General features: G+C 62.9%; 179 protein-coding genes and 4 pseudogenes. 108 read left to right on the forward strand and 75 right to left on the reverse strand.

The genetic code is table 11. The features are described 5' to 3' along the window. Nucleotides 1-343 (reverse strand): annotated as a pseudogene (locus tag BLU35_RS12860) (IS5 family transposase); the annotation flags it as partial. A gap of 277 nt (nt 344-620) precedes the next feature. Continuing rightward, complete coding sequence (locus tag BLU35_RS12865) at nt 621-1,481, reverse strand: IS110 family RNA-guided transposase (protein ID WP_286161518.1); 861 nt, start codon at nt 1,479-1,481, stop codon at nt 621-623. A 56-nt stretch (nt 1,482-1,537) separates the two neighbouring features. On the opposite strand from BLU35_RS12865, the pseudogene BLU35_RS12870 reads away from it, so the two are divergent. The 5 genes and pseudogenes from BLU35_RS12870 to BLU35_RS12890 form a co-directional block, all read left to right on the forward strand. Beyond that, nucleotides 1,538-2,275 (forward strand): annotated as a pseudogene (locus BLU35_RS12870) (IS1595 family transposase); the annotation flags it as partial. A 596-nt stretch (nt 2,276-2,871) separates the two neighbouring features. Next, a complete protein-coding gene (locus BLU35_RS12875; RefSeq protein WP_143032924.1) occupies nt 2,872-3,198 on the forward strand; it encodes a hypothetical protein in 327 nt (108 codons plus the stop codon). 140 nt (nt 3,199-3,338) lie between these two features. Further along, complete coding sequence (locus tag BLU35_RS12880; protein WP_093233305.1) at nt 3,339-4,799, forward strand: efflux RND transporter periplasmic adaptor subunit; 1,461 nt, start codon at nt 3,339-3,341, stop codon at nt 4,797-4,799. Beyond that, complete coding sequence (locus BLU35_RS12885; RefSeq protein WP_286161520.1) at nt 4,759-5,550, forward strand: ABC transporter ATP-binding protein; 792 nt, start codon at nt 4,759-4,761, stop codon at nt 5,548-5,550. Before BLU35_RS12880 ends, BLU35_RS12885 begins: the two co-directional genes overlap by 41 nt. After that, nucleotides 5,543-6,769 carry an ABC transporter permease gene (locus tag BLU35_RS12890; protein ID WP_093233307.1) on the forward strand — a complete coding sequence of 409 codons (1,227 nt, stop codon included), beginning with the start codon at nt 5,543-5,545 and terminating at the stop codon, nt 6,767-6,769. The genes BLU35_RS12885 and BLU35_RS12890 overlap by 8 nt, the downstream gene beginning before the upstream one ends. Nucleotides 6,770-7,203: 434 nt before the next feature. Here BLU35_RS12890 and BLU35_RS12895 read toward each other — a convergent pair whose 3' ends face one another. Next, nucleotides 7,204-8,133, reverse strand: a complete 930-nt coding sequence (locus BLU35_RS12895; RefSeq protein WP_093233308.1) for a LysR family transcriptional regulator — start codon at nt 8,131-8,133, stop codon at nt 7,204-7,206. Between the two features lie 106 nt (nt 8,134-8,239). Here BLU35_RS12895 and BLU35_RS12900 point away from each other — a divergent pair, with 106 nt between their 5' ends. After that, entirely contained in the window at nt 8,240-8,992 is a 753-nt protein-coding gene (locus BLU35_RS12900; RefSeq protein WP_093233309.1) for a 3-oxoacyl-ACP reductase family protein, read from the forward strand. 36 nt (nt 8,993-9,028) lie between these two features. Continuing rightward, the gene (locus BLU35_RS12905; protein WP_093233310.1) at nt 9,029-9,631 is read left to right on the forward strand and encodes an NADPH-dependent F420 reductase; all 603 of its coding nucleotides are present in this window, start codon (nt 9,029-9,031) and stop codon (nt 9,629-9,631) included. 309 nt (nt 9,632-9,940) lie between these two features. Here BLU35_RS12905 and BLU35_RS12910 read toward each other — a convergent pair whose 3' ends face one another. Next, nucleotides 9,941-10,087 (reverse strand): DUF1127 domain-containing protein, encoded by a 147-nt coding sequence (locus tag BLU35_RS12910; RefSeq protein WP_064817045.1) that lies wholly within the window; start codon nt 10,085-10,087, stop codon nt 9,941-9,943. Nucleotides 10,088-10,422: 335 nt separating this feature from the next. On the opposite strand from BLU35_RS12910, the gene BLU35_RS12915 reads away from it, so the two are divergent. Together BLU35_RS12915 and BLU35_RS12920 are read left to right on the forward strand one after the other, a co-directional pair. Continuing rightward, nucleotides 10,423-11,133, forward strand: coding sequence for a GntR family transcriptional regulator (locus BLU35_RS12915; protein ID WP_093233435.1), 711 nt, complete (start codon nt 10,423-10,425; stop codon nt 11,131-11,133). Between the two features lie 113 nt (nt 11,134-11,246). Next, nucleotides 11,247-12,209 carry a dihydrodipicolinate synthase family protein gene (locus BLU35_RS12920; RefSeq protein WP_093233311.1) on the forward strand — a complete coding sequence of 321 codons (963 nt, stop codon included), beginning with the start codon at nt 11,247-11,249 and terminating at the stop codon, nt 12,207-12,209. A gap of 108 nt (nt 12,210-12,317) precedes the next feature. On the opposite strand, the gene BLU35_RS12925 is transcribed toward BLU35_RS12920, so the two are convergent. Next, a complete protein-coding gene (locus tag BLU35_RS12925) occupies nt 12,318-13,355 on the reverse strand; it encodes an Ldh family oxidoreductase (RefSeq protein ID WP_093233312.1) in 1,038 nt (345 codons plus the stop codon). A 155-nt stretch (nt 13,356-13,510) separates the two neighbouring features. Here BLU35_RS12925 and BLU35_RS12930 point away from each other — a divergent pair, with 155 nt between their 5' ends. The 8 genes from BLU35_RS12930 to lhpI all read left to right on the forward strand — a co-directional run bounded on the left by BLU35_RS12930 (nt 13,511) and on the right by lhpI (nt 22,145). Continuing rightward, nucleotides 13,511-15,028, forward strand: coding sequence for an aldehyde dehydrogenase (NADP(+)) (locus BLU35_RS12930; protein WP_093233313.1), 1,518 nt, complete (start codon nt 13,511-13,513; stop codon nt 15,026-15,028). A gap of 235 nt (nt 15,029-15,263) precedes the next feature. Next, the gene (locus tag BLU35_RS12935) at nt 15,264-16,070 is read left to right on the forward strand and encodes an ABC transporter substrate-binding protein (RefSeq protein WP_057251920.1); all 807 of its coding nucleotides are present in this window, start codon (nt 15,264-15,266) and stop codon (nt 16,068-16,070) included. Nucleotides 16,071-16,142: 72 nt separating this feature from the next. Next, nucleotides 16,143-16,808, forward strand: a complete 666-nt coding sequence (locus BLU35_RS12940; RefSeq protein ID WP_057251921.1) for an amino acid ABC transporter permease — start codon at nt 16,143-16,145, stop codon at nt 16,806-16,808. 13 nt (nt 16,809-16,821) lie between these two features. Beyond that, entirely contained in the window at nt 16,822-17,472 is a 651-nt protein-coding gene (locus BLU35_RS12945; protein WP_093233314.1) for an amino acid ABC transporter permease, read from the forward strand. Then, on the forward strand, nt 17,465-18,187 hold the full coding sequence (locus BLU35_RS12950; RefSeq protein WP_034798411.1) for an amino acid ABC transporter ATP-binding protein: 723 nt from the start codon (nt 17,465-17,467) through the stop codon (nt 18,185-18,187). The genes BLU35_RS12945 and BLU35_RS12950 overlap by 8 nt, the downstream gene beginning before the upstream one ends. Nucleotides 18,188-18,194: 7 nt before the next feature. Beyond that, complete coding sequence (locus BLU35_RS12955) at nt 18,195-19,442, forward strand: NAD(P)/FAD-dependent oxidoreductase (RefSeq protein WP_093233315.1); 1,248 nt, start codon at nt 18,195-18,197, stop codon at nt 19,440-19,442. Between the two features lie 13 nt (nt 19,443-19,455). Further along, nucleotides 19,456-20,457, forward strand: coding sequence for a 4-hydroxyproline epimerase (locus tag BLU35_RS12960; protein WP_058322800.1), 1,002 nt, complete (start codon nt 19,456-19,458; stop codon nt 20,455-20,457). Then, nucleotides 20,454-22,145 carry a cis-3-hydroxy-L-proline dehydratase gene (gene lhpI, locus BLU35_RS12965; protein WP_093233316.1) on the forward strand — a complete coding sequence of 564 codons (1,692 nt, stop codon included), beginning with the start codon at nt 20,454-20,456 and terminating at the stop codon, nt 22,143-22,145. Before BLU35_RS12960 ends, lhpI begins: the two co-directional genes overlap by 4 nt. A gap of 16 nt (nt 22,146-22,161) precedes the next feature. On the opposite strand, the gene BLU35_RS12970 is transcribed toward lhpI, so the two are convergent. Next, nucleotides 22,162-23,214: a LacI family DNA-binding transcriptional regulator gene (locus BLU35_RS12970; RefSeq protein ID WP_093233317.1), complete on the reverse strand. Its 1,053-nt coding sequence runs from the start codon at nt 23,212-23,214 to the stop codon at nt 22,162-22,164. 117 nt (nt 23,215-23,331) lie between these two features. Between BLU35_RS12970 and bglB the strand changes: the two genes are divergently transcribed. The 12 genes from bglB to BLU35_RS13030 all read left to right on the forward strand — a co-directional run bounded on the left by bglB (nt 23,332) and on the right by BLU35_RS13030 (nt 39,262). After that, the gene (gene bglB, locus BLU35_RS12975; RefSeq protein ID WP_058322797.1) at nt 23,332-24,432 is read left to right on the forward strand and encodes a beta-galactosidase BglB; all 1,101 of its coding nucleotides are present in this window, start codon (nt 23,332-23,334) and stop codon (nt 24,430-24,432) included. Next, nucleotides 24,429-25,265 carry a 5-dehydro-4-deoxy-D-glucuronate isomerase gene (gene kduI / locus BLU35_RS12980; RefSeq protein WP_093233318.1) on the forward strand — a complete coding sequence of 279 codons (837 nt, stop codon included), beginning with the start codon at nt 24,429-24,431 and terminating at the stop codon, nt 25,263-25,265. The genes bglB and kduI overlap by 4 nt, the downstream gene beginning before the upstream one ends. Further along, entirely contained in the window at nt 25,262-27,748 is a 2,487-nt protein-coding gene (locus tag BLU35_RS12985) for a hypothetical protein (RefSeq protein WP_093233319.1), read from the forward strand. Before kduI ends, BLU35_RS12985 begins: the two co-directional genes overlap by 4 nt. Before the next feature lie 90 nt (nt 27,749-27,838). Beyond that, nucleotides 27,839-29,107 carry an ABC transporter substrate-binding protein gene (locus BLU35_RS12990; protein WP_093233320.1) on the forward strand — a complete coding sequence of 423 codons (1,269 nt, stop codon included), beginning with the start codon at nt 27,839-27,841 and terminating at the stop codon, nt 29,105-29,107. Between the two features lie 197 nt (nt 29,108-29,304). Beyond that, nucleotides 29,305-30,333 carry a carbohydrate ABC transporter permease gene (locus BLU35_RS12995; protein ID WP_057251930.1) on the forward strand — a complete coding sequence of 343 codons (1,029 nt, stop codon included), beginning with the start codon at nt 29,305-29,307 and terminating at the stop codon, nt 30,331-30,333. Then, nucleotides 30,330-31,382, forward strand: coding sequence for a carbohydrate ABC transporter permease (locus BLU35_RS13000; protein ID WP_093233321.1), 1,053 nt, complete (start codon nt 30,330-30,332; stop codon nt 31,380-31,382). The genes BLU35_RS12995 and BLU35_RS13000 overlap by 4 nt, the downstream gene beginning before the upstream one ends. Before the next feature lie 10 nt (nt 31,383-31,392). Next, nucleotides 31,393-32,478, forward strand: a complete 1,086-nt coding sequence (locus tag BLU35_RS13005; protein ID WP_093233322.1) for an ABC transporter ATP-binding protein — start codon at nt 31,393-31,395, stop codon at nt 32,476-32,478. Continuing rightward, nucleotides 32,462-33,220: a 2-dehydro-3-deoxy-D-gluconate 5-dehydrogenase KduD gene (gene kduD / locus BLU35_RS13010; protein ID WP_058322791.1), complete on the forward strand. Its 759-nt coding sequence runs from the start codon at nt 32,462-32,464 to the stop codon at nt 33,218-33,220. The genes BLU35_RS13005 and kduD overlap by 17 nt, the downstream gene beginning before the upstream one ends. 9 nt (nt 33,221-33,229) lie before the next feature. Beyond that, nucleotides 33,230-34,141 carry an alpha/beta hydrolase family protein gene (locus BLU35_RS13015; RefSeq protein ID WP_093233323.1) on the forward strand — a complete coding sequence of 304 codons (912 nt, stop codon included), beginning with the start codon at nt 33,230-33,232 and terminating at the stop codon, nt 34,139-34,141. 269 nt (nt 34,142-34,410) lie between these two features. Next, on the forward strand, nt 34,411-36,360 hold the full coding sequence (locus BLU35_RS13020; protein ID WP_034798403.1) for a PrkA family serine protein kinase: 1,950 nt from the start codon (nt 34,411-34,413) through the stop codon (nt 36,358-36,360). Between the two features lie 25 nt (nt 36,361-36,385). Further along, nucleotides 36,386-37,705, forward strand: a complete 1,320-nt coding sequence (locus BLU35_RS13025; protein ID WP_057251935.1) for a YeaH/YhbH family protein — start codon at nt 36,386-36,388, stop codon at nt 37,703-37,705. Nucleotides 37,706-37,717: 12 nt separating this feature from the next. Continuing rightward, nucleotides 37,718-39,262 (forward strand): SpoVR family protein, encoded by a 1,545-nt coding sequence (locus tag BLU35_RS13030; RefSeq protein WP_057251936.1) that lies wholly within the window; start codon nt 37,718-37,720, stop codon nt 39,260-39,262. Between the two features lie 186 nt (nt 39,263-39,448). Here BLU35_RS13030 and BLU35_RS13035 read toward each other — a convergent pair whose 3' ends face one another. After that, entirely contained in the window at nt 39,449-40,372 is a 924-nt protein-coding gene (locus BLU35_RS13035; protein ID WP_093233324.1) for a LysR family transcriptional regulator, read from the reverse strand. A gap of 318 nt (nt 40,373-40,690) precedes the next feature. Here BLU35_RS13035 and BLU35_RS13040 point away from each other — a divergent pair, with 318 nt between their 5' ends. Beyond that, complete coding sequence (locus BLU35_RS13040; protein WP_093233325.1) at nt 40,691-43,144, forward strand: penicillin-binding protein 1A; 2,454 nt, start codon at nt 40,691-40,693, stop codon at nt 43,142-43,144. A 1-nt stretch (nt 43,145) separates the two neighbouring features. After that, entirely contained in the window at nt 43,146-44,882 is a 1,737-nt protein-coding gene (locus tag BLU35_RS13045; RefSeq protein ID WP_093233326.1) for a peptidoglycan D,D-transpeptidase FtsI family protein, read from the forward strand. Between the two features lie 81 nt (nt 44,883-44,963). Here BLU35_RS13045 and BLU35_RS13050 read toward each other — a convergent pair whose 3' ends face one another. From BLU35_RS13050 to BLU35_RS13080, 7 genes are read right to left on the reverse strand one after another with little or no spacing between them, the layout of a single operon-like run. After that, nucleotides 44,964-46,019 carry an ABC transporter substrate-binding protein gene (locus BLU35_RS13050; RefSeq protein WP_093233327.1) on the reverse strand — a complete coding sequence of 352 codons (1,056 nt, stop codon included), beginning with the start codon at nt 46,017-46,019 and terminating at the stop codon, nt 44,964-44,966. Between the two features lie 17 nt (nt 46,020-46,036). Further along, nucleotides 46,037-47,179 carry an NAD(P)/FAD-dependent oxidoreductase gene (locus BLU35_RS13055; protein ID WP_093233328.1) on the reverse strand — a complete coding sequence of 381 codons (1,143 nt, stop codon included), beginning with the start codon at nt 47,177-47,179 and terminating at the stop codon, nt 46,037-46,039. Continuing rightward, the gene (locus BLU35_RS13060; protein ID WP_093233329.1) at nt 47,176-48,579 is read right to left on the reverse strand and encodes an FAD/NAD(P)-dependent oxidoreductase; all 1,404 of its coding nucleotides are present in this window, start codon (nt 48,577-48,579) and stop codon (nt 47,176-47,178) included. Before BLU35_RS13060 ends, BLU35_RS13055 begins: the two co-directional genes overlap by 4 nt. Further along, complete coding sequence (locus BLU35_RS13065) at nt 48,572-48,886, reverse strand: (2Fe-2S)-binding protein (RefSeq protein WP_210185133.1); 315 nt, start codon at nt 48,884-48,886, stop codon at nt 48,572-48,574. The genes BLU35_RS13060 and BLU35_RS13065 overlap by 8 nt, the downstream gene beginning before the upstream one ends. Before the next feature lie 6 nt (nt 48,887-48,892). Next, entirely contained in the window at nt 48,893-49,687 is a 795-nt protein-coding gene (locus BLU35_RS13070) for an ABC transporter permease (protein ID WP_093233330.1), read from the reverse strand. A 4-nt stretch (nt 49,688-49,691) separates the two neighbouring features. Then, nucleotides 49,692-50,564, reverse strand: a complete 873-nt coding sequence (locus BLU35_RS13075; protein ID WP_093233331.1) for an ABC transporter permease — start codon at nt 50,562-50,564, stop codon at nt 49,692-49,694. Continuing rightward, nucleotides 50,564-51,622, reverse strand: coding sequence for an ABC transporter ATP-binding protein (locus tag BLU35_RS13080; RefSeq protein ID WP_058329676.1), 1,059 nt, complete (start codon nt 51,620-51,622; stop codon nt 50,564-50,566). Before BLU35_RS13080 ends, BLU35_RS13075 begins: the two co-directional genes overlap by 1 nt. Before the next feature lie 334 nt (nt 51,623-51,956). On the opposite strand from BLU35_RS13080, the gene BLU35_RS13085 reads away from it, so the two are divergent. Further along, complete coding sequence (locus tag BLU35_RS13085; RefSeq protein WP_093233332.1) at nt 51,957-52,781, forward strand: IclR family transcriptional regulator; 825 nt, start codon at nt 51,957-51,959, stop codon at nt 52,779-52,781. 30 nt (nt 52,782-52,811) lie between these two features. Here the strand turns inward: BLU35_RS13085 and BLU35_RS13090 are convergent, their stop codons facing one another. Beyond that, nucleotides 52,812-53,498, reverse strand: coding sequence for a TetR/AcrR family transcriptional regulator (locus BLU35_RS13090; protein ID WP_093233333.1), 687 nt, complete (start codon nt 53,496-53,498; stop codon nt 52,812-52,814). 144 nt (nt 53,499-53,642) lie between these two features. On the opposite strand from BLU35_RS13090, the gene BLU35_RS13095 reads away from it, so the two are divergent. From BLU35_RS13095 to BLU35_RS13105, 3 genes are read left to right on the forward strand one after another with little or no spacing between them, the layout of a single operon-like run. After that, nucleotides 53,643-54,653: an efflux RND transporter periplasmic adaptor subunit gene (locus tag BLU35_RS13095; RefSeq protein ID WP_093233437.1), complete on the forward strand. Its 1,011-nt coding sequence runs from the start codon at nt 53,643-53,645 to the stop codon at nt 54,651-54,653. Between the two features lie 7 nt (nt 54,654-54,660). Then, nucleotides 54,661-55,902 (forward strand): ABC transporter permease, encoded by a 1,242-nt coding sequence (locus tag BLU35_RS13100; protein ID WP_093233334.1) that lies wholly within the window; start codon nt 54,661-54,663, stop codon nt 55,900-55,902. Further along, a complete protein-coding gene (locus tag BLU35_RS13105) occupies nt 55,899-56,615 on the forward strand; it encodes an ABC transporter ATP-binding protein (protein WP_093233335.1) in 717 nt (238 codons plus the stop codon). The genes BLU35_RS13100 and BLU35_RS13105 overlap by 4 nt, the downstream gene beginning before the upstream one ends. 14 nt (nt 56,616-56,629) lie before the next feature. Here BLU35_RS13105 and BLU35_RS13110 read toward each other — a convergent pair whose 3' ends face one another. The 4 genes from BLU35_RS13110 to BLU35_RS13130 form a co-directional block, all read right to left on the reverse strand. Beyond that, nucleotides 56,630-58,684 (reverse strand): calcium-binding protein, encoded by a 2,055-nt coding sequence (locus BLU35_RS13110; protein ID WP_093233336.1) that lies wholly within the window; start codon nt 58,682-58,684, stop codon nt 56,630-56,632. Nucleotides 58,685-58,992: 308 nt separating this feature from the next. Then, entirely contained in the window at nt 58,993-59,376 is a 384-nt protein-coding gene (locus BLU35_RS13115) for a cupin domain-containing protein (RefSeq protein WP_286161521.1), read from the reverse strand. Between the two features lie 206 nt (nt 59,377-59,582). Continuing rightward, nucleotides 59,583-59,987: a DUF1236 domain-containing protein gene (locus tag BLU35_RS13120; protein WP_093233439.1), complete on the reverse strand. Its 405-nt coding sequence runs from the start codon at nt 59,985-59,987 to the stop codon at nt 59,583-59,585. 680 nt (nt 59,988-60,667) lie between these two features. Next, complete coding sequence (locus tag BLU35_RS13130) at nt 60,668-60,853, reverse strand: hypothetical protein (protein WP_057252114.1); 186 nt, start codon at nt 60,851-60,853, stop codon at nt 60,668-60,670. 329 nt (nt 60,854-61,182) lie between these two features. Here BLU35_RS13130 and minC point away from each other — a divergent pair, with 329 nt between their 5' ends. From minC to minE, 3 genes are all read left to right on the forward strand, one after another. Beyond that, entirely contained in the window at nt 61,183-61,929 is a 747-nt protein-coding gene (gene minC / locus BLU35_RS13135) for a septum site-determining protein MinC (protein WP_093233338.1), read from the forward strand. A gap of 114 nt (nt 61,930-62,043) precedes the next feature. Further along, nucleotides 62,044-62,859 carry a septum site-determining protein MinD gene (minD, locus tag BLU35_RS13140; RefSeq protein WP_057251955.1) on the forward strand — a complete coding sequence of 272 codons (816 nt, stop codon included), beginning with the start codon at nt 62,044-62,046 and terminating at the stop codon, nt 62,857-62,859. After that, nucleotides 62,856-63,116, forward strand: a complete 261-nt coding sequence (gene minE / locus BLU35_RS13145) for a cell division topological specificity factor MinE (protein ID WP_057251956.1) — start codon at nt 62,856-62,858, stop codon at nt 63,114-63,116. Before minD ends, minE begins: the two co-directional genes overlap by 4 nt. Before the next feature lie 94 nt (nt 63,117-63,210). Here the strand turns inward: minE and BLU35_RS35615 are convergent, their stop codons facing one another. Both BLU35_RS35615 and BLU35_RS13150 read right to left on the reverse strand, forming a co-directional pair. Then, nucleotides 63,211-63,360 (reverse strand): cupin domain-containing protein, encoded by a 150-nt coding sequence (locus BLU35_RS35615; RefSeq protein ID WP_176907239.1) that lies wholly within the window; start codon nt 63,358-63,360, stop codon nt 63,211-63,213. Nucleotides 63,361-63,494: 134 nt separating this feature from the next. Continuing rightward, nucleotides 63,495-64,586, reverse strand: coding sequence for a citrate synthase/methylcitrate synthase (locus tag BLU35_RS13150; protein ID WP_093233339.1), 1,092 nt, complete (start codon nt 64,584-64,586; stop codon nt 63,495-63,497). Between the two features lie 74 nt (nt 64,587-64,660). On the opposite strand from BLU35_RS13150, the gene BLU35_RS13155 reads away from it, so the two are divergent. The 3 genes and pseudogenes from BLU35_RS13155 to BLU35_RS13165 form a co-directional block, all read left to right on the forward strand. Further along, nucleotides 64,661-65,791, forward strand: coding sequence for a citrate synthase (locus BLU35_RS13155; protein ID WP_093233440.1), 1,131 nt, complete (start codon nt 64,661-64,663; stop codon nt 65,789-65,791). Between the two features lie 298 nt (nt 65,792-66,089). Further along, complete coding sequence (locus tag BLU35_RS13160; protein WP_093233340.1) at nt 66,090-66,536, forward strand: hypothetical protein; 447 nt, start codon at nt 66,090-66,092, stop codon at nt 66,534-66,536. 196 nt (nt 66,537-66,732) lie between these two features. Beyond that, nucleotides 66,733-67,914: pseudogene (locus BLU35_RS13165) on the forward strand (Do family serine endopeptidase); the annotation flags it as partial. A gap of 81 nt (nt 67,915-67,995) precedes the next feature. Here BLU35_RS13165 and BLU35_RS13170 read toward each other — a convergent pair. Beyond that, a complete protein-coding gene (locus BLU35_RS13170; RefSeq protein WP_093233441.1) occupies nt 67,996-69,057 on the reverse strand; it encodes a helix-turn-helix domain-containing protein in 1,062 nt (353 codons plus the stop codon). Between the two features lie 140 nt (nt 69,058-69,197). Here BLU35_RS13170 and BLU35_RS13175 point away from each other — a divergent pair, with 140 nt between their 5' ends. Together BLU35_RS13175 and BLU35_RS13180 are read left to right on the forward strand one after the other, a co-directional pair. Further along, complete coding sequence (locus tag BLU35_RS13175; RefSeq protein ID WP_093233342.1) at nt 69,198-70,256, forward strand: alpha/beta hydrolase family protein; 1,059 nt, start codon at nt 69,198-69,200, stop codon at nt 70,254-70,256. 254 nt (nt 70,257-70,510) lie between these two features. Further along, entirely contained in the window at nt 70,511-70,918 is a 408-nt protein-coding gene (locus BLU35_RS13180) for a cupin domain-containing protein (protein WP_093233343.1), read from the forward strand. A 42-nt stretch (nt 70,919-70,960) separates the two neighbouring features. On the opposite strand, the gene pcaD is transcribed toward BLU35_RS13180, so the two are convergent. The 9 genes from pcaD to BLU35_RS13225 form a co-directional block, all read right to left on the reverse strand. Next, nucleotides 70,961-71,746: a 3-oxoadipate enol-lactonase gene (gene pcaD / locus BLU35_RS13185; RefSeq protein ID WP_093233442.1), complete on the reverse strand. Its 786-nt coding sequence runs from the start codon at nt 71,744-71,746 to the stop codon at nt 70,961-70,963. Nucleotides 71,747-71,904: 158 nt separating this feature from the next. Next, on the reverse strand, nt 71,905-73,239 hold the full coding sequence (locus BLU35_RS13190; protein WP_210185134.1) for an MFS transporter: 1,335 nt from the start codon (nt 73,237-73,239) through the stop codon (nt 71,905-71,907). Nucleotides 73,240-73,278: 39 nt separating this feature from the next. Then, nucleotides 73,279-74,067 (reverse strand): benzoate diol dehydrogenase BenD, encoded by a 789-nt coding sequence (gene benD, locus BLU35_RS13195; RefSeq protein ID WP_093233345.1) that lies wholly within the window; start codon nt 74,065-74,067, stop codon nt 73,279-73,281. Further along, on the reverse strand, nt 74,064-75,086 hold the full coding sequence (gene benC / locus BLU35_RS13200) for a benzoate 1,2-dioxygenase electron transfer component BenC (protein WP_093233346.1): 1,023 nt from the start codon (nt 75,084-75,086) through the stop codon (nt 74,064-74,066). The genes benD and benC overlap by 4 nt, the downstream gene beginning before the upstream one ends. A 39-nt stretch (nt 75,087-75,125) precedes the next feature. Beyond that, nucleotides 75,126-75,614 carry a benzoate 1,2-dioxygenase small subunit gene (gene benB / locus BLU35_RS13205; protein ID WP_058322765.1) on the reverse strand — a complete coding sequence of 163 codons (489 nt, stop codon included), beginning with the start codon at nt 75,612-75,614 and terminating at the stop codon, nt 75,126-75,128. After that, nucleotides 75,611-76,969, reverse strand: coding sequence for a Rieske 2Fe-2S domain-containing protein (locus BLU35_RS13210; protein ID WP_093233347.1), 1,359 nt, complete (start codon nt 76,967-76,969; stop codon nt 75,611-75,613). Before BLU35_RS13210 ends, benB begins: the two co-directional genes overlap by 4 nt. A 96-nt stretch (nt 76,970-77,065) precedes the next feature. Then, nucleotides 77,066-78,004: a catechol 1,2-dioxygenase gene (catA, locus tag BLU35_RS13215; RefSeq protein WP_093233348.1), complete on the reverse strand. Its 939-nt coding sequence runs from the start codon at nt 78,002-78,004 to the stop codon at nt 77,066-77,068. Between the two features lie 73 nt (nt 78,005-78,077). Then, complete coding sequence (catC, locus tag BLU35_RS13220; protein WP_057251968.1) at nt 78,078-78,368, reverse strand: muconolactone Delta-isomerase; 291 nt, start codon at nt 78,366-78,368, stop codon at nt 78,078-78,080. 10 nt (nt 78,369-78,378) lie between these two features. Next, nucleotides 78,379-79,560 (reverse strand): muconate/chloromuconate family cycloisomerase, encoded by a 1,182-nt coding sequence (locus tag BLU35_RS13225; RefSeq protein WP_093233349.1) that lies wholly within the window; start codon nt 79,558-79,560, stop codon nt 78,379-78,381. A 150-nt stretch (nt 79,561-79,710) separates the two neighbouring features. On the opposite strand from BLU35_RS13225, the gene BLU35_RS13230 reads away from it, so the two are divergent. After that, complete coding sequence (locus BLU35_RS13230; RefSeq protein ID WP_093233350.1) at nt 79,711-80,652, forward strand: LysR family transcriptional regulator; 942 nt, start codon at nt 79,711-79,713, stop codon at nt 80,650-80,652. Here BLU35_RS13230 and BLU35_RS13235 read toward each other — a convergent pair. From BLU35_RS13235 to BLU35_RS13260, 6 genes are all read right to left on the reverse strand, one after another. After that, nucleotides 80,645-81,526, reverse strand: a complete 882-nt coding sequence (locus tag BLU35_RS13235; protein ID WP_093233351.1) for an IolE/MocC family protein — start codon at nt 81,524-81,526, stop codon at nt 80,645-80,647. The genes BLU35_RS13230 and BLU35_RS13235 overlap by 8 nt on opposite strands. Beyond that, complete coding sequence (locus tag BLU35_RS13240) at nt 81,526-82,731, reverse strand: NAD(P)/FAD-dependent oxidoreductase (protein ID WP_093233443.1); 1,206 nt, start codon at nt 82,729-82,731, stop codon at nt 81,526-81,528. The genes BLU35_RS13235 and BLU35_RS13240 overlap by 1 nt, the downstream gene beginning before the upstream one ends. 123 nt (nt 82,732-82,854) lie before the next feature. Continuing rightward, nucleotides 82,855-83,799, reverse strand: coding sequence for a substrate-binding domain-containing protein (locus BLU35_RS13245; RefSeq protein WP_093233352.1), 945 nt, complete (start codon nt 83,797-83,799; stop codon nt 82,855-82,857). A gap of 99 nt (nt 83,800-83,898) precedes the next feature. After that, on the reverse strand, nt 83,899-84,210 hold the full coding sequence (locus BLU35_RS13250) for a MocE family 2Fe-2S type ferredoxin (protein ID WP_058322965.1): 312 nt from the start codon (nt 84,208-84,210) through the stop codon (nt 83,899-83,901). Between the two features lie 8 nt (nt 84,211-84,218). Continuing rightward, the gene (locus BLU35_RS13255) at nt 84,219-85,253 is read right to left on the reverse strand and encodes a sterol desaturase family protein (RefSeq protein WP_093233353.1); all 1,035 of its coding nucleotides are present in this window, start codon (nt 85,251-85,253) and stop codon (nt 84,219-84,221) included. Nucleotides 85,254-85,403: 150 nt separating this feature from the next. Next, nucleotides 85,404-86,405 carry a LacI family DNA-binding transcriptional regulator gene (locus BLU35_RS13260; protein WP_093233354.1) on the reverse strand — a complete coding sequence of 334 codons (1,002 nt, stop codon included), beginning with the start codon at nt 86,403-86,405 and terminating at the stop codon, nt 85,404-85,406. Nucleotides 86,406-86,567: 162 nt separating this feature from the next. Here BLU35_RS13260 and BLU35_RS13265 point away from each other — a divergent pair, with 162 nt between their 5' ends. Next, nucleotides 86,568-87,293, forward strand: a complete 726-nt coding sequence (locus BLU35_RS13265; protein WP_093233355.1) for a glutathione S-transferase — start codon at nt 86,568-86,570, stop codon at nt 87,291-87,293. A gap of 19 nt (nt 87,294-87,312) precedes the next feature. Here BLU35_RS13265 and BLU35_RS13270 read toward each other — a convergent pair whose 3' ends face one another. Next, on the reverse strand, nt 87,313-88,446 hold the full coding sequence (locus tag BLU35_RS13270; RefSeq protein WP_093233356.1) for an aminotransferase: 1,134 nt from the start codon (nt 88,444-88,446) through the stop codon (nt 87,313-87,315). A gap of 186 nt (nt 88,447-88,632) precedes the next feature. On the opposite strand from BLU35_RS13270, the gene BLU35_RS13275 reads away from it, so the two are divergent. Both BLU35_RS13275 and BLU35_RS13280 read left to right on the forward strand, forming a co-directional pair. Next, nucleotides 88,633-89,202 carry a helix-turn-helix domain-containing protein gene (locus BLU35_RS13275; RefSeq protein ID WP_057251977.1) on the forward strand — a complete coding sequence of 190 codons (570 nt, stop codon included), beginning with the start codon at nt 88,633-88,635 and terminating at the stop codon, nt 89,200-89,202. Between the two features lie 183 nt (nt 89,203-89,385). Then, nucleotides 89,386-89,637, forward strand: a complete 252-nt coding sequence (locus BLU35_RS13280) for a hypothetical protein (protein WP_093233357.1) — start codon at nt 89,386-89,388, stop codon at nt 89,635-89,637. Nucleotides 89,638-89,744: 107 nt separating this feature from the next. Here the strand turns inward: BLU35_RS13280 and BLU35_RS13285 are convergent, their stop codons facing one another. Further along, complete coding sequence (locus BLU35_RS13285) at nt 89,745-90,704, reverse strand: MBL fold metallo-hydrolase (RefSeq protein ID WP_093233358.1); 960 nt, start codon at nt 90,702-90,704, stop codon at nt 89,745-89,747. A 91-nt stretch (nt 90,705-90,795) separates the two neighbouring features. Here BLU35_RS13285 and BLU35_RS13290 point away from each other — a divergent pair, with 91 nt between their 5' ends. Continuing rightward, entirely contained in the window at nt 90,796-91,707 is a 912-nt protein-coding gene (locus tag BLU35_RS13290) for a LysR family transcriptional regulator (protein ID WP_093233359.1), read from the forward strand. A gap of 112 nt (nt 91,708-91,819) precedes the next feature. Here BLU35_RS13290 and BLU35_RS13295 read toward each other — a convergent pair whose 3' ends face one another. The 3 genes from BLU35_RS13295 to BLU35_RS13305 form a co-directional block, all read right to left on the reverse strand. Next, the gene (locus tag BLU35_RS13295) at nt 91,820-92,200 is read right to left on the reverse strand and encodes a DUF427 domain-containing protein (protein ID WP_057251981.1); all 381 of its coding nucleotides are present in this window, start codon (nt 92,198-92,200) and stop codon (nt 91,820-91,822) included. A gap of 143 nt (nt 92,201-92,343) precedes the next feature. Continuing rightward, nucleotides 92,344-93,096 carry a DUF599 domain-containing protein gene (locus BLU35_RS13300; protein ID WP_502688154.1) on the reverse strand — a complete coding sequence of 251 codons (753 nt, stop codon included), beginning with the start codon at nt 93,094-93,096 and terminating at the stop codon, nt 92,344-92,346. A gap of 153 nt (nt 93,097-93,249) precedes the next feature. After that, nucleotides 93,250-94,146, reverse strand: coding sequence for an autotransporter family protein (locus BLU35_RS13305; protein WP_093233361.1), 897 nt, complete (start codon nt 94,144-94,146; stop codon nt 93,250-93,252). Nucleotides 94,147-94,321: 175 nt separating this feature from the next. Between BLU35_RS13305 and BLU35_RS13310 the strand changes: the two genes are divergently transcribed. The 11 genes from BLU35_RS13310 (at nt 94,322) to leuB (ending at nt 105,598) form a co-directional block, all read left to right on the forward strand. Further along, entirely contained in the window at nt 94,322-95,005 is a 684-nt protein-coding gene (locus tag BLU35_RS13310; protein WP_057251983.1) for a GntR family transcriptional regulator, read from the forward strand. Between the two features lies 1 nt (nt 95,006). Further along, nucleotides 95,007-96,446, forward strand: coding sequence for an aldehyde dehydrogenase family protein (locus BLU35_RS13315; RefSeq protein WP_093233362.1), 1,440 nt, complete (start codon nt 95,007-95,009; stop codon nt 96,444-96,446). An 85-nt stretch (nt 96,447-96,531) separates the two neighbouring features. After that, on the forward strand, nt 96,532-97,278 hold the full coding sequence (locus tag BLU35_RS13320; RefSeq protein WP_093233363.1) for an SDR family oxidoreductase: 747 nt from the start codon (nt 96,532-96,534) through the stop codon (nt 97,276-97,278). A gap of 56 nt (nt 97,279-97,334) precedes the next feature. Next, the gene (locus tag BLU35_RS13325) at nt 97,335-98,810 is read left to right on the forward strand and encodes an ABC transporter substrate-binding protein (RefSeq protein WP_093233364.1); all 1,476 of its coding nucleotides are present in this window, start codon (nt 97,335-97,337) and stop codon (nt 98,808-98,810) included. A 98-nt stretch (nt 98,811-98,908) separates the two neighbouring features. After that, nucleotides 98,909-99,859, forward strand: a complete 951-nt coding sequence (locus BLU35_RS13330) for an ABC transporter permease (protein WP_093233365.1) — start codon at nt 98,909-98,911, stop codon at nt 99,857-99,859. After that, the gene (locus BLU35_RS13335) at nt 99,859-100,719 is read left to right on the forward strand and encodes an ABC transporter permease (RefSeq protein WP_093233366.1); all 861 of its coding nucleotides are present in this window, start codon (nt 99,859-99,861) and stop codon (nt 100,717-100,719) included. Before BLU35_RS13330 ends, BLU35_RS13335 begins: the two co-directional genes overlap by 1 nt. Beyond that, on the forward strand, nt 100,716-101,732 hold the full coding sequence (locus BLU35_RS13340; RefSeq protein ID WP_093233367.1) for an ABC transporter ATP-binding protein: 1,017 nt from the start codon (nt 100,716-100,718) through the stop codon (nt 101,730-101,732). Before BLU35_RS13335 ends, BLU35_RS13340 begins: the two co-directional genes overlap by 4 nt. Continuing rightward, on the forward strand, nt 101,729-102,703 hold the full coding sequence (locus BLU35_RS13345; protein ID WP_093233368.1) for an ABC transporter ATP-binding protein: 975 nt from the start codon (nt 101,729-101,731) through the stop codon (nt 102,701-102,703). Before BLU35_RS13340 ends, BLU35_RS13345 begins: the two co-directional genes overlap by 4 nt. A 93-nt stretch (nt 102,704-102,796) precedes the next feature. After that, on the forward strand, nt 102,797-104,188 hold the full coding sequence (locus tag BLU35_RS13350) for an amidase (protein ID WP_093233369.1): 1,392 nt from the start codon (nt 102,797-102,799) through the stop codon (nt 104,186-104,188). Continuing rightward, nucleotides 104,185-104,412, forward strand: a complete 228-nt coding sequence (locus tag BLU35_RS13355) for an ACT domain-containing protein (RefSeq protein WP_093233370.1) — start codon at nt 104,185-104,187, stop codon at nt 104,410-104,412. Before BLU35_RS13350 ends, BLU35_RS13355 begins: the two co-directional genes overlap by 4 nt. A 76-nt stretch (nt 104,413-104,488) precedes the next feature. Then, nucleotides 104,489-105,598 carry a 3-isopropylmalate dehydrogenase gene (gene leuB / locus BLU35_RS13360; RefSeq protein WP_093233371.1) on the forward strand — a complete coding sequence of 370 codons (1,110 nt, stop codon included), beginning with the start codon at nt 104,489-104,491 and terminating at the stop codon, nt 105,596-105,598. Nucleotides 105,599-105,976: 378 nt separating this feature from the next. Here the strand turns inward: leuB and BLU35_RS13365 are convergent, their stop codons facing one another. The 10 genes from BLU35_RS13365 to BLU35_RS13410 form a co-directional block, all read right to left on the reverse strand. Further along, on the reverse strand, nt 105,977-106,726 hold the full coding sequence (locus BLU35_RS13365; protein WP_093233372.1) for an SDR family oxidoreductase: 750 nt from the start codon (nt 106,724-106,726) through the stop codon (nt 105,977-105,979). A 22-nt stretch (nt 106,727-106,748) separates the two neighbouring features. Continuing rightward, a complete protein-coding gene (locus BLU35_RS13370) occupies nt 106,749-107,591 on the reverse strand; it encodes a fumarylacetoacetate hydrolase family protein (RefSeq protein ID WP_093233373.1) in 843 nt (280 codons plus the stop codon). Between the two features lie 41 nt (nt 107,592-107,632). Next, nucleotides 107,633-108,655: a hypothetical protein gene (locus BLU35_RS13375; protein WP_093233374.1), complete on the reverse strand. Its 1,023-nt coding sequence runs from the start codon at nt 108,653-108,655 to the stop codon at nt 107,633-107,635. Continuing rightward, nucleotides 108,652-109,545 carry an SMP-30/gluconolactonase/LRE family protein gene (locus BLU35_RS13380; RefSeq protein WP_093233375.1) on the reverse strand — a complete coding sequence of 298 codons (894 nt, stop codon included), beginning with the start codon at nt 109,543-109,545 and terminating at the stop codon, nt 108,652-108,654. Before BLU35_RS13380 ends, BLU35_RS13375 begins: the two co-directional genes overlap by 4 nt. Nucleotides 109,546-109,554: 9 nt before the next feature. After that, entirely contained in the window at nt 109,555-110,667 is a 1,113-nt protein-coding gene (locus tag BLU35_RS13385; protein ID WP_093233376.1) for a mannonate dehydratase, read from the reverse strand. A gap of 19 nt (nt 110,668-110,686) precedes the next feature. Then, nucleotides 110,687-111,472, reverse strand: a complete 786-nt coding sequence (locus tag BLU35_RS13390) for an SDR family NAD(P)-dependent oxidoreductase (RefSeq protein WP_093233377.1) — start codon at nt 111,470-111,472, stop codon at nt 110,687-110,689. Between the two features lie 106 nt (nt 111,473-111,578). After that, nucleotides 111,579-112,571: an ABC transporter permease gene (locus BLU35_RS13395; RefSeq protein ID WP_057251200.1), complete on the reverse strand. Its 993-nt coding sequence runs from the start codon at nt 112,569-112,571 to the stop codon at nt 111,579-111,581. Continuing rightward, entirely contained in the window at nt 112,568-114,112 is a 1,545-nt protein-coding gene (locus tag BLU35_RS13400; protein WP_093233378.1) for a sugar ABC transporter ATP-binding protein, read from the reverse strand. Before BLU35_RS13400 ends, BLU35_RS13395 begins: the two co-directional genes overlap by 4 nt. A gap of 68 nt (nt 114,113-114,180) precedes the next feature. Further along, nucleotides 114,181-115,146, reverse strand: a complete 966-nt coding sequence (locus BLU35_RS13405) for a substrate-binding domain-containing protein (RefSeq protein ID WP_176907241.1) — start codon at nt 115,144-115,146, stop codon at nt 114,181-114,183. 118 nt (nt 115,147-115,264) lie between these two features. Beyond that, nucleotides 115,265-116,008: a FadR/GntR family transcriptional regulator gene (locus tag BLU35_RS13410; protein ID WP_093233380.1), complete on the reverse strand. Its 744-nt coding sequence runs from the start codon at nt 116,006-116,008 to the stop codon at nt 115,265-115,267. A 201-nt stretch (nt 116,009-116,209) separates the two neighbouring features. Between BLU35_RS13410 and uxuA the strand changes: the two genes are divergently transcribed. Both uxuA and BLU35_RS13420 read left to right on the forward strand, forming a co-directional pair. After that, the gene (gene uxuA, locus BLU35_RS13415; protein WP_093233381.1) at nt 116,210-117,400 is read left to right on the forward strand and encodes a mannonate dehydratase; all 1,191 of its coding nucleotides are present in this window, start codon (nt 116,210-116,212) and stop codon (nt 117,398-117,400) included. Between the two features lie 10 nt (nt 117,401-117,410). Next, nucleotides 117,411-118,103, forward strand: coding sequence for an RraA family protein (locus tag BLU35_RS13420; RefSeq protein WP_093233382.1), 693 nt, complete (start codon nt 117,411-117,413; stop codon nt 118,101-118,103). A gap of 30 nt (nt 118,104-118,133) precedes the next feature. On the opposite strand, the gene BLU35_RS13425 is transcribed toward BLU35_RS13420, so the two are convergent. Further along, nucleotides 118,134-118,616, reverse strand: coding sequence for an Lrp/AsnC family transcriptional regulator (locus BLU35_RS13425; RefSeq protein WP_057251205.1), 483 nt, complete (start codon nt 118,614-118,616; stop codon nt 118,134-118,136). 103 nt (nt 118,617-118,719) lie between these two features. Between BLU35_RS13425 and BLU35_RS13430 the strand changes: the two genes are divergently transcribed. The 6 genes from BLU35_RS13430 (at nt 118,720) to BLU35_RS13455 (ending at nt 125,335) form a co-directional block, all read left to right on the forward strand. Beyond that, nucleotides 118,720-120,216, forward strand: a complete 1,497-nt coding sequence (locus BLU35_RS13430; RefSeq protein WP_093233383.1) for an aminotransferase class V-fold PLP-dependent enzyme — start codon at nt 118,720-118,722, stop codon at nt 120,214-120,216. After that, nucleotides 120,209-121,084 carry an MBL fold metallo-hydrolase gene (locus BLU35_RS13435; protein ID WP_093233384.1) on the forward strand — a complete coding sequence of 292 codons (876 nt, stop codon included), beginning with the start codon at nt 120,209-120,211 and terminating at the stop codon, nt 121,082-121,084. The genes BLU35_RS13430 and BLU35_RS13435 overlap by 8 nt, the downstream gene beginning before the upstream one ends. 28 nt (nt 121,085-121,112) lie before the next feature. Then, on the forward strand, nt 121,113-121,874 hold the full coding sequence (locus BLU35_RS13440; protein ID WP_093233385.1) for a sulfite exporter TauE/SafE family protein: 762 nt from the start codon (nt 121,113-121,115) through the stop codon (nt 121,872-121,874). Nucleotides 121,875-122,033: 159 nt separating this feature from the next. Next, nucleotides 122,034-123,029, forward strand: a complete 996-nt coding sequence (locus BLU35_RS13445) for an SLAC1 anion channel family protein (protein ID WP_093233386.1) — start codon at nt 122,034-122,036, stop codon at nt 123,027-123,029. Continuing rightward, a complete protein-coding gene (locus BLU35_RS13450; RefSeq protein WP_093233387.1) occupies nt 123,029-123,988 on the forward strand; it encodes a GlxA family transcriptional regulator in 960 nt (319 codons plus the stop codon). The genes BLU35_RS13445 and BLU35_RS13450 overlap by 1 nt, the downstream gene beginning before the upstream one ends. Nucleotides 123,989-124,036: 48 nt before the next feature. Beyond that, nucleotides 124,037-125,335 carry an amidohydrolase family protein gene (locus BLU35_RS13455; protein ID WP_093233388.1) on the forward strand — a complete coding sequence of 433 codons (1,299 nt, stop codon included), beginning with the start codon at nt 124,037-124,039 and terminating at the stop codon, nt 125,333-125,335. Between the two features lie 69 nt (nt 125,336-125,404). Here BLU35_RS13455 and BLU35_RS13460 read toward each other — a convergent pair whose 3' ends face one another. Continuing rightward, nucleotides 125,405-126,262: a MurR/RpiR family transcriptional regulator gene (locus BLU35_RS13460; protein WP_057251212.1), complete on the reverse strand. Its 858-nt coding sequence runs from the start codon at nt 126,260-126,262 to the stop codon at nt 125,405-125,407. A gap of 173 nt (nt 126,263-126,435) precedes the next feature. Continuing rightward, the gene (locus BLU35_RS13465; RefSeq protein ID WP_210185135.1) at nt 126,436-127,509 is read right to left on the reverse strand and encodes a polyamine ABC transporter substrate-binding protein; all 1,074 of its coding nucleotides are present in this window, start codon (nt 127,507-127,509) and stop codon (nt 126,436-126,438) included. A gap of 169 nt (nt 127,510-127,678) precedes the next feature. Between BLU35_RS13465 and BLU35_RS13470 the strand changes: the two genes are divergently transcribed. Genes BLU35_RS13470 through BLU35_RS13485 form a run of 4 tightly spaced genes read left to right on the forward strand, consistent with a single transcriptional unit; the run spans nt 127,679 to nt 131,640 of the window. After that, nucleotides 127,679-128,773: an ABC transporter ATP-binding protein gene (locus BLU35_RS13470; RefSeq protein ID WP_093233389.1), complete on the forward strand. Its 1,095-nt coding sequence runs from the start codon at nt 127,679-127,681 to the stop codon at nt 128,771-128,773. Between the two features lies 1 nt (nt 128,774). Next, nucleotides 128,775-129,674, forward strand: coding sequence for an ABC transporter permease (locus BLU35_RS13475; protein ID WP_093233390.1), 900 nt, complete (start codon nt 128,775-128,777; stop codon nt 129,672-129,674). Nucleotides 129,675-129,682: 8 nt separating this feature from the next. Beyond that, on the forward strand, nt 129,683-130,513 hold the full coding sequence (locus BLU35_RS13480) for an ABC transporter permease (RefSeq protein ID WP_093233391.1): 831 nt from the start codon (nt 129,683-129,685) through the stop codon (nt 130,511-130,513). 2 nt (nt 130,514-130,515) lie between these two features. Beyond that, on the forward strand, nt 130,516-131,640 hold the full coding sequence (locus BLU35_RS13485) for a DmpA family aminopeptidase (RefSeq protein ID WP_093233445.1): 1,125 nt from the start codon (nt 130,516-130,518) through the stop codon (nt 131,638-131,640). 45 nt (nt 131,641-131,685) lie between these two features. Here BLU35_RS13485 and BLU35_RS13490 read toward each other — a convergent pair whose 3' ends face one another. After that, on the reverse strand, nt 131,686-132,564 hold the full coding sequence (locus BLU35_RS13490) for a helix-turn-helix domain-containing protein (protein ID WP_093233392.1): 879 nt from the start codon (nt 132,562-132,564) through the stop codon (nt 131,686-131,688). Nucleotides 132,565-132,658: 94 nt separating this feature from the next. Between BLU35_RS13490 and BLU35_RS13495 the strand changes: the two genes are divergently transcribed. The 3 genes from BLU35_RS13495 (at nt 132,659) to BLU35_RS13505 (ending at nt 136,154) form a co-directional block, all read left to right on the forward strand. Beyond that, nucleotides 132,659-134,221, forward strand: coding sequence for a 4-hydroxyphenylacetate 3-hydroxylase N-terminal domain-containing protein (locus BLU35_RS13495; protein ID WP_093233393.1), 1,563 nt, complete (start codon nt 132,659-132,661; stop codon nt 134,219-134,221). A gap of 8 nt (nt 134,222-134,229) precedes the next feature. Then, nucleotides 134,230-134,742: a flavin reductase gene (locus tag BLU35_RS13500; protein ID WP_093233394.1), complete on the forward strand. Its 513-nt coding sequence runs from the start codon at nt 134,230-134,232 to the stop codon at nt 134,740-134,742. A gap of 158 nt (nt 134,743-134,900) precedes the next feature. Further along, complete coding sequence (locus tag BLU35_RS13505) at nt 134,901-136,154, forward strand: sensor domain-containing diguanylate cyclase (protein WP_093233395.1); 1,254 nt, start codon at nt 134,901-134,903, stop codon at nt 136,152-136,154. A 53-nt stretch (nt 136,155-136,207) separates the two neighbouring features. Here the strand turns inward: BLU35_RS13505 and BLU35_RS13510 are convergent, their stop codons facing one another. Further along, nucleotides 136,208-137,686, reverse strand: a complete 1,479-nt coding sequence (locus tag BLU35_RS13510) for an aldehyde dehydrogenase (protein WP_093233396.1) — start codon at nt 137,684-137,686, stop codon at nt 136,208-136,210. Between the two features lie 117 nt (nt 137,687-137,803). Beyond that, nucleotides 137,804-139,255, reverse strand: coding sequence for an APC family permease (locus BLU35_RS13515; RefSeq protein WP_093233397.1), 1,452 nt, complete (start codon nt 139,253-139,255; stop codon nt 137,804-137,806). A gap of 300 nt (nt 139,256-139,555) precedes the next feature. Between BLU35_RS13515 and BLU35_RS13520 the strand changes: the two genes are divergently transcribed. From BLU35_RS13520 to BLU35_RS13545, 6 genes are read left to right on the forward strand one after another with little or no spacing between them, the layout of a single operon-like run. After that, nucleotides 139,556-140,338, forward strand: coding sequence for an IclR family transcriptional regulator (locus BLU35_RS13520; protein WP_093233398.1), 783 nt, complete (start codon nt 139,556-139,558; stop codon nt 140,336-140,338). Further along, complete coding sequence (locus BLU35_RS13525) at nt 140,338-141,591, forward strand: Tm-1-like ATP-binding domain-containing protein (protein ID WP_058327635.1); 1,254 nt, start codon at nt 140,338-140,340, stop codon at nt 141,589-141,591. Before BLU35_RS13520 ends, BLU35_RS13525 begins: the two co-directional genes overlap by 1 nt. Next, nucleotides 141,588-142,262 carry an HAD family hydrolase gene (locus BLU35_RS13530; RefSeq protein ID WP_440638727.1) on the forward strand — a complete coding sequence of 225 codons (675 nt, stop codon included), beginning with the start codon at nt 141,588-141,590 and terminating at the stop codon, nt 142,260-142,262. The genes BLU35_RS13525 and BLU35_RS13530 overlap by 4 nt, the downstream gene beginning before the upstream one ends. 2 nt (nt 142,263-142,264) lie before the next feature. Next, nucleotides 142,265-143,620, forward strand: coding sequence for an aspartate aminotransferase family protein (locus BLU35_RS13535; protein ID WP_093233399.1), 1,356 nt, complete (start codon nt 142,265-142,267; stop codon nt 143,618-143,620). A 4-nt stretch (nt 143,621-143,624) separates the two neighbouring features. After that, nucleotides 143,625-144,908, forward strand: a complete 1,284-nt coding sequence (locus BLU35_RS13540) for an aspartate aminotransferase family protein (RefSeq protein ID WP_093233400.1) — start codon at nt 143,625-143,627, stop codon at nt 144,906-144,908. 7 nt (nt 144,909-144,915) lie between these two features. Continuing rightward, nucleotides 144,916-145,923: a phosphotransferase gene (locus tag BLU35_RS13545; RefSeq protein WP_093233401.1), complete on the forward strand. Its 1,008-nt coding sequence runs from the start codon at nt 144,916-144,918 to the stop codon at nt 145,921-145,923. A gap of 20 nt (nt 145,924-145,943) precedes the next feature. On the opposite strand, the gene hpaR is transcribed toward BLU35_RS13545, so the two are convergent. Beyond that, nucleotides 145,944-146,432 carry a homoprotocatechuate degradation operon regulator HpaR gene (gene hpaR / locus BLU35_RS13550; RefSeq protein WP_058322713.1) on the reverse strand — a complete coding sequence of 163 codons (489 nt, stop codon included), beginning with the start codon at nt 146,430-146,432 and terminating at the stop codon, nt 145,944-145,946. 108 nt (nt 146,433-146,540) lie between these two features. Between hpaR and BLU35_RS13555 the strand changes: the two genes are divergently transcribed. The 14 genes from BLU35_RS13555 (at nt 146,541) to BLU35_RS13620 (ending at nt 161,342) form a co-directional block, all read left to right on the forward strand. Further along, the gene (locus BLU35_RS13555) at nt 146,541-146,933 is read left to right on the forward strand and encodes a 5-carboxymethyl-2-hydroxymuconate Delta-isomerase (protein WP_093233402.1); all 393 of its coding nucleotides are present in this window, start codon (nt 146,541-146,543) and stop codon (nt 146,931-146,933) included. 64 nt (nt 146,934-146,997) lie between these two features. Next, complete coding sequence (gene hpaE, locus BLU35_RS13560; RefSeq protein ID WP_093233403.1) at nt 146,998-148,515, forward strand: 5-carboxymethyl-2-hydroxymuconate semialdehyde dehydrogenase; 1,518 nt, start codon at nt 146,998-147,000, stop codon at nt 148,513-148,515. Between the two features lie 33 nt (nt 148,516-148,548). Beyond that, nucleotides 148,549-149,529, forward strand: coding sequence for a 3,4-dihydroxyphenylacetate 2,3-dioxygenase (hpaD, locus tag BLU35_RS13565; RefSeq protein WP_093233404.1), 981 nt, complete (start codon nt 148,549-148,551; stop codon nt 149,527-149,529). Between the two features lie 53 nt (nt 149,530-149,582). Continuing rightward, nucleotides 149,583-151,019, forward strand: a complete 1,437-nt coding sequence (locus BLU35_RS13570) for a pyridoxal phosphate-dependent decarboxylase family protein (protein ID WP_093233405.1) — start codon at nt 149,583-149,585, stop codon at nt 151,017-151,019. Further along, nucleotides 151,016-151,885: a fumarylacetoacetate hydrolase family protein gene (locus BLU35_RS13575; protein ID WP_093233406.1), complete on the forward strand. Its 870-nt coding sequence runs from the start codon at nt 151,016-151,018 to the stop codon at nt 151,883-151,885. The genes BLU35_RS13570 and BLU35_RS13575 overlap by 4 nt, the downstream gene beginning before the upstream one ends. A gap of 3 nt (nt 151,886-151,888) precedes the next feature. Next, nucleotides 151,889-152,692, forward strand: a complete 804-nt coding sequence (hpaH, locus tag BLU35_RS13580) for a 2-oxo-hept-4-ene-1,7-dioate hydratase (protein WP_093233407.1) — start codon at nt 151,889-151,891, stop codon at nt 152,690-152,692. 8 nt (nt 152,693-152,700) lie between these two features. Next, nucleotides 152,701-153,513: a 4-hydroxy-2-oxoheptanedioate aldolase gene (gene hpaI, locus BLU35_RS13585; RefSeq protein ID WP_093233408.1), complete on the forward strand. Its 813-nt coding sequence runs from the start codon at nt 152,701-152,703 to the stop codon at nt 153,511-153,513. A gap of 162 nt (nt 153,514-153,675) precedes the next feature. Then, nucleotides 153,676-154,908, forward strand: coding sequence for a peptidase T (gene pepT, locus BLU35_RS13590; protein ID WP_093233409.1), 1,233 nt, complete (start codon nt 153,676-153,678; stop codon nt 154,906-154,908). Between the two features lie 72 nt (nt 154,909-154,980). Further along, the gene (locus BLU35_RS13595) at nt 154,981-155,913 is read left to right on the forward strand and encodes a helix-turn-helix domain-containing protein (RefSeq protein WP_058327622.1); all 933 of its coding nucleotides are present in this window, start codon (nt 154,981-154,983) and stop codon (nt 155,911-155,913) included. Nucleotides 155,914-156,142: 229 nt separating this feature from the next. Further along, a complete protein-coding gene (locus tag BLU35_RS13600; protein WP_093233410.1) occupies nt 156,143-157,420 on the forward strand; it encodes an ABC transporter substrate-binding protein in 1,278 nt (425 codons plus the stop codon). A 90-nt stretch (nt 157,421-157,510) separates the two neighbouring features. Further along, nucleotides 157,511-158,371 (forward strand): carbohydrate ABC transporter permease, encoded by an 861-nt coding sequence (locus BLU35_RS13605; RefSeq protein ID WP_093233411.1) that lies wholly within the window; start codon nt 157,511-157,513, stop codon nt 158,369-158,371. Beyond that, nucleotides 158,371-159,192, forward strand: a complete 822-nt coding sequence (locus BLU35_RS13610) for a carbohydrate ABC transporter permease (RefSeq protein WP_058322702.1) — start codon at nt 158,371-158,373, stop codon at nt 159,190-159,192. The genes BLU35_RS13605 and BLU35_RS13610 overlap by 1 nt, the downstream gene beginning before the upstream one ends. Before the next feature lie 17 nt (nt 159,193-159,209). Beyond that, the gene (locus tag BLU35_RS13615) at nt 159,210-160,256 is read left to right on the forward strand and encodes an NAD(P)-dependent alcohol dehydrogenase (RefSeq protein WP_093233412.1); all 1,047 of its coding nucleotides are present in this window, start codon (nt 159,210-159,212) and stop codon (nt 160,254-160,256) included. Between the two features lie 3 nt (nt 160,257-160,259). Continuing rightward, entirely contained in the window at nt 160,260-161,342 is a 1,083-nt protein-coding gene (locus tag BLU35_RS13620) for an ABC transporter ATP-binding protein (RefSeq protein ID WP_093233413.1), read from the forward strand. A gap of 10 nt (nt 161,343-161,352) precedes the next feature. On the opposite strand, the gene BLU35_RS13625 is transcribed toward BLU35_RS13620, so the two are convergent. Then, a complete protein-coding gene (locus BLU35_RS13625; RefSeq protein WP_093233414.1) occupies nt 161,353-162,501 on the reverse strand; it encodes a hypothetical protein in 1,149 nt (382 codons plus the stop codon). Nucleotides 162,502-163,067: 566 nt separating this feature from the next. Here BLU35_RS13625 and BLU35_RS13630 point away from each other — a divergent pair. The 5 genes from BLU35_RS13630 to BLU35_RS13650 all read left to right on the forward strand — a co-directional run bounded on the left by BLU35_RS13630 (nt 163,068) and on the right by BLU35_RS13650 (nt 167,642). Beyond that, complete coding sequence (locus BLU35_RS13630) at nt 163,068-163,361, forward strand: hypothetical protein (protein ID WP_093233415.1); 294 nt, start codon at nt 163,068-163,070, stop codon at nt 163,359-163,361. A gap of 242 nt (nt 163,362-163,603) precedes the next feature. Continuing rightward, on the forward strand, nt 163,604-164,008 hold the full coding sequence (locus BLU35_RS13635) for a hypothetical protein (RefSeq protein WP_502688153.1): 405 nt from the start codon (nt 163,604-163,606) through the stop codon (nt 164,006-164,008). A 110-nt stretch (nt 164,009-164,118) separates the two neighbouring features. Beyond that, on the forward strand, nt 164,119-164,793 hold the full coding sequence (locus BLU35_RS13640; protein ID WP_057251246.1) for a response regulator transcription factor: 675 nt from the start codon (nt 164,119-164,121) through the stop codon (nt 164,791-164,793). Continuing rightward, on the forward strand, nt 164,790-166,247 hold the full coding sequence (locus tag BLU35_RS13645; protein ID WP_093233417.1) for a sensor histidine kinase: 1,458 nt from the start codon (nt 164,790-164,792) through the stop codon (nt 166,245-166,247). Before BLU35_RS13640 ends, BLU35_RS13645 begins: the two co-directional genes overlap by 4 nt. A 141-nt stretch (nt 166,248-166,388) precedes the next feature. Continuing rightward, nucleotides 166,389-167,642: an adenylate/guanylate cyclase domain-containing protein gene (locus tag BLU35_RS13650; protein WP_058327615.1), complete on the forward strand. Its 1,254-nt coding sequence runs from the start codon at nt 166,389-166,391 to the stop codon at nt 167,640-167,642. A 55-nt stretch (nt 167,643-167,697) separates the two neighbouring features. On the opposite strand, the gene hutC is transcribed toward BLU35_RS13650, so the two are convergent. Continuing rightward, nucleotides 167,698-168,468 (reverse strand): histidine utilization transcriptional repressor HutC, encoded by a 771-nt coding sequence (gene hutC / locus BLU35_RS13655; protein WP_176907249.1) that lies wholly within the window; start codon nt 168,466-168,468, stop codon nt 167,698-167,700. 647 nt (nt 168,469-169,115) lie between these two features. On the opposite strand from hutC, the gene repA reads away from it, so the two are divergent. The 5 genes from repA (at nt 169,116) to BLU35_RS13675 (ending at nt 175,427) form a co-directional block, all read left to right on the forward strand. Next, nucleotides 169,116-170,312, forward strand: a complete 1,197-nt coding sequence (gene repA / locus BLU35_RS13660) for a plasmid partitioning protein RepA (protein ID WP_373419892.1) — start codon at nt 169,116-169,118, stop codon at nt 170,310-170,312. 3 nt (nt 170,313-170,315) lie between these two features. Then, complete coding sequence (gene repB, locus BLU35_RS13665; RefSeq protein WP_093233418.1) at nt 170,316-171,329, forward strand: plasmid partitioning protein RepB; 1,014 nt, start codon at nt 170,316-170,318, stop codon at nt 171,327-171,329. Between the two features lie 156 nt (nt 171,330-171,485). Then, the gene (gene repC / locus BLU35_RS13670) at nt 171,486-172,775 is read left to right on the forward strand and encodes a plasmid replication protein RepC (protein ID WP_093233419.1); all 1,290 of its coding nucleotides are present in this window, start codon (nt 171,486-171,488) and stop codon (nt 172,773-172,775) included. A gap of 991 nt (nt 172,776-173,766) precedes the next feature. Further along, entirely contained in the window at nt 173,767-173,943 is a 177-nt protein-coding gene (locus BLU35_RS35620) for a hypothetical protein (RefSeq protein ID WP_158539432.1), read from the forward strand. 320 nt (nt 173,944-174,263) lie between these two features. Continuing rightward, complete coding sequence (locus tag BLU35_RS13675; protein WP_093233420.1) at nt 174,264-175,427, forward strand: RHE_PE00001 family protein; 1,164 nt, start codon at nt 174,264-174,266, stop codon at nt 175,425-175,427. A 138-nt stretch (nt 175,428-175,565) separates the two neighbouring features. Here BLU35_RS13675 and BLU35_RS13680 read toward each other — a convergent pair whose 3' ends face one another. From BLU35_RS13680 to BLU35_RS13705, 6 genes are all read right to left on the reverse strand, one after another. Next, nucleotides 175,566-175,781, reverse strand: a complete 216-nt coding sequence (locus BLU35_RS13680) for a hypothetical protein (protein ID WP_093233421.1) — start codon at nt 175,779-175,781, stop codon at nt 175,566-175,568. Nucleotides 175,782-175,833: 52 nt separating this feature from the next. Continuing rightward, complete coding sequence (locus BLU35_RS13685) at nt 175,834-176,529, reverse strand: Crp/Fnr family transcriptional regulator (RefSeq protein WP_176907243.1); 696 nt, start codon at nt 176,527-176,529, stop codon at nt 175,834-175,836. 91 nt (nt 176,530-176,620) lie between these two features. Then, nucleotides 176,621-177,016, reverse strand: coding sequence for a hypothetical protein (locus BLU35_RS13690; RefSeq protein ID WP_093233423.1), 396 nt, complete (start codon nt 177,014-177,016; stop codon nt 176,621-176,623). A 189-nt stretch (nt 177,017-177,205) separates the two neighbouring features. Next, nucleotides 177,206-178,711: a tripartite tricarboxylate transporter permease gene (locus BLU35_RS13695; protein WP_093233424.1), complete on the reverse strand. Its 1,506-nt coding sequence runs from the start codon at nt 178,709-178,711 to the stop codon at nt 177,206-177,208. Between the two features lie 10 nt (nt 178,712-178,721). Next, on the reverse strand, nt 178,722-179,183 hold the full coding sequence (locus BLU35_RS13700; RefSeq protein ID WP_058322686.1) for a tripartite tricarboxylate transporter TctB family protein: 462 nt from the start codon (nt 179,181-179,183) through the stop codon (nt 178,722-178,724). A gap of 228 nt (nt 179,184-179,411) precedes the next feature. Beyond that, the gene (locus BLU35_RS13705) at nt 179,412-180,389 is read right to left on the reverse strand and encodes a tripartite tricarboxylate transporter substrate-binding protein (RefSeq protein WP_058322685.1); all 978 of its coding nucleotides are present in this window, start codon (nt 180,387-180,389) and stop codon (nt 179,412-179,414) included. 333 nt (nt 180,390-180,722) lie between these two features. Here BLU35_RS13705 and BLU35_RS13710 point away from each other — a divergent pair, with 333 nt between their 5' ends. After that, complete coding sequence (locus tag BLU35_RS13710; protein WP_093233425.1) at nt 180,723-182,525, forward strand: TPR end-of-group domain-containing protein; 1,803 nt, start codon at nt 180,723-180,725, stop codon at nt 182,523-182,525. Nucleotides 182,526-182,541: 16 nt separating this feature from the next. On the opposite strand, the gene BLU35_RS13715 is transcribed toward BLU35_RS13710, so the two are convergent. The 3 genes from BLU35_RS13715 to BLU35_RS13725 form a co-directional block, all read right to left on the reverse strand. Next, nucleotides 182,542-183,327: a pseudouridine synthase gene (locus tag BLU35_RS13715; protein WP_093233426.1), complete on the reverse strand. Its 786-nt coding sequence runs from the start codon at nt 183,325-183,327 to the stop codon at nt 182,542-182,544. A gap of 81 nt (nt 183,328-183,408) precedes the next feature. Continuing rightward, complete coding sequence (locus BLU35_RS13720) at nt 183,409-184,971, reverse strand: D-aminopeptidase (RefSeq protein WP_093233427.1); 1,563 nt, start codon at nt 184,969-184,971, stop codon at nt 183,409-183,411. A gap of 97 nt (nt 184,972-185,068) precedes the next feature. Further along, nucleotides 185,069-186,787 (reverse strand): ABC transporter ATP-binding protein, encoded by a 1,719-nt coding sequence (locus BLU35_RS13725; RefSeq protein ID WP_093233428.1) that lies wholly within the window; start codon nt 186,785-186,787, stop codon nt 185,069-185,071. Nucleotides 186,788-187,120: 333 nt separating this feature from the next. Between BLU35_RS13725 and BLU35_RS13730 the strand changes: the two genes are divergently transcribed. After that, entirely contained in the window at nt 187,121-187,420 is a 300-nt protein-coding gene (locus BLU35_RS13730; protein ID WP_093233429.1) for a DUF6074 family protein, read from the forward strand. A 10-nt stretch (nt 187,421-187,430) separates the two neighbouring features. Here the strand turns inward: BLU35_RS13730 and BLU35_RS13735 are convergent, their stop codons facing one another. The 3 genes from BLU35_RS13735 to BLU35_RS13745 all read right to left on the reverse strand — a co-directional run bounded on the left by BLU35_RS13735 (nt 187,431) and on the right by BLU35_RS13745 (nt 191,456). Continuing rightward, a complete protein-coding gene (locus tag BLU35_RS13735; protein WP_093233430.1) occupies nt 187,431-188,651 on the reverse strand; it encodes an adenylate/guanylate cyclase domain-containing protein in 1,221 nt (406 codons plus the stop codon). A gap of 68 nt (nt 188,652-188,719) precedes the next feature. Continuing rightward, a complete protein-coding gene (locus BLU35_RS13740) occupies nt 188,720-190,786 on the reverse strand; it encodes an FAD-binding oxidoreductase (protein WP_093233431.1) in 2,067 nt (688 codons plus the stop codon). Nucleotides 190,787-190,844: 58 nt separating this feature from the next. Continuing rightward, nucleotides 190,845-191,456 carry a glutathione S-transferase family protein gene (locus BLU35_RS13745; RefSeq protein WP_093233432.1) on the reverse strand — a complete coding sequence of 204 codons (612 nt, stop codon included), beginning with the start codon at nt 191,454-191,456 and terminating at the stop codon, nt 190,845-190,847. A 146-nt stretch (nt 191,457-191,602) separates the two neighbouring features. On the opposite strand from BLU35_RS13745, the gene BLU35_RS13750 reads away from it, so the two are divergent. Next, a complete protein-coding gene (locus BLU35_RS13750) occupies nt 191,603-192,496 on the forward strand; it encodes a LysR family transcriptional regulator (protein ID WP_058322676.1) in 894 nt (297 codons plus the stop codon). A 28-nt stretch (nt 192,497-192,524) separates the two neighbouring features. Here BLU35_RS13750 and BLU35_RS13755 read toward each other — a convergent pair whose 3' ends face one another. After that, nucleotides 192,525-193,328: a LytR/AlgR family response regulator transcription factor gene (locus BLU35_RS13755; RefSeq protein ID WP_093233433.1), complete on the reverse strand. Its 804-nt coding sequence runs from the start codon at nt 193,326-193,328 to the stop codon at nt 192,525-192,527. After that, nucleotides 193,325-194,419, reverse strand: a complete 1,095-nt coding sequence (locus BLU35_RS13760; protein ID WP_093233434.1) for a sensor histidine kinase — start codon at nt 194,417-194,419, stop codon at nt 193,325-193,327. The genes BLU35_RS13755 and BLU35_RS13760 overlap by 4 nt, the downstream gene beginning before the upstream one ends. Before the next feature lie 267 nt (nt 194,420-194,686). Here BLU35_RS13760 and BLU35_RS36120 point away from each other — a divergent pair. Continuing rightward, nucleotides 194,687-194,900 (forward strand): annotated as a pseudogene (locus BLU35_RS36120) (IS110 family transposase); the annotation flags it as partial.

Genomic DNA, 194,900 nt, shown 5'->3' on the forward strand with positions numbered 1-194,900 from the left:
CGCATCGGTCGTAGCGAGTTGCGATGCGGCGCCAGTCCTTGAGTTTTGCGAACAGGTTCTCGACCTTGTGGCGCTGACGGTAAAGGGCCGTGTCGTAGGCGTATGGGACTTTGCGGCTTCGGCTCGAGGGGATGCACGGCTCGAGGCCTCGTGCTTCCAGTTCCTCGCGGAACCAGGCGCTGTCGTAGCCGCGGTCGGCGATCAGATGAGAGGCCGGCGGCAAGGCGTCGAGGACGAGACGGGCGCCTTTGTGGTCGCTCATCTGGCCTTCCGATAGGAGCAGGATGATCGGCCGTCCATCACCGTCGCAAACGGTGTGGAGCTTCGAGTTCAACCCGCCCTCATATGATGAGTTTCAAGTCAAGGGTTGGCGTCACCATTCTCGAAGGCCATTCTGTCGTTGACGGTATCCAGCTGCGCCCACTCCCAGTACCGGCAAGCCATGCCTGACCTGTACCACCTCATATCCGGTCGCCGCTCGGGACGGCTGCACCATAATCCCGCGTTCGGGGGCTCAGGAGAACGGCACCATTCTTTTGGGCGGCGATGGAAGCCATGGCGGGCTTCGGTCCGTTCGCCTGGATCCGTCGGGGCCGTTCAGGCTCCAAGGATGGGGGTGATTAACGATCGGCGATCAGGCCTTGGCCATAACGGCTCCTTCGATCACGACACCGCTGGTGGCATATTTCCATAAGGCTACGAGCAGCTTGCGCGCCAGCGCAACGATCGCAACCTTCTTGCCGCGCGATCCGCTCATGGAACCAGCGCGTCAAGGCCGATTCCGACTGATGGCGCAGCCAGAGCCAGGCCAGTTGGATCATCATCGTCCGTAGCCTCGGATTACCTGCTTTCGAGACCCCTTGCTCGCGATCGATTGAGCCGCTTCGCCACGGCGAGGGGGCGAGCCCTGCATAGGCTGCAATCTGGCGCCGGTTGTCGAACTGGCGGAACAATCCCCCGCTTGCCAGGGTATTGGCGAACTCCGCGCCAATGCCTTTGATGGCCTTGAGCGTCGTCTGCAGCGCGGGACGATCCACCTCGACAGACTGGGCATCGGCAGACAGGGCATCGCGCTCGGTCTCGACAGACTTGATCTGCTCATCCACCAATGCGAGCCGATCGAGTTCACGACACAGCTGCGCCTTGAGATGGGCGGGCAGCGGCCGGCCATCCCCGGTCCGCAGTTCTTCCAGGCGTTCGCGCCGGTCGCGACGCGCCGGCTCATAGCCGCGGACGCCGATACTGAAGAGCAGTCCTTTGATCCGGTTGACGTGCCTTTTGCGCTCCTCGATCAGGGCTTTGCGCTCCCGGCCGATCCTGCGGCGATCCTCATCGTCAACCGTCGGTACGCGGACCATCGAGCAGACCCGAGGCTCACCCCGCATCCACGCCATCAGCGTGCGAACCAGTGTCTCCCCATCGATGCGGTCGGTCTTCGCCCGGCGGAGCCTGCGTGACACCGCGATCGATGCGGCATCCACGACATGGCTCGTAATCCAGCTCTCCGCCGCCTCGCCGCGTTTGACCGTCTCGCCGCATGGTGTGGCCGGCTGGGAGAGTTTGCCCGATTGCGATCGCCGGGCGCGATATCGGCAAGCGACGTGCGCGTCCGGGTCTCTATCAGTGCTCCAGCGGTGATTGTCGGTTCCAGTTTACGGTGACGACACACACGCCGCTGCATTCCACAAAGCTTCCTTTGAGTGTCTGGCTGAAGGGCATGTGGCTAATGCTGCAGTCGGATAAAGGTTTGGCCTCGGTGCGCCTGGCCGAGACTCTGGGCGTGAGCCAACCGACGGCCTGGCGGATGGGACACGCGCTGCGTCTCATGGCAGCGCGCGAACACATGCTCGATGGCACGGTGGAGATCGACCATTTTTATCTCGGTGGGCGAGCAAGAATAAATCCGGACGATCCACCACCTGGACGCGGCCGAAAAGGTCTACCGAATACCCAGAAGACGCCTGTCATGGTGATCGTGCAGCGACCAGATGACGTCACACCCGGCACTCCGGCCGGTGACGCGCGTGCTGCGGTGGTGACCGGTCTTTCGCTCCGTGCAGCGGCGCGCGCCGCCGAAGCGCAGATCGACCCCGACGCCTATTTGATGAGCGATGAGGCGACAGCGTTCATGGCCCTTGGCGAGAACTATGCCAGGCATGAAACCGTGAAGCATTCCAGCCGCGAATACGTTCGTGACGCCGTTCATGTCAATTCGGTCGAAGGTTTCAACTCCCGCGTCCGCCGCACAATTGCCGGTGTCTTTCATCATATCAGCAGCCGGGCGCTGGCCTCGTAAACTCTCGCCGTGCGAATTTTCCAAGCCGGCCGAAGCGGACGTGGACTAATCGCTAGATCCAATACCGGATCATCCGCGGAAGTCGATCGTCGCGCACACCGTCATCGCCGCCCTCCTCCAAGCAACGTTTCACATCAAGCGTCGTCACGCCGTCGACATTTTCACGCAAGAGTCCAATATTAACCCAATCGAGCTATGTCTATTTATTAAGCGTTAATTGAATTAGCTTTATCTATAGTATAAGTTTCTTTGTTTAAAGCACAATCGGGAGTACATGCTTGCTTCCGACCGTGGAGAAGTGGCGGCCGGAGAGGGGGGCGTATGTTACGCACCAGGAAGGGCGGCCTCCTTTCCATCCAGCCTTCTTATGACGGGCTGCCGGAACTCACGTGCTCGGTCGAACCTTGCAAGGCGCATAGTTGAGCAATCCTGCGTCTCAGTCGTGACCAACAGTCCACGCAATAGACATCAGCCGGTTCCGAGAGGAGCGGCGGTTCTCGCGCGGAGGCCAGCGCCAGAGGTGACCTTTTTCCAGCGCCAATGCAATCCCACTCTGGCTAACAGAGGAGGAGGACATGCCTAGACATCATATATTGGTTGCAACCTCGGTCGCAGCATTCCTTGGAGCAATCACGTTGTTCGATACCGGAAGCGCTCAAGCGCAGAACCTGTGTCCCGGCGTATCGGCAGACCAGTGCACCGACTTTTGCGGCGCGGCTGGTGTTGCCTCCTGCACGAAGACCGGTTCGACGCCGGATTGCGTCTGCAACGAGACGACCAAGGATGTGAATGGCAATGCCAATGGAACGGCCACGCAGGAGGAGGCTTCCGGCCAGGGCAATATCGGCAACAAGACTGAGGAAGCGTGCACCGGCAATACGGGCCAGTGCAAGAAGCAATAGCACAGACGTAAATCACTCGGAACGATGCCGGGGGAGAGAGCCGTGTCGGTCGAAAGCCGGCGAGGTGACCGCCTCCGGGCCGTTTCTGAGCCAGAGTGTGAGCCGGGAGCACCCGCTCCCGGCTCCAGACGGGGCAAGTCATGATGCGCACCCTTCTATTTGCGATGGTGATAATCGGTGCGACAGCGATGCCTGACCACACTTTGGTGTCGTCTCCATTCGCCATTTTCCACCAGATTTCATCAGCCTTCAGCGATCTGACAGCTTCGTTGAAGGTGGCATCGGACAGGAGCAAAACCCCTGCCTATCTGACGCAAAATGTGGAGCGCGGAGATGTCGTAACGTCGCTTCAAGCGGCCGGCACGCTCAATGCACTGGTTTTGGTGGAGGTCGGCTCTCAACTCTCCGGGCGGATCAAGGAGCTTTTCGCCGATTTCAACTCGCGCGTGACAGAGGGGCAGGTCATCGCTCGGGTGGATCCGGAGATCTACGAGGCCAGACTGGCTCAAGCCGAGGCCGAGTTGGATATGGCGCGGACACAGGTTGCAATACAGCGAGCGCAGATCGACAGGGTTCGAGCGGAGCTTGACACCGCCAACGCCAAACACCATTCGGCCGCGGCGCAGACGACGCGGGCTCAGGTGGAGCTTGACGGCGCCGAGCGGGAACTCAATCGCAAACGGCCGTTGGCCGAACGCAAGGTTATTGCGGCGGGTGAATGGGAGCGCGACAACACCATCTATAAGTCTGCCGAAGCGCAGGCAGGTGCCGCCCGCGCGGAAGAACTCTCGCAGGCCGCAACGGTTCGGGGGGCGCGAGCGTCGCTGAACATGGCCGAAGCACAACTCGCCAACACAGTGGCCGAGGTCAAACAGAAGGAAGCAGTGCTTCGCCAGGCCCAGATCGATCTCGACCGCACCTATATACGGGCGCCAGTCACCGGTACCGTCGTCAATCGCGCTGTCAGCGGCGGCCAGACCTTGGCCGCAAGCCTACAGACACCGATCCTCTTCACCATCGCCAAGGACCTCACCCAAATGCAGGTGGAGGCTTCCGTGGTCGAGGCCGATATCAGCCGATTTGCTGTCGGGCAGCCTGTGACATTCACGGTCGACGCCTATCAGGACCGCTCTTTTATCGGCACTGTCAAACAAATCCGCAAGGCCCCGCAGATCGTGCAGAACGTGGTTACCTACATCGCTGTCATCAGCACCCGGAACCCCGACGAGCTGCTGTTACCTGGCATGACCGCAAATCTCAACGTCGTCGTGGCCAGACGGGAAAATGTGCTGAAGGTGCCTAATGCCGCGCTGCGCTTCCGGCCAAGTAGTGAGCTTGGGAAGGCCGCCGCCGTCGCTGGGCAGACAACTTCAGAAGACCCCGTCGCAAGCGGTGGGAATACGGGCGGCCAGGTATTTGTATTGGGATCCGATGCGATGCCACGAGCGGTTTCGCTCCGCCTCGGGGTCACAGATGGCCGCACGACAGAGGTGCTGGTAGGGGATCTCAGCGAAGGTGACCGGGTGATCACCGGATACGAGGCCGCAGCCAGTCGTGACGATGACACTTCCTCGGTGCTCATCAAGTTTCGGTTGCAATGAGATGCCAGACAGCTTCCTGATAGAGGCCGAGGAATTGCGTCGGGGTTACCGTGTCGGAGGACGACTGGTCTGGGCTCTGAACAACGTAACCCTCAAGGTGCGGCGTGGCGAATTTGTCGCGATCATGGGGCCGTCTGGCTCAGGCAAGTCCACGTTCATGAACATTCTCGGCTGCCTCGACAGTCCCAACGAGGGCCGATACCGGCTCGACGGAAGGGACGTCAGCGGCCTCCATCACGATGAACAGGCGGCGATCCGCAATCGAAAGATCGGTTTCGTATTCCAGTCCTTCAATTTGTTGCCACGCGCCAGCGCTCTCGAGAATGTGGAACTGCCCCTTCTCTATCGCCGCATGGCGACAGGCGAGCGACGGCGCCGCGCGCTTGCGATGCTGGACAGGTTCGGGCTGGCGGAGCGCGCCGAATATATGCCGACGCAACTTTCCGGTGGGCAACAGCAGCGCGTCGCGATAGCACGAGCATTGGTGTCGGGGCCTCTGCTTCTGCTCGCTGACGAACCGACTGGCGCACTCGACAGCAGCACAGGGCAGGAGATCATGGCGATCTTCCGCCGTCTGAATGCCGAGGGTCTGACTATCGTGATGGTCACCCATGAGCCGGAAGTCGCTGCCCATGCCGACCGCATCGTAGTATTTCGCGATGGACACGTGCTGGACGACAGGCCGGTTAATCGTGGTGAGCAGCAGTCAGGTGCTCGTCGGGCTTTTTTGTTGGCAGGCGACAATGGCTAGTAGCATCAGAACAGCGTTTCGATCGTTGCGCTCGCATCCGCTGCGTAGCTCGCTGACGATACTCGGCATCGTGATCGGCGTTGCTGCCGTTGTGGTGATGATCGCCGTCGGCAGCGGCGCGCAGGAGCGCATCGAGTCGCGGATTCGCAGCCTCGGCTCCAATCTCATCAGTATCAATGCGGGCAGCGCAAGGATGGGCGGCGTACGGCTCGGCAGCGGCGCGGCGCCGCGATTGAGCGAAGAAGATGCGCTGGCGATAGGCTCAGAGCTGCCCGGCGTGATAGTCGCAGCGCCGCTCCTACACGCGCGGGTACAGTTTACGATCGGCGCTGACAATTGGCAGGGTGTGCTTCGCGGCATCACGCCAGAGTATTTCGCTGCACGGGAATGGCGGGTTATTGCGGGGCGGGAGATGACCCCGGAGGACAACAAGCGCGCCACCAATGTTGCGCTGCTCGGAACGACGATGCGGGAAAAGCTGTTCGCCGATAAGGATCCACTCGGCGCGACAATCCGCATACGCGATGTGCCGTTCGTCGTGGTCGGCCTGCTCGAACGAAAGGGACAAAGTGTTTGGGGTGACGATCAGGACGACGTCGCGTTGGTGCCGTTAAGAACGGCCCGACGGCAATTTGTTGGAACGAGCCGGGCAAATCCGAGCCTTGTGCACAACATCACTGTGAAGTTCGCGGAGCGGACCTCGGCGGAGCAAACTATGCTGGCTATCCGCGAACTTCTTTGGCAGCGCCACCGCTTGAGAAAGGGGCAGGAAGACAGCTTTATGGTGAGTAACCTTGCCGAAGCAGCAGATGTCGAGGGCTCGGCCGCACGTGTTCTCTCGCTACTGCTTTCGACCGTCGCCTCCGTGTCGTTGGTCGTTGGCGGCATCGGGATCATGAACATTATGCTGGTTACGGTGACAGAGAGAACCAGGGAGATTGGGATACGACTCGCAGTCGGCGCACGCCGGCGTGACATCCTCGCGCAGTTTCTCATCGAGGCGGCGACGCTTTCGCTCTTCGGTGGCATCCTTGGTGTGTTCCTTGGGATCGCCGCGGCAACGGCGATCGGCACTTTCGCTGGCTGGCCGATTATCTTCGACTTAAGCCCGGTGCTCTTGGCTATCGGTTTTGCTGCGGCCGTGGGTGTGGTCTTTGGCTACTATCCCGCCCGCCTGGCCGCACGGCTACTGCCAATCGACGCGCTGCGATCAGAGTGACCAGTGGCTAGGGGTCGAAGCCGCCACGATCTGGCAAGTGAATAAAATCGCTCTGCGAATGTCGGCTTCCAACCTTAGCTGACATGGTCGCTGATGGCCGAATGTTCACGAAATCAGGGCATCGATCGTTGCAGATGAGCCGCCCAAATCCGCTTGACTTGGCTTTCGCTGCACCTCGCCAATTTCGCGGTTCGGCCGAGACTGTTGCCGGCCGCCCGTACGGCGATAACGCGATACATGCGTCGCTGTGTCGGCCTGACGGCCGGCATAATTGCCGTTCGCTTTAACAATCGATCCCTTGCAGCTCATGGCGATCAGCGTTCTGCACTGTGAGGGGGGAGGACCCGGCGACTTGGTGGAAAACTCCCTATGCCATCGGACAGATGTTGCATGCCGTCTCAGCCTCTTCCTTCAGAAACGCGGATGAACGGTTGTTAGCCCAGGCTTCCAGCAAATCGCTCAGCCAACCGATCTCGTCTGAACCCCTCCACGACCAGATCGACGAAGGCGCGCGTCTTGGTAGGCAGGAGAGTACGCGAAGCGTAGTAGAGCGAAATTGCCCCAGCGTCGGAATACCAATGTGGCAGAAGGCGGACGAGGCTGCCATTTTCCAATTCGGGTAGGACATCGGGTACGGCGAGCATCGCCACACCGAGGCCGAACCTTGCCGCTTCGCGCATCGCCGCCGGGTCGTTGACGACGATTGTTTCGGGCAACACCGCCATTATCTCTGTTCCTGCCGAGTTCCGCATCGCCCAATGGCGTACGCGTCCGGTCCTGAGCGAGCGCATGACGACCCCGTCGAACTGTCCTAGTCCGGCCGGATCGGTGGGCGGTACGCGGCCCGCCATGTAGGCGGGCGAGGCAACGGCGATGATATGAGCAGGCGCAAGCGTCCGGGCAACGATACCCGGCGCCAGGTCGAAGCCTCCGCCGATCGCCACGTCATAGCCTTCCGCGACAAGATCGACCGGCCGGTTCTCGAAGTGCCATTCAGGCCGGATCAGCGGGTATCGGCGCAGGAGTTCGGGCAACAGCGGCAGGATATGGGTGACGCCGAAGGTAGGGCTGAGGCTGACCTTCAGCACGCCCGCCGGCTCGGATGCGCCAGATGAAGCATCGGCGATGGCAGCCTGCAGGGCGTCAAGATTACCGCCAATGGACTGGAGGAAGCGTTCGCCGGCTTCGGTCAGCACAAGCTTGCGGGTGGACCGATGGAACAGGCGAACACCGAGGTTCCGCTCCAGCATCGCCACATTGCGGCTGACGGCGGCAGGCGTAAGCGCCATGCGCCGCGCCGCCTCCGAGAAGCTGGAGGTTTCCGCGCTTTTGACAAAGCTCTCGAGGTTGGCCAACGTCTCCATATTACCTTCAATGATTGATTGAAATCAGATCAAGACATTACTGGCTAATAGGAAGGAAATAAACAGGCCATCTTTGCTCCATCGAAACACAATCGGAGTGAAGACAATGACCAACATCAATCATTCGCTTACCGGCAAGGTCGCCCTCGTCACCGGCGGCTCACGCTCGATCGGCGCGGCCATCGCGAAGAAACTCGCCGCCGATGGTGCGACGGTCGCCATCACCTACAGCGCCTCACCCGAAAGAGCGGCGCAGGTTGTCGCCGACATCAACGCGGCCGGTGGCAAGGCTCTTGCCATTGAAGCTGACGCCGGCAACCCGGAGGCGGTGCGGGGCGCTGTGTCTCAGACCGTCTCGACCTTCGGCGGCATCGACATCCTCGTCAACAATGCCGGTATGGCGGTGAACGCCCCTATCGAGGATTTCCAGTTCGACGACTACCAGCGGATGATCGCCGTCAACGTGACGGGGGTGTTCGTCGCCACCCAGGAAGCAGTCCGCAACATGAAAGCCGGCGGGCGCATCATCCATATCGGCTCGTCCATGACGCGCTACGCAGCGTTCCCGACCGCCTCGGTCTATACGCTGACCAAGGGCGCGATCACCGGTTTCAATCGCAGTCTTGTGCGCGACCTCGGCCCAAAGGGCATCACCGTCAACACGGTCCATCCCGGCCCGACCGATACCGACATGAATCCGGCGGACGGCCCGGTGGCCGCCATCGTCGGTCCTGGCATGGCGATCGGCCGCTACGGCCAGCCCACCGAAATCGCCAGCGTCGTTGCCTTCCTCGCGAGCCACGATGCAGCTTTCGTCACCGGCGCTGACATCGTCGCTGACGGTGGCCTGACCGCCTGAGCCTCCAGACAATCAAATCCTGAAAGGACTTTTCTCATGAACAGCATCGGAATTATCGGCGCCGGCAATATCGGGCGCGCCTTCGCAACGGCACTCGCCAACAACAATATCCGCGCCACGCTCTCCAACAGTCGTGGCCAGGACAGCCTGAAGGATGTCGTCGCGGATATCGGCCCGACCATCGAGGCAGGCACCCGCGAGGAAGCGGCGTCGAAGGACATCGTCCTTGTCGCGGTCAACTGGTCGAAGCTTCCGGCGGCGCTCGCCGGCCTGCCGGACTTTGGCGACCGCATCGTCATCGACGCCAACAACCCGATCGAAGCTCCATTGTTCAAGCCCGCGGAGCTCAATGGCCGGCTCTCCAGCGAAGTGTTCACGGGTCTTGTGCCCGGCGCCCGCGTGGTCAAAGCCTTCAACCACCTCAAGCCGCATCTGCTTTCGGGCGATCCCCGCGCCGAGGGTGGCCGCCGCGTCCTGTTCTATTCCGGCGATGAGGCCGGATCGAAGACGGAGGTCGGCGCGCTGATCGACCGGCTCGGCTTCTTCGGCATCGACCTTGGGGCGATCTCGGTCGGTGGACACCTCGTCCAGTTCCCCGGCGGCCCTCTCCCGGCGCTCAATCTCGTGAAGTTCGACTGATCGGGCATCCCCTATCATGAACGCTCCTTCTCCCAATCAGCGGCCATGACCTGAGGGGCATGGCCGCTATCCTGGGAGAAACGTCCGGTCAGATGCCCCAATTTGCGCGCCGGTCCACGACATACCCCTCGCTTGCTCCACGTGAAGCCGTTAGGCCTGTCAAGCAAAGGACGTCCTCTCCGCGCCGACTAGGCGCGCGGCGTTGGTCGTGTCTCGATTGTTGACGGTTCGCGGGGAAGCCACACAAAGCAAAAGCGCCCGCAGGGAGGATGCAGGCGCTTGGCAAATTTTCAGTCTGTGTAGATCGCCTTAGCGGGCGAAGGCCGTGCGTGCGACGCGGTCGATGTCGGCGCGTTCGATGCCGAGGTCACGGAGTTCCCGGTTCGACATGCGGCCCAGCTCGGTGACCGTCTGACGATACTTGCGCCAGTTGTTGATGGAGCGTGCGATGTTCATTTGATCCCCCTTTCAATGGGCTTTCGAAGCCTGGCAGCCAGTCCGTGGCGCCTCGTTTCGCTTCGATGAACACCTTATAACTCAGGCCCTTGGTAAGTTGCAGCGCTCAAAAGTCAGCGCTCCCATGTGGGAAATGCATGGGTCGTTTTGCGTGCCGCAAGCTCAAGCGCAAAGCCCGCGCGTTGTGATCTTCCCTTGTTCGCGCCCTACCGGACAGAAGGCAAAAGCAACAGCTGCGTGCATTCGAAATGTCAGCCTCGCACAATCGTTGTCACGGAAGCTGTTGATCCCGACGGCAGAGACAAGTATTTCTTTTGTCGACAAAGGAATCCGAGATGACCGATATCGACACCGACAACAGCCCCATCCCCGAACGCAAGCGCGGTTCCGGCGTGAAGATGGTCTATGACCTCCTGCGCGACGAGATCCTCGACCTGGTGCTGCCGCCGGGCAGCCCGATCGACGAAGTGCAGCTTGCCGAGCGACTGAAGATGTCGCGCACGCCGATCCGCGAGGCGCTGGTCCGGCTTGCCGGCGAAGGGTTGATCGACACGCTGCCCAACCGCTCGACGATGGTAGCGAACATCGACTTCCTCAACTTGAACCCGTTCTTCGACGCCCTGGTGCTGATGTACCGGGTCACCACACGGCTTGCGGCACAGAACCACCGTCCGGAAGACCTGACGATCATTCGCGGCTTCCACGAGGACTATGCCGCTGCCGTCCAGGCGCGCGACGCGCTGACGATGATCGCCACCAATGCCGCTTTCCATGCGGCGATTGCCGAGGCCGGCCGCAATCCCTATTTCACCAGCCTGTTCCGCCGGCTCCTCGACGAGGGGCGTCGCATCCTGCGTCTCTACTACCAGTCCTACGAGGAGCAGTTCCCGCAGCGCTTCGTCGATGAGCACGCGGCGATCATCGCTGCAATCACAGCGCGCGACATTGAGACGGCGGACCGTCTCGGCAAGGCGCATGCCGAGCAGATCGTCGAGCAGGTACAGAAGCTCTTTGCCCGCAATAATAAGCTTGATATCGCCCTTTAGAGATCTTTGTATTTTTCTTGTCGACAAATAAAATACAAACGGCTATTGTCTAGATCAAAGGCAAGGGCGCGCGTGCGCCGTTGCCCCGAAGACAAAGCCGAGAGGAGTTTCAGATGAAGGCTCAGATTTTCACCGGCGTCATCCCGGCGCTGATGACCCCCTGCAAGGAAGACCGCACCCCCGATTTCGACGCGCTGGTGCGCAAGGGCCAGGAGCTGATCGCTCAGGGCATGTCCGCCGTCGTCTATTGCGGCTCGATGGGTGACTGGCCGCTCTTGACCGATGCGCAGCGCATGGAAGGCGTCGAGCGCCTGGTCAAGGCCGGCATCCCGGTTATCGTCGGCACCGGCGCCGTCAACACCGCGTCGGCCGTCGCCCATGCGGCGCACGCCGAGAAGGTTGGCGCCCAGGGCCTGATGGTCATCCCGCGCGTGCTGTCGCGTGGTTCGGTCGTCGCCGCCCAGAAGAACCACTTCAAGGCCATTCTTTCGGCCGCCCCGAGCCTGCCGGCCGTTATCTACAACAGCCCCTATTACGGCTTTGCCACCCGCGCCGACCTGTTCTTCGCGTTGCGCGCCGAACATCCGAACCTCGTCGGCTTCAAGGAATTCGGCGGCGCTGCCGACATGCGTTATGCGGCCGAAAACATCACCAGCCGTGACGATGGCGTCTCGCTGATGATCGGCGTCGACACGGCTGTGTTCCACGGCTTCGTCAACTGCGGCGCGACCGGCGCCATCACCGGCATCGGCTGCGTGCTGCCGAAGGAAGTCATCCACATGTGCAACCTGTCGCGCGCCGCCGCCGAAGGCGACGTCGACGCCCGCCAGCGCGCACTGGAACTGGAACAGGCGCTCGCCGTGCTCTCGTCCTTCGACGAAGGCCCGGACCTCGTTCTCTACTTCAAGCACATGATGGTGCTGAAGGGCGACAAGGAATACACGCTGCACTTCAACGAAAGCGACGTGCTTTCGGACAGCCAGCGCGGCTACGTCGAAGCCCAGTTCAAGCTGTTCAACAGCTGGTACGCCGAATGGAGCAAGCTCCCGGGCGCCGTCCAGAAGTGCAAGGCCTGATCGTTCGATCGGCCCGCAATTGAAAAAGGCCCTCCGGTTGGAGGGCCTTTTTTCGTCTGACGACCTCGACGGCGTGTCGAGCAGAGTACAGTTCGCGTAAGTATCGGCCTACGCGATAGCGTCAATCCCGAGGGCAAGCAGCCGGTCAAGCTGCTCGATCTCGGATTTTTTGAGGACGACGCCTTCGGCCTCAGACTTGGCGCGCGCCGCGAAACGGCGCTGCGACGGCAGGCGGGCGCCCTGGCCAACGATTGCCTCGAAAAGCACTTCGGCGCGGGCAAACGGATTGCCGGGCCTTCCGGCCGCGAACTTCTCCGGCGAGAAGGCGACGATCAGTTCGCCGTGGAAGGGCGCAAGCGTCGTCGTGCCGAGGTAGTCGAGTACTTCCGGGCTCGTCAGGTCGCCGATCATGATGCCGGCGAGAAGCTCCACCATCGTGCCGATCGCAGAGCCCTTGTGGCCGCCGAAGGGCAGCATGGCGCCGGCAAGGGCCGCTTCCGGATCGGTCGTCGGGTTGCCCTCGGCATCGATCGCCCAGCCCTCAGGCAATGGCTTGCCGGCGCGGCGGTGCAGCTCGATCTCGCCGCGGGCCGCGACCGAGGTCGCGAAGTCGAAGACGTAAGGCGGCTTGTTTTCGCGCGGCCAGCCGAAGGCGAAGGGGTTGGTACCGAGCAGCGGCTTGTTGCCGCCGGTCGGCGCAACCGTCGCGTAGCTCGGGCACATGACGAGGCCGGCGAGGCCCTCGCCCGTCAATCCTTCAACCTCGGGCCACAGGGCAGAGAAATGGGTGCAATCATTGATGACGAGCGCAGCAATCCCCAGCGACCGGGCGCGCTCGGCAAGCACCGGCAGGCCGAGCTCGAAGGCCGGGTTGGCGAAGCCGCCCTTGGCGTTCACCTTGACGATCGCCGAGCCTTCCTGCGCATCGAGCTCGGGCACGGCATCCGCCTTCACCTTGCCGGCCTTGACTGTCCGGAGCGCCCCTTCGATGCGGTAAATGCCGTGCGATTTACAGGCGTCACGCTCGCCGGCGACGATCACGCGGGCAAGTGCGCCTGCCTGAACGCCGTTTAGCCCAGCCTTCAGGAAGATCGCCTCGACGCGCTCGAAAAGTGCTGAAATCGTCAGGGTGTTGGTTTCGCTCATCTCTCTCCCTCTCAAATGCTGCGCCTGATCCGGATGAGCCAGTCAGGCGATTGATGTTATGCATACATATAGTATACAAAGATCCGACAAGTGCAATTCAGCCATTATCCCCTCTGCCACAAAGGCACTCCGGGATCGAGAGAAAGGATCGCCAGATGGCCTTCACCCCCAAAGGAAAACACCTAGTCGCCGGCGAATGGCTCGACGGCGCGGGCACCTTCGCATCAGCACCCGCTCACGGACCGGTCCATCAGTTTGCTACCGGCACCGTGGAGCTGGTCAACCGTGCGGCTGAAGCCGCGGAAGAAGCGTTCCTGAGCTACGGTTATTCGACCCGCGCCGAGCGCGCCGCATTCCTGCGCGCGATCGCCGACGAGATCGAGGCGCGTGCCGAGGCGATCACCGAGATCGGCAGCCAGGAAACCGGCCTGCCGGAAGCCCGCCTGCAAGGCGAACGCGGCCGCACCACCGGCCAGCTCCGCCTTTTCGCCGACCACATCGAGAAGGGCGAATATCTCGACCGCCGCTTCGACGCCGCACTGCCTGAACGCCAGCCGGCGCCGCGTCCGGAGATCCGCCTCATCCAGCGGCCGATCGGCCCGGTCGCCGTTTTCGGCGCCTCGAACTTCCCGCTCGCCTTCTCGACCGCCGGCGGCGACACGGCCGCCGCACTTGCCGGCGGTTGCCCCGTGGTCGTCAAGGGCCACTCGGCCCATCCCGGCACCGGTGAGATCGTCGCGCAGGCTGTTGAAGCCGCGATCCGCAAGACGGGCGTACATCCGGGCGTATTCTCGCTGATCCAGGGCGGCAACCGACAGGTCGGCGAAGCGCTGGTCCAGCATCCGCTGATCAAGGCCGTCGGCTTCACCGGTTCGCTCGCCGGTGGCCGTGCGCTCTTCAATCTTTGCGCCGCGCGCCCGGAACCAATCCCGTTCTTCGGCGAACTCGGTTCGGTCAACCCGATGTTCCTGCTGCCGGAAGCGCTGAAGGCACGCGCCGAAACGCTCGGCCAGGGCTGGGCCGGCTCGCTGACCATGGGCGCCGGCCAGTTCTGCACCAATCCCGGCATCGCCGTGGTCGTCGAAGGTGCTGACGCCGACCGCTTCACAGCTGCCGCCGTCGAAGCGCTCGGCAAGGTGGCGCCGCAGACGATGCTGACCGACGGCATCGCCAAGGCCTATCACGATGGGCAGGCGCACTTCGAAAGCCGCAATGCCGTGAAGCCACTGCTCGTGACCGAATCCTCCGGCCGCTCGGTCTCGCCGAACCTGTTCGAAACGACCGGCGACCAGTTCCTCGCCGACCATGCGCTCGGCGAAGAGGTCTTCGGTCCGCTCGGCCTCGTCGTCCGTGTCGGCTCGACCAGCGAGATGGAACAGCTTGCCCGTGGATTCCAGGGGCAACTGACCACGACGATCCACATGGATACGGCCGACCTCGAAACCGCCCGTCGTCTGCGCCCGATCCTCGAGCGCAAGGCCGGCCGCGTGCTCGTCAACGGCTTCCCGACCGGCGTCGAGGTGGTGGATTCCATGGTCCATGGCGGCCCCTACCCGGCCTCGACCAACTTCGGCGCGACCAGCGTCGGCACCCTGTCGATACGCCGCTTCCTGCGGCCGGTCGCCTACCAGAACATGCCGGAAGCCATGCTGCCCGAGGATTTCCAGGGCTAAAACGGAAGAGGAAATGGGCGGGCGGCTTGCCGCCCGCAGTTCGCTCTCACGTATGAGACACGACAGATCGCTGCGCAGACATCCCATTTGGCGAAACAAATGGGATGTCTGCGCGCGTTCTGCGTTATGATGATATACTTTTTGTATACTAATTGTATTTTTCTGTTGATTTACGCTCTCTAAAACGGAATAGTGCCCCAGCCGTCAAACGGCACTCATTTCAGGGAGAGAGATAATGAAGACTTCGGTGCTTGCGCTCGGCCTCGTTGCGGCCGCTGCTCTGACCAGCCAGGCCCATGCCGACAAGCTGGATGACGTCATCGGCTCGGGAACGCTGCGTTGCGCGGTCGTGCTCGACTTCCCGCCGATGGGTTCTCGCGACGAGAACAACAACCCGATCGGCTTTGACGTCGACTACTGCAACGACCTTGCCAAGGCCCTCGGCGTCACCGCCGAAATCGTCGAGACCCCGTTCCCGGAGCGCATTCCCGCTCTGATGTCGGGCCGTGTCGACGTCGGCGTTGCCTCCACCTCCGACACGCTTGAGCGCGCCAAGACCGTTGGCATGACGATCCCTTACTTCGCCTTCGAAATGGCCGTGACCGCCAATGAAAAGTCGGGCGTCAAGTCCTTCGAAGACATGAAGGGCAAGGTCGTCGGCGCCACCGCCGGCACGTTCGAAGCCATCGCGCTTGAAAAACAGGTCAAGGAATGGGGCGCCGGCGAGTTCCGTCCGTACCAGACCCAGGCCGACGTCTTCCTCGCTCTGAGCCAAGGCCAGATCGACGCCACAGTTTCGACCTCGACCGTTGCGCAGGCCAACGTGAAGACCGGCAAGTTCCCGGGCATCGCCGTTGTCGGCAAGGCTCCGTTCGACACCGACTACGTCGCGCTCTTCACCAACCGCGAAGAATACGGCTTCGTCAACTTCCTCAACCTCTTCATCAACCAGCAGGTCCGCACCGGCCGCTACGCAGAACTCTACGAAAAGTGGGTCGGCGGCGAGCTTCCGGACCTTACGGCAAAGGGCGTTTACCGCTAATCTGGCCGTCCATCTGGCGGCGCGGAGTGTAGCTTCGCGCCGCTATTCGTTTCCGAAGAGGCGAGACGAAACATGTTCAGTTACACCTTCCATTGGAACCAGGCGCTAAAAGCCCTGCCGCAGATGCTCGATGGAGCGCTGGTCACCTTGCAGGTGGCTCTGCTCTCGATGGTCATCGGCCTGGCACTGGCGCTGGCGCTGACGGCCTGCCGCCTGTCCGGCAATCGCATTCTCGGCGGCTTTGCGACCGCTTGGGTCGAGATCGCCCGCAACACGCCGGCACTGTTCCAGATCTACATGGCCCACTTCGGCCTTGGCAATTTCGGCATCCATCTGAGCCCCTATACGGCGCTGCTCGCCGGGATCGCCTTCAACAATGCCGGCTATCTCGCGGAAAACTTCCGCGGCGCCCTCAAGGCCATTCCCGACACCCAGACGCGCGCCGGCCGCTCGCTCGGCATGACGCCGGTGCAGGCCTTCCGCTATATCGTGCTGCCGCAGATGCTGCGCATCGCCTTCCTGCCCGTTACCAACCAGATGGTCTGGGCAATCCTGATGACCTCGCTGGGTGTTACCGTCGGCATGAACACCGACCTTGCCGGCATCACCCAGGAACTGAACGCCCGCTCGTTCCGCACCTTCGAATTCTTCGCGATCGCCGCAGTGATCTACTACCTGATCGCCAAGGCCGTGACGCTGGCAGCCCGTCTGCTCGCAGCGCGCATGTTCCGCTACTAAGGAGAGGTGAGAGATGTTCAATACCGCCCTCACCCTCGCTGATCTCGGCTTTCTCCTTCAGGGAGCGCTGATGACGCTTGCCGTCACTGCGGTCTCGGTCGCAGCGGGCACGTTGCTCGGCATCAGCTTCGGCGTCGTGCGCAACCAGGTCGGCCCCTATTGGGCCGCCCCGCTCACCTTCGTGCTCGACATCTTCCGTTCGGTGCCGCTGCTGATCCAGCTGGTGCTTGCCAATGCCTTCCAGGCGATCGCCAAGCTCGGCTGGGCACCATTCACGACATCCTGCGTGGTGCTGTCGCTCTATACGGCCGCCTATTGCACCGAGATCGTGCGCGGCGGCATCTCCTCGGTGCCGCCGACAACGCGCCGCGCCGCACGCTCGCTCGGCATGACCTGGTGGCAGGACATGCGCTACATCGTGGCGCCGCTTGCGACCCGCGTTTCGTTGCCGTCCTGGATCGGCCTGACGCTCGGCGTCATGAAGGACTCGGCACTTGTCCTCTGGCTCGGCCTGATCGAGCTGCTGCGCGCCTCGCAGGTGCTCGTCACCCGTCTGCAGGAGCCGCTTCTGATCCTTCTGATCTGCGGCGCCATCTACTTCCTCATCAGCTTCCCAATCGCCCGGCTCGGCGGTTACCTTGAAAAACGGTGGTCCAATGATTGAGATCCAGAACGTTCGCAAATCCTTCGGCTCGCTGGAGGTTCTCAAAGGCATCGACCTCACCGTCAACAAGGGCGAGGTGCTGACCATCATTGGCGGCTCCGGTTCCGGCAAATCGACGCTGCTGACCTGCATCAACGGTCTCGAGCCGATCGATGCCGGCCGCATCCTCGTCGACGGCACCGAGGTCCACGCGAAATCAACAAACCTCAACAAGCTGCGCAGCAAGCTCGGCATCGTCTTCCAGCAGTTCAATGCTTTCCCGCACCTGACCGTGCTTGAAAACGTCATGCTGGCGCCGCGCAAGGTGCTCGGCCTCTCCAAGGAAAAGGCTGAGGAGAACGCCGTCAAGCAGCTCACGCACGTTGGCCTCGGCGAGAAGCTCGGCGTCTATCCCACCCGCATGTCGGGCGGCCAGCAGCAGCGCATGGCGATCGCCCGCGCGCTTGCCATGTCGCCGGAATACATGCTGTTTGACGAAGTGACCTCGGCACTCGACCCGCAGCTCGTCGGCGAAGTGCTCGACACGCTGCGCATGCTTGCGTCCGAAGGCATGACGATGATCTGCGTCACACACGAAATGAAGTTTGCCCGCGAAGTTTCCGACCGCGTCGCCTTCTTCCACAAGGGCGTGATGGCGGAAATCGCAGCACCCGAGGCGCTCTTCGGCGCGCCGAAGGACCCGGAACTCCAGAAGTTCCTGGCAGCGACGCACTGAGCCGATCATGAAGGATGCAGCTCAGCCTGACGTCATCGTCATCGGCGCCGGCGTTGTCGGCCTTTCCGCGGCGATCGCCGCCCAGGCACGGGGACTTTCCGTCACCGTGCTCGACCGAGAAGGCCCGGCCGCAGGTGCCTCTGCCGGCAATGCCGGGGCCTTCGCCTTTACCGACATCCTGCCGCTCGCCTCTCCCGGCATCCTCAAAAAGGCGCCGAAGTGGCTGCTCGACCCGCTTGGGCCCTTGAGCGTCCCGCCAGCCTACGCGGTGCAGATCGCCCCGTGGATGTTCCGCTTCTGGCGCGCCTGCTCGCCGGGCCGCGTTGCGCATTCGACGACGGCGCAGACCGCGATCATGGACCTGTCCAAGGCGGAGCTAGAACCCTTCCTCACCGCAACCGGCACCCTGCCGATGCTGCGCAAGGAAGGCAATCTCCAGGTCTATGAAAGCGAAGCCGAACTGAAGGCGTCGCTTCCCGGCTGGAAGGCGCGGTCCGAGCACGGCATCGAATTCCGCCATATGGGTGCGGCCGAAATGGCCGAGATCCAGCCCGGTCTCGCGCCGCGCTTTACTCATGGCACCTTCACGCCCGGCTGGTACTCGATCGCCGATCCGAAGCTCTATACCCTCGCGCTCGCGGACCACTTCCGCGCCAAGGGCGGCATCATCGAACGCGCCGAGGTTACGGCATTGCGGCCGGTCGAGGGTGGCGTGGAACTGACGTCCGCCGGCAAGACACGGCGTGCAGACCAGATTGTGCTATCCGCCGGCGCCTTCTCGCACCAGATCGCCCGGACGCTCGGCGAACGTATCCCGCTCGAAACCGAGCGCGGATACAACACCACGCTGCCGCAGGACGCCTTCGATCTGCGCACCCAGGTCACATTCGGCGGCCACGGCTTCGTCGTCACAAGGCTTTCGACCGGTATCCGGGTCGGCGGCGCCGTCGAACTCGGCGGCCTGAAGCTGCCGCCGAATTTCCGCCGCTCGGATGCGATGCTGAAGAAGGCGCAGACCTTCCTGCCCGGCTTCAAAAGCGAAGGCGGCGTGCAGTGGATGGGCTTCCGCCCGTCACTTCCCGACAGCCTGCCGGCGATCGGCCGCGCCCGCGCCACGGGGCGCGTCATCTACGCCTTCGGCCACGGCCATCTCGGCCTGACGCAATCGGCCGGAACCGCGCGCCTCGTCGCCGAACTCCTGACCGGCCAGCGGCCGGCAATCGACATCCAATCCTTCTCGCCGCAACGTTTCTGATAGGGCTTCGACCATGGCCAACCACACCTTCTCCTGCATCGACGGACACACCTGCGGCAACCCGGTCCGCCTCGTTTCCGGCGGCGGGCCGCGGCTCGAAGGGGCCAACATGCTGGAGAAGCGGGCCCACTTTCTGCGCGAGTTCGACTGGATCCGCACCGGCCTGATGTTCGAGCCGCGCGGCCACGACATGATGTCCGGCTCGATCCTCTATCCGCCGACGCGGCCCGACTGCGACGTCGCGGTGCTCTTCATCGAGACATCCGGCTGCCTGCCGATGTGCGGCCACGGCACGATCGGCACCATCACCATGGCGATCGAGAACGGGCTGATCACCCCGCGTGAACCGGGCAAGCTTTCGATCGACGCGCCGGCCGGCAAGGTGGACATCACCTATCGCCAGGAAGGCCGCTTCGTCGAGGAAGTGCGCCTCACCAACGTGCCGGGCTTCCTCTATGCCGAGGGCCTGACGGCTGAGGTCGAGGGCCTCGGCGAGATCGTCGTCGACGTCGCCTATGGCGGCAACTTCTACGCCATCGTCGAGCCGCAGAAGAATTTCCGCGACATGGCCGATCATACCGCCGGCGAGCTCGTCGGCTGGAGCCCGAAGCTGCGCGCAGCCCTCAACGCCAAGTACGAGTTCGTCCATCCGGAGCATCCGGAAATCCAGGGTCTGAGCCACATCCAGTGGACCGGCAAGCCGACGCAGGCCGAGGCGCATGCGCGCAACGCCGTGTTCTACGGCGAAAAGGCGATCGACCGCTCTCCCTGCGGCACCGGTACGTCGGCGCGCATGGCGCAGCTTGCCGCCAAGGGCAAGCTGAAGGTCGGTGACGAGTTCGTGCATGAATCGATCATCGGGTCGCTGTTCAAGGGCCGCGTCGAGGCGGCGACCAAGGTTGCCGACCGCGACGCCATCATCCCTTCGATCGCCGGCTGGGCCCGCATGACCGGCATCAACACGATCTTCATCGATGACCGCGACCCCTTCGCCCATGGATTTGTCGTAAAATGACCCAATCGATCTCCGCCCGCAGCATTCTCTCTGGCTCCGCCGATGGCCCCATCATCGCCACCGAGGAGGCCCTGAGCTTCTGGGGCGGGGTCGATCCGGCAACCGGCGTGGTGATCGATGTGCATCACCCGCTGCACGGGATCTGTCTCACCGGCGGCATCCTGATGATGCCGTCGAGCCGCGGTTCCTGTACCGGTTCGGGCGTTTTGCTCGATATGGCGCTGACGGGCCGTGCACCGGCAGCGCTGGTGTTCTCGGAGGCCGAGGACGTGTTGACGCTCGGCGCACTGATTGCGGCTGAGATGTTTGGCAAACCCTTGCCGGTGCTCAGGCTTTCCCGCGAAGCCTTCAAGACGCTCGCTCAAGCCAGGTCCGCGCGGATCAACGATAAGACGATCGAGGCCGACGGCCTGACGATCCCGGTCGAACCGCCGGCAGTGACCGCTCTCGACCTCACCGAAGACGACCGCGCCATGCTCGACGGCCGCGATGGCATCGCCGTGCAGCAAGCGATGCGGATCATTTCCGCGATGGCCGCACAGCAGGGGGCGGAAAAGCTCATCGACGTGGTCCAGGGCCATATCGACGGCTGCATCTATGCGAGCCCCGCCAACCTCACCTTCGCCGAAAAGATGGCGAACATGGGCGCCAAGGTCCGAGTGCCGACGACGATGAACGCGATCTCGGTCGACCGCGCCAACTGGCGGGCGCAGGGCGTGCCGGAAAGTTTCGGCGACCCGGCGGCTAAGCTTGCCGACGCCTATGTGCGCATGGGCTGTCGCCCGACCTTCACCTGTTCGCCCTATCTGCTCGACAGCGCACCGAAATCGGGCGAATCCATTGCCTGGGCGGAATCCAATGCCGTCATTTTCGCCAACACTGTGCTCGGCGCGCGCACGGCAAAGCACCCGGATTTTCTCGACCTCTGCATCGCGCTGACCGGCCGCGCGCCCCTCTCGGGCGTCTATCTCGACGAACCGCGCAGGGCGAAGCGCGTCATCGACGCGGAACTACCTGATGGTATCGACGATGCCTTCTGGCCGCTGATCGGCTACCTCGCCGGCAAGGCCGCGCCCGACCGCATTCCACTTCTGCGCGGTCTCGCTTCCGCAAAGCCTTCGCGCGACGACCTGAAGGCGCTCTGCGCCGCCTTCGGCACGACATCCGCAGCCCCCATGTTGCATGTGGAAGCTGTAACCCCGGAAGCGGAAGGTGCCGCGGCTGAGGATGCCGACCAAACAGCCATCACGCGCGCCGACATGGCCGAGGCCTGGGTTCATTTCAACAAAGGCCCTGCCGAAGTCGAGCTCGTCGCCATCGGCAGCCCGCATGCCTCGCTGGAAGAATGCCGCGCTCTGGCAGCGGCCTTCGACGGTCGCAAGCGGCATGGCGATGTCGCCGTGATCGTGACCGCCGGACGAGACGCGATCGCCGCAGCACGGGAAGAAGGTCTGCTGGCTCGACTGGAGGCGAGCGGCATCCAGGTGCTGCCCGACCTCTGCTGGTGCTCGATCTCGGAGCCGGTGTTCCCGACGAAGACGCGGGCGCTGATGACCAATTCCGGAAAGTACGCCCATTACGGCCCCGGTCTCTCCGGCCGCGCCGTTCGCTTCGGCAGCCTCGCTGATTGCGTTGAAGCGGCGCTCACGGGCCGCGTCCCGGCACGTCTGCCGGCCTGGCTGTCGTAACGACTTCGCCGCGGGCTTAGGCGCCGCGCGGCGGTGCCGTCGAGGCCCGCAGCACCAGATGGCAGGCGAGTTCGACGCGACGCGGCGGCGCCGGGATACCAGAGAGCGTGTCGCGCAAAAGGTCGAGCGCGACCGAGCCGATCTCGCGCATCGGAATATGCATCGTCGTCAGCGGCGGATTGAGAAAGGCTGCCTGCGGCAGATCATCCATACCCATGACCGAGACATCGCCCGGAACCGAAAAACCCTTCTGCTGAATGCCGAGCATGGCGCCGACGGCGAGGCTGTCGCCGGCCGCGAGCACCGCGGTGAAATCCAGCCCCCGCTCCGAAATCCGCTGCGTCAGCGCCTGTATCGCAAGCTCCGGCAGCCAGTCCTCGACGGTGACGAGCAAGTCGTCGGTAGCGGGCAGGCATTTCGCGAGCAGCCCGTCGCGCCAGCCCTCGTAGCGCCGTTCAATCGTACGGCGCCCCGGCCGCATCAGAAACAGGATGCGCTCGTGGCCGAGCTCGATCAGGTGATCGGTCGCAAGCCGCGCGCTCGATCGGTTGCAGGGCGTGACGCTCGATAGCCGCATGAACGGGTCGTCGCTGTTCAAGAGCACCACCGGCTTTTCGAAGCCACGGGTCGCGGCAATCATACCTTCGTCGTCGATGGTAAGAAACAGCAGACCGGCGACCTGCTCGTCCTCCTCTGCCTCGGCAAGCACGGCCAGCTCTTCGCTTCTATCCGCAATCGGCCGAGTGACGATTTCGAGGTCCAACGCCTGCGCCCGCTCCTTCAGCCCCTCCAGCACATAGTGTGTGAACTGATTGCGCACATAGTCGATCATCGCAGCACTGGACGCCGCCACGATGACCTTCTGACCGGCGACCGCCGTCGGGATCACGTAGTTGGCGTTCTTGGCCGCTTCCAGCACCTTCTGGCGGATTTCCGCGCGTACGCCCTTTTCGCCAGCAAGGGCGCGGGAGGCGGTGCTCAAGGAGACGCCGCAGGCTTCCGCGATGTCCTCCAGCCGAACGCGCTTGCTCTTCTTGCCGCGTTTGCCCGGCAGCGGTTTTGCGATCATGCAATCCTCCCTTGCCACAATATTGGGAAAAATTTTCATATTGCGCAAGAAAAAACATCGTGCCTTTATCTTTCTCAAGAAAGCCGAGGGAAGAGCGGCTTAAGGAGGAGGAGTGCCATGGGCCTCAACGCCCACGATATCCGCACGGGTCTCGATCGTCTTGTCGGCGGCATGACCGGTCTCAAGCATGACGGCCGGTTCGATGAACCGAACCTCGACGGGACCGCAGGCGACTACATCAGCTTCGACAGCTGGGAATGGCCGCAGGGTGTTGGCCTCTATGGCCTGATCAAGTTCTGGCTGTTTACCGGCCGCGAGGACATCCGTCAGCTTATCGAAGGCTGGTACGAAGGACGCCTTGCGGCCGGGCTTCCGGAACTCAACGTCAACACGACCGCGCCGATGCTCGGCCTCTCGGTTCTCTGGGCCAAATCCAGGAATCCCCGCTGGAAGCCGCTGCTCGACGACTGGGCAAACCGGGTGATGAACGAAATGGGCCGGACGCCGGAAGGCGGCTTCGAGCATCACGTCTCCGACAAGGTCAACGACAACGAACTCTGGGACGACACGCTCTATATGGTCGCCCTGTTCCTCGCCTCCTATGGCCAGGCGAGCGGCCGGCGCGAACTCGTCGACGAGGCCTCGCGGCAGTTTCTCGTGCATGCCCGCTACCTTGCCGACACCCAGTCGGGTCTCTGGTTCCATGGCTGGACTTTCGACGGCCGGCACAATTTCGCCCGCGCCCGCTGGGCCCGCGGCAATGCCTGGATCACCGCCGGCATGCTCGACTTCTTCGACCTCGCGGAACTCGCCGCACCGGTCAAGGAATACCTGCGCGGCGTGCTCGTTACCCAGGTCGAGGCACTGCTGCCGCTGCAGGCCGCTTCCGGCGCCTGGCGCACGCTGCTCGACGACGCGACCTCCTATGAGGAAATTTCCGCGACGGCCGGCATCGGCTATGGCCTGCTCAAGGGCTATCGGCTCGGCTATGGAACGCCCGCCTGGAGAGCCGCCGGTCTGCGCGCGCTTGAAGTCGTGATGCGCAACATCGACGAGAGCGGCACCGTGCTCAACGTCTCCTACGGCACACGCATGGGCCACGACCTGCAATTCTACAAGGACATCCCAATTCAGCCGACCGGCTATGGCCAGGCACTGGCAATCCTGTGTCTCTCCGAAGCCCTGCAGCATGTCGGCGCGGAAGGACAGGCAGCATGACGATGAAGGTTCTCTACGGGGCCAACCCCGAGGATATCAAAGGCTACGACACCGCGCGGCTGCGCCGCGAGTTCCTGATCAGCGATCTCTTTGCAGCTGACGCCGTGAACTTCACCTACACCCATGTCGACCGGCTGATCCTCGGCGGCGCCATGCCGAAGACAAAGAGCGTCACCTTTGGATCGGGCGCTGATATCGGCACGCCTTATCTGCTTTCGGCGCGCGAGATGGGCATCGCCAATCTCGGCGGCACCGGGACGATCACCGTCGACGGTAAGAACTTCGTGCTCGAAAATCGAGACGTGCTCTATGTCGGACGCGGTGCCAAGGAAATCGTCGTTGCAAGCGAGACCGCCGACCGCCCGGCCCGCTTCTACATGAACTCGGTGCCCGCCGGTGCCGATCTGCCGCACCGGCTGATCAAGAGGGCGGAGGCAAAGGCGCTTGAGCTCGGCGACGTCAAGCGCTCGAACAAACGCCGTCTCGTCATGTACATCCACCCGGAAGTCATGCCCTCCTGCCTGCTTCTGATGGGCATTACCGATCTGGCCGAAGGCAGCGCCTGGAACACCATGCCGCCGCATGTGCACGAGCGGCGTATGGAGGCCTATTGCTACTTCGACATGGCACCCGAAGACCGCATCGTCCACGTGATGGGCGAGCCGGAGGAGACCAGGCACCTGATCGTCGCAAACGGCGACGCCGTGCTTTCGCCCGCCTGGTCGATCCATATGGGCGCCGGCACCGGCCCCTATGCCTTCGTCTGGGGCATGACCGGCGAGAACCAGGAATACAACGACGTCACCCCCGTAGCCTTGGCTGAGCTGAAATGAGCGATACGACTTTCCATCTGAAGAAGAACCTCGCTGCGGGGCAGGCCGTCGGCTACTGGCAGCTCGGCACGATTGCCGAGGAGCGCTTCGACGTGCCTGACCAGCCGATGAAGGGCGAAATGGACCCCTTCTTCTTCCTGACCAAGCACAAGAACTTCATTCCGCACGAATACCCCTGCCGGACGATTTTTGCCGAACAGTTTCGCGGCAAGCGGCCGCAGGTGCGCGGCACATTCGAGGCCCGCCGCTGGTGGCTGCCCTTCGGATCGCCGCGGCTCGACCTCTCCGGCTTCTGGTTCCGGCCGACACGGCTTGCAACCTGGGCCCGCACCTCGATCGAGGCCGACACGGCTGGCACCGCCAAGATTCGCCTGGGCACCTGCGGCGGTGCAGTGCTCTTCCTGAACGGCGCAGAGGTGGGCTGGACGGCGCCCTATAGCCGCAATCTCGAGGCCAAGGCCGAATTCGATCTTGAGCTCAAGGCCGGGCTAAACGAAGTGACGATCTTCTTCGACGACCTCGCCGAACGCGATGCGCGTTATTTCTTCCAGTTCGACTATCTCTCGGGACCGACGGCGCGCGTGGCGCTGCCCGTTCCCTGCCCGAGTGCGGCCGCCGCCGATATCGAGACCGCACTCGACGGCATGCATTTCGACCGGACCGCCTATTTCGAGGGCGACATCACCCTTCTCTTCGCCGCCGCCCTGCCGCTTGACGTCAAAGTCAATGTCGCGGTCGAAGGCGACTTCATGTCGACCGAGCGCTTCGACCACGACTTCGTGCTGAAGGCCGGCGACAAGAGGCTGGTTGTCGGACCATCGGAAGAGACACCGGCCGATTTCCGCCATTTCCGCATCACGCTTGATGCCAGCGGCTTCGTTGCGTCGCGCTCTCTTGGCGTCGAGATCTGCCACGCCGGCCGCCAGGGCAAACCGTCGGAGACGCTTGCGCGTCGCATTACCGAGACGCTCGACGAGATCTCGGGCTTTTCCGAACGTGACACGGTCCGCGCCTTCGCCCGGCTTGCCAGCGGTCGCGGCGGTACCGACACCGACGCGATGATCGAGGAAATCCTGCCGTCGATCGAGGATTGCCACGACTGCGCCGACTTCTCGCTGGTGCCGCTCATCTGGTCGCGCACCACATGGGGCCAGGATATCGGCGAAAAGACGCGCGATCGCATCGATCAGGCGATCCTTGGCTTCCGCTACTGGATGGATGAACCCGGCAACGACGTGCAGTGGTATTTCTCCGAAAACCATGCGCTTCTGTTCCACACCTCGGCCTATCTTGCCGGCCACCTCTTCCCCGAGGCGACCTTCCGTCGCTCGGGCCGCAAGGGCAGCGAGCAAAGCGCCGTCGGCGCCGCCCGCGTCCGCGCCTGGCTCGATCATTTCGAGGCCTGGGAAATGGCGGAGTTCAACTCCGCGCCTTATTTCCCGATCGACCTCAAAGGCTTGACAGCGCTGGCAGCGCTCTCGCCCGACGCCGACATCGCCGACCGCGCCAAGAAGGGCATCGTGCGCCTCTGCGAGATTATCGCCCGCTCGGCCCATCACGGCATGGTGACGGCAGCCCAGGGGCGCTCCTACGAGCACACGCTCTGCGCCGGCCGCTCGCTCGAACTCTCGGGTGTCGCGCGCCTGCTCTGGGGCAAGGGCTGGTACGGCCGCCGCGTGCATGCACTGCCGCAGCTTGCCGTCTGCCTGCGTGACCACGGCCTGGTGGTGCCTGAGGCGCTTGCCACCGTCGCCTGCCATGAGGACGATGCAGCCCATCAGGAGTGGCGCTTCGCCCAGGGCGAAAACCGCTTTGCGGCGCTATACCATTACAAAGGCCGCCATTTCGCCATGGGCTCGGCGGCGCATTATCGCTGGAACGAATGGGGCTATCAGGAAACGGTGCTGCATTTGCGCCTTGGCCAGCGCCCCGAAGCGGCGATCTGGATCAACCATCCGGGCGAGACCATTCAGTTCGGGTACGGCCGGCCATCCTATTGGGGTGGTTGCGGCACCCTCCCTCGTGCCCACCAGTACAGGGGGCTGGCCGTACTCGACTTTGCGACCGTCAGCGAACAGCCGGACTTCACCCATGCGTGGTTCCCGGTCGCCGAGTTCCACGAGAGCAGGGTCAAGGGCAAGCTGGCACTTGCGCGCAGCGGCCGTGGCGCCGTTGTCCTGATCGGCGCAACCGAACTGTTACCGGTGACCGATGGCCCGTCAGCGCATGCGGAGCTGCGCCAGGCCGGCCACAAGACGCGCTGGATCGTCCGGGTTTGCGAAACCGAAGAGCTTTCCGGGGTGGAAACGAAGTTTGCCGGGCTCTCCGTCGAGGAAACCGCCGACGGTGCTTTCGTCATCAACGATCCGGACTATGGCCGCGTCGTCTTCCGCAACGACGGTTCGACGGAAGCCGAAGGGCGCACCATCGCCGCCAAGGATTTCACCGTGGCGGGTGAGGCAACCATGCTCGCCGCCAGATAAGGCAAAAAGAATTGCGCCGGCCGGGGAAGCCGGCGCCATCCCAAGCGAGCGGGAGGAAGCTCGTGTATGGATAAGTGGAGGAGAAAGACAATGAAGAAGACCGGAACGATGCTCGCGGCGCTCGCCGTCGGGCTCCTGACGTCGACGGCGGCAATGGCCGGCGACGTGCGCATCATGTGGTACTCCGATGGCGTCGAAGGCGAGGTGTTGAAGGACCTGCTCGACCGCTTCATGAAGGAGAACCCCGGGATCAACGTGATCCTCGACAACGTGTCCTACAGCGTCGTCAAGGAGCAGCTGCCGGTGCAGCTCGAAGCCGGCAACGGCCCCGACATCGCCCGCGTCACCAACCTCAAGGCCCAGAGCCAGCACTGGCTCGACCTTAGGCCGCTGGTTGCCGACGCCGCCTATTGGGACGAGAATTTCGGCGGGCAGGCAGATTGGATGCGCCCGGACGGCTCGAACCAGATCTCCGGTTTCATGACCCAGATCACGATTGCCGGCGGCTTTGCCAACAAGACGCTGTTCGACCAGGCGGGCGTCGCGATCCCCGGCAAGGATGCGACCTGGGACGACTGGGCGAAGGCAGCCAAGCAGGTGGCAGAAAACCAGCAGGTTCCCTTCCCGATGGCGCTCGACCGCTCCGGTCACCGCCTCAGCGGCCCGAACCTTGCCTATGGCGGCAACTATATCGGCGCCGACGGCAAGCCGGCGCCGCTTGATGATGGCTCGAAGAACTTCCTGAAGACCTTCGTCGGCTGGGTTGCCGACGGCACGATGAGCAAGGACGTCTGGGTTTCGGCCGCCGGCTCCACCTATCGCGCCGCCGCCGACGACTTCATCAACGGACAGCTCGTCTACTACTATTCCGGTTCCTGGCAGGTTCCGAACTTCTCGACGAAGATCGGCACTAACTTCGACTGGGTGGCGACCGGCAGTCCCTGCGGCCCGGCGAACTGCACCGGCATGACCGGCGGCGCGGGTCTGGTGGCGGTCAAATACACCAAGAACCCGAAGGAAGTGGCCAAGGTGATGGACTATCTCGCGAGCGAACCGATCGTGAAGGAGTTCTCCGAGCGCACCTTGTTCCTGCCTGCGCATAAGGGCGTGCTTGCCAAGGAGCTAGACTTCAAGACCGACGACCCCCAGGCAAAGGCGGCGCTCAACGGCTTCGTCGAGGCGAGCAAGTCGCTCTCCGACGAGGCGCGCAAGCTGCCCGGCTGGCTCTGGTCCGACGCCGTCTACGGCGCGCTCGTCACCCGCGTCAGCCAGGCTGCTGCCGGCGAGATGACGGTCGACGAAGCGTTCACGCGCATCGATAGCGATATCGCCACCAAGGTGAAAGATAGCGGCAACTGATCCGGGCGATCGATACCCGGTTTCCGACGGTGTGACGTATCATGCCGTCGGATCAGCCGCCGACACACATGTAAGCATTAACTTACATAATGCTGACATCCGGCAAGCAGCGCTTGCCCGTCTCTTTCGGGCAGAAGATCACAATCCGGCGACGATCGTTGCGCTACAAAGCGCGACCGGTGGCGAGGTAGCAAACGATGAAGGCAGATGTTCCAAGAGGAGGCGGCTCACGCCTTGGCGAGGCGGTCATGGTGCCCGTGCGCCTGCTGATGGGCGCCGTCGATGCGCCGCTGCGCTTCGTGCAGCGCCGGCTCGGCATCGGCGGCATGGCGACCTTCTTCCTGCTGCCGAACATGCTGATCTTCGGCATATTCGTGCTGCTGCCGTTCTTCATCAACTTCGCCTATTCCATGACCGGCGGAACCGCCCTCTTCCTCCCCGACCGAAGCTTCGTCGGCGGCGACCAATATGCGCGCCTCTTCGATTGCGTGAATTACACCAACCCGAACAGCTGCGCCGAAGACACCTTCTGGACCGCCGTCGGCAACACCGCCTGGTTCGTGGTGCTGCAGGTCACCCTGATGATCCTGTTTTCGCTGGTGACGGCGCTGATCCTCAACCGCGACCTGATGGCGCGCAGCTTCTGGCGGGCGGTGTTCTTCTTCCCCGTGCTGCTCTCGCCCGTCGTCGTCGGCCTCATCTGGAAGTGGATCCTGCAGCGTCAGGGCCTGCTGAACTTCGGTCTCTACAGCCTTGGCCTCGAGCCGCACACCTGGCTCAACGATCGCAACTGGTCCTTTGCAGCAACCGTCGGCGTTTCGATCTGGGCGCATATGGGTTTCTATACGCTGATCCTGCTTGCCGGTCTGCAGGCGATCCCGAAGGATCTCTATGAAGCGGCCGAGATGGACGGCACCCGTCCGGCGCGCGCCTTCTGGCGCATCACCTTGCCACTGCTGATGCCCAACCTGCTCGTCGTCATCGTGCTCGTCTTGATCCGCGCAGTGCAGATCTTCGACGAGATCTACGTGCTGACCGGCGGGGGCCCAGGCACCAGCACACTCTATATCACGCAATACATCTACGAGACCGGCTTCGCGACGCAGTTGCGCAATCCCGGCCTTGCCGCAGCCGCCTCGATCCTGATGGGCGCCGTGCTGGTTGTCCTCACCCTGGTCCAGCTCGGCCTTGGCCGCAAAGGCGAGAAGAAGGGAGCCCGAAAATGAGCCGTCTTGCCGAATTCATCTTTCGACGTCGCGGCCGCAACGGCTGGCACTGGACCGATATCGTCACCTGGGTCTGGCTCATCGGCGGTCTCTTCATCATGTTCGGTCCGGCCGTCTGGCTCGTCGGCTCCTCCTTCAAGTCTCCGGCAGCCCTTGCCGAATTCCCGCCGACGATCATGCCCTATGTAACGCAGAAGGCGACCGTCGAAGGTTACGACAAGCCGCTCGACCTCTACGAAGTGACGCTGCCGGATGGCAGCAAGAAGGTGCTCGCCGAGGTTCGCCGCATCGGCATCGTCGCCCAGATGGTTTCACCGGAGAAGCCGGCCGAGATCGTCAAGGTCAACATCGCCGAGCGCACGCCGGTGCGCACAATGTCCTTCGCCACGTCGAACTACAGCGAGCCCTTCACCCATTTCGATTTCGTCCGCTACCTCTGGAACTCCGTTTTCGTGACGGTGACGGCGACGGTGATCACGCTCATCGTCAATTCGATGGCCGCCTTCGCGCTCAGCAAATACGAGTTCCGCGGCCGCACCTTCGCGATGCTCTTGATCCTCGCCACCCTGATGGTGCCGCTCTCGGTGATCATGGTGCCGCTCTATTCGATCGTCTCGGCGCTCGGTCTGTTCAACAATCTCTGGGGGGTGATCTTGCCGACGGTCGCGACGCCGACCGGTGTCTTCATCCTGCGCCAATACATGCTGACCATCCCCGACGAGCTGATCGACGCCGCGCGCATGGACAAGGCATCGGAGTGGCAGATCTACTGGCGCATCATCCTGCCGCTGACGGCACCGGCGCTCGCTGTGCTTGCGATCTTCTCCGTCGTCTGGCGCTGGAACGACTTCCTCTGGCCGCTGATCGTGCTCTCCCGCAAGGAGCTTTATACGCTGCAGGTCGGCCTCAGCATCTATTCCGGCGAGTTGAACGTGCAGTGGCATTTCATTCTCGCTATGACGGTCGTGACCATGATCCCGGTCGTCCTGGTCTTCATCTTCCTGCAACGCTTCATCACCACCGGCATTGCCGGCACCGGACTGAAATAAGGGGGCACCCATGGGCCACATCAAGCTTACCAATGTGACCAAGTCGTTCGGCGCCGTCGACGTGCTTCATGGCATCAACCTGGATATCAAGGACGGCGAGCTCGTCGTCTTCGTCGGCCCCTCCGGCTGCGGCAAGTCCACGCTTCTGCGCATGATCGCCGGGCTGGAAAAGCCGACCGGCGGAGAACTCGCGATCGATGGCAAGGTGGTCAACGACGTGCCGGCCGCCGACCGCGGCCTCGCCATGGTCTTCCAGTCCTACGCGCTCTATCCGCATATGAGCGTGCGCCAGAACCTCGCCTTCGGCCTCGAAAACACCCGCATGCCGAAGACGGAGATCGCCGAGCGTATTGGGGAAGCCGCGCGCATGCTGGAGATCGAGCCCTATCTCGAGCGCCGCCCCGGGCAACTTTCGGGTGGCCAGCGCCAGCGCGTCGCGATCGGCCGCGCGATCGTGCGCCGCCCCGTTGCCTTCCTGCTCGACGAGCCGCTGTCGAACCTCGACGCTGAACTGCGCGGCTCCACCCGCGCCGAGCTTGCGGCCCTCCACGCCCGCCTTTCGGCAACGATGATCTATGTGACACACGACCAGGTAGAGGCGATGACGCTCGCCGACCGCATCGTCGTCCTGCGCGCCGGCCGCATCGAGCAGATCGGCACGCCGCTCGAACTCTATAACAGGCCGGCCAACCGCTTCGTCGCCGGCTTCATCGGCTCGCCGCACATGAACTTCCTTGAAGGCACGCTGGAAGCGGCCGGCGCCGGCACGGCGGTCGCGACGCTGAAGGGCGGCCACCGGCTGCAGGTTCCGATCGCCGACGCAGCAGCTGCAGCCGGTTCACCCATCACGCTTGGCGTCCGGCCGCAGCACATCACGCTTGATACCGGTGAAAGCGGCATTCCCGCCAAGATCCGGCTCGTCGAGGCGCTCGGTTCCGAAACCGTGCTGCATGCCGATGTCGCCGGCCAGAAGATCCTGGTCGTCGCCCCCGGTCAGCATGACCTGGCACCGGGATCTGACATCAGGCTGTCGCTCGCGGCTGCCCCCATACACCTCTTCAACGACAAGGGGCTTCGCCTTGAACGCGCTGTTTGACCTCACAGGCAAGACCGCCCTCGTCACCGGCGCCCGCACCGGCCTCGGCCAGGGCATGGCCCTGGCACTCGCGCGGGCCGGCGCCGATATTGCCGCCCTCGGTTCGACGCCCATGCCGGAGACGGCAGCGTTGGTACGAGAGGCGGGTGTTCGCTTTCACGAACTGACCGTCGATCTCTCGAGGCCTTTCGACGCGGCGTCGGCGATCGGCGACGTCGTGGCCGCCCTCGGCGGCATCGACATCCTCGTCAACAATGCCGGCATCATTCGCCGCGCCGACCTGCTCGACTATTCCGAGGAAGACTGGGACAGTGTGCTCGACGTCAACCTGAAGGCGGCCTTTCTGCTGTCGCAGGCCGCAGCCAGACACATGGTCTCGACCGGACGCGCCGGCCGCATCGTCAATGTCGCCTCGATGCTGACCTTCCAGGGCGGCGTCCGCGTGCCGGCGTATGCCGCCTCGAAGCACGGCATCGCCGGCCTCACCAAGGCAATGGCCAACGAGCTGGCACCGCGCGGGATTACCGTCAATGCGATCGCCCCCGGCTACATGGCGACCGACAACACCGAGGCGCTGCGCAACGACCCCGATCGCAACGCCCAGATCTCCGCCCGCATTCCGATGGGGCGCTGGGGCACGCCCGACGATCTCGCGACCGCCGTGCTCTTCTTCGCAGCACCCGCCTCCGGCTATGTCACCGGAACGGTTCTGCCGGTCGATGGCGGCTGGCTCGTTCGCTAGGCGCCACCAATGTCCTTCTCCGCCGAGCGCCTGCGCACGCTTCTCGGTCTCGCTGATACGGAACTGTTCCTGGATGTCTGCGTGATGGAGGATCGTGGTTCTTACATCGTCGAGAGGCTGCGCTTTCGCACACCTCGCAACGGCGCTGAAATCCGCGGCTTTCTGACACGACCACCTGTCAACGACGGGCCTCGACCAGCGATCCTCTACGCCCATGCCCATGGCGGACGCTACGAGATCGGCGCGAACGAACTGCTTGATGGCCGGCCGGCACTGCTCAGCCCGCCTGGGCCCGTTCTCGCGGAGCACGGCTTCGTTACCCTGTGCATCGACATGCCGACGTTCGGAGAGCGCTCGATCGTAAGAGAGAGCGCCGCGACGAAGGCTGCCCTCTGGTATGGCGGAACCCTTTTCGGCCAGATGCTTTCCGAGCAGCAGGCAGCGCTCACTTGGCTTTCAATGCGTGACGACGTCGACCCCGCGCGCATCGGCATGACCGGGATCTCGATGGGTGCCACCCTCTCCTACTTCCTGGCTGCGCTCGACCCGCGGATCGCGGCAATCGCCCACCTCTGCTGCTATGCGGATTTCGCCACGCTCGTCGCAACCGGCGCTCACGATCTGCACGGCCATTATCTCACGATCCCCGGTCTGCTCACGGAGACCTCGACTGGCGAAATCGCCGGGCTCGTTGCACCGCGGCCACAATTGATCTGTGTGGGGCTCGACGATCCGCTGACGCCGCCGCAGGCGGTGGAGCGGGCCCATGCCGCAACGCGCGCCGCCTATCGGGCGGCTGGCGCCGAGCGCAACTTATCCTTGGTTGCAGAGCCCGGCATCGGCCACGCCGAAACGCCGACCATGCGGGATGCAGTTCTGGCCTTCCTCTCCCACCACCTCGGCGCGCCAGTCAGCGGCTGAGGAAACCAACTCTTCGTGCGCGGGCGGCAAGCATGGCTTTCAGGCCTCGCGAAGGTCGATCGTGCCGACCTTCTTGCCCCACCACCACCGGTCCGATCAGGATTTCGTGATGTCGCAGTCACGATTTTTCATTCATCGAAACAACCCCTTCGAGAATCACCAGAAAGCGAGTACTCTGAGGGAACATTGCGCATGGGACGCCGTTTATTCGAATGAGCGAGCCGATAAGCAGCGATCCCCGTCTCAGCCAGCGGCCGCGGGAGAGCATGATGCAAAAGAGCGAATGCGACGTTTTTGATCTCTTCTCGGAGATCTATACCAGTGCAGCGCAAGAAGAAATCAGCCTTCAAGAATACCTCCTCGCATGTCGCGACGACAAAAGCATGTATGCCACCGCGCAAGAGCGGATGGTCACTGCCATCGGTAATCCAACCCTGATCGATACCAGCGCGGACGAACGTCTCGGCCGCATCTTTTCAAACCGGACCGTCAAGATTTATCCATCCTTCGCCGATTTCTACGGCATGGAAGACACGATCGAGCGGATCGTCGGTTACTTCCGCTATGCTGCCCAGGGGCTCGAGGAGCGCAAACAGATCCTCTATCTGCTCGGACCGGTCGGCGGCGGCAAGTCGTCACTCGCCGAGCGGCTGAAGAAATTGATGGAGCTGCAGCCGATCTACACGCTGGCAGTCGGCGGCAAGGTCAGCCCCGTCTTCGAATCCCCCCTCGGCCTCTTTCACCCCGACCGCATGGCCGACTTGCTCGAAGACAAATACGGGATCGGCAGGCGCCGTCTGACCGGTCTGATTTCGCCCTGGGCGACGAAGCGGCTCGACGAAGTCGACGGCGATATCTCCAAGTTCAGTGTGGTCAAGCTGATGCCATCGCGGCTACGCCAGGTGGCGATCGCGAAAACGGAACCCGGCGACGAGAACAACCAGGACGTTTCCTCGCTGGTCGGCAAGGTGGACATCCGCCAGCTTGAAAACTACAGCCAGGCCGACCCCGACGCCTATTCCTACAGCGGCGGCCTCAACCGCACGACGCAGGGGCTGCTCGAGTTCGTCGAAATGTTCAAGGCGCCGATCAAGGTCCTGCATCCCTTGCTGACGGCGACCCAGGAAGGCAATTACAACGGCACTGAAAGCTTCGGCGGCTTCCCCTATCAGGGCATCGTCGTTGCGCACTCCAATGAGTCCGAATGGCTGCAATTCAAGAACAACAAAAACAACGAGGCCTTCCTCGACCGCATCCTGGTCGTCAAGGTGCCCTACTGCCTGCGCGTCACCGAGGAACGGCAGATCTACGAGAAGCTGCTGCGCGAAAGCGAGCTCACCAAGAGCCCCTGCGCGCCGGAAGTGCTGGAAAGCCTCAGCCGCTTTACCGTCTCGACCCGGCTTGCCCGCCACGAGAACTCGCCGCTCTATACCAAGATGCGGGTCTATGACGGCGAGAACCTGAAGGACACCGATCCCAAGGCGAAGTCCGTTCAGGAATATCGCGACGCCGCCGGCGTCGACGAGGGTATGACCGGCATCAGCACCCGCTTTGCCTTCAAGGTGTTGTCCGAGACCTTCAACTACGACACCAAGGAGGTCGCGGCCGATCCGGTGCACCTCATGTATATCCTGGAACAGGCGATCCGCCGCGAACAGTTCCCGAAGGAGACCGAGGCGAGCTATCTCGATTTCATCAAGTCCGAGCTTGCCTCGCGCTACGCCGAATTCATCGGCCACGAAATCCAGAAGGCCTATCTCGAATCCTACAGCGAATACGGTCAGAACCTCTTCGACCGTTACATCGCCTATGCCGACGCCTGGCTGGAAGACCAGGACTTCAAGGATCCCGACACGGGGCAGATCCTCAACCGGGAGATCCTCGACAGCGAGCTGTCGCAGATCGAAAAGCCGGCCGGCATTGCCAACCCCAAGGACTTCCGCAACGAGGTCGTAAAGTTCACCCTGCGCGCCCGCGCCAAGAACCATGGGCGCAACCCCTCCTGGACGAGCTACGAGAAGCTTCGCGACGTGATCGAGAAGCGCATGTTCGGCCAGGTCGAAGACCTGCTGCCGGTCATCAGCTTCGGCTCGAAGAAGGACAGCGCCTCCGAGAAGCAGCATGCCGAATTCGTCCAGCGCATGACCGAACGCGGCTATACCGAGCGTCAGGTCCGGCGGCTGGTCGATTGGTACATGCGGGTCAACAAGGCGGGCTGACGATGCCGAAGCAGGGGATTGGTATATGCCGAATTTCATCGACCGGCGGCTCAATCCGAAGGATAAGAGCCTCGGCAACCGACAGCGTTTTCTGAAACGGGCCCGCGAGGAACTCAAGCGGGTCATCAAGGAACAGGTCAAATCCGACAGGATCATCGACGTCGATGCCGCGCACGGCGTACCGATGCCGACCGACGGTGCCAGTGAGCCGACATTCCAGCCGGCCCGCGGCAGCGGCGAACGTAACTATGTGCTTCCCGGCAACAAGCAGTTTTCGGCAGGCGACCGCCTGCCGAAGCCGGAAGCGGGTGGGGGTGGAGGCGGCAAGGGCCGCCCCGGCACCGGAGAAAGCGAAGACGACTTCCAGTTCATCCTGTCGCGCGAAGAGGTGCTGGATCTCTTCTTTGAGGATCTGGAATTGCCCGACATGGTCAAGCTCAGCCTCAAGGAAACGGTGACGTTCAAACCACGTCGCGCAGGCTTTGCCACCGCCGGCACGCCGACCAACATCAATGTCGGGCGGACGATGCGCAACAGCTTCGGCCGGCGCATGGCGCTGCATCGGCCCAAGGAAAAGGAACTGACCGTCCTTTCCGAGGAGATCGCGCGGCTGGAGGCGGCGCCGGAGATTTCGCCGAAGGACCGCCAGAGGCTCAGCGAGCTTCGCAGCGAACTGGAGAGGATCGAGCGCAAGCGGCGGCGCATTCCCTATGTCGACCCGGTCGACATCCGCTTCAACCGCTTCGAACAGCAGCCGCTGCCGAATGCCAATGCGGTGATGTTCTGCCTGATGGATGTCTCGGCCTCCATGGGCGAACGCGAAAAGGATCTCGCCAAGCGCTTCTTCGTGCTTCTGCACCTGTTCCTGAAACGGCGCTACGAACGGATCGACATCGTCTTCATCCGTCACACGGACGAGGCCCGCGAGGTCGACGAGGAGACGTTCTTCTACAGCACCCAGAGCGGCGGCACGATCGTCTCGACCGCGCTCGAGGAGATGATCAGGATCATCGAGGACCGCTACCCCTCGCAGATCTGGAATATCTATGCCGCGCAGGCCTCCGACGGCGACAACATCATCGGCGACAGCGAGCATTGCGCAGCGCTCCTCCGGGAGAAACTGACGAAGCTCTGCCAGTACTACGCCTATGTCGAGATCATCGACGAGCGAGAGACGGAGATCTTCGGATCGACGGACAACGGCACTGCGCTCTGGCGTGCCTATCGCACGGTGGATGGCGAGAAGTCGAATTTCCAGATGACGCGCATCGCCAAGCCCGCCGATATCTACCCGGTCTTCCGCAGGCTCTTTGCCCGGCAGCCGGCTACACGCACCCGGAAATGAGGGGACGACCGGATGGCTCGACGTGCGACTTCAGGCCTCCTGTTCCAGGGCTCGGACTGGAACTTCACGACCCTTTCGCGTGCCTATGATGCGATCGAGCAAGTCGCGCTTGAGGAAATGGGCCTCAGCGTCTACCCGAACCAGCTGGAGATCATCACCTCCGAGCAGATGCTCGACGCCTATTCCTCGGTCGGCATGCCGCTCATGTACCAGCACTGGTCCTTCGGCAAGCGCTTCGCCTATGAGGAGCACCACTATCGCAAGGGGCACCGCGGCCTCGCCTATGAGCTGGTGATCAATTCCAATCCCTGCATCACCTATCTCATGGAAGAAAACACGATGGCGATGCAGGCGCTGGTCACGGCGCATGCCGCGTTCGGCCACAATCATTTTTTCAAGAACAACTACCTCTTCCGCCAGTGGACCGATGCCGGTGCGATCCTGAGCTACATGGATTTCGCCAAGAAATACGTGACCAAATGCGAGGAGCGGCACGGCACCGCCGCCGTCGAGGCGATCCTCGATTCGGCCCATGCGCTGATGGACCAGGGCGTCTTCCGCTATCGCCGGCCGCCGCGGCTCTCCTCCGAAAAAGTTCGGGAACGGGCGCGGGAACGGCTGGAATATGAGGAACAGACCTATAGCGATCTCTGGCGAACGCTGCCGCAGACGGCCGAGAGCCATGACCCGGCCGAGGCCGAGCGGGACGCTTCCGAACGCAAGAAGGTGCTCAACCTGCCGGAAGAGAACCTGCTCTATTTTCTCGAGAAACACAGCCTGATCCTGGAACCGTGGCAGCGGGAATTGCTCCGGATCGTTCGGGTCATCGCGCAATATTTCTACCCGCAGCGGCAGACGAAGGTGATGAACGAGGGCTGCGCGACCTTCGTCCACTACACCATCATCAACCGGCTCTACGACCAGGGCCGGATTGGCGAGGGCCACATGCTGGAACTCTTGCAGAGCCACTCCAACGTCGTCTTCCAGCCGGATTTCGACGACCGGCGCTATCCCGGCATCAACCCCTATGCGCTCGGCTTTGCAATGATGCAGGACATCCAGCGGATCGCCACCGAGCCGACGGCCGAGGACCGCGACTGGTTTCCGTCCTTTGCCGGCAACGGTGACTGGATGGAGACGCTGCGCGATGCCTGGGCCAACCACCGCGACGAATCCTTCATCCTGCAGTATCTGAGCCCGGCCGTTATGCGCAAATTCCGGCTGTTCCATCTCGCGGACCGCGCGTCCGAGCGTTTTGTCGAGGTCGCGTCGATCCACAACGAACGCGGCTATTCGGCGGTTCGCTCGGCGCTTTCCAACAGCTACGACGTCGCCGCCAACCAGCCTGATATTCAGGTGATGGACGTCGATCTGCTGGGGGACCGGCACCTTCGATTGCAGCACAACATCAAGAGCGGCATCGTGCTCGAAGAGGGAAGCCGTAACGCGACGTTGCGTCATGTGCGCCACCTCTGGGGCTACGAGGTCAGCCTCGCCGGCGTCGACCCGCAAACCGGCCGCACAGTGTATGAGTATTCGACGGCAAAGGATGGCTGAGCAAGACGCGAGCGGGCTGCCTCTCCCCGTTAATGCCGGCAAGGGCGGCGCCCTGGCACAAACGGGCATCACAAGAATTCAGGGCAGACATTAGAATTATTTGGTCTTATGGCAGCCTCAAGCACGTGCGCGCTGCGCCGCGAGGCGCAACCCGGGTCTACGCCTCCAAGGAAAAGATTTTCCGTCTCAGCCGGCGAGCGCGTCTTGTGCCAGAGGTGGCGACAAGGCCGCTGCCTGCTGTGCTGCCGCAGCAGCCAGCCATTCGCTGAACGCCTGCATCGCCGGCGTGACCGGACGTGATTTCAGCCGCGTCAGCCAGTAGCTACCCATCGAGGTGTGGACGTCGAAAGGCTGTCGGATCGTGCCGTTCGACAGCAACCGCGAGAACATCAGTGGGGGCGCGAGTGCCACGCCAATCCCCTGGGCTGCAGCCTCCATCATCGCCAGCGAACTATCGAAGACGATGCCCTTCAGCAGCGGCGCCGGATAGGCAATGCCGGCCGCTTCGAACCAATTCACCCATTCGTCGGCCCGGTAGGACCTGAGCAGCGTTTCGTTCAGGAGATCGGCGGGCGTCTTCAGCCGATCGGCGATCTCGGGAATGCAGAGCACGGAAAGCGGCGCCTCGAAGAGCCGCGTCGCCTCGATATTATGCCAGGAGCCGCCGCCGAAGCGGATGGCGAAATCCAAGCCTTCCGCGGCCATGTCGACCCGGTTGTTGTTGGTCGAGAGCCGGACATCGATGAACGGGTATTTGGCCTGGAAGTCGGCAAGCCGCGGTAACAGCCAGCCGACGGCAAAGGTGCCGACGGCGCCGATCATCAGCACTTCGCGAATGTGCCCGGCCTCGAAGCGCTCAAGCATATCCGCCATCCGATCGAAGGAATCGCGCAAGACCGGCAGCAATGCCTCCCCCTCTGCCGTGATCATTAGTCCGCGCGGCAATCGCTTGAATAGGGTGACGTTCAGCCGGCTTTCGAGCAGCTTCACCTGGTGGCTCACCGCAGCCTGCGTCACGCAGAGTTCGATCGCCGCACGGGTGAAGCTCAAATGCCGCGCCGATGCCTCGAAGGCGCGCAGCGCATTGAGCGGAAGATATGGCCTGACCATGAATGCCCTAACTCATCTAATGGGTCTCGCAAATAAACGTGGTTTGTTGCTCGGGCACAATCCCTTTACGGTGAACTCCATCGGCTGACGCGGCTGTAGCTCGGCAACGTCAACTCAGAAAGGTGCGGCTGATCGCACCGCTTACGGGGATCGATCCCATGCGCCGTTTCGCCTGGCCATAGCGCCCAAACGCATCGTCTCCGCAGCCGACATCACGCATGCCGGCGAAGCCAAATGCCGTTCCAAGACAGGCCGCGAGCCGCACGGACATCCGTGCCGGCCAGGCTGTCTATTATCCCAAAGGTCCGTTCCGCCCTTATGAAGTTGATCGCAAACCTGCTTGGTACATCCCTCAATCTCGTGACCGTCGTCGCACTCGCGGCGGCCACGGTCGTCGCAGCGTTGACGCGACACCTGCCCGATCACCGCACGCTCGCGAACTGGGAACCGGCAGTCACCACCCGCCTCTATGCCGGCGACGGCACGATGGTCGGAGAACTCGCGCGTGAACGCCGGCTGTTTCTGCCGATCGGCGCGATCCCCGCCCGCATCCGCCAGGCATTCCTTTCGGCCGAGGACAAGAATTTCTACGCCCATCCCGGAATTGACGTTGCGAGCATCGGCACGGCGCTTCTGTCCAATCTCGCCAACTACGGTTCCGGCCGTCGCATGATCGGCGGCTCGACGATCACGCAGCAAATCGCCAAGAATTTCCTCCTGTCTTCCGACCGGACAGTGGAGCGGAAGCTGCGCGAAGCGATCCTTTCGCTGCGGATCGACCAGACCTATTCCAAGGACCGTATTCTCGAACTCTATCTCAACGACATCTACCTCGGGCGCGGCGCCTATGGCGTGGCACAGGCGGCGCTCACCTATTTCGACAAGCCGGTGAGCGAGCTCTCGGTTTCTGAGGCCGCCTTCCTCGCCGCCCTCCCGAAGGCGCCCAACAATTACAATCCCGATCGCCAGGCGGAGCGCGCAGTGGGCCGCCGCAACTGGGTCATCGACCAGATGCGCCAGAACGGCTTTGTCGACGCAGCGGCGGCTGCCCAGGCGGCGGCAGCTCCTCTCGGCGTCGATCGGCGCACGCCATCGCCCGCCGTCGCCGCTGCCGACTACTTCACCGAAGAAGTCCGCCGCCAGCTCAACACCCAGTATGGCGAGGCTGCACTCTACACCGCCGGCTTTTCGGTGCGCACCACGCTCGATCCGCGGCTGCAGGAAGCTGCGATGAAAGCGTTACGCAAGGGCCTCGTCGCCTATGACCAGGCGAAAGGCTACCGCGGCCCGGTCGCCAGAATATCCTCGATCAAGGACTGGCCTTCGGCGCTCGCCAAGCTCCGGCCGCTTTCCGACGTGCCGGAATGGCGGCTGGGCGTGGTGCTCGCCGCCGGGAAGGCCGACGCGGAAATCGGTCTCCGCCCGGAGTCCACGGCGTCAAACGGGATCACCCCGGCAGAGACCATAGGCCTTGACCGGAAAGGCGCCACCTGGGCGCTCTGCCGCTCGGCCAAGGGAAAGCACAACTGTGCCGCAGGCATCGATGGCGTTCTGACGCCCGGCGATGTCGTCTATGTGGAGAAGCAGGAGGACGGCTATGTCCTGCGGCAGCCGCCGCTCGTTCAGGGCGCGCTCGTTTCCATGGATCCGAACACCGGTCGCGTGCTCGCAGTCGCCGGCGGCTTTTCCTACATACAGTCGGAATTCAACCGCGCGACGCAGGCCTATCGCCAGCCCGGCTCATCCTTCAAGCCCTTCGTCTATGCCGCCGCTCTCGACAACGGCTATGCGCCGACGACGCTGGTGATGGATGCGCCGATCGCCCTTGCCGACGGTGCCGGCAGGACATGGAAGCCGAAGAACTACGACGGGCGCTTCAGCGGTCCTTCCACCTTGCGCGTCGGGCTGGAAAACAGTCGCAACCTGATGACCGTGCGTCTCGCCCGACATCTCGGCATGGATCTCGTGGCAGATTACGGCAAGCGCTTTGGCATCTATGACGAGCTCGAACCCTATCTGCCGATGTCGCTCGGCGCCGGCGAGACGACGCTGTTGCGGTTGGTTTCGGCCTATGCGGTCATCGCCAATGGCGGCAAGGCGGTCACGCCCTCGATGGTCGACCGCATCCAGGACCGCTACGGCCGCACGATCTTTCGCCACGACCAGCGCCGCTGCGACGATTGCAACGGCGCCGACTGGACCGGCCAGGAAGAACCTGTGCCGGTCGACGATCGCGACTATGTGCTCGATCCGATGACGGCCTATCAGGTCACCTCGATGCTGCGCGGTGTGGTGGAGCGCGGCACTGCCAGGAATGTCGGCTCGCTCGGTGTGCCGATCGCCGGCAAGACCGGAACCACCAATGACGAAAAGGACGTCTGGTTCGTCGGCTTCACCCCGAACATCGTCACCGGCGTTTTCCTTGGCTACGACACGCCGAAGCCGATGGGCTATGGTGAAACCGGCGGCGGTCTCGCCGCACCCATCTTCATCGACTTCATGAAGATAGCCCTTCAAGGGCGTCCGGCGGCCGATTTCCACGCGCCACCAGGCATGATGCTGGAGGCGATCGACAGGAAGAGCGGCCAGCCTGTGCCCGAGGGCACGCCCGGAGCCATTATCGAATCCTTCAAGCCAGGGACGGCCCCCTGCATGAGCGGGTGCGCCGTCATCGACGGTTTCGAAACGGCGAGCACGTCGGCCACCGCCGACCCAGACCTCTCCCCGGAACTGCGTGAAAAGCTGCTCACCAACGGCAACGGGCTCTATTGATATGGTACGTCAGGTTCAGTCCCGCCCGGATTATCGCGGCCGGCTCCTGTTTGTCATCGGTGCTTTCGCGCTCGTCTTCGGGCTCATGCTCGCGCGCCTCGTCCAGCTTGGCGTCGCGGACTATGAGCGGACCGGCTACATACCGCCGCCGCCGAGCCTCGGCCGTCCATCGATCCTCGACCGAAACGGCAATCTTCTGGCGATCGACGTGCCGAGTTCCGGGCTTTATGCCGAACCACGGCTGATCGTCGATGTCGACGAGGCCGTCGAGAAGCTGACCGCGATCTTCCCTGACATCGACGGGCGCGATCTCTACCGACGGCTGAAGAGCGGCGCAGCCTTTGCCTGGATCAAGCGTCAGGTAACGCCGGCGGAGGAACAGGCCATCTGGAACGCCGGCATTCCCGCTATCGGCTTCCAGCGCGAGAAGCAGCGCTTTTATCCCAACGGATCGCTCGCCGCCCATGTGCTCGGCACCGTCGACATCGACAATATCGGCATTGCCGGTATCGAGAGATGGATCGAGGGACAGGGTCTGGAGGTCCTGCGCCAAAGCGGTATGGATCTCTCCCACCGCAATCTCGAGCCGGTGAGTGTCACGCTCGACATCCGCATCCAGCACGCGCTCGAGACCGAGCTGCGCAAGGCGATCGCCAAGTTCAGCGCCAAGGCGGGCGCCGGGCTGGTGCTTGATGTCACCAATGGCGAGATCCTGGCGCTCGTTTCCTATCCCGATTTCGACCCGAATCTGCCTGTCGATGCGCTGAAGCCCGATCGCATCAACCGCATCGCCGCCGCCACCTTCGAGATGGGCTCGACCTTCAAGGCGCTGACGACGGCGATGGCGCTCGATTCGGGCCAATTCACCCTTCGCTCCGTCATCGACGCGAGCAGGCCGCTCGCCTTCGGCCGTTTCCGCATCAACGACTATCGCGGCCAGTATCGGCCGCTGACGCTGCCCGAAGCCTTCATCTACTCCTCCAATATTTCGATGGCGAAGATGGCGATTGCCGTTGGTCAGGAAAATCTGCGGACGTTCCTGACGCGGTTCGGGCAGATGTCGCGGCTGACGACCGAACTGCCGGAAAGCGCCCATCCGCAATTGCCGCGGCGTTGGGGCGAGATCGATACGGCAACCGCCTCCTACGGTCACGGTATCGCCGTCACGCCGCTGCAGGCGAGCATCGCGGTTGCGGCGCTCGTCAATGGCGGCCGTCTCATAAGGCCGACGCTCATCAAGGGCGCGCCGCTCGAAGATCGTCTGCTGGCCCGCGACCTGATCAAGCCGGAGACCGGCGAGGCGCTGCGTTACCTGCTGCGGCTCAACGCCAAGACGGGCTCGGCGAAACGGGCGGGGGTTAAAGGCTATTTCATCGGCGGCAAGACCGGCACGGCCGAGAAGGTCGTGGGCGGACGCTATTCGAAGGAACTCAACATCACGTCCTTCATGGGCATCGTCCCGGTGGATAACCCGCGTTATCTCCTGCTCACCTTGCTCGATGAGCCGAAGGGCCTGCCGGAAACCTATGGTTTCCGCACCTCGGGCTGGAACGCAACACCGCTCGGAGGTGCGGTCTTCGAGCGCATCCTGCCGATGCTTGCGCTGATGCCCGATTTCGAGATCGCCGATGTCAGCTTTCCTGATATCAGCAGCCAAGGCGCTTTCGGCTCACAGCTCTTTCCGTCGTCGACAAGCAAGGGCGAACGCAACAGCCGTCCCATCGACGGCGCGCTCTGACGCGCGCCTTGCCTGAACGCAGCAACGCCCCCGTGGCTTCCACGAGGGCGTGTGCATGCGCGAACAAAAGTTAGCTAATGCTTACCTTTCGATCATGCGGTTCCAGCGCTTGTTCCATTCCTGCCGGTTCTGGTTAATTGCATCCCAATCGAGAACCTTGGCGGTCTCCATGTTGGTCTTGAAGGTCGCAAGCTTCGCGTTCGCCGCATCCGTACCAGCCTTGGCATTGATGTTCGACGGGATGATGTTGCCGTTGTCGAGCGCCAGGCTCTGCGCCTCGGCCGAAAGCAGGTAGTGGGCGAGCTTCTGGCTGAGTTCCGGCTCGCTGTTGTTGGCGATCACGCACTCGGTGACGGCGAGCACGACCGAGCCTTCCTTTGGCTGCGCGTATTCAACCGGAATACCCTTGTCCTTCAGGTTGTTGACGGCCGTCGGCGTCAGCGGGAAGATCGCCGCCTCGCCGGTCTGCACCATCTCCGAGATCTTGGCCGAGCTCGGGATGAACTCGATGACGTTCTTGCCGATCGTATCGGAGAACTTCTCGAAACCGGGCTCGACATTGGTCTCGCTGCCGCCCTGGATGCGGTTGAACATCAGGAAGGCGTGCAGGCCGAAGCTCGATGCCGAAGCGGACTGGAACACGACGGCGTTTTCGAACTTCGGATCGGCCATGTCCATCCACGACGTCGGCGCCGGCCAACCCTTCTCGTCGAAGAGCTTCTTATTGTAGGCAAGCCCGGTCATGCCCATGTCGACGCCGATCGCCATGTCGTCCTTGAGGCGCGCGGACGGCTGGATCTGGTCGAGCACCGGATCGGCGGCAATCTTCTGGCAGAGGCCGCCGCCGATCGCGCGCACCATCACGCCGTCGTCGAGCAGCATGACATGCATCTGCGGATTGTCCTTGGCGGCCGTCGCCTTTGCCAGAATATCGGCGGAGGTGCCGGGCACGACGACGACCTTGACGTCGTTCGCCTTCTCGAAGGGCGGCAGCACGTGTTCGGTATAGGCACGCTCGAAGTTGCCGCCGTTCATGCCGATATAGAGCGTCTTGGTTTCCGCCGACGCAGCGTTCTGCTGCAGGACAAAGGCCAACAATGCGAGGGCCGTGGTTTTGGTAAGCCGTTGGTCGATCATGGTATTCCCCTTTCTGTTTACAACGAGGCTGCAGTTTCGACCGCCACCTTGCGGAAGCGGCCAATGGAAAAGGCGTCGATGGGCGTGGTGCTGCGGCCCTCGGTGACGAGCTCTGCGAGCACCTCGCCGACGGCGGGTGCTGTCTGGAAGCCCGCGCCGCAGAAGCCGAAGGCGTGGAAGAGGCCTGATGTCGTTTCGCTCGGGCCGATCACCGGGTTGCCGTCGGGCATCTCGGCCTCGGTTCCGGACCAGAAGCGGATGACCTGGGCGTGCGCCAGATGCGGAAAGAGCGCGATGGCGCGCTGCATGACCGAGGAAGCAGCAGTCACCGACGGGCGCGAATAGTCCGGATCGCCAAGCGGCAGACCACGACCACCGCCCATGACGTAGTTGCCACGGGCCACCTGCCGGCCATAGAAGCTGCCGCCCTGCTCGCCCATGCTGACAGGCAGACACAACGGCAGCGGCTCGGTGACAACCATCGAGGGGTAGATGCGTGTGAGTGGTACTGGCTCGCCGAAATGGGCGGCAAAGCGATCGGACCAGGCGCCCGCGCTGTTGACCAGTTGCCGGCAGCGGATCTCGATGCCGTCACCGGCAAGGATGACAAAGCCGTTGCCCGTCGCAGTAACCTCGCGCACGGGCGTCTGCTCCAATACGGTGACACCTGCCCGCTCGGCTGCCCGCGCAAACGCAGGCGCGACGAGACGCGGATTGGCATGGCCGTCCTCAGGGCAGAGGGACGCGCCGACCGCCTTCGCCGAGAGCCAGGGAAACCGCTCAGTCAGCGCTGCTCCGGCGACGAGCTCAAGCCCGAGACCGTAATCCCTTGTTGTCTCGGCATAGGCCTCGAGCTTGGCGAAATCCTTCTCCGTGCGGGCGAGCTTCAGGTGCCCGGAGCGGACATATTCGGCATCGATGCCGATGATCGCATTCAGCTGCGGCCAGATGCGGTGCGACCGCTGCGAAAGCGGCAATTGCTCCGGAGGGCGGCCCTGCCGGCGTACGCCGCCATAGTTCACCCCGCTCGCCTGGGCGCCGCAATGGCCTTTGTCGAGCAGCGTAACGGAGAGCCCGGCCTTGCGCATGGCAAGCGCTGCGGAGCTGCCGACCAGCCCGCCGCCGATGATCGCGACGTCGACGGAGATGCGCCGGCTCATGAGCGGGTCTCCGTTTCGGCACCAGCGCCGAAACCGAGCGGGATCGGCTTGACCGGCGCCTGGGCGCGCAGACGGCCGACCGCGCCGGCGGAGGTGCCGCATGCGGCGCTCAGGAGCTCGGCCGCAGCAGCAGAGCACATCCGCCCCTGGCAACGGCCCATGCCAACGCGGCTCAACGCCTTCAGGCGGTTGATCTCGGTGACGGACCCATTCGCAATAGAGCGGCGCCCTTCGGCGACGGTGATCTCCTCGCAACGGCAGAGCATCGTCTCATCGGGTACGGTCTCGAACCAATCGTCCGGGAAGGGAAAGGCGCGTTCGAGGATGTCGCGCTGGCGCAGGATCGCGTCACGCGCGGCCACCAGGCGGGTCGTATCCGCAGACTTTTGATCCATGTCCTGAAGCAGGGCGGCAGCCGCGAGCTCGCCAGAGATTTCCGCCGCATCCGCACCGGCAATTCCGCTGCCATCACCGGCGACATAGACATCCGGCCGGCTCGTGCGCCCCATGGCGTCGCGCTCCGGCAGCCAGACGCGGTCGCGCTCGTTGAAGCGAAAGCGACAACCGGCAAGATCGGCAAGCTGGGTTTCCGGCCGGAGCGCGAAGCCGTAGGCGAGCGCGTCGCAGGCAATCGTCTCGACGACATCGCCGTTCAGCGTCCGCCGGCGGAAACGCAGACCTTCGACTTGGCCCTTGCCGAGAACCGCCTCGGGCCGCACGCCACAACGGATCCTCACGCCGGCAAGCTGGAGCTGCAGCCCGTAGAAGAGACCGAGCGCGACGATGCGTGGCGCGTGCACTGCAAGCGACAGCAGGTGCCACTTCGATGTGACGGGTGCGGTATCGAGAACGGCTTCGACGCGCGCGCCGGCCTTCATGTATTGCCAGGCAACGAGATAGAGCAGCGGCCCGGACCCCATGAAGACGACGTGGTCGCCGATCGTGCACCCTTGCGCTTTCAGCGCTGTCTGCGAGGCACCGAGCGTATAGACGCCGGGCGTCGTCCATCCCGGGAACGGCAGCACGCGATCGGTCGCCCCGGTGCAGAGGATCAACTGCGAAAAACCGATCTGGTGGTGAACACCTGATGAGAGTACGTCGAGCTGATTGCCGCGTTCGGCTGCCGAAATGTTCCAGACGAGCGTTTCCGGCCGGTAATCGATGGCAGGCAGCAAGGCCTCGAAGGCTTGATGCAGCCTTTGTGCTTTGCCGGCTTCCGAACCATAGCGGCTCCGGTAGGATCGTCCGTCCTCGATCAGCGGGCGGCGATAGATCTGGCCGCCGGCGCGCTGGCCTTCGTCAAGCACGATCGGCCGGAGGCCGGCGCGAACCAGGCGCTCGGCAGCACGAATGCCGGCGGGGCCTGCACCGACGATAACAGGCCGCAACGGCTCACTCATGGGCGACCTCCGCCATGGCGCCGAGGTCGGTGGTGAAGGCCATGCCCGGCTCAAGCGCCGTGCTGCAGGCCCTGACGCGGCGGCCGTCGGCCATCATCACGTAGCAATCCTGGCAGGCACCGATCAGGCAGAACCCGGCCCGGTCCTCGCCGGTGAATTCGCTTTGCCGGAGACGACCGCTGACCGAGAGGATCGCCGTCAGCACCGTATCACCGCGCCGCCCGGTTTCGAGCACGCCATTCAGTGTGAAGTGCACCGGTGTCTCGTCCAGGCGGTAGCGCCGCCGGAATTGTGCATGCATCGACATCGGATCTCAGCCCTTGCCCACCAGCAGCCGGTCGAGACCGAACAGGCGATCGAGAATGATCATGGTGACGGTGGCGAGTGCGATCATCAGCGTCGAAACCGCCGCCATCATCGGGTCGATGGATTCGCTGGCATACATGTACATGCGCACCGGCAAGGTGACCGTCGACGGCGATGTCACGAAGATCGACATGGTCAGTTCATCGAAGCTGTTGATAAAGGCCAGCAGCCAGCCGCCGCTGATGCCCGGCAGCATGAGCGGCATGGTGATCCGGCGAAACACCGTCCATTCGGCGGCACCCAGCGTGCGCGCCGCATTCTCGGCATTGCGGTCCATGCTGGTCAGCGACGCGAGGATCAGCCGCAACGTATAGGGGGTGACGACGATCGCATGGGTAGCGACCAGCCAGGCGAAGGATCCGCCCATGCCCATCAGCGAGAAGAGACGCAGGAAGGCAACGCCGAGAACCAGGTGCGGGATGATCAGCGGCGACAGGAACAGCGCGTTCAGCGCCTCGCGGCCGCGGAACTCGTAGCGGGTGATTGCCAGCGCCGCCGGCACTGCAAACACGGTGGAGATGGTCGCCGAAAGCAGCGCCAGCCGGACGCTGTTGCCGAAGGACGACATGAAATCGGCGTGATGGAAGACCGCCTCGAACCAGCGCAGCGAAAGCCCGTTCCAGGGCATCGTCAGCGTGTTGTCCGGCGTAAAGGCGACCAGGCAGACGACCACCATCGGCGCCAGCATGAAGACGACGACGAGGCTGTGGAAAGCGAGAGCAATGGGTCCGTTTCTCTGCATGGCTTCAACCCAGCTTGCGCTTCGCCTGCCGCTCGATGAGGCGGTTATAGGCAAGCATGATCACGAGATTGGCGACGAGGACGATGATCGCGATGGTCGCGCCGAGCGGCCAGTTGAGCTCGATCAGGAACTCGTCGTAGACGAGCGTCGCCGCCATTTTCAGCCGCCGGCCGCCAAGCAGGCCCGGAATGGCGAAGGAGCTGGCCGACAGCGCAAAGACGATCAAACTTCCGGAGAGGATGCCGAGGGCCGCCTGCGGGAAGACGATGCGGCGAAGGGCCGTGAAGCGCGAGGCGCCGAGGGTGAGCGCTGCCGCCTCGACCGTCGGATCGAGTTTCTGCAGAACCGTCCAGACCGGGATCACCATGAACGGCAGCATGATGTGCACGAGGCCGATGACGATCGCCGTCTCGGTGTAGAGAAGCTGGACCGGGTCGAGGCCGACGATGGCGAGTGCGCTGTTCACGAAGCCGTTCTTGCCGAGCAGCATGCTCCAGCCGAAGGTGCGCACCACCACGGAAACGAGCAGCGGACCGATGATCACCAGGAGGAATATCGACCGCCAGGGCTTGCGCATGTTCGAGAGAACATAGGCCTCCGGCACGCCGATCAGCACGGTGATGACGGTCGTCAACAGCGCCAGACGCAGCGTGCGCCAGAAGGTCGAAAGATAGTATTCGTCCTGCAGCACCGTCAGGTAATTGGCGAAGGTGAAGTCGCTCTTTATGCCGGCGGTATAGTCGTAGCTGTTGAAGGAAAGAATGACCGTCAAGAGCAGCGGCAAGAGGACGAGGCCGACGAAGAACAGGGTCGTCGGCCCTGAGAGTGCCAGCGGCGCGAGCAGGCGCGGCTTGATGGCGGACGTGGCGGCGCTCATCAGTTCGCCGCTCCAGCCAGCACACGACAATCGGCGTTCTGCCAGGCGAGCCCGACGGTTTCACCTTCCATCGGCGGCGGCGCGCCGAGATTGGGAACCGCAACGGCAAGAACGCCTGCGGGGGTCTCGGCGCTGACCAGCCATTGGCTGCCCATGAAATAGCGCGTCGTCACCTTGCCCTGGATCTGGCCTTCAGTCGGTTCCGTCAGCCGCAGCTTTTCCGGACGGATGAAGACCGAGACCTTGCCATCCGGCTCGCGACGATCGGTGTTGAAGCGGATCGGCGTGTTGTCGATGCTGATCGACGCGCCCTTGCCATTGAAAGCCGCGGTCGCGCGCAGAAAATTGGACTTGCCGACGAAGGACGAGATGAAGTCGTTGCGCGGATGCTCGTAGAGCTCATAGGGCGTATCGACCTGGGTGATGCGCCCCTTTTCCATGACCACAACGCGGTCGCTGATCGACAACGCTTCCGCCTGGTCATGGGTCACCATGATCGTGGTGATGCCGACCGTCTGCTGGATGCGGCGCAGCTCGAACTGCATCTCTTCGCGAAGCTGCGCATCGAGGTTCGACAGCGGCTCGTCGAGCAAGAGCACCGGCGGATTGATGACGAGCGCACGGGCGATCGCGACGCGCTGGCGCTGGCCGCCGGACATCTCGCGCGGATAGCGATCGGCAAGGGCCGAGAGGTGAACGAGCGCAAGGATCTCCTTGATGCGTTTGTCGCGGTCCGCCTTCGCGACCTTGCGCATCTCCAAACCGAAGGAGACGTTCTGGGCGACGGTCATATGCGGGAAAAGCGCGTAGCTCTGGAAGACGACGCCGAGTTCACGCTGCGGCGGCGGCAGGTGGGTGATGTCGCGCCCGCCCATGGTGATCGCGCCGGCGGAGGGACGCACGAGCCCGGTGATCATCTGCAGGGTCGTCGTCTTGCCGCAACCGGACGGGCCGAGCAGCGAGATGAACTCGCCCTTTTCGACCGCCAGATCGAAATCGTGAACGGCCGCAACCGATCCATAGAACTTGGAGACCTTCTCGAGGTTCAGGAAACTCATGCTCACTCTCCCGTGGGTCGCTGCCCCCAGGGATCGCCTGCCCCGTTTTTCTTGTCGGCGATCCCGGCGGCGACGACACGTCGTCAACCATCAAACCTCGTCTCAGGCGATGCGATTTCCGCCGGACGCAACCGCGACGACAAAGGCGCGATTTCGCGATCGGGATAGCCTCCCGGCTATCCACGTTGTGGCGCATCCACCCTCAAGAAAGGCTTGTGAATTAACTCCAGGAAATTGACGAAAAACACAAACGCAATTTTCTATTTCGGAATTTTTTGTTAGAAAAATCCGATATACGGAATCTTGTTATGTGAATTTTGAGAGATTTGCGCGCATGTCGGAATCAGAGAATGCAGGTAGCTCCAGCCTCGGAAAGGCGATCCACATCCTGAAAGATCTCGCGGAGAACGCGACGGAGGGTGTGCGCGTGATCGATCTCGCGCGCAGGCTGAATCTCACCCAGCCGTCGGCGCACCGGCTGCTGAAGAGCCTGATCGCCGAAGGGCTGGTCGAGCAGATGCCGGAAGGAAAATCCTATCGTCTGTCGTTGGAGTTCTTCTCGATCGCGTCGCAGGCGCGCAGGCGCGAAGGCATTCTCGACATCGCCCGCCCATCGCTTCTCAGGCTCTCGGCCACCTTCAACGACACCGTCTTCCTGCTGGTGCGCAGCAATTTCGATGCGATCTGCCTCGACCGGGTCGAGGGGCCTTTCCCGATCCGCTCCTTTACCGGCGACATCGGCGGCAAGGTGCCGCTCGGCATCGGCCAGGGCAGTATCGCCATTCTCGCCCACCTGCCGGAGGAGGAGCGGGAAGCGATCATCAAGTTCAACATGCCGCGCATCATGGACCGGGCTGCGATCGACGAGGTGGATCTGCGCATCAAGATCGAGGAGGTCAGGCGGATCGGTGCCGCGCAGATGAACTTCGAGATGATCGAGGGCATGGCTGGTCTCGGCGTGCCGGTTCTCGACCGCAACGGCATCGCAGTTGCTTCCTTAAGCATCGGCACGCTGGCATCGCGCCTGACGGAAACGCGAAGCGGCACCATCACCGATCTCCTGAAGGCCGAGGCGCAGGCAATCAGCAGCAAGCTCAACCCATTCGACCCGACACTGCGCTATCCGGCCTCCGCCTTGCGTGCCGCGCAGAAGAGCTGAGAGACGCACACGTCGCAGCGCAGCGACAGCTCACGCCTCCAGGAAGGTGCGGGCGAAGCCCGGCTCGGTCACCTCGATCGAGCCATCCGGAAGCTTCAGGAAGCGCTCGATCGCGGTGCCGTAGGTTCGCATCCAGCCATCGAGCATCGCCGCGGCGCCATCGAGATCGCCGGCCTCGTAACGTTGCAGCGCCTTGTACATCACCTTGGCGACGCTCACGCGCAGTTGCAGCAGCATCAAGGCTGCTGCTTCCGGATCGGGCGCATCGAGCGTCCCCTCCTCATGCCCGCGCCGCAGCATCTCGGCGACCAGGGGCATGCTCACCGCCAGCAGGGCCTCGTCGATGCGGTGATAGAGGGCAACATTCTCGGGTTTGAAGAGCGCGTTGAAGGTGTTCTTCAGCTGCGGCGCCATGTCGAGTTTCAGCCGCCGCGAGCCGGCGAAAAGCGCGTTCAGCTGGCCGACCGCATCAAGCGACGGGTCGTCGAAAAGCGGCTGCAACTCCTTCAGGTTCCGCTGCGCCAGGCGAGTGGCAACCGCCTCCAGCAACGCCTCCTTCGAAACGAAATAGTGGTAGAAGGCGCCCTTGGAGACATTGGCCTCACGGATGACGTCGTTGACCGTCGTATTCTCGTAGCCGTGTTGGAAGAAAAGCCGCTCGGCACAATCGATCAGCTCGTTCGATCGGACTTCCGGCGATTTTTTCGTTCTGACCATAAGCACTCCCAGAACAGCGGCTTAGCACGGGTTCACAGCGCGGTCCACGACGCTCCCGATGGCAAGGGTAACACACACCCTTGAAGCAAACCGACCGTCGGTCTATTTATACAGAATGGGGTGGGAGCATTCAAGGAGCGTCTCGTGCGGCTGGCTCGTTTTGCAATCGGAGGGGCGGTCACCGTCGCCATCGGCGCGGCGGTTTCCTGGTATCTGTTTCGCCCGGTTCCCGTGTCCATCATTGCGCCAAAGCGCGGCGACGCGGCGGAGATCATCTATGCGGATGGCGTCGTGGAGCCGCGCACCTGGGCGAAAGTCACTCCAACGGTCGCCGAACGGATCGTCGAACAATGCAATTGCGAAGGTGAACGTGTCGCCAAGGGCGATGTGCTCGCCCGCCTCGACGACAGCGAGGCACGGGCAGCACTCGGCGAACTCCAGGCACGGCTGACGCTGGCGCAGGAGGAGTATCGGCGCAAATTGGCGCTCTCCGAACGCAGCACGATCAGCGAACAGGAAGTCGACCGGGCACGCAGCGAACTCGGCCAGCTCGAAGCCCTTGTCGCCGGCCGTCAGGCGCGGCTTGCGACCTATGTGCTGCGCGCGCCGAGCACCGGCCAGGTGCTCAGGCAGGACGGCGAGATCGGCGAAGTCGCGGATCTCGGCACGGTACTCTTCTGGGTCGGGGAACCGAAACCGCTGATCGTCACGGCCGACGTCAACGAAGAGGATATTCCGCGCGTCGAAGTCGGTCAGCGCGCGTTGTTGCGATCGGATGCCTTCCCCAACCAGAAGCTGGAGGCGACGGTCGACAGCATCACCCCCAAGGGCGACCCGGTGACGAAGACCTATCGCGTCCGCTTCCGCCTGCCCGACGACACGCCGCTTCGGATCGGCATGTCGACCGACGTCAACATCGTCGTGCGCGTGTCGCATGGTGCCTTGATCCTCCCGACCGTAGCGCTGGAGGGGACAAAGGCTGCGGTGATCGACGGCAATCATGCCAGGATACAGGAATTAAAAACGGGCATACGCGGCGCCGACGGCGTCGAGGTTCTCTCCGGTCTGGAAGATGGCGCGCGCGTCGTCTCCCCCTTCCCGACTGACCTTGCCGATGGCACGCGCGTCAAGGCCACGCCTGTCCCAGGAACATGAGCTCGCCATGCGCCTCATCCTCGACCTCGCACTGACCCACATCTCCGGTCGCGGCAGGCAGACGGTCGTCGCGATGCTGGGCGTCGCGGTCGGTGTCGGGTTCTCCATCGCCATGGCGGCTCTGATGCAGGGCGGCCAGGACGATTTCGTCCGCCAGCTCGTCGACACCATGCCGCATGTCCAGGTGACCGACGAGCAGCGGACGGCGCGGCGCCAACCGGCAGAAGACCTGTTCGATGCAGCGGCCATTTCTGGCCTCAGGCCACGCGACGATCGGCGCGGCATCATCAACCCCACCGCGGCACTCTCCTGGCTCGATGGCTGGATCCCGGGCCGCTTTGCCGCCACCCTCAAGGCGCAAGGCGTCATTCGCTATTCCGGCCAGGAGGTCGGTGCTGCCGTCATCGGCATCGATCCGCAGGCGGAACCCGGCGTCTCGCCGATTATCGGAGACTTCAAGACCGGCAGCTTCGCCGCCCTTGCCGCCGGCGGCAACAATGTGGTGGTCGGCGATACCATGGCCTCCCGGCTCGGCGCCAAGCTCGGCGATACACTCACCGCCGTCTCTTCGGAAGGGCTCAGCCGCCGCTTCAAGATCGTCGGTCTTTTCCACACCGGCACGACGGCGCGCGACGAGGGCGAAGCCTATGTGCTGCAGAAGAATGCGCAGATCCTCTCGGCCCGGCCGAACGCGATCAACGAGATCAACATCAAGCTCGACGATCCGAACGCGGCGCCCACGGTGGCGCGCCGCGTCGAGGCGGAACTCGGCTACAAGGCGGTCGCCTGGCAGGATGCGAACGAGTCGATCCTCGAGGCGCTCGTCGTGCGCAACGTCATCATGTACACGGTCGTTGCGGCGATCATGCTGGTCGCAGGCTTCGGCATCTTCAACATCATCTCGACGATCACGCACGAAAAAGCGCGCGACATCGCCATCATGAAGTCGCTCGGCTTCACCGAGGCCGACATGCGCATCCTGTTCGTGCTCGAAGGTGTGGCGATCGCGACAGCCGGCACGCTGCTCGGTTGGTCGCTCGGCTTCGCCATGGTCTATGCGCTCTCGCTCGTGCGCTTCGAGATATCCGCGACCGGCCAGGAAATGACCCGGCTACCGATCGCCTGGAGCATGCTGCACTATCTGATCGCCGCGGCCTTCGCGCTCGGATCGGCGGCCGTCGCCGGCTATCTGCCGGCAAGGCGGGCGGCCCGCGCCAATCCCGTCGACATCATCAGGGGCGCGACATGAGCACGCTGATCGAAACAAGGGATCTGACGCGCATCCTCTGGGAGACGGTGCCGGTCACCCTGGTGAAGGACATCTCTCTTGTTATCGGAGAGCAGGAGTTCGTCGCAGTCACCGGCCCGTCAGGCTCGGGCAAGTCGTCGCTCCTCTATCTGCTCGGCCTGCTCGACCGGCCGACCGGCGGCACGCTCGTGATCCGCGGCCGCGACACGGCCCGGATGGACGAGGATGAAAGGGCCGCCACGCGGCTTGCCAATATCGGCTTCGTCTTCCAGTTCCATTTCCTGCTGCCGGAATTCACTGCCCGCGAGAATGTCGAGATCCCCATGCGCAAGCTCGGTCGCCTTGGCCGGAACGAGATGCGCCAGAGGGCGAGCGATCTGCTTGCAGCACTCGGCCTTGCCGATCATCTCGACAAACGGCCAGACCAGCTTTCGGGCGGCCAGCGCCAGCGCGTGGCCGTGGCCCGCGCACTGGCCAACGATCCGCCGCTGATCCTTGCGGACGAGCCGACCGGCAGCCTCGACAGCCAGAGCTCCGAACAGGTCTTCAAGATCCTGGAAACGCTGGTGCGCACGCGGGGAAAGACGGTGGTCGCAGTCACCCACGACCTCGACATGGCCTCGCGCATGGACCGGCGCCTTCATCTCATCGATGGGCGCCTGACCACGGAGGCGGACGGGGCCACAGGCGACGGCGTGTTGCCGGACACCTGACGCCCGGCGAAACCTCAACCGAGGCCGAAGACGACATCGCTTTCCGTGAGAACCGAAAGCGAAACGTCCTCGATCAGAATGCCCTCGGCATCGGAACCGTTGAAGGCGACGAACACGCCGTCGGCCGTATCGTGCGCGGCAGCGAGAAAATCGGCATAGCTGTGAATGCCCGTGGCGTCCTGGGCGTCCTCGGAAAAGGCGATCCGATCGCCCAGCCTGCCGTTGAAATCAAGGATGCGATCGAGACCGGCCTCGCCGGAGGTTTCCGACGACCACAGAAACGTGTCGGCGCCGCTGCCGCCCGTCAGCCGATCGGCGCCATTGCCGCCGCTCAAGAGGTCATTTTGCGAACCGCCGTCGAGGATATCCGCACCGTCACCGCCGAAGAGCTGGTCGTTTTCCGAGGCGCCGCTCAGCGTGTCATCTCCGCCGTACCCGTCGAGGATATCGTTGCCGCTCGACGAATAGAAAGTGTCGTTGTCTTCGGCGCCGCGCAGCACGTCGTCGTAGCGCCCGGACGTGACGTTGAAATATTCGACATTGGCGAAAGTCAGTCCGGTATGCGTTATGCCGCGTGCCGCATCGAAATCCGTCGCTTCAGGCAAGCCGCCATAGTTGAGGTTCAACAGATCCCGCCCTTCGCCGCCATCGGCCTCACCGAGGTAACGGGCGTTGAGCGTGTCGTTGCCCGAGCCGCCGCGCAGGATAGACGCGACGCCAAGGCTGCCGCTGCCGGGAAAGGTATCCTGCAGCCAATCATCGCCGGGCCCGCCGTCGAGCACGTCACTGCCACCGTCATTGGCGAGCGTATCCCTGCCGTCACCGCCAAAAGCCACGTCGTCGCCAACGCCCGTCTCGATCGTGTCGTCTCCGGCGCCTGCATCGATATAGTCGTCGCCCTCCTCGCCATCGAACCGGTCACGCCCGGCACCGCCTTCTATGTGATCGTCCCCGGCACCGGCATCGACCACGAGATAGGTAAGGTCGCCCGCGATGACCCGGTCGTTCCCACTGCCGAGCGCGAGGCTCACCTCCTCGAAGCCGCGCAGCACGGTACCGGTCGAAACCTTGCCAGCGGCGAAATCGATGGTGAGATCGCTCGTGCGCTGCATCTCGCTGATATAGAGCCAGTCCTGGCCCGCACCGCCGTCGATCTCGGCGGAGTAGAATGTGGAGATGATCTGGTCACTGCCGTCGCCGCCAAATAGACGGTTGGCACCGAGCCCGTCCGTGATCCTGTCGTCGCCCGCGCCAGCATCGACGACATCGTTGCCGCCGGCCGTCTCAATAACGTCGCCAAGCGCGCTTCCCGTAACACGGTCGCTCCCGCGTCCGGTCATCAGCACAACCCGCTCGACATCCTGATGCTGGACGAAGAGGTGCCGCTCCGTCTGCGTCCCGTCTCCGATAATGCCGTGACCATTCGCCAGGTTGAACACGACCGGAGCAGTCGATCCCGAAAGATCGACGACCAGGGTATCGTCTCCGGCACCACCAAAAACGGTGCTGCCCGTCCCGACGAGAACAAAGCGATCGTTTCCATCGCCGCCATCGAGACGATCGTGTCCGCCTGTATTGGTGATGATGTCGTTTCCCGCGCCCGCATTGACGACGTCGATGCCGGCTCCGGTCGAGATCCGGTCGCTCCCGGCGGTCCCCGTGATCCGGTCGTCGCCGCTGCCGGCAAGAAGGCGCAGCCACTCGATATCGTGGAAGAAGACATGCTGGCTGACAGCGCTCGGATCGCCAACATAGCCATGGCCGCCGGCACCGTTGAAGACCATCCGGTCGGCGCTTTGCGAGAAGTCGACGACGAGACCGTCGAAACCCCTGCCTCCGGTAATGGCCCCGCCGGTCCCGGTGAGAACGATCTGGTCACTGCCGTCGCCGCCGTCGATCCGGTCGTAGCCGCTCGAGCTCGTCAACATGTCGTCATGCGCCCCGCCGTTGACAAAATCGTCGCCGCCGCCGCCATCGATCGTGTCGAAGCCGACGAGGCCCCAGATGCGGTCGCTTTCCTCGGTGCCCTTCAAAACGTCGCCCGCAGACGAGCCTACGATCTTCGCCATATCGCTATCCTCTTCGATCGACTTAAGAGTATGCTCGAAGACTCGAATATACATCCCGATTAGTGAATGTATTACAGGGATGGCACAAAGCAATATCGAATAAACTTTCCGAATATAGGCAATTTAATTTGAAATATATATTAGATATCCCGAGACATTCGCCGAGTTTGACGAGATCTGGAAAAAGCGGCGGTCGGCAATTGTGCTGAGGGGCTTTTGAACTATACCCGGAAGACGAAGCCGGGCAAACGGATGCACCGGGACGTCATCGCGTGCAGGAGGGATTTGAGGTTCAGGGAACCGGCGGCCTAGTCGACCTCGCCGCACCAGCGTCTGACGCTTTCGACCGAACCGTCAAACCGGGCCTCGAAGCTTGCTGCCGCAAGGATGGCTTGAAGCTGGAGCGTCTCGCTACCGATATTGGTGAAGCCATGGCGGCGGAGCGGTTGCACGATAAGAGACTGGCCGGGCAAGACGATGATGCGTTCCTCTTCGATCCACATCTCGGCCTTGCCGGCGAGCACCGTCAGGATCTCCTCAACGGGATGATGATGCGTCGGAGCGCCCGCGCCGGGCGCCACCCATTGCTCGAACAAGCACAGTTGCGAGGCGCCGTTCACCGCGGAGATCACCATCCGCGTTTCGACGCCGGGGCGCCATAGCTCAACGGGCCAGTTCTCATGCACGATCACTGCCAAGCCGGGCTCCCCTCGTCGATCATGGCGTTTGTCGCTGCGAGTTTAGCAGCACTGCTGCATCGGTACGATGGTGCGGTGTTGCGGATCATAGATCCATCCGCTGTCAGTGAAGCGAGCGCGGCTGCGACGAAGCCGGCGAAAACCGCAAAAGGGGCGGCGCTTGAACGCCGCCGCTTAAGGCGAGACTATTGAGCCCCGCGTCAGTTGATGACCCGGACCACCGTTCTCGACTGCGGTTCCACGATCACCCGCTGGTCGTTGACGACCGCATAGGCGTAACGCGGGTTTTGCGGAATCGGCGTCAGGACGACAGCCGACGGGATGGGCTTACCGACCACGATCCGTTCCTGAATGACGACAGACGGTGGAGCCGGCTGCTGCTCGACATAGGTGACCACTTCCGGCGGCGGAGGCGTCAGCGCTGCACCGAGCGCGCCACCCACAACGGCGCCGACGCCGGCACCGATCGGGCCGCCGACGACAGCACCCGCTGCCGCACCACCGGCCATGCCTGCAGCCGTACCGGCTTGCTTGTTGGCGTCCTGAGCAAAGGCGGAGCCTGCCAGTAGACAAGCAACAGCCGCCGTGATTACAAGCTTCTTCATGATCTCATCCTTTCGTTCGATCACAAACTCAACGAAATGGATAATAAATTGTTCCAATATTACCTTCTTGCTTTCGGATCACGCTTGATAACTTCCGTTAACAGTCGCCTACACAATCAAAATAAGCACGGGCGATGCCTTACATATTCCGACAAAGAGCGATTAGATACTTTATATTCGCGACCATATTCTAGAGAAATGCCCGGTTCGCATGATTCCATTTTGAAAGCGCCGACTGACCCGTGAGCAGCGGGTTTCTGCCACGCGGCACACGATCTGCCCCGCTAGTCGCGGGGCAACTTGCCAAGGAGCAGTTTGTTCCCCTCCCTGTTTTCGCAGCGCGAGCATTTGAGTGTTCGGCCGATGGAATTGAGGTGGATGCCCCATCCGTAGGTGCTGGCTATCACCCGACGGTCAATTCGCCCTTGATGCCGGCACTTCCCGCACTTCGCCACGAGCACATACCATTCCGGTAGCAGCTCCAGGGTCGAGCCGTAGTCGGCAGCATTTTCGCGCGGCATCAGGTCGATGCTTCGACGATGCCTCATGGTCAGTCCTCTCGAAGCTTCGTCTCGATCCGCCCATCACCGCACGCGGGCATCGGCGGCTTTCGGTCGGATTGCCCCTGCGCCAGGCGCCCTGGCATCGGCCCACCGGTCCCGCAGTAGTCGTTACTTCTATCACCGTGCCGAACCATCGAGCCGCAGCGAAAGCTGCACTCCGCCGCGCTTCAACCGCGGCAGGGGCGGCGTCATGTCGATGCGTCCGAAGGTCCGCTTCCGCCACTCGGCTTCGCGTTCCCGCTTCTTCCGGGCGGCTGCAACGGCAGCCATGGCGCGTTCGATCACTTCTTCCGTATGGGTCATGGTTTCTGTCCGGCTCATGGGAAACCTCCATATGTTCACGTTATGTTCTTATTTTGACACTCCAATGTCAACTCCCTTCGTGAGGCCGGGCGAATCGCATGCAAAGAGATCGATGAATCACCCTCTCGTCAGCGGGCAGCAGACGGTCAAATCCGCCATCACCAAGGCAATAATGGCCAAAAGATCGGCTTGTTCCGACGCCCAATTTACCTTGTTTTTCAGTGCCGGAAGGCCCGCCGCGGGACTCGCCTCATTAACCTTCGCACTGCTGAATTAACCATTTGTTAACCATTTCCTCGGTACACCGAGGCAACGGAAAATTTACCAAGATGAACGATGTGTTAACCGAATCCCGGCCGATCCGCCTCAAGGGGCGCTCCTTCCTTGCGCTAGCGCTGACCCCCGAGCTGCCCCTCGAGGATTGGCTCACCCGGCTCGACGATCTGGCTTCCCGCTCCGCCGGTTTCTTCCTCCGGCGGCCCGTCGTGCTCGACGTCGATGGCCTCGAAATCGATCGTTCGCAATTGCGCGAGCTCGTCGATCAGCTCGGCAAACGCAATGTCCGGATTATGGGCATCGAAGGTGCGCGACAGTCGCTGCTCGGCGCCGATCTGCCGCCGGCCATGAACGACGGGCGCCCGGCAGCCGACTACGAAGCGAAGATGGCGGAGCAGGCAGAAAAGGCCGAGGTGCCAGGAGCAGAAACGGAAGCCGTCATCACGGCCGAGCCGCTTGCCACCAAGGCAACACCCTCGATCGTCGTGACCCAGCCGGTGCGCTCCGGACAGTCGCTGTTCTTCCCGGAAGGCGACGTGACGATCATCGGCTCGGTCGCTTCTGGCGCCGAGGTCGTCGCCGGCGGATCGATCCACATTTACGGCGCGCTGCGCGGCCGGGCGATGGCCGGCACCACCGGCAATGTTTCGGCACGGATTTTCTGCCGCAAGCTCGAAGCGGAACTGATTGCGATCGACGGCTTTTACAAGACCGCCGACGACATGGAGCAGCATCTGCGCGGCAAGTCCGTTCAGATCTGGCTCGACGGCGAAGCGCTCAAGGCGGGAACGCTCGGCTAGAGCGGGATGGGGATGGCCGGGCGGACACCGCCCGCATCCCGCTTAGGGTTCTGGGTCGATCCAGAACCATCGTGACGTAAGGCGAAGGCGTAGTTTAAATACTTGGAGAGATGAATGGGCAAGGTAGTCGTAGTTACATCGGGCAAAGGCGGCGTCGGCAAGACGACGTCCAGCGCCGCATTGGGTGCTGCGCTTGCGCAGAACGGCGACAAGGTCGTGGTCGTCGACTTCGATGTCGGCCTGCGCAATCTCGATCTCGTCATGGGCGCGGAACGGCGTGTCGTTTATGACCTGGTCAATGTGATCCAGGGCGAGGCCAAGCTGTCGCAGGCGCTGATCCGCGACAAGCGGGTCGAAACGCTTTACCTCCTGCCGGCCTCGCAGACCCGCGACAAGGACAATCTGACGCCGGAAGGGGTCGAGAAGGTCATCGCCGCCCTGCAGAACGCCTTCGACTGGGTGATCTGCGACAGCCCTGCCGGCATCGAACGCGGCGCGACGCTCGCCATGCGCCACGCCGATATCGCCATCGTCGTGACCAATCCGGAAGTCTCCTCGGTGCGCGATTCCGACCGCATCATCGGCCTGCTCGATTCCAAGACATTGAAGGCCGAAAACGGCGAGCGGATGGAAAAGCACCTGCTGCTCACCCGCTACGACCCGCTTCGCGCCGAGCGCGGCGACATGCTGAAGGTCGACGACGTGCTCGAAATCCTGTCGATCCCGCTGATGGGCATCATCCCGGAGAGCGCGGACGTGCTTCGTGCATCCAACGTCGGCTCGCCGGTCACGCTGGCAGACAACCGCTCAGCGCCGGCGCTGGCCTATTTCGACGCAGCGCGCCGGCTGAAGGGCGAAACCCTGCCAATCACCATTCCCGGTGAAAAGCGCAGCTTCCTCGGCAAGATTTTCGGAAGGAAGGCGGCATGAATCTGTTCGGTTTCTTCTCCCGCTCCCAGTCAGCACCGGCCGCCCGCGAACGGCTGCAGGTCCTGCTGGCGCATGAGCGCGCATCCGCAGGCGATTCGGATCTCGTCACCAAGCTGCGCGACGAAATTCTGAAGGCGATCTCCAAGCACATGCAGATCGACGACGAAAAGGTCAAGGTGACGATGGAACGCGGCGCGCAGGTTTCGACGCTCGCGGTCGATATCGAGATCCCCTTTGACGCGAAGAAGGCGGCCTGACGGTCGCCCATTCGTTCCAGATGACGTCAAAGCGTCTCCGGACACCTTTAGCCGAACAATATCGACAGATGTTGTCCGGCTTTTTCGTGGGAGGTCAGAACTCCGGCGCGACGCCGAAGACGAACTCCACCTTATCGCCCGACATGTTGAAGTGCTGGTGGTCGAAACCCGCCGGAATGTAGAAGGCGTCGCGCGGATTGAGCTCGAACCAGACCTGGCCTTCCGCTCGCCTGTTCCGTTTCACCGATGACGGTCGCCCGCTTTGCGACCGTCGTCGGCTTCAACGACTTCCGCGACCTGAAGGCGTTCTTTCAACACCACCTGCGAAATTCGCGGACGGTATCGGCCTCACAATAGAGGACGTCCGCACGCCGGAGCTCAGGCCGCCTTTTGCGGCATCGGCCCGACATAGAGCGAACGCGGCCGGATAAGGCGGCCTTCCAGCGCCTGTTCGCGTGCGTGGGCGATCCAGCCGACAGTTCGACCAATCGCGAACACGCCGGTGAAGGCTTCCCGCGGGAACTTCAAAGCGTCGAGCAGTAGAGCCGTGTAGAACTCCACATTGACGTCGAGCGGACGGTCCGGTTTGCGCACCTTCAGGATGGCAAGCGCCGATTGCTCGACCGCTTCGGCCAGTTGAATCCGATCGCGGTTTGCCGGGTCGGCGGCGCTCAGCTGCTTCAGTGCGCCTTTCAGCGCGTCGGCGCGGGGATCGCGGACGCGATAGACGCGATGGCCAAAACCCATCAGCCGTTCGCCGTGGTCGAGCGCCTCCGAGAGCCAGACTTGCGCGTTCTCCGGCATCCCGATCGCATCCAGCATGTCGAGCACCGGTCCCGGCGCACCGCCATGAAGCGGCCCCTTAAGCGCGCTGATCGCAGCGAGAACCGAAGATGTGAGGCCGGCTTTGGTGGACGCGACCACACGCGACGCGAAGGTCGAAGCGTTGAGGCCGTGATCCGAAATCGTCACCAGATAGGCATCGAGCGCCGCCACTTCTTCCTTGCTCGGCACGCTTGCACCAAGCATTGCGAGAATATCGGCGGAGTGGGAAAGTGCCGGCGTCGGCGCGACCGGGGTTTCACCCTTCTTCAGGCGCAGCGCCGCCGGCAGGAAGACGGCCGCGGCGGCCAGCAAGCGCAGTGCCGTATCGAGATCGTCTCCATCCGGAAGCCGGGCGATCAACGCACGCATGATGTCGACTGGCGGCAGTTCCAGCAACGCATCGTCGATAGCGGGGACGTGAGCGAAGACCTCCACCCGCTTTTGTCCGAGGCGCTTCGCAAGCTCGGCCCGATCCGGCGCGGGCCCCAGCAGTCCGCCGAACAACAGGGCGACGACATCTTCATAGCGCGCGTGCCCGACCAGGTGATCGAGCGAGACGCCGCGGATGATCAATTCGCCGGCCTCACCGTTGACATGGGAGAGCTGCGTTTCGGCGGCGACGACGTCTTCAAGTCCGTTCTTCATATCAAGTTTCTCCTTTACGCAGAGAATGATCCGACCTAGACCTATTGACGTCAATCTTGATGCAATCGATCAACATGAAGACACTCTGGATCACCGCCGAAGAGGCGCTCGCCCGGCTCGGTAGCAAGCGGCAGACGCTCTATGCCAATGTCAGCCGCGGGCGCATTCGCGCCAAGCCCGACCCTTCCGACCCGCGCCGCAGCCTCTATCAGGCCGACGACGTGCATCGGCTGGCCGAACGCCATGCCGGGCGACGGCAGGCGGCGGTCGTCGCCGCCGAAGCGATCCGCTGGGGCGAGCCGGTTCTGCAGACGACGATCTCCAATATTGCGGGCGGACGGCTCTTCTATCGCGGCCGCGATGCGGTCGAACTCTCCGGCGACGCGACGCTGGAGCAGGTCGCGGCGCTGCTTTGGCAAGCATCCGAGCCAGTGACCGTTCCCGCCGGCGATCATGGCGGCAGCCAATCGCGCCTGGCGGCAACGTTCGCGCGCCTGGCTGCACGGATCGAAAGCGACCTGCCGGCGCTCGGCCGCCGTCCGGCGATATTGAAGGCTGAAGCCGCCGATGTGCTTGCGAGCGTCGCGACGGGAATGGCGCCATCGCCAGAGCAGATGCCGCTGCACCGGCGGCTGGCGCTGGGCTGGGGACGGCCGGAGGCGGCGGAGCCGATCCGCAAGTGCCTGGTGCTGACCGCCGAGCACGAGCTCAACGTGTCGGCCTTCGCAGCCCGGGTCACAGCTTCCTCCGGCGCGGCGCTTTCCGCCGCCACGCTATCTGGTCTTGCCACTCTCACCGGCCCGCGGCATGGCGGCGCCTGGCTCAGCGTCACGCGGCTGGCCGAACAGGCGGCGGCGAGCGGCGTGCGCGAAGCGATTCGGGGAATGCTCTCTTCCGAGGGCGTGGTCAGGGCCTTTGGCCACCGGCTCTATCCCGATGGCGATCCGCGCGCCAAGGCGATCATGGCAAGCTTCGAGGTGCCGGCACTCTACACCACCTTGGCCGAAGCCGGCGAGGAGTTGCTCGGCGAACCCGCCAATCTCGACTTTTCGCTGGCCGCCCTCGCAGCGGCCTATACTCTCCCTGACGATGCGCCGCTCGTCATTTTCGCGCTTGCGCGCACCGTCGGCTGGCTCGCTCATGCGATGGAACAAGTCGAGAGCGGCGAACTTATCCGCCCTCGCGCGCACTACGCCGGCTCCTAGCTATTTCTTCGACGCTCACGCAAGCACGGGGCCCGCAAACCCCTTTCCGAGGGATGGGCGAGTAGAATAGTTTCCAGGAGAAAGCGCGGACAGCGTTTATTACATAAAATTAATGATTTTAACTTCCAAGAAAGGACAGAGAAATATTACATTATATTAACATGACTAACGCGCATCAAAGTATTACCTTCGAACCGAGGCTGAATATTGCCGGCGACCGCTTCGGCCGCGACGCGACAATAGGAGACGGCCTCGCAGGGAAGCTCCTCCCGCTTCCCGCGTTGAAGGAGATGCAGATATGCGCTCGCCCCTCAAGACCACCACCATCGCAACCCTTGCCCTCGTCGTTTTCGCCGGCGGTGCCTTTGCGGCCGATCACCACGACTTCGGTCGCGACAGTGACAAGGGCGCCTATACGGGCGATTACTACCAGGGCATTTTCACCCAGGACGACATGACGGCCCCGGCCATGCCGGTCTACCGAGCACCGGTTCACATGGCATCGTCGCGCCTAGACCGCGTCCTGCATGAACTGAGGGTCGACAACCACCGGATCAATGCCGACCGCGAACAGGGCAAGCTGACTGCGGCAAACTACAGGAAGCTTGAACGCGAGGACGGTGCAGTGCGCGCCCAGGCGGTCAAGACCGCCGCCGCCCACAACGGCATGCTGCCCACGCAATCCTATGCGCGGCTGCAGAACGAAGTTCGGCACCTCGACCGGGATATCGCCCGGATGGCCTGATCGACAGGCAGATGCGGCCCACCCGGCTTCCGGGTGGGCGCCACCGACGGCGCCGGGCTCGCTCCCTGAGCCCGGTCCCTCGGCAACCAACACAAGCCCTTACACGAAGCTGACCGAAGCAATGAGCCGTGTTCGCCTCCGACCGGGGCGCACGCCTGAGATCTCTCTGCGACCTGGCAGCGAAAGGAACAAGATCATGTCAAACATTCTCATGAGGTACCGTGCTGCCGCGCTCCTCGGCGCAGCCGTCATCGTCGCGCCTTTGTCCATGGCAGTCTTTGCTTGCCATGACGCGGCTGCGGCCGCCGGAACCGGCCCGGCCGTTGCGGTGCCGCTTGCGTCCGGCGCCTCCTTCGCTCCGATCGTGTCGGCGGACAAGCCGGCGATCGTCACGATTACGACCGTGATCAAGGCCGACAACGCCGGTAACGACGAAACCTCGCAACTCGGCGAAAACTCGCCCTTCGACGAGCAATTTCGCCAGTTCTTCCGCGACCAGGGCATTCCGCTGCCGGACCAGGCCCCGCAACAGCGCCCCGCTCAACGGGCCGAAGCGCTCGGCTCCGGCTTCGTCGTGACCGCGGATGGCTACATCATCACCAACAACCACGTCATCGACAAGGCGTCGAGCATCACGGTGACCCTTGACGACGGCACGCAAGTGCCCGCCAAGCTTGTCGGTGCCGACCCGAAGAACGATCTCGCCGTCCTGAAGATCAAGCCCGCAAAGCCACTTGCCACCGTTGCCTGGGGCGATTCCGACACCTTGCGGGTCGGCGATCAGGTGCTTGCGATCGGCAACCCGTTCGGCATCGGCACGACCGTGACCGCCGGCATCGTCTCGGCACGCGGACGAGATCTGCACAGCGGTCCCTATGACGACTTTATCCAGATCGACGCGCCGATCAATCGTGGCAATTCCGGCGGACCGCTGGTCGATGCTGCGGGTCGGGTGGTCGGCATCAACACCGCCATCTATTCGCCGAACGGCGGCAGCGTCGGCGTCGGTTTCGCCATTCCCTCGGATCAGGCGCAGAAGGTCGTCGCCGAGTTGATGAAGGACGGCTCGATCCAGCACGGCTTCATCGGCGTCGAAATTCAACCGGTAACCTCTGACATCGCCGATGCGATCGGCCTCCGTCAAGCAGAAGGCGCGCTCATCGCCGGCGTCAATGATGGAACACCCGCCGCCAAGGCAGGCCTCAAGGCTGGCGACATCGTCACCGCCCTCGGCGGCAGCCCGATCAAGTCGCCACGCGATCTCTCGCGCATGGTCGCCGACCTCTCGCCCGGCACCTCGAAAAGCTTGAGCGTCTGGCGGACCGGCAAGACCAGGGAGCTCTCGATCACCGTCGGCCGCAACGTCGGGGATCAACAGTAGCTGTCGTCCGCCGCGAGGCGGACGACAGCTAAGTCCGCCCCCTTGCCTGCCCGGCCGTACGGCGGCCGGGCACAATTGTCAGCGATAGCCTGTGGCGTTGGTCGCCCCGCCCTCTTGGCCAGGCTTTTCTTCCCGGTTTTGCTCGCGCCAGGAGCCAGGACTGAGGGATGTTACCCGGCGGAATTCGCGATTGAAATTCGACTTCGTCTGAAAGCCGGATTCGAACATCGCCGAGGTCACCGACATGTCGGTCTCACGCAGCAGACGGCAGGCTTCGGCAATTCGAAAATCGTTGATGTATTGAGAGACGTTCTTGCCGGCCAGCCGATTGACGGCGGTCGATATCTGCCGGGCCGGCAGGCCCGCGCGCCGCGCAAGACGCGACAAAGTGAGGTTTTCGTCGCGGGCCAGTTTCTGGCTGACCAGCAGTTGATCGACCCGGTCCAGGATCTCCCGGTCCTGCGGCACTGAAACTGGATCCTCATCGACGACCGTGCTGGCTAGCGGAAGCGCGCGCGCATGGTCCGCGACCATGGCCGTCAGTCCGATGAAGAGCAGTCCCAGCAAATTCGCGTTGCTGACGATGAGGCCGATATTCGCCCCCTTAGTCCATTCAAAGTCCAGGATGATCGCAAGATCGAAGAGGGCCGACACACAGAGCGAGACCGCGGCAATGACCAAAGCGCGATGCGCCGCAACGGCGTCTTCAAAACGTGCATCGTCCAGTGCATCCGTGCCGGTGCGGGCAAGGTTCAAAAGCGCCAGCGCATATCCGACATATTCGACGATCAGGGCGAAGTCGATGTATCTCGGCGCGAGCAGCACGAGCATGAGGACGCCGATGGTGGGCGTGGCGTGAATCCACCCGGCGCCGGGAACGCTTCGCTCCTCGCTGCGGATCAGGCTGTGGAAACTCGCGAGCACCAGCGGCGGAACACAGCTTGCGAGCACCGGCAGAGCAAATCGCAATGCCGCAACGTCGTAACCCCACCGCAGGCCGACGACAACAGACTGGAGGGCGCAGAGCGCCACCAAGGCGAGAAACGCCCGATTGCGCTTCGCGGGCTCGTCGCGCAGCATGACAACCAGCAGGATCAGCAACAGCAAAGCGACGACGAACGGCAACGGCAGGAAGATCAAGAGCGAGTCCTTTGGCGGGCAGACAACCTGGCATGTCATGGCTCAGATCGCGATTCGGGACGACCTGAATCGCGATCAAGGACGCGGAGAGGTGCAACGCCGGCGACGATCGCGCGTCTTTTCAACAAAGCGAGATGCCCATGCCCCTCTTCCAGTTCTTGCCCGCCGCCGTCTTCACCCTGGCCGTTGCCACCCCCTCGCATGCCCATGATGTCGGCGTGAGCGAAATCAGCGTTCCGGCTCCCGAACGGGGACGAGATCTCTCTGTTACCATCTGGTATCCCGCCGCGACCGGCGGCGAAACCACCCTTGTCGGCGACAACCAGATCTTTAAGGGAACAGAGGCAGCAAGGAACGCCCCCTTCCTCCCGGGGCCGTTCCCCCTGGTCGTCGTTTCGCACGGCTCCGGAGGCCGCGTTCAAGCGATGAGCTGGCTGGCGACCGCGCTCGCAGAGGCCGGCTTCATCGTCGCCGGCCCCAACCATCCCGGCACGACCAGCGGCGATTCGACGCCCGACAACACGCCGAAGCTCTGGGAGCGCACGGCCGATCTTTCCGCCGTCATCGACAAGCTTACCGGCACCGGCGAATGGAACATGGTTATCGACGCCGACCGGATCGCCGTCCTCGGCTTTTCTCTCGGAGGCTCGACTGCCATGGAGATGTCCGGCGCTGAGGCAAGCCTCGATGCCTATGCCCGCTATTGCGACAGCTACAGGAAGTGGGATTGCGCCTGGTTTGCCGGCGGTAAAGGCTACGTCAACGACATGCCGGTCGAGGTCGGCAAGCTCGATCTTCGCACGATCGACAAAGCCCGCTTCGAACAATCGAACCTTGACCGGCGCATCAAAGCGGCAGTACTGGTCGATCCGGGTCTCGCCCAGGCCTATAGGGAAGAAAGCCTGAAGAAGATCGAGATCCCGATGCATTTCATCAATCTCGGCAGCGCAGAGACCATCCCCCTAGCCGTCGCCTCCAAGCCTTTGGCGGCACTGACGCCAAAGGGCTCCTATGCCGCAATCGCCGGGGCCGACCACTTCAGTTTCCTGCCGGAATGCAAGGACGGCGCCGCCGAAGCGCTGAAATCCTTCGGCGAAGTCGACCCCATCTGCGAGCCGACGGAGCGTCCCCGCGCCGACATCCATGCCGATATCATCAAGCTGGCGCGCGAAGCCTTGCAGCAGAGCCTTGGCGAATAGCGATTGGCGAGATCGCGAGGCTGGCGGCGATGCGCACCCAGGATCGCCGCCCAGCCAGGCAGGACCGCGCTTTGCCGTCCCTTCTTCCAGAAACGGTACCTCGACACCGCAAGTGGATTCATCGAGACCAACCGCGAAATACATTGGCTTACAAAAAGCGCGCCCGGCCGACACACCGCCAATACACACCTCCGTTGAAATCAGAATGCTTCCAACGACGCCCACTCGATCAACGCTATGACGGAGAGAAACCGATGAAAACGACCCGCCTCATTGCCGCCGCAGCCCTGCTGATCGCCGGCAGCATGACGACGCTTCGCATGGCTGAGGCTCAGCAGATGCAGGGCATTCAGCGCACGGACCTGATCAAGAACGAGATCAGCGTGCCCGGACACGAGGCTGTGCAGGTCCGCGTCGATATCGACCCGGGAACCGCCTCGATCAAGCATTCCCATCCGGGCGAAGAAATCGCCTATGTGCTCGAGGGTTCGCTGGAATACCAACTCGAGGGCCGGGCACCGGTGACGCTTCAGGCAGGCCAGGCGCTGTTCATTCCGGCTGGCGTTGCCCATGTAGCCAAGAACGCCGGCACCGCCAAGGCATCGGAACTCGCGACCTACATCGTCACCAAGGACGCGCCGCTCGTGGTTCCAGTCAAGTGAGGCACGTTGATGGGCTGCGCGGCGCTGCTGGTGAATCCGCCTTCAAGCGTGAAGGAACTCGAGCAGCGCCGCGTTGAATGCCGGCGCGGACTCGATGTTGACGATATGGCGACCGGGCAATGACAGATGCCGCCCCTGCTGCACGCGAGCGGCGATATTTTCGAGGTCGGATGGCGGACAAACCGGATCCCCGTCGCCGGAAATGGCGAGCACGGGATTGGCGATCTTGACGATTTCCTCTCGCAAATCCGCACCCGCCAGCGCTGTGCAGCCGCCGATATAGCCATCGGTCGCGGTGGTGCCGAAGCTCGCGAGGACGCGACTGACGGCTCCACGATGGCTGGCTGCGAATTCCGGGCTGAACCAGCGTTCGGCTGTGGAAGCGGTCAAAGCCGCAAGGCCGTCCGCCCTGACGCTGTCGATGCGCGCGGCCCAGCCCTCGGGCGTGCCGATGCGCGCCGCCGTCGCGCAGAGCGCGAGCCTGTCCAGGCGCTTGCCGGCGTGCACGCCCAGCCATTGCCCGGTCAGGCCGCCGATCGACAGGCCGCAGAAAAGCGTCCGTTCGATCTCCAGCGCATCCAGAAGAGCCAGCACGTCATGGCCGAGATCAGCGAGCGTATAGGGCGGTGGCGGAGCCGAGGAACGACCATGGCCCCTGCGATCGTAGCGCAGCACGCGGAAATGCGGCGAAAGCTCCCCGATCTGGGCGTCCCACATGGTGAGATCGGTGCCGAGAGAATTGCAGAAGAGCAGCCAGGGTGCGTTGCCGCTTTGGTCGCCGTCGATGCGGTAATGAAGCCGATGGCTGGGTAGGTCGAGATAGGCCATGAAACCGGCACTCCAATCAGGGAAGCCGCCAGCGAAGGCGGCTTCATGGTTGTTGGCGCGACGCTGCGCCTCATAGGCATGCGCGCTGCGGCACGAGTCTCGCACGCGCAAAGGGATGGCGGCCGGATGCCTTCATGGCCGGCCGCCATCGCCGTTCGTTAAGCCGTCGCCAATTGCACGACCTCGTCGCGGCGGGCGTTGCTGATCGCAAAGACCAGCATGGCGAGCGCCGAGATCGCAGCCGGGATGGCGAAGATCGCGAAGTTCTGCTGCAGCGGAAACTCCTGCGCCAGGAGCACGCCGCCAAGCGTCGGGCCGACGATGGCGCCGATGCGACCGACGCCCGAGGCCCACCCCAATCCGGTCGAGCGGACCGAGAGATTGTAGAGCTGTGCCACGCTGGCATAGAGCAGGATCTGCGTGCCGATCGTAGTGGCGCCGGCAATGAAGACCATGAGGAACAGGAGAGCCGCCGGCGGATTGAAGCCGATCAGCGCGATCGACAGGGCTGCCGCGACGAAGAATCCGACCACCACCTTCGGCAGGCCGAACCGGTCGCCGAGCCAGCCGCCGGCAATGGCGCCGACCATACCACCGAAATTCAGCGAGAACAGGCTGAGCAGGCTTGCCTTCTCCGCATAGCCGGCTTCCTGCAGCACCTTCGGCAGCCAGGATGACAGCAGGTAGACGAGCAGCAGGCAGCAGAAGAACGCGACCCAGAGCATGAGAGTGCGAAGCGTGCGCTGGTGGCGAAAAAGTTCCAGGACCGATGCAGAGGCGCCCTTCGTTTCGGAGAACACCAACCGATCTGCCGCGCCGAGACGCGCGCCGGGATCGATCTTCTGATAGATCCGCTTCGCTTCGTCCTGCTTGCCCTGACGGATAAGGAAACCGAGCGATTCCGGCAGCTTCCAGAGGATCACCGGCAACAGAAGCAACGGCACCGCGGCGATAAAGAACATCGGCTTCCAGCCATAGGATGGGATGAGGCCGATGCCGAGGCCGGCCGCCACCATGCCGCCGACCGAATAGCCGGAGAACATCAGCGCCACCAGGGTGCCGCGCAGACGCTTCGGCGCGTATTCGTTCATCAGTGCCACGGCATTCGGCATCAAGCCGCCGCAGCCGAGACCGGCGAAAAACCGGAAGATCTTGAACTGTTCGGGCGAACCGGCAAGCCCCGTCAGCAAGGTCGAGACCGTGAACAGCACGAAGCTGATGGCGATGCCCTTCTTACGGCCGATCCGGTCGGCGAGCGGGCCGAAGATCAGCGCCCCGAACATCATGCCGAACAGTGCCCAGGCCTGCAGCGCGCCGGCCTGCGGCTTGCTCAGTCCCCATTCGGCGATCAGCGTCGGCAGCACGGTGCCGGCGACGAAGACGTCATAACCGTCGACAATCAGCAGCAGCGCTGAGAGCGCAACCACCATCCACTGGAAGCCCCCAAGGGGGCTCCCGTCTATTGCCTCATTCACATCGATAGAGCGCATCATCTCCTCCCCAGGTCGTTGCGCGTTTCAGATAGAGAGCCGTCAGCCGAGATCGCCGCCGGCGACCGGCAGCACGCTGCCGGTGATGTAGGAGGCCTCGTCGGAGGCCAGGAACAGAATGGGTGCCGCCTGCTCTTCGATGCTGCCGTAGCGCTTCATGAAGCTCGACTGCTTTACCTGGGCGACGACGTCGCCCATCCAGGCCTTCTCGGCGTCGCTGTCGCCCGCGGCATTGCGCGGGATCCGCCGCGGCGGCGCCTCCGTCCCACCCGGCGCGGTCGCGACGACGCGGATGTTGCGCTCGGCAAGTTCCATCGCCAGCGACTGGGTGATGGCGTTGACACCGCCTTTCGCCGCGGAATAGGGCACGCGGTGAATGCCGCGCGTCGCATTCGAGGACACGTTGACGATGGTGCCGGCGCCGCGCGCAAAGAGATGCGGCAAGACGGCATGACAGCAATAGAGCGTCGGCATCAGCGAGCGGCGGATTTCCGCATCGATCTGCGACGGTTCGAATTCGGCGAAGGGCCGCATGCGGATCGCACCGCCGACATTGTTGATCAGGATGTCGATGCCGCCGAATTCTTCGACGGCAAAGCGCATGGCTGCCGCAGCGCCCTCGTGGGTTTCGAGATCGGCCACGAAGGCGGCCGCCTTGTCGCTTCCGGCTTCCGCCGCCACCTCGGCGACGAAATCGGCACGATCGACGAACAGCACCTTGCCGCCCTCCGCAGCGGCGCGCAGCGCCACGGCACGGCCGAGCCCTTGAGCCGCCCCCGTGACCACGAGCACTTTGCCGGCGAAACGTCCTTCGAAGCGCGCGGAGGTCATGCCGCCTCCTTCGCCACCGCATTGGGCGTGAACTTCTCGTAGTGGAAGCTGTTGGGCTTCACCCCGGTGTCGTCGAAATGCTTGCGCACCGCATCGACCATCGGCGGCGGGCCGCAGAGATAGACGTCGACATCGCCGCCGTTGAAGAGCTCTTCCGGCATGTGCTGGGTGACCCAGCCCTTGCGCGGATGGCTGGAGGCAGCGTCTGCCACGACTGTGCTGCAGGTGAAATTGGCAAGCCGTTTGGCATGGGCCTCGATCTCGTGGACAAGCACGAGATCCAGATCCCGGGTGACGCCATAGATGAGATGAACCTTCTGCTCGGCGTTCGTGCGGGCCAACACCTCGAGCATCGACTGGAACGGCGCAAGACCGGTGCCGCCGGCTAGCAGCAGCAGGGGGCGTTGGACTTCTCTCAGATAGAAGCTGCCGAGCGGCCCTGTCAGTTCGAGTTTCGTGCCGACTTCGGCGCGCTCCAGCCAGTTGCTCATCAGACCGCCGGGGATCTTCTTGATCAGGAAGCCGAGACGCTGTTCACCCGGAGCCGAGGAGAAGGAATAGGAGCGACTCTGGCCGCTGCCGGGCACATCGATATTGACGTATTGCCCCGGCAGAAAGGCCGGTGCTGCGTCCACCTCCAGCTCCAGCACGATCGCCGCATCATTGTGCGGGGTGACCCGCGCAACCGTTGCCGAGAACTTCTGCTGCCCGGTCTTGCAGGCGGCCGAGGTCGTCGGCACCGCGATGACGCAATCGCTCGACGGCTTCATTTGACAGGTCAGCACCAGCCCGCCTGCGGCCTCGTCCGCCGTCAGCGCATCGTCGATGAAGTCGTCGCCGAGGTCATAGGCACCGCTTTCGGCGCGGCACTTGCAGGTACCGCAGACGCCGTCGGAACAGTCCATCGGCAGGTTGATCTTGTTGCGGAAGGCGGCGTCGAGCACCTTCTCGTCGTCCCTACATTCGACGAAACGGGTGACGCCATCCTCGAAATTCAAAGCGATCCTGTAGCTGGCCATGGTTGCTCCTCCCAATCCCTTGTCGTCAGGCGGCGGTCATCAGATGTGGTAAACGTCGATGACCTGGCGGATGTAGTCGTTCTTCAGCACGATCTTCTTTTGTGAAATCACGAGCTCTTCGCCGCTTTTGCGCAGCGTCACAAACATGGTGCCGAAGAAGTGGTCGGTGACCTTGTAGCGGTGGTTGAGCGTGTGGAAGTTGTAGCGGACATCCACTTCCTCGCCGCGGTCGGCCAGCAACTCGACATTGGTGACGTTGTGGCTGGTACGCGGCTCTGGCGTGGAGGCGCCCGAGCGTTCGGTCTTGATGCGGAAGACGCGATCCTCCAGGCCGTCGCGGCTCGGATAGAAGATCAGCGAGATCTCAGACTGCGGATCTTCGGTCAGCTGATCGTCATCGTCCCAGGCCGGCATCCAGTAGGTGACGTCGGGCGCATAGCAGGTCAGCCATTCGTCCCATTCGCGGTCGTCGAGCAGGCGCGCTTCGCGGTAGAGGAAGGCGCAGGCGGTGTCGTAGGAGATGCTCATGCGACCGCTCCCTTCTTCTCGGAGGCAAGTGCTGCGCGCATCACCTTCGCCCAATATTCGTGCTGGCGGACGAACAGGCCTTCATCCTCGCTGCGCTCGCCGGAGAGCAACGGCGCAAGACCCATGCGCTTGGCATTGTCGTCCGGACCGTCAATCCAGAGCGGCGCCCCGCGTGACAGGTCGTTCCAGAGCGCGGTGATGCCGGCATAGCCCTGCTGGCAGGCGCGGAATTCTTCGAGATCGTCAGCCGTGCCCATGCCGGAGACGTTGAAGAAGTCCTCGTATTGGCGGATGCGCAGCGTGCGATCGGCAGCACTTTCGCCCTTCGGCGCGAAACAGAAGATGCTGATCTCGGTCTTGTCGACGCTGATTGGACGGGTGACGCGGATCTGCGTGCTGAACTGGTCCATCAGGAACACGTTCGGATAGAGGCAGAGGTTACGCGTCTGGTTGACGATGAAATCCGCCTTCACTTCGCCGACGCGCGCCTTGATCTCCTCACGGGCGTGGAAGACCGGCCGGACCTCGGGGTTCATGGTGTTGGTCCAGAGCAGAATATGGCCGTTGTCGAAGCCGTAGACGCCGGCAATCGAGCGGCTCCAGCTGCTCGCGTCAACCGCCTTGGTGCCCTCCTCGTGGCGGCGGCCCATGGTCGCGGCATAGTTCCAGTGCACGGAGCTGACGTGATAGCCGTCGCAACCGTTTTCCATCTGCAGCTTCCAGTTCCCATCGTAGATGTAGGAGGAATTGCCGCGCAGCACTTCGAGCCCGTCGGGCGCCTGGTCGACAATCTGGTCGATGATGACCTTGGTCTCGCCGAGATAATCCTCGAGCGACGAGACATCAGGATTCAGGCTGCCGAAGAGGAAGCCGCGATAGCTCTCGAAACGAGCGACGCGCTTCAGGTCATGCGAGCCGTCTTTCGCGAATTGCGGCGGATATTGCGTGGTCTTCTCGTCCTTCACCTTCAGGAGTTTGCCGGTGTTGGAAAAAGTCCAGCCGTGGAAAGGACAGGTGAAGCTGCCCTTGTTGCCGTGCTTGCGCCGGCAGAGCATCGCGCCGCGATGGGCGCAGGCATTGATGACCGCGTGCAGTTCGCCTGATTTGTCGCGGGTGACGACGACAGGCTGGCGGCCGATATAGGTGGTGTAATAGTCATTGTTCTCGGGGATCTGGCTCTCGTGGGCGAGGTAGACCCAATTGCTCTCGAAGATGTGCTTCATCTCCAGCTCGAAGAGGTCTTCGTTGGTGAAGATATCGCGGCGGCACCGGAACATGCCGGTCTCATGATCGTCCTCGACTGCGGTGGCGAGCAGATCGTCGAGGGCCTGGGTTTTGTCGATAACTGCAGACATGGTTCTTCTCCCGCAAACGGCTGATCCGTGCTCGGTTCGGCTATTGCAACAATGTCGGTGTGGGGGCGGCGGCTCAGTCGGCCGCCGCAACAATGATCAGGCGGCGGTGCGCCTGCGCTGCTCGTTGATCTGGTTGTCGACGCCATTCACCAATGAGGTGAGATGAATGTCGAATTCGATCTCGGCGAAGGGGCCGGAGAGACCGTTCGCCTTGATGCTTGCCTCGTCGGTCCGCTCGGTAACATCGGGCACCAGGCCGTCGCGGGTCGCATAGGCGAAGTCGTCGTTGACCAACGGATCGCCGGCTATGTTGATCTGGGTCGTCAGCTTGCGATGACCGTCGGCGCTGATGAAGAAGTGAATATGCGCCGGGCGCTGGCCGTGACGCCCGAGCGCCGAAAGCAGCTGTTCGGTCGGGCTGCCCGGCGGCACGCCGTAGCCGTGCGGCACAATGCTCTGAAACTTGTAACGGCCCTTGGCGTCGGTGACGATCGTGCGGCGCATATTGAACGGCGCCTGCACACCGGTCGGGTCGAAATGCGAATAGAAGCCGCGGGTATCACAGTGCCAGACTTCGACCGTCGCACCTTTCAGCGGTTGGCCGGCGGAATCATAGACGGTGCCGTGCATGATCAGCGGGTGACCGTTGGTGTCCCGGCCGTCATCAAGACGGGCGAAGCCTTCCGATGCCGGTGCGCCGGCGACATAAAGCGGCCCCTCGATCGTGCGCGGTGTCGGATTCTTGATGCCGAGCTCCTCGTCGATGGCGTCGAGACGTTCGTCGAGGAAGTGGTCGAGGCCGAGGCCGGGCGAGATCAGGCCGGCCTGACCGGCAGCACCGATCTCATTCAGCCAGGCAATGCCGGTCCAGTATTCATCCGGGGTGATGTCGAGATCGTCGATCGCCTTGAACAGGTCCGACATCAGCCGGTGCACGATCTCTTTGACGCGCGGGCTGCCGCCGTCCTTGTCGAGGCCGCTCAGGACCTTCAGGAAACCTTGCGTCTCTGGCTTGTCGAAAATCTTCACGCTCATGATAAATCCTCCACTTGGATAGTTTGAAAGCGGGTGCCGCCTGCCAACCTCCCGGCGGCGGCCGAACGAAATCTCAGGTGTCATCCTCCCGGACTGACGACGGATGCCGAAGCAGCGGCGTCACCTCGATGTCCATGAATTTGAACAGCGGCAGACCCGAGAGGATCTCGTGCAGCTCGGCATTGTCCGTGACGTCAAAGACGCTGTAGTTGGCGTACTGGCCGGCGATCCGCCAGATATGCCGCCACTTGCCGCTCTGCTGCAGCGCCTGTGAATAGGCCTTCTCTCGCGCGAGAATCTGGGCCGCCTCTTCAGCGGGCAGGTCATGGGGAATGCGAACATCCATTCTGACGTGAAACAGCATCAGCCGATCCTCACTTCGCAACACTGATGGTCTTGCGCAGCCCTTCGCGCGCAAAGAACTTCAACCGGTCTTCGTCGAGTTCGACGCCCAAACCCGGCCCATCCGGCACCGTCAGTTCGAAGTCGCTGTAGTCGAGGGGCGTTACCAGGATTTCCTCCGTCAGGAGCAGCGGACCGAAAAGCTCGGTGCCCCACTGCAGATTGGCGAAGGTGGAAAACACATGGGCTGACGCCACCGTGCCGACGCCACCTTCCAGCATCGTGCCGCCATAGAGCTCGATGCCGGCGGCATCGGCGATCGCAGCCACGCGCTGCGCGTTGAAGAGCCCACCGCTCTGCTCGATCTTGACCGCAAAGACGTCTGCGCCCTTGGTCTTGGCAATCTCGAAGGCCGATTCAGGCCCGGTAAGGGACTCGTCCGCCATCAGCGCCACCGGAAAACGACGGACCAGTCGGTTGAGCGCTGCCGTCGACGCGACGGGCTGTTCGACCAGTTCGCAACCGGCATCGGCGAGCGCCGCCATGCCGTAGGACGCCTCGAATTCGCTCCAGGCCATATTGACGTCGACGCGCACCGCACCGCGGTCGCCCAGCGCCTGCTTGATCGCCGCCACATGGGCGATATCGTCCTTCAACGGCTTCGCGCCGATCTTCAGCTTGAAGATCCGGTGTCGGCGAAGGTCGAGCATCTTTTCGGCCTCAGCAATGTCCACGGCGGTGTCACCGGAAGCGAGCGTCCAGGCGACCGGCAGCCGCTTGCGCAGCGCTCCGCCCAGGAGTTCGCCGACCGACAGGCCGAGACGCTTGCCGTGGGCATCGAGCAGCGCCGTTTCGACCGCGCTCTTGGCGAAACGGTTTTCCTTCACCGCTTTGCCGATGCGCGCCATTAGCGCCTTCACGCGGGTCGCGTCCTCGCCGACCATGACAGGCGCGAAATAGGTATCGATCGCCAGCTTCATGCTTTCCGGGCTCTCGCCACCATAGGCGAGACCGCCGATCGTCGTGCCTTCGCCGATCCCGACGGTGCCGTCGCTGCAATGGACCTTCACCAGCATCAGCGTTTGGCCGGTCATGGTCGCGACTGAGAGCTTGTGCGGCCGGATCGTCGGCAGATCGACCAGTATCGTTTCGACCCGTTCGACGACGGGGACGAAGGCTGCAGTCGGAGCGATGGGTGCAAGGGTCGTGTTCATGGCGTAACTGTGCGCCGCGCACTGGGTGGCGTCCAACACCAAATAGGTTCTCTATGATACCTTCATGGTATAATGTGGTAGAGATTTCGCAGATTCATGCGGTTACCGCACTGCAACATACCGCAATGGTAGGAAAATGAGGGCCTGAAAATGGATCTGCGCCAGCTTCGCTACTTCGTCGCCGTCGCCCGTGAGCGCAACTTCACCCGCGCCGCCGAGCAGCTGCATATCGCCCAGCCGCCCTTGAGCCGGCAGATCCAGCTTCTGGAGGAAGAGCTGGGCGTGCCGCTGATCATCCGCGCGAGCCGTCCGGTCCGGCTGACGGAGGCGGGCCGGTTGTTCTACGAGCAGTCGCTGCAGATTTTGGGGAGAGTCGAGCAGATGGTTGAGGCCACGCGCCGCGTCGGTCTCAACCAGAACCGCGTCCTGTCCATCGGCTTCGTCGCCTCCACGCTCTATGGCGGGCTGCCGACACTCGTGCGCAAGCTGAGGCAGAATGCGCCGGAACTCGATATCCGGCTATTGGAGATGGTGTCGGTGCAGCAGATCGCCGCGCTCAAGGAGGGCCGAATCGATGTCGGCTTCGGCCGGCTTCACCACAGCGATCCCAATGTCGTCGGCATCCTCATGCGCGAAGAGCGCCTCGCCGTGGCGATACCCCAGGGCACGCCGCTAGCCGAAGACACGTCGCCCTTGCCCTTGAATGCGCTCGCCGGCCAGAAGCTGATCGTCTATCCGAAGGAGCCGCGGCCGAGCTATGCCGACCATGTGCTGAGCCTGCTTCATGCCCACGATGTGCGCCCTGCCGAGGTGCATGAAGTGCGGGAGATCCAGAGTGCCCTTGGCCTCGTCGCCTCGGAAGCCGGTCTGTGCATCGTCCCCTCCTCGGCGCGTCAGGTGCGGTCAGACGTCCACTACCGCATGATCGAGGGGGAACGCGCGACCTCTCCTGTCATCCTCAATCACCGGGTCGGCGACAATTCACGCCACATTGAGCTGATCAAGCAGTTGATCGAAGAGATGTATGCGGAAAACCCGCCTTGGCTTGGCCTCGAGCACAATCTGCCATTCCGGCCCTCCTTCGTTAAATGACGGGGTCCGGCACGCACGCGCCATGCGTTCGGTTGCCCGAAGGGTCTGCGCTCTCAGCCCACACATCCAGCACCATCTGCCGAAGCAAAAGCGCCTCCGCCCACCTGTCCGTCGTGTCGTGGCCGTCCCTGTCCGTGATCGCATAGGGTCTGGGGCCGAGCTCGCAGGTCATGACCAACGCGGCATCGTCGGCGGCACGGGATCTCCAGTGGCGGAAGCCATAGCCCCACCATTCGCGGAAGAGATCGACCCAGGGGCGATGCTGCGGAAAGGACATCTCGATCTGGATCTGCTGGCACGAGCCGACGCGGCCGTGGAAGGCCTGGGCGTTGTGGAGGATGCGCCGGACCTGGGCGTGGCTTTCCTCTTCGACCGGAAAGGCAAACTCGCGGCCGACCAGATAGTGCGAGAGATCGGCGAGCAGCGGCAAATCGGGGCGCCGGTCCAGCAGGTCCAGCGTGAACAAGAGGTCGCTGGTGATCCGGTGGCGATGGGTTTCGACATAGACGGGGACACCCGCCCTTTCGGCGAGCCGCATCCATCCGTCCAGAAGCGGCAGGCAATCTTCCACCCGGCGCGGGCGGACGTCCGCCTGCAGGTCGATGTGGCTGACAGGAAATTCGCTCGCCAGTTCCAGGGTCGGGCGCAGGTCCTCGACGCTCCGGGGAAAACAGACTCCCTCGATCTTCAATCCGGTGCCGCGGATCGCTTCGTTGAGGCGCACGACGTCGGCGCGGTTCGTGTAGTGTGCGCTGATGCCGTCGAACCCGGCCTCGACGATAACAGCGATGTTTTCCTCGAGACCGCGTTCGCAGCCGTCCGCATGCCGGCGCTCCATCGCCCAGAGCGACTGAAAGACAAGCAACTTTTGCATCAGGCCGCCCGCGCGTTCTTCAGAAGCGCCTTCAGGTTCACGCCGGGATCAGCAAGCGCTGCGGGGTCTGGATTGATACCGGCGGCAATCAGCATCTCGGCGAGCTTGATGTCCCTGGCGACGCTATTGCAGGAACCGAGGCCCGCCGCGGCAAGGAGGCGCCCATCGTCCAGGTAGAACTCCAGCTCGCCGCCGTCGAGTTGGCGGATCACGCTCTTATGCTCCGGCTGCGGCAGGCCCGCGACCTGCAGACCGAGATCGTACTGGTCGGTCCAGAACCAGGGGATTGCGCCAAAAGCTTCCTTTCCGCCGACCATGTTGCGGACCGCGGTCTCCGCCTGGCTGCGCGCATTGCGCCAGCTCTCGAAGCGAATGTACCCGCCGCCCGGCTGCGCCACCGCGGCGCAGTCACCGGCCGCAAAGATGTTCGGGTCACTGGTGCGGAGAAAACCGTCCGTCAGGACGCCGTTTCCGGTGGCAAGGCCCGCCGCCTCGGCGAGCGCCACATCCGCAGACACGCCGATTGCCGCGACGACGATATCGGCAGGCACCGCGCTGCCATCGGCGAGGAGAACGGCATCGTCGGTGATCGCGGCCATCCCCTGACCGAGATGAAACGCAACGCCTTCATCCTGATGCCGCGCATGGAGCTTGGCGGCAAAGCGCGGTGGAACCGCGCGTCCGAGCGGCTTAGCCGCCATCTCGATAACGCTGACGGTTATGCCTTTGCCGCGCAGAACGGCCGCGAGCTCCATGCCGATCAGACCACCACCGATGATGGCGATACTTTTTCCCGGGTCGGCGCTGGAGAAGATTGTCGCCGCATCCGCATAGGTGCGAAAGTCGAGCGCGCGCTCAGCCCCAAGGCATGTCAGCCGCCTCGGGCGAGCGCCGGTCGCAAGCAGCAGCTTGTCGTATGTAAGCGTCCGCCCGTCGCTGAAAGCGACAGACCGGGTATCCGGATCGAGGCTCAGGGCCGATACGCCCTGGAGGTAGTCGATGCCGGCAGCCTGGAGCGCCTCGGCGCCGCAGATCGGCTTCATCTGCACCGCGCCATTGAGCGGCTTCGACAGTGGCGGGCGCTCATAGGGCAGATGCGGCTCTGTGCCGGTGAGCGTGACGCTGCCGGTAAAGCCCGCTTCGCGCAGCGCAAAGGCCGCCCTTGTGCCGGCTTCACCGGCGCCGATGATGACGATGCGGTCCATGGCTTCTCCGTAGATCAAGATTTGGAGCGGGTCGCGGGCGAAAAGCGGCAAGCACGTTTCCCGATCCCGTTCAAAAAGAGGGGGTGGCCGGCGCAGGCAGGAGAAATGCGCCGGCTGGGAGGATCAGTTGCGGGTCGCGTAGTCGGCCATGTTCTTGGGCGTGACGAGCTCGAAGGGAACCATCACTTCGCGTTCGACGGCCTTGCCGCGCGCCAGCGCGACGGCAGCATCGAGCGCGCTCGCCGACTGGCCCTTGGCATTCTGGAACACCGTTGCATCGAGGTCGCCCGCGGCCATGGCGGCAAGACCATCCTGCGTCGCATCGATGCCGACGACGATCACATCGTCCATGGACACGCCAGCGGCCTTGAGCGCCTGTATGGCGCCGATCGCCATTTCGTCGTTGTTGGCAAAAACCACGTCGATCGGGCGCCCGGCCGTGATCCAGTTCGTGGTGAGGTCCATCGCGTTGGTGCGGGTCCAAGCGGCGGACTGCTCGTCGGCGATGGTGGCGCCCTTGCAGTCGCCGGCAGCCAACGTCTCCTTGAACGACGAGGTGCGGTCCCGCGAGGCCTGGTGGGCGAGATCGCCCATCAGGATATAGACCTGCGCGTCACCGGCCTTGCCCTTTCCCTTGAGCAGCGAACAGGCGGCCTCGGCGCCCAGCTTGCCGGAGTCCGTTTCCCGGCTTCCGACATAGGCCTGCTTTACCGGCAACTGGGCGACATTGTCGGGCTGGAGGTTGAGATAGACGAGCGGAATGCCCGCCTTCTCCGCCGCTTCGCTGATGCCGGTGGCTGCCGAGGTATCGGCGAGCGTCGTGATGATCGCGTCGACGCCCGACGCGATGAAGTTGTTCACCTGATTGAGCTGCTTGGAGATGTCGGTCTGGGCGTCCTCAATCTGGACATTGACGCCTCCGGTTTCCGATGCTCTGGCGCTGATGCCTTCACGCAGCAGCGTCTGGAAGTTGTTGTCGAAGCTCTGCATCGAGACACCGATCGTCTCCGCCGAGGCAGCACTTCCCATCAAGGCGGCAAGAGCAGCCGCCAGGTACATGGATTTCATGATTTCCTCCCAATGGGTGCCGGATCACCCGAGTGCATTCCGGGGGTCCACGGACCCGATCAATGCTCGAGTGGTTCGAGCGCGCGGTAAGCGCGGGCCCTAACCGAGGGCCACCCGAACCTCGCCGTCGACGATTTCGGCGGGATAGGTCTTCAGGTTCTCGCAGGCGGGAAGCCTAAGGGCTTCGCCGGTGCGGTAGTCGAAGGCGCCGGAATGCTTGGGACATTCCACTTCGAAGTCCATGACCAGCCCATCGGCGAGATGGATCGCCTCATGGGTGCAGAGACCGGCGGTGCAATAGACGCTGTCATCCGGCCCGCGGTAGACCGCGTAGGTGCGGCCGGCGTGGTCGAAGCGGATCGCCCCTTCCTGCTCGATGTCATCCAGTTTGCAGGCTGGTACCCAGGTGATCACGTTGCTCATTCTGCTGCCTCCCCGATCGTGTTGCGCGCCTTGCGGGCTGCGAGTTTTTCCTTGCGCTTGCGGTAGCGTTCCTGCATCCGCGCCTCGCCTTCTTTGGAGCCGTCGTGCCAGGTGCCGAACCAGCGATCGAGCGGGATCAGGGCGTCGCCATAATTCACCTCGAAATACTTGTGGTGCAGGTAATGCGCATAGGCGTGGCTATCGACGAGTGTCTCTTCGCCGACCTCGACCTTGTCGAAGCCGACATGGCCGGGAATGGCGCCGAAGCCCGCATAGTGAAGTTGGTAGAGCATCAGGATCGGGTTCGACGGCAGCACCAGGTGGTAGAAGACGGTGCCGAAATAGAGCAGGTGCTCGACCGGATGCATCGACAGCGAGGACCATGGCGACGGGTTCACCGAATTGTGGTGGACCGAATGCACCCATTTGTAGAGCAGCGGCGTGTGGATGAGCCGGTGGATGCAGAAGAAGTGGAACTCGTGGATCACAGGCACGACGAGCGCGACGAAAGCAAGCGTCCAGGGATTTTGCGCGAAGCTCAGCCAAGGCGCATAACCGTTGGCATAGGCCCAGAGCATGGCGACCTCGACGGCGGTCCAGATGGTGAGGCCCGAAAGGAAGGTGCGCAGGATATTGTCGAGGTTCTGGCTTTCGAGCCAGAAGGCCTTGCTCTTCTGCTCGGCCGGGAATTTGCCATTGTACTTGAAGCGGTTTTCCTGCCGCTTCAGCACGTAGAGGTGCAGTTCGAAGGCGCCGTAGAAGAGGAAGACGCAGACCGCGTTCACCACGTAGAGCCAGGCGATCCACCCGATGCCCAAAGTCTGCATCGTCTCGATCGGCGGGATTACCCAGGCCCAGTAGGCGACGGCCGAAGCGGCGAAGATCGCGTTCCACGGAAAGAAATAGTGCGGCAGCCACTTCAGAAGCGCCAGCAGTTTGGGCGGAAAGGCAAACAGCGGCGCCGTTTCGATCGGCTGGTTCGGTGCCCAGTCGCCTCGCTTGTTGCGCGTTCCATACTTCAAGTCGTCCATAACGCTCTCCTTCCGGCGGATCGCGGGCGTTCCGCACAAATTCCGGTGAAGGAGAGCGCCTTCCGGTTCGCTCGGGACCGCGCCCTCCTTCTTGATAAAAATCTAGCAGGAGGCGTTCTGAACGGCGAAGCCTTGTTTGATCAAATCAAATCAAAGGCTCTCGGCGGTGATGGTGATGAAGCGAATAGGCGCCTTGTCCGGTTCCAGCTCTGAAAGGCCGATCCGGCGCAGCACAAGGTCAAGGGCGCGGCGGGCCTGCGCCTCGGGCGCCTGATCGAGCACGACGTCCATGATGCCGTCGCTAAGCGCCTTGCGCGTATAATCGGTCAACTCATGGCCGACGAAGAAAATCTCCCTGCCGCGCGGATGCCGGCGAAGAACATCGATCAGAGCGGCGTTGGCACCCCCCGCATTGTAGAGCCCGGCCATTTCTGGATACATCTCGAGCGCCGATTGCAGCGCTTCGGCGCCGTAGTGCTCCTCGTCGCGGGTGAAGCCCAGCCACTCGAACCGGCGCTCGCCCGGATGCTCCTGGAAATAGTCCGAAAAGCCGCTGAGGCGATCGCGATGGACCTGATAGATCGGGTGGCAGAGGGCTACGACAGGGCCGATTTCGTGCGCCATGCGGGCGATGAAGAGTGCTGCTGTTCGTCCGGCCGCGTAGTTGTCGATGCCGACGAATTCGCCCTGCTTCTCGGACGCCCGTGTGACGACATGGATCACCGGCACCCCGCGCGAAACGACCGTCTCGACCGCGGCGCTGATCAGCGGACTGTTGGGCACGGCAAGGATCAGGCCAGCGCGCGGGACCTCGGTCGCAAGAATCCGCCTGGCAATCTCGTCCGGCTTCATCTCCTCGGTGAAGCTGCGTTGCACCACGACAAGCGGATCGAGCGTCTCCGCGATCCTTTCGAACGCTTTGGAGAGCCGGCGATAGAAGGTCGTTTCGGGGCGGACCATCAGCACGTCGATGCGCAAAAGACCGCGATGGGTGTCGGGCAGCGTGCGCGGATAATTCAGCGTGCGCGCGGCAACGACCACCTTCTCGACCAGGTCCGGGCGCACGCCGCCACGTCCGTTGAGAACACGTTCGACCGTCGCGGTTCCGACGCCTGCAAGTTCGGCAATGTCGCGATAATTCGGTTTGCTCACCTAGGCTTTCCCCTGGCACCAGCCCCCGTTGCCTCTCCACAGCGCCATAGCATGCGTCGCGGCCTGTTCGACAGAGCGCGCCTTGCAATTGCTGCCTTGCCCTCGCCCTAAACCGCCGATGGCCTATATCAACCGGGTATCCGAGATCGGCAGAGGGCTTCCATGACCTATGAGTTGTACTACTGGGACGGCATTCAGGGCCGCGGCGAATTCGTGCGCCTGGCGCTTGAGGACGCCGGTGCCGATTATATCGATGTCACCCGCGAGCCGGGCCGCGGCACCGGCGAGATGATCAAGCTGATGGAGAGCGCCACCGAAGCACACATCCCCTTCGCGCCGCCGTTCCTCAGGGAGGGCGACCAGATCATTTCGCATGTGGCCAACATCCTTTTTTACCTCGGCCCGAGGCTCGGGCTCGCGCCCAAGGAGGAAGCGCTGCGCTGGTTCGCCAACGGTCTGCAACTCACCATCACCGACTTCATTGCCGAGGTGCACGACACCCACCACCCGATCGCAACCTCGAAATACTACGAGGAGCAGAAGGTGGAGGCGAAGGACCGGGCGGTCGAATTCGTCACCAACCGCATCCCCAAGTTTCTCGGCTACTTCGAACGGGTGCTTGAACAAAATCCCGATGGCAGCGGCCACGCCGTCGGCGACGACGCAACCTATATCGATCTCTCGCTATTCCAGGTGATCGAAGGGCTGCGCTATGCCTTCCCGAAGGCGATGCGCCATTACGAGCGGCAATACTCCGAGCTTTTGAAGCTGCACGCCTCGGTGAAGGCACGGCCGAAGATCGCCGCCTATCTTGCTTCACCGCGGCGGCTAGCCTTCAATGAAAACGGTATCTTCCGTCGCTACCCGGAGCTGGATATCGAGCCCTGAAGGACAATTCCGCTTGTCCTTACGCGGCGGCAGACTGTTGCTCGCGAAGAAACCCGGACAGGCGCTGCAGACCCTCGCGAAGAATGCTTTCGCTGTTGGCGTAGCCGATCCTGAGATAGCCCTCCATTTCCATTGCGCTGCCAGGCGTCAGCATCACGCCGGTGCGCTCTAACAATCCGAGGCAGAATGCTTCGGAGGTCATCGGCAGATCGTATTTCAGTAGTGCCGTGGTGCCCGAATGCGGCTTGACCCAGGAGATCCGCGGTTCACTGTCGACCCAGTCCGACAGCACCGCGAGGTTGGTGCGGGTAATGCTCCGGCTGCGCGCCAAGATCTTGTGGCGGTTTTCCAGCGCCATTGCCGCGAAGTGATCGTCCAGCATGCCGACGCTGATCGTGTTGTAATCGCGGTGGATCGAAACGGCATGGATCAGTTCGGGTGGCGCGACGATCCAGCCGAGCCGCAGGCCGGCGAGCGAAAACGTCTTCGACATGCTGCCGGTGCTGACGCCCTTTTCGTAGAGGTCTGCGATCGATGCCGTCAAACCGTCGCCCTCTTGATCCGTGCCGCGATAAACCTCGTCGCAGAGGATCCATGCGCCGCAGCCGCGCGCGATACCGACGATCTTTTCGAGGTAGCCGCAATCCATCAGCGCGCCGGTCGGGTTGTTCGGATTGTTGATGGCGATCAGCTTCGTGCCGGGGATAGCGAGCCGCTGCAACTGCTCGAGATCAGGCAGGAAACCGGTCTCCTCCGTCAGTTTCAGGATCTGCGTATCGGCGCCATAGCTGTCCGGGATCGAATAGTGCTGCTGGTAGGTCGGCAGCACCGAAATCACCCGGTCGCCGGGCTCGACGAGCGTTTCATGCACCAGTGCATTGGCGCCGATCGCACCATGCGTGGTGACGACGTTTTCGATCGCCTGTTTCGCATAGAGGCTTGCGATCTGCCCGCGCAGCCGTTCGGAACCCTCGATGGCGCCATAGGTCAGCTTCAGCGGCAGCAGTTCGGCAAGGATCGTGTCCGTCTTGCCCGCCATTTCCAACAATTCCGCCACGGTCAGCGATTCAACGCAGGTCTCGGCGAGATTCCATTCGCAATGGTTCTCGTAGCGGTTCATCCAGATTTCGACACCGAAGTCGCGGATTTTCATGTCAGTGACCTTTCGAATGTTGGGCTATGGCTGCGAGTAAGCCGGACCTGTCGGCGACGTTGAGAATTGTCGCTTGCTGTGACATGAAGCCCTTCCTGTTGGCACAGCTGCGCATGTGGCCTCCGTCGCGGTCGGAGGCACCAGAAATGGCTGGCCGTTGATGGTCGATCCGTATAGAAGAACGATATGAGCAATATATTGCACAGTCAAGATCGATCCGACGTGCTGACCCATGTCGCGGACAATCTCCGGCGCATCCGCATGGCGGCGGGACTGAGCCAGACGGCACTCGCCAAAGCCTCCGGCATCAGCCGCCGCATGATCGTCGCAGTCGAAGGCGCTGACGCCAACATCAGCCTCTCCAGCCTCGACAAGCTGGCGGCTGCGATGAATGTCGGCTTCGTCGATCTCGTCAGGGACCCGTCTCGCCAATCCCGCGACAACATCGACGCTGTGACCTGGCGCGGCCAACAAGCAGAGAGCGAAGCGCGGCTGCTCGCTTCTGCCCCTGCTACGTCCGAAGCCCAGATGTGGCTCTGGTCGCTCGCCCCAGGCGAGCGCTATGACGCCGAGCCCGACCCGCAAGGGTGGCACGAAATGCTGTTCGTAACGGAAGGCACCTTGACGCTTGAGGTCGCTGGCGTGCGCAAGCGATACGCCAGCGGTACCTTCGCGGTCTATAGCTCCGCCCAGGCCTATGCCTACATCAATGACGGTGGCGAAGTCGTGCGGTTCGTCCGCAACGTCATTTCCTAACTCACCGGTAGCCGCCTAACAGACACAGCCCGGCGGGCAAGAGCCGGAGGGGACGCCGCTCCACACGACAACGTGAAGGCACCGGCTCACCAATCGCGGAAGCTCGGTCCGGCGCGCGCTTGATTCGCGCAGACCCGAATGGAAGGATGCCCGGCACTCGGCGAGTGAGGGACGGGGATCTGCATGCTTCTGAAAGTCGAACCACCGGACGGCTGGATGAGCCAGGACGGCCGTGTCCTGTTCGATACCGAGCGTGAGGCCGAACGCTTCGCCTCGAATGCGCGGCTCGCCTTCTCGCTGGCGATCGCCGCCTTGATGCTGGCGCTCTCGATCATCGTCGGGCGCTGGAGTCGGCCAGCGGCTGCAGGCCGAATCCCGCCACCTCGGCGCATCGATCGTCGTTTCGGCGGAAGCCTTCGCGGCAGGAAAGATTGACGAAGCCGGATCAGACAGGTGGGTGCGCCACAACGGCGTGCGTCTGCGCGGGCGCAGAGAAACCATCGACGCCTACGCCTACAAGTGATCCGGCTTCGAAACCCTCGCTATTCGACGTAGTTCCAGGGGATGAAGCGATAGAGCGTCTCGTCCCGGGCCACGTGGCCGACACCGGGGAACGGCAGGTGAGCGCCGGCGACGAGGTAGCGGCCATCGGCTGCATCTGCCAGTGCCACCGCACGGGTCGCGGCCGCCGCTGTTCCATCGACGTCGAAGCTGACGAAGACGTCGGGAGCGTCGAACTGGACGTGGTCGCCATGGATCACGTCACCCCAGAAGACCAGACGCTGGCCGTCATCGGCTTGGAGCACGATCGAGGAATGTCCGGGCGTATGCCCCGCTCGCAGGATCGATCCGAGGTTCGGCAACACGTCCGCATTGTCGGCGAAACGCTTTACTTTTCCGGCGGCGATATAGGGAGCCAGAGCGTCCTCGGCGCGCTGGAAGTCGGTCTTCTGCGCCTCCGTCATCGTCGTCACGCCCTCGCGCTCGATCCAGTAACGATACTCGCGGTCGGCGAGATGGATTTCGGCATTCGGAAACTGGGGCTTGCCGTCGACGGTAAGGCCGCCGGAGTGATCGGCATGCACGTGGGTCAAAACAACGGCGTCAACCTGGTCGGGCCTGTAGCCGGAGGCCGTGAGATGGCGGATGAGCTTGCCGGCGGCGGCGCCGAGCAAGGCGCCGGACCCCGCATCGATCAGCACCAGGCGCTTACCGTCGTTTACCAGATAGGCGTTAATCGACAAATGCGGCTCCTTGCCGAGGAAGGCCTCGTCGAGCCTGCGCTGCAGTTCGCCCTCGGGCTCGTTCTGATAGATCTTCGCCATGGGCAGTGCCAGCGTGCCGTCCGAAAGCGCCGTGACTTCAAACTTTCCGAAGCGGAAGCGGTAGTAACCGGCATTGGCAACGGTCGAGAACGGCGCGGCGGAAAAGGCAAACCGCGGTGCGAGCGGCAACAGGGCCGTGGCGGCGAGAAGGCCCAAAGCTTGTCTGCGAGTGGTCATGATCGGCTCCTTCGATTGGATGCGACGAAGCTATCAATTCAACTCTCCGTCGATTATCCTGCGATCATGGAAGTGATTGTTCCGGAAACGCATGAAATCCCCCCAGTCTCCCGATCTCAATAACCTCAGGATCTTCCTCGAGGTCGCCCGCACCGAGAGTTTCTCAGCCGCAGCACTTCGCCTGCACCTTCCGCCAAGCACGGTTAGCCGGCGCTTGGCTGAGCTTGAAACCGCGCTTGGCGTCGCGCTGCTGCTGCGCTCCACGCGCCGGGTCTCCCTGACCGAGGCGGGCAAGCACCTGCTCGAGTCGATCGGCGGGGCCGTAGAGCTCATCGATCGTGGCATTGCGGGTTTCCGGCCCGCCGATGGCGCCACCCGCGGGCGACTACGGGTCGCCACATCCGTCGCCTTTGCCCGCACCTTCCTGCCGCCGATCCTGAAGCGCTATGCGGAGCTTTGCCCGGAGGTTCAGGTCGATCTGCAGACGGCACACAACAATGTCGATCTGATCGGCGAAAGCGTCGATGTGGCGCTGAGAATGGGCGAGCCGGTCGACAGCGAGATGATCTACCGAAAGATCGGAACGATCGAACAGCGGCTCTATGCCGCGCCGGCCTACCGCGACGGGTTATCTCTCTCGTCACCCGAGGACCTGATGCATGTCGCGCTGGTGGCGCACCGGACCCGGATGCGGCGGGAACTGGCCCACTGGGTGCTCTCCGACGGCAACCGGCATTTCACGCTTGAGCGCCCACCCTCGATCGTCGTCGACGATCCGGCGATCGGAGAGCGCCTGATCGCCGAGGGTCTCGGCATCGGTATGCTGAGCGACGCGCTCGCCGCCGATGGTGTCACCACCGGGCGGCTCGTTCCGGTCCTTGCCGAATGGTCCGGACCAGCCACACACCTCTACTATCTCTACCATCAGCAGCTGGGTGATCTGCCGAAAGTGGCAGAATTCCTGAGGGCGGTGCGCGAAACGTTCCGGGTCCGGAGCGAGTGACCTCGCGGCCAAAGCCTGTCGCGCAAAAGCGCGCTGCGATTTTGCGACAACGACATGCGAAATATCAAGAACTTAAAGCGCAAGGAGCGAATCTGAAAGATCGCGACGCGCTTTAGGGCTGGATCTCTTCGATCGAATCCACCTTGTCGGGATAGAATGCCAACCGATCTTTGATGGCGGCCACCGCCGCATGCGGGCTTTCATAGGTCCAGACGGCGTTCCTCGACCGCTCTCCGCCGGATGGGATGCTGAAATAGGAAGCATCGCCCTTGTATGGGCAGTGGGACGAATGATCCGTGCGCGCCAGCAACGACATGTCGGCATCCTTGCGCGGAATGTACTGCACCGCCGGGTAGGATGCCTCGCGCAAAGTCAGCGCATCGCGGGTGTCGGCGATAACGCGCCCACCGAGGGTGACGACGACACGCGCCGGATTTCTCTCGACTGTGATCGGATGATCGGGGCCGGGAATCTTGATCGGTTTGTCTGACATGAGCGACCGCCTCTGAAACGTTGCTGATGTCTAGATGGTAGACTTACTGTCGAATTCCAACCGCTCACGCCAAAAGCGCCTGCGACGCCTGACCAAGGACGGGCGAACAGGGCGGCTTTTTCCGCGGGCGCCGCGGTTCGTCTTCAGATATTCGCCACCGGCGAACTGATCGCTGCGGCAGGCTCTGCCTCGGCGGCAGGCGGATTGCTCTCATCCAGCAGCTTGCGCACCTCCATCACGCCCTTTGCCGTATCCGACCAGCTGTGTCTCCAGACGAGAAGTCCCACCGAGCCGATGATGGCGACGAGAAACGCAATCGGGCCCAAGAACCAGAGGGCCGCGGCAACGGTGAAGTAGTAGGAGCGAACGCCCTGGCTGAATGAGCGAAGTGCCGGATTGATCATCAGCGACAAGGCGTGGGTCCATGCGGCGATGTCTCGGGCTTCGTCCCGCGACGGACTGGCTCCGATCGCAGCAAGGCAGTAGTTGATCTGCCGGACCGCCCAGATGAATTCGGAAAGCCCCCGCAGCAATGTCGCCATGACGAGCAGCACCTTGCACTGGAACAGCCACAGCGGTTCGATCGGCGCGAACATTGAAATGATCCCCGCCTGAAGACTTGCCGTCGGCTGGATGAAAAGCGCACTGCTCATGGCAACGATGACGATGAGATTGGCCGAACCGAAAAACGAGGCCGAATTGATCGTGTGACCGAGGATGGCGGCATCGCCGATGAAGTTGGTGTCCCGCGTCAGGACCTCGCGCATCCAGGCCCGCCTGATATGCACCATGTCCAGCATCAGGCTGTCTGTCCGGCGCGGCCAGCCAAGCGCCATCATCGGCTCCAATCCCACCCAGGTTACGAGGAACAGGACAATCGCAATCCAATCAAGCATCTGCACGGCCGGCCTCCCACCATAGCTGCTGCTAATTGAAGCAGGTGGGACGGGTACGTCAACGCGCTCGCGAGCGGTGGCGCGATCGAACCATCCGCACGGGTCTAAGTTTAAGGGCGGCGGACGTGCTGGGTCACACCGGTCGAGGGCTGGTCACCACTTCACCCGCAGGCCGATATTACCTTCGAGCACGTCGATCTTTTCCCCACCGAGATTGGTGGTGTAGTCGGCCGTGACATAGCGGCTTGTGGTCTCCGACAGCTTTGCGACCAGACCGCCGCCGAGTTCCAGCGCCGTTCCGCCCCTCTCTGTCACGATCGGGTCCGCGCCGAAGGTCACGCGCTGATCAGCGTCGAAACTGTGCCAGACGTTGGCCTTGAGGTAGGGCTGGAAAGTTGTCGTCTCGGCAATCACTCCGCCTTGCAGGCGGAAGCCCAGCCGTCCGGTCACCGCGTCGTCGCTGTCGAACTTGACGGTCGAGAACGCATCGCGCTGATCGTCAAGCGACAGATGCTGCCAGATGATCTGCGCCTGCGGCTCCAGCGCCCAGCCTTCACCGATGGCGATCGGATAACCGCCTTCGAGCGAAGCCGTGATGCCGCTACCATCGACCTCGACACCGCTGCCGCCGACCGAGCGGGCATCGCCGTCAAACCAGCTGCCCATCAGAACTGCGTCGAGATACCAGCCTCCGGGGCCGATATGGGTCCAGTAGCCGCCAAAGCTGTTTGCCCTGACGTCGATCTCGCCGACATGCAGATTGTTCCAGCCCACCGCCTGCCCGGTAATATCCCCATCGGCACGCGCGTGGCTGAAGAATACGCCGACGCGGTCGTGATGGCCTTGCGCCGACTCCCAACCGAAGAGATCCTGGCCGATCTGAAAGCCCAGGATATTGCCGTCAAAGCTGGGATCGACAGTTCCCTTCCAGTCCAGTTCCGTCTTTTGGCCGAAGACGCGGCCCCAGCTCGCCGTCAGGGTGCCCACCCCATCAAGCAGCGATTGTTCGCCACGCCGTTCATGGAAGGTGCCAAGGGTCGAAAGCGCCAGATATTCGGCAAACGGTCACCTCGTCTTGCGATCGCTTTGACGGCTAGGACCCGGCCGGCGGCCAGTCGGGCGTGCGGGAGAGCGGAAGTACTTGCACAGAGCGGAACTCGCGCGGGCCGCCGATTGACATCTTCTGTATCCTGGATACAATTTGTCTCGATCTTGGGAGGGATCGATGAACCAATCCTTCGAATGGCGAAGCCAATCGCGCCTTCTTGACGAAGTAGCTCAGGCACTTCGCGAACGCATCTATGCCGGCGTCTATGCGCCGGGCGCGACGCTGCGCCAGGAGCGGATCGCCGCCGAATTCGGAATCAGCCGTACGCCGCTGCGCGAAGCCTTGCGGGTGCTCGAGCGCGACGGGCTGGTGGTCAACAAGCCGGGCAGCGGTGTCAGGGTCGCAACCGCAGACCTGCCGAAGCTTCTGGACGCCTATGCCGTGCGCGAAGCGATGGACGGCGTGGCTGCCCGCAACGCCGCCGAGCGCGCCACCACCGCCGAGATCAAGGATCTGGCAAAGCAGGTGGAGCGCCAGCGCAAGACTGTCGAGAACTGGGATCCCGCCGCCTACACCCAGTCCAACGTGATCTTTCACGAGGCGATCGTCGCCGCCTCGCGCAACACATCGCTCGCACCGCTCGGACCGCTTCTGCGTATGACCTCGCAGGTCTTTGCGCCCGCCTTTTCGCTGTCCAGCGAACGCGCGAGCACCGCGGTCGCCGAGCACGGGCTGATCGTCGAGGCGATCGCGGCACGAAACCTCGACGAGGCCGAGAAGCTGGCACGCGCCCATATCAACGCGACGGCAACGAGATTGAAAGCGCTCCTTGAGGCGCGCGAGACTGACAAAGAGGCATGACGTGAAGACCTACGGCAATTTCATCGCGAACAACTGGCAGGACGCAGCGGGCGGCGAATTCATCACTGTCCGGGATCCCTCAAACGGCCAGGAGTTCGCGCGCATCGCCCGGGGGACCCGGGACGACATCGACCTCGCAGTGCGCTCCGCGCGCGCGGCTCTCTCCGGTGACTGGGGTCGGATGACGCCGACCGAGCGCGGCCGGGTATTGACCCGGATATCGGCTGCAGTGCTGCGCAACATCGATCTTCTGACCGAGCTCGAGGCGCGCGATGTCGGCAAACCCGTGACGCAGGCGCGCGCCGACGTCGTGGCGCTTGCCCGTTACCTTGAATTCTACGGCGGCGCCGCCGACAAGGTGCACGGCGATACCATCCCGTATCAGAACGGTTTCACCGTTCTGACGGTCTATGAGCCGCATGGGGTGACGGGCCACATCATTCCCTGGAACTACCCGATGCAGATCCTCGGCCGCAGCCTCGGTGCAGCACTTGCCATGGGCAACGCGGCCGTGGTCAAGCCGGCCGAAGAGGCGTGCCTGACGATCCTCGAATTTGCCCGCATCGCCGAAGAAGAAGGCTTGCCGTCGGGCGCGCTCAACATCGTCACCGGTTTCGGCTCGGAGGCAGGCGCCGCGCTTTCCGAACATCCTGACGTCAACCACATCTCCTTTACCGGTTCGGTCCGGACAGGCGAAATGGTGCAGGCGGCAGCCGCGAAGAACGCGGTGCCGGTGACGCTGGAACTCGGCGGCAAGTCGGCCCAGATCGTCTTCGCCGATGCGGACCTCGATCGCGCCGTTCCCTTCCTGGTGAACGCCGGCATCCAGAATGCCGGCCAGACCTGCTCGGCCTCCTCGCGCATCCTCGTGGAACGAGCCGTCTACGAGGAGGTTGTCGCGCGCATGAGCGAACGGTACCGCGCGCTGAAGGTCGGCCCGGCGGGCGCCGATCTCTCCGTCGGCCCGGTCGTCTCGCAGCGGCAAAAGGCCATCATCGAAGGCTTCCTCGCCGATGCCGCAAAGGATGGCCTGAAAGTGGCGGCGCACGGCGAGATCGTTGCCGATGCGCCCACCGAGGGCGCCTATGTCGCGCCGACGCTTTTGCGCGACGTGCCGCACGACCATCGCACGGTACAGGAAGAAATCTTCGGCCCGGTGCAGGTGATCATGCCGTTCGACGGCGAGGACGAAGCCATCCGGCTCGCCAACGGCACCGCCTATGGCCTCGTCTGCGGCGTCTGGACCAATGACGGCGGTAGGCAGTTGCGGATGGCGCGTGCCGTTCACGCCGGCCAGGTCTTCATCAACAATTACGGCGCCGGCGGTGGCGTCGAGCTGCCTTTCGGCGGCGTCAAGAAATCCGGCCATGGCCGCGAGAAGGGCTTTGAGGCCCTCTACGGCTTTGCCAGCATGAAAACCATTTCTGTCTACCACGGCTAGAGCCGGATGAGGAAAAGTGTGCGCGGTTTTCCGCCCGCATCCCGCTCTAACCCTTGCTCTAAGTCCCCTCGGGAGGAACAACAAAATGTCACTGGAAGGTAAAGTCGCTCTTATCACCGGCGCGGGCTCCGGCTTCGGTGAGGGCATTGCGAAGCGCTTCATCGAAGGCGGCGCCAAGGTCATCGTCGTCGATCGCGATGCCAAGGGCGCCGAGCGCGTGGCGAACGAACTCGGCGGCAATGCCTTTGCCGTGGTCGCTGATATTGCCAAACAAGCGGATGTCGAGGCAGCCGTTGCTGCAGGCCTCGAGAAATTCGGACGCGTCGATATCCTGATCAACAATGCCGGCATCGGCCACAAGCCGCAGAACGCCGAACTGGTCGAGCCGGATGAGTTCGACCGGATCCTCGGCGTCAACGTGCGCGGCGTCTACCTGATGACGCGGGCGCTGCTGCCGCACATGAAGGAAAACAAGTCGGGCGTGATCGTCAACATCGCGTCGACCGGCGCCAACCGGCCGCGGCCGAACCTTGCCTGGTACAATGCGACCAAGGGCTGGGTGGTCTCCGCCACCAAGGCGCTGGCGATCGAGCTCGCGCCGTTCAACATCCGCGTCGTCGCGCTCAATCCGGTCGCCGGCGAAACGCCGCTGCTTTCGACCTTCATGGGCGAGGACACCGAGGAAATCCGCAAGAAGTTCCGCGACTCCATTCCGCTCGGGCGCCTGTTGAAGCCCGAGGATCTCGCCGAAGCCGCCGCCTTCGTCGCCTCGCCGCAGGCATCGATGATCACTGGCGTCGCGCTCGACGTCGACGGCGGCCGATCGATCTGATTGCTTCGATCTGACTACTGGGACCATAAACAACGAAACCGCAAAGCGGGGGAACCATGCTGAATTTGACGAAATGGGCACTTGCCTCATGCTTCATCGCCGCGTCGCTGACGACGGCGATGGCCAAGGATACGATCACCGTCGGCCAGGTGCTGGAGCCGCCGGGCCTCGACCCGACCGCCGGTGCCGCCGCACCGATCCGCTACATCACCTACGGCAACCTTTTCGAAGGTCTCGTGCGGGTTGTCGAGGATGGCAGCGTCAAGCCGCTGCTCGCCGAAAGCTGGACGGTTTCCGACGACCAGAAGACCTACAGCTTCAAGCTTCGCCAGGGCGTCAAGTTCCACGACGGCACGCCGTTCGACTGCTCAGTCGTCAAGTTCTCCTATGAACGCGCGGTCGGGGCCGACTCCACCAATGCGCAGAAAGGCCTGTTCGAGCCGATCGAAAAGACCGAATGCCCGGACCCGGCGACTGCGGTCGTGACGCTGAAGCGCCCGGCCTCCAATTTCCTCTTCAACATGGCCTGGGGCGATGCGGTCATGATCGCGCCGTCGTCGGCCGCGGACAACAAGACCAAGCCTGTCGGCACCGGCCCGTTCAAATTCAAGGAGTGGGCGAAGGGCGACAAGGTCGTGCTCGAAAAGAACGCCGACTATTGGGGTGAACCCGCCAAGCTCAGCGAAGTGACCTTCAAGTTTATCAGCGACCCGTCGGCAGCTGCTGCGGCTGTTCTTGCCGGCAATGTCGACGCCTTCCCGATGTTCCAGGCCGCAGAACTGGTCAGCCAGTTCCAGAGCGATCCGAACCTGCAGGTCGAGGTCGGCAGCACCTCGGGCAAGGTCGTGCTCGCGCTCAACAATGCGCGCAAACCCTTCGACGACGTGCGGGTCCGCCAGGCGCTTGCCCACGCGATCGACCGCAAGGCACTGGTCGAGGGCACCTATTCGGGCTTCGGAACGACGATCGGTTCGCACTATTCGCCTGTCGAACCCGGCTATGTCGATCTCAACGAAACCTACCCCTATGACCCCGGCAAGGCGCAGCAGCTATTGCAGGAAGCGGGAGTCCAAGGCCTTGAGATCACCATCATGCTGCCGCCGCCGGCCTATGCCCGTCGTGGCGGCGAGATCATCGCGGCCATGCTCAGCGAAGTCGGCGTCAAGGTGAACCTCGTTCCGATCGAATTCGCGCAATGGCTCGACCAGGTGTTCAAGAACTCGGACTTCGACGCGACGATCATCGCCCATGCCGAGGCCCGCGACCTCGATATCTATGCCCGCGACAAGTACTACTTCAACTACCAGAACCCCGAGTACAAGGCGCTCTACAAGTCCTTCACGCTCGCTTCGACCGAAGCCGAGCAGCTGGACCTCGCAGGCCAGCTCCAGCGCAAGCTGGCGGCCGACGAGCCGAACATCTTCCTCTACGCGTTGCCGAAGATCGGCGTCTGGAACAAGAAGGTGAAGGGTCTCTGGAAGAACATGCCGGTTCCGGCCGACGACCAGACCCAGACCTATTGGGAAAACTAAGGATTGGCATCCGCCCCTTTGACGAGGGGCGGTTGCAGATCAGACGTTGACCGGCACACCCGGTGCCGGTCAACGCTCGCTCTTTCCGGGAGGTTGATGTGATTTCCTTCATCGGTGGTCGCCTTGTGTCGCTCGTTCTGACGACGCTCGCCGCTTCAGTCATCGTCTTTCTGCTGATGCAGGTGCTGCCCGGCGACCCGGCGGTGCTGATGCTCGGCATGAATGCCGACGCCGACGCGATCGCGGCGTTGCATCGGCAGCTCGGCCTCGATCAGCCGATCTGGATTCGCTATCTCCACTGGATCGGCGGTTTCGTCGTCGGCGATTTCGGCACGAGCCTCACCTATTCGGTGCCGATCCGCGAACTGCTCGGGCCCCGCATCCTCGTGACGCTGCCGCTGGCCCTGCTCTCCATGGCGATCTCCGTCGTCGTCGCCATCGCCATCGGCGTCTATGCCGCCGCCAATCGCGGCAAGACCGGCGACACCGTCGTCATGGGCATCGCCCAGGTCGGCGTCGCGATCCCGAATTTCTGGTTGGCCCTTCTCTTCATCCTGCTCTTCGCATTGAAGCTCGCCTGGTTCCCGGCTTCAGGTTTTGCCGGCTGGGAAGGCGGTTTCTGGAACGGCCTGCATTCACTGATCCTTCCGGCCTTCGCGCTCGGCCTGCCGCTTGCCGCCATTCTCGCGCGTGTGACGCGCTCGGCCGTGATCGAGACGCTCGGCGAAGATTTCATCCGTACCGCCCGCGCCAAGGGGCTGAGCCGTTCGGGCGCGCTGTGGAAACACGCCGTGCCGAACGCGCTGATCCCGGTCGTCACCATCATCGGCCTGCAATTTTCCTTCCTGCTCGCCGGCACGATCATCATCGAAAACGTCTTCAACCTGCCGGGCGTCGGCCGCCTCGTCTTCCAGGCGATCGCCCAGCGCGATCTCGTGACGGTGCAGACGCTGGTGACGCTGCTTGCGGCCTCCGTCATCACCATCAATTTCCTCGTCGATCTGGTCTACGGCTATCTGGATCCGCGGCTTTCGCGGGGAGGTCACTGATGTCGAACCCTACAGTCGCCGCGGAGCCCGGCCTGTTCTCAAAACTCATCGGCAGCCGAAGCCTGACGATCGGCGTCACCGTGACCTTGATCCTTGTAGCGATGGCGCTCGTCTCCTATGTCTGGACGCCCTATTCGCCGACCGCGATGAACTTCCGCGACAAGCTGCAGGGACCGAGCTTCAGCCACTGGTTCGGCACCGACAATTTCGGCCGCGACATCCTGTCGATGATCATGGTCGGCGCCCGCAATTCGATCTCAGTTTCGATCGTTGCTGTCTTGGTCGGCGCCGGCATCGGCGTTCCGCTCGGCGCATGGGCTGCCGCACGCGGCGGATGGATCGATGGCCTGGTCATGCGCATGAGCGACCTTGCTTTCGCCTTCCCCGCGCTTCTGACCGCCGTGATCATCACCGCCATCTTCGGTCCGGGCGCAACCAACGCGATGATTGCGATCGGCATCTTCAACATCCCGGTCTTTGCCCGCGTCACTCGCGGCGCCTCGATGGGCCTTTGGAAGCGCGAATATGTGCAGGCGGCGCGCTGCGCCGGCCGCGGCGACGTGGCGATCACGCTTTTGCACATTCTGCCCAACATCAACCACGTGCTGCTGGTGCAGGTGACGATCCAGTTCGCGTTGGCGATCGTCGCCGAGGCCGGGCTTTCCTATGTCGGCCTCGGCACGCAACCGCCGATGCCGAGCTGGGGCAAGATGCTGAACGACGCCCAGACCTTCATCTACCAGGCGCCGTGGCTTGCGATCTTCCCGGGCCTGGCAATCACCTTCGCGGTGCTCGGCCTCAACCTGCTTGGCGACGGTCTGCGCGACATTCTCGACCCGCGCGTGAGGCGGCAACGATGACGAAACCCTTGCTTCACATGGCCGGCATGTCGGTCGAACTCTCGGCGGGCAAGAGCCAGGTCGATATCGTCTGCGACATCGATCTCGAGCTCAACCGCGGCGAGCGCCTCGGCATCGTCGGCGAATCCGGCAGCGGCAAGTCGATGACCGCACTCGCCGTGATGGGCCTGTTGCCGCAGCGCATGCGGGTGCGCGGCGAGCTTTTGTTCGACGGCCGCAATCTCGCTGGCTTGGCCGAGGCCGAGTATTGCGGCTATCGCGGCCGACGCGTCGCGATGATTTTTCAGGAGCCGATGACGGCGCTGAACCCGGTGAAATCGATCGGCGCACAAATCGCAGAGGGACGGCGGCTGCATCTCGGCGAAACCAAAGCCGATGCCGAAACGAAGGCGCGCGCGCTTCTCGACCGGGTCGGCCTGCCTGCGCCGCGCTTCGATCTGGATCTCTACCCGCACCAGCTCTCGGGCGGCCAGAGGCAGCGCGTGATGATCGCCGTGGCGATTGCCTGCGAGCCGGACCTTTTGATTGCCGACGAGCCGACGACCGCGCTCGACGTGACGGTGCAGGCGCAGATCCTCGACCTGCTCGACGAACTCATCGAAGACACCGGCACCGCGCTGATGCTGATCACCCACGATCTCGGCGTCGTCTCCGAAATGACCGACCGCATCGCCGTCATGTATGCAGGCCGCATCATCGAGACCGGGCGTACGGACGACGTCTTCGCCCGCATGGCGCATCCCTATGCCCGCGGCCTCTTTGCCGCCTCGCCGCATGGCGCAGCACTCGCGCCACGTCGCGCGGGCGAAGGGCGGCCGCGGCTGAACGCCATCCCCGGCATCGTGCCTGATCCCTTTGGCCGGCCAGCCTACTGTTCCTTCGCCGAGCGCTGTTCCTTCGCGCAGCCGGATTGCCGCCGCGCGATCCCGACGCTGGACCTGATCAATACCGATGGAAATGTGCAGCATCGCGCGGCCTGCTTTCATCCCCGCGAAAGGATGGTGGCACCGTGAGCGAGACCATTCTCAAGACCACCGATCTGGTGCGCGAATACGATCTGCCACGCCCGTCGATCTTCTCGAAACACAGCCGCCTGCGCGTGCTCCATGGCGTCAGCATCGAACTCGCCGCCGGCCAGAGCCTTGGCATCGTCGGCGAAAGCGGCTCCGGCAAATCGACGCTGGCGCGCGCGGTGATGGGACTGGAGCGACCGCAATCGGGCGAGGTCAATATCGCCGGCACGAACATCTACGCGCTCGACCGGGCGGGCTTGCGCGAGGCACGCAAGGGATTCCAGGCGATCTTCCAGGATCCCTACGGCTCGCTCGATCCGCGCCATACGGTCCGCACGATCATTTCCGAGCCGATCGTCTCGCTGGAACGCGGGACCGGCACCGCCGAGCGCAACCGGCGCATCGCCGAGGTGCTGGAGGCGGTTGGGCTGCCGCTCGCATCGGCCAACAAATACCCGCACGAATTCTCCGGCGGCCAGCGCCAGCGCATCGCCATTGCCCGCGCGCTGATCACGCGGCCGGCGTTGATCGTCGCCGACGAGCCGGTTTCGGCGCTTGACGTGTCGATCCAGGCGCAGGTGCTGAACCTGATGATGGACCTGCAGGAAAAGCTCGGCCTTTCCTACCTGTTCATCAGCCATGATCTCGGCGTGGTCCGCGCCATCACCGACCGGGTCGCCGTCATGCATCTCGGCCGGATCGTCGAGGAAGGGCCGACGAACGAAGTCTTCGACAACCCGCGCCATCCCTATACCCAGGCGCTGGTCGCCGCCGTGCCGAAACCCTTCTCCGGGCGGCGCAAGCGCGTGCGGTCCGACGGCCCCCCGCAGACGCCCGTCCATACCGCAACGACCGCAGCCGGCTGCGCCTATGCCGCCGTCTGTCCCATGAGGCAGGAGATCTGCCTGACCCGCACGCCCGTGGCCAAGCCGGTAACGCCGGCCTGGTCCGCCCGCTGTCATTTTGCCTAGAGCGTCCTTTGTGCGTTCATATGAACGCACGGCGCTCTAGAGCCCCAAGCTCTGCAGTTCCACGGAACTGCGCATATCGTAGGAATATACGCCATGTCCGAACTCGCCGATTTCTCCGCCGTCTCCCTTGTCGAGGCATACCGCTCGAAAAAGCTCTCTCCCGTCGAGGTCACCGAGGCCGTCATCACCCGCATCGACGCCTCGGAACCGAAGCTGAATGCGCTCTGGGCCTATGACCCAGCCGAAGCGCGCAAAGCAGCAAAGGCATCGGAAGAACGCTGGGCGAAGGGTGAACCGCTCGGCGCGATCGATGGCGTGCCGGTGACGATCAAGGAGAATATCGCAACGAAGGGAACGGCCGTGCCGCTCGGTTGCGCCGCCGTGTCGCTCACTCCAGCCGCCGCTGACGCGCCGCCGGCCGCCCGCACCCGCGAAGCGGGCGGCATCCTTCTCGCCAAGACCACCATGCCCGACTACGGCATGCTTTCTTCAGGACTTTCCAGCTTTCACAAGCTTGCCCGCAATCCGTGGGACCTTTCGGCCAATCCGGGCGGATCGAGCGCCGGCGCCGGTGCTGCTGCCGCCGCCGGCTATGGTCCCCTTCACATCGGCACGGACATCGGCGGCTCGGTCCGGCTGCCGGCCGGCTGGTGCGGCGTCGTCGGGCTGAAGCCTTCGGCGGGCCGCGTCCCGATCAATCCGCCTTTCATTGGCCGTGTCGCCGGGCCGATGACCCGAACGGTCGCCGATACCGCGCTCTACATGTCGGTGCTGTCGAAGCCGGATCCCCGCGACACGATGGCCCTGCCCTATGCCGATATCCCCTGGTTGGATCTCGATCGTGACGTGAAGGGCCTGAAGATCGGTCTCTGGCTTGACGCCGGCTTTGGCCAATCGGTCAGCGAAGAAACGCAACAGGCCGTCAGCCGAGCGGCCAAGCTTTTCGCCGATGCCGGTGCAATCATCGAACCCATTGGCCCGTTCCTCACCCGCGAGATGATCGACGGTCTCGACCGCTTCTGGCGCGCACGCGGCTGGGAAGACGTGTCACGCCTTTCGCCGGAAAAACAGGCGCAAATCCTGCCCTACATCTTCGACTGGATCAAAACGGCGGAGAGTTTCTCGGGCCGCGAGGTCTATACCGGCTTCGCCCAGATCGAGGCCATGCGCAATGCGCTGCACGCCGCACTCACCGGCTTCGATTTCATCCTGTCGCCGACCGCGCCGACAGCATCCTATCCAGCCGAATGGGCCTCGCCGGTCAACGACCCACAGAAACCATTCGAACACATCGCCTTCACCGTCGCGGTCAACATGGGTGGACACCCGGCGATCTCGATCAACTGTGGCTATACCGCTGGCGGCCTGCCGATCGGGCTGCAGATCATCGGCCAGTCCTTCGACGATATCGGCGTGCTGCGCCTTGCCCGTGCTTACGAAACCATACGTCCTGAGCAGCGTCCCTGGCCGAAGGTGGCAGCATGACCGACACCATGCGTTACACCGTCGAAAGCGGCGATCTGGAAAACATCGTCTCCCGGCTACTCGATATCGTTCGCCGGCTTGGCGTCAGCGTTTCGAAGCTTGCAGTCGAGGTGGACGGCGGCAAGGCTAACCTCGAAATCGCCGTGTCCTCGGCCTCGCACGCCGTAACGAACACGCTGCGCGAGCGCATCGGACAGATCGAAGGCGCGAAACCGGCGACTTAGCCCGGACCTCGCCCGCATCCTCATCATTAACGCGGCCCTGCCGCTCGACATCTGACTAAACACAGGAGTGCCGAAAATGGCCCGCAAACTTTTCATCCTTCCCGGCGACGGCATCGGCCCGGAAGCCATGGCGGAAGTCCGCAAAATCATCGCCTACATGAATGCCGAGCTTTCAGCCGGTTTCGTCACCGACGAGGGCCTGGTCGGCGGTTCGGCCTATGACGCCCATGGCCAGGCGATCTCGGAAGCGGACATGAAGAAGGCGCTCGCCGCCGATGCGGTGCTGTTCGGCGCCGTCGGCGGTCCGAAGTGGGATGCGGTGCCCTACGAGGTCCGTCCGGAAGCCGGGTTGCTGCGTCTGCGCAAGGATCTCGAACTGTTCGCCAACCTGCGCCCGGCGATCTGCTATCCGGCACTGGCCGCCGCCTCGTCGCTGAAGCCCGAGCTGGTCGAAGGCCTCGACATCCTGATCGTGCGCGAACTGACCGGCGGCGTCTATTTCGGCGAGCCGAAGGAAATCATCGATCTCGGCAACGGCCAGAAGCGCGGCATCGACACCCAAGTCTACGACACCTACGAGATCGAGCGCATCGCCGGCGTCGCCTTCGAGCTGGCCCGCACGCGGCAGAACCGCGTCTGCTCGATGGAAAAGCGCAACGTCATGAAGTCGGGCGTCTTGTGGAACCAGGTGGTGACCGAGACGCACAAGGCGAAATACGCCGACGTCCAACTCGAGCACATGCTGGCGGACGCCGGCGGCATGCAGCTGGTGCGCCAGCCCAAGCAGTTCGACGTCATCGTCACCGACAACCTGTTCGGCGACATGCTGTCGGACGTCGCCGCCATGCTGACCGGCTCGCTCGGCATGCTGCCGTCGGCCTCGCTCGGCGCCCCGGATGCGGTGACCGGCAAGCGCAAGGCGCTCTACGAGCCGGTGCATGGCTCGGCCCCCGACATTGCCGGCAAGGGCATTGCCAACCCGATCGCGATGATCGCCTCCTTTGCCATGTGCCTGCGCTATTCCTTCAACCTGGTGACGGAAGCCGACAATCTCGAAAAGGCGATCGCCGCCGTGCTCGATCAGGGCATCCGCACCGGCGACATCATGGCCGAGGGTGCGAAGAAGGTCGGCACGACGGAAATGGGCGACGCCATCCTCGCCGCGTTCAAGGCACTGTCGGCCTGAGCCACCAACGATTCCAGTCGGCGTGATCTGACGCCGACCTGCAGACAAGAACAGACACCTCCGGGTCGCATCCGGAGGTGTTTTGCGTTTGCTGATCTCGTACAAACAAGATTGCGAGCTGTTACTGCGACGTCGCAGAAAGGAAGAGGACGTAACCAGATCCTCCTCATTTCTGTACCTGTCACAGAAATCCAGCCAGACCAAGTCCTTGGGCTGAAAGGCCTTTGACCCGACGGACGTCTGGTCGCTGGATCCCCGCCACAGGGGCGAGGATGAGGGAGATTGGGTTGGCTCCTCTCGGAAAATCGAAAACTTCCGGGTTGAGCAGCGGTCCTCTCCGATGATGTTGCGCCGCCTGTCAGCGGGCGGCCGCGTGCGTCAGATCGTAATGCCACCATCGATATTGATCGCCTGGCCGGTGATGAAGGCTGCCTCGTCGGAGGCGAGGAAGGCGCAGATGGCGGCAACCTCCTCCACCGTGCCGAAGCGTCCGGCCGGCTGGCGGCTGATGAAAGACCGGTAAGCCTCGTCACGGTTTCCCAGCTTCTCGCCGAGTTCGCCGATGCGCTCCTCCAGAGAAGGCGACGCGATCGTTCCGGGGCAGATCGAATTGCAGCGAATGCCATGGGACACATAGTCGGAGGCGACCGCCTTGGTGAGACCGATGACACCGCCCTTGGCGGCACCATAGGCGGCGCGCCGCGGAAAGCCCTTGATCGACGAGGCAACCGAACCGATGGTGATGATGCTGCCGCCTTCGGCCTTCATCTTCGGGATCGCGCCGGCAATGACGTTATAGGCGCTGTCGAGCGTGATGTTGACCGAGCGACGCCAGTCCTCGGCCGAGCACTCCTCGATCGTGCCCTGGTGCACATAGCCGACCGCATGGACGAGAATGTCGACCCGTGCGAAGCCGGCGAAGTAGGCGGCGACTGCCGCGTGATCCGTCGCATCGAGCGTCGTCGTTGCGGCACCCTCGAGCGTGGCGAGCAGGTCGGCATTGATGTCGCTGGCGTGGACCTCCACACCCTCGGCCATCAACCGCTCGGCAACGGCACGGCCGATGCCCTGGCCTGCGGCGGTGACCACGGCCACGCGTCCGGCCGATCGTCCCGTATTTCCATTCATGGTCAGGCCTTTCCGTATCGATCTAGAGGGACTGAACGATCTGCCGCTGGCGGCCGAGGCCGTCGATCCCGAGTTCCACCACATCGCCGGGCTTCAGATAGCGCGGCGGCCTTTTGCCCATGCCGACGCCCGGCGGCGTGCCGGTGCAGATGAGATCGCCCGGCTCCAGCACGCAGAACTCGCTCATGTAGGAGACGATGGTCGCGACATCGAAGATCATGCGCGCGGTGGTGCCTACCTGCATGCGTTCGCCGTTGACGTCGAGCCACATGGAAAGCGCCTGCGGGTCCGGCACTTCGTCACGTGTGACGAGCCATGGCCCCGTCGGGCAGAAATTGGGAAAACTCTTGCCCTTCACCCATTGGCCGCCGCGCTCCATCTGCCAGGCGCGCTCGGAGACATCGTTGACAACTGTGTAACCGAAGACGTGATCCATCGCGTCGGCGCGCGATACGTTCAGCGCGCGCGCGCCGATGACGATGCCCAGTTCGACTTCCCAGTCGAGCTTCGACATTTTTTCGGAATGGAGAAGCGGCGCGTTCGGACCGCAATAGGTGCCGGCCGCCTTGTTGAAAAGGATCGGTTCAGTCGGCACCGGCAGGCCCGCTTCTTCCGCGTGGTCGGAATAGTTGAGCCCGACACACCAGATCGTTCCCGGCCTTGCGACCGGCGGCAGGATATCGGCGTCGATCACCGGCACCACGGGCAGGGCCGATAGATCAATACCAGACAGCGCCACCCTGACAGCTAACAGGGTTTCCGCCGTGAAGTCCTGCACGAGCGAGGAGACATCCCGCGCCCGACCCTCGCCATCGAGGATGCAGGGCACGGCGAAGCCGTCGACGGTGAGGCGCAACAATTTCATTCTCTTGGCCTTTCAATGCGAGATGTCTGGGCGAGCGACGCTCAGCCCAAGCGAGCGGCTTCGACGGAAAGCCGGTAACGGGTGGTGAAGGTATGGCCGGGCTCGAACGCGATTGCCGTCGCAATGCCGGATGACGCCAGAGGGTTAGTAGCCGTTGAGATGGAAGGTCCGAGGTCGAAAGCGGAGGCGATCGGCTCGACGCCAAGCGCCACATGCCGCCCGTTCCAGGGATAGGCCTTGCGGCCGCGGTTGCTGTACCAGAGCAGCAGGCTCGGAAAGTGCTCCTTCTGCCAGAAAAGCCGCGCGCGAAAGCCCTCGTCGCGGTAATGGAGCGCGACATTGCCGTCGATGCCCGAGAGCTGCAGCAGGTCCTCGGTGTCTTCGACGAGCGGCACCTGTGTCGCATCAAGAGCCGCGCCGTCGCGGGTCTCGACACTCTTGAGCGAGGACCAATGCCGATTGAGCGCAAATAGCGCTGCGCCCGGTTCGACATCGCCGGGAAAACTCCAGACGCGATCGTAGGTGCCGGGTTCAATGACGACCGAAGGCGGCCGCGGCGACAGGCGAAATGTCGGATGTAGCCCGATCGGAAGACGGCATGGCCGCCGCGCCTCGATTTCCAGCGTGATGTCGATGGCAGCCGCGCTTTGATCCGGAACGATCCGCCGGCGAAGCAACCGGATCGGATGGCCGTCGGGGTAGTGGCATTCCATGGTGATCTGGCGGACATCACAGTCGCCCCAGGTCCAATGGACATTGGAGCCGTGACCATGTGGCACACCGGCACCCTCGAAACTCTCGCCCGTTGCTGACCAGCCTGCGGGGAGCGACCGGTTGGTGTCGCTGCCGAAGGGGACGCAGGGCCATTCGCCGCGCAGTTGTTGCAGAATTTCCGGCAGTGTCTCGCGCTCCGGATCATTGCCCCAAGGCGCGACATGCAGTGGGCTGACCTGACGCCCATCAGGCAGCAGGAACAGCACGGGGCCGAGCATGCCGCCGAGCGACTGCACCGAAAGGCACCCATGCGCCCAGGCAAGGGCGCGTCGTGTCGTCTCCGCGCTCACTTGGTCGCTACCCCGTAGCGGTTTTCCGGAAGGCCCGCGACCTCGACCCGCATGGCATAGAGGCTGCCGGCCAGGCGCTCGTCCGGCCCCGAGCCGGCGGTCGTGATGTAAAGCGTCTTCAGATCCGCCCCGCCAAAGGTGCAGGTGGTGATGTTGGTGACCGGCATGTCGATCGCCTCGGCAAGGCTGCCATCAGGCGCAATCCGGGCTATGCAACGGCCGCCATAGCGGCAGTTCCAGAGAAAGCCTTCGCTGTCGATCGCCGAACCGTCGGGCGAACCGCGATCAAAATTGATGAAGAAGTTCCGTTCGCCGGCTATCGCCCCCTCCGCGACGTCGTAGTCGAAGGCATAGATCTCGTTTGCCAGCGTATCACCGAAATAGAAGGTGCTTCGGTCCGGGCTCCAGCAGAGGGTGTTGGAGATGCCGAGCCCATGGCGCCATTCGCTGACAGCGCCATCCGGTGCAATTCGGTAGAGGATGCCTTCCCCGGGCGCAACTTCGCCAAGCTGGCCATCGGGTAGGACATTGTTCTTCATCGAGCCAACCCAGAAGTTTCCGGCGGGATCAGCGCGGCCATCGTTGAGCCGTACCCGCGGCGCACCGGGCAGGACAAAACCGTGATCCTCACGCCGGTCGATCTGCGGCCACCACCAGATCAGCTTCGATCCAAGCGCGACGAGCAGACGCCCGTCTTCGTCACTCAGGGAGATCGCGACCACCGGCTCGTCGAACAGCCAGGTTCTGACCGCTCGCGTCGCCTCGTCGAAGCGATGGATGAGGAACCGATTGATGTCGGTCCAGTAGAGTGCCGCTTCAGCCGCCGACCAGACGGCTCCCTCGCCGCAACGGTCGCCAACGGGCGCGACACATGTTGGCTCGCGTGCCATTCGCGCCTCCTATTCCGCCGCTATGCTCGTCGAGATCGACCGGGCCGGCCCGAGCGCCTCGGCGTTCTGCACCAGCGCCTTCATGTAGCCGAGCGCGAAGGCCTTTCCGGCGTGCCAGGAGGCGCCGCAGGTCATGGCCGGCGTATGATCGGGGATCATCACGCCCTGATAGTTCTCGTCGCGCAGGATGCGGATAATCTCGGCCATGTCGATATCGCCCTCGTCGACGAAGGTTTCGACATAACGCGGCATCTTTCCGCGCACATTGCGGAAGTGGATGTAGCCGATGCGGCCGGAGCGGGCGAAGCGGCGGACGTGCTCATAGATATCGCCGCCCGGCATCTCCTGCAGCGAGCCGAGGCAGAGCTCCAGGCCGTTCGACGGCGAGTCGACGATCGCCATTAGCCGGTCGTATTTTTCTGGCCGATTGACGAGCCGCGCAGTGCCGCGCAACTCCTCCGCCGGCGGATCATCCGGATGGGCGCCAAGCACCACACCCGCCTCCTCGGCGACCGGGACGACTTCCTTCAAGAAATGGGCAAGGCGATCCCAGAGCTCCGTCGAACTGACGGAGACTGAAGCGGCACCCGCGACACCACGGCGATAGCGCATGTTCCAGACCATGCCGTCCGGGATCGGCGCATCCGGGCTTGGCGCGATGCTGTTTTCGACGCCGAAGCCGACGGATTCCGCACCACCGCGCGCATAGGGGCCGCGCGTCCAGCCATAGACGCCGGCAAGCGAGAAATTGTAGCCGATGCAGGGAATGCCGGCGCGACCGGCATCGCGGATCAGCTGTTTCAGCCCCTCGATCTGCTGGGCGCGCTCAGGTCCATCGAGAAGCACGTCGGACCAAAAGCGCGGCGAGAAATTCTCGATCGCCGCGATCTCCAGGCCGCCGGCGCGCACGTCCTTCACCAGTGCCGACAGCTCCTCGTAAGTCCAGAGCCGGTCGCCGGAACAATCGCCCCAGCCGCCCTGGTCACCGCTGTCAATCTTCGGATCCTTGCCGGCGAAATAGTTGGTCAGATGCGCGACCACATGGGTCGCACCTGCCTGCTGCGCAAACTGAAAATTGTCCGGGGTGAGCTGTTCCCGGTAAAGCCCGAGGCCGATCTTCATCTTATCAATTCCTGTCTGATTACTTGACGCCGATACCGGCAGTGAGGCCGCCGTCGATGCGGAAATCCGAACCGGTGACGAAAGCGGCGCGGTCGGAGGCGAGATAGGCGACGAGTTCCGCCACCTCCTCCGGCTCACCGATGCGTCCGACCGGGTGCGCGGCGCCGAAGCGGGCGAAGGCTTCCGCCTCACTGACGCCCTCACCGCCATAGGTGCGGGCCGCAAGCGAAAGCAGCGGCGTGCGCACCGAGCCGGGGCTCACCGAATTCACCCGGACCTTCGCCGCCGCATGGTCCAGCGCCATGGCACGGGTCAGCGCATGGATCGCGCCCTTGGAGGCGACATAGGCCGCAACGTTCTGCTGGCAGGCATGGCCCTGCACCGAGGAAATGTTGACGATGGCGCCGCCGCCGCGCTTCATCATTTCCGGAATACCGAAGCGACCGGTCAGATAGATCGAGCCGACATTGACCGAGAGGCAGCGCGCAAAGGTCTCGGCGCTGGTATCGAGAACCGTGCCATACGGGTGCACGGCCGCAGCATTGACGATGATGTCCAGCCCGCCACGGCGCAGCACCGCTTCGCGCACCGCTGCCTCCACCTCGGCCTCGACGGAGACGTCCGTCAGCCGTGTCGACATCGGCAGGTCGCGATCTTTGGCAATCCGATCGAAGATCTCATTGGTGGCGACGTCATTGCCGCAGGCCAGCACAGTCGCCCCTGATGAAGCCAGACGGATTGCCGAGGCGAGGCCGATCCCTGAGGTGCCGGTGACCAGCGCGATTTTTCCCTTGAATTCAGTCATGATTGTCTCCGCGATGGATCGCGATGGTGTCGGGCCGCACAGACCCGAAATCACAAGCGTGATCGATTTTCTTGAGGGAGCGGGATGCGAGCACCCCGCTCCGGTCTCAACGCACCCGTTCCAGGACCTGGTTGAGAAGCACGGCGCCGAGGATGATCCCGCCGCGCACGACGTATTGCCAGTACTCGCTGACATTCATCAGCGTCATGCCGTTGGAGATGCAGCCGAGGAAAAGGACCCCGATCAGCGTGCCCCAGATACGGCCCTTGCCGCCGAAGAGTGACGTGCCGCCGATGATGACGGCCGCGATCACGTCGAGCTCCATGCCGGTTGCCGTCGTCCCGGTTCCAGCCCCGATCTGCGAGGCGATCAGCGTGCCGGACACGGCGGTCAGCGCGCCAGTCAGACCCAGCGTCAGCGCCTTCACCTTCCAGATGTCGATGCCGGAAAGGCGTGCCGCCTCCATATTGCCGCCGACGGCATAAACCTCGCGGCCGAAGCTCGTGTACTTCATCAGGAAGTGCATGCCGGCAAAGGTCAGCGCGAAGATATAGACCGGGAACGGAATGCCGAAGAGATAGCCGCCGCCGAGGAAATCGAAGCCGAGCGGGAAGGACGACATCGGGAAGCCGCCGGTGATCAGGTTGGCGACACCGCGGAGTGCTGCAAAAAGCGCGAGCGTGGTGATGAAGGTCGGCACGTTGAACCATTGCCGGAAGCGACCGGTGAGGTAGCCGAGCGTGAAGCCGAGCAACAGCGCCACGCCAAAACCGACCGTGACCGCACCCCAGTCGCCGAAGACACCGGCGAAGCGGTCGGCGAACCAGGCGACGATGCAGCCGGCGAGCGCGGCACCGGCTCCGACCGAAAGGTCAATTTCGCCGCTGATGATCACGGCGGTCATGCCGAAGGCGATGATGCCGAGCATTGAGACCGTGCGCAGCACGTTCAGCACATTGCCGGTAGAGGCGAAGCCGGGCGCGACCAGGATCAGAAAGATCACCAGCGCCGCGAGAATGATCTCCATCGGGTAGGTTTTGAGGAACTTGAGCGGCGTGTTCTGGCCACCAGCTTCGGTCGTTTGGCTCACAAGTGTCATTGCTTGGCCCCTTCCATACACAGGCCGTAAAGTTCGGTAAGGTCGGTTTTCGTCGGATCCACCTCGGCGACGACAGCGCCGTGGTGCATGACGAGGATGCGGTCGGCGACTTCGAGCACTTCCTCGAGTTCCGTCGAGACGAAGAGGCTGGCGAGACCGTCAGCCGCCTGCTGCCAGATGATGTCGAAGATCTGCCGCTTGGCCTGGACATCGACGCCGCGGCTCGGCTCGTCGAAGAACATCACCGAGGGCTGCCGGTTCAGCCATTTGCCGATCACCACCTTCTGCTGGTTGCCGCCTGACAGCGACGACACCGGCAGTTCCGGATCGCCGCACTTGATGTGCAGATCGGCAATCTGACGGCGGACATGCGGCTGCTCGCGTCGGCGCGAGATGAAGCCGTTGCGCGAGATCGGACCGAGGCTTGCCATGCAGAGATTGTCGGCCGTCGAAAGCGATTGCACGAGACCGACTTCCTTGCGGTTTTCCGGCGTGTAGCCGAGGCCGGCCTTGCGCATGTCGCGCGGGCTGGCACCGGTCATGTCGCGACCGTCGAACGTGACCGAACCGCCGTCGATCCGGTCGGCCCCAAAAATCGCCCGCATGAGCTCGGTGCGGCCGGCACCAAGCAGACCGGCGATGCCGAGGATCTCGCCGGGATAGAGGTCGAAGGAGACATCCTGAAAATGTCCGGCCCGACTGAGATTGCGGACCTCGAGCACGGGTTTGGCGCGGTCAAGCGTTCGCCGCGGCGGACGTGTGGCGCGCGCCGCATCGCCGAACATCATGCCGACAATCGCAGACGGCGTCGTCTCCTTCATCGCGACCGAGCCGATATAGTGGCCGTCGCGGATCACCGTGCAAGTGTCGGCGATTTCGAAGAGTTCGCTCATGCGGTGGGTGATGTAGATCATCGTCACGCCACGGGCGCGCAGCCGCTCGATCAGCGCAAAGAGCTGCTTGACCTCACGCGAGGCAAGCGCCGAGGTCGGCTCGTCGAGCAGCAGGATAGACGGGTTGAAGGACATTGCCTTGACGATCTCGACCACCTGCTGCTGGCCGACGCTGAGTGCGGAGACCGGTTGGCGGGAATCGATCGCAAGGCCCATGTCGGCGAGCAATTCGCCGGCGCGCTTGTGCAGGCCGGCCCAGTCGACGACACTGAAGCCGGCGCGGCGGCGGTGCGGCAGCCGGCCGAGAAAGATGTTCTCGCCGACAGAGAGCTCCGGCACCAGCGAGAGCTCCTGGTGCACGGTGACGATGCCGGCGGCAAAGGCATCATGCGGCGAGGTGAAATGGCGGTCCTCGCCATTGACGCTGATCGTGCCGGATGTCGGCTCGGTCACGCCGGCGAGAAGCTTGACCAGCGTCGACTTGCCCGAGCCGTTCTTGCCCATGAGGGCATGCACCTGGCCGGGTGCGAAGCTGTGGGTGAATTCGGAGAGGGCGACAGTCGGGCCGTAACGCTTGGTCACGGTCCGAAAGTCCAGCCGTCCCTGCACCCCTTGCAACGCGGCTGACCTTAGTTGCGGATAGCTCATGCGGTTTTCCTGCTGTCGGCGGCGAAGGAGCGGCGGCGATGCCCGCCGCTCGGTTCACTTTTAGGCACTTACTTCAGGGCCTTCAGGCCTTCCTTGTAGGCAGCGACCCCTTCAGCGTTGACGCGTGTCAGAGGCAGAACGGGCACGTTGACCTTGGTCTCGATCTTCTTGCCGTCGAGCAGGTTCTGCGCGGCTTCGATTGCCTGCTTGCCGACCTCGAGTGGCTGCTGCGCCGTCGTCGCCTGCAGCACGTTGTCGGAGTTCAAGAGCATGTTGGCGAGCTGCTCGGAACCGTCGGTGCCGAAGACGAAGACCTTGCCTTCAAGACCCGCCTTCTTGACCGCCTGCACCGCACCGATCGTGCCGCCTTCGTTGGCCGCATAGATCACCCGGATATCGGGATTGGCCGTCAGCATGTCGCTTGCGACGGCCAGCGCCTTTTCGGCGAGCCAGGCGTCCTGCTGGGCGACGATATCGACCTGATCCTTGACGACACTCAGGAAGCCATCGACGCGGGCATTCGACTGTTCGGGCAGCAGCGCCTTGAAGGCGAGCGTGCCGATCTTGACCTTCTCGCCATTGCCGAGCGCCTTTAAGAAATCGGTCGCCGCCTTGCCGGTGCCGATGCCGATATCGCGGTCCGAGCTCGTCACCGTCGCCTGGGCGACGTCGCCATTGGCCGAGGTGCCGTAGGTCACGACCGTGATGCCGGCGTCACGCGCCTTCTTCAGCGCCGGCACCGAGGCGTCGGCCGAAAGCGGCGCGACGACGATCGAGTTCACGCCGCGGGCGATGTAGGTGTCGATCAGCTGAGCTTCCTTCTCCAGCTTGCTGTCGCTGTTGCCGGCGAGCAGTTCGTCGCCGGCGGCTCCGGCCGCCTTTTCCATGCCGATCTGGATGCCGCGGAAATACTGGTCCTGCTGGAATACGATGCCGGCAATCGCCTTGCCGCCGGCATGTGCCGCACAAGGCGCAAGGCTGACGGTGGCAAGCAATGCTGCAAGCGCCAGAATGTGACGTTTCGAATTGTTCATGTCGGTTCTCCTCCCAAGTGCCCTGTTGGTGCCGCCGGACCAACGGGCGAGTGGATCCGGCAAACGGATGCCAGCACCGCCCATTTGGGGAGCGGTCCAGGCGAAAATCTCTATGTGCTCATCGCGACGGCTGGCCGTCGGGCGCGGCATCGACAAAGCGGATGCCGAACTCCAGGTGGCGGCTCATCAGGTAGACGTAGGCGATGCGGTCGCGGGCCCTCAGTGCCCGGATAATCTCGGCATGGGCCTCGAAAGTCGCCGCATGCACCGGGCGCTCCGCCTTGCCGAGCCGCATGACCTCCTCGATCACAGAGCGCAGCATGTGATAGGCGGCGACCGTCGTGCGATTGCCGGATAGCTCCACGATCGCCTGATGGAACAGGTAGTCGCACTGCGCCGCTTCCTCGACGCTGTCCGCTTCTAGGATCCGCGCGTTGATCCCATCCAGCCGGTCGAAATCGGCGTCAGTAGCCGTCAGGATGATGTGCTCGCCGACACCCGTCTCGATGATGCGGCGGAAGCCCTGCAGGTCGCGGAAAGAGTCCGGCGAGATGCCGTTGTGAAAGGCAAAGAGCCGGCGGATCGCCTCGCCGTGGCCGCCGCTGATAACGGCGCCGACCTTCGGTCGCGTCTCGACCATGCCATAGGCGCGCAGCACCTGCAGCGCCTCGCGCACCGTGTTGCGCCCGGCCTGGAATTGTTCACCAAGATCGCGCTCGGTCGGAAGCGCATCGCCGATACCGAGACCGCGCTCGGAGATCATGTCGCGGATCTGCTCGACCAGCCGGTCCACGGCCGAGGTCTTGCCTGGCTCGACGGGCTCCACACCCGACAACGCCTCTTCTCGTACAGAACTGCTCACCGGCCATCCTCCCTGCGATGCTCTATTTGTTGGTCCAGTTTGCGCGTTCAGTCAAGCGCAATCTCTCAAATTTCGCGCAAAGTTGCCAACATCGTCCGAAATTGCGTCCATAAGGCTTGAATTGTTGGACCAATCGGACATTATTAACGGGCGTGGTCCAACAATAGCTACTGACGCGGGTAGGAGTTCTGCATGAGACTGATGGAAGAGTGTTTTCGCTGGTATGGGCCAAATGATCCGGTGCCGCTCAGCCATATCCGACAGGCGGGGGCAACGGGGATCGTCTCGGCGCTGCATCATATCTATGACGGATCGCCCTGGTCGGATGAAGCGATCCTTGCCCAAAAGACGCTGATTGAAGCCGCCGGTATGCGCTGGAGTGTCGTCGAGAGCATCCCGGTTCACAACTCGATCAAGCTCGCGACCGCCGACAGCGCCCGCTACATCGGCTGGTACAAGGACACGCTGCGAGCGCTGGCGCGCGCGGGTATCACGACTGTCTGCTACAACTTCATGCCGGTGGTCGACTGGACGCGCACCGAGCTGATGCAGCCATTGGCGAATGGCGGCTATGCGCTGCGCTTCGACGCGGTCGACTTTGCCGCCTACGATCTCTTCGTGCTGAAGCGGCCGCGCGTCGCGGATAGTTACTCCGAACGGCAGATTTTCGCCGCTCGCCAGCGTTTCGATCAGATGGACCAGGCGAAGATCGACCGGATCGAGCGCAATCTCATTGCCGGCCTGCCGGCAACCGAGCGCCAGTTCAACCGGGCGAGCTTTCTGGCCGCCCTTGCCGAATATGACGGCGTGACGGCAGACGCCCTACATGCCAACCTAGCGCGCTTCCTCAAGGAGATCGTTCCGGTGGCAGAAGAGGTCGGCATCCGGCTTTGCATCCACCCCGATGATCCAGCCTTTTCGCTCTATGGCTTGCCGCGCATCGTTTCGACAGCCGAGGATGTCAGGCGCATCCTCGCCGCCGTCGACAGCCCCGCCAACGGCATCACCTTCTGCACCGGATCCTATGGCACCCGCGCCGACAATGATCTGCCAGCCATGGTTCGTGAATTCGGCCCACGCATTCACTTTGCCCACCTGCGCAATGTCCAGCGCGAGGAGGACGGCTCCTTCTACGAGGCCGATCATCTCGGCGGATCGAGCGACATGCCGGCAGTGATCCTTGCGCTGATGCAGGAACAGGAACGTCGGCTACAGGAAGGCCGCGCCGACTGGCAAATCCCGCTTCGCCCGGATCACGGGCACCTCCTGGCCGACGACATCGGCAAGGAGCGGATCAACCCCGGCTATTCGCTGATCGGCCGGTTGAAGGGCCTCGCGGAAATCAGAGGCGTGATGCAGGGCATCGCTACCGCCATGGCACACATGGCTTGAGGGAAGAGAAATGACACGTTTTGAAGACGATACCGAACTGTTTGCCGCCATGCGCAGCCGTCTGTTCACGGCCGTGGTCGGCGACATCCTCGACACGATGGGGCTGCAACACCAGTTCCTGCCGCCGCAGATCCGGGCGCTCCGCGACGACATGGTCGCCGTCGGGCGGGCGATGCCCGTACTCGAAGCCGATTTCTTCGCAACCGCCGAGGCGAGCGGCCATTCGGAATTCAGCTCGAAACCGTTCGGCCTGATGTTCCACGCGCTCGATAGCCTCAAACCCAACGAGATCTATGTCTGTTCCGGCTCCTCGCCACGTTACGCCGTCTGGGGCGAGCTGATGTCGACCCGTGCAATGAAACTAAAAGCCGCCGGCGCGATCTGCGACGGCTATTGCCGCGACAGCGCCGGCATTCTTGCGCTCGATTTTCCGACTTTCTGCTACGGATCCTATGCGCAGGACCAGGGGCCGCGCGGCAAGGTCGTCGACTACGGTATCCCGATCGAGATCGGCGGCATCCGCATCCGGCCGGGCGATATCCTCTTCGGCGACCGCGACGGCGTGCTCGTCATCCCGCGCGAGGCGGAACGGGAAGCAATCGCGCTGGCGCTGGAAAAGGCCGAAACCGAAAGCAAGGTGCGCCTCGCGATCGAGGCCGGCATGAGCACGGTCGAGGCCTTCGAGCGCTTCGGCGTGATGTGACCACAAAATGTGGCGCCGGAGCCCGGCGCCTTACTTCAACCGGCTGAGATCCACCGGGCGATTGTTGATGATCGCCTCCATGGAAAAGAAGCCCGTGACCGTGGCGAGATCGAAGTTGGTGATGAGCTTCTGATAAAAGGCGTCGTAGCCGCCCATGCCCCGGGTCACCACCTTGATTAGATAGTCCCAGTCCCCGCCGATCCTGTAGAAGTCGATCACTTCCGGCAGTCGCTCGACATGCTGCCGGAAGCCGTCGCTCCATTCCTTGGAGTGATGGCGTGTGCGGATCATCACGATCACCGTCAGATCCAGGCCCAGAGCACTGAGATCGATGTCGCAGTGCGAACCCCGGATCATGCCGATCGACTGCAGACGCTGAAGGCGCCGCCAGCAGGCATTTTGCGATAACCCGACCCGCTCCGCCAACTCACGCTGCGAGAGGCTCGAATCCTTTTGCAGCAACGTCATGATCTTCAGATCAAAACTATCTATTTTTGATGATTCTTCGATCATTTGACACAATACAGCGCGACTGGTGCAGGAAGATAGGTGAATTTTTTGACCATGAAGGGGAATATAATCGCTGTCAATGTTCGCTCCAACGGAGGTTAGCGAGATGATCGTTCCAACAGTTCACCGCCACTCCTGTGAGGAGCTTAGCCCGCTTGCCAAGTTCCGCCAGGCTTTGAACCGCCCGGGCATGATTGCCGATCTTCGCGACGATCTCGTCGGCGCGAAGGCGCAGATCGTCGGCCCATATGGCACGAAGCCGCTCGTCTATGCCGACTATGTCGCTTCCGGCCGGGCACTGCGGGTGATCGAAAGCTTCGTGCTCGACGAAGTCCTGCCCTATTACGCCAACAGCCACACGGAAGCCTCCTATTGCGGCGGCTTCATGACCCGGTTGCGGCGGGAAGCGCGCGCGCTGATCGGCGAATTCTGTGGCGCGACTGCCGACCACGCCGTGATTTTCACCGGTTCCGGCGCCACTTCGGGCATCAACCGGTTGGTCAAGCTGTTCGGCGTTGCCGAAGCCGTAGCGGCGGGCAAACAGGTCCGCGTCATCATCGGGCCCTACGAGCACCACTCCAACATCCTGCCATGGCGTGAAAGCGGTGCTGAGATCGTCGAACTGGCCGAATGCCAGGCGGGCGGGCCGGACCTTGCCGAACTTGCCCAAGCGCTAAACGCCGGTTCACGGGACCTGACGGTCTGCACACTCTCTGCCGGTTCGAACATCACCGGCATCACCAGCGACGTCGCGGCGATCACCCGGATGGTCAAGGGGGCCGGCGCGAAGATGATCTGGGACTATGCCGGCGCCGGTCCTTACGTTCCGATTTCCATGTCGCCTGCCGGTCTCGAGATCGACGCCATTGTCGTCTCGCCGCACAAGTTCATCGGCGGTCCGGGCGCCTCCGGCATCCTGATCGTTCGCCGCGACGGCGTCGTGACCGACAAACCGACCTGGCCGGGTGGCGGCACCGTGAAGTTCGTTTCGCCTGATACCCACGACTACAGCGGCAATCTCGAAGCACGCGAAGAAGCGGGAACACCGAATGTCGTCGGCGACATCCGCGCAGCCCTCGCCTTCATCGTCAAGCATGCGATCGGTCTTGAAGAAATGGAAAGGCGCAACCGCGCGCTGGCCCAACAGGCCTTTGCCGCCTGGAAGACCGTCCCGCAGCTGGAGCTGCTCGGCCTTCAGGAACCGGATCGCCTGCCGATCTTCTCCTTCCGCATCAGGAACGGCAAGGGCGGCTATGTCCACCAGCAGCTCGTTACTCGCATGCTCAGCGATCGCTTCGGCATCCAGGCACGCGGCGGCTGCGCCTGTGCCGGGCCCTACGTACACCGGCTGCTGTCGATCGATGCCGAACACTCCGAACAGATCCGACAGGCGATCCTCGCCGGCGAAGAGATCGAGAAGCCCGGGTTCACACGGCTGAACTTCAGCGTCCTGCTTTCGGACGAAAAGGTGAAGTTCATCCTCGATTGCGTCGCCCAGCTGGCGGCGGACGCGCCCACCTTCGAAGCCGATTACGATTTTGACCCCGCTCGCGCAATCTTCTTCCCGTGCGCAACGGCTGAAGAGGCGCTCGCCTATGCATAAGCCCGATGTGACCGGCTTTTACGACGCCCGCACCGGCAGCATCCAGTATGTTGTTGCCGATCCGGCGACGGGCAAATGCGCGATCATCGACCCGGTGCTCGATTTCGACGAGAAGTCGGGCTCGACCGCCACGCGGAATGCCGACGCGATCATCGACCATGTCGCGGCCAAAGGCCTGACCGTCGAATGGATCCTCGACACCCACCCTCATGCCGACCATTTCTCGGCGGCGCGCTATCTCAAGGCCCGGACGGGAGCGCCGACGGCGATCGGCGAACACGTGAAGGGCGTGCAGCGGATCTGGAAAGCGATCTATAACTGGCCGAATTTCGCCTGCGACGGTTCGCAATGGGACCGGCTGTTTACTGACGGCGAGACGTTCCGGATCGGCGAGCTCAAGGCTCGCGTCCTGCATTCGCCCGGCCACACACTCGCGTCGATCAGCTATGTGATCGGCGACGCAGCCTTCATTCACGACACGCTGTTCATGCCCGATAGCGGCTCGGCGCGCGCCGATTTCCCGGGGGGAAGCGCTGCCGACCTCTGGCGTTCGATCCAGGCGATCCTGGCACTGCCGGATGAAACTCGGCTCTTCACCGGCCACGATTATTGCCCCGGCGGCCGCAAGGCGCGCTGGGAAAGCACGGTCGCGGAGCAGAAGTCCAAAAACCCGCATGTCGCCGGCAAGTCCGAGGCCGATTTCGTCGGCTTGCGCGAGGCGCGCGACCGCACCTTGCCGATGCCGAAGCTCATTCTGCATGCGCTGCAGGTCAATGTCCGCGGCGGCGAACTCCCGGCCGCCGAAGACAATGGCCGGCGCTACCTGAAAATCCCGCTCGACGCCCTTCCCGGTTCGGTCTGGGGGTAGAGGCATCGTGGCGGATCCTTTCCAGCAAATGCTGCTCGCGATCGGCTCCGGCTCGCTCACCGGCTTCACGCTCGGCTTGATTGGCGGCGGCGGCTCGATTCTCGCGACGCCACTGTTGATCTATGTCGTGGGCATTCGCGACGTGCATACGGCGCTCGGCACCGGAGCGCTCGCGGTTTCTGTCAACGCCTATCTCAACCTCGTCAGCCACGCGCTTCGCGGCCATCTTTGGTGGCGGTGCGCCCTGATCTTCACGGTGGCCGGCTCGCTTGGCGCCTATCTTGGCTCCAGCCTCGGCAAGCTGGTCGACGGCCAGCGCCTGCTGTTCCTGTTCGGGCTGGTGATGATGTTCGTCAGCTTCGCCATGAAAAAGGTAAAGTGCGACACGGCGGCCACGCCGCAATCACTTTCGATCGGGACGCACGGTAAGACCGGAGTGACGGCGCTTTTGACCGGTACCTGCTCCGGTTTCTTCGGCATCGGCGGCGGTTTCCTGATCGTCCCCGGCCTGCTGCTTGCAACGGGCATGCCGCTCATCAATGCGGTCGGCACGTCGTTGCTTGCCGTCGGCACCTTCGGCCTGACGGCCGCGATCAACTACGCTTCCTCGGGTTTGGTAGACTGGCGCATCGCCGGCTACTTCATCGCCGGCGGCATTTTGGGCGGAATCGTTGGCACCATCGTCTCCACCCGGCTTGCGACCCAGCGCGATACGCTGACGCAGATTTTCCGCGCCATCATCTTTTCCGTCAGCCTCTATGTTCTCTGGCGCAGCTACGGGGCACCGTGACCCGACCGAGGTGGTCGGCAACCGACCTGGCGGCGATACTGAGCGGTCCTTGGCCGGAAACATACGCAGCGAGTCCGAAATCGTACTGTTTGCATCATTCAAGACAAAGGTGCAGCGTGTTTTAATCCTGTCAGCACTCTTTCGGACAGGAACAAGCCAATGACCGTTCAATCCATAGATCTCTCGAACAGCACGCTGCTGACCAAGCGGTCGATCTCGCAGCTTCCGATCAACCTGTTCGCCTCGGTAATGGGCATCACGGGCCTGAGCCTCGCCTGGCGCGAAGCCACCAGGACGATCGGACTGCCGGCCCTTCCCGGGGAATATGTCGGCTGGCTCGGTACCTCGATCTTTCTGAGCCTTGCCCTGGGCTATGCCATCAAATGGCGCCGGCACCCGGGCTCGGTCGCCGCTGAATTCGCCCATCCGGTTCAAAGCAACTTCTTTGCGACCGTCGCAATCGGCCTGCTTCTGCAGTCTGCCTTTCTGAACCTTTACAGCCCGCTGCTGTCAGAGGTCGTCTGGACCATCGCGTCTGCGCTGACCTTCGCCCTCGCCTATGTCGTCGCCAGAGGCTTCCTCGGCCGGCAGCAGTCGCGCGATACCACCCTGCCGCCGCTACTCATCCCCGGCGTCGCCACCCTTGATATCGCCGTTACCGGCCACGCCATGCCGTTCTCCTGGGCGCATGAAGTCAATATGCTTGCCTTTTCGGTCGGCAGCGTCATCGCCGCGGTCTTTATCGCGCTCATCTTCTCGCGGTTGCGCCACGAAGATCCGCTTCCGGCGCTGGCTCGGCCGTCCCTCATGGTTCTGGTCGCCCCCTTTGCCGTCGGCTTCCTCGCCTATACTAACGTCACGGGTTCGGTCGATCTCTTCGCCACGGTCCTGTTCTACTTTGCCCTGTTTCTCATGCTCGTCCTGTCGCCGATGGTGTTCCGCTCCCATGTTCCCTTTAGCGTCACCTGGTGGGCCATCAGCTTTCCGCTTGCTGCCCTGTCGATCGCCTTCTTCCGGTATGCCGCTTCTGCCGGGAGCGCTATCCTGACCGTCCTGGCGGGACTGTTCTTCCTGTTTCTTGCCGGCGCCATCGCTGTCGTCTTCTATCGTACGGTCAGCATCGTCCTGACCGGCAGATTGTTCGAGGTTCGTTAATGGCCGTTCACAAGGTCGCCATCGTCGCCATGCAGGGCGTGCAGCTTCTCGACGTCATCGGGCCCTCGGACGTGTTTGCGGAGGCCAACCGTCAGAGCGGCACCGACCACTATTCCGTGGAGGTCGTCAGCGCGTCCGGCAGTCCGGTGCGCGGATCTTCCGGGTTGACGCTGCTGCCGGATCGGTCGCTGGAGGAAGGTGTTTCCGACATCGATACGTTGCTTGTGGCCGGGGATCCGCTCATTCATGAACGGCCACTGCCAGCATCGCTTCTCGCCTGGGTGAAGGAAGCATCGGCTCGCGCCAGCCGTTTCGGATCGGTGTGCTCCGGCGCCTTCGTGCTCGGCGAGGCGGGTCTCTTAAACGGCAGGCGGGCGACGACGCATTGGTCGCAAGCGGTGGAATTCGGCAAGCGCTTCCCGGAGGTGAAACTCGAGCCCAACCGCATTTTCACCAAGGACGGCAACGTCTGGACCTCAGCCGGCGTAACGGCCGGCATCGACCTGGCGCTTGCCATCGTCGAGAAGGATCTCGGCCTGGACATCGCTTTGAAGGTCGCACGTGAACTCGTTGTCTTCCTCAAGCGGCCCGGCGGCCAGACCCAGTTCAGCACCCTTCTCGCCGGCCAGCTTGCACAGAAGACACCCATTCGTGCGGCTCAGGATTTTATTGCCGACAATCTCTCTGCCGACCTCGGCGTCGCAGCGGTTGCCTGGCGCGTCGGCATGAGCGAGCGAAACTTCTCCAGGCAGTTCAAACAGGAGGTGGGCATGACGCCCGCCGACTACGTGGAGAGCATGCGGCTCGAGGCGGGACGCAGGCTTGCCGAAGACACCGGCATTCCACTGAAAAAGATTGCCACGGATATCGGCTTCCGTGACGATATCGCCTTCCGTCGTTCCTTCGTTCGTCGATTCGGCACGTCGCCGGCCGCCTATCGCAAGAGCTTCGGATCGTAGGCATGCCAGCTTGGTCCACAAGCGGCTTGACATCTGGAGAAGCCAGCCATGTTCGACCTGATCATTCGAAACGCCAACCTGCCGGACGGACGCCAGGGCATCGACGTCGGCATCCGCGGCGGAACGATCGGCGCAATCGAGCCGAACCTTGCCGCGACCGCGGGCGAAGAGATCGACGCCACCGGCCGGTTGCTGAGCCCACCCTTCTGCGATCCGCATTTCCACATGGATGCAACGCTGTCGCTCGGCCTGCCGCGGATGAACATCTCCGGCACGCTGCTTGAGGGCATCGCGCTCTGGGGCGAGTTGCGCCCAACCTTGACCAAGGAGGCGCTGGTCGAGCGGGCGCTGCGTTATTGCGATCTCGCCGTCAGCCAGGGGCTTCTCGCCATCCGCAGCCATGTGGACACGTCGGATCCTCGGCTGGTCACGGCCGAAGCGCTGCTCGAGGTCAGGGAGAAGGTCGCGCCCTATATCGACCTGCAGCTCGTTGCCTTCCCGCAGGATGGCTACTATCGGGCGCCCGATGGCGTCGCATCGCTTGAGCGTGCGCTCGACATGGGCGTCGATATCGTCGGCGGCATTCCCCATTTTGAGCGGACGATGGAGGATGGCGCACGCTCGGTGGAGGCGCTTTGCCGCATCGCCGCCGACCGCGGCCTGCCCGTCGACATGCATTGCGACGAGACCGACGACCCGTTGTCGCGCCACATCGAGACGCTGGCGGCCGAGACCGTGCGCTTCGGATTGCAGGGACGCGTTGCGGGCTCGCATCTCACTTCGATGCACTCGATGGACAACTACTATGTTTCCAAGCTCATCCCGCTGATGGTGGAAGCGAAGATCAACGTGATCCCCAATCCGCTGATCAACATCATGCTGCAGGGGCGCCACGACAGCTATCCCAAACGCCGCGGCATGACACGAGTGAAGGAGTTGATGGCGGCTGGGCTCAACGTCGCCTTCGGGCACGATTGCGTCATGGATCCCTGGTACTCGATGGGGTCGGGCGACATGCTGGAAGTCGCCCATATGGCTGTTCATGTGACGCAGATGGGCGGCATCGAGGACAAGTGCAGGATCTTCGACGCGATCACCGTGAACTCGGCGAAAACCATGGGCCTTGAGGGCTATGGGCTGGAGGTGGGCTTCAAGGCCGATCTGGTCCTCTTGCAGGCGGCCGATGTCAGCGAGGCCCTGCGGCTGAAGCCGAACCGGTTGTTCGTGATCAAGGCTGGCAAGGTCATCGCCCGGACGGCGCCGCGCATCGGCGAGCTCTTTCTCGATGGGCGCCCGACATCGATCGATATTGCGCGGGATTACATCCCGCAGGCGACCCAGGGCTGAACGGAGACTTCGAATTTTGGACGCGATTCCGGACAGAAAACCGCTGCACACTTTTCCTGGTATCGCTGCCTAGTCCTCGAAATCGCCGAAGATGTTCTGCAGCCGGGTCAGCTGGGCGACGCGCTCACCGACATCATCGCCGAGCACGACAATGATGTTGCTCAAGAGCAGGTCCATGACCGCGACGGTTGTCGCCGCCCCGTCCCACAGCGGACCGTGCGACCCGGGCACAATGAGGCAGATATCGGAGACCTCAGGTGCCCAGGGGCAGAACTCGTCGGTATAGAGGATGACCTTGACGCCGGCGCGGCGGGCTTCCTCGGCAAGCGGCCGGGCCTTGGCGGCGAAACGGCGCACATCGTGCAGGAACAGCACTCGCCCCTCGACCGAGCCATCGAGCAGCTCGGCATAGGTGCCGTTGAGGCCGTCGACGAACTGCACGCGCGGCCGGGTATAGGACAGTTGGCTGGCGAAATATTGCGCGATGCCGCGAACGTTCTGATAGGCGGCGACATAGACTTCGCTCGCAGCAATCAGGGCGTCGATCGTCTGCTGCCATTCCGGGGCGGTCGTCAGCTCGTAGATCATGCCGAGATTGTCGACCTGCTGCTGGATCAGGCCGGCGAGCAGCTTGCCTTCGCGGTTATCCTCCCGCAACCGGCCGACAGAGCCCTTGACCTGCCAGGCGGGATTGTTGGAGCCGTCACGCCTGAGCTCGTGCTTCAGCTGGTCGAGGCCATCGAAGCCTAAACGCCGGAGATAGCGCCCGACGGTCATCGGCGACACTTCGAGGCGGGTCGCGATCGAGCGCGCCGTTTCGAAGGGGATCTCGGCGAGGTTGCGCTCGATGTAGTTGGCGATGAGCTTGTCCGACTTCGAGCGTCTCATCTCGTCGCTGCGCAGCAGCTTCAGGATGCGCGGTGCCACGTCCCCTCCCATTCTACAGCGCCACCGGTCTTATCAGACGGAAAAAGGTCGCTGCAGCACTTTGAATTGCTGCATGTTTATCCTCAGCCACGAGGTAAGGAAACACGCAAGTCTGCCGAAGCGGATGCCGGGTAACAAACCGCCGCATCCGCTCCTGTCGTCGCATTGCGTCTTTATTGCGCCGTCTTCACCTTCGTCCAGACCCGGTCGAGCTGGCGCACGCCGGGGCCGAGGTCTTCGAAGATTTGCAGCTTCTGCATGGTTTCCGGCGGCGGGTTGATTTCCTTGCTGTTCTTGATCTGCTCGGGGGTCAATTGCCGCGCCGGCACGTTGGCCGTCCCGTTGGTCTGCTGTTCAATATTGAGCGCCGCGACTTCCGGGCGCGTATAGAACTGCAGGAACTTGACCGCGTTGTCCTTGTTGGGGGCCGACTTCAGGACGCAGATATCCTCCTGGTACATCGTCGCCCCTTCCTCGGGGATCACGTAGCCGAGGTCTTTGGGGTTGGCGAAGACATCGACCATCGAGCCGACGAAGAAGTGACCAGCCGCGACATCGCCGGCAGCGACCATCGGGCGGGTGTCATAGGTAAAGGCGGCAACGTCGGGCTTCATCGCGATGATCGTATCGGCAGCCTGCTGCAATTCCGCCGGGTCGGTGGAATTGACCTTGTGACCGTTGAGGATCAGACCCACCGAAAGCACCTCGCGCATGTCGTCGAGCAGCGTGAACTTCAGCCCTTTCGCCTTCACCGTCTCGATCAGGTCGCGCCAGCCGGTCACGTCCTTGCCGAGAAGTTTTCTGTTGTAGAGAATGCCGACCGAGCCGAAGGCGTAAGGTAGGCAATACTCGCCCTTCGGATCGCTCTTGGCCCGAAGGAAGGTCGGGTCGATATTCTTGAAGCCCTCGTAGTCGTTGATGTCCGTCTTTTCGAGCAGGTCGAGCTTGGCCATGATGTCCTGCATGTGGACCGACGGGAAGACGATATCGTAACCCGTGGCCCCACCCTGGATCTTCGCCAGCATCTCCTCGTTCGAGGAATAAGTGGAGAGGTTGACCTTGATCTGGGTCTCTTCCTCGAACTTCTTGAGGACAGCCGGATTGATGTATTCGCCCCAGTTGTAGATGTTGAGCTCGGCCGCTTCCGCGGTGCCGAACAGAGCGGAAAGTGTCGTCAGCAAAACGGCCACGCCACGTGCGCGGGTGGCGAAAGGCCTCTTGCCTACACACGTCACCCCATTCGTCATTGTCATCATCATTCTCCTCTGATGGTCATGGCCGTTCGGCCCCTCTACGGCCCTTGCCGGCCGCTTCCGGATCACGGCTTCTGGTGGCCGTTGACTCCGATAGCCAAATGGTATCCATATATCGGAAACGCACAAGCGTTATTTGCATAACATTTTGGGGAACAGAAGTATGCAGAATTCCATCGTCCGGCTGGTGGAGGCGAGCAAGGCCTTCACCACTCCGGAAGGCGGCATCGTGACCGCTCTCGACAGCATCAATCTCGACGTCCGCCGCAACGAATTCCTGACCTTGCTCGGGCCCTCCGGCTGCGGCAAGACCACGCTGCTGCAGGCGATCAGCGGTTTCGTCGAACTCGACGGCGGCTCGATCCTCATCGACGGCGAGGACATCACCGACCGGCCGCCCTACCGCCGCCCGGTCAACACGGTCTTCCAGAACTATGCGCTGTTTCCGCACATGACGGTCGGCGAAAACGTCGCCTATTCGCTGGAAGTCGCGGGCGTCGCCAAGCCGGCGCGCCGTGAAAAGGTCGCCGCCGCCTTGAAGATGGTAGGACTGGAAGGCATGGAAGGCCGCAGGCCGCGCCAGCTCTCCGGCGGCCAGCAACAGCGCGTGGCGCTGGCCCGCGCCATCATCGCCCGGCCGAAACTCTTGCTGCTCGACGAACCGCTGTCGGCGCTCGACAAGAACCTGCGTCAGGCGATGCAGATCGAACTGAAGACGCTGCAGAACGAGCTCGGCATCTCCTTCATCTTCGTCACCCACGACCAGCAGGAAGCGCTGACGATGTCGGATCGCGTCGCCGTGCTCTCCGGTGGCCGCATCCAGCAGCTCGATACGCCGCGCGCCATCTACGACCACCCGGTCAACACCTTTGTCGCCACCTTCATCGGCGCCAGCAACCTGTTCGAGGGCACGCTCGCCGGCGACCGGCTGATGACGGCGGATGGCATGGCGATCCGCCACCAGCCCTGCGACAAGAAAATTTCGACCAAAGCGACGGCGTTGATCCGGCCGGAACAGTTCTTCCTTGCGGAGGAAAACGCCCCCTTTCCGACGATCGACGTCGATCTCGACCAGATCGTTTTTGTCGGCTCCACCTTCGAGCTGTTCGGCCGCACTGCCGAGGGACGCAAGGTGATTGCGGAAGTTCCAGCCAATCGGCGCAATCTCGTCGGCACGGTCGAACGGACACGCAAGGCGCGGCTTGCCTATGACCCTGCTGCGGTGCACCTCATCGGTGCCAATGCCGGGGGTGCGTGAGATGTCGATCGCCGGCCGCCGCCGCTTTCAGCTCGCCGTTTTGCTCGGACCCGTCTCGGCCTTCCTTGCCGTCTTCTTCCTCGGGCCGCTCGCGATCATGGTCGTCACCAGCCTTCTCGCGCCCGGCCTTTATGGTGGGGTGGAGTGGACCTTCTACCCGCATAACTTCGGTCGCATCCTCGGTTTTGCCGATCCGATGTTCGAGGAGTTCGATCCGATCTACATCGCGATCTTCCTGCGCTCGGTCGAGATCGCGGCCCTGACGGTGCTCGCGACCCTTCTCGTCTGCTATCCCGCCGCCTTCTGCATCGCCCGGCTTTCCGAGCGCTGGAAGAATTTCTGCCTGTTCCTGATCACGCTGCCTTTCTTCACCAGCCTGATCGTTCGGCTCTTCGTCTGGGTGTTGATCCTGCGCCAGACCGGCCTCGTCAACGAGATGCTTCTGTCAACGGGGCTGATCGAGCGGCCGCTCGACCTGATCTACACCAAGGGCGCGATCATTCTCGGCATGACCTATGTATTCATTCCCTTCATGTTCATGCCTGTTTATGCCAGCGTCGAGAAACTTGACTGGACGCTGGTGCGCGCCTCGCTCGATCTCGGCGCCGGGCCGCTGCGCACCTTCTGGCGCATCATCCTGCCCCTAACCGCTCCCGGCATTGCCGGCGGCGCGGTCATCGTCTTCATTCCGGCACTTGGCAACTTCGTCGTGCCGGCGGTGCTCGGCGGCGCCAAGGTGATGATGTTCGGCAACCTGATCGAACAGCAGTTCCTCGCGGCCCGCAACTGGCCCTTCGGCGCCGCACTGGCGATGATGGTGATGACCGTCATGCTGATCATGATGATCGCCCACGTGGTGCTTTCCGGTCGGCGCAGCGCCGCCGCTGCGCTGGCACGGTGAGGTGACCCATGAAGCTCGCTCGATCCCTATTCACCGGCGGCCTGATCGCCTACACCGGCCTCTTCTTCGCCTTCATCTACATTCCGCTCGTCGTCATCGCCGTCTATTCGTTCAACGCCAATCCGGTGAACATGATGACCTGGACGGGCTTCACCACCGAATGGTACGCCCAGGTTCTCGGCTTCAAGACCAAGGTTTCCGAAAGCGCTCTCTACATCGAATCGACGGGCCAACTGCTGCAGGCGGTCTGGAACAGTCTGGTGATCGCCGCCTCTACGACAGCCATTGCGACCATCTTCGGCACGGCGATCGCCATCGGCCTCTATCGCTTCGAATTCGTCGGCCAGCGCTTCTACCGCGTGGTGATGTTCATGCCGATGCTGATGCCGGATATCGTGCTCGGCATCGCGCTTCTGATCTTCTTCGTCAATTCCGGCATCCGGCTGGGGCTGACGACGATCATCATCGGCCAGTGCACCTTCCTGATCTCCTACGTCTTCATCGTCGTCTCGGCCCGACTTGCCGGCATGGACCGGACGCTGGAGCACGCGTCCGCCGATCTCGGCGCCAATGAATGGATGACCTTTCGCCGGGTGGTGCTGCCGCAACTCTTTCCGGCGATCGTCGGCGGCGCGCTGCTCGCCTTCATCATCTCGATGGACGATCTCGTCATCACCTACTTCATCGCCGGCGTCGACGTCACCACGCTGCCGATGTTCATCTTCTCCATGCTTCGGCGCGGCATCAAACCGGAGATCAACGCGATTGCCGTGATGATGCTCTCCTTCTCCTTCGTCGTCGCCTCGCTCGGCCTCTATCTTCGCTCCCGGCAGAAATGATCATGAACGATAAAACTCTCACCTCGCCCGCCACCCGCGCCCGCGATATCGGCCTGCCCTTTTCCGGCCGCACCGGCCGCTTCAACGCCATCACCGATGTCGAAGGCATAACCGTCGGTTTCCGCACGATCGAGGAAGAAATTCCGCGGCCGGGCAGAAAGCGTCTGGTCCGCACCGGCGTCACCGCCATCCTGCCGCATGCCGCTTCGGCCACCCCCGTCCCGGTCTATGCCGGCGTACACCGCTTCAACGGCAACGGCGAAATGACCGGCACCCACTGGATCGAAGATGGCGGCTTCTTCCTTGGGCCGGTCATGATCACCAACACCCATGCCGTCGGCATGACGCACCACGCCACCATCAAGTGGATGCTGGAGCGCTACCGGTCGACGTATGACACGGATGATTTCCTCTGGCTGATGCCGGTGGTGGCGGAGACCTATGACGGTGTCTTGAACGACATCAACGGCCAGCCGATCACCGAAGCGGATGTGCGCGCAGCACTCGACAGCGCCACCTCGGGCCCGGTGGAGGAGGGCAATTGCGGTGGCGGAACGGGCATGATCGCCTATGGCTTCAAGGGCGGCACCGGCACCGCATCGCGCGTCGTCGAATTCGGTGGCCGCGACTACACGATCGGCACGCTGGTACAGGCCAATCACGGCCAACGCGACTGGCTGACGATCCGCGGCGTTCCCGTCGGCGAGCACATGCGCGACGGCACGCCGCAAAGCCAAATGCAGGAGCGCGGCTCGATCATCGTCGTGATCGCCACCGACCTGCCGATGGCGCCGCATCAGCTGAAGCGCTTGGCGCGTCGGGCGGCGATCGGCATCGGCCGCAACGGCACGCCCGGCGGCAACAATTCCGGCGACATCTTCCTCGCCTTTTCCACGGCCAACACTCAGCCGATGGCGCACAGGGCGCCGCCGCGTCTGTCGCTGGAGATCGTCAACGACGACCTGCTCGACCCGGTCTATCTCGCGACTGTCGACAGCGTCGAGGAAGCGGTGGTCAACGCGATGATCGCGGCGGAAGATTCCGGTGGCACCGCCCATGATCGCTTCAAGATTCAGGCGATCCGGCATGAGCCTCTGATGGAGGTGATGCGGAACTACGGCCGATAGCCGCCCAGTCATGGCGACCGGACCAACCGCTCCTTGGGTGGACGGTTAGCCGGCTGCGGGCGAGTTCACCCGCGCCCGGCGCCAGTCGCTCGGCGCCTCACCGACCCTCAGGCGAAAGAAGCGCGAGAAATACGCGGCATCAGCAAAGCCGATTTCATAGGCGATGTCTTCCAGCGGCCGCACGGTGAAGAGCAGCAGGCGCTTGGCCTCGAGCAATCGACGCTCGTTGATGAGCTCCTTGACCTGCATGCCGAAGGCGTCCCTGCTCGCCTTGGCGATGAGATGCGGTGTCGTTGCCAGCGCGTCGGTGTATTGCGCGACGCTCCAGTTTTCCCGGAAGTGCAAATCGATAAGCCGGCGCAGCTGAGCCGCCAGCATCGCCTGCGACGGCTGGGCCGGAGATGGCGTGGCGGATGCCAGACGGGCGATCTGGGTGAGGACGGCGGCGACCAGCGAGGCGAGCATCTGTTGGGTGCCGGGCGCACCGCCGGCATATTCGTCGGCAACGATATCGAGCAGTTCGGCAAGACGGCGCCAGCCCCGGTCCTCGCCGTCGCCACGGATCATGACCGGCGCATCAACAGGAAGCGTGGTGTTCTCCCGGATCGAGAGCAGCGCGCCATCGGCGACCGAGACGACGACCGCGTCGCTCGTCTCAGGATCGACGGAAAAACCATGCACGATGCCGCTCGGCACGAAGCTGACGGCCGGTGCCAAAAAGTCCAATGGCCTGTCGTCGATGAAATAGGTGCCGCGGCCGCTCATCCAGAAGGTGATCTGCCCCATCTGATCGTGTTTATGCGCCTTCACCTGTCCCTGATGCAGGTTACGCCGCGCCATCACCGTCTCGACATGGAAAAATCCGGGTTCGAGTTGTTGCTCCGGTTCACCGTAGACGAAGAAACTTGGAATGGCGTCGGTCATGGCCCACCGAAAAAAGTACAAGTCATTTTGCCATTCTGTCCATGGCGGCCAATGATTTCAACGCCTAGCCTTGACGAAACTCAAGGAGGAGAAAATGAGAGCAGAGGATTTCCGCGCCGACAGGACGCGGCCCTTCACCGGCGCCGAATATCTGGAAAGCCTGCGCGACGGCCGCGAGGTCTATATCAACGGCGAACGCATCAAGGACGTGACCAGCCATCCGGCGATGCGCAATTCCGCCCGGTCGCTCGCCAGGCTCTATGACGCGCTGCATGATCCGGCAAAGAGGGACATCCTGACGGCGCCGACCGACACGGGGTCCGGCGGCTACACCCACAAATATTTCCGCGTCGCCCGCTCCTCCGCCGATCTTGCCGCCCAGCAGGGCGCGATCGCCGAATGGGCACGCATGTCCTATGGCTGGATGGGCCGCACCGCCGACTACAAGGCGGCGCTGATGAACACGCTCGGCGCCAATGCCAATTGGTATGGCCCGTTCAAGGACAACGCGCTCGCCTGGCATAAACGCGCCCAGGAAGCGGCGCTCTTCATGAACCACGCGATCGTCAACCCGCCGATCGACCGCCACAAGCCGGCCGATGCGGTCAAGGACGTCTTCGTCCACATCACCAAGGAAACGGACGCCGGCATCTACGTCTCCGGTGCCAAGGTGGTCGCGACCTCTTCGGCGCTGACGCACTATAATTTCCTGGCGCAAAGTTCGGCGACGGTAACGGAGGATCCCTCGCTCTCGGTGATGTTCATCGTTCCGATGAACGCGCCCGGGATCAAGATGTTCTGCCGCGTCTCCTACGAGCAGACAGCCAACACCGTCGGCCATCCCTTCGACTATCCGCTGTCGTCGCGCTTCGACGAGAACGATGCGATCCTAGTGCTCGACAACGTCTTCGTGCCCTGGGAGGACGTCCTGGTCTTGCGCGATGCCGCCAAGATCCTTTCCTTCCACCCGGCTTCCGGCTTTATGCACGGCTACTGCTTCCAGGGCTGTACCCGTTTCGCCGTGAAACTCGACTTCCTCGCCGGTCTGCTTGCCAAGGCGCTCCGTGCAACCGGCGGCGACGCCCTCCGCGGCAATCAGGCAGCACTCGGCGAGGTCATCGCGCTCCGCCACATGTTCTGGAGCTTCTCCAACGCCATGGCCCACAATCCCATCCCCTGGGCCGATGGCGCCGTGCTTCCCAATCTGGAAGCCGCGCTTTCCTATCGAACCTTCATGTCGGAGGCCTACCCGCGTGTGATCGAGACGATCCGCAAGGTTATCGCCTCGGGCCTCATCTACCTGCCCTCATCAGTGCGCGACTTCGGCAATCCCGAGATCGATCGTTACCTGGCGCAATATGTCCGCGGCTCTAACGATATGGGGCACATCGAGCGCATCAAGATCATGAAACTGCTCTGGGACGCGACCGGCACGGAGTTCGGCGGACGCCACGCGCTCTACGAACTCAACTATGCCGGCGCGCCTGAAGAGGTGCGGCTGCAGGTATTGAAAGGGGCCGAACGCGGCGGGCGTCTCAAGGAGATGGAAGCGCTCGTCGACCAGTGCATGGCGGACTATGACGAGAACGGCTGGACCGGCAGCACCTGGCTTCCGCCGCTCGACGATGCGGCCGCTCTGCGCAACGCCGCCGAATGAGGCCCGTCATGGAACCGCTCGTTTCGAAGACGGAGTTTCGCAACGCGATGGCGCGGGTCTGCGCGCCGGTCAACGTCATCACCACCAACGGACCCGCCGGACGCGGCGGGTTCACCGCCACCGCCATGTGCTCGGTGACCGACGAGCCGCCGACGCTGCTCGTCTGCATGAACCGCAACTCCACCCAATGCGGCCTTTTCATCGACAACCGGCGCTTCTGCGTCAACGTGCTCAGCCACGACCATAGGGATCTCGCCAGCCACTTCGCCGGCGCGACGCAGGATATGGCGGCCCGCTATGCCGCGGCCGACTGGGTCGAGATGCAATCCGGCAGCTTCGCGGTCAAAGACGCCATCGTCTCGCTCGACTGCGAACTCGCCGAGGCGCGGCTGCTTGGAACACACCACATCCTCATCGGCCGGGTCGTCGGCATCCGCTCGCGCAGCGACGGCAATGCGCTGCTCTATTTCGATCGCAACTACGTGCATGTGCCGACGCAGCTCGGAAGTTTCGGCGGCTAGGCGTGGGCGGGGTCTCGCCCCGCCTACATGAACACGGCCCATTGACGGACGTTTCGCCAAAGAGCCGAGGCAATCCACATCCACGTGCTGTTCAGTGGCTTTTGTTTTTTCCGTAAAACGCTCTATTTGCTTGGCGCGCAATGAGAAAGGAAAACGGAATGGTGGTTGCTGAGCCAGCCGGACGGCCGACGACGGACGCGAAAGGCAGGGAATTCGATCGCCTGATCGCCCTTGGACATCTCGACATTCTCGACACGCCGAAGGATCAAGGCCTTGAACGGATCGTGCGGCTGATAAAGCAGATCTTCGCGATCGACATCGGCATCATCTCTTTGGTCGACGCACATCGACAATGGTACAAGGCCTGCTCGGGGCTCGCATTCGACGAAGTTCCCCGGGAAGACACTTTCTGCCGATATGTTGTCGCCTCCGAGGAACCGCTTGTCGTGCACGACGCCACGCAGGATCCGCGGTTTTCGCGACATCCCGCCGTCACCGGCCCGGAACATGTTCGGTTCTACGCAGGCGTTCCGTTCAAGACGCGGGATGGTCATACGGTCGGGACCGTATGCGCGATCGACCGCGCGCCGAGACACTTCACCGACAAAGACCTGACGATCCTGACCGAACTGGCGGGCGTGGCGATGGACCGGATCGATTTGCTCCGGTCGGCCGCGACGGATGGGCTCACCGGCACGTTGACGCGCCGCGCCTTCCGCGAGGAGGCGGACAAGCTGATTTCGCTCGCCATAAGGCACCAGCACGACGTGTCGTGCATCGTCCTCGACGTCGACCACTTCAAGCGGGTCAACGACACGCACGGGCATGCGGCAGGAGACGAGGTCTTGAAGGCCGTGAGCGCCGTCTGCCAGTCCAATCTGCGGGCAAGCGATCTGTTCGGGCGGCTCGGCGGCGAGGAGTTCGCCATCATGCTGCCGCACGTCGACGCGAACGGCGCACTCGCCGCAGCGGAAAAGCTGCGGGCAGCGATTGCCGCTCAAACAATCCACGGAGACTTTGGTCAGCTTGCAGTCACCGCGAGCTTCGGCACATCGGCGCTATCGCTCAAGAGCAGGGAGATCGGTACATTGCTCGCCCAGGCGGACGCGGCAATGTATCTCGCCAAGGCCAGCGGACGGAACCGCTGCGTCGAGTGGAGCAGTCTCGAAGTCGGCTATCCGCTGGGTCCTCGTCAGCGCGTACTGAAAGCCGGCACCATTCTTTTCGACGACAGGCATTCAAAGATAGAGTGCACTATCCGGTCGCTTGGTGCCGATGGCGCTGCGGTCACGGTTTCGAACTCGGCCGGCATACCACCGGAGCTGGTTCTGGTCGTCGCCGGCGAGGGTTTCGAGACCAAATGCCATGTGGTGGCGCGAGACCGGCAAAATCTCGAACTCGCCTTCGGATAGCACGGTCCTAACAGACACGCGCGGTCGTCCGGCCCCGGTCCCTGCAAGCCCGGTCAGAGCTGAATCCAGGCGGTCTTCAGATCGGTGTATTTGTCCAGCGCGTGCAACGACTTGTCGTGGCCGTTGCCCGATTGCCTGACGCCGCCGAGCGGCACCGTGTTGTCGGCGCCGCCATAGGTATTGACGTGCACGACGCCGGCGCGGATGCCGCGCACCATCCGGTGCGCGCGCGACAGGTTTGCGGTCCAGACTGCGGAAGCCAGCCCGTAGTCCGTCGCATTGGCGATCCGGAGTGCGTCGGCATCGTCGTCGAAGGGAATGATTGCAAGTACCGGCCCGAAGACCTCTTCCTTCGCCAGCTTCATTTCAGGCTGAATGTCGAAGACGGTCGGCTGCATGTAATAGCCGCCAGTCTCTTCGAGGATGCGCTTGCCGCCCCAACGCAGGCGCGCGCCTTCCACTTCCGCTTCACGGACGAAATCGAGGTTCTTGCTCAGCTGGACGCTGCTCGAAATCGCTCCAGCCTCGGTCGAAAGAAGCAGCGGATCGCCAACCTTCATACCTGCCGCGATCGCTGCCACCTTCTCCGCGAAGGCTTCGTGAATGGAGCGCTCGACCAGCAGCCGTGAACCGGCAACACAGACCTGGCCGGAGTTGCGGAAGATGCCATAGGCCGAGATGCGCGCGGCCTGATCGAGATCCGGCGCATCGGCGAAGACGACGTTCGGCGACTTGCCGCCGAGTTCGAGATAGACGCGTTTCAGGTTCGAGCGCGCCGAATATTCGAGCAGCCGGCGGCCGACACCGCCCGAGCCGGTGAAGGCGAGCACGTCGATATCGCCATGCAGCCCGATAGCCTCACCCGTCGTCGCACCCCGACCGGTCACAACATTCAGAACGCCCTCCGGCAGGCCGGCTTCGGCGCAGATTTCGGCGAGCCTGAGCAAGCTGAGCGAGGCGCCCTCCGCCGGCTTCAGCACCACGGAATTGCCGGCGGCGAGCGCCGGCGCGATCTTCCAGGCGCCGATCATCAAAGGGAAATTCCAGGGAACGATCGCGGCGACCACGCCGATCGGTTCGCGATGCACGAGGCCGAGAATGTTGTCGGCGGTCGGCGCGATTTCGCCATAGACCTTGTCGAGCGCCTCGGCATAGTAGCGGAAGGTTCCGGCGGCGCTGCCGGGCTCGGCCTTCAGCGCCATCGAAATTTCGGTGCCATTGTCGCGCACGCCAAGGACCGCAAGCTCCAGCGCCTGCGCTTCGATGATTTCGGCAATGCGCGTCAGCACCTTCTTGCGGAACGCCGGAGCCGCCTTCGACCAGCTTCCTTTTTCGAAAACGGCGCGCGCGGCACGGACCGCCGCGTCGACGTCGGACGCGCCCGCGTCTGCTATCGTCGTTAGGTGGCTGCCGTCGATCGGCGAGACGACGTCGAGCGTTTCGCCGGACAAGCTCTCCTGCCAGTGGCCGTTGATGAACAGCTTTTGGCCCTCGACGGCGAGGCTACGCAATTGGTCGATCTTGTCCTGCATGATGTCTGGTCCCGTTTGCATTGCCGGGACGGCGGAGGGTCCGCCATCCCTTCTTAGGTGATACGCAGTTCCGGACGGAAGCCGATTGGCGTCGTTCCGGGAACGGCAGGGCAGCGATCAGATCTCCTGGCCTGCGCCAAGGCGGGCGAACTCGATCGGATTGCCCGACTTCAGCGATGCCGCAAGCGCCAGACCGATAACACCGAAGATCACGACAAGGCCCGGCAGGAACACGGCGAGCATGCCGGTGGCGCCTGCCAGGTCACCGAAGTTGACCGCAATCGCGATGATGACGGCAACGAGGATCAGGCCGGTGACGACGGGAATGACTTTGGTCACCAGCGGGTTCCGTTCGAGGCCGGGATTGCGGCTGAAGAAGGCGACGATCGCGAAGGCGGTGAAGGCCATCAACGTCATGACGGCGAGCGTGCCGACATTCGTCAGCCACGAGAACAGCGCCAGCACCGGATCCTGACCCGTCGCCGCAAAGAGTGCCACGACGAGGACGGCGATGACGGTCTGGATCAGCGAGCCGACATGCGGGCTGTGGTAGACCGGGTGGGTGACGCCGATCGAGGCGGGCAGCAGCCGTTCGCGGCCGGCGACGTAGAGATAACGGGCGACACCGTTGTGGAACGCCAGCACGCCGGCGAACAGGCTGGTGACGAAGAGCAAGTTCATCAGCGGCGGCAACCAGCCGCCGGCATAACGCTCGGCAAGGCCGAAGAGGAAGGTGGTCGGATCGGCAAGGCCCTGCAGTTCCGGCACCAGCTTGTCGGCACCGGCCGCATTCACCATCAGCCAGGAGGTGAACATGTAGAAGACGCCGATGATCAGCACTGAGATATAGGTCGCGCGCGGCACCGTCTTGTGAGGCTCGCGGGCTTCTTCACTGTAGATCGTCGTCGCCTCGAAGCCGATGAAGGCGGCAAAGCAGAAGAGAATGCCGATCGACGGCGAGCCGGACAGAATGGCCGTGGGCGTAAACGAGACCGCCGTCAGCCCGCTGTCGCCGCCCTTGGCGAGGATCGCGATATCGATGACGAGCACGACGAGATATTCGAGGATGACGAGGACGGTCAGCACCTGGGCCGAGAGGTCGACCCGGCGATAGCCGAGCACGCCGACGGCGGCGATGCCCACGAACGTCCAGACCCACCAGGGCAGATCGACCCCTAAGCCGGCGAAGAGCCCCGCCGTCGCCGCCCCGAACAGGCCGAAGACGCCAATCTGCATGGCGTTGTAGGCGAGGATGGCGATCATCGCCGCGGCACCGCCCATCAACCCGCCAAGGCCCTGGGCCGTATAGGCGTAGAAGGCGCCGGCATTGCGGATATGCCGCGCCATGGCGACGTAGCCGATGGAAAACAACAGCAGGATCAACGTGACGAGCAGGAAGGTGCCGGGAATGCCGGCGCCGTTTCCGAGCAACATCGACAGCGGAACGCCGCCGGCGACGGCCGTCAAAGGTGCGGCAGCAGAGACGACGAGAAAGGTGACCGCGCCGACGCCAAGGGCGTTCTTGCGCAACTGGTTCGCTCCGGTCACGGGCGAAGATGGATTGTCCATAGTCTTAAGCTCCCCTGGTTGGCGCGAACGCCTTTTCGCCTCCGGTCCTTCTCTCCGGCGGCAGCTCCCTGAAGCGGACTTGAAGCGCGGGGATTTGTTTTTGTCTTGGCCGCGCAAGTCTTTCGGTTCAATATATGAACCTTAGCTTCAAATATAGACTTGCAAAAAGCGTTCGGCCCTGTCAAGTTATTTTGCATGTTAAGTATCTCGGCCAGAGACAAACCACGAGGCGGACGCACCGCCCCATGAAAGGGAACAGGCAGAGATGACTTGCGACGGCGCTCAACGACGGAGGAATGGATGAGCACCATCGGTAAGGCCCTGACTTTGCTTGACGCGATCTCGCGGCTCGAGAAGGAAGCAGGTCTCAGCGATATCGCGCGGCATTGCGGGCTCGACAAGGCAACTGCCCGGCGCTTTCTCGTCGAACTGGAAAAGCACGGCTTTGTCGAGCAGGACGCGGAGACCCGGCGCTATCGTCTGGGCGGAGCGCCTGTGCGGCTTGCCCGTATCCGTGAGGCGCGCTTCCCGTATCTGAGCGTGGCGATCCCCTTCGCCCGGGAGCTTGCGAGCCTAGCGGGCGAGACCGTTCACCTTTCTGAATACGCCGCCGGCCGCCTTTCGACTGTTCACGTGGAGGACTCGCAGCGGGCCCACCGCGTCATCGTCGATGTCGGGAGCATCCTGCCTTTCCACGCGACCGCGTCCGGCCTTGGCTTCCTTGCCTTCTGCCCGCCGAAGGACATCGACGCGGCCCTGTCGGCGCCGCTCAAGGCCTTTACCGATCAGACGCTGACGGACCCCGCAGTCCTGCGCCAGACCCTGGGCGAGACGCTGCGGCGCGGCTACTCGATCTGCCATCACGGGCTCGAAACCGGCGTCGTCAGTGTCGCTGCACCGATCCGCGCGCCAGGCAGCACACCGGTCGGCGCGATCGCCATCGCAGCCCCCGCAACGCGGGCCGACAAGGAGACGGTGGAAAAGATGGGGCGCGCCGCGATGGCGGCGGCGAGACGCATTTCCGAAAGACTGTTCGGGTTGGAGCAGGTTGCTGCCGATCCGCTGGCAAGGAGGGCCGGCTGATGAATGCCATGAACCGTCTCCCCAATATCCTGGTCGTGGGTACGGGAGACACCAAATGCGACGAACTCCAGTTCATGGCGTCCGTCATCCGCGAAGCCGGCGGCATGCCTGTGATGATGGACGTCAGCATTCTCGGTGATCCGCCCTATGTGCCTGAATACTCCCGTCACGACATCGCCAAAGCGGCCGGCGTCACCATAGCGGCAATCGCCGCCAGCGGCGACGAACACAGCGCCATGGCGCTGATGGCAGAGGGGGCGGCCGCCCTCACCCGTTCGCTCTACGAGGCCGGGCAGGCCGATGGCGTCATCATCCTCGGCGGCTCGATGGGCACGGATCTCGCCCTCGACGTCGCTGCGGCCCTGCCGCTCGGCGTGCCGAAATTCATCGTCTCGACCATCGCCTATTCGCACCTGCTGCCGCCCGAGCGCATTGCGCCCGACCTGATGATGATCCTGTGGGCCGGCGGCCTCTACGGCCTCAACGGCATCTGCCGCTCGGTTCTCTCCCAGGCCTGTGGCGCGGTCGTTGGTGCCGCACGTTTCGGCACCAGGCCGGACAAGACGCGGCCGCTGATTGGCATGACCTCGCTCGGGTCGAGCTGCCTCAAATACATGAAATACCTGAAGCCCGAACTCGAACGCCGCGGCTATGACGTCGCTGTCTTCCATTCGACCGGCATGGGCGGCCGCGCCTTCGAGGCGATCGCGGCTGAGAAGGGCTTTACCGCGGTTTTTGACTTCTGCATTCAGGAGGTCAGCAACCATCACCACGGAACTGTCGTCACATCAGGGCCCGACCGGCTGGAGAATGCCGGACGTGCCGGAATCCCACAGATCGTCGCGCCAGGCGCCGTCGACATGGTCGACCTGCCGGCCTGGCAACCGGTTCCGCAAGCCTTTGCCGACCGCCCCTATCACGCCCACAACCGGCTGCTCGGCTCGGTGACCACCTCGTCGGAGGGGCGGCGCGAGATCGCCCGCGTCATCGGCGGCAAGCTTGCCGGCATCAGCGCGGAAGTCGCTTTCATCTTGCCGCTCAAGGGGATCCAGGAATGGGACCAACCCGACGAGCCGCTCTACGAACCGGACGCACTCGATGCTTTCATCGAGGAGATGCGCCGGCAGATCCCCTCAGGCGTCGCCCTGCACGAGGTCGACAGCCACATCAATGCGCCGGCGTTCTCGCAAGCCGCGCTTGCGATCTTCGACGACTGGGTGGCGCGCGGCATCGTGCCCGAGGGCCGGCCATGACGAACACCATGACCGACAAGGCGCTGATCCTCGACTTCGGCGGCGTCGTCACCCGCACGCTGTTCGAAACCCACGACATCACCGAACGTGCGCTCGGGCTCGCGCCCGGCACTCTTACGTGGCGCGGTCCCTTCGACCCCGCAACCGACCCGCTCTGGGCCGCCATGCAGCGGCGCGAAATCACCGAACGGGACTACTGGACGGAACGCACCCGCGAAGTCGGCCGTCTGCTTGGCGAAGACTGGAGCGACATGAAAACCTTCGTGCAGCGGGCGCGTGGGGCGGAACCGGAACTGGTGCTCCGGCCCGAGACGCGCGACGCGATCGTCGCCGCCCATAAGGCCGGCATTCGGCTCGCGATCCTCTCAAATGAACTCGACCTCTTCTATGGCGTCGCGTTCCGTAAGCGCTTCCCGCTGATCGAGCTCTTCGAGACGATCGTCGACGCCACCTACACCAATATCCTGAAACCGGACCCGCGTGCCTACGAGCTGGTGCTGAGCCAGCTCAATTTGCCGCGCGAAGCCTGCGTCTTCGTGGATGACCAGTTGAAGAACATCGAGGGTGCGCGGGCCGTCGGCCTGCCTCACGTCCATTTCGACGTCACCCGACCCGCAGAAAGCTATGCCAGAGCGCTTCAGATGCTCGGCCTTGAACTGACAGGAGCATGACCATGCGCGAAACCAACTTCCTCATCGAGAACAACGCCCGCCATCTCTGGCATCCGATGGCGCATCCGGCCGAGATGCAGGCAACGCCACCGCGCATCATCAATGCCGGCGAAGGCGTCGAGATCGTCGACATCCATGGTAAGAAGGTGCTCGATGCCGTCGGCGGCCTCTGGAACGTCAATCTCGGCTATTCCTGCGAACCGGTGAAGGAGGCGATCCGCCATCAGCTCGACGAACTGCCCTACTATTCGACCTTTCGCGGCACCACCAATTCGCCGCTGATCGAGCTTTCCTACGAGCTCGCCGAATGGTTCCGCGAGGATGGCCTCAGCCGCTCCTTCTTCACCTCCGGCGGTTCGGATTCCGTCGAGACCTGCCTGCGGCTTGCCCGCCAGTACCACAAGCTCAACGGCCAGCCCGAGCGCACCAAATTCGTCGCGCTGAAGAAGGGCTATCACGGCACCCATTTCGGCGGCGCCTCGGTCAATGGCAACGCCAATTTCCGCCGCAACTACGAGCCGCTGCTGCCGGGCGTCTATCATCTGCCGGCGCCCTATACCTATCGCAACCCGTTCGATACGACCGATGGCGCTGCAATCGCCAAGGCGATCGCGCGGCTCTTCGAGGACGAGATCGCCTTCCAGGGCGCAGATACGATCGCTGCGCTGATCATGGAGCCGGTGCTCGGCGCCGGCGGTGTGATCGTGCCGCACGAAACCTTCATGCCGCTGATGCGCGAGATCTGCGACCGCCACGGCATTCTTCTCATCGCCGACGAGGTGATCACCGCCTTCGGTCGTACCGGCGCCTGGACGGGCTCGCGTCTCTTTGGCGTGAAGCCGGATTTCATGTCGACGGCCAAGGCGATCACCAATGGCTACTATCCCTTCGGCGCTGTCATGATCGCCGACAAGGTCGCGGAAGTCTTCGAGAGCGACCGCACCGCCGCCGGCTCGATCGGCCACGGCTACACCTATTCCGGCCACCCGGTGGGTGCTGCCGCAGCGCTCGCGACGCTGAAGGAAACGAGCAAGCAGAACGTGGCGGCGAACGCGAAGGTGCGCGGTGACGAACTCATCGCCGGTCTCGAGGCGCTGAAGACCCGGCATGAACTGATCGGCGACGTGCGCGGCAAGGGGCTGATGTGCGCGATCGAGCTCGTCTCCGACCGGGAGAAGAAGTCAGGCGTAGCAAAGGACGAGGTTCAGAAAGTTCAGGACGTGACCTATGACGCCGGCGTCATGGTCAGGACCTCGGGCGCCAACGTCATCCTGTCGCCGCCGCTGATCGTGACCGCAAACGACGTCGCCCGCATTCTCGCGGCCCTCGACGCCGGCCTCACCGCCGCGAGGGGATAGGACCATGGCCGACAACGCGGATCTGATCGCGCGCCGCGAGCGGCTGCTCGGGCGCAACATGTCGCTGTTCTACGACGAACCGGTGCATCTCGTGCGCGGCGAAGGCGTCTGGCTCTATGACGCCGAGGGGCGCCGCTATCTCGACTGCTACAACAACGTGCCGCATGTCGGCCATTGCCATCCACGGGTAACCGAGGCGATCACGCGGCAGTCCTCGACGCTCAATACCCACACCCGCTACCTGCACGAAGGCATTCTCGACTATGTCGAGCGGCTGACCGCGACCTTCGACAATAGCCTCGACACGGCGATCCTGACCTGCACGGGAAGCGAGGCGAACGACGTCGCGCTACGCATGGCCCAGGCGGTGACCGGCAGGACCGGCGTGATCGCCACCGACCATACCTATCATGGCAACACGACCGCCGTGTCGCAGCTCTCGACCCGCATGCCGCCGGTCGGCGGCTTCGGCGGCCATGTGCGACACGTGCCGGCGCCCGACAGCTACCGGCCGCTCGGTGGCGAGCCGGGTGCTCCCTTTGCCGCAGCCTTTACCGCCAAGGTCGAGCAGGCGATCGCCTCGCTTCAGCAAAGCCCCCACGGTTTCTCGGCGCTGATCATCGATCCGTTCTTCGCCAACGAAGGCTTTCCGGAACTGCCCTCCGGCTTTCTCGACGGCGCCGTCGCCGCCGTCAGAAAGGCGGGCGGGCTCGTCATTGCCGACGAAGTCCAGCCCGGCTTCGGCCGCACCGGCGATCATATGTGGGGGCACCAGAAGGCAGGCATCGTTCCCGATATCGTCACGCTTGGAAAGCCGATGGGCAACGGCCATCCGATCGGCGGCGTCGTTGCGGGCACCGAAACGCTCAACGCCTTCCGCAAAGCGTTTCGCTACTTCAACACCTTCGGCGGCAATCCGGTCTCCTGCGCGGCGGCCATGGCCGTGCTCGATGTGATCGCAGACGAAAACCTCATCGAGAACGCCGCCCAAGTCGGCGCCTATGCCAAGGCCGGCCTCGCCCGGCTTGCGGACAAACATGGAATGATCGGCGACATCAGGGGCAGCGGACTGTTCTTCGGTGCGGAGCTCGTCACCGATCGCGCTGAAAAGACGCCCGCGAGTACAATCGCGACCAAGGTGATCAACGACATGTGCGAACGCGGCGTGCTGATGGGCAAGCTCGGCATCCACCAGTGCACGACCAAGATCCGTCCGCCGATGCCGTTTACCCGCGAAAATGCGGATTTCATGCTGTCGACGCTCGACGACGTGCTTTCCGGTCTGTGAGCGGCTGATGTCGGCGCTGCCCAAACCCTTTCGTGACGCGCTCGACAACCGGGCGCGCCAGGCACTTGCCCATTGGGGCATTGCTGGCCAAGAGCCGGAGTTGCTGAAGTACCGGGAAAACGCGGTGTTTCGCGTCCACCTGGCCGATGGTCGCCCGGCGGCGCTGCGGCTGCACCGCGCCGGCTATCACAGTGCGGCGGCACTGCACTCGGAACTGCAATGGATGGCAGCACTCGGCAACAGCGGTCTCGCGGTGCCGCAACCGATCGCGACGACGGACGGGCGCTTGCTTGTCGCCCTGCCTGAAGGTGGCGCGTTTGCCGCACAGCATGCCGATGTGATCAACTGGATGGATGGAGAGCCGTTGGGCGAAAGCGGTAAACCGCTGTCCCACTCACCCGAGAGGCTCGTCGAGATCTTCTCGGCGCTCGGCGCCTCCATGGCCGAGATGCATAACCTCGCCGATCGCTGGACGCCGACCGAGGGCTTTTGGCGTCCGACCTGGGATGAGGACGGCCTGCTTGGGGATCGTCCGTTGTGGGGGCGCTTCTGGGATTGCGAGGGCCTATCGCCGGCCCAAGCCATGGTGCTATCGGCTTTGCGCGGTGACCTCAGGCGACACCTCGCAACTCTGCCGACTCCGGCTAAGGATTTCGGGTTGATCCATGCGGACCTCGTTCGAGAAAATGTGCTGGTCGGCGAGGCGGGCGTCAAACTCATCGATTTCGACGACGCGGGTTACGGCTTTCGCCTGTTCGACATCGCCACCACCCTGCTGAAGAATCGGCGCGAGCCGGCTTACGGGAGGATAGAGGCGGCCTTGATTGCCGGCTATCGCAGCCGGCGCGCGCTCAGCGCCGAGACGCTGTCCAGCCTGCCGCTGTTTCTTGTGCTTCGCAGTCTCACCTATATCGGCTGGTTCTCGGCGCGGCCGGAACTGCCGGGCGCCCGCGAGCGTGTCCTGCGCTACGCCGACGAGGCTCTGGCGCTTACCAAAGAGCTGGGCTTCACATGATGACCGAGAGCCAAAAACGCTCAGTCGTTGAGGCTGGCCAGTTCGTCCAGCATGTCGAGCAGGACTTCGACGCGTTCACGACCGTAGCGGGTTTCGAGGTCCTCGTAGATCGCCCGGCTCTCGGGGCTGACGTCGGCGATCACCCGCATGCCCTCGGGTGCAATCTCCAGGAGGACGCGCCGGCCGTCGTCGGCATCCTTGTGCTTGGTGATCAGGCCGCGCTCCTCGAGCGAGCGGATGATGCGAGTGAGGCTCGGCGCCAGGATGAAGGCCTTGTCGGCCATTTCCGACGCATCGACCCGGCCGGCTTCCGCCAGGATACGGATCACCCGCCATTGCTGCTCGGTGATGTCGTGGCGCGCCAGCATCGGCCGGAAATGCGCCATGACCGCTTCGCGTGCCCGCAACAGGGCAATCGGGAGCGAACGGCGGGTGTTGTGCGGCAAAAGGGCGTCGTGGCCAAGGTCAGCAGTGGTTTTCTCGCGGCTCATGAGCGTTCTATCGGACATTTTCTTTCGTTCTGCAATTGGCAGGCGCGAACAGAGACTTCGAGCTTCTTGACACCGCCATCGATTTCGTTAACGTGTTAAATATATGAGAGCGCATCGGGAGGAAAGATGCCGCACCTGACAATCGAATACTCGGGCAATCTCGACGACCGCGTCGACTTCGCCCGGCTTTGCCGGACCGTCCACAAGACGATCCTCGGCACCGGCCTTTTCGAGCTCGGCGCCATCAGGGTGCGCACGATCCGCAGCGCCGATTATGCGATCGCCGACCTTTTGCCGGAAAATGGCTTCATCGACCTGTCCTTCCGCATCGGTCGCGGCCGCAGCGAAGCCGAGAAGAAGGCGACTGGGGAAGCCATTTTCAAGGCCGTCAGCGATGAACTCGCGATGCTTTTCGAGGCGCCGCATTTCGCTCTCAGCCTGGAGATCCGGGAGATCGACCCGGATCTGAGCTGGAAAAAGAACGCCATTCACGCCCGGCTGCGCGCCACCAAAGGCTAGGCGCAGCCCCTCCCCAAAGCACAGCAGCACGCGGCGAAAGTCTGCGCCAGCATCGGAGAACACCATGTCCAAGCTCGATGAAAACCTCGCCAAGGCGGAACACTACCTCGCCCGCTTCAAGAGCGGAGGTGTGCTGAACCATATCAACGGCGAAGCCGTTCCGGCACTTGACGGCGAGACCTTCGAGACGATCTCGCCGGTTGATCTGAAACCGCTCGCAAAAATCGCCCGTGGCAAGGCCTCGGACATCGACCGGGCGGCAAAAGCCGCGAAGGCTGCTTTCGCCGAATGGGCCGCTATGCCCGGCGAAACGCGTAAGAAATTGCTTCACAAGATTGCCGACGCGATCGTTGCCCGCGCCGAAGAGATCGCCTTTGTCGAGTGCATGGACACCGGACAATCGCTGAAATTCATGGCCAAGGCGGCGTTGCGCGGTGCCGAGAACTTCCGCTTTTTCGCCGACCGGGCGCCTGAAGCGCGCGACGGCAAGGTGCTGCGTGGCGGCAATCAGATCAACATGACGACACGCGTGCCGATCGGCCCGGTCGGTATCATCACCCCCTGGAACACGCCGTTCATGCTGTCGACCTGGAAGATTGCGCCTGCGCTTGCCGCCGGCTGCACGGTCGTGCACAAGCCGGCGGAATTCTCGCCGCTGACGGCGCGGCTGCTGGTCGAGATCGCCGAAGAAGCGGGCCTGCCGAAGGGCGTATGGAACCTCGTCAACGGCTTCGGCGAGGATGCCGGACGGGCGCTCACCGAGCACCCCGATATCAAGGCGATCGGCTTCGTCGGCGAGAGCCGCACCGGCTCGATGATCATGAAGCAGGGTGCCGAGACGCTGAAGCGGGTTCATTTCGAACTCGGCGGCAAGAACCCGGTGATCGTCTTTGCCGATGCCGATCTCGAACGCGCTGCCGATGCGGCGGTCTTCATGATCTACTCGCTAAACGGCGAACGCTGCACCTCGTCTTCGCGCCTGCTGGTCGAGAACAGCATCTACGAGCGCTTCACCGCGCTCGTCGCCGAAAAGGCGAAGCGCATCAAGGTCGGTCATCCGCTCGATCCGGAAACCGTCGTCGGCCCGCTCATCCATCCGGTGCACGAGAAGAAGGTGCTCGATTACATTCGCATCGGCCGCGAGGAAGGTGCTATCGTTGCTGCCGGCGGCGAAAAATTCGATGGTCCCGGCGGCGGCTGCTACGTCACCCCGACGCTCTTCACGGGCGCCAACAACGCGATGCGCATCGCTCAGGAAGAAATCTTCGGGCCGGTGCTGACGGCGATCCCGTTCAAGGACGAGGCAGACGCGCTGGCGCTGGCCAACGACGTACAATATGGCCTGACCGGCTATCTCTGGACCTCTGACGTCACCCGCGCCTTCCGCTTCACCGATCATCTCGAAGCCGGGATGATCTGGGTGAACTCTGAGAACGTACGCCACCTGCCGACCCCCTTCGGCGGCGTCAAGAGCTCAGGGATCGGCCGCGACGGCGGCGACTGGTCGTTCGATTTTTACATGGAAACCAAGAATATCGCCTTTGCCAGCTCGGCGCATGCGATCGCCAAGCTCGGCGGCTGAGCGCGCTGGCAGAAAAATCTGGAGGAGACATCAATGCCCTTGCCGAAACCGAACCTCTATCCGCCCTTCAACATCGTGCGGTTGAGCCATGTGGAACTCGCCGTCACCGACCTCGCCAAATCGCGCGCCTTCTATGTGGACGTGCTTGGCCTGCAGGTCACCGACGAGACGGCGGACACAATCTATCTGCGCGCCATGGAGGAGCGCGGCCACCATTGCATCATCCTGAAGAAGGCGGCGACTGCCGAGGCCCGCGACCTGGGGTTCAAGGTCTATGGCGAGGAGGATCTCGAAAAGGCCGCGCATTTCTTTGGGGCCAAGGACCTGCCGGTCGAGTGGATCGAACGCCCCTACCAGTCGCGGACCTTCCGCACCCGCGACCCACAGGGCATCCCGCTCGAATTCTATTCGAAGATGGACCGCCTGCCGCCGATCCACCAGAAGTATGCGCTTTATCGCGGCGTGAAGCCGTTGCGCATCGACCACTTCAACTGCTTCTCGCCGGATGTCGACCAGGCCGTCGCCTTCTACAACGAGATCGGCTTCCGGGTGACGGAATACACCGCCGACGAGGAGACTGGACGGCTCTGGGCCGCCTGGACCCATCGCAAGGGCGGCGTGCACGACATCGCCTTTACCAATGGCCGCGGACCGCGCCTGCATCATACCGCCTTCTGGGTGCCGACGCCGCTCAACATCATCGACCTGCTCGACCTGATGTCGACCTCCGGCTGGCTCGCCAATATCGAGCGCGGCCCCGGCCGACACGGCATCTCCAATGCCTTCTTCCTCTATGTGCGCGATCCGGACGGCCACCGCATCGAGATCTATTGCTCGGACTACCAGACGGTCGACCCGGATCTCGAGCCGATCAAATGGGACCTGAAGGACCCGCAGCGCCAGACGCTCTGGGGCGCGCCGGCGCCGAAATCCTGGTTCGAGGAAGGCAGCGTCTTTGCCGGAGCCGATATCCGAGACTCGATCCTGAAAGCCCAACCGATCATCGCGCCCTGACAGTTGGCAACAGGGATCGGGTAGGGCCAAGAGAGCAGGACGGGAGGAAGCAGATGGATCAGAAGAGTTTCGGCGAATGGTCGCTGAAGGCAGCGCAATGGGGTGCCGACTATCGCGCATCGTTGCGCGACCGGCCGGTGCGGGCCCAGACGGCGCCGGGTGCAATTGCCGCCCAGATACCGTCGCGGCCGCCGCAGACGGGCGAGGACATGCAAGCGATCTTCGAGGACTTCGAGAAGATCATCCTGCCCGGCATGACCCATTGGCAGCATCCGCGCTTCTTCGCCTATTTCCCGGCGAATGCCGCACCGGTCTCGGTCGTCGCGGAATACCTCGTCACCGCCATGGCGGCGCAATGCATGCTCTGGCAGACCTCGCCGGCGGCGACCGAGCTCGAAACGAAAGTGCTCGACTGGCTGCGCCAGGCGATCGGCCTGCCGGAGGGGTTCTCCGGGGTGATCCAGGACTCGGCCTCCTCGGCGACGCTCTCGGCCGTCCTTGTCATGCGCGAAAAGGCGCTCGGCTGGCAGGGAAACAAGAAGGGCCTCGCCGGCCAGCAGCAACTTCGCATCTACTCCTCCGATCAGGTTCACACGTCGATCGACCGGGCGATCTGGGTGTCGGGCATTGGCGAGGAAAATCTCGTACGCATCCCGGCCAAGGGGTCGCGACGCGCGATGGATGTGAGCGCGCTGGAAGCGGCCATCCTGAGGGACAAGGCGGCGGGACTGCTCCCGGCCGGCGTGATCGCCTGCACCGGCGGGACGAGTACGGGCGCCTGCGACGACATCGCCGAGGTGGTGCGGGTGGCGCATGCCCATGGTCTTTACGCCCATGTCGACGCCGCCTGGGCCGGGGCCGCGATGATCTGTGAAGAGTTTCGCGAACTCTGGGCCGGCGTCGAGACGGCGGATTCGATCGTCTTCAACCCGCACAAATGGCTGGGCGCCCAGTTCGACTGCTCGGCGCATTTCATCCGCAGCCCCGATGATCTGGTGAAGACGCTGGCGATCCAGCCGGAATATCTGAAGACCCATGGCCGCGACGGCATCATCAACTATTCGGAATGGACGATCCCGCTTGGCCGGCGCTTCCGGGCGCTGAAACTCTGGTTCCTCTTGCGGTTCCACGGGCTCGCCGGTCTGCAGACGATGATCCGCAATCACGTGCGCTGGTCCGAGCAGCTCGCGGAGCGGCTCGCCGAACACAGGGATTTCGAGATCGTCACTCAACCCATGCTGTCGCTGTTCTCGTTTCGCCACCGCAGTCAAGGGAATTCGGACGCCCACAACATCGCTCTGGTCAACGCGATCAACGACGACGGCCGTATCTACCTGACGCAAACCCGCGTCGACGGCCACGTTGCGATCCGGTTCCAGGCTGGTCAGTTCGACATGACGGAAAAGGATGCCGACACCGCCTTCGAGGTCATCACCGAAGTCGCCGGTGCGCTGAACAAACATCGGAACGGAACGAAAGCCGCCCTATGACCCACCCCCGACTTGTCACCTTTTCAGCCGGCGAAAGACGGGGCTACGGCCTCGTTTCCGGAAGTGGTTTGATCGATCTTTCCAAGCGATATGCGTCGACCTGGCCGACGTTGCGCGAGGTGATCGAAGCAAGCGCGCTCGTTCGCCTTGCCGACGAGGCAGGCGGGCTGCCGGCAGACATTTCGCTCGATGACATCCGCTTTGAGATCCCGGTGCCGGCGCCGGAAAAAATCATCTGCGTCGGCGTCAACTTCCCCGACCGCAACGAAGAGTACAAAGACGGCCAGGCGGCCCCCTCCAACCCGTCGCTGTTCATCCGCTTCCCGCGCTCGTTTACCGGGCACGGGCAGCCGCTGATCCGCCCGCCGGAAAGCCCGCAGCTCGATTATGAAGGCGAGATCGTCATCGTCATCGGCAAGGGCGGCCGTCGTATTCCGGAGGCGTCAGCACTCGACCACATCGCGGCTCTTTCGCTCTGCAATGAGGGCACGATCCGCGACTGGGTACGCCACGCCAAGTTCAACGTCACGCAGGGCAAGAACTTCGACCGAACCGGCTCGATCGGCCCCTGGCTGGTGCCCTTCACCGATGAAGCCCAGCTTGCCGATATCAGGCTCGAAACGCGGGTAAACGGCGAGGTGCGGCAGCAGGACCGCACCAGCCGGATGATCTTCTCCTTTCGCAAGATCATCAACTACGTCTCGACCTTTACGACGCTGGTTCCCGGCGATGTCATCGTCACCGGCACCCCGACCGGCGCGGGCGCCCGCTTCGACCCGCCGGTCTGGCTGAAGCCCGGCGATATTGTCACGGTCGAGGCCGAAGGCATCGGCACGCTCATCAACCCGATCGCAGACGAGGCCTGACCTATGCTCAACAAGACCGACATCGAGGCAGCGGCTACCGCGCTCGACAGCGCCGAAAAAGAGCGTGTCCAGACCGGCCTGCTCTCGCTCAAGCACCCTGAGATGACCATGGATGACGCCTATGCGGTGCAGGCCGCCTGGGTGAAGCATAAGATTGCCGCAGGGCGCCGGGTGATCGGCTGGAAGATCGGCCTCACCTCGAAGGCGATGCAATATGCGCTCAACATCGACATTCCCGATTCCGGCGTGCTGTTCGACGACATGCTGTTCGAGGACGGTGCGCGCATCCCCGGCACCCGCTTCATCCAGCCGCGCATCGAGGCCGAGATCGCGTTCGTGATGAAGGCGCCGCTTACCGGCCCCAACGTCACGGTTTTCGACGTGCTGAATGCGACGGATTACGTGACGCCGGCGCTCGAAATCCTCGACACCCGCATCCTGCGCGTCGATCCGGAAACCAAGAAGGCACGCACTATCGTCGATACCATCTCCGATAACGCCGCCAATGCCGGCATCGTGCTCGGCGGCCGGCAGATGCGGCCCGACGCTGTCGACATGCGCTGGATGGGCGCAATCGTCTCGCGCAACGCCGAGGTGGAGGAGACGGGGCTCGGCGCTGGCGTGCTCAACCATCCGGCCCGCGGCATCGCCTGGCTCGCCAATCGTCTCTCGCTTTACGGGGACCGGCTCGAGGCCGGCCAGATCGTGCTTGCCGGTTCCTTCATCCGCCCGGTCGAGGCCCGCCATGGCGATACCATCGTCGCCGATTTCGGACCATCCGGCACCGTCAGCTGCTTCTTCGAATAGGAACGACCATGCCCGCTCCCCGCAATCCGTTCAAACAGGCTCTGGCCGAGAAACGCACGCAGATCGGGCTCTGGCTGGCGCTCGCCAATCCCTATACCGCGGAGGTCTGTGGCGGCGCCGGCTTCGACTGGCTGCTGCTCGATGCCGAGCACGCCCCGAACGACGTGCCGCTTCTGGCGGCACAGCTTCAGGCGCTCGCAGCCTCGCCAAGCCACGCCATCGTCCGGCCGCCGATCGGCGAAACCTGGATGATCAAGCAGATCCTCGATATCGGCGCACAGACGCTGCTGATACCGATGGTCGAAAGCGCCGAACAGGCTCGCGCGCTGGTGCGCGCCGTGCGCTATCCGCCCAACGGTGTGCGCGGTGTCGGCGCGGCCCTTGCGCGGGCGTCCGCCTTCAACCGCATCCCGGATTACCTGCAGACGGCCAATGACGAGATCTGCCTGCTGCTGCAGATCGAAAGCCGCGCCGGCCTTGCCGCCCTCGACGAGATCGCCACGATCGATGGCGTCGACGGCATCTTCATCGGCCCGGCCGACCTTGCTGCCGATATGGGTTTCCTCGGCAAGCCCGGCGCGCCGGAAGTACAAGAGGCAGTCGAAGCGGCGCTGCTGCGCGTCCAGTCGCGCGGAAAAGCGGCCGGCATTCTCACCTCCGACCAGGCGCTCGCACGCCGCTACCTTGAACTTGGCGCAACCTTCGTCGCGGTCGGTAACGACGTCAGCCTGCTGGTCGCTGCGACATCCAAGCTGGCCGCGGAGTTTAAAGGAACCAAGAACGAGGCAGCACCCGAGGGACAGGCCGGCAAGACGTACTGATGTAGCGCTGCTAATGCGCGTGCTTCAAGAGGCTGATATCCGGCGAGCAGACGTGGCGGTCCTCAAGGATGGGCGGCCACGCACTTTCCCTACTCCCGGTCTGGCCCTCGTCCCGGTCTGGGAGTATAGCGAATCCACGCCCACCAGCATTGGATCCCGCTCATGACCGATACCGTTCTCGACCGCTTCCTTCGTTACGTCGTCATCGACACCCAGTCCGACCCGAAGTCGAAGACGCAGCCTTCCACGGAGAAGCAGAAGAACCTCGGCCGTGTGCTCGTCGAGGAATTGCTGGTGATCGGTCTTTCCGACGCGCATCTCGACGAAAACGGTTATGTCTACGCCACCATTCCTTCAAATGTGGACAAGCCTGTGCCGGTCATCTGCTGGTGCTCGCATATGGACACGGCCCCTGACTTCACCGGCACCAACGTCAAACCGCAGATCCTCAGCAATTACCAGGGCGGCGACATCCGGCTAAAGGGCGACCCGCAGCAGGTCATCCGCGTCGCCGATCATCCGGTTTTGAACGACCAGATCGGCAACGACATCGTCACGACAGACGGCACGACGCTGCTCGGCGCCGACGACAAGGCCGGCCTTGCCGAGATCGTCACGGCGGCGCAGATGCTCGTCGACAACCCCGATATCAAGCACGGCACGATCAAGCTGTTGTTCACCACCGACGAGGAGATCGGCCGCGGCGTCGACAAGGTCGACCTTAAAAAGCTCGGTGCCGAATTTGCCTATACCGTCGACGGTGAGACAGCCGGGCATATCGAGGATGAGACCTTTTCCGCCGATGGCGTCGAGATTATTATCCAGGGCGTTGCCATCCATCCCGGTTTCGCCAAGGACAAGATGGAGAACGCTATCAAGATCGCCGGCACCATCATTAGCCGGCTGCCACGAGACTTGTCTCCCGAAGGCACCGAGGGCCGTGAGGGCTTCGTGCATCCGACCGGTGTGACCGGCTCGATGGACAAGGCGCAGCTTGGCTTCATCGTGCGCGATTTCGACGATGCTGGGCTGGCCAAGAAGGAGGCGATGCTCGAAGCGATCGTCAAGGACGTCATGACGTCCTATCCCGGTTCGACCTACAGCTTGGAGGTCAAGGAACAGTATCGCAACATGAAGGCCGTGCTCGATCGCCATCCGGAAATCGTCGAGAACGCCGTCGAGGCGATCCGGCGCGCCGGCATGCAGCCGGTGCGCGGCAGCATCCGCGGCGGCACGGACGGCTCGCGGCTGTCGTTCATGGGCCTGCCTTCGGCCAACCTTTTTGCCGGCGGTCACGCCTTCCACTCGCCGCTCGAATGGGTGAGCCGGCAGGACATGGAGCGGAGCGTGAAAACGCTCGTCGAACTGGCGAAGATCTGGGCGGAGCGCGCCTAGGAAAGACCTCTCCAAGGGGAGACGAACGATCGGTACTGTTCCAAGAAGGACCGGGCGAACGAGGACCGGGCAATGAGTACGGCGCGAAGCTCCCGGCGCGCGCCGGCCAAGCCCGCTTCGCTTGCGACCAACCCGCCGACCTTCGAGCACATCGTGACCGGCGTCAACGAGACGTTTCTCTGGCGTCTCGACGATTACCCCTGGGAGCGCAACGTCTGGAATTTCCATCCGGAGATCGAGATCCATCTCATCCGGAAAGCATCGGGCCTCGCCTTCGTCGGCGATCACATCGGCCAGTTCGGCCCCGGCTACGTCACCGTCATCGGCAGCAATCTTCCGCATGACTGGGTGACGGTCACCGAGCCCGACGAAATCATCCAAGGTCGCGATATCGTCATCCAGTTCCATCCGGATCGCATGCGCGAGATCACCGACGCCTTGCCTGAATTCGCTGAGCTGGAAGCCTTCTTTGCTCGCGCCGAACGCGGCCTGGTGTTTCATGGAGAGACCCGGGCACAAGGCGCCGAACTGATCGAGCGCATGGGCAACCTTCAGGGGTTCTCTCGCTTCTCACTGTTCATCCAGCTGCTCAATCTTCTCGTCAGCACCGAGGAATACGAACTGCTCTCCTCGCCGGAATTCGCGCCGGAGCTCGACCAGCAATCGCTCGACGTGCTCCGCGGCGCTCTGGCCTTCATCTACGAGAACATTGCGACCGATATCCACCTGGCCGATCTCGCTAGGCGCGCCGGCATGAGCGAAACGGCCTTTTCCCGCTTCTTCAAGAAGAACACCGGCAACACCTTCACCGACCACGTCAACAAGCTGCGCATCTGGCAAGCGTGCAAGCTTTTGGCCGAAACCGACATGCCGATCACCGACATCTGCTTCGAAGTCGGCTACCTCAACATCTCCAACTTCAACCGTACCTTCCTGCGGCAGCACAAGATGACGCCGTCAGCTTATCGGCGGCTGACGGGACAGCGCCGTCCCGCACGCCTTTAGGGCCGGCTCCCGAATATAGACGATGAATCCTTGCGTTTGCTGCGCTGCAAATAGCTTATCAGGGGTAGAATCTCGCAAGAAAGTACAGATTGGCCGCATCGAGCGCGCTAGCTCGGTGGATCATTGCGCCTATCATCGTGGGCAGCGAAACGGTTCGCTACCCGGAAGAGTGCGTTGGAACTGAGGAGTTTCCGGCGCGTATCGCAAAGACCTTGGGGAGGTCCTTCACATGAAAAAAACCAAGACGCTCGTTTCGAGCATCGCCTTCGCATGCCTTCTTTCCACCGGCCTGACGAATGTCGCGGTCGCCGCCGAATGCTCGGGCACGATCAAGGTGCTGGCCCAGCCGCGCGACGGCCTGACGCTGCTCGAGGACTACAAGTCCGAATTCGAGAAGCTCTCCGGCGGCGCATCTTTCGAAATCGACTATCTCAACGAAAACGACCGGCGCGCCAAGACAAAGGCCGACGCCTCGACCATCGGCAAGTACAACGTCTACTACATCGACGAGGCCAATGTTGCGCTCTTTGCGTCCGCCGGCTGGGTCGCACCGCTGATGGACTACTATCCTGCGGACTACGACTATGCCGATTTCGATCCCGGCCGGCAGAAGGTCGCGACCTATGACGGCAAGGTCTGGTTTGCGCCGATCACCGGCGGCGGCGACCTCATGGTCTACCGCAAGGACCTGCTCGAAGCGGCCGGCATCGCGCCGCCGAAGACGCTCGACGAATACATCGCCGCGGTGAAGAAGCTCAATCAACCGGACCAGGGCATCTATGGCACGGCACTGCGCGGCCAGCGCGGCTCGGGCGCCAATGTCTGGCGCTGGATGCCATTCTTCAAGGGGTTCGGCGGCAACTGGTTCGACGGCAAGACGCCGGTCTTCGACGGCGAACAGGCAGTCAAGGCGACCGAGACCTATCTCGAACTGTTCAAGTACTCGGCACCGGGCAGCCAGACCGGCGGCTGGGACGAGGCAGTCGGCGCCTTCACCTCCGGCCAGGTGGCGATGCTCATCGAATCCACCCCGCTCGTCGGCATGGCGATCGATCCGAAATCCTCGAAGGTGGCGGGCAAGGTCGGCTACCTGCCGCCTCCGGCACCGCTGACGGGCGGCGGCTACGGCCATGGTCTCGCGATCGGCGTGAAGGCCAACAAGGACGAGGCCTCCAAGACATGCGCCGGTCTCTTCATCGCGTGGGCGACCTCCAAGGAAAACGAGGCGCGGCGGCTCGAGGCCAATCAGTTCAGCGAGCTCAACCGCACCAGCATCATGACCAGCCCGAAATTCGCCGAGCTCTACGGCCCCGATCTCGGCCAGGCGCTCGCCGACACCGGCAAGGTCACTGCCGTCAATTTCTGGCAGAGCCCGCAATGGCCTGACCTCGGCGACCGTTGGGGCATCATCCTGGAAGAGCTGATCACCGGAACGCGCAGCGACATCAAGGAAGGCCTCGACGAGCTCGACGGCTTTGCCAAGGACCTGGTTGCCCGCAGCCAGTAACACCGTTCCTCCCAGGGTCCATCGGCAGGCAAAAAGCCGCGCCGGTGGACCGCTGCACCATCGGCGCGACAAGCCGTAGGACGTCATGACATGAAACAGAAAAACAGTCTGCCGGCGGTGTTCCTCACCCCGGCCATGGGGATCCTCGCCGTTCTCGCCCTCGTGCCGACGGCCTATGCGATCTACATCTCCTTCCAGAACCGCGAGCTTAGCCGCCCCGACGGCAGCCTCATTGGCTTCGCCAACTATATCGACCTGCTCTCGGATCGCCGTTTCATCAACGCCATCGGCGTCTCCCTGACCTGGGAAGCGGTGACCGTCGGAATGACGCTATTGATCGCCGTCGGCCTCGGCATCCTTCTGTTCGAATGCGTCTCGCCGCGCACACGCAATCTGCTGGCGCTGCTCTTCCTCGTGCCCGTGATCCTGCCCAGGGTCTCGGCCGCCTTCGTCTGGAAGTTCGCCTTCCATCCGCTCTATGGCATCGCCACCTATCCCTACAAGGCGATCACAGGCCAGCCGCTCGACCTGCTCTCCAATCCGGCAACCGCACTTGCGACCGTCGCGCTCGTCGACGTCTGGCAATGGGGCCTGTTCTTCGCCGTCATCGTGCTGAAGTTGCTGGAGACGCTGCCGCCACAGCCGTTCGAGGCGGCAAGGCTCGACCACGCCCGCACCTGGGAGATCTACGCCTTCATCGCCCTGCCGATGCTGAAGGCGCCACTGATCTCGCTCGCCTTCGTCAAGATGATCGAGTCGCTGCGCGCCTTCGACCTGATCTATGTCATGACCCGCGGCGGCCCCGGCATCGCGACTGAGACACTCGACATGTACGCCTTTTCGCAAGGCTTCATCGAGTCCGGCCGCATTTCCTATGCCTCGAGCATGGCCGTGCTGATGATGATCGCCACCTCGATCGCCTTCACCTTCATCTGGAAGAGGGTCCAGTGATGACCGCACATACCCTTGGCCGCCTCATCGGTCGGCTGATCCTCGGCCTTGCCGCCTTCTCCGCCGTCTTTCCGATGTTCTGGACGGCGCTCAACGCCTTCAAGAACCGCGTCGACATCGTCACGCCGACGCCGCTCTTCATCTTCGAGCCGACACTCGACAACTTCGCCTATGTGCTCGGCCGTGAAAGCGTCTTTGCCGGCCTCGTCAACTCGCTGCTGATATCGGGCGCTGCGGTTCTGATCGGTGCCGCGCTCGGCCTACCCGCTGCCTATGCGATCGCGCGTTATCCAAACCGCTGGTCCCGCGACATCCAGTTCTTCGTGCTGTCCCTGCGTTTCCTGCCGCCGGTGGCGATCGCCATTCCGCTGATGGTCATCTGGCTCGACTTCGGGCTTTACGACACGCGTCTGTCGATGATCGTCACCTATTCGCTTCTGACGCTCGCGACCATTATCTGGCTCAGCGTCCCGGCCTTTGCCCGGGTGCCGAAGGAAGTCGAGGAAGCGGCCCGCGTCGATGGCTACGGTCCCTATGCGATCTTCTTCCTGATTGCGCTGCCGATCGCACTCCGCTCGCTAATTGGCGCCGTCGCCTTTGCCTTCGTGCTCGTCTGGAACGAGTTCCTGATCGCACTGATGCTGACGACGTCGGACGCCAAGACGCTGCCGATCGTCGCCTCGGAACTGACCCAGCTCGGCCGTGACGTGCCCTGGGGCATCCTCAACGCCTCCGTCGTGCTGCTCTCCATTCCACCGCTGCTCTTCATCGGGGTCCTAAGCGGCATGCTCAACAGCGCCTTCAAGCGCAAGACACAGTAAAAACAAGGAAATCCTTCATGCAAGCGTTGGTCCTCGAGCAAAAAGGCAAGCTCGCGCTCAGGGAGATCGATCTCCCGCTGGAACTCGGCCCGGATGACGTCAAGATCGCCATCCACACGGTCGGCGTCTGCGGCAGCGATGTGCACTATTACACCCACGGCGCCATCGGCCCCTATGTCGTGCGCGAACCGATGGTGCTCGGCCACGAGGCGGCCGGCACCGTCGTCGCGGTCGGCAGCAATGTCGAAGCGCTTCAAGTCGGCGACCGCGTCTGCATGGAGCCGGGTCTTCCCGATCTCAGCTCTCGCGCCTCAAAGCTCGGCATCTACAATGTCGACCCCAAGGTGCGTTTCTGGGCGACGCCGCCGGTGCACGGCGTGCTCGCCCCCTTCGTCGTCCATCCCGCAGCCTTCACCTACAAGCTGCCGGATAACGTCTCCTTTGCCGAAGGTGCGATGGTCGAACCTTTCGCCATCGGCATGCAGGCGGCAGCCCGCGCCCGCATCGCGCCCGGCGATATCGCCGCTGTCATCGGCTGCGGTCCGATCGGCATCGTGGTGGCGCTTGCAGCCCTTGCCGGTGGCTGCAGCCGCGTCTTCATCTCCGATTTCAGCGCCGAGAAGCTGGCGATCGCCGCCCAATATCCGGGCATCATCCCGGTCAACATCGCTGATCGCGCCTTTGCCGACGTCATCGCCACCGAGACCGGCGGCTGGGGCGCTGACATCGTGTTCGAAGCAAGCGGCAGTGCCAAAGCCTTTTCGGGGATCTTCGATCTCGTTCGACCGGGCGGCGCCATCGTGCTGGTCGGTCTGCCGGTCGAAGCCGTCCAGTTCGACGTGCCGGGCGCGATCTCGAAGGAGGTCCGCATCGAAACGGTGTTCCGCTACGCCAATATCTTCGACCGTGCGCTGCAACTGATCGCATCGGGCAAGGTCGACTTGAAGCCGCTGATCACAGACACGTTCCGGTTCGAAGACAGCATCAAAGCCTTCGAGCGAGCCGCATCAGCCCGGCCGACCGACATCAAGCTGCAGATCCTCATGGACAGCGGGAAGGATTGAGCCATGGCGAACATCGTCTGCTCCAACGTCGACAAGCAATATGGCGCCGTCGACGTCATCAGGGATTTCAACCTCGATGTGGCCGATCACGAGTTCATCGTGTTTCTCGGTCCTTCGGGCTGCGGCAAGTCCACACTTCTGCGCATGATCGCCGGTCTTGAAGACATATCCGGCGGCACCGTGTCGATCGGCGGGCGGACGGTCAACGACCTGCCGCCACGCGACCGCGGCGTCGCCATGGTTTTCCAGAACTACGCGCTCTACCCGCACATGACGATCTACGACAACATCGCCTTCGGACTGAAGCGAATGAAGGTGCCGAAGGCGGAGATCGACACGCGCATCCGTGCTGTGGCTGCGACGCTGGGGCTCGATCCCTATCTTGCGCGCAAGCCGACCGAATTGTCGGGCGGCCAGCAGCAACGTGTCGCCATCGCCCGCGCCATGATCAAAACGCCGCGCGTCTTCCTCTTCGACGAACCGCTTTCCAATCTCGACGCCAAGCTTCGCAACCACATGCGCGTTGAGATCGCACGGCTGCACCAGAAGCTGAAGACCACGACGATCTACGTAACCCACGACCAGCTGGAGGCGATGACGCTTGCCGACCGGATCGTCCTGATGAAGGGCGGCGCGATCGAGCAGGTCGGCACACCCGCCGAAATCTACGAGCGCCCGCGCACCCTCTTCGTCGCCGGCTTCATCGGCACGCCGAACATGAACTTCATCGACGTCGCCACCGAGAAGACCGAAGGCGGATGGCTGCTGCGCAGTGCCGGCGGTAACTTCTCGATCTCGGATGGAAAGTTCGCCCTGCGCCATGGCCAACCGCTGGTGCTCGGCATACGGCCGGCGGATCTGAAAATCGCCGAGGCCAGCCCCAATCGCATGTCAGGCATTGCCGATCTCGTCGAGTTTCACGGCAATGACGCGTTGGTGACGTTCCTCTTTGCCGGCAAGGAAATCGGCGCGCTGGTCAAGGCCAGCGCCTGCCCGAAACCGGGCGACGCCGTCACCTTCGCAGTCGAGCCCGATGGTCTCCACCTCTTCGATCGGGAAAGCGGGATCTCCCTGCTGAAATCCTGAGACGCCTTCGTCAGTTCGGGTTTGCAAATGATGCGGCCGGGAGTGGTCCGGCCGTCATCAGCGTAAAATCGAAGGGCGCGCGGACGTCGGCGTCGAGCACATATTGGCGGTGAACGCGAAGGAAGTCGCGCTTGATCCTGCGATAGCGTTCCGGTGAAAGCATGTGCTTTAGCCGTATGAAGACGATCGGCGGCTGAGGCGCATCATGGTGTCCGGCGAGTGCCACGACCTGGCACCGGTAGAAATTGATCGCATCGGTCAGGCATTGGACGTCGAACCAGAAGATGTCCTTCACACGGGCGATCGCCCCGACGCGCGCCCGCAAGACCTCGGCGGAGCGCAGCAGCGCACATTGCAGGATCGCGCCGCCGAGTGTGACGAAGATGATGCGTTTTCCCTCCAACAGGCTCGGCTCTCTTTCCACCAAAGTGCCGATAACCTGAGTGGCGATACTGGACCCCATGCTGTGGGAGGTGATGACATATTCGTCGGCCGGCTCGTTGAGCGCTGCCCGCACGGATGCCAAGTTCTCCTCAAGCCATTGTTTAAAATATGGTTTTTCCAGGCTGGCGACTGCGACGGCCAATTCCCAATCGGAAAAGAGATGCAGGGTGTGCCATTTCTCCGACCAGGGGAGAAACAGCTTGAAGAAGGCGACGTAGGCGACGATCGCGCTCAGGACCAGAAGCGAAGACTCCAGCGCAAGCCAATAGGGCGCGGTGCCGATCAGCAGGCTCAGGCCAATGCCGATCGCGACGAGCAGGAACGGAAAAATGAAGAACAGGCCGAAGCGCCAGGCATGTCGGAAGTAGGAAAATGCGCCGCCTTCCCAGACGACGCGCGCGGCACTCGAATATCCCGCAACCATTCTGCGCAGCGTCGACCGGCCGTTCAGGCTTTTGACGATTTCGTCGTGATCGAAAACATAGACGCGGCTCGACGTTTGCCAGTCGGCACCTTGACTGTCGACATCGAAGTAGCGGCTTTGCCCTTCGGTCTGTACCGGTCCCACCTCGACCTCGAAGTCCTGAAGCTTGGCGGTCTTCACCGCTGATCGCTTGTAGCGCGCCTGGTGCCTGATGGCGTCCAAGGGCTCAAAGCCCGGAAAGTGCAGCACGATACGTTTCGTGACGTGCCCGGAGGGTTTGTCGTATGACAAGTGGATGATCTCTCGAAAGGCGCAAAACGCCCGCCCCTGCCTCCCCATAAAGGAGGCGGAAGCGGGCGCTCGGTGAGCGCCGGGTGGTCCCAGCCTGCGGGAAGAGGTCGACAATCTCGGTGTCGAGAATATGGCCGAATGAAACGATACAACAGTGTTGGCAAGATTTTTTTGACGCAGCCGATCCGAAACGCGACCTTCCGGCGGTACTGCGGAGGCGCTGCCTGAAAACGCCACTATGCTCCAGCCTTTATGGGTTCTTTATGCCCCGCGCCTGACTTCCCAAGCGATTTCCTATCTTGGTTCGAGCTAACAGGAGGCGGCGCAAATGCCGCAGCGAACCCCGATGGCTCCGCCTTCTTAGCGCCGCTTTTCGATGGCTTGAGACGCGCCGTGCCGCCGGGAACATCGCCGGCATGCGGTACGTGTTATCTTTGCAATATGCGGCCTGGCTGCAGCGGTGGGTAGACGCCCATCGCGCCCCGCGTGGCAACGACGAGAGAAATGCATAGACGCCTCGGCACCGGTCCTCCCCGGTTCCAGAACGTCTCACGACGAGCAAGACAATGAAATTCACGAACGGGTTCAAGACCAGCCGCCGATTGCCGACGGAATACTTCATTCTGGCGGATATCGCATTTGAGGGCGCCGTGATCGGCTCCCTTGCCGGCAGGCCCATACGGGAAGCGGTAAGGGATGACAGCGGCCTTTGCTATCGCTTCGTCGGCGTGGCTCCGCGGCTGGCGGGTGGCGGCTTTGACGTGTTGTCGCTTCGCTCCGGCGAGTGGATCGTGGAGCCCGGCCTCGTTTACGCAGCCGATACGGCCACATCAAAGAAAGAAGCGAATCTGGCCGCCTGAGCTGCACCGCCTCGCGGTCAGGAAGCCACCCAGTGCTTCACGGCTCTTTTCCGGCAGGCGTCAAACATCTCCGCGATCTGACGCTGGCTTGTCTGCGGGCCACACGCCGCCCTCCCGCAATGTCCCTGTAATCTTGCCCCTTTAGCAGCGGGTTGTCGCCGCCTCGACCCGAAATAACAATCGGGCATGCGGCAGGTCAAAGCACGACCGCAGGCTTTGTGCGTCCGGGTGGACGCCTGGCGATGCGGGACAAACCGGGATCCGTCATGTTCTTCAGCAAAGGGCGCCGCGCCCTCGCATGTTTTGCCGCTACCGCGCTGCTCCCCGCCGGCTGCGCTTCCGACACCATGAAAACCTATATCGGCCAGCCGGTCGAATCCATCATCATCGACTACGGTCCGCCGACGAACATTCTTGATCTCAGTTGGAACGAACGGGCCTATCAATGGCGCAAGATCTCGACGAATGTCGTCTCCGGCACATCGAGTGGTGAAATCAAGGACACGCGCCGAGGAATGCGCTACGAGGAATACTCGACGCCGGGCTACGTCGAAGAGCAGGAATGCTTCTATACCTTCTACGCGCGCATGCAGCAGGGCCGCTGGTACATCACCAATTTCCGCCAGCCGAAGCTGGAATGCGAGTGATGGCTTCAACCTCACTGGCGAGGCGGATGGAATTCGTTGTAGGTATTTGAATTTGTGTATGTTTTCATTGAGTAACCTGCTCAAGAAGACCTGCAATCGGGAGAACTGGCATGCGCATCCTGCTGCTGGAAGACGAGCCGGAGATGGCTTCGGCCCTGAAGGCGGCGCTGGAGCGGCGTCAGGTGATCGTCGATCACGTTGCGACGCTGGCCGATGCCGAAGCCGTCGCCGAGCTCTGGCCCTATGACGTCGTCGTGCTCGATCGCCGTGTGCCGGATGGCGAGGGCCTGGACCTCATTCCGAAGCTGCGCGGCCTCGGTGTCGGCGCGCCCGTATTGATGCTGACGGCTTTGGGGTCGATCAACGACCGCGTCGCCGGGCTCGATGCCGGTGCCGACGACTATCTGTCCAAGCCGTTTGCCGTCGAAGAACTGATGGCCCGGCTGCGGGCACTCGCCCGCCGCCCCGTCTCATTGAAAGCCGAACAGACCAAGGTCGGACGCCTGATCTACGACTTCCATCACCGCGAAGCGGCCGTGGACGACAAGCCGCTCGATCTCCTGCGCAGAGAACGTCTTGCGCTCGAAGCCTTGATGCGTCGACCGGGCCGAACCGTGCTCAGGGCGACATTGGAGGAATCGGTCTACGCCATGGAAGACGAGATCGAGTCCAATGCGCTCGACTCGCATCTGTCGCGCCTGCGCCGGAAGCTCGATGATGTCGGAGCCGGCGTCGAGATCCGGGCCATCCGCAACCTCGGCTATCTCCTGCGCGCAACGACATGACGAAAGCTCGGCCCCGCTCGCTGCAATGGGTGCTCGTGCGCCGCCTCATTCTGCTACAGGCGGCAACGCTGTTTGTCTTTATCGGCCTGCTTTTCGTGGCATTGTTCATCGTCCAGCCGCGCCTCCTCGTCGACAATGAAGCGGCGGTGGATGTTCTCGACCGCGCCGTCGGGCGCGATGCGAGCGGCGCGTTGATGGTCCGTGAGACCGAAGAGCTGCGCGAGCTACGCCAGGCCCACCCCAATCTCTGGTTCATCGTCCGCGACGACGCCGGTCAGGTTCTCCGACAGGGAAACGTTCCTCCTCCCTATGGCGAAAGCGGTGGCGCCCTGCTCCGACGTGTGGAAGGTGCGAAGCTGCTCTTCGATGATGGCGGAACGCTGCCGGACGCGGTCCTCCACAACGCCGACACAGACGCCGGCCGCGTTCAAATCATCACCTCGACCGTTGCTTCGCGGCGCGACGATGGCCCGCTGGACGTGCAGATCAGCGTCAATGTCGACATGGCACGCGACCTCGACGGCACGACGACCTGGACCGAGGTCGTACCGATGATCGCGCTGCTCATCCTCTGCTTGCTGCTGCCGATCGTTCTGGTCATGGGCGTGACCACATTGGTGACGGCACCGGCCGTCGTTCGGCGTTCCTTGGCGAGCCTCATATCGACCGCTGACCAGGCCGGCCGCATCGATATCGACAATCGCGCGGTTCAGCTCGAAACCGAACAGGTACCGACCGAGATCGCCCCCTTGGTGCGAGCCTTCAACAAGGCGCTGGCGCGGCTCGGCGAGGGATATGATCAGCGCAACCGTTTCCTCACCGACGCGGCGCACGAATTGCGCACCCCGATCGCGATCCTCAGAACCCGTGCCGAACTTCTGCAGGAAGCCCCGGAAAGTGCCCGCCTGAGGCTGGATATCGAGCGTCTGTCCCACCTCGCCCAACAGCTTCTCGACCGGCAGGTGCTCGAGCATGCCGGTGGCGCACTCGAAGTGGTCGATCTTGTTGCCCTTGCGAGAAACACCGCCGCCGACTTTACGCCGTTGGCGTTCGAAGCAGGCTACGAACTGGCGTTCGAAACCGAGGTGCCGGAGGCCCGTGTCAGCGCTCGGCCACGCCAGATCGAGCAGGCTGTCGCCAATCTCTTGCGCAACGCCATCGAACATGGCGGCGGCACCGGCACGATCACCGTGCAGGTCAATGCCGCGGGCGGGTTGGAAATCCAGGACGAGGGCCCCGGAATTCCTGTCGAGGAACGCGAGCGTGTATTCGAGCCTTTCTATCGCTTGCGTCCACGTTCCACCGGCGCCGGTTTGGGGCTCAATCTGGCACGGGAGATCGCCCGTCTGCATGGTGGCCGTGTCGACATCCTTGCCGGCCCGTGGCAGGGGGCCCGCGTCCGCTTGCACTTGCCGCTTCTCGACGGGAGCCGCTTGGCGCATCAATCGGCGTGAACGGATTTAACACCGCCTTTTCTCAAAAGCTTTCGGCTTCCCCCTTATCAAGGCGCCGCCGATGCTCCACATTTGCAGCGATACATCGCGAACGTTCGCCGGAGGAACGGCTGAGCGTTCGACCAGCATGGAGAATTGCAAATGCAGATGTCTTCGCAGGCCCCCTCCCCTTCGATCGAAGGAGAAAGCTGGCCGGCCCGGCGCCGGAGCGTGCTCGACTGGCTGATCATCGAAACCCGCAACGAGCGGTTCATCGACAATATCCTCGTGGAAATGTGCGAACGGCTACAGGCGGTCGGCGTCCCGGTTGCACGCGCAACGTTGCATTTTCGGATCAACCATCCGCAGTGGCTGGGTGCTCGCATTCTGTGGCGCAAGGGCTTGGCCGAGGCCGAAATCGATCTCTATGACTATGGGACCCAAAACACCGCACTCTACCTCAATAGCCCGCTCTATGTGATCAACAACGGCGGCACCGAGGTTCGCACGAACCTGGAAGCCCTGACGGAAGAGCAGTCTCAAAACTCGCTTTATGCCGACTTGAAGGCCGAGGGCCTGACCGAGTACATTGCGTGGCCGCTCGAACACACGCTGGGCAAACGCCATGTCGTGACCTTCACCACCGACCGAGAGGGCGGCTTCGAGGACGAGCACGTCGGCCTTCTCTCGGATCTTCTACCCGCCTTGGCCCTCGTCAGCGAAATCCGGCTGAAAAACCGGTTCGTGCGCACGTTGCTCGAAACCTATGTCGGCCCGCATGCCAGTGAACAGATCCTCGCCGGCGCCACGACGCGCGGCAGTGGCGTTACCGTTGGTGCCGCCATTTTGATCTGCGACCTGCGCGACTTCACGAAACTCTCCGACCTGTGGCCGCGCGACGACGTGATCGATCTGCTCAACGGCTATTTCGACGCCATGTCGGAGCCGATCGAGCGATACGGCGGCGAGATCCTCAAGTTCATGGGTGATGGGCTACTGGCGATCTTCCCGCTCAGCAATGCGAATGCTGCCGAAAACCTGCTGCAGGCGATCCGTGAGGCGGAAGCGGCGATCGCTCTCCTCAACAAGGACAACCTCGAAAAAGGCCGTGAGCCCCTTGGCTACGGGATCGGCGTCCATGTAGGCGACGTGATGTACGGCAATATCGGCTCGCGCCGTCGGCTGGACTTTACGGTGATCGGTCCCGCGGTCAACATCGCCTCGCGGTTGGAGAGCCTGACCAAGGAAACGAAGCGGCCGGTGCTTCTGTCGCGGGCCTTCGTCGAACTGGCCGGTTGCGCATCCAGCATGGAGCATCTCGGCTCCTATCCCGTCAGGGGCATTGGCGAGCCGATCGAGGTCTTCGCCTTTTCCGGTAACGGCCCGGCCCCTGTCTTGCGCGTGGTTGGAGAATAGCCAGTTGTCCGCGGACAACTGGCATGTTGCCAGCCGGTTGCGGAGAGTTAGCCGGCTATCCGATCGGACTCGGCGCGAACTGAGCGACGAGTTCGTGGCGATCGCCGGGATAGGTCAGCCGCACATGCGTGACCGGCGCACGACCGCTCCAGGTGCGGCGTTCGATGACCAGGCAGGCGGTGCCGGTCGAAATATCGAGCGCCTGCGCCGCCAGTTTGTTCGCCGCAACCGCGCGAATACGGTGTTCGGCCGTACTCCACGGCACCTTGCCTAGCAGCCACGAACCGGGTGCCGCGGTCTCAAACAATTCCGCCTCCGCCTCGGGCACCGCCGCTAGGCTGATGAGGCGTTCTTCGAAGCAAAAGGGACGCCCACCGGCAAAATGCCGGCACGTGACATCCAGCAGTCTGGCCGATGTCGGAAGATCCAGGCGTTCGACGTCCCGGCTCTCCACCTTGCGAACCTTTCGCTCGTCCAATTGAAAACTATAGTCGAGCCCCAGAGATTGGACTTCGAGTTTGACGTCATGGATTTCCATGACGGCCGACTGCACCTGCGGAAAGGTGACGTAGCTGCCCGACTTGCGGCGCCGCTCGATCAATCCGCGCTTGACCAATTCGGTCAGCGCCTTGTTCACGGTCATTCGCGAGCAGTCATACTGTTCAGTCAGCTCGTGCTCGAATGGAATGCGGTGACCCGGCGGCCACTCCCCAGAGAGGATGCGTCCTTCCACATCCCCGAGGATACGCTGATGCAACGACAAGGGCTGTCCTTGGCTATCGTCGGGCTGATCGTTCGAAACGGTTCGGTCTTGCTTGGTGTCCATGACACCGAACTTAATCATTTCCCGGCGGTGAAACAGCCCTTCTCTCGCTGTTTCGCGCTTTTCCACCATGGCGGCGGAGGCCGCGATACACCTGTGTTGACTGTTGACAGGTGTCAACAGCTGCAGCGGCAAACACCTCGCCGCCTGATGATCAATAAAGGAGATGCCAGGGCGTCAGGAACGCACGCGCCCATTCCTGATTGCGGTCAGACTCATCGCAGTCCGCCTTTTCAACCGGAGCTGTCCCTACCTCCACGCGTGGCTGCCGTGTCGCCTTCGGCGGCGGCGGCGCCAGATAGCCGAGGGTCATTCCACCAAGATAGAACATAGCGAACCTTCGCGTCACGTCTCTGATAAACACAATCGTGACACAATCCGCTCGCCTGTCAATAGTCTATAAATTCTATACTCTTTTAGAATTTCTCGTCTCGGCCGGGAAATGGCCCGCCGAGCCGTGGCAACCTTCACCACGAAGTCGCAGTTGTCCGCGGACAACCGGCAGCGATCCCGGGTTCATTCGCCGCCAAATCAGCGCCCTGGGTATAGATCGCTATGCATTTGTAAAACCGAACCGAATCGGAGCATAGTGCATCTGCGCATATTGTTCCGATATGACGATTTTTGCGCAGTTTTCGGGGAACCCAATGTTGCAACAGAAAATTCAAGGTCACGACGAACAGGAGCATCTGCCGACGCTTCTGGCTGCCGATGCTTTGGAACTGGCGCATCAGCTGCAGCAGCATCAAAAGAAGATCTTCCCTCCGCAAGCCCAAAAGGCAATGCGCCTCTTCAGCCCTGCCGAAGCCGCCGCCTTTATCGGAATCGGCGAAGGCTATCTGAGACAGGTTGCCTCAGAGGGCCACGGCCCGGCGCCCTTGTCAAACGGTCGGCGCATGTACGCCATTGAGGACATCGAGCGCATCCGCCGCGTTCTCGATGAAGGCGGAAAATCCGGGAAATACGTCCCGCATCGCCGGGGCGACGAGAAGCTTCAAGTCATATCGGTCATGAATTTCAAGGGCGGGTCGGCGAAGACGACGACATCTGCCCACCTTGCCCAATATCTGGCCCTCCGCGGCTATCGGACGCTCGCGATCGACCTTGATCCACAGGCTTCGCTCTCCGCCCTCTTCGGCCACCAGCCGGAATTGGACGTTGGTGAGGGCGAAACGCTTTACGGGGCGATCCGCTACGACGAGCCGCGTCCGATCGCGGACATCGTCCGGTCGACCTATACGGCCAACCTTCACCTCATTCCCGGCAATCTCGAGCTCATGGAGTTCGAGCATGAGACGCCGAAGGCAATGATGGTAGGTGGCGCCGCCGAAACCCTCTTCTTCGCGCGCATCGGCGACGTATTGGCGGAAATCGAAAGTTTCTACGATATCGTCGTCATCGACTGCCCGCCGCAACTCGGCTTCCTGACCATGTCGGCGCTCTGTGCCGCGACGTCCGTTCTCATCACCGTGCATCCGCAGATGCTCGACGTCATGTCGATGTCGCAGTTCCTGTCGATGACGAGTGAGCTGATGAGTGTCGTCGAGAAGGCCGGAGGTCGCACAAGTTACGACTGGATGCGCTATCTCGGCACGCGTTTCGAGCCGAATGACGGTCCGCAGAGCCAGATGACCGGCTTTATGCGCGCCATTTTCGGCAACCGCATGCTGCAGAACGCGATGGTGAAGTCGACGGCTATCTCCGATGCCGGCGTGACGAAGCAGACACTTTACGAAGTCGAACGCTCGCAATTCGTCCGCGGCACATACGACCGCGCCATGGATTCGCTGAACCAGGTCAATGGCGAGATCGAAGAACTGATCCGTCAGGTTTGGGGGAGGAAGTAATCCATGGCCCGTAAGAATCTGATTGGAATTACGGACGATACGGCCAGAAACGACGCTGAAACGGCTCTGGAACGCCTGGCAACAGCCCGGCCGATCGCCGGCCTGAGTGTCGGGACGCGGCCAGTAAGCGCCGTCGGCGGCATTACTCGGTCCCTGTCGAATATCACCCAGAAAGTTGAGCGCGCTCAGGAATTGGAGCGCCAGCTTGCCGAAGGACTGACGATCGTCGATCTCGACCCTGCGCTCATCGACGCCTCTTTCGTCGTCGATCGTCTCGAGATCGGAGCAGATGCACAATCCGCTCTCGCAGAACAGATTCGCGAGCACGGACAACAGGTTCCGATCCTCGTGCGTCCGCATCCGGATGCCGAAGGGCGCTACCAGGTTGCCTACGGTCATCGTCGATTGGCAGCTGCACGCGAGCTTGGCAGCAAGGTCCGCGCGGTTGTCCGCGATCTCAGCGACGAACAGTTGGTCGTCTCTCAGGGGCAGGAGAACAACACTCGCACGGATCTGTCCTTCATCGAGCGATCACTCTTCGCCAAGCGCCTTGAGGATCGTGGCTTCTCCCGCGAGATCATCATGTCCTCGCTTGGCGTCGACAAGGCGGCACTTTCGAAGATGATTTCCGTCGTTCGTCGGCTACCGACCGCCCTGATCGAGGCGATTGGGCCGGCACCGACGATCGGTCGGCGTCGTTGGTTCGAGCTCGCCGAGCTGCTCGATCAAGACGGAAGGGGCGAAGCTGCAGACGTCTTTGTCAAAGACAAACAATTTCAGGCGGTCGGGAGCGATCAGCGTTTTGATGCGCTTTGCTCCGTCCTGAGCGCCTCCAAGGCGCGCGCCAGAGCCATCTCGTGGGTGGCGCCAGACGATACAACCCCGGTCCGGATCCGTGAAACGGATGGCGAAACGACGCTGTCCTTCAGCAGGAAGAAGGCCCCGGGCTTTGCAGATTTCGTGAGGCAGAGGCTCAAATCTCTGTACCTCGAATACCAAGAGGAAACAGGAGACTAAACAGAGCAAAAGAAAAAGGCTCCCGAACGACTAGCGCTGCGGAAACCCTTCTCTCGTGTAGCAACTAGAGAATCCCATTTCCGCGAATCGGTGTCAAGAGTTTTCAACGTCGTTTCGGCGAACGAATTTCTTTTGCCTTGAAAAAGGTGAAGACAAATGGATTGTGGGATTGTCACGACGCCCTTTGGGCGGCGGGCGATGTCGCTTGGGATGTTGGCACACCAACTTTCCAGCGCTTCGGCCGTCGACGAAGGCAAGGTCGACAAATGGAAATTGTTTCGAACGATCTGCGCCGCCAAGTCGAGCCTTGGCGTTTCCGATCGCTCTCTTGCCGTCTTGAACGCATTGCTGTCGTTCTACCCGAAGACGGAACTCGAGGCAGCCGACGGTCTCGTCGTGTTTCCCTCCAACGCTCAGCTTTCTCTGAGAACGCACGGTATGGCCGAGACGACGCTCCGGCGGCATCTCGCCACCCTGGTCGAGGCTGGCCTCATTCTCCGCCGCGACAGCCCCAACGGTAAGCGTTATGCACGCCGTGACCGCAAGGGAGCGATCGGCCAGGCATTCGGCTTCGACCTTGCACCGTTGCTTTCTCGCTCGGCCGAGTTCGAAGCTGAGGCTGCTCGTCTGGAAGCCGACCGGCGTTATCTTCAGATGATGCGCGAACGCATGAGCCTCTGCCGCCGTGACGTTGCAAAGCTGGTCGATCTGTTGCGCCCATCTGATATCGCCTACGCTGAAGAGGCCGAAGCGCGCTGCCAGGCCGTCTCTATGTCCCTCCCGCGCAAGCCCTCCATCGTCGAAATCGAGCGCCTCCTCCCTGTTCTTGCCCTGCTGCAAGACGAGCTGACTAATCGTCTGGAAAATCTACTGAAAACACAAAATACGGCTGCCAATGAACGCCAAAATGAGCGGCACATACAGAATTCAGAATCCGATTATCTTTCTGAATCTGAACCGGCTGATGAAAGACTTGGGGTGGAATTTTCGCGCAAAGCTTCGACGGAAGTGCTGCCGGTCGGCCAAAATGCGAGTGGTCTATCTGCAAATATCGAAGCTTCGCTGCCGCCGGAACGTCGTTCGCATCCCCCGGTAACCCCTCCCCTCAACCGTGCTGCGCCGCTGCCACTCGTATTGAAGGCCTGCCCGCAAATCCGCGACTACGGCCCATCCGGTCGTATCGACAACTGGCGCGATCTCCTGACAGCCGCCACAGTCGTCAAAAACATGCTTGGGATCAGCCCTGACGCCTACAACGATGCCTGCGCCACTCTCGGGCCGGAAACGACCGCCACCGTGCTTGCGTGCCTTCTGGAGCGGGCTGAGCACATTCATTCCGCCGGCGCCTATCTGCGTGACCTGACGCGCCGCGCGAAGAGCCAATCCTTCGCTGTCTCGGCGATGCTGTCGGCACGGCTACGCGCCCAGGCTTCGGTCGTTGGATGAATGGAGGACAGCCAATTGAAGGCAGCTGAGTGCGATGTTCTGATGTAGCCGTTACTTCTCTCGCCGATCGAAGCGAGCTTGTATAAGGCAACCAAATGCGGGAAACTGGGCGTGCAGGGATTCGTTGATATCTTTGGGATATTGTAGTGCTCAGGATTCAATTTGAGTCTCCCGCCATCTCCTCGATAACATTGTTGTTTTTGTCCCTTTTGGAAAGAAAAGGGGCGTTTGCTTCCGTCGCCCGGACGGCTTTGGGAATGGCCGGATGATCCGCTAGCGCGGGTTTTACCGATGGCTCTCTACGATTGGAAACAGCTGCCTGCGAAGACGCCTCCACTGGTTAGGTTTCGAACGTTAGTGGGGCTCGAAGGGCGCCGGGACCTTGAGCTTCGTCGTGCGCGCGACTCATGTTGACAGCTGTCAACGGAGCGGGCTGGACGTGAGGGCAAAGAGCAATTCGAGGCGGACGGGAACGAGGACTGCCAGAAATTCAGCCAGCAATCTCCGTGGATAAAAGAGCGATGTAGCCGCCTGCTCTCAAGATGGAGTGCTGAGTTCAGCCCTTGGTCCCGCACTCCACTTCCGGCAACAATGTTGGGGCACGAATCAGCCGAGGGACTTGGCCAAGGTCTCATATCGTGGTTATCAACGGGCCGGCCGGCGTTGGCAAGACGACGGTAAGTCGGGTTCTGGCGCGGAGCCATCCCGGTGCGATCAACATCGCGGGCGACGCTTTGCGCCACTTCGCCCCGGAAGATGTTCGAAATTCCCTGGGACCCGGTTCGACATACATGGCTTGCGCTGCACTCGCCGCTGCCTATCTGGCCATTGGTGCCACCAGGATCTGCTTCGATTATGTATTTGACGACGCCGAGAGTTTGATCTGTTTTGCAGCGGGCTCCCTCATGAAACGCCGGTCTCTGTCTTCACGCTTTGGGCGCCAATCGATCGTGTCATTGATCGGGAAGCGAACCGTGTCGGGCGCGAACGGATGGGGCATGCTGTCGTGCGCTGGTACGAGGCGATCGAGCAGAGCCTGCATAAGCTCGGGCGGGTGGTTTCAAACACAGAAACGCCGGAGCGGGCAGCGCAGACGATCATGGAAGCGATAGCCAACCCGGCAAACCTCTGGCCCCGCCCTGCCCCGGAGAACTGGATGATCGTTTGATCATTCCCGAGAGAACCATTTGAAGTGTTCCGCGGATTTCTCCAGATGGAGTTTCCGGCTCATCGCTTCGTAGCGCGTTGACAGCTGTCAACAGTCGATGCGCTTAGCCCAATGCAAGCCGACGGTAATTGCCACCAGAGTTCGAGGCCTTGTCGTGCAAGCTCCAATCGGCGAACGATTGAGCAAGTCCATCGCGGAGGCTACGCTATACCGGCGCAACGCCGGTGCGCTCTTTCAAATTGCCTTGCGATACCGCGCATCTGTGACGGAAATGAATATCGTGTTACGTTCCATTTCGACACTGGCACTCTTAGTTTGAAATGCGATACCAGATCCCCGATCCCTATCATCCGACACTGCTTCCACTGCTGATTTCGGCAGAAGATGGTTTGGCGCGACTGGACGAGCGAACAAACCGCCATGCGGTCGAAGACGGCTTCCGCGAGCGTGGCCACTTCTTCGACGCTGCGGCTGCCCTATGGGTTGCCGGTGAACTCGTCCATGTCGAGGATCTCGTGTTGCATGATGCCCATATGGACGCGCGTGCCCCGACGCATGAATTGACGATTGCCCATTCGGTTATACGCGCGCGGCGGCGCATCTGGCTGGCCGAACCCGCATGGGCGCTTTCGCCTCAGGGTCTCGCCGCCCTTCGAGGCGAACAGCTTGCACCGGTGAATGCCGGCGGTACGCCTGCGGACACAGGGCTGGAGCTGCAATCGAGTGCCACTGGCAATGACCGTCATCTTGAGGCGGACGACGAGGAGGACGGCAATCCGATGGCTGCCGAGTTCGCGGCCATCGATGCGGCGATCGCTCGGTCACAGCAGCTGCTGGAAGCGCACGACAAGGATACACTCGAAGTCGCTGAGCGCGCGGCACGTGTGACCGCACAGGAGCCCATGGGACAGCTGGGCCTGCTCTTTGACGAGGAATGGGACGAAGACGCACGTATCGACGAATGGCGCCAGGTGGTCGCGACAGTGGATCAGTTGCCGGCCAGCCTTGGCGCCGCGCTGCTCTTCGATGCCTGGGAGCGGATCGAGCCGCTGCGCCGCCAACACTGGATGGGTTCACTGCTCGTTGGCGCCTATCTGAGATCACGCGGCAAGGTTACCTCGCATCTCCTCTCCTTCAACGCCGGACAAAAGCTCGTCCGTCACGAACGACGGCGCTCGCAAGATCCAGTGACACGATGGAGCGCTTTCTTGGAAGCGATGACGGTGACCGCGGATCTGGGTCTCAAGGAACTCGACCGCCTTTCGCTGGCCAAGACCCAGATGGAGATGCGCATCCGCGATCGGCGCTCCAACAGCAGCCTGCCGGCGCTGATCGAGTTGGTGCTGTCGCGACCGATCGTTTCAGCCACGCTCGTCGCGCAGCATGTCGGCGTGACGCCGCGTGGTGCGTTGAACCTCGTGCGGGAACTTGGCATCCGCGAAATGACCGGCCGCGGACGCTACCGCGGCTGGGGTGTGCTTTAGCCCATGCGCTGGGCGCCCAAGGGAGGACCTAGAGCGCGTCGCGATCGTTCAGATTAGCTCCTTGCGCTTTAAGCTTTTGGTATTTCGCATGTCGTTATCGCAAAACCGCTGTGCACTTCAGCGCGGTAGGCTTTAGCATTAGCCCATTGTGATCAGGATCAGGAGCACGAAAACGACTGGTACAAGAACCAACGCCGGAATGATGATCGCCGGGTAGCCGAAGGCGACGATCGCGAGCAGCCAGATTAATGCGCAGTTGATCACAAACAGGACTTTTGCCGTCTGCGATCCCTGCATGGCTTCCCTCAGCATCCAGCCGAACACCGGCACGTTGTAGACAAGTCTGGCAATCATTGTTCTTCCTTTTCTGGGGCAGTCCGGGTGGGGATGGACTGTTCGGAGATCTTCAGTTCTGGGGATGGGCGCTGCGGGCCGGCCGCTGGCGGGTGAGGCCCGCTGCGGCTTCGAGGCGTTCGGGATCGAGCACGCGCATGGTCTTCGGATGGCTGAAATCGATCAGGCCTTCGCGCTTGAAGCGATTGAGACAGCGGCTGACGGTCTCGACGGTAAGGCCGAGCCAGTCGGCAAGATCTGCCCGGGTGAGACGCAGGTGGAAGCTCAGTCGGGCAGGGACGCCGCTGCGATTGAACAGACGCGACAGCTCGACCAAGGCACTTGCCACCTTCTCGCTCGCGGTCTTGCGACCAAGCAGGGTGGCATGCGTCTGCAGCCGATGCAGCGTCGTCTTCAACTCGCTGGCAACAGCCGGATTGGTTGCGTGAAGTTCGGCATCGCCCAGGGATTCGATACGCGCGATGCTCAAGGTTTCCGCCGTGGCGGTGTTGCGTCCATCGATTGTGAAACCGAAAAGCCGGCCGGGACCGAGCACATCGGTGATTTGCCTGCGGCCGTCGTCAAGCAGTTGAGAGAGGACGATACAACCGTCGAGCACGCGAAAGAGCGAGCGGTTGCGGCCACCTTCAAAAAGCAGTGTGAAGTTTTCACCGACCACACGGCTGCGGGCGGGAAGACGCGGCGGTCTGCCCAAGGACGCAAGGGGAGGGGCCGCGGAGGGCGCGACTGTGGATTGGGTTTCGGGCATGGGATATGTCCGCATTGCGGATAACAAGGAGGCACGACGCCTCGCTGCCATCCGACATCGAAGGAGGGCGTTGACAGCTGTCAACGCGGTTTCAAAGCCAGATGATGTTTTGGGGCGGTCCGCGCGGACTGGAGTTCGGCGAATGAACCTGTGTTGGCGGCTGTACGGCGGTCACCGCAGCCGTGGGCGCAAGGCTACCTTGCAGGCGCTCGCCGACGGTGTCATCCGGTGGCGTTAGCAGCGCCCAGAAGAACCGGCAGGCACTGCAGACATGTTTCTGCGCCGGCTTTTCCTTCCCGTCGGCGTCAATGCGGGTTTGACAGAAATCCGGCAGTGATCCGTCGGGAAGCGCGTAGAGCGCGTAATCGGCTGGCGAGATTGGGGCGGCGAAGGCAAGGCCGAGATGGGCGAAACCCAGCAGGAAAAGAGCCACGGCGCACAGGGTGCGCAGGGTCTTGTCCCATCTTGATTTCGTGCGGCGTGTCATTGCTCGGCTTCGTCCTCGTCTCTTTCTTCGATGAGTGAGAGATAGGCGAGCGGCTTGACAAAGCTCAATGTGGCAAACCGCGCAGGGGCAGAATGCCGCAGTCAAGGGAACGCCGCGCGTCCGGTTGGAGGCGCGGCGTCTTAAGATATTGATTTATATAACTATTGTCGAGAAAATGGCTGGCAGTGATCAATCCTCCTCGACAAAGACCTGCTGCCGCTTGGCCTTCACGCTCGGCAGGAATACGACGATGAGCACCAATGCGGCGATCAGAAGCAGGATCGCGCTGATCGGTCGGGTGACGAAGGTCGTCGCATCGCCGCGCGACAGGATCATGGCGCGGCGAAGGTTCTCCTCAAGCAGCGGCCCGAGCACGAAGCCGAGCAGCAGCGGCGCCGGTTCGCAGCGCAGCTTCAACAGCAGGTAACCGACGAGGCCGAAGAAGGCGACGGCATAGAGGTCATAGACGTTCGCGTTGACGCTGTAGACGCCGATCGAGCAGAACGCCATGATGATCGGGAACAGCACGTAATAGGGGATCTTGAGCAGTTTCACCCAGAGCCCGATCAACGGCAGGTTGAGAACCACCAGCATCAGGTTGCCGATCCACATCGAGGCGATAATGCCCCAGAAGAGCGCGGGTTGCTCGGACGCCACGTTCGGACCGGGCACGATCCCCTGGATGATCATCGCTCCGATCATCAGTGCCATGACCGGGTTGGCCGGAATGCCAAGGGTGAGCAGCGGGATGAACGAGGTCTGCGCACCGGCATTGTTGGCGCTTTCCGGACCGGCGACGCCGGCGATGGCGCCATGGCCGAACTCTTCAGGACGGTCCGAGACGCGCTTTTCCACCGTATAGGAGGCGAAAGCAGCAAGGATCGCGCCGCCGCCGGGCAGAATGCCGAGCGCCGAGCCGATGATGGTGCCGCGCACGACCGGTCCGAACATGCGCTTGAAGTCATCCCGCGTCGGCATCAGGTCGGTGACCTTGGCCATCAGCACTTCGCGTGTGCGTTCGCTTTCGAGGTTGCGCAGGATTTCGGCGATGCCGAAGACACCGACGGCGAGCGCGACGAAGTTCAGCCCGTCAGCATACTCCCGGATGCCAAGCGTGAAACGCGGCGTGCCGGAATAGATGTCGGTGCCGACCAACCCAAGCAGCAGGCCCAGCGCCACCATGGCCAAAGCCTTGGTGATCGATCCATGGGCGAGCGCGATCGATGAGACGAGGCCGACGATCATCAGCGAGAAATATTCGGCCGCGCCGAATTTCAGAGCGATCTCGGTCAACGGCGGCGCGAAGACTGCGACGAGGAACGTCGAAACGGTGCCGGCGAAGAATGAGCCGAGCGCTGCAATGGCGAGTGCCGCACCAGCACGGCCTTTGCGGGCCATCTGGTGGCCGTCGATCGCGGTAACCGCCGAGGAGGATTCGCCTGGCATGTTGATCAGGATGGCGGTGGTAGAGCCGCCATATTGGGCGCCGTAGTAGATGCCGGCGAGCATGATCAGCGACGAGACCGGTTCGAGCTGGAAGGTGATCGGCAGCAGCATGGCGATGGTCGCCGTGGCGCCAATGCCCGGAAGCACGCCGATCAAGGTGCCGAGCAAAACGCCGATCAGGCAGAAGAGCAGATTGGCAGGGGAGGCCGCGGTTGCGAAACCGAGCGCAAGATTGCTGAAGAGTTCCATCGCGCGTCTCCTAAAACTGGACCCAGGGGCCGAAGCGCTGGAAGGGCAGGCCGAGGCCATAGCTGAACACCGCGACCGAGAAGGCGGTCAGCGCCAGTGAAAGCGCCAGCGCCATGAGCGGTTTCATCCGGCCCGATGCGAAGCAGGCGATCAGCGCGGTGAAGAACAGCGCCGGCACGAAGCCGAGGCCACGGACTGTCAGGCCGAAGAAGATGGGTGCCGGCAGGATGAAGGCCATGCCGCGCAGCGCGATCGGGCCGATGGGCTCGCCTTGGACGCGGGTGGACTGCACGAGGATCACGATGCCGAGCAGCGTCAGGATGATCGCGAGCACCAGCGGGAAGTAGCCGGGGCCCATGCGAAAGGCGGTGCCAAGCTCGAGATTGAAGGCCTGCCAGGTGAAGAACAGCCCGACCGCTGTCAATATCCCGCCGCAGAGCGCATTGGTGGTGTCGAAGGAGAGTGATTTCATCGTGTCCCCATATGTTCTGAGCGGGGCAGCCGGCCGAGGCTTTCCTGACCGCCTCCCGCATTGGCATTGCCGGCGTCACGCCGGGTTCGCGCATTGGGCGACGCACGTTGACAGCTGTCAACAGCGGTTGACGGCATTTGACCCCTCTCCGGGCACCGTCGCAGCTTCCCCAATGCCAGAGGCGCCGCGCTCCGGGGTGAACCGGGACGCGGCGCGACGAGCCATGGATCAGTCGGCGTACTGGCCGGCTGCTTCGATCACCGGCTTCCAGCGGGCGATTTCGCTCTCAAGCTTTGCCTTCAGCGCGGCCGGGGTCGCATCGGCGTCGGAGGAGGGTTCGGTGCCGAGTTCGCCGAAGCGGGCGACGACGTTCGGATCCTTGAGCGCGACCTGCAGCGATTTCGACAGGCGTTCGGTCACTTCGGCGGGCGTGCCCTTCGGGGCGTAGATACCGTGCCAGATGCCGACCTGAAGGTTCGGTAGGCCGCCTTCGGCGGTCGTCGGCAGATCGGGGAAGACCTTGAGGCGTTCCGGTGAGGTGACCGCATAGGCCTTGATCGTGCCGCCCTGGATCTGCTTCGTGGTGTTGGTGGTCTGGTCGCACATGATGTCGACCTGGCCGCCGAGAAGATCGGTCATGGCCGGGCCGGTGCCCTTATAAGGCACGGTCGTCAGCGGTGTCTCGATGGCGCTCATGAACATCATGCCGCAGAGATGCGAGGCGGCGCCGATACCGGCATTGGCGACGGTGACGGTGTCCTTGTTCGCCTTGACGTACTCGACGAGACCCTTGAGGTCGGCCGGCTCCAGATCCTTGCGGGCGACGATGGTCATCGGCACTTCGGTAACGAGGCCGACATATTCGAAGGAGTTCAGCGTATCATAGGCAAGCTTGCGGTAGAGCGTGGCGCTGGTCGCCATGCCGATATGATGCAGAAGCACGGTGTAGCCATCCGGATCGGCCTGGGCGACGCGGCCGGCGCCAAGCGTCCCGCCGGCGCCGCCGACGTTCTCGACGATGATCTGCTGACCGAGATCCTTGGACATGGATTCAGCCACAAGACGCGCGACGGTATCCGTAGGGCCACCGGCCGAGAACGGCACGACCATGGTGATCGAGCGTTCGGGATAGGTTTGCGCATTGGCGGAAACGGCGAAAAGCGACAGGGCGGCAACAGCGCCGAGCAGGGCATTCAGGGTCTTCATCTCTTCCTCCCGGATGAAATATCGGCCAGCCGGCAAGGTTTCCTCCCGCGCCGGTCCTGGGTGCCCCCATTTGCAAACGCAATCGTAGAGCAGACAACGGGTTAGCGGGGTGACGGCGCGTATTTGTCGGGCGCGGGCGCTGATTTGGGTGGATTTGGAAACATGCGGCCAATCGTGTGGGTGGATTTCCACCCATCAAGGGCGGCGTGGTACCGCGCCCTTGAGTTCAGGGGCGATCAGGTGTCTTCGCTTGTTTCTTATGCCTGGGTGTGTTGGACTGACCTCGGGGAGGCTAAAGCTTCACAGTGAGCGCTCGCCCATGGGAATGGTTGGATGCGCAAACTGGCCGCTGTTCTCTGTATCGATATCGCCGGCTATAGCAAGCTGATGGGACGCGACGAGGCCGGTACGCTTGCCCGCGTCAAGGCGGCCTTTGCGGCATTCGATCCGACGCTGGTGCGGCACCATGGCCGGATCGTCAAGCTGATGGGTGACGGCGCCCTGATCGAGTTTGCGAGTGCGGTCGATGCGACCCTATGCGCAATGGCGCTTCAGAGCGTGGCCGCGGCAACCGACCCTTCACTCCGCTTTCGCATGGGGCTCAACCTGGGTGATGTGATCGCCGAAGATGGTGATCTCTATGGGGAAGGGGTCAACATCGCCGCACGGCTGCAAGCTCTCGCCGAGCCCGGTGGGATCATCCTCTCCGAAGCTGTCCGCGAGCACGTCGCCAGAAAGCTGAGCCTTGCCCTGGAAGACCTCGGGCCGATGTCGCTCAAGAACATCGAGCGCGCCGTCCGCGCCTTCGCCATCCACCCTGGCGGGCCGCCAGAGACCGGTGGCAAGCGCGAACGGATCGGCATCTGTGTCCTGCCCTTCACCAATATGAGCGGCGATCCGGAGCAGGACTATTTCAGTGCCGGCGTTACCGAAGACATCATCATCGACCTCAGCAAGCTTTCGCCGCTCTCGGTCATTTCGCGGGCGACCTCCTTCGGCATGAAGGCGCAGAGTGCGCGGATCGTCGCACACCAGCTGAACGTCGCCTACATCCTCGAAGGCAGCGTGCGTAAGGCCGGTGACCGAATGCGACTGGCTGCGCAGCTGATCGATGGCGCAAACGAGGCGACCGTCTGGGCCGAGCGCTTCGACCGAGAGATCAAGGACGTGTTGCGGCTGCAGTCAGACCTGGCAAGTGCCGTCGTCGAGGCGCTCCGGCTTCAGCTCCTACCTGCGGAGCGCCAGGCATTGGAGCGCAAAGCGCCGACCGATCCGGAAGCCTACAAGCTGTTTCTCCTGGCGCGCGAATACAACATCACCGGTTCCGAGCGACATCTGCCGCTGATCATCCGGCTCTGCCGTCGCGTGACCGAGCTGGAGCCCGGCAATGCACGGGCTTGGGCCCTTCTTGGCGAAACGCTCAACCGGCTGCGGCGCAGCGTCGGAGGTGGGGAAACAGGCGAGCTGGAAATCGACCGCGCCCTCGAACTCGATTCCGGTCTCGCCAGCGCCCATGCCGCAAAGGCGCTGCTATTTCTATATCGAGGACAGTTCGAGGAGGCGGAGGGGCAATGTGCTATTGCCCTGCAGCTCGAGCCCGACGACTACGCCACCAATCTCGCCGCCGGTCGAACCTTCATCATGCGGCGTCGCTATGACGACGCCATACGCCACTTTGAGCGGGCCGCGGCGCTGGCCCCCGCGGACTACAACGCCGCCGCCATGGCTATTCAATGTTACCAGGGCAAGGGCGACGCGCAGGCGGCACTTGAGGCCTGTCGCCGTGCCTTGGCCCGGATCGAGCGCATCGTCGCTGCTGAGCCGGATCACAGCGGTGCGATCGGGCATGGCGCCGGCATCCTCGCCCTCCTTGGCGATCGCGAGAGGGCCAACGAATGGGCATCGCGCGCCAGTCTGCTTGAGCCCGACAATATCCAGCTGCAGGCAAATCTGGTTTGTGCCTGGGCGATCAGTGGTGACGCCGAAGCGGCCCTGGACGCGCTTGAGCGTATCACGCCGAAGATGAGCCCCGAATTGTTGGTATGGATGGAAAACGACAACGACCTGGACAGCCTGCGTTCACTGCCGCGTTTTGCGGAGATAATGCGTGTGGCAAGGGCCCGTTTTGGAAACTGAGGTCTGTCGTCTGCCGTCAAAGACCCGTGCGTCGCCTCAGATAGGCGATTTCCTCAGGGGTCAGGCTGCGGCTCGTCCCCTTCGGCAAATCGCCAAGAGCGATCGTCCCGATTGAAACCCGCAGCAGGCGCAACACCTCGAAGCCGAGCGCATCGAGCATGCGGCGGATCTGGCGGTTGCGCCCCTCTTCCAGCTCGACTTCGATCCACGTGTTCTTGTCGCCGCCCCTGAGCTGGACGGCCCGCGCTGCGTGCAAGGTTTCGCCGCCTTCCTCGATGCCGGCAACCATCTGCTTGAGTTGGTCGTCACCGATCTGCCCGGCGATCTGCACGTGGTAGACCTTGCCGAGATGAGTTTCAGGATCAAGCAGGCGCTGGGCGAGTACCGTGTCGTTGGTGAAGAGCAGAAGTCCTTCGCTCGCCTTGTCGAGGCGACCGACCGGGGACAGGAAAGAGGTGTCTATATCCCTCAGGCAATCGAACACGGTCGGCCGGCCTTCCGGGTCGTGGCGGGTCGTGACCAGTCCACGCGGTTTGTTCAGCATCAGATAGATCTTCTTTTCGGCAAGCACCGGCTTGCCGTCGACCGTGATGCGATCCTTGTCGACGGCGACCCAGTGTGAAAGGTCCGTGATCTTGCGTCCGCCGACGCTGACGCGCCCTTCGAGCACGAGCTTTTCGGCCTGCGTGCGCGAACAATAGCCGAGCTTGGAAAGTGCGCGGGCAACCGTCACGCGCTTGCCGGCATCGGCCCCGGCGTGGCGTCCGGTTTCTCGAGCGGCTGTCGGTCGCTTCTGCTTCACGCTGTGATCTTCCGGTTCCTGGTCGTGTGCGGCCCGCTGCCGTACCCCTGTTTAAAATATCCGGTCGCTTCGACCGCGGCGTCAGCCGATCTTCGTGTAGTCGATCCGTCGGGCGAGCCAGCAGCCGATGGTGAGGCCGGCCACGTTGCCTTGCTGGTCGCGTCGGACAAGCACGGTCCAGTCTCCCGGTGCCGGTGCATCCATCGAGCGCTTGCAGCGAAGAAGCCAGACGTCTTCGGCCAGCGGTCGCATGGCGTGCATCGCGCCGGTCCCGAGCGAACCGTCGAAGCCACCGTAGAAGACACCATTGGTGGAAGCGATGTCGAGATGGGCGTCGAGTTCAACTGAGTGATAGCGACCGGCGATATCGGGAAGTGCCGTGCCGGAAACGCGGTCAGCGCTCACCGTCAGATTTTCGCGAGGCCGCTCCATGCGAAGCGAGGCGCCTTGTGCTGTCAGGGTCACTGCGGCCGAACCGGCGCTGCCGTCGGCGCTGACGGAAAGCGTTTCGGGAGAGGTAGCAAACTGCAGTTCGACGCGGGACGATCCGCTGGGCCTGGTGACAAGGGCGAGGCCCGTTTCGGCATCCAGATAGTTGCCGGTGCCCTTGGCGTCCCAGCTTCCGGATGTGGTCTCGGTATCCTCGTGGCCGAGGGCGATCTTCATCAGCGCGACCGCCGCCGCATGGGCATCGCCTTCGTGATTGAACATCACCACGACAGAGAGGCGCTCGGCCGGCGCGTAGAGCCTGCGGCAGCGAAAACCGCGAAGCGCACCGCCATGGCCGCTGATGACGGCATCGCCGATCGTCTCGTGTGCGAGGCCGAAGCCGTAGGGTGCCGGGCGGCCATCGGCATAGGTCTGCGGTGCAGAAAGGCGCCGGTAGAGCCCGTCCGCATCGTCACGCGTCCTGTCGATAAAACACTCCCAGGCAAGCATATCGTCGAGCGAGGCGGAAACACCGGCGTCACCGGCCCAGTAGATGCGGTTCAGCGCCTCGAAATAGCCTGTTGTCTCGTTGCCCTCGTAACCGACGACGCCGTCCGGCGGCAGGCTCGTATCCGGTGTCAGGGCGGCGGTCTGCATGGCCGCGGGGCCAAAGACGGAGCGCTGATAGAGTTCCGCCATCGAGCGGCCGGTATGCTCCTCGATGAGATCGGCGAGAATGCGGAAATTGCCATTGGAATAGGAATAGCGAGTGCCGGGCTCGAAGTGTGTCGAGCGCGCCTTGGAGAGCAGCGGGCGTGCATCCTCGCGGCGGAAGACGCCGTCGTGGCTGGCGCCCTGCAGCACCGTCAATGCCCAGTAGTCGCGAAGTCCGGACTGGTTGTGACAGAGATGGGCAGCGGTCGGGCGCTTGCCTTCGAGCAAGGGGAGATAGACGTCGAGCGCCCGATCGAGCTTCTCGGGATCGCCGACCGTATCCAGCAGAACGGCGCAGGTCAGATGCTTGGTGATCGAGCAGATCGGTATCCGCGTCGCCATCGTCATCGGCTTGCGGGCCGTCAGGCCGGCATAGCCCCAGGCGTGGCGAAAGAGGACCTTGCCATCTCTGACCACACCGGCAACGCCGCCCGGTCCGGGGTAGTGCTGCGGCAAGGCTGCGAGGGCACGTTCAAGGACGGAAAGATCAGGAGTGTTCATGGCGCTGAAGGTCTATGGGACGCAGGGTAGGGGACGTTGTGTTCCGTTCGTATCGCCCCCTCCTTCCGCATGCAATGCCTGCAGCTCCGCGGCTTTGTCAGCCGGCGCCTGCCTGGGCGTGATAGAGGCGGCTATAGGCGCCCTTGGCGGCGAGCAGCGTTTCATGCCGCCCCTGTTCGCGAATGCCGCTGCCGTCGACGACGACGATGCGGTCCGCATCGCGGATCGTTGCCAGCCGATGCGCGATGATCAGCGTCGTCCTGCCCTTGGAAAGTTCGGCCAGCGACTGCTGGATCGCCCTTTCCGTTTCGGTGTCGAGCGCTGAGGTCGCCTCGTCGAGGATGAGGATCGCCGGGTTCTTCAGGAACATGCGGGCAATCGCCAGCCTCTGCTTCTGCCCGCCGGAAAGCTTGACGCCGCGCTCGCCGATCACCGTGTCCATGCCGTCCGGCAATGCCTGGATCATGCCGTCGAGCTTGGCGCGCCGCGCGGCATCCAGGATGTCCGCTTCACTCGCGCCAAGCCGCCCATAGGCGATGTTGTCGCGGATGCTGCCGGCAAAGAGGAAGACATCCTGCTGCACGATGCCGATCTGGCCGCGCAGCGACGAGAGCGTGATGCCACGGATGTCGATACCGTCGACGGTGATCGAACCCTCGCTGACCTCGTAGAAGCGCGGCAGCAGCGAGCAGATCGTCGTCTTGCCGGCGCCCGAGGGGCCGACGAAGGCGATCGTCTCGCCGGCATGGATCGTCAGGTCGATGTTCTGGATGATCGGCTTCTCGGCGCTATAGCCGAACGAGACGCCGCGATAGGTGATGTCGCCCTTCAGGCCGGAGACGTCGGCAGCACCCGGCCGGTCCTCGATATCGGGTTCGGTTTCCATGAGTTCGAGGAAGCGTTTGAAGCCGGCAATGCCCTTGGGGTAGGTCTCGATGACGGAATTGATCTTCTCGACCGGGCGGAAGAACACGCCGACCAGCAGCAGGAAGCTGACGAAGCCGCCATTCGTCAGTTCGCCCGTCAGCACGAAGTAGCAGCCGGTGATCATGACGATCAGCTGCGTCAGCCGCATGCTCATGTAGCTGAGCGACGTGCTCGCGGCCATGATGCGATAGGCTTCGAGCTTGGTGCGGCGATAGTTCTGGTTGTCGGTCTCGAACAGGCTGCGCTCATGGGCTTCGTTGGCGAAGGCCTGCACCACCCGCATGCCGCCGACATTCTCCTCGATGCGGGCGTTGAAGTCGCCGACACGGCCATAGAGGCTGCGGAAGTTTCGGGTCATCCGCCCACCATAGCGGCTGGTGACCCAGGCGGTCATCGGCACCACGGCGGCCGTGATCAGCGCTAGCTGCCAATGCACCATCAGCATCAGCAACAGAGCGCCGATGAAGGTCATGATCGCTATGAACAGGTCCTCCGGCCCGTGGTGGGCGACTTCGCCGATTTCCTCGAGGTCCTTCGTCAGGCGTCCGACCAAATGGCCGGTCTTCTGGTTGTCGAAGAACGAGAAGGAGAGCTTCTGCAGATGGTCGAAGGCCATCCGCCGCATGTCCGTCTCGATGTTGATGCCGAGCATGTGACCCCAATAGGTAACTGTCGCCATCAGGCCGGTGTTGAGCAGATAGACCAGCAGAAGGCCGGCCGAGGACAGGAGGATCAGCGTCCATTGCTGGCTCGGCAAAAGCTGGTCGACGAACAGCTTCACCGCGATCGGGAAACCGAGTTCGAGCAGGCCGGACAATACGGCGCAGGAGAAGTCGAGAATGAACAGGCCGCGATAGGGGCGGTAAAACGCGAAGAAACGCTTCAACATGCAGGTGCACTCACTGGGGGGCGGCGACCGAGGGTCAGCAGAAATATGATTTCCAATGTCATGTTTTGTGCCGGAAACCAACCCAGAAAAGCCGAAAACCGTGTCGTGTGTTTGACGGGGTCGACATCTTCCGTCTCGCAGAGGATCAATCCGCACTTGGCGGCGTCGGCAGGAAGGAAACGTTAACCATAAGCTTCGTAGAACAGGAATCACCAGAGTGCTTCGCCTTCGATTGGGGACATCGGAGGCATCTGAGGTGCTCGATATCGACAAGCGTAGGGCGTCTTCAAGCGTTCGCGTCAACGCACGAAGTTCCAGGGGGCGAATGAGACGATGGCAGGCAATCAATCAGTGAAAGCCACGGAATCCGACGTAGGTACGATCGTTCCGTTTCCAGTGGCGAGGAGATTGACCGCCATCCGCACCGCTGCCGCCGAGCTCGAAGACCTGCATGGCGCCGAAGCGCTGCAATTCTGGCGCCGCCGGTGCCGCGCCCTTGCCGACGAACTTTTTGCCTGCGGCTGCTCGGAAGACGAAGTGCGCCGGCAGGTGATGGACTTCCAGGGTGAGGTTCAGGCCGAACTGCAGCACCGCCACCTCTCGCGCGTCTCTCAGGGCGCGATGAGCCAGTAACGGCGCCTTTTCAATTCACCGGCAGCTCCGGATCCCAGGTGAACAGTTCCTTTGCCCGGGCGATGCCGCGCAGCGCGAAACGACCCAGCGACACCGCATGAACCTGATGTTCCGGCGGGCAGGCCTCGACGAAATCAGAGGACATGATCATGTGCCGCTCCACCGAACGGCACATCGACGAAATGCGGCTCACTTCGTTGACGGCGGGGCCGACGACGGTGAAATCAAGCCGCGTCTGGCTGCCGATATTGCCGTAGAAGACCTCGCCGATATGGAGGCCGAGATAGACGTCGGTCGTCGGCTTGCCCTCCTCTTGCCGGCGTGCGTTGAGCTCGGCCAGCATGCGGCGCAGCTGCCGTTCCGCCGCAATCGCGTTGGCGCAGGCGATTGCCGGATCGTCGGCGTTGAATATCGCAAGCACGCCGTCGCCGATGAGCTTCAGCACGCTGCCGCCGTGGTCGTGAACGGCGGTGATTACCGTGCCCGAATAGTCGTTGAGGAGCGGGATGATCTCGTCGGGGGCGGCGGTGTCCGAGATGCGCGTGTAGCCGCGCAGATCCGAGAACCACATGACCGTTTCGATACGTTCCGCCGAGCCGCGGGCAATGCTGCCCTTGACGACGCGCTGACCGGCGTCGGCGCCGAGATAGACGTCTGCGAGCGTGCTGATGATGCGCACGCATGAGCCGGCCTTCACGGCCAGCGCAAGGGTCGGCAGCAGGATTCTCAGTGCGGCGACATCATCGTCACTGAAACCGCTTTCGCGTCGCGTCGTCCAATAGGAATAGAAACAGTCCATCTCGCCGACACGGCCCTGGTCGGTGAAATGGTGAATCATGCTGATGCAGTCGGTGTGACCTTCATCCTTCAGCTTGTCGATTATGTTGTAGGTGGTGCCTTCATCGGCTGAGAGCCGGATGCGGCGCTCTGCCGCTCGGTCGCGAAGCATGTGGTAGAAGATCGAGTTCTGCCAGTTCAGCAGCGCTTCGCCGGTGGTCGTCGAGCCGTACTGGATGACTTCGGGCGTGACCTCGCTCTCGTCGTTCCACTGGAAGGCGCGGCCCTCAAATTCCGGATGCAATGTATCGATCAGCCCAAGCGCGCGGGCCAGATCCAGGCCGGCTGCGCGGCATTGCTCGCAGAAGCCGGCAAACAACTCCGGCTCTTCCAGGCCTTTCAGGCCCTGTTCGGAAAGCCAGAGCACGATATCGCGTATCTGTTGGTCGTTCATGGCGCATCCCGCTCGGTCGACGTCGACTGCCTGATGATGTGGTGCATCATCAATAGCCGAACCAGAGCTCAGAGCGAAAGATGCAGTTTACGTTCCTCGCCTTCCGCCGGAACGGCGCAGCAGATCAGCGCCTCGCCCTCTGCCACCGGGAAGGAGGGCAGCGACGGGTAGGTCACCTTCCCCTCGAGCACCGGCGTTCTGCAGGAGCCGCAACTGCCGTTGCGGCAACCGAACTCGGGCGTCAGCCCGCGCGCTTCGGCGAGATCGAGCAGGTTGCCGTCGCCCGGCTGCCAACGGGTCTCCTTGGCGGATTTCGCGAAGACGACGTGCACGGGAGCGCTGGCGGCCGGTGGCATGATCGGCCCAGCACCGCCATCCGGCCGCCGCGTCAGCGACGAGAGCCCGAAGGCCTCCGCATGGATGCGGGCATCGGCCACATTAAGCCCGCGCAATCCGTCATAGAGCGACTGCGTGAAAGCCGCCGGGCCGCAGAGATAGAAGTCGTAGTCGTCGAAGGGCAGGGTGGACTTGAGGTGGCTGATATCGATCCGGCCGCCGACGTCATAGTCCTGCCCTTCGGTCGCGGTCTCCGGCTGGCTGAGCGCGCGTATGAGGCGGATGTTGCCCTGGCCTTCCTCGACCAGAGCGGCAATCTCCCGCTCGAAGGCGCGTTCGTTTCGGGACCGAGCGGCCTGGAAAAGCCAGGTTGGGCGCGTGCGGCGCTTGCGGCGCCCCTCGTGGACGATGTGCTGCAACATGGCGACCATCGGCGTGATGCCGACGCCGGCGCCGATCAGCACGGCCGGTCGCCGCTCGGTGCCATCGATCGTGAAGCTGCCGGCCGGCGCGCGCGCCTCGATCCGGTCGCCGGGTTTCAGCCCGTGCAGGTATTGCGAGACGGTGCCGTCATTCTTGACACTGATGCGATAGAAGGCGTCGGTCGGGGCGGAAGAGAGCGTGTAGCTTCTGACAAGTGCCTTGCCGTCCGCGTCTATCCTCACCCGAATCGGCAGGTGCTGGCCGGCCTGGTGAGCCATGAGACCGACGCCATCGTCCGGCACGAGGTAGAGCGAGCGGATCGTCGTGCTTTCCTCTTCGACGCGCGCCACGCGGAATGGGCGCCACTCCTCGGCAAGGGCCGCGGCCTGCAGGTGCACCTTCGCCTGTTCCCAGTCACCCGTTGTCAGCAGGCTGGGCGACCAACCGCCATCCTCGAAGGCCCAGCGAATCGGCAGGCCGTCCTGGCGATAAACGATCTGTTGGGGACGGAACCGCCACAGGCGTTCTGCGCCTTGAAAGGCGGCGACTTCGGGCGACGACAGGATGACCTCGGCGCTGCCGGTCATCTGCAGCATGTCGCCGGTCGCAAAGTCGACGAACAGCAGGCCGGCGCGCGGATTGACCATGAAGTTGCCGAGCGTGTTGAAGAACAGGTTGCCGGAGAAGTCGGGGATCGTCAGAACGTCATCTTCGCCGAGCTCAACGAAGCCAGCCTTTCCGCCGCGATGGGAGACATCGACCTGCCGCTCGCCGGTATCGCGGTCGACATAGGAGGCGACGAAGAAGGTGTCGGCATTGGCGATGATCGCCCGGGCGCGATCGTCGAGGGCCGCGTAACGGATCGGCCGTTCCGATGCCGGTACATATGGATCGCGGGAAAAGGAGAACTGCCGGAGCTGGATATATTGCGGGCAGTTGCCGAAGCTCTGGCGCACGCGAATGGTGAAACCGTCGTCGCCGTCGCGCAGGATCGCGCCGTTGAGCCGGTTCCGGCGCCGGGTTTCGAGCTGGATGCCGAGCATGCCGATCGAATGTGCATCGCCCATGCCGGCATCCGCCGGATCATCTGGATCACGGGGCAGCCGTACGTCGAGGTTCCAGGCGTCGGGCGCCTGCATGAAGCCGGGGGCCGCGGCGCGCATCGTCGCCCAGACGTCACCCTGCGCATCGACTGCGCCGAAGACGGCGAAGGGCAGCATCGGGAAAAACTGCTGGTGCTGCTCGGGCATGAAGCTGCGGACGAAATTGCGCCCCGTCGCATCCATGCGCTCGACGACGCCGATGCTGCGCTGGATGGTGAGTTCGCCTTCGTGCCAGGGAGAGTCCGGCCGTTTCTGTTGTGCATTGTCCGGCATGATCTGAAACCTCGTTGGGGTGAGGCCCGGGGCAGTGTGACCGCCCCGGGCCAGTTCGTCAGGCGGCGAGGCCGACGGCCGTCTTTTCAAAGCCGACGAAGCCGGGCAGGCGCTCGATGCGGGCAAGCCAGGCCCGGACTTGCGGGTAGTCGGATAGATCCACATTACCCTCGGGTGCGGCAGAAACGTAGCTGTAGAGGGAAACGTCGGCGATGGTCGGCCGGGCGCCGAGCAGGAAGTCGCGGCCGCTCAGTTCCGCATCGATCTGCGCCAGCACGCGATGGGCCCGGGCGATAGCCTCTTCCGCCCGCAGATTGGCACCGAACACGGTGACGAGCCGGGCAGCCGCCGGACCGAAGGCGATGTCGCCGGCAGCAATTGAAAGCCACTTCTGCACCCTGGCGGCCAAAGCCGGATCTTCCGGCAGCCAATCGATGCGGCCGAGCTTCTTGGCGAGATAGACGAGGATGGCGTTGGAGTCGGCAACGACGGTGCCGTCGTCATCGAGGACCGGAACCTGGCCGAACGGGTTGAGCTTCAGGAACTCCGGCTCCTTGTGCGCCCGGGCCTTGAGATCGACGTCGACCAGTTCGTGCGGTACGCCGAGCAGCGACAGGAAGAGCTGAGCCCGGTGCGAATGGCCGGACAGCGGATGGCGATAGAGTTTCATGGGAGATGTCCCTCGAAGAGCATGAGAACCGTCGCGGCCCTCCGACGGTTCGGGATGAACCGCCTTCGAGATCAATCTATGACTTTCCATTTTTTGGCAGTAGACTGCGGGAACGATAGACTGATTCCCGTTTTTTGGAAGGAAAGATGGATCGCCTCGACGCCATGGGGGTTCTGCTCGCCGTCATCGACAGCGGCAGCCTGTCGGCTGCCTCACGGCAGCTCAAGATGCCGCTTGCCACAGTCAGCCGGAAGGTCTCGGAGCTTGAGGCGCATCTGGGCGCCCAGCTCATCACTCGCACGAACCGCAAGATCCTCTTGACCGAAACCGGCCGCTCCTATGTCGAGGCCGCCAAGGAGATCCTGGCGCGGGTCGAGGAGGCGGAAAGGGTGGCCGCCGGCGAATACAGCGCGGTCAAGGGCGACCTGACGATCTCTGCCCCGATCGTCTTCGGTCGCCTGCACGTTCTTCCCGTCGTCGTGGACTTCCTGAAGGCTCATCCTGAGATCGATATGCGGCTGGCGCTGGGTGACCGGTTTGCCAATCTCGTTGACGACCATATCGACTTGGCACTTCGGATCGGCAACCTTCCCGACAGCAACCTGGTGGCGACCAGGCTCGGCTCAGTCCGCCGCGTGGTCTATGCAAGTCCCGGCTATGTCGCGCAGCACGGCGCGCCCGGGCATCCGAACGAACTCGCCGATCACGACTGCATCACCTTCGAAAACGTCACGGCCGCCCATGTCTGGCGCTTCCTCGACGATGGACGCGAACTGGCGGCGCCGATCCGGTCGCGGTTGATCGTCAACACGGCGGAATCGGCCGTCGATGCCGCCATCTCCGGCCTTGGCCTGACGCGGGTGCTTTCCTATCAGGTAGCGCGTCCCGTCTCGGAAGGGTTGCTCGTTCCGTTGCTGGAGGCGTTCGAACACCCGCCGCTTCCGGTCCAGCTGGTCTATCTCCCGCAGGGCCTCGTGCCGATGAAGCTCAGGGCCTTCGTGGATTTTGCGGTGCCGCGGCTGCGCGGCGTCTTGCGCTAAAGCCGATCCATGGCCCCGGTTTCGGCCCTCAGTCCGCTTGCGGGCGCTCGCACGTGGTCGGCCGGATATGGCGCGCATAGGTTCGCCCGACGCGAATTTCGCTGCCGTCGGAGAGAAGGGCGATGAGGGCTGCGAAGGGGGCCTGCTTCAGCCCCACGATACAGTCGCGGCGCACGATCGAGCTGCGGTGAAGCCGCAGAAACTCTGCCGGGTCGAGCCGGCGTTCAAGCGAAGCCAGGCTTTCGTGATGCAGATAGGACCGGCCTTCGATGTGGATGCGGACATAATCGCGCTCCGCCTGGAAACGCACGACCCGGTCGAGCGCGATCCGAACGAATTCTCCGCGGGATTTGATCCAGAGATCGGCCGACTGGGTTTCATGTTTGCGCAGCGCCTGTCGCAGCGCCCGCACGGTTTCGTTGAGTTCCACCACACGTTCGGTGCTCGTTCGTGCCGCGATCGCCACGCGTGCCCGCTCGATTGCGGTGCGCAGGCGGTTCGCCTCGATCGGCTTGGTGACATAGTCGACGGCAGCCGCCTCGAAGGCGCGAAGCGCATAGTGATCGAAGGCGGTCACGAAGACGACCGCGGGCGCGTTGCTGCCCACTTGCTCCAGGATGTCGAAGCCGGTGCCGCCAGGCATCTGGATATCGAGCAGGATCACGTCCGGCTGCAGCTCGGCGATGAGACTGCAGGCCTGCTGGACATTGCCGGCCGTCCCCAAGACCTCGACCCCTGGCATCGCGCCGAGCAGGCGCAGCAAGCGGCGTCTGGCGAGCGGTTCATCGTCGATGATGAGGATCGAAAGGGAGATTGTCTGGATTTCGTTCATGCAAGCCTCAGGGGCATTGTAATTGCGGCTCTGAAACGCCTGGGCGTCACGAGCCCGGATACACAGGCCCCGACCCCCGGAAACCGCGCCTGGACGCGATCGGCGACATTCTTGAGGCCGATCCCAGTGCCGGAGGACTGGCGCCGCCCACTATCGGTCTCCTCGGCGATATCGTTCTCGACGGCAATCTCGAGCGACTGACCGACCTTGGCGGCGCTGATGACGATCTCGACCTGTTCAGGCGAGCGGCCAACGCCGTGTTTGACCGCGTTCTCGACCAGGGGCTGCAGGATCAGGCTTGGCACCAGTGCCTCTTCCAGGCCGCTGGCAATGTCCATCCTGAGTTTCATCCGGTCGGAATAGCGCTCGCCTTCGATGTGAAGGTAGCCGGCTTGCAAGGCCAGTTCATCCGCAAGCCTCACGTCGTGCAAAGGATCGAGCTCCAGGGTCGTACGCAGAAAGTTGGAAAGCGACATCACCATGCGGGTCGCGGCAACGGTCTGCCCTTCCTCGATCAGCCCGGTGATGGAGTTCAGCGTATTGAACAGGAAATGCGGATTGACCTGGTATCGCAGCGCGCGCATTTGCGCGGCCAATGCTTCCTCGCGCGAGATCGCCAGTCGCCGTTCGCGCTCACGCAGCTCGAAGCTGTAGAGCAGCGCGACGAAGAAGAACGACCACCCGACGAAGGTCGCCATGCTGTAGACGAGCGTGTAACCGGTATTCGTCCAGTCGACCGCGATCGGGTCGGGACGCACGAATAAAACATAGAGCAGGAAGTCAATGCCGGTATTGGCAAAGGCGGCAATGAGAGAGGTCGAGAATCCAACGACGATCTTGGTGGCCATGTGTCGGTGCCTGACGCGAAACATCGTCGCCGCGATACCGTAGGAAAGAACCATGCCACAGGACATCAGCAGCAATTTGCCGGGGGCCGACACGATCGGATCGATCCCGAGTATACCCCACAGGATACTGCTGATGAGAAATTCCACGAACCAGTAGAGAAAACCGAGCCAGAGCGTCGCGCGCCGCATGCTACCGATATAGGCGCTTTCGTCCACTAATTTGGCTTCATCCTCTGGTTTCATTCCATTTTTATGGTTCAAGCGGGCGCCGATGTCGATTGCCGTTCGTCGGCGATTTCAAGCGGTTTGCAGAAAGCCGCGGCGCTTCCGGCGCGATTCTGTGCCGTTTGCGGAATGCGGGTGCCTGTTGGCTTTGCCGGCTTGCCGTTTCGAAGGCGGCTTAGACCGTATGTTCGCGGGGTGAAGGTGGCCCGCCCCCGCAGTAAGCTGAAGTCGGGGGTTGCTCTGGATAGGCCGGAGCCGAGCCCCACGCTTAAGCGAGGGCGAACCATGAAAGAAAATAGCGTAATTTTCATCGGCTTGGATACGTCGAAGTTGAAGATTTCAGTGGCCATTGCCGATGGAGTGCAACGGCGAGGTGCGGTTTTTCGGCGACATCTCCTCGGAGCCGGCGTCAGTGGCATCGATGATCAATAAGCTTTCCAAGCGTGGAGCCAAGCTCCACTTTTGCTACGAGGCCGGTCCCACGGGTTACGGTCTTTAC

Source organism: Sinorhizobium sp. NFACC03 (assembly GCF_900103435.1).
Taxonomy (GTDB): domain Bacteria; phylum Pseudomonadota; class Alphaproteobacteria; order Rhizobiales; family Rhizobiaceae; genus Ensifer.

Coding starts and splice junctions, on each gene's coding strand:
- hpaD (WP_093233404.1), top strand. CDS start 148,549: ATGCCCTTGCCGAAACCGAACCTCTATCCGCCCTTCAACATCGTGCGG.
- BLU35_RS13540 (WP_093233400.1), top strand. CDS start 143,625: ATGGCCGACAACGCGGATCTGATCGCGCGCCGCGAGCGGCTGCTCGGG.
- BLU35_RS13080 (WP_058329676.1), bottom strand. CDS start 51,622: ATGAGTTTCCTGAACCTCGAGAAGGTCTCCAAGTTCTATGGATCGGTT.
- BLU35_RS13485 (WP_093233445.1), top strand. CDS start 130,516: ATGAACGATAAAACTCTCACCTCGCCCGCCACCCGCGCCCGCGATATC.
- BLU35_RS12930 (WP_093233313.1), top strand. CDS start 13,511: ATGGCCTTCACCCCCAAAGGAAAACACCTAGTCGCCGGCGAATGGCTC.
- BLU35_RS13730 (WP_093233429.1), top strand. CDS start 187,121: ATGGCAGGCAATCAATCAGTGAAAGCCACGGAATCCGACGTAGGTACG.
- BLU35_RS12990 (WP_093233320.1), top strand. CDS start 27,839: ATGAAGAAGACCGGAACGATGCTCGCGGCGCTCGCCGTCGGGCTCCTG.
- minC (WP_093233338.1), top strand. CDS start 61,183: ATGAACGATGTGTTAACCGAATCCCGGCCGATCCGCCTCAAGGGGCGC.
- BLU35_RS13490 (WP_093233392.1), bottom strand. CDS start 132,564: ATGACCGACGCCATTCCAAGTTTCTTCGTCTACGGTGAACCGGAGCAA.
- BLU35_RS13725 (WP_093233428.1), bottom strand. CDS start 186,787: ATGTTGAAGCGTTTCTTCGCGTTTTACCGCCCCTATCGCGGCCTGTTC.
- hpaI (WP_093233408.1), top strand. CDS start 152,701: ATGCCCGCTCCCCGCAATCCGTTCAAACAGGCTCTGGCCGAGAAACGC.
- BLU35_RS13320 (WP_093233363.1), top strand. CDS start 96,532: ATGTCACTGGAAGGTAAAGTCGCTCTTATCACCGGCGCGGGCTCCGGC.
- BLU35_RS13430 (WP_093233383.1), top strand. CDS start 118,720: ATGATCGTTCCAACAGTTCACCGCCACTCCTGTGAGGAGCTTAGCCCG.
- BLU35_RS13645 (WP_093233417.1), top strand. CDS start 164,790: ATGACGAAAGCTCGGCCCCGCTCGCTGCAATGGGTGCTCGTGCGCCGC.
- BLU35_RS13100 (WP_093233334.1), top strand. CDS start 54,661: ATGCGCCTCATCCTCGACCTCGCACTGACCCACATCTCCGGTCGCGGC.
- BLU35_RS13370 (WP_093233373.1), bottom strand. CDS start 107,591: ATGAAATTGTTGCGCCTCACCGTCGACGGCTTCGCCGTGCCCTGCATC.
- BLU35_RS13680 (WP_093233421.1), bottom strand. CDS start 175,781: ATGATTGCCAGACTTGTCTACAACGTGCCGGTGTTCGGCTGGATGCTG.
- BLU35_RS12985 (WP_093233319.1), top strand. CDS start 25,262: ATGAGCGATACGACTTTCCATCTGAAGAAGAACCTCGCTGCGGGGCAG.
- BLU35_RS13020 (WP_034798403.1), top strand. CDS start 34,411: ATGCAAAAGAGCGAATGCGACGTTTTTGATCTCTTCTCGGAGATCTAT.
- BLU35_RS13235 (WP_093233351.1), bottom strand. CDS start 81,526: ATGCAAAAGTTGCTTGTCTTTCAGTCGCTCTGGGCGATGGAGCGCCGG.
- BLU35_RS13065 (WP_210185133.1), bottom strand. CDS start 48,886: ATGTCGATGCATGCACAATTCCGGCGGCGCTACCGCCTGGACGAGACA.
- BLU35_RS13700 (WP_058322686.1), bottom strand. CDS start 179,183: ATGAAATCACTCTCCTTCGACACCACCAATGCGCTCTGCGGCGGGATA.
- BLU35_RS13225 (WP_093233349.1), bottom strand. CDS start 79,560: ATGAACACGACCCTTGCACCCATCGCTCCGACTGCAGCCTTCGTCCCC.
- BLU35_RS13720 (WP_093233427.1), bottom strand. CDS start 184,971: ATGAACACTCCTGATCTTTCCGTCCTTGAACGTGCCCTCGCAGCCTTG.
- BLU35_RS13620 (WP_093233413.1), top strand. CDS start 160,260: ATGGCGAACATCGTCTGCTCCAACGTCGACAAGCAATATGGCGCCGTC.
- BLU35_RS13650 (WP_058327615.1), top strand. CDS start 166,389: ATGCAGATGTCTTCGCAGGCCCCCTCCCCTTCGATCGAAGGAGAAAGC.
- benC (WP_093233346.1), bottom strand. CDS start 75,086: ATGGCCAGCTACAGGATCGCTTTGAATTTCGAGGATGGCGTCACCCGT.
- BLU35_RS12995 (WP_057251930.1), top strand. CDS start 29,305: ATGAAGGCAGATGTTCCAAGAGGAGGCGGCTCACGCCTTGGCGAGGCG.
- catC (WP_057251968.1), bottom strand. CDS start 78,368: ATGCTGTTTCACGTCAGAATGGATGTTCGCATTCCCCATGACCTGCCC.
- BLU35_RS13265 (WP_093233355.1), top strand. CDS start 86,568: ATGACCTATGAGTTGTACTACTGGGACGGCATTCAGGGCCGCGGCGAA.
- BLU35_RS13295 (WP_057251981.1), bottom strand. CDS start 92,200: ATGTCAGACAAACCGATCAAGATTCCCGGCCCCGATCATCCGATCACA.
- BLU35_RS13060 (WP_093233329.1), bottom strand. CDS start 48,579: ATGAGTGAGCCGTTGCGGCCTGTTATCGTCGGTGCAGGCCCCGCCGGC.
- BLU35_RS13525 (WP_058327635.1), top strand. CDS start 140,338: ATGAATGCCATGAACCGTCTCCCCAATATCCTGGTCGTGGGTACGGGA.
- minE (WP_057251956.1), top strand. CDS start 62,856: ATGAATCTGTTCGGTTTCTTCTCCCGCTCCCAGTCAGCACCGGCCGCC.
- BLU35_RS13090 (WP_093233333.1), bottom strand. CDS start 53,498: ATGGTCAGAACGAAAAAATCGCCGGAAGTCCGATCGAACGAGCTGATC.
- BLU35_RS13570 (WP_093233405.1), top strand. CDS start 149,583: ATGGATCAGAAGAGTTTCGGCGAATGGTCGCTGAAGGCAGCGCAATGG.
- BLU35_RS13465 (WP_210185135.1), bottom strand. CDS start 127,509: ATGACGAATGGGGTGACGTGTGTAGGCAAGAGGCCTTTCGCCACCCGC.
- BLU35_RS13630 (WP_093233415.1), top strand. CDS start 163,068: ATGAAATTCACGAACGGGTTCAAGACCAGCCGCCGATTGCCGACGGAA.
- BLU35_RS13530 (WP_440638727.1), top strand. CDS start 141,588: ATGACGAACACCATGACCGACAAGGCGCTGATCCTCGACTTCGGCGGC.
- BLU35_RS13420 (WP_093233382.1), top strand. CDS start 117,411: ATGACACGTTTTGAAGACGATACCGAACTGTTTGCCGCCATGCGCAGC.
- BLU35_RS13505 (WP_093233395.1), top strand. CDS start 134,901: ATGGTGGTTGCTGAGCCAGCCGGACGGCCGACGACGGACGCGAAAGGC.
- BLU35_RS12875 (WP_143032924.1), top strand. CDS start 2,872: ATGCCTAGACATCATATATTGGTTGCAACCTCGGTCGCAGCATTCCTT.
- BLU35_RS13130 (WP_057252114.1), bottom strand. CDS start 60,853: ATGACCCATACGGAAGAAGTGATCGAACGCGCCATGGCTGCCGTTGCA.
- BLU35_RS13050 (WP_093233327.1), bottom strand. CDS start 46,019: ATGATCGACCAACGGCTTACCAAAACCACGGCCCTCGCATTGTTGGCC.
- BLU35_RS13705 (WP_058322685.1), bottom strand. CDS start 180,389: ATGAAGACCCTGAATGCCCTGCTCGGCGCTGTTGCCGCCCTGTCGCTT.
- BLU35_RS12890 (WP_093233307.1), top strand. CDS start 5,543: ATGGCTAGTAGCATCAGAACAGCGTTTCGATCGTTGCGCTCGCATCCG.
- BLU35_RS13380 (WP_093233375.1), bottom strand. CDS start 109,545: ATGGCACGCGAGCCAACATGTGTCGCGCCCGTTGGCGACCGTTGCGGC.
- BLU35_RS13425 (WP_057251205.1), bottom strand. CDS start 118,616: ATGATCGAAGAATCATCAAAAATAGATAGTTTTGATCTGAAGATCATG.
- BLU35_RS13515 (WP_093233397.1), bottom strand. CDS start 139,255: ATGGACAATCCATCTTCGCCCGTGACCGGAGCGAACCAGTTGCGCAAG.
- BLU35_RS13290 (WP_093233359.1), top strand. CDS start 90,796: ATGAAATCCCCCCAGTCTCCCGATCTCAATAACCTCAGGATCTTCCTC.
- BLU35_RS13255 (WP_093233353.1), bottom strand. CDS start 85,253: ATGGACGACTTGAAGTATGGAACGCGCAACAAGCGAGGCGACTGGGCA.
- BLU35_RS13555 (WP_093233402.1), top strand. CDS start 146,541: ATGCCGCACCTGACAATCGAATACTCGGGCAATCTCGACGACCGCGTC.
- BLU35_RS13760 (WP_093233434.1), bottom strand. CDS start 194,419: ATGAAACCAGAGGATGAAGCCAAATTAGTGGACGAAAGCGCCTATATC.
- BLU35_RS13615 (WP_093233412.1), top strand. CDS start 159,210: ATGCAAGCGTTGGTCCTCGAGCAAAAAGGCAAGCTCGCGCTCAGGGAG.
- BLU35_RS13075 (WP_093233331.1), bottom strand. CDS start 50,564: ATGAGCGCCGCCACGTCCGCCATCAAGCCGCGCCTGCTCGCGCCGCTG.
- BLU35_RS13520 (WP_093233398.1), top strand. CDS start 139,556: ATGAGCACCATCGGTAAGGCCCTGACTTTGCTTGACGCGATCTCGCGG.
- BLU35_RS13040 (WP_093233325.1), top strand. CDS start 40,691: ATGAAGTTGATCGCAAACCTGCTTGGTACATCCCTCAATCTCGTGACC.
- BLU35_RS12955 (WP_093233315.1), top strand. CDS start 18,195: ATGAAGGATGCAGCTCAGCCTGACGTCATCGTCATCGGCGCCGGCGTT.
- hpaH (WP_093233407.1), top strand. CDS start 151,889: ATGCTCAACAAGACCGACATCGAGGCAGCGGCTACCGCGCTCGACAGC.
- BLU35_RS13500 (WP_093233394.1), top strand. CDS start 134,230: ATGGAACCGCTCGTTTCGAAGACGGAGTTTCGCAACGCGATGGCGCGG.
- BLU35_RS13085 (WP_093233332.1), top strand. CDS start 51,957: ATGTCGGAATCAGAGAATGCAGGTAGCTCCAGCCTCGGAAAGGCGATC.
- repB (WP_093233418.1), top strand. CDS start 170,316: ATGGCCCGTAAGAATCTGATTGGAATTACGGACGATACGGCCAGAAAC.
- BLU35_RS13175 (WP_093233342.1), top strand. CDS start 69,198: ATGCCCCTCTTCCAGTTCTTGCCCGCCGCCGTCTTCACCCTGGCCGTT.
- BLU35_RS13450 (WP_093233387.1), top strand. CDS start 123,029: ATGGCCGTTCACAAGGTCGCCATCGTCGCCATGCAGGGCGTGCAGCTT.
- BLU35_RS13640 (WP_057251246.1), top strand. CDS start 164,119: ATGCGCATCCTGCTGCTGGAAGACGAGCCGGAGATGGCTTCGGCCCTG.
- BLU35_RS13635 (WP_502688153.1), top strand. CDS start 163,604: ATGCGGGACAAACCGGGATCCGTCATGTTCTTCAGCAAAGGGCGCCGC.
- BLU35_RS13745 (WP_093233432.1), bottom strand. CDS start 191,456: ATGAAACTCTATCGCCATCCGCTGTCCGGCCATTCGCACCGGGCTCAG.
- BLU35_RS13105 (WP_093233335.1), top strand. CDS start 55,899: ATGAGCACGCTGATCGAAACAAGGGATCTGACGCGCATCCTCTGGGAG.
- BLU35_RS13210 (WP_093233347.1), bottom strand. CDS start 76,969: ATGTCTGCAGTTATCGACAAAACCCAGGCCCTCGACGATCTGCTCGCC.
- BLU35_RS13535 (WP_093233399.1), top strand. CDS start 142,265: ATGCGCGAAACCAACTTCCTCATCGAGAACAACGCCCGCCATCTCTGG.
- BLU35_RS13030 (WP_057251936.1), top strand. CDS start 37,718: ATGGCTCGACGTGCGACTTCAGGCCTCCTGTTCCAGGGCTCGGACTGG.
- repC (WP_093233419.1), top strand. CDS start 171,486: ATGGATTGTGGGATTGTCACGACGCCCTTTGGGCGGCGGGCGATGTCG.
- BLU35_RS13325 (WP_093233364.1), top strand. CDS start 97,335: ATGCTGAATTTGACGAAATGGGCACTTGCCTCATGCTTCATCGCCGCG.
- BLU35_RS13350 (WP_093233369.1), top strand. CDS start 102,797: ATGTCCGAACTCGCCGATTTCTCCGCCGTCTCCCTTGTCGAGGCATAC.
- BLU35_RS13120 (WP_093233439.1), bottom strand. CDS start 59,987: ATGAAGAAGCTTGTAATCACGGCGGCTGTTGCTTGTCTACTGGCAGGC.
- BLU35_RS13015 (WP_093233323.1), top strand. CDS start 33,230: ATGTCCTTCTCCGCCGAGCGCCTGCGCACGCTTCTCGGTCTCGCTGAT.
- BLU35_RS13245 (WP_093233352.1), bottom strand. CDS start 83,799: ATGAAATCCATGTACCTGGCGGCTGCTCTTGCCGCCTTGATGGGAAGT.
- hpaE (WP_093233403.1), top strand. CDS start 146,998: ATGTCCAAGCTCGATGAAAACCTCGCCAAGGCGGAACACTACCTCGCC.
- BLU35_RS13695 (WP_093233424.1), bottom strand. CDS start 178,711: ATGGAACTCTTCAGCAATCTTGCGCTCGGTTTCGCAACCGCGGCCTCC.
- BLU35_RS12950 (WP_034798411.1), top strand. CDS start 17,465: ATGATTGAGATCCAGAACGTTCGCAAATCCTTCGGCTCGCTGGAGGTT.
- BLU35_RS13495 (WP_093233393.1), top strand. CDS start 132,659: ATGAGAGCAGAGGATTTCCGCGCCGACAGGACGCGGCCCTTCACCGGC.
- BLU35_RS13035 (WP_093233324.1), bottom strand. CDS start 40,372: ATGGTCAGGCCATATCTTCCGCTCAATGCGCTGCGCGCCTTCGAGGCA.
- kduI (WP_093233318.1), top strand. CDS start 24,429: ATGACGATGAAGGTTCTCTACGGGGCCAACCCCGAGGATATCAAAGGC.
- pepT (WP_093233409.1), top strand. CDS start 153,676: ATGACCGATACCGTTCTCGACCGCTTCCTTCGTTACGTCGTCATCGAC.
- BLU35_RS12940 (WP_057251921.1), top strand. CDS start 16,143: ATGTTCAGTTACACCTTCCATTGGAACCAGGCGCTAAAAGCCCTGCCG.
- BLU35_RS12920 (WP_093233311.1), top strand. CDS start 11,247: ATGAAGGCTCAGATTTTCACCGGCGTCATCCCGGCGCTGATGACCCCC.
- minD (WP_057251955.1), top strand. CDS start 62,044: ATGGGCAAGGTAGTCGTAGTTACATCGGGCAAAGGCGGCGTCGGCAAG.
- BLU35_RS13000 (WP_093233321.1), top strand. CDS start 30,330: ATGAGCCGTCTTGCCGAATTCATCTTTCGACGTCGCGGCCGCAACGGC.
- BLU35_RS13390 (WP_093233377.1), bottom strand. CDS start 111,472: ATGACTGAATTCAAGGGAAAAATCGCGCTGGTCACCGGCACCTCAGGG.
- BLU35_RS13340 (WP_093233367.1), top strand. CDS start 100,716: ATGACGAAACCCTTGCTTCACATGGCCGGCATGTCGGTCGAACTCTCG.
- BLU35_RS13070 (WP_093233330.1), bottom strand. CDS start 49,687: ATGCAGAGAAACGGACCCATTGCTCTCGCTTTCCACAGCCTCGTCGTC.
- BLU35_RS13055 (WP_093233328.1), bottom strand. CDS start 47,179: ATGAGCCGGCGCATCTCCGTCGACGTCGCGATCATCGGCGGCGGGCTG.
- BLU35_RS13480 (WP_093233391.1), top strand. CDS start 129,683: ATGAAGCTCGCTCGATCCCTATTCACCGGCGGCCTGATCGCCTACACC.
- BLU35_RS13735 (WP_093233430.1), bottom strand. CDS start 188,651: ATGAACGACCAACAGATACGCGATATCGTGCTCTGGCTTTCCGAACAG.
- BLU35_RS13675 (WP_093233420.1), top strand. CDS start 174,264: ATGCGATACCAGATCCCCGATCCCTATCATCCGACACTGCTTCCACTG.
- BLU35_RS13310 (WP_057251983.1), top strand. CDS start 94,322: ATGAACCAATCCTTCGAATGGCGAAGCCAATCGCGCCTTCTTGACGAA.
- benB (WP_058322765.1), bottom strand. CDS start 75,614: ATGAGCATCTCCTACGACACCGCCTGCGCCTTCCTCTACCGCGAAGCG.
- catA (WP_093233348.1), bottom strand. CDS start 78,004: ATGAGCGTGAAGATTTTCGACAAGCCAGAGACGCAAGGTTTCCTGAAG.
- BLU35_RS13160 (WP_093233340.1), top strand. CDS start 66,090: ATGCGCTCGCCCCTCAAGACCACCACCATCGCAACCCTTGCCCTCGTC.
- hpaR (WP_058322713.1), bottom strand. CDS start 146,432: ATGTCCGATAGAACGCTCATGAGCCGCGAGAAAACCACTGCTGACCTT.
- BLU35_RS13280 (WP_093233357.1), top strand. CDS start 89,386: ATGCTTCTGAAAGTCGAACCACCGGACGGCTGGATGAGCCAGGACGGC.
- BLU35_RS13435 (WP_093233384.1), top strand. CDS start 120,209: ATGCATAAGCCCGATGTGACCGGCTTTTACGACGCCCGCACCGGCAGC.
- pcaD (WP_093233442.1), bottom strand. CDS start 71,746: ATGGCCTATCTCGACCTACCCAGCCATCGGCTTCATTACCGCATCGAC.
- BLU35_RS13385 (WP_093233376.1), bottom strand. CDS start 110,667: ATGAAGATCGGCCTCGGGCTTTACCGGGAACAGCTCACCCCGGACAAT.
- BLU35_RS13605 (WP_093233411.1), top strand. CDS start 157,511: ATGAAACAGAAAAACAGTCTGCCGGCGGTGTTCCTCACCCCGGCCATG.
- BLU35_RS13275 (WP_057251977.1), top strand. CDS start 88,633: ATGAGCAATATATTGCACAGTCAAGATCGATCCGACGTGCTGACCCAT.
- BLU35_RS12945 (WP_093233314.1), top strand. CDS start 16,822: ATGTTCAATACCGCCCTCACCCTCGCTGATCTCGGCTTTCTCCTTCAG.
- BLU35_RS13445 (WP_093233386.1), top strand. CDS start 122,034: ATGACCGTTCAATCCATAGATCTCTCGAACAGCACGCTGCTGACCAAG.
- BLU35_RS13300 (WP_502688154.1), bottom strand. CDS start 93,096: ATGCTTGATTGGATTGCGATTGTCCTGTTCCTCGTAACCTGGGTGGGA.
- BLU35_RS13285 (WP_093233358.1), bottom strand. CDS start 90,704: ATGACCACTCGCAGACAAGCTTTGGGCCTTCTCGCCGCCACGGCCCTG.
- BLU35_RS13755 (WP_093233433.1), bottom strand. CDS start 193,328: ATGAACGAAATCCAGACAATCTCCCTTTCGATCCTCATCATCGACGAT.
- BLU35_RS13335 (WP_093233366.1), top strand. CDS start 99,859: ATGTCGAACCCTACAGTCGCCGCGGAGCCCGGCCTGTTCTCAAAACTC.
- BLU35_RS13405 (WP_176907241.1), bottom strand. CDS start 115,146: ATGAACAATTCGAAACGTCACATTCTGGCGCTTGCAGCATTGCTTGCC.
- BLU35_RS13190 (WP_210185134.1), bottom strand. CDS start 73,239: ATGATGCGCTCTATCGATGTGAATGAGGCAATAGACGGGAGCCCCCTT.
- BLU35_RS13230 (WP_093233350.1), top strand. CDS start 79,711: ATGGATCTGCGCCAGCTTCGCTACTTCGTCGCCGTCGCCCGTGAGCGC.
- BLU35_RS13045 (WP_093233326.1), top strand. CDS start 43,146: ATGGTACGTCAGGTTCAGTCCCGCCCGGATTATCGCGGCCGGCTCCTG.
- BLU35_RS12910 (WP_064817045.1), bottom strand. CDS start 10,087: ATGAACATCGCACGCTCCATCAACAACTGGCGCAAGTATCGTCAGACG.
- BLU35_RS13365 (WP_093233372.1), bottom strand. CDS start 106,726: ATGAATGGAAATACGGGACGATCGGCCGGACGCGTGGCCGTGGTCACC.
- BLU35_RS13475 (WP_093233390.1), top strand. CDS start 128,775: ATGTCGATCGCCGGCCGCCGCCGCTTTCAGCTCGCCGTTTTGCTCGGA.
- BLU35_RS13470 (WP_093233389.1), top strand. CDS start 127,679: ATGCAGAATTCCATCGTCCGGCTGGTGGAGGCGAGCAAGGCCTTCACC.
- BLU35_RS13150 (WP_093233339.1), bottom strand. CDS start 64,586: ATGAAGAACGGACTTGAAGACGTCGTCGCCGCCGAAACGCAGCTCTCC.
- BLU35_RS13355 (WP_093233370.1), top strand. CDS start 104,185: ATGACCGACACCATGCGTTACACCGTCGAAAGCGGCGATCTGGAAAAC.
- BLU35_RS13510 (WP_093233396.1), bottom strand. CDS start 137,686: ATGCAGGACAAGATCGACCAATTGCGTAGCCTCGCCGTCGAGGGCCAA.
- BLU35_RS12970 (WP_093233317.1), bottom strand. CDS start 23,214: ATGATCGCAAAACCGCTGCCGGGCAAACGCGGCAAGAAGAGCAAGCGC.
- BLU35_RS12885 (WP_286161520.1), top strand. CDS start 4,759: ATGACACTTCCTCGGTGCTCATCAAGTTTCGGTTGCAATGAGATGCCA.
- benD (WP_093233345.1), bottom strand. CDS start 74,067: ATGACCTCCGCGCGCTTCGAAGGACGTTTCGCCGGCAAAGTGCTCGTG.
- lhpI (WP_093233316.1), top strand. CDS start 20,454: ATGACCCAATCGATCTCCGCCCGCAGCATTCTCTCTGGCTCCGCCGAT.
- BLU35_RS13395 (WP_057251200.1), bottom strand. CDS start 112,571: ATGACACTTGTGAGCCAAACGACCGAAGCTGGTGGCCAGAACACGCCG.
- BLU35_RS35620 (WP_158539432.1), top strand. CDS start 173,767: ATGGGGCATGCTGTCGTGCGCTGGTACGAGGCGATCGAGCAGAGCCTG.
- BLU35_RS13110 (WP_093233336.1), bottom strand. CDS start 58,684: ATGGCGAAGATCGTAGGCTCGTCTGCGGGCGACGTTTTGAAGGGCACC.
- BLU35_RS13740 (WP_093233431.1), bottom strand. CDS start 190,786: ATGCCGGACAATGCACAACAGAAACGGCCGGACTCTCCCTGGCACGAA.
- BLU35_RS13155 (WP_093233440.1), top strand. CDS start 64,661: ATGAAGACACTCTGGATCACCGCCGAAGAGGCGCTCGCCCGGCTCGGT.
- BLU35_RS13005 (WP_093233322.1), top strand. CDS start 31,393: ATGGGCCACATCAAGCTTACCAATGTGACCAAGTCGTTCGGCGCCGTC.
- BLU35_RS13685 (WP_176907243.1), bottom strand. CDS start 176,529: ATGCCCGAAACCCAATCCACAGTCGCGCCCTCCGCGGCCCCTCCCCTT.
- BLU35_RS12880 (WP_093233305.1), top strand. CDS start 3,339: ATGATGCGCACCCTTCTATTTGCGATGGTGATAATCGGTGCGACAGCG.
- BLU35_RS13455 (WP_093233388.1), top strand. CDS start 124,037: ATGTTCGACCTGATCATTCGAAACGCCAACCTGCCGGACGGACGCCAG.
- BLU35_RS13440 (WP_093233385.1), top strand. CDS start 121,113: ATGCTGCTCGCGATCGGCTCCGGCTCGCTCACCGGCTTCACGCTCGGC.
- BLU35_RS12895 (WP_093233308.1), bottom strand. CDS start 8,133: ATGGAGACGTTGGCCAACCTCGAGAGCTTTGTCAAAAGCGCGGAAACC.
- BLU35_RS12960 (WP_058322800.1), top strand. CDS start 19,456: ATGGCCAACCACACCTTCTCCTGCATCGACGGACACACCTGCGGCAAC.
- BLU35_RS13595 (WP_058327622.1), top strand. CDS start 154,981: ATGAGTACGGCGCGAAGCTCCCGGCGCGCGCCGGCCAAGCCCGCTTCG.
- BLU35_RS13270 (WP_093233356.1), bottom strand. CDS start 88,446: ATGAAAATCCGCGACTTCGGTGTCGAAATCTGGATGAACCGCTACGAG.
- BLU35_RS12905 (WP_093233310.1), top strand. CDS start 9,029: ATGAACAGCATCGGAATTATCGGCGCCGGCAATATCGGGCGCGCCTTC.
- BLU35_RS13750 (WP_058322676.1), top strand. CDS start 191,603: ATGGATCGCCTCGACGCCATGGGGGTTCTGCTCGCCGTCATCGACAGC.
- BLU35_RS13545 (WP_093233401.1), top strand. CDS start 144,916: ATGTCGGCGCTGCCCAAACCCTTTCGTGACGCGCTCGACAACCGGGCG.
- BLU35_RS12925 (WP_093233312.1), bottom strand. CDS start 13,355: ATGAGCGAAACCAACACCCTGACGATTTCAGCACTTTTCGAGCGCGTC.
- leuB (WP_093233371.1), top strand. CDS start 104,489: ATGGCCCGCAAACTTTTCATCCTTCCCGGCGACGGCATCGGCCCGGAA.
- BLU35_RS13690 (WP_093233423.1), bottom strand. CDS start 177,016: ATGACACGCCGCACGAAATCAAGATGGGACAAGACCCTGCGCACCCTG.
- BLU35_RS12900 (WP_093233309.1), top strand. CDS start 8,240: ATGACCAACATCAATCATTCGCTTACCGGCAAGGTCGCCCTCGTCACC.
- uxuA (WP_093233381.1), top strand. CDS start 116,210: ATGGAAGAGTGTTTTCGCTGGTATGGGCCAAATGATCCGGTGCCGCTC.
- BLU35_RS12935 (WP_057251920.1), top strand. CDS start 15,264: ATGAAGACTTCGGTGCTTGCGCTCGGCCTCGTTGCGGCCGCTGCTCTG.
- hutC (WP_176907249.1), bottom strand. CDS start 168,468: ATGGACACCAAGCAAGACCGAACCGTTTCGAACGATCAGCCCGACGAT.
- BLU35_RS13600 (WP_093233410.1), top strand. CDS start 156,143: ATGAAAAAAACCAAGACGCTCGTTTCGAGCATCGCCTTCGCATGCCTT.
- BLU35_RS13400 (WP_093233378.1), bottom strand. CDS start 114,112: ATGAGCTATCCGCAACTAAGGTCAGCCGCGTTGCAAGGGGTGCAGGGA.
- BLU35_RS13610 (WP_058322702.1), top strand. CDS start 158,371: ATGACCGCACATACCCTTGGCCGCCTCATCGGTCGGCTGATCCTCGGC.
- bglB (WP_058322797.1), top strand. CDS start 23,332: ATGGGCCTCAACGCCCACGATATCCGCACGGGTCTCGATCGTCTTGTC.
- BLU35_RS13710 (WP_093233425.1), top strand. CDS start 180,723: ATGCGCAAACTGGCCGCTGTTCTCTGTATCGATATCGCCGGCTATAGC.
- BLU35_RS13240 (WP_093233443.1), bottom strand. CDS start 82,731: ATGGACCGCATCGTCATCATCGGCGCCGGTGAAGCCGGCACAAGGGCG.
- BLU35_RS13025 (WP_057251935.1), top strand. CDS start 36,386: ATGCCGAATTTCATCGACCGGCGGCTCAATCCGAAGGATAAGAGCCTC.
- BLU35_RS13180 (WP_093233343.1), top strand. CDS start 70,511: ATGAAAACGACCCGCCTCATTGCCGCCGCAGCCCTGCTGATCGCCGGC.
- BLU35_RS12915 (WP_093233435.1), top strand. CDS start 10,423: ATGACCGATATCGACACCGACAACAGCCCCATCCCCGAACGCAAGCGC.
- BLU35_RS13575 (WP_093233406.1), top strand. CDS start 151,016: ATGACCCACCCCCGACTTGTCACCTTTTCAGCCGGCGAAAGACGGGGC.